This is a genomic window from Actinoplanes sichuanensis (assembly GCF_033097365.1).
Taxonomy (GTDB): domain Bacteria; phylum Actinomycetota; class Actinomycetes; order Mycobacteriales; family Micromonosporaceae; genus Actinoplanes; species Actinoplanes sichuanensis.
This window is the reverse complement of sequence record NZ_AP028461.1, coordinates 4,330,369-4,556,300: the sequence shown is the minus strand read 5'-3', so window position 1 is coordinate 4,556,300 and position 225,932 is coordinate 4,330,369. Positions and strand designations below refer to the sequence as shown.

Annotated in this window: 219 protein-coding genes and 11 pseudogenes (1 of these 230 running past the window's edge); 121 read left to right on the top strand and 109 right to left on the bottom strand. The window is 69.6% G+C overall.

What is annotated here, in order from left to right:
• Positions 1-113 precede the first annotated feature (113 nt).
• The 4 genes from Q0Z83_RS21040 (at position 114) to Q0Z83_RS21025 (ending at position 1,510) form a co-directional block, all read left to right on the top strand.
• Complete coding sequence (locus Q0Z83_RS21040; RefSeq protein WP_317795667.1) at positions 114-476, top strand: hypothetical protein; 363 nt, start codon at positions 114-116, stop codon at positions 474-476.
• A 74-nt stretch (positions 477-550) separates the two neighbouring features.
• On the top strand, positions 551-697 hold the full coding sequence (locus tag Q0Z83_RS21035) for a hypothetical protein (protein ID WP_317795666.1): 147 nt from the start codon (positions 551-553) through the stop codon (positions 695-697).
• Positions 690-1,094, top strand: a complete 405-nt coding sequence (locus Q0Z83_RS21030) for a hypothetical protein (RefSeq protein WP_317795665.1) — start codon at positions 690-692, stop codon at positions 1,092-1,094. Before Q0Z83_RS21035 ends, Q0Z83_RS21030 begins: the two co-directional genes overlap by 8 nt.
• A 206-nt stretch (positions 1,095-1,300) precedes the next feature.
• Positions 1,301-1,510: a DUF397 domain-containing protein gene (locus Q0Z83_RS21025; RefSeq protein ID WP_317795664.1), complete on the top strand. Its 210-nt coding sequence runs from the start codon at positions 1,301-1,303 to the stop codon at positions 1,508-1,510.
• Here the strand turns inward: Q0Z83_RS21025 and Q0Z83_RS21020 are convergent.
• A complete protein-coding gene (locus Q0Z83_RS21020) occupies positions 1,507-2,946 on the bottom strand; it encodes an RNA-guided endonuclease InsQ/TnpB family protein (protein WP_317795663.1) in 1,440 nt (479 codons plus the stop codon). The two genes, Q0Z83_RS21025 and Q0Z83_RS21020, sit on opposite strands and share 4 nt — an antisense overlap.
• Positions 2,947-3,185: 239 nt before the next feature.
• On the opposite strand from Q0Z83_RS21020, the gene Q0Z83_RS21015 reads away from it, so the two are divergent.
• Together Q0Z83_RS21015 and Q0Z83_RS21010 are read left to right on the top strand one after the other, a co-directional pair.
• A complete protein-coding gene (locus Q0Z83_RS21015) occupies positions 3,186-3,605 on the top strand; it encodes a GNAT family N-acetyltransferase (RefSeq protein WP_317795662.1) in 420 nt (139 codons plus the stop codon).
• Between the two features lie 70 nt (positions 3,606-3,675).
• Entirely contained in the window at positions 3,676-4,887 is a 1,212-nt protein-coding gene (locus tag Q0Z83_RS21010; RefSeq protein ID WP_317795661.1) for a hypothetical protein, read from the top strand.
• Positions 4,888-5,007: 120 nt separating this feature from the next.
• Here the strand turns inward: Q0Z83_RS21010 and Q0Z83_RS21005 are convergent, their stop codons facing one another.
• On the bottom strand, positions 5,008-5,613 hold the full coding sequence (locus Q0Z83_RS21005; RefSeq protein WP_317795660.1) for a helix-turn-helix domain-containing protein: 606 nt from the start codon (positions 5,611-5,613) through the stop codon (positions 5,008-5,010).
• Positions 5,614-5,714: 101 nt separating this feature from the next.
• Here Q0Z83_RS21005 and Q0Z83_RS21000 point away from each other — a divergent pair, with 101 nt between their 5' ends.
• Positions 5,715-6,014: a hypothetical protein gene (locus Q0Z83_RS21000; RefSeq protein WP_317795659.1), complete on the top strand. Its 300-nt coding sequence runs from the start codon at positions 5,715-5,717 to the stop codon at positions 6,012-6,014.
• Positions 6,015-6,566: 552 nt separating this feature from the next.
• Here the strand turns inward: Q0Z83_RS21000 and Q0Z83_RS20995 are convergent.
• Both Q0Z83_RS20995 and Q0Z83_RS20990 read right to left on the bottom strand, forming a co-directional pair.
• On the bottom strand, positions 6,567-6,995 hold the full coding sequence (locus Q0Z83_RS20995) for a peptidase inhibitor family I36 protein (RefSeq protein WP_317795658.1): 429 nt from the start codon (positions 6,993-6,995) through the stop codon (positions 6,567-6,569).
• 113 nt (positions 6,996-7,108) lie between these two features.
• Entirely contained in the window at positions 7,109-7,414 is a 306-nt protein-coding gene (locus Q0Z83_RS20990) for a peptidase inhibitor family I36 protein (RefSeq protein WP_317795657.1), read from the bottom strand.
• Between the two features lie 287 nt (positions 7,415-7,701).
• Here Q0Z83_RS20990 and Q0Z83_RS20985 point away from each other — a divergent pair, with 287 nt between their 5' ends.
• Positions 7,702-11,274: a hypothetical protein gene (locus tag Q0Z83_RS20985; RefSeq protein ID WP_317795656.1), complete on the top strand. Its 3,573-nt coding sequence runs from the start codon at positions 7,702-7,704 to the stop codon at positions 11,272-11,274.
• Between the two features lie 222 nt (positions 11,275-11,496).
• Here Q0Z83_RS20985 and Q0Z83_RS20980 read toward each other — a convergent pair whose 3' ends face one another.
• The 8 genes from Q0Z83_RS20980 to Q0Z83_RS20945 form a co-directional block, all read right to left on the bottom strand.
• Positions 11,497-13,263 carry a GAF domain-containing SpoIIE family protein phosphatase gene (locus Q0Z83_RS20980; protein WP_317795655.1) on the bottom strand — a complete coding sequence of 589 codons (1,767 nt, stop codon included), beginning with the start codon at positions 13,261-13,263 and terminating at the stop codon, positions 11,497-11,499.
• Entirely contained in the window at positions 13,256-13,579 is a 324-nt protein-coding gene (locus Q0Z83_RS20975; protein ID WP_317795654.1) for a response regulator, read from the bottom strand. The genes Q0Z83_RS20980 and Q0Z83_RS20975 overlap by 8 nt, the downstream gene beginning before the upstream one ends.
• A 78-nt stretch (positions 13,580-13,657) precedes the next feature.
• The gene (locus Q0Z83_RS20970; RefSeq protein ID WP_317795653.1) at positions 13,658-14,089 is read right to left on the bottom strand and encodes an ATP-binding protein; all 432 of its coding nucleotides are present in this window, start codon (positions 14,087-14,089) and stop codon (positions 13,658-13,660) included.
• On the bottom strand, positions 14,082-14,420 hold the full coding sequence (locus Q0Z83_RS20965; protein ID WP_317795652.1) for an STAS domain-containing protein: 339 nt from the start codon (positions 14,418-14,420) through the stop codon (positions 14,082-14,084). The genes Q0Z83_RS20970 and Q0Z83_RS20965 overlap by 8 nt, the downstream gene beginning before the upstream one ends.
• Before the next feature lie 84 nt (positions 14,421-14,504).
• A complete protein-coding gene (locus Q0Z83_RS20960; protein WP_317795651.1) occupies positions 14,505-16,676 on the bottom strand; it encodes a SpoIIE family protein phosphatase in 2,172 nt (723 codons plus the stop codon).
• A gap of 87 nt (positions 16,677-16,763) precedes the next feature.
• Positions 16,764-16,904: a hypothetical protein gene (locus Q0Z83_RS20955; RefSeq protein WP_317795650.1), complete on the bottom strand. Its 141-nt coding sequence runs from the start codon at positions 16,902-16,904 to the stop codon at positions 16,764-16,766.
• 105 nt (positions 16,905-17,009) lie between these two features.
• Positions 17,010-17,216 carry a hypothetical protein gene (locus tag Q0Z83_RS20950; protein ID WP_317795649.1) on the bottom strand — a complete coding sequence of 69 codons (207 nt, stop codon included), beginning with the start codon at positions 17,214-17,216 and terminating at the stop codon, positions 17,010-17,012.
• A gap of 352 nt (positions 17,217-17,568) precedes the next feature.
• Positions 17,569-17,781 carry a helix-hairpin-helix domain-containing protein gene (locus tag Q0Z83_RS20945; protein WP_317795648.1) on the bottom strand — a complete coding sequence of 71 codons (213 nt, stop codon included), beginning with the start codon at positions 17,779-17,781 and terminating at the stop codon, positions 17,569-17,571.
• 163 nt (positions 17,782-17,944) lie between these two features.
• Here Q0Z83_RS20945 and Q0Z83_RS20940 point away from each other — a divergent pair, with 163 nt between their 5' ends.
• From Q0Z83_RS20940 to Q0Z83_RS20925, 4 genes are all read left to right on the top strand, one after another.
• On the top strand, positions 17,945-25,438 hold the full coding sequence (locus Q0Z83_RS20940; RefSeq protein WP_317795647.1) for a type I polyketide synthase: 7,494 nt from the start codon (positions 17,945-17,947) through the stop codon (positions 25,436-25,438).
• A 494-nt stretch (positions 25,439-25,932) separates the two neighbouring features.
• The gene (locus tag Q0Z83_RS20935; protein ID WP_317795646.1) at positions 25,933-26,310 is read left to right on the top strand and encodes a hypothetical protein; all 378 of its coding nucleotides are present in this window, start codon (positions 25,933-25,935) and stop codon (positions 26,308-26,310) included.
• A gap of 279 nt (positions 26,311-26,589) precedes the next feature.
• Positions 26,590-27,342 carry a hypothetical protein gene (locus Q0Z83_RS20930; protein ID WP_317795645.1) on the top strand — a complete coding sequence of 251 codons (753 nt, stop codon included), beginning with the start codon at positions 26,590-26,592 and terminating at the stop codon, positions 27,340-27,342.
• Entirely contained in the window at positions 27,327-27,608 is a 282-nt protein-coding gene (locus tag Q0Z83_RS20925; RefSeq protein ID WP_317795644.1) for an alpha/beta hydrolase family protein, read from the top strand. Before Q0Z83_RS20930 ends, Q0Z83_RS20925 begins: the two co-directional genes overlap by 16 nt.
• 160 nt (positions 27,609-27,768) lie before the next feature.
• Here Q0Z83_RS20925 and Q0Z83_RS20920 read toward each other — a convergent pair whose 3' ends face one another.
• The gene (locus Q0Z83_RS20920; protein ID WP_317795643.1) at positions 27,769-28,515 is read right to left on the bottom strand and encodes a hypothetical protein; all 747 of its coding nucleotides are present in this window, start codon (positions 28,513-28,515) and stop codon (positions 27,769-27,771) included.
• A gap of 54 nt (positions 28,516-28,569) precedes the next feature.
• Here Q0Z83_RS20920 and Q0Z83_RS20915 point away from each other — a divergent pair, with 54 nt between their 5' ends.
• Together Q0Z83_RS20915 and Q0Z83_RS20910 are read left to right on the top strand one after the other, a co-directional pair.
• Positions 28,570-29,028 (top strand): MarR family winged helix-turn-helix transcriptional regulator, encoded by a 459-nt coding sequence (locus tag Q0Z83_RS20915; protein ID WP_317795642.1) that lies wholly within the window; start codon positions 28,570-28,572, stop codon positions 29,026-29,028.
• Between the two features lie 96 nt (positions 29,029-29,124).
• Positions 29,125-29,613 (top strand): DUF3592 domain-containing protein, encoded by a 489-nt coding sequence (locus Q0Z83_RS20910; RefSeq protein WP_317795641.1) that lies wholly within the window; start codon positions 29,125-29,127, stop codon positions 29,611-29,613.
• A gap of 84 nt (positions 29,614-29,697) precedes the next feature.
• On the opposite strand, the gene Q0Z83_RS20905 is transcribed toward Q0Z83_RS20910, so the two are convergent.
• On the bottom strand, positions 29,698-33,252 hold the full coding sequence (locus Q0Z83_RS20905) for a DUF4132 domain-containing protein (protein ID WP_317795640.1): 3,555 nt from the start codon (positions 33,250-33,252) through the stop codon (positions 29,698-29,700).
• Between the two features lie 204 nt (positions 33,253-33,456).
• On the opposite strand from Q0Z83_RS20905, the gene Q0Z83_RS20900 reads away from it, so the two are divergent.
• Entirely contained in the window at positions 33,457-33,720 is a 264-nt protein-coding gene (locus tag Q0Z83_RS20900) for an SAM-dependent methyltransferase (protein WP_317795639.1), read from the top strand.
• Between the two features lie 32 nt (positions 33,721-33,752).
• Here the strand turns inward: Q0Z83_RS20900 and tnpA (Q0Z83_RS20895) are convergent.
• Positions 33,753-34,147: pseudogene (gene tnpA, locus Q0Z83_RS20895) on the bottom strand (IS200/IS605 family transposase).
• 38 nt (positions 34,148-34,185) lie between these two features.
• Here tnpA (Q0Z83_RS20895) and Q0Z83_RS20890 point away from each other — a divergent pair.
• The 4 genes and pseudogenes from Q0Z83_RS20890 (at position 34,186) to Q0Z83_RS20875 (ending at position 37,695) form a co-directional block, all read left to right on the top strand.
• Positions 34,186-34,341 carry a helix-turn-helix domain-containing protein gene (locus tag Q0Z83_RS20890; protein ID WP_317795571.1) on the top strand — a complete coding sequence of 52 codons (156 nt, stop codon included), beginning with the start codon at positions 34,186-34,188 and terminating at the stop codon, positions 34,339-34,341.
• 10 nt (positions 34,342-34,351) lie between these two features.
• Positions 34,352-35,266, top strand: coding sequence for an RNA-guided endonuclease InsQ/TnpB family protein (locus Q0Z83_RS20885; RefSeq protein WP_317797106.1), 915 nt, complete (start codon positions 34,352-34,354; stop codon positions 35,264-35,266).
• A gap of 1 nt (position 35,267) precedes the next feature.
• Positions 35,268-35,894, top strand: a pseudogene (locus Q0Z83_RS20880) (SAM-dependent methyltransferase); the annotation flags it as partial.
• Positions 35,895-36,057: 163 nt separating this feature from the next.
• On the top strand, positions 36,058-37,695 hold the full coding sequence (locus Q0Z83_RS20875; RefSeq protein ID WP_317795638.1) for a DUF6745 domain-containing protein: 1,638 nt from the start codon (positions 36,058-36,060) through the stop codon (positions 37,693-37,695).
• 306 nt (positions 37,696-38,001) lie between these two features.
• Here Q0Z83_RS20875 and Q0Z83_RS20870 read toward each other — a convergent pair whose 3' ends face one another.
• A complete protein-coding gene (locus Q0Z83_RS20870; protein WP_317795637.1) occupies positions 38,002-40,380 on the bottom strand; it encodes a WD40 repeat domain-containing serine/threonine protein kinase in 2,379 nt (792 codons plus the stop codon).
• A gap of 217 nt (positions 40,381-40,597) precedes the next feature.
• Positions 40,598-40,918 (bottom strand): hypothetical protein, encoded by a 321-nt coding sequence (locus Q0Z83_RS20865; protein WP_317795636.1) that lies wholly within the window; start codon positions 40,916-40,918, stop codon positions 40,598-40,600.
• A 232-nt stretch (positions 40,919-41,150) separates the two neighbouring features.
• Here Q0Z83_RS20865 and Q0Z83_RS20860 point away from each other — a divergent pair, with 232 nt between their 5' ends.
• Entirely contained in the window at positions 41,151-41,774 is a 624-nt protein-coding gene (locus tag Q0Z83_RS20860; RefSeq protein WP_317795555.1) for a carbonic anhydrase, read from the top strand.
• 33 nt (positions 41,775-41,807) lie between these two features.
• On the opposite strand, the gene Q0Z83_RS20855 is transcribed toward Q0Z83_RS20860, so the two are convergent.
• Entirely contained in the window at positions 41,808-42,569 is a 762-nt protein-coding gene (locus Q0Z83_RS20855; RefSeq protein ID WP_317795635.1) for a sensor histidine kinase, read from the bottom strand.
• 30 nt (positions 42,570-42,599) lie between these two features.
• On the opposite strand from Q0Z83_RS20855, the gene Q0Z83_RS20850 reads away from it, so the two are divergent.
• Both Q0Z83_RS20850 and Q0Z83_RS20845 read left to right on the top strand, forming a co-directional pair.
• Entirely contained in the window at positions 42,600-42,839 is a 240-nt protein-coding gene (locus Q0Z83_RS20850; RefSeq protein ID WP_378079085.1) for a BON domain-containing protein, read from the top strand.
• Between the two features lie 93 nt (positions 42,840-42,932).
• Positions 42,933-43,646, top strand: coding sequence for a nitroreductase/quinone reductase family protein (locus Q0Z83_RS20845; RefSeq protein ID WP_317795633.1), 714 nt, complete (start codon positions 42,933-42,935; stop codon positions 43,644-43,646).
• Positions 43,647-44,101: 455 nt separating this feature from the next.
• Here Q0Z83_RS20845 and Q0Z83_RS20840 read toward each other — a convergent pair whose 3' ends face one another.
• The 4 genes and pseudogenes from Q0Z83_RS20840 to Q0Z83_RS55850 form a co-directional block, all read right to left on the bottom strand.
• Positions 44,102-44,416, bottom strand: coding sequence for a hypothetical protein (locus tag Q0Z83_RS20840; protein WP_317795632.1), 315 nt, complete (start codon positions 44,414-44,416; stop codon positions 44,102-44,104).
• A 566-nt stretch (positions 44,417-44,982) separates the two neighbouring features.
• Positions 44,983-45,840 (bottom strand): slipin family protein, encoded by an 858-nt coding sequence (locus Q0Z83_RS20835; protein ID WP_317795631.1) that lies wholly within the window; start codon positions 45,838-45,840, stop codon positions 44,983-44,985.
• A 227-nt stretch (positions 45,841-46,067) separates the two neighbouring features.
• Positions 46,068-46,613 (bottom strand): universal stress protein, encoded by a 546-nt coding sequence (locus Q0Z83_RS55855; RefSeq protein ID WP_378079088.1) that lies wholly within the window; start codon positions 46,611-46,613, stop codon positions 46,068-46,070.
• 127 nt (positions 46,614-46,740) lie between these two features.
• Positions 46,741-46,962 (bottom strand): annotated as a pseudogene (locus Q0Z83_RS55850) (universal stress protein); the annotation flags it as partial.
• A gap of 490 nt (positions 46,963-47,452) precedes the next feature.
• On the opposite strand from Q0Z83_RS55850, the gene Q0Z83_RS20830 reads away from it, so the two are divergent.
• The 3 genes from Q0Z83_RS20830 (at position 47,453) to Q0Z83_RS20820 (ending at position 49,521) form a co-directional block, all read left to right on the top strand.
• On the top strand, positions 47,453-48,106 hold the full coding sequence (locus Q0Z83_RS20830; RefSeq protein WP_317795630.1) for a CBS domain-containing protein: 654 nt from the start codon (positions 47,453-47,455) through the stop codon (positions 48,104-48,106).
• 443 nt (positions 48,107-48,549) lie between these two features.
• On the top strand, positions 48,550-48,822 hold the full coding sequence (locus Q0Z83_RS20825) for an SHOCT domain-containing protein (RefSeq protein ID WP_317795629.1): 273 nt from the start codon (positions 48,550-48,552) through the stop codon (positions 48,820-48,822).
• Positions 48,823-48,948: 126 nt separating this feature from the next.
• Entirely contained in the window at positions 48,949-49,521 is a 573-nt protein-coding gene (locus Q0Z83_RS20820; protein ID WP_317795628.1) for a transposase, read from the top strand.
• A 279-nt stretch (positions 49,522-49,800) separates the two neighbouring features.
• Here the strand turns inward: Q0Z83_RS20820 and Q0Z83_RS20815 are convergent, their stop codons facing one another.
• The 10 genes and pseudogenes from Q0Z83_RS20815 to Q0Z83_RS20775 all read right to left on the bottom strand — a co-directional run bounded on the left by Q0Z83_RS20815 (position 49,801) and on the right by Q0Z83_RS20775 (position 57,320).
• Positions 49,801-51,003, bottom strand: a complete 1,203-nt coding sequence (locus tag Q0Z83_RS20815; protein WP_317795627.1) for an IS110 family RNA-guided transposase — start codon at positions 51,001-51,003, stop codon at positions 49,801-49,803.
• Between the two features lie 289 nt (positions 51,004-51,292).
• Complete coding sequence (locus Q0Z83_RS20810) at positions 51,293-51,571, bottom strand: hypothetical protein (RefSeq protein ID WP_317795626.1); 279 nt, start codon at positions 51,569-51,571, stop codon at positions 51,293-51,295.
• Entirely contained in the window at positions 51,568-52,449 is an 882-nt protein-coding gene (locus Q0Z83_RS20805; RefSeq protein WP_317795625.1) for a universal stress protein, read from the bottom strand. Before Q0Z83_RS20805 ends, Q0Z83_RS20810 begins: the two co-directional genes overlap by 4 nt.
• 110 nt (positions 52,450-52,559) lie before the next feature.
• On the bottom strand, positions 52,560-52,775 hold the full coding sequence (locus tag Q0Z83_RS20800; RefSeq protein ID WP_317795624.1) for a PLDc N-terminal domain-containing protein: 216 nt from the start codon (positions 52,773-52,775) through the stop codon (positions 52,560-52,562).
• 80 nt (positions 52,776-52,855) lie between these two features.
• Complete coding sequence (locus Q0Z83_RS20795) at positions 52,856-53,719, bottom strand: universal stress protein (protein ID WP_317795623.1); 864 nt, start codon at positions 53,717-53,719, stop codon at positions 52,856-52,858.
• A 157-nt stretch (positions 53,720-53,876) separates the two neighbouring features.
• A complete protein-coding gene (locus tag Q0Z83_RS20790) occupies positions 53,877-55,601 on the bottom strand; it encodes a GAF domain-containing sensor histidine kinase (protein WP_317795622.1) in 1,725 nt (574 codons plus the stop codon).
• Between the two features lie 126 nt (positions 55,602-55,727).
• Complete coding sequence (locus Q0Z83_RS20785; RefSeq protein WP_317795621.1) at positions 55,728-56,006, bottom strand: hypothetical protein; 279 nt, start codon at positions 56,004-56,006, stop codon at positions 55,728-55,730.
• Positions 56,007-56,054: 48 nt separating this feature from the next.
• Positions 56,055-56,690 (bottom strand): pyruvate formate lyase family protein, encoded by a 636-nt coding sequence (locus Q0Z83_RS20780; RefSeq protein WP_449701859.1) that lies wholly within the window; start codon positions 56,688-56,690, stop codon positions 56,055-56,057.
• A gap of 39 nt (positions 56,691-56,729) precedes the next feature.
• Positions 56,730-56,878: pseudogene (locus Q0Z83_RS56080) on the bottom strand (hypothetical protein); the annotation flags it as partial.
• Entirely contained in the window at positions 56,856-57,320 is a 465-nt protein-coding gene (locus tag Q0Z83_RS20775; protein ID WP_317795620.1) for an ABC transporter permease, read from the bottom strand. The pseudogene Q0Z83_RS56080 and the gene Q0Z83_RS20775, both read right to left, overlap by 23 nt.
• A gap of 254 nt (positions 57,321-57,574) precedes the next feature.
• Between Q0Z83_RS20775 and gap (Q0Z83_RS20770) the strand changes: the two genes are divergently transcribed.
• Positions 57,575-58,594: a type I glyceraldehyde-3-phosphate dehydrogenase gene (gap, locus tag Q0Z83_RS20770; RefSeq protein ID WP_317795619.1), complete on the top strand. Its 1,020-nt coding sequence runs from the start codon at positions 57,575-57,577 to the stop codon at positions 58,592-58,594.
• A 77-nt stretch (positions 58,595-58,671) separates the two neighbouring features.
• On the opposite strand, the gene Q0Z83_RS20765 is transcribed toward gap (Q0Z83_RS20770), so the two are convergent.
• Genes Q0Z83_RS20765 through ppdK form a run of 3 tightly spaced genes read right to left on the bottom strand, consistent with a single transcriptional unit; the run spans position 58,672 to position 62,438 of the window.
• Positions 58,672-59,427 (bottom strand): hypothetical protein, encoded by a 756-nt coding sequence (locus Q0Z83_RS20765; RefSeq protein ID WP_317795618.1) that lies wholly within the window; start codon positions 59,425-59,427, stop codon positions 58,672-58,674.
• Positions 59,424-59,768, bottom strand: coding sequence for a hypothetical protein (locus tag Q0Z83_RS20760; RefSeq protein WP_317795617.1), 345 nt, complete (start codon positions 59,766-59,768; stop codon positions 59,424-59,426). Before Q0Z83_RS20760 ends, Q0Z83_RS20765 begins: the two co-directional genes overlap by 4 nt.
• Positions 59,769-59,777: 9 nt before the next feature.
• Positions 59,778-62,438 (bottom strand): pyruvate, phosphate dikinase, encoded by a 2,661-nt coding sequence (ppdK, locus tag Q0Z83_RS20755; protein ID WP_317795616.1) that lies wholly within the window; start codon positions 62,436-62,438, stop codon positions 59,778-59,780.
• 150 nt (positions 62,439-62,588) lie between these two features.
• Here ppdK and Q0Z83_RS20750 point away from each other — a divergent pair.
• The 3 genes and pseudogenes from Q0Z83_RS20750 to Q0Z83_RS20740 all read left to right on the top strand — a co-directional run.
• Positions 62,589-62,918 (top strand): annotated as a pseudogene (locus tag Q0Z83_RS20750) (alcohol dehydrogenase catalytic domain-containing protein); the annotation flags it as partial.
• 104 nt (positions 62,919-63,022) lie between these two features.
• The gene (locus Q0Z83_RS20745; protein WP_317795615.1) at positions 63,023-63,580 is read left to right on the top strand and encodes a zinc-binding dehydrogenase; all 558 of its coding nucleotides are present in this window, start codon (positions 63,023-63,025) and stop codon (positions 63,578-63,580) included.
• On the top strand, positions 63,577-64,248 hold the full coding sequence (locus Q0Z83_RS20740; protein WP_317795614.1) for an SRPBCC family protein: 672 nt from the start codon (positions 63,577-63,579) through the stop codon (positions 64,246-64,248). The genes Q0Z83_RS20745 and Q0Z83_RS20740 overlap by 4 nt, the downstream gene beginning before the upstream one ends.
• On the opposite strand, the gene Q0Z83_RS55845 is transcribed toward Q0Z83_RS20740, so the two are convergent.
• Positions 64,154-64,504: a BON domain-containing protein gene (locus Q0Z83_RS55845; protein ID WP_378079087.1), complete on the bottom strand. Its 351-nt coding sequence runs from the start codon at positions 64,502-64,504 to the stop codon at positions 64,154-64,156. The genes Q0Z83_RS20740 and Q0Z83_RS55845 overlap by 95 nt on opposite strands.
• A gap of 411 nt (positions 64,505-64,915) precedes the next feature.
• Between Q0Z83_RS55845 and Q0Z83_RS20735 the strand changes: the two genes are divergently transcribed.
• Positions 64,916-65,557, top strand: a complete 642-nt coding sequence (locus Q0Z83_RS20735; protein ID WP_317795613.1) for a response regulator — start codon at positions 64,916-64,918, stop codon at positions 65,555-65,557.
• Positions 65,558-65,590: 33 nt separating this feature from the next.
• On the opposite strand, the gene Q0Z83_RS20730 is transcribed toward Q0Z83_RS20735, so the two are convergent.
• Positions 65,591-66,586, bottom strand: coding sequence for an Acg family FMN-binding oxidoreductase (locus Q0Z83_RS20730; protein ID WP_317795612.1), 996 nt, complete (start codon positions 66,584-66,586; stop codon positions 65,591-65,593).
• 684 nt (positions 66,587-67,270) lie between these two features.
• Here Q0Z83_RS20730 and Q0Z83_RS20725 point away from each other — a divergent pair.
• Positions 67,271-68,116: an MIP/aquaporin family protein gene (locus Q0Z83_RS20725; protein ID WP_317795611.1), complete on the top strand. Its 846-nt coding sequence runs from the start codon at positions 67,271-67,273 to the stop codon at positions 68,114-68,116.
• Positions 68,117-68,191: 75 nt separating this feature from the next.
• Here Q0Z83_RS20725 and Q0Z83_RS20720 read toward each other — a convergent pair whose 3' ends face one another.
• Positions 68,192-68,758: an ATP-binding protein gene (locus Q0Z83_RS20720; RefSeq protein ID WP_317795610.1), complete on the bottom strand. Its 567-nt coding sequence runs from the start codon at positions 68,756-68,758 to the stop codon at positions 68,192-68,194.
• Between the two features lie 102 nt (positions 68,759-68,860).
• Between Q0Z83_RS20720 and Q0Z83_RS20715 the strand changes: the two are divergent.
• Positions 68,861-69,744: pseudogene (locus Q0Z83_RS20715) on the top strand (IS5 family transposase).
• Between the two features lie 181 nt (positions 69,745-69,925).
• A complete protein-coding gene (locus Q0Z83_RS20710; RefSeq protein ID WP_317795609.1) occupies positions 69,926-71,920 on the top strand; it encodes a LamG-like jellyroll fold domain-containing protein in 1,995 nt (664 codons plus the stop codon).
• Between the two features lie 91 nt (positions 71,921-72,011).
• Here the strand turns inward: Q0Z83_RS20710 and Q0Z83_RS20705 are convergent, their stop codons facing one another.
• Positions 72,012-73,010 carry an Acg family FMN-binding oxidoreductase gene (locus tag Q0Z83_RS20705; RefSeq protein ID WP_317795608.1) on the bottom strand — a complete coding sequence of 333 codons (999 nt, stop codon included), beginning with the start codon at positions 73,008-73,010 and terminating at the stop codon, positions 72,012-72,014.
• A gap of 241 nt (positions 73,011-73,251) precedes the next feature.
• On the opposite strand from Q0Z83_RS20705, the gene gap (Q0Z83_RS20700) reads away from it, so the two are divergent.
• From gap (Q0Z83_RS20700) to Q0Z83_RS20655, 10 genes are all read left to right on the top strand, one after another.
• Positions 73,252-74,268, top strand: a complete 1,017-nt coding sequence (gene gap / locus Q0Z83_RS20700) for a type I glyceraldehyde-3-phosphate dehydrogenase (protein WP_317795607.1) — start codon at positions 73,252-73,254, stop codon at positions 74,266-74,268.
• A 10-nt stretch (positions 74,269-74,278) separates the two neighbouring features.
• Complete coding sequence (locus Q0Z83_RS20695; protein WP_317795606.1) at positions 74,279-74,905, top strand: CBS domain-containing protein; 627 nt, start codon at positions 74,279-74,281, stop codon at positions 74,903-74,905.
• A 1-nt stretch (position 74,906) separates the two neighbouring features.
• On the top strand, positions 74,907-75,284 hold the full coding sequence (locus tag Q0Z83_RS20690; RefSeq protein ID WP_317795605.1) for a hypothetical protein: 378 nt from the start codon (positions 74,907-74,909) through the stop codon (positions 75,282-75,284).
• On the top strand, positions 75,281-75,433 hold the full coding sequence (locus tag Q0Z83_RS20685; RefSeq protein WP_317795604.1) for a hypothetical protein: 153 nt from the start codon (positions 75,281-75,283) through the stop codon (positions 75,431-75,433). The genes Q0Z83_RS20690 and Q0Z83_RS20685 overlap by 4 nt, the downstream gene beginning before the upstream one ends.
• A 234-nt stretch (positions 75,434-75,667) precedes the next feature.
• On the top strand, positions 75,668-75,946 hold the full coding sequence (locus Q0Z83_RS20680; protein WP_317795603.1) for a DUF1876 domain-containing protein: 279 nt from the start codon (positions 75,668-75,670) through the stop codon (positions 75,944-75,946).
• A 206-nt stretch (positions 75,947-76,152) separates the two neighbouring features.
• Positions 76,153-76,839, top strand: coding sequence for a CBS domain-containing protein (locus tag Q0Z83_RS20675; protein WP_317795602.1), 687 nt, complete (start codon positions 76,153-76,155; stop codon positions 76,837-76,839).
• A 37-nt stretch (positions 76,840-76,876) separates the two neighbouring features.
• Positions 76,877-77,737 carry a universal stress protein gene (locus Q0Z83_RS20670; protein ID WP_317795601.1) on the top strand — a complete coding sequence of 287 codons (861 nt, stop codon included), beginning with the start codon at positions 76,877-76,879 and terminating at the stop codon, positions 77,735-77,737.
• 194 nt (positions 77,738-77,931) lie between these two features.
• A complete protein-coding gene (locus Q0Z83_RS20665; RefSeq protein WP_317795600.1) occupies positions 77,932-78,342 on the top strand; it encodes a universal stress protein in 411 nt (136 codons plus the stop codon).
• Positions 78,343-78,442: 100 nt separating this feature from the next.
• A complete protein-coding gene (locus Q0Z83_RS20660; RefSeq protein ID WP_317795599.1) occupies positions 78,443-81,166 on the top strand; it encodes a cation-translocating P-type ATPase in 2,724 nt (907 codons plus the stop codon).
• Positions 81,145-81,783, top strand: a complete 639-nt coding sequence (locus Q0Z83_RS20655; protein ID WP_317795598.1) for a CBS domain-containing protein — start codon at positions 81,145-81,147, stop codon at positions 81,781-81,783. The genes Q0Z83_RS20660 and Q0Z83_RS20655 overlap by 22 nt, the downstream gene beginning before the upstream one ends.
• A 52-nt stretch (positions 81,784-81,835) precedes the next feature.
• Here the strand turns inward: Q0Z83_RS20655 and Q0Z83_RS20650 are convergent, their stop codons facing one another.
• The 11 genes from Q0Z83_RS20650 to Q0Z83_RS20600 all read right to left on the bottom strand — a co-directional run bounded on the left by Q0Z83_RS20650 (position 81,836) and on the right by Q0Z83_RS20600 (position 93,161).
• The gene (locus Q0Z83_RS20650) at positions 81,836-82,708 is read right to left on the bottom strand and encodes a universal stress protein (protein ID WP_317795597.1); all 873 of its coding nucleotides are present in this window, start codon (positions 82,706-82,708) and stop codon (positions 81,836-81,838) included.
• 202 nt (positions 82,709-82,910) lie between these two features.
• Positions 82,911-83,642, bottom strand: a complete 732-nt coding sequence (locus tag Q0Z83_RS20645; protein WP_317795596.1) for a thiamine pyrophosphate-dependent enzyme — start codon at positions 83,640-83,642, stop codon at positions 82,911-82,913.
• A 9-nt stretch (positions 83,643-83,651) separates the two neighbouring features.
• Positions 83,652-84,155, bottom strand: a complete 504-nt coding sequence (locus tag Q0Z83_RS20640; protein ID WP_317795595.1) for a hypothetical protein — start codon at positions 84,153-84,155, stop codon at positions 83,652-83,654.
• Between the two features lie 12 nt (positions 84,156-84,167).
• Positions 84,168-84,341: a hypothetical protein gene (locus Q0Z83_RS20635; RefSeq protein ID WP_317795594.1), complete on the bottom strand. Its 174-nt coding sequence runs from the start codon at positions 84,339-84,341 to the stop codon at positions 84,168-84,170.
• Positions 84,342-84,423: 82 nt separating this feature from the next.
• Positions 84,424-86,025 carry an ABC transporter permease gene (locus tag Q0Z83_RS20630; RefSeq protein ID WP_317795593.1) on the bottom strand — a complete coding sequence of 534 codons (1,602 nt, stop codon included), beginning with the start codon at positions 86,023-86,025 and terminating at the stop codon, positions 84,424-84,426.
• The gene (locus tag Q0Z83_RS20625; protein WP_317795592.1) at positions 86,022-86,927 is read right to left on the bottom strand and encodes an ABC transporter ATP-binding protein; all 906 of its coding nucleotides are present in this window, start codon (positions 86,925-86,927) and stop codon (positions 86,022-86,024) included. The genes Q0Z83_RS20630 and Q0Z83_RS20625 overlap by 4 nt, the downstream gene beginning before the upstream one ends.
• A gap of 138 nt (positions 86,928-87,065) precedes the next feature.
• The gene (locus Q0Z83_RS20620) at positions 87,066-89,573 is read right to left on the bottom strand and encodes a cation-translocating P-type ATPase (protein WP_317795591.1); all 2,508 of its coding nucleotides are present in this window, start codon (positions 89,571-89,573) and stop codon (positions 87,066-87,068) included.
• Between the two features lie 64 nt (positions 89,574-89,637).
• Complete coding sequence (locus Q0Z83_RS20615) at positions 89,638-91,050, bottom strand: DUF4389 domain-containing protein (protein WP_317795590.1); 1,413 nt, start codon at positions 91,048-91,050, stop codon at positions 89,638-89,640.
• Between the two features lie 285 nt (positions 91,051-91,335).
• Positions 91,336-91,920 carry a DoxX family membrane protein gene (locus tag Q0Z83_RS20610; RefSeq protein WP_317795589.1) on the bottom strand — a complete coding sequence of 195 codons (585 nt, stop codon included), beginning with the start codon at positions 91,918-91,920 and terminating at the stop codon, positions 91,336-91,338.
• Positions 91,921-92,088: 168 nt separating this feature from the next.
• A complete protein-coding gene (locus Q0Z83_RS20605; protein WP_317795588.1) occupies positions 92,089-92,298 on the bottom strand; it encodes a DUF1918 domain-containing protein in 210 nt (69 codons plus the stop codon).
• 2 nt (positions 92,299-92,300) lie between these two features.
• Positions 92,301-93,161 (bottom strand): universal stress protein, encoded by an 861-nt coding sequence (locus Q0Z83_RS20600; RefSeq protein ID WP_317795587.1) that lies wholly within the window; start codon positions 93,159-93,161, stop codon positions 92,301-92,303.
• A gap of 266 nt (positions 93,162-93,427) precedes the next feature.
• On the opposite strand from Q0Z83_RS20600, the gene Q0Z83_RS20595 reads away from it, so the two are divergent.
• Entirely contained in the window at positions 93,428-94,354 is a 927-nt protein-coding gene (locus tag Q0Z83_RS20595; RefSeq protein WP_317795586.1) for a universal stress protein, read from the top strand.
• A 164-nt stretch (positions 94,355-94,518) separates the two neighbouring features.
• Here Q0Z83_RS20595 and Q0Z83_RS55840 read toward each other — a convergent pair whose 3' ends face one another.
• Positions 94,519-94,758: a hypothetical protein gene (locus Q0Z83_RS55840; RefSeq protein WP_378079082.1), complete on the bottom strand. Its 240-nt coding sequence runs from the start codon at positions 94,756-94,758 to the stop codon at positions 94,519-94,521.
• A 60-nt stretch (positions 94,759-94,818) separates the two neighbouring features.
• Here Q0Z83_RS55840 and Q0Z83_RS55835 point away from each other — a divergent pair.
• Positions 94,819-95,055 (top strand): annotated as a pseudogene (locus tag Q0Z83_RS55835) (helix-turn-helix domain-containing protein); the annotation flags it as partial.
• Between the two features lie 147 nt (positions 95,056-95,202).
• On the opposite strand, the gene Q0Z83_RS20585 reads toward Q0Z83_RS55835, so the two are convergent.
• Positions 95,203-96,375 (bottom strand): hypothetical protein, encoded by a 1,173-nt coding sequence (locus Q0Z83_RS20585; protein ID WP_317795585.1) that lies wholly within the window; start codon positions 96,373-96,375, stop codon positions 95,203-95,205.
• Positions 96,376-96,635: 260 nt separating this feature from the next.
• Here Q0Z83_RS20585 and Q0Z83_RS20580 point away from each other — a divergent pair.
• A pseudogene (locus tag Q0Z83_RS20580) lies at positions 96,636-96,923 on the top strand (transposase); the annotation flags it as partial.
• 78 nt (positions 96,924-97,001) lie between these two features.
• Here the strand turns inward: Q0Z83_RS20580 and Q0Z83_RS20575 are convergent.
• From Q0Z83_RS20575 to Q0Z83_RS20565, 3 genes are all read right to left on the bottom strand, one after another.
• Positions 97,002-99,680 (bottom strand): bifunctional acetate--CoA ligase family protein/GNAT family N-acetyltransferase, encoded by a 2,679-nt coding sequence (locus tag Q0Z83_RS20575; RefSeq protein WP_317795584.1) that lies wholly within the window; start codon positions 99,678-99,680, stop codon positions 97,002-97,004.
• Positions 99,677-100,252: an adenine nucleotide alpha hydrolase family protein gene (locus tag Q0Z83_RS20570; protein ID WP_317795583.1), complete on the bottom strand. Its 576-nt coding sequence runs from the start codon at positions 100,250-100,252 to the stop codon at positions 99,677-99,679. The genes Q0Z83_RS20575 and Q0Z83_RS20570 overlap by 4 nt, the downstream gene beginning before the upstream one ends.
• 118 nt (positions 100,253-100,370) lie before the next feature.
• The gene (locus Q0Z83_RS20565; RefSeq protein ID WP_317795582.1) at positions 100,371-101,228 is read right to left on the bottom strand and encodes a universal stress protein; all 858 of its coding nucleotides are present in this window, start codon (positions 101,226-101,228) and stop codon (positions 100,371-100,373) included.
• 447 nt (positions 101,229-101,675) lie between these two features.
• Between Q0Z83_RS20565 and Q0Z83_RS20560 the strand changes: the two genes are divergently transcribed.
• The 4 genes from Q0Z83_RS20560 to Q0Z83_RS20545 all read left to right on the top strand — a co-directional run bounded on the left by Q0Z83_RS20560 (position 101,676) and on the right by Q0Z83_RS20545 (position 105,108).
• Positions 101,676-102,563 carry a universal stress protein gene (locus Q0Z83_RS20560; RefSeq protein WP_317795581.1) on the top strand — a complete coding sequence of 296 codons (888 nt, stop codon included), beginning with the start codon at positions 101,676-101,678 and terminating at the stop codon, positions 102,561-102,563.
• A 126-nt stretch (positions 102,564-102,689) separates the two neighbouring features.
• Positions 102,690-102,968, top strand: coding sequence for a hypothetical protein (locus Q0Z83_RS20555; RefSeq protein ID WP_317795580.1), 279 nt, complete (start codon positions 102,690-102,692; stop codon positions 102,966-102,968).
• Positions 102,969-103,186: 218 nt separating this feature from the next.
• Positions 103,187-104,224, top strand: a complete 1,038-nt coding sequence (locus tag Q0Z83_RS20550) for a zinc-dependent alcohol dehydrogenase family protein (RefSeq protein ID WP_317795579.1) — start codon at positions 103,187-103,189, stop codon at positions 104,222-104,224.
• Between the two features lie 209 nt (positions 104,225-104,433).
• On the top strand, positions 104,434-105,108 hold the full coding sequence (locus Q0Z83_RS20545) for a sigma-70 family RNA polymerase sigma factor (RefSeq protein ID WP_317795578.1): 675 nt from the start codon (positions 104,434-104,436) through the stop codon (positions 105,106-105,108).
• Positions 105,109-105,324: 216 nt separating this feature from the next.
• Here the strand turns inward: Q0Z83_RS20545 and Q0Z83_RS55830 are convergent.
• Positions 105,325-106,148 (bottom strand): annotated as a pseudogene (locus Q0Z83_RS55830) (slipin family protein).
• Positions 106,149-106,439: 291 nt separating this feature from the next.
• Here Q0Z83_RS55830 and Q0Z83_RS20530 point away from each other — a divergent pair.
• Genes Q0Z83_RS20530 through Q0Z83_RS20520 form a run of 3 tightly spaced genes read left to right on the top strand, consistent with a single transcriptional unit; the run spans position 106,440 to position 107,655 of the window.
• Positions 106,440-106,580 carry a hypothetical protein gene (locus Q0Z83_RS20530; protein WP_317795575.1) on the top strand — a complete coding sequence of 47 codons (141 nt, stop codon included), beginning with the start codon at positions 106,440-106,442 and terminating at the stop codon, positions 106,578-106,580.
• Positions 106,577-106,786, top strand: coding sequence for a PLD nuclease N-terminal domain-containing protein (locus tag Q0Z83_RS20525; protein WP_317795574.1), 210 nt, complete (start codon positions 106,577-106,579; stop codon positions 106,784-106,786). Before Q0Z83_RS20530 ends, Q0Z83_RS20525 begins: the two co-directional genes overlap by 4 nt.
• On the top strand, positions 106,786-107,655 hold the full coding sequence (locus tag Q0Z83_RS20520) for an ABC transporter ATP-binding protein (protein ID WP_317795573.1): 870 nt from the start codon (positions 106,786-106,788) through the stop codon (positions 107,653-107,655). Before Q0Z83_RS20525 ends, Q0Z83_RS20520 begins: the two co-directional genes overlap by 1 nt.
• Here the strand turns inward: Q0Z83_RS20520 and Q0Z83_RS20515 are convergent.
• Entirely contained in the window at positions 107,652-108,269 is a 618-nt protein-coding gene (locus Q0Z83_RS20515; protein ID WP_317795572.1) for a transposase, read from the bottom strand. The genes Q0Z83_RS20520 and Q0Z83_RS20515 overlap by 4 nt on opposite strands.
• Positions 108,270-108,577: 308 nt before the next feature.
• A complete protein-coding gene (locus Q0Z83_RS20510) occupies positions 108,578-108,733 on the bottom strand; it encodes a helix-turn-helix domain-containing protein (RefSeq protein WP_317795571.1) in 156 nt (51 codons plus the stop codon).
• 38 nt (positions 108,734-108,771) lie between these two features.
• Between Q0Z83_RS20510 and tnpA (Q0Z83_RS20505) the strand changes: the two are divergent.
• The 6 genes and pseudogenes from tnpA (Q0Z83_RS20505) (at position 108,772) to Q0Z83_RS20480 (ending at position 114,789) form a co-directional block, all read left to right on the top strand.
• Positions 108,772-109,166 (top strand): annotated as a pseudogene (gene tnpA / locus Q0Z83_RS20505) (IS200/IS605 family transposase).
• Positions 109,167-109,274: 108 nt separating this feature from the next.
• Entirely contained in the window at positions 109,275-110,024 is a 750-nt protein-coding gene (locus tag Q0Z83_RS20500) for a hypothetical protein (protein WP_317795570.1), read from the top strand.
• Positions 110,025-110,214: 190 nt separating this feature from the next.
• A complete protein-coding gene (locus Q0Z83_RS20495; RefSeq protein WP_317795569.1) occupies positions 110,215-111,399 on the top strand; it encodes a Gmad2 immunoglobulin-like domain-containing protein in 1,185 nt (394 codons plus the stop codon).
• Between the two features lie 187 nt (positions 111,400-111,586).
• Positions 111,587-112,678: a hypothetical protein gene (locus Q0Z83_RS20490; protein ID WP_317795568.1), complete on the top strand. Its 1,092-nt coding sequence runs from the start codon at positions 111,587-111,589 to the stop codon at positions 112,676-112,678.
• A gap of 205 nt (positions 112,679-112,883) precedes the next feature.
• The gene (locus Q0Z83_RS20485; protein WP_317795567.1) at positions 112,884-113,552 is read left to right on the top strand and encodes a CBS domain-containing protein; all 669 of its coding nucleotides are present in this window, start codon (positions 112,884-112,886) and stop codon (positions 113,550-113,552) included.
• A gap of 340 nt (positions 113,553-113,892) precedes the next feature.
• Positions 113,893-114,789, top strand: coding sequence for a universal stress protein (locus tag Q0Z83_RS20480; protein ID WP_317795566.1), 897 nt, complete (start codon positions 113,893-113,895; stop codon positions 114,787-114,789).
• A 582-nt stretch (positions 114,790-115,371) separates the two neighbouring features.
• On the opposite strand, the gene Q0Z83_RS20475 is transcribed toward Q0Z83_RS20480, so the two are convergent.
• Together Q0Z83_RS20475 and adhP are read right to left on the bottom strand one after the other, a co-directional pair.
• Positions 115,372-115,842, bottom strand: a complete 471-nt coding sequence (locus Q0Z83_RS20475; RefSeq protein WP_317795565.1) for a universal stress protein — start codon at positions 115,840-115,842, stop codon at positions 115,372-115,374.
• Positions 115,843-116,655: 813 nt separating this feature from the next.
• Complete coding sequence (adhP, locus tag Q0Z83_RS20470) at positions 116,656-117,666, bottom strand: alcohol dehydrogenase AdhP (RefSeq protein WP_317795564.1); 1,011 nt, start codon at positions 117,664-117,666, stop codon at positions 116,656-116,658.
• Positions 117,667-118,131: 465 nt separating this feature from the next.
• Between adhP and Q0Z83_RS20465 the strand changes: the two genes are divergently transcribed.
• The 11 genes from Q0Z83_RS20465 to Q0Z83_RS20415 all read left to right on the top strand — a co-directional run bounded on the left by Q0Z83_RS20465 (position 118,132) and on the right by Q0Z83_RS20415 (position 125,622).
• The gene (locus Q0Z83_RS20465) at positions 118,132-118,857 is read left to right on the top strand and encodes a ferritin-like domain-containing protein (protein WP_317795563.1); all 726 of its coding nucleotides are present in this window, start codon (positions 118,132-118,134) and stop codon (positions 118,855-118,857) included.
• Positions 118,858-119,037: 180 nt separating this feature from the next.
• Positions 119,038-119,280, top strand: a complete 243-nt coding sequence (locus Q0Z83_RS20460) for a hypothetical protein (RefSeq protein ID WP_317795562.1) — start codon at positions 119,038-119,040, stop codon at positions 119,278-119,280.
• Between the two features lie 96 nt (positions 119,281-119,376).
• Positions 119,377-120,618 carry a type III sulfide quinone reductase, selenoprotein subtype gene (gene sqr, locus Q0Z83_RS20455; protein WP_317795561.1) on the top strand — a complete coding sequence of 414 codons (1,242 nt, stop codon included), beginning with the start codon at positions 119,377-119,379 and terminating at the stop codon, positions 120,616-120,618.
• A 5-nt stretch (positions 120,619-120,623) separates the two neighbouring features.
• Positions 120,624-120,938 (top strand): TusE/DsrC/DsvC family sulfur relay protein, encoded by a 315-nt coding sequence (locus tag Q0Z83_RS20450; protein WP_317795560.1) that lies wholly within the window; start codon positions 120,624-120,626, stop codon positions 120,936-120,938.
• Positions 120,939-120,951: 13 nt separating this feature from the next.
• Complete coding sequence (locus tag Q0Z83_RS20445) at positions 120,952-121,464, top strand: DsrE/DsrF/DrsH-like family protein (RefSeq protein ID WP_317795559.1); 513 nt, start codon at positions 120,952-120,954, stop codon at positions 121,462-121,464.
• 13 nt (positions 121,465-121,477) lie between these two features.
• Positions 121,478-121,879, top strand: coding sequence for an OsmC family protein (locus Q0Z83_RS20440; protein WP_317795558.1), 402 nt, complete (start codon positions 121,478-121,480; stop codon positions 121,877-121,879).
• 25 nt (positions 121,880-121,904) lie between these two features.
• Positions 121,905-122,597: a response regulator transcription factor gene (locus Q0Z83_RS20435; protein WP_317795557.1), complete on the top strand. Its 693-nt coding sequence runs from the start codon at positions 121,905-121,907 to the stop codon at positions 122,595-122,597.
• Positions 122,587-123,978 carry a sensor histidine kinase gene (locus tag Q0Z83_RS20430; RefSeq protein WP_317795556.1) on the top strand — a complete coding sequence of 464 codons (1,392 nt, stop codon included), beginning with the start codon at positions 122,587-122,589 and terminating at the stop codon, positions 123,976-123,978. Before Q0Z83_RS20435 ends, Q0Z83_RS20430 begins: the two co-directional genes overlap by 11 nt.
• Entirely contained in the window at positions 123,944-124,126 is a 183-nt protein-coding gene (locus tag Q0Z83_RS20425; protein ID WP_378079289.1) for a hypothetical protein, read from the top strand. Before Q0Z83_RS20430 ends, Q0Z83_RS20425 begins: the two co-directional genes overlap by 35 nt.
• Positions 124,127-124,187: 61 nt before the next feature.
• On the top strand, positions 124,188-124,910 hold the full coding sequence (locus tag Q0Z83_RS20420; RefSeq protein WP_317797105.1) for an alpha/beta hydrolase fold domain-containing protein: 723 nt from the start codon (positions 124,188-124,190) through the stop codon (positions 124,908-124,910).
• Between the two features lie 88 nt (positions 124,911-124,998).
• The gene (locus Q0Z83_RS20415; protein ID WP_317795555.1) at positions 124,999-125,622 is read left to right on the top strand and encodes a carbonic anhydrase; all 624 of its coding nucleotides are present in this window, start codon (positions 124,999-125,001) and stop codon (positions 125,620-125,622) included.
• Positions 125,623-125,655: 33 nt separating this feature from the next.
• Here Q0Z83_RS20415 and Q0Z83_RS20410 read toward each other — a convergent pair whose 3' ends face one another.
• Positions 125,656-126,750: a sensor histidine kinase gene (locus tag Q0Z83_RS20410; protein ID WP_317795554.1), complete on the bottom strand. Its 1,095-nt coding sequence runs from the start codon at positions 126,748-126,750 to the stop codon at positions 125,656-125,658.
• Complete coding sequence (locus tag Q0Z83_RS20405) at positions 126,747-127,406, bottom strand: response regulator transcription factor (protein WP_317795553.1); 660 nt, start codon at positions 127,404-127,406, stop codon at positions 126,747-126,749. The genes Q0Z83_RS20410 and Q0Z83_RS20405 overlap by 4 nt, the downstream gene beginning before the upstream one ends.
• A 170-nt stretch (positions 127,407-127,576) precedes the next feature.
• Here Q0Z83_RS20405 and Q0Z83_RS20400 point away from each other — a divergent pair, with 170 nt between their 5' ends.
• Positions 127,577-128,443 (top strand): S1 family peptidase, encoded by an 867-nt coding sequence (locus tag Q0Z83_RS20400; protein WP_317795552.1) that lies wholly within the window; start codon positions 127,577-127,579, stop codon positions 128,441-128,443.
• A gap of 12 nt (positions 128,444-128,455) precedes the next feature.
• Here the strand turns inward: Q0Z83_RS20400 and Q0Z83_RS20395 are convergent, their stop codons facing one another.
• The 5 genes from Q0Z83_RS20395 to Q0Z83_RS20375 all read right to left on the bottom strand — a co-directional run bounded on the left by Q0Z83_RS20395 (position 128,456) and on the right by Q0Z83_RS20375 (position 131,607).
• Positions 128,456-128,737 (bottom strand): hypothetical protein, encoded by a 282-nt coding sequence (locus tag Q0Z83_RS20395; protein WP_317795551.1) that lies wholly within the window; start codon positions 128,735-128,737, stop codon positions 128,456-128,458.
• 75 nt (positions 128,738-128,812) lie between these two features.
• A complete protein-coding gene (locus Q0Z83_RS20390) occupies positions 128,813-129,133 on the bottom strand; it encodes a hypothetical protein (RefSeq protein WP_317795550.1) in 321 nt (106 codons plus the stop codon).
• 607 nt (positions 129,134-129,740) lie between these two features.
• Entirely contained in the window at positions 129,741-130,742 is a 1,002-nt protein-coding gene (locus tag Q0Z83_RS20385; RefSeq protein ID WP_317795549.1) for a diacylglycerol/lipid kinase family protein, read from the bottom strand.
• Between the two features lie 431 nt (positions 130,743-131,173).
• Positions 131,174-131,347: a hypothetical protein gene (locus Q0Z83_RS20380; protein WP_317795548.1), complete on the bottom strand. Its 174-nt coding sequence runs from the start codon at positions 131,345-131,347 to the stop codon at positions 131,174-131,176.
• An 86-nt stretch (positions 131,348-131,433) separates the two neighbouring features.
• Positions 131,434-131,607 (bottom strand): CsbD family protein, encoded by a 174-nt coding sequence (locus Q0Z83_RS20375; RefSeq protein ID WP_317795547.1) that lies wholly within the window; start codon positions 131,605-131,607, stop codon positions 131,434-131,436.
• A 252-nt stretch (positions 131,608-131,859) separates the two neighbouring features.
• On the opposite strand from Q0Z83_RS20375, the gene Q0Z83_RS20370 reads away from it, so the two are divergent.
• From Q0Z83_RS20370 to Q0Z83_RS20360, 3 genes are read left to right on the top strand one after another with little or no spacing between them, the layout of a single operon-like run.
• Entirely contained in the window at positions 131,860-132,174 is a 315-nt protein-coding gene (locus Q0Z83_RS20370) for a PAS domain-containing protein (RefSeq protein WP_317795546.1), read from the top strand.
• The gene (locus tag Q0Z83_RS20365; protein ID WP_317795545.1) at positions 132,171-132,479 is read left to right on the top strand and encodes a PP2C family protein-serine/threonine phosphatase; all 309 of its coding nucleotides are present in this window, start codon (positions 132,171-132,173) and stop codon (positions 132,477-132,479) included. Before Q0Z83_RS20370 ends, Q0Z83_RS20365 begins: the two co-directional genes overlap by 4 nt.
• Positions 132,463-132,690: a SpoIIE family protein phosphatase gene (locus tag Q0Z83_RS20360; protein WP_317795544.1), complete on the top strand. Its 228-nt coding sequence runs from the start codon at positions 132,463-132,465 to the stop codon at positions 132,688-132,690. Before Q0Z83_RS20365 ends, Q0Z83_RS20360 begins: the two co-directional genes overlap by 17 nt.
• Positions 132,691-132,698: 8 nt before the next feature.
• Here the strand turns inward: Q0Z83_RS20360 and Q0Z83_RS20355 are convergent, their stop codons facing one another.
• Complete coding sequence (locus tag Q0Z83_RS20355; RefSeq protein ID WP_317795543.1) at positions 132,699-132,932, bottom strand: hypothetical protein; 234 nt, start codon at positions 132,930-132,932, stop codon at positions 132,699-132,701.
• A gap of 256 nt (positions 132,933-133,188) precedes the next feature.
• Between Q0Z83_RS20355 and Q0Z83_RS20350 the strand changes: the two genes are divergently transcribed.
• The gene (locus Q0Z83_RS20350) at positions 133,189-134,193 is read left to right on the top strand and encodes an ATP-binding protein (RefSeq protein ID WP_317795542.1); all 1,005 of its coding nucleotides are present in this window, start codon (positions 133,189-133,191) and stop codon (positions 134,191-134,193) included.
• Between the two features lie 51 nt (positions 134,194-134,244).
• On the opposite strand, the gene Q0Z83_RS20345 is transcribed toward Q0Z83_RS20350, so the two are convergent.
• Entirely contained in the window at positions 134,245-135,021 is a 777-nt protein-coding gene (locus tag Q0Z83_RS20345) for a SigB/SigF/SigG family RNA polymerase sigma factor (protein ID WP_317795541.1), read from the bottom strand.
• Positions 135,022-135,327: 306 nt separating this feature from the next.
• On the opposite strand from Q0Z83_RS20345, the gene Q0Z83_RS20340 reads away from it, so the two are divergent.
• Positions 135,328-136,071 (top strand): GAF and ANTAR domain-containing protein, encoded by a 744-nt coding sequence (locus Q0Z83_RS20340; RefSeq protein WP_317795540.1) that lies wholly within the window; start codon positions 135,328-135,330, stop codon positions 136,069-136,071.
• A 6-nt stretch (positions 136,072-136,077) separates the two neighbouring features.
• On the opposite strand, the gene Q0Z83_RS20335 is transcribed toward Q0Z83_RS20340, so the two are convergent.
• From Q0Z83_RS20335 to Q0Z83_RS20315, 5 genes are all read right to left on the bottom strand, one after another.
• Positions 136,078-136,362, bottom strand: coding sequence for a hypothetical protein (locus Q0Z83_RS20335; RefSeq protein ID WP_317795539.1), 285 nt, complete (start codon positions 136,360-136,362; stop codon positions 136,078-136,080).
• A 149-nt stretch (positions 136,363-136,511) separates the two neighbouring features.
• Positions 136,512-136,760: a cold-shock protein gene (locus tag Q0Z83_RS20330; RefSeq protein ID WP_317795538.1), complete on the bottom strand. Its 249-nt coding sequence runs from the start codon at positions 136,758-136,760 to the stop codon at positions 136,512-136,514.
• 312 nt (positions 136,761-137,072) lie between these two features.
• Positions 137,073-137,273: a hypothetical protein gene (locus Q0Z83_RS20325; protein ID WP_317795537.1), complete on the bottom strand. Its 201-nt coding sequence runs from the start codon at positions 137,271-137,273 to the stop codon at positions 137,073-137,075.
• A 59-nt stretch (positions 137,274-137,332) separates the two neighbouring features.
• Entirely contained in the window at positions 137,333-137,674 is a 342-nt protein-coding gene (locus tag Q0Z83_RS20320; protein ID WP_317795536.1) for an ATP-binding protein, read from the bottom strand.
• On the bottom strand, positions 137,671-137,796 hold the full coding sequence (locus Q0Z83_RS20315) for a hypothetical protein (RefSeq protein ID WP_317795535.1): 126 nt from the start codon (positions 137,794-137,796) through the stop codon (positions 137,671-137,673). The genes Q0Z83_RS20320 and Q0Z83_RS20315 overlap by 4 nt, the downstream gene beginning before the upstream one ends.
• 195 nt (positions 137,797-137,991) lie before the next feature.
• Between Q0Z83_RS20315 and Q0Z83_RS20310 the strand changes: the two genes are divergently transcribed.
• Entirely contained in the window at positions 137,992-138,519 is a 528-nt protein-coding gene (locus tag Q0Z83_RS20310; RefSeq protein WP_317795534.1) for a chemotaxis protein CheB, read from the top strand.
• 275 nt (positions 138,520-138,794) lie between these two features.
• Here the strand turns inward: Q0Z83_RS20310 and Q0Z83_RS20305 are convergent, their stop codons facing one another.
• On the bottom strand, positions 138,795-139,190 hold the full coding sequence (locus Q0Z83_RS20305) for a hypothetical protein (protein ID WP_317795533.1): 396 nt from the start codon (positions 139,188-139,190) through the stop codon (positions 138,795-138,797).
• Positions 139,191-139,372: 182 nt separating this feature from the next.
• On the opposite strand from Q0Z83_RS20305, the gene Q0Z83_RS20300 reads away from it, so the two are divergent.
• The gene (locus Q0Z83_RS20300; RefSeq protein ID WP_317795532.1) at positions 139,373-141,055 is read left to right on the top strand and encodes a PAS domain-containing sensor histidine kinase; all 1,683 of its coding nucleotides are present in this window, start codon (positions 139,373-139,375) and stop codon (positions 141,053-141,055) included.
• A gap of 23 nt (positions 141,056-141,078) precedes the next feature.
• On the opposite strand, the gene Q0Z83_RS20295 is transcribed toward Q0Z83_RS20300, so the two are convergent.
• Both Q0Z83_RS20295 and Q0Z83_RS20290 read right to left on the bottom strand, forming a co-directional pair.
• The gene (locus tag Q0Z83_RS20295; RefSeq protein ID WP_317795531.1) at positions 141,079-141,339 is read right to left on the bottom strand and encodes a hypothetical protein; all 261 of its coding nucleotides are present in this window, start codon (positions 141,337-141,339) and stop codon (positions 141,079-141,081) included.
• 102 nt (positions 141,340-141,441) lie between these two features.
• Positions 141,442-142,485 carry a fatty acid desaturase family protein gene (locus Q0Z83_RS20290; RefSeq protein WP_317795530.1) on the bottom strand — a complete coding sequence of 348 codons (1,044 nt, stop codon included), beginning with the start codon at positions 142,483-142,485 and terminating at the stop codon, positions 141,442-141,444.
• Between the two features lie 115 nt (positions 142,486-142,600).
• Here Q0Z83_RS20290 and Q0Z83_RS20285 point away from each other — a divergent pair, with 115 nt between their 5' ends.
• The 3 genes from Q0Z83_RS20285 to Q0Z83_RS20275 are packed head-to-tail and all read left to right on the top strand — an operon-like array spanning position 142,601 to position 144,488.
• Entirely contained in the window at positions 142,601-143,554 is a 954-nt protein-coding gene (locus Q0Z83_RS20285; protein WP_317795529.1) for a sensor histidine kinase, read from the top strand.
• Between the two features lie 2 nt (positions 143,555-143,556).
• Positions 143,557-143,865, top strand: coding sequence for a sensor histidine kinase (locus Q0Z83_RS20280; protein ID WP_317795528.1), 309 nt, complete (start codon positions 143,557-143,559; stop codon positions 143,863-143,865).
• Positions 143,853-144,488: a response regulator transcription factor gene (locus Q0Z83_RS20275; protein ID WP_317795527.1), complete on the top strand. Its 636-nt coding sequence runs from the start codon at positions 143,853-143,855 to the stop codon at positions 144,486-144,488. Before Q0Z83_RS20280 ends, Q0Z83_RS20275 begins: the two co-directional genes overlap by 13 nt.
• Before the next feature lie 14 nt (positions 144,489-144,502).
• Here the strand turns inward: Q0Z83_RS20275 and Q0Z83_RS20270 are convergent, their stop codons facing one another.
• Positions 144,503-146,149, bottom strand: coding sequence for a Na+/H+ antiporter (locus tag Q0Z83_RS20270; protein ID WP_317795526.1), 1,647 nt, complete (start codon positions 146,147-146,149; stop codon positions 144,503-144,505).
• A 275-nt stretch (positions 146,150-146,424) separates the two neighbouring features.
• Between Q0Z83_RS20270 and Q0Z83_RS20265 the strand changes: the two genes are divergently transcribed.
• A complete protein-coding gene (locus tag Q0Z83_RS20265; protein WP_317795525.1) occupies positions 146,425-146,628 on the top strand; it encodes a cold-shock protein in 204 nt (67 codons plus the stop codon).
• 466 nt (positions 146,629-147,094) lie between these two features.
• On the opposite strand, the gene Q0Z83_RS20260 is transcribed toward Q0Z83_RS20265, so the two are convergent.
• The 3 genes from Q0Z83_RS20260 to Q0Z83_RS20250 form a co-directional block, all read right to left on the bottom strand.
• A complete protein-coding gene (locus Q0Z83_RS20260; protein WP_317795524.1) occupies positions 147,095-147,259 on the bottom strand; it encodes a hypothetical protein in 165 nt (54 codons plus the stop codon).
• Between the two features lie 76 nt (positions 147,260-147,335).
• A complete protein-coding gene (locus Q0Z83_RS20255) occupies positions 147,336-147,548 on the bottom strand; it encodes a hypothetical protein (RefSeq protein ID WP_317795523.1) in 213 nt (70 codons plus the stop codon).
• Entirely contained in the window at positions 147,545-148,462 is a 918-nt protein-coding gene (locus Q0Z83_RS20250; protein ID WP_317795522.1) for a cation diffusion facilitator family transporter, read from the bottom strand. The genes Q0Z83_RS20255 and Q0Z83_RS20250 overlap by 4 nt, the downstream gene beginning before the upstream one ends.
• 241 nt (positions 148,463-148,703) lie before the next feature.
• Between Q0Z83_RS20250 and rpmF the strand changes: the two genes are divergently transcribed.
• The gene (gene rpmF / locus Q0Z83_RS20245; RefSeq protein ID WP_317795521.1) at positions 148,704-148,880 is read left to right on the top strand and encodes a 50S ribosomal protein L32; all 177 of its coding nucleotides are present in this window, start codon (positions 148,704-148,706) and stop codon (positions 148,878-148,880) included.
• A 125-nt stretch (positions 148,881-149,005) separates the two neighbouring features.
• Here rpmF and Q0Z83_RS20240 read toward each other — a convergent pair whose 3' ends face one another.
• The 6 genes from Q0Z83_RS20240 to Q0Z83_RS20215 form a co-directional block, all read right to left on the bottom strand.
• Positions 149,006-149,932, bottom strand: a complete 927-nt coding sequence (locus Q0Z83_RS20240) for a GTP-binding protein (protein ID WP_317795520.1) — start codon at positions 149,930-149,932, stop codon at positions 149,006-149,008.
• On the bottom strand, positions 149,916-151,154 hold the full coding sequence (locus Q0Z83_RS20235; RefSeq protein ID WP_317795519.1) for a GTP-binding protein: 1,239 nt from the start codon (positions 151,152-151,154) through the stop codon (positions 149,916-149,918). The genes Q0Z83_RS20240 and Q0Z83_RS20235 overlap by 17 nt, the downstream gene beginning before the upstream one ends.
• A 165-nt stretch (positions 151,155-151,319) precedes the next feature.
• The gene (locus Q0Z83_RS20230) at positions 151,320-151,580 is read right to left on the bottom strand and encodes a type B 50S ribosomal protein L31 (RefSeq protein WP_317795518.1); all 261 of its coding nucleotides are present in this window, start codon (positions 151,578-151,580) and stop codon (positions 151,320-151,322) included.
• A 136-nt stretch (positions 151,581-151,716) separates the two neighbouring features.
• Positions 151,717-152,136 carry a hypothetical protein gene (locus Q0Z83_RS20225; RefSeq protein WP_317795517.1) on the bottom strand — a complete coding sequence of 140 codons (420 nt, stop codon included), beginning with the start codon at positions 152,134-152,136 and terminating at the stop codon, positions 151,717-151,719.
• A 185-nt stretch (positions 152,137-152,321) separates the two neighbouring features.
• On the bottom strand, positions 152,322-153,488 hold the full coding sequence (locus tag Q0Z83_RS20220; protein WP_317795516.1) for a S8 family peptidase: 1,167 nt from the start codon (positions 153,486-153,488) through the stop codon (positions 152,322-152,324).
• A gap of 316 nt (positions 153,489-153,804) precedes the next feature.
• Positions 153,805-155,001 (bottom strand): MFS transporter, encoded by a 1,197-nt coding sequence (locus tag Q0Z83_RS20215; RefSeq protein WP_317795515.1) that lies wholly within the window; start codon positions 154,999-155,001, stop codon positions 153,805-153,807.
• A gap of 269 nt (positions 155,002-155,270) precedes the next feature.
• On the opposite strand from Q0Z83_RS20215, the gene Q0Z83_RS20210 reads away from it, so the two are divergent.
• Genes Q0Z83_RS20210 through Q0Z83_RS20200 form a run of 3 tightly spaced genes read left to right on the top strand, consistent with a single transcriptional unit; the run spans position 155,271 to position 158,340 of the window.
• Entirely contained in the window at positions 155,271-156,482 is a 1,212-nt protein-coding gene (locus Q0Z83_RS20210; protein WP_317795514.1) for an efflux RND transporter periplasmic adaptor subunit, read from the top strand.
• The gene (locus Q0Z83_RS20205; RefSeq protein ID WP_317795513.1) at positions 156,479-157,138 is read left to right on the top strand and encodes an ABC transporter ATP-binding protein; all 660 of its coding nucleotides are present in this window, start codon (positions 156,479-156,481) and stop codon (positions 157,136-157,138) included. Before Q0Z83_RS20210 ends, Q0Z83_RS20205 begins: the two co-directional genes overlap by 4 nt.
• Positions 157,135-158,340 (top strand): ABC transporter permease, encoded by a 1,206-nt coding sequence (locus Q0Z83_RS20200; RefSeq protein WP_317795512.1) that lies wholly within the window; start codon positions 157,135-157,137, stop codon positions 158,338-158,340. The genes Q0Z83_RS20205 and Q0Z83_RS20200 overlap by 4 nt, the downstream gene beginning before the upstream one ends.
• Before the next feature lie 35 nt (positions 158,341-158,375).
• On the opposite strand, the gene Q0Z83_RS20195 is transcribed toward Q0Z83_RS20200, so the two are convergent.
• Entirely contained in the window at positions 158,376-160,157 is a 1,782-nt protein-coding gene (locus tag Q0Z83_RS20195) for a sensor histidine kinase (protein WP_317795511.1), read from the bottom strand.
• Positions 160,157-160,849 carry a response regulator transcription factor gene (locus tag Q0Z83_RS20190; protein ID WP_317795510.1) on the bottom strand — a complete coding sequence of 231 codons (693 nt, stop codon included), beginning with the start codon at positions 160,847-160,849 and terminating at the stop codon, positions 160,157-160,159. Before Q0Z83_RS20190 ends, Q0Z83_RS20195 begins: the two co-directional genes overlap by 1 nt.
• A 113-nt stretch (positions 160,850-160,962) precedes the next feature.
• On the opposite strand from Q0Z83_RS20190, the gene Q0Z83_RS20185 reads away from it, so the two are divergent.
• Entirely contained in the window at positions 160,963-161,520 is a 558-nt protein-coding gene (locus Q0Z83_RS20185) for a hypothetical protein (protein ID WP_317795509.1), read from the top strand.
• A gap of 37 nt (positions 161,521-161,557) precedes the next feature.
• Here Q0Z83_RS20185 and Q0Z83_RS20180 read toward each other — a convergent pair whose 3' ends face one another.
• Positions 161,558-162,595: a helix-turn-helix transcriptional regulator gene (locus Q0Z83_RS20180; RefSeq protein WP_317795508.1), complete on the bottom strand. Its 1,038-nt coding sequence runs from the start codon at positions 162,593-162,595 to the stop codon at positions 161,558-161,560.
• 42 nt (positions 162,596-162,637) lie between these two features.
• On the opposite strand from Q0Z83_RS20180, the gene Q0Z83_RS20175 reads away from it, so the two are divergent.
• The gene (locus tag Q0Z83_RS20175; RefSeq protein ID WP_317795507.1) at positions 162,638-164,116 is read left to right on the top strand and encodes an MFS transporter; all 1,479 of its coding nucleotides are present in this window, start codon (positions 162,638-162,640) and stop codon (positions 164,114-164,116) included.
• Positions 164,117-164,180: 64 nt separating this feature from the next.
• Here Q0Z83_RS20175 and Q0Z83_RS20170 read toward each other — a convergent pair whose 3' ends face one another.
• Positions 164,181-164,663, bottom strand: a complete 483-nt coding sequence (locus tag Q0Z83_RS20170) for a DinB family protein (protein WP_317795506.1) — start codon at positions 164,661-164,663, stop codon at positions 164,181-164,183.
• Positions 164,653-165,300 (bottom strand): class I SAM-dependent methyltransferase, encoded by a 648-nt coding sequence (locus Q0Z83_RS20165; protein ID WP_317795505.1) that lies wholly within the window; start codon positions 165,298-165,300, stop codon positions 164,653-164,655. Before Q0Z83_RS20165 ends, Q0Z83_RS20170 begins: the two co-directional genes overlap by 11 nt.
• 190 nt (positions 165,301-165,490) lie before the next feature.
• On the opposite strand from Q0Z83_RS20165, the gene Q0Z83_RS20160 reads away from it, so the two are divergent.
• Positions 165,491-166,069: a helix-turn-helix domain-containing protein gene (locus tag Q0Z83_RS20160; protein WP_317795504.1), complete on the top strand. Its 579-nt coding sequence runs from the start codon at positions 165,491-165,493 to the stop codon at positions 166,067-166,069.
• A gap of 130 nt (positions 166,070-166,199) precedes the next feature.
• Positions 166,200-168,845 (top strand): putative bifunctional diguanylate cyclase/phosphodiesterase, encoded by a 2,646-nt coding sequence (locus tag Q0Z83_RS20155; RefSeq protein WP_317795503.1) that lies wholly within the window; start codon positions 166,200-166,202, stop codon positions 168,843-168,845.
• 30 nt (positions 168,846-168,875) lie between these two features.
• Here Q0Z83_RS20155 and Q0Z83_RS20150 read toward each other — a convergent pair whose 3' ends face one another.
• The gene (locus tag Q0Z83_RS20150) at positions 168,876-169,427 is read right to left on the bottom strand and encodes a hypothetical protein (protein WP_317795502.1); all 552 of its coding nucleotides are present in this window, start codon (positions 169,425-169,427) and stop codon (positions 168,876-168,878) included.
• A gap of 310 nt (positions 169,428-169,737) precedes the next feature.
• On the opposite strand from Q0Z83_RS20150, the gene Q0Z83_RS20145 reads away from it, so the two are divergent.
• The 6 genes and pseudogenes from Q0Z83_RS20145 (at position 169,738) to Q0Z83_RS20120 (ending at position 177,296) form a co-directional block, all read left to right on the top strand.
• Complete coding sequence (locus Q0Z83_RS20145; RefSeq protein ID WP_317795501.1) at positions 169,738-170,637, top strand: hypothetical protein; 900 nt, start codon at positions 169,738-169,740, stop codon at positions 170,635-170,637.
• A 297-nt stretch (positions 170,638-170,934) separates the two neighbouring features.
• Positions 170,935-172,140, top strand: coding sequence for a PQQ-dependent sugar dehydrogenase (locus Q0Z83_RS20140; protein WP_317795500.1), 1,206 nt, complete (start codon positions 170,935-170,937; stop codon positions 172,138-172,140).
• Positions 172,141-172,351: 211 nt separating this feature from the next.
• Positions 172,352-172,927, top strand: a pseudogene (locus Q0Z83_RS20135) (IS607 family transposase).
• Positions 172,924-174,303 (top strand): IS607 family element RNA-guided endonuclease TnpB, encoded by a 1,380-nt coding sequence (gene tnpB / locus Q0Z83_RS20130; RefSeq protein ID WP_317795499.1) that lies wholly within the window; start codon positions 172,924-172,926, stop codon positions 174,301-174,303. The pseudogene Q0Z83_RS20135 and the gene tnpB overlap by 4 nt, the downstream one beginning before the upstream one ends.
• A gap of 20 nt (positions 174,304-174,323) precedes the next feature.
• Positions 174,324-176,687, top strand: a complete 2,364-nt coding sequence (locus Q0Z83_RS20125; protein ID WP_317795498.1) for an acylase — start codon at positions 174,324-174,326, stop codon at positions 176,685-176,687.
• Positions 176,688-176,981: 294 nt separating this feature from the next.
• A complete protein-coding gene (locus tag Q0Z83_RS20120; protein ID WP_317795497.1) occupies positions 176,982-177,296 on the top strand; it encodes a hypothetical protein in 315 nt (104 codons plus the stop codon).
• Positions 177,297-177,339: 43 nt separating this feature from the next.
• Here the strand turns inward: Q0Z83_RS20120 and Q0Z83_RS20115 are convergent, their stop codons facing one another.
• Both Q0Z83_RS20115 and Q0Z83_RS20110 read right to left on the bottom strand, forming a co-directional pair.
• On the bottom strand, positions 177,340-177,726 hold the full coding sequence (locus Q0Z83_RS20115; RefSeq protein ID WP_317795496.1) for a winged helix-turn-helix transcriptional regulator: 387 nt from the start codon (positions 177,724-177,726) through the stop codon (positions 177,340-177,342).
• 84 nt (positions 177,727-177,810) lie between these two features.
• Positions 177,811-178,347 (bottom strand): N,N-dimethylformamidase beta subunit family domain-containing protein, encoded by a 537-nt coding sequence (locus Q0Z83_RS20110; RefSeq protein ID WP_317795495.1) that lies wholly within the window; start codon positions 178,345-178,347, stop codon positions 177,811-177,813.
• 759 nt (positions 178,348-179,106) lie between these two features.
• On the opposite strand from Q0Z83_RS20110, the gene Q0Z83_RS20105 reads away from it, so the two are divergent.
• Positions 179,107-183,408 (top strand): phospholipase A2, encoded by a 4,302-nt coding sequence (locus Q0Z83_RS20105; RefSeq protein WP_317795494.1) that lies wholly within the window; start codon positions 179,107-179,109, stop codon positions 183,406-183,408.
• A 335-nt stretch (positions 183,409-183,743) separates the two neighbouring features.
• On the opposite strand, the gene Q0Z83_RS20100 is transcribed toward Q0Z83_RS20105, so the two are convergent.
• The 3 genes from Q0Z83_RS20100 to Q0Z83_RS20095 all read right to left on the bottom strand — a co-directional run bounded on the left by Q0Z83_RS20100 (position 183,744) and on the right by Q0Z83_RS20095 (position 185,189).
• Positions 183,744-184,028 carry a mycothiol transferase gene (locus Q0Z83_RS20100; RefSeq protein WP_317797104.1) on the bottom strand — a complete coding sequence of 95 codons (285 nt, stop codon included), beginning with the start codon at positions 184,026-184,028 and terminating at the stop codon, positions 183,744-183,746.
• On the bottom strand, positions 183,974-184,195 hold the full coding sequence (locus tag Q0Z83_RS55825) for a mycothiol transferase (protein ID WP_378078441.1): 222 nt from the start codon (positions 184,193-184,195) through the stop codon (positions 183,974-183,976). Before Q0Z83_RS55825 ends, Q0Z83_RS20100 begins: the two co-directional genes overlap by 55 nt.
• A gap of 547 nt (positions 184,196-184,742) precedes the next feature.
• A complete protein-coding gene (locus Q0Z83_RS20095) occupies positions 184,743-185,189 on the bottom strand; it encodes a GNAT family N-acetyltransferase (protein ID WP_317795493.1) in 447 nt (148 codons plus the stop codon).
• Between the two features lie 204 nt (positions 185,190-185,393).
• On the opposite strand from Q0Z83_RS20095, the gene Q0Z83_RS20090 reads away from it, so the two are divergent.
• Positions 185,394-185,801 (top strand): RidA family protein, encoded by a 408-nt coding sequence (locus Q0Z83_RS20090; protein ID WP_317795492.1) that lies wholly within the window; start codon positions 185,394-185,396, stop codon positions 185,799-185,801.
• On the opposite strand, the gene Q0Z83_RS20085 is transcribed toward Q0Z83_RS20090, so the two are convergent.
• On the bottom strand, positions 185,782-186,168 hold the full coding sequence (locus tag Q0Z83_RS20085; protein ID WP_317795491.1) for a winged helix-turn-helix transcriptional regulator: 387 nt from the start codon (positions 186,166-186,168) through the stop codon (positions 185,782-185,784). The two genes, Q0Z83_RS20090 and Q0Z83_RS20085, sit on opposite strands and share 20 nt — an antisense overlap.
• 216 nt (positions 186,169-186,384) lie before the next feature.
• Between Q0Z83_RS20085 and Q0Z83_RS20080 the strand changes: the two genes are divergently transcribed.
• Positions 186,385-186,954: a helix-turn-helix domain-containing protein gene (locus Q0Z83_RS20080; RefSeq protein WP_317795490.1), complete on the top strand. Its 570-nt coding sequence runs from the start codon at positions 186,385-186,387 to the stop codon at positions 186,952-186,954.
• A 181-nt stretch (positions 186,955-187,135) separates the two neighbouring features.
• Positions 187,136-188,089 (top strand): class A beta-lactamase, encoded by a 954-nt coding sequence (gene bla, locus Q0Z83_RS20075; protein ID WP_317795489.1) that lies wholly within the window; start codon positions 187,136-187,138, stop codon positions 188,087-188,089.
• A 160-nt stretch (positions 188,090-188,249) separates the two neighbouring features.
• Here bla and Q0Z83_RS20070 read toward each other — a convergent pair whose 3' ends face one another.
• Positions 188,250-190,655 carry a transglycosylase domain-containing protein gene (locus tag Q0Z83_RS20070; protein ID WP_317795488.1) on the bottom strand — a complete coding sequence of 802 codons (2,406 nt, stop codon included), beginning with the start codon at positions 190,653-190,655 and terminating at the stop codon, positions 188,250-188,252.
• A gap of 508 nt (positions 190,656-191,163) precedes the next feature.
• Between Q0Z83_RS20070 and Q0Z83_RS20065 the strand changes: the two genes are divergently transcribed.
• From Q0Z83_RS20065 to Q0Z83_RS20055, 3 genes are all read left to right on the top strand, one after another.
• The gene (locus Q0Z83_RS20065; protein WP_317795487.1) at positions 191,164-191,730 is read left to right on the top strand and encodes a hypothetical protein; all 567 of its coding nucleotides are present in this window, start codon (positions 191,164-191,166) and stop codon (positions 191,728-191,730) included.
• Between the two features lie 72 nt (positions 191,731-191,802).
• Positions 191,803-192,096, top strand: a complete 294-nt coding sequence (locus tag Q0Z83_RS20060; protein ID WP_317795486.1) for a hypothetical protein — start codon at positions 191,803-191,805, stop codon at positions 192,094-192,096.
• A 132-nt stretch (positions 192,097-192,228) separates the two neighbouring features.
• Positions 192,229-194,949 carry a TIM barrel protein gene (locus Q0Z83_RS20055; RefSeq protein ID WP_317795485.1) on the top strand — a complete coding sequence of 907 codons (2,721 nt, stop codon included), beginning with the start codon at positions 192,229-192,231 and terminating at the stop codon, positions 194,947-194,949.
• Positions 194,950-194,971: 22 nt separating this feature from the next.
• On the opposite strand, the gene Q0Z83_RS20050 is transcribed toward Q0Z83_RS20055, so the two are convergent.
• The 3 genes from Q0Z83_RS20050 to Q0Z83_RS20040 are packed head-to-tail and all read right to left on the bottom strand — an operon-like array spanning position 194,972 to position 197,849.
• Positions 194,972-195,919 carry a ThuA domain-containing protein gene (locus tag Q0Z83_RS20050; protein ID WP_317795484.1) on the bottom strand — a complete coding sequence of 316 codons (948 nt, stop codon included), beginning with the start codon at positions 195,917-195,919 and terminating at the stop codon, positions 194,972-194,974.
• An 8-nt stretch (positions 195,920-195,927) separates the two neighbouring features.
• Complete coding sequence (locus Q0Z83_RS20045) at positions 195,928-196,680, bottom strand: citryl-CoA lyase (RefSeq protein WP_317795483.1); 753 nt, start codon at positions 196,678-196,680, stop codon at positions 195,928-195,930.
• Positions 196,677-197,849, bottom strand: coding sequence for a CaiB/BaiF CoA transferase family protein (locus Q0Z83_RS20040; RefSeq protein WP_317795482.1), 1,173 nt, complete (start codon positions 197,847-197,849; stop codon positions 196,677-196,679). Before Q0Z83_RS20040 ends, Q0Z83_RS20045 begins: the two co-directional genes overlap by 4 nt.
• A 118-nt stretch (positions 197,850-197,967) precedes the next feature.
• On the opposite strand from Q0Z83_RS20040, the gene Q0Z83_RS20035 reads away from it, so the two are divergent.
• From Q0Z83_RS20035 to Q0Z83_RS20015, 5 genes are read left to right on the top strand one after another with little or no spacing between them, the layout of a single operon-like run.
• Positions 197,968-199,428 (top strand): aldehyde dehydrogenase family protein, encoded by a 1,461-nt coding sequence (locus Q0Z83_RS20035; RefSeq protein ID WP_317795481.1) that lies wholly within the window; start codon positions 197,968-197,970, stop codon positions 199,426-199,428.
• Positions 199,425-201,155: a thiamine pyrophosphate-binding protein gene (locus Q0Z83_RS20030; protein ID WP_317795480.1), complete on the top strand. Its 1,731-nt coding sequence runs from the start codon at positions 199,425-199,427 to the stop codon at positions 201,153-201,155. Before Q0Z83_RS20035 ends, Q0Z83_RS20030 begins: the two co-directional genes overlap by 4 nt.
• Positions 201,156-201,166: 11 nt before the next feature.
• Positions 201,167-203,248 (top strand): outer membrane protein assembly factor BamB family protein, encoded by a 2,082-nt coding sequence (locus tag Q0Z83_RS20025; protein ID WP_317795479.1) that lies wholly within the window; start codon positions 201,167-201,169, stop codon positions 203,246-203,248.
• A complete protein-coding gene (locus Q0Z83_RS20020) occupies positions 203,245-203,724 on the top strand; it encodes a type II 3-dehydroquinate dehydratase (protein WP_317795478.1) in 480 nt (159 codons plus the stop codon). Before Q0Z83_RS20025 ends, Q0Z83_RS20020 begins: the two co-directional genes overlap by 4 nt.
• Complete coding sequence (locus Q0Z83_RS20015; RefSeq protein WP_317795477.1) at positions 203,721-204,665, top strand: Gfo/Idh/MocA family protein; 945 nt, start codon at positions 203,721-203,723, stop codon at positions 204,663-204,665. The genes Q0Z83_RS20020 and Q0Z83_RS20015 overlap by 4 nt, the downstream gene beginning before the upstream one ends.
• Before the next feature lie 5 nt (positions 204,666-204,670).
• Here Q0Z83_RS20015 and Q0Z83_RS20010 read toward each other — a convergent pair whose 3' ends face one another.
• Positions 204,671-205,441: an IclR family transcriptional regulator gene (locus Q0Z83_RS20010; protein WP_317795476.1), complete on the bottom strand. Its 771-nt coding sequence runs from the start codon at positions 205,439-205,441 to the stop codon at positions 204,671-204,673.
• Positions 205,442-205,623: 182 nt separating this feature from the next.
• On the opposite strand from Q0Z83_RS20010, the gene Q0Z83_RS20005 reads away from it, so the two are divergent.
• Genes Q0Z83_RS20005 through Q0Z83_RS19980 form a run of 6 tightly spaced genes read left to right on the top strand, consistent with a single transcriptional unit; the run spans position 205,624 to position 212,308 of the window.
• Positions 205,624-206,139 carry a TRAP transporter small permease gene (locus Q0Z83_RS20005; RefSeq protein ID WP_317795475.1) on the top strand — a complete coding sequence of 172 codons (516 nt, stop codon included), beginning with the start codon at positions 205,624-205,626 and terminating at the stop codon, positions 206,137-206,139.
• The gene (locus Q0Z83_RS20000) at positions 206,136-207,416 is read left to right on the top strand and encodes a TRAP transporter large permease (protein ID WP_317795474.1); all 1,281 of its coding nucleotides are present in this window, start codon (positions 206,136-206,138) and stop codon (positions 207,414-207,416) included. The genes Q0Z83_RS20005 and Q0Z83_RS20000 overlap by 4 nt, the downstream gene beginning before the upstream one ends.
• Before the next feature lie 17 nt (positions 207,417-207,433).
• On the top strand, positions 207,434-208,438 hold the full coding sequence (gene dctP, locus Q0Z83_RS19995; RefSeq protein ID WP_317795473.1) for a TRAP transporter substrate-binding protein DctP: 1,005 nt from the start codon (positions 207,434-207,436) through the stop codon (positions 208,436-208,438).
• A complete protein-coding gene (locus Q0Z83_RS19990) occupies positions 208,438-209,277 on the top strand; it encodes a shikimate dehydrogenase (protein WP_317795472.1) in 840 nt (279 codons plus the stop codon). The genes dctP and Q0Z83_RS19990 overlap by 1 nt, the downstream gene beginning before the upstream one ends.
• Entirely contained in the window at positions 209,274-210,572 is a 1,299-nt protein-coding gene (locus Q0Z83_RS19985) for a sodium:proton antiporter (protein ID WP_317795471.1), read from the top strand. Before Q0Z83_RS19990 ends, Q0Z83_RS19985 begins: the two co-directional genes overlap by 4 nt.
• Positions 210,569-212,308: an alpha/beta hydrolase domain-containing protein gene (locus Q0Z83_RS19980; RefSeq protein WP_317795470.1), complete on the top strand. Its 1,740-nt coding sequence runs from the start codon at positions 210,569-210,571 to the stop codon at positions 212,306-212,308. Before Q0Z83_RS19985 ends, Q0Z83_RS19980 begins: the two co-directional genes overlap by 4 nt.
• Before the next feature lie 287 nt (positions 212,309-212,595).
• On the opposite strand, the gene Q0Z83_RS19975 is transcribed toward Q0Z83_RS19980, so the two are convergent.
• On the bottom strand, positions 212,596-213,462 hold the full coding sequence (locus Q0Z83_RS19975; protein ID WP_317795469.1) for a hypothetical protein: 867 nt from the start codon (positions 213,460-213,462) through the stop codon (positions 212,596-212,598).
• A gap of 676 nt (positions 213,463-214,138) precedes the next feature.
• On the opposite strand from Q0Z83_RS19975, the gene Q0Z83_RS19970 reads away from it, so the two are divergent.
• The 5 genes from Q0Z83_RS19970 to Q0Z83_RS19950 all read left to right on the top strand — a co-directional run bounded on the left by Q0Z83_RS19970 (position 214,139) and on the right by Q0Z83_RS19950 (position 219,166).
• On the top strand, positions 214,139-214,660 hold the full coding sequence (locus Q0Z83_RS19970) for a hypothetical protein (RefSeq protein WP_317795468.1): 522 nt from the start codon (positions 214,139-214,141) through the stop codon (positions 214,658-214,660).
• Positions 214,661-215,021: 361 nt separating this feature from the next.
• Complete coding sequence (locus tag Q0Z83_RS19965) at positions 215,022-216,599, top strand: hypothetical protein (protein WP_317795467.1); 1,578 nt, start codon at positions 215,022-215,024, stop codon at positions 216,597-216,599.
• A gap of 135 nt (positions 216,600-216,734) precedes the next feature.
• Positions 216,735-217,859 carry an SMI1/KNR4 family protein gene (locus Q0Z83_RS19960; protein WP_317795466.1) on the top strand — a complete coding sequence of 375 codons (1,125 nt, stop codon included), beginning with the start codon at positions 216,735-216,737 and terminating at the stop codon, positions 217,857-217,859.
• 440 nt (positions 217,860-218,299) lie between these two features.
• On the top strand, positions 218,300-218,695 hold the full coding sequence (locus Q0Z83_RS19955) for a hypothetical protein (protein WP_317795465.1): 396 nt from the start codon (positions 218,300-218,302) through the stop codon (positions 218,693-218,695).
• Positions 218,696-218,752: 57 nt separating this feature from the next.
• Entirely contained in the window at positions 218,753-219,166 is a 414-nt protein-coding gene (locus tag Q0Z83_RS19950; protein ID WP_317795464.1) for a hypothetical protein, read from the top strand.
• A 65-nt stretch (positions 219,167-219,231) separates the two neighbouring features.
• Here Q0Z83_RS19950 and Q0Z83_RS19945 read toward each other — a convergent pair whose 3' ends face one another.
• Positions 219,232-220,632: a glucose/sorbosone family PQQ-dependent dehydrogenase gene (locus Q0Z83_RS19945; protein WP_317795463.1), complete on the bottom strand. Its 1,401-nt coding sequence runs from the start codon at positions 220,630-220,632 to the stop codon at positions 219,232-219,234.
• A 115-nt stretch (positions 220,633-220,747) separates the two neighbouring features.
• Positions 220,748-220,888 carry a hypothetical protein gene (locus tag Q0Z83_RS19940; protein ID WP_317795462.1) on the bottom strand — a complete coding sequence of 47 codons (141 nt, stop codon included), beginning with the start codon at positions 220,886-220,888 and terminating at the stop codon, positions 220,748-220,750.
• A gap of 418 nt (positions 220,889-221,306) precedes the next feature.
• Between Q0Z83_RS19940 and Q0Z83_RS19935 the strand changes: the two genes are divergently transcribed.
• Both Q0Z83_RS19935 and Q0Z83_RS19930 read left to right on the top strand, forming a co-directional pair.
• Positions 221,307-224,591: a BTAD domain-containing putative transcriptional regulator gene (locus Q0Z83_RS19935; protein WP_317795461.1), complete on the top strand. Its 3,285-nt coding sequence runs from the start codon at positions 221,307-221,309 to the stop codon at positions 224,589-224,591.
• A gap of 166 nt (positions 224,592-224,757) precedes the next feature.
• On the top strand, positions 224,758-225,543 hold the full coding sequence (locus tag Q0Z83_RS19930; protein ID WP_317795460.1) for an AfsR/SARP family transcriptional regulator: 786 nt from the start codon (positions 224,758-224,760) through the stop codon (positions 225,541-225,543).
• A gap of 11 nt (positions 225,544-225,554) precedes the next feature.
• Here the strand turns inward: Q0Z83_RS19930 and Q0Z83_RS19925 are convergent, their stop codons facing one another.
• Together Q0Z83_RS19925 and Q0Z83_RS19920 are read right to left on the bottom strand one after the other, a co-directional pair.
• Positions 225,555-225,725, bottom strand: a complete 171-nt coding sequence (locus Q0Z83_RS19925; protein ID WP_317795459.1) for a hypothetical protein — start codon at positions 225,723-225,725, stop codon at positions 225,555-225,557.
• A gap of 4 nt (positions 225,726-225,729) precedes the next feature.
• A protein-coding gene (locus Q0Z83_RS19920) for a hypothetical protein (RefSeq protein ID WP_317795458.1) crosses the window boundary here: on the bottom strand, positions 225,730-225,932 show its 3' end. It continues 568 nt past the right edge of the window; 203 of the gene's 771 nt are visible here — the last part of the coding sequence; its start codon lies off the right edge, out of view — the gene reads right to left on this strand; the stop codon is at positions 225,730-225,732.

Here is a 225,932-nt window from a genome sequence, read left to right as displayed (position 1 = left end):
ATGCCAACCCTTCAAGGAGGTGAGCGCGTGATCCCCGTGGCAACCATCGCCGCCGTCGCCGGGCTGGTCCTCGGGTTCGTCGGTGGGCTCCTGGCGGCGAAACTGAAGCTCTGGTGCGACAGTTGCGGGGTCACCAAGGAGTGCCCTGCGCATGGGCCTGCCGCAACGAGTCGGACGCCGGCGAAAACGTCGGGGAAGCCGGCGCGGTCGTGACCCTCGTGGGCGCCCAGGTCGGTGACATGGTCGTCGCGCCGCACACGCCGGTGCGGCCGGCGTGGCATTGCAACGGCTGCGGTGACGCTTGGCCGTGCGCGACCGCGAAAGAGTCGATGCTCATCGAGTACGCGGACTGCGAACTCGCACTCATGGAATACCTGGCGATGCAATGCGTCGCCGCAATCGACGACTTGAGAGACAGCAGAAGCCCGGTCCCCAAGGACCTCTTCGGCCGGTTTCTCGGATGGGCGAAGCTGTGAGGAGGACAGCCATGAACGCCGGCGTAGAGAAGGCCCCACTGGACCGGCGAACTCCCGGCGCCCACCTTCATCCGATGCTCAAGAAGCCGAGCCCGCGCTATCGCGGGGTGGCCAAGGTCCCGGCTATCTCCACAGAGACGCCGGTCCTCGAGCTCGTGCTGGCTGCTCTCCGAACGAGCCGTGATGCGCAGGTCGTCTCGGCGGGGGAGGGCCATGGCTGAACCCATCGTCCCCCCGCAGGAAACGCTCGCCTGGAAGAACCGACGACTCATGGCGCAGCGGCTGCCCTATCCGGCCGGGGCCCTGGACTCCTGCGAGCGATTCGACCGTGACCATCCCTTCTGGAGTGCTTCATGGATGCCGCCGAACCTCGGAAGGGGCTCGGACCGGCCGGCCGGATTCGGCGCTCGACGAACCGACTACGTACGCCTACGCCGGTGTGACGACTTTCGCCGCGGTGAACCCGACGACGTGCCGCGGCAACCATGGGCGTTCGGGGAGACCATCGACGCCCTGGAGCACCGGGTCGCGGAGATGGAGGCGCTGATCGCCGCCGAAGCCGAGCTGAGCCGGCGATTGGGGTCCCGCATCCAATGGAACGCCCGGTTCCCGCCATGACCGATCGCCGACCTGGCCAGGCCGACGCGCGGACAGACCTCGGGCAGGAGTGCCCGACCTGCGCGGCTCCGGCTGGCCTGACCTGCACGAACCTCTTCAACGGCCGCGAACTTCCGGCCGAACGCGGCACCCATCTGACCCGACAGCTGCATCTCATTCTCCCGGCGTCAACCGGCGCCGGTGACATCAAGGTAAGGAGAAACGGTATGAAACTGCTCAATGACGGAAAGCCGTTCAAGTCCTCCAGGTCCGGCTCGGCCGGGCACTGCGTCCAGGTCCAGCACCTGAACAACGGGACCGTCGCCGTCTCCCACAGCACCGACCCGAAGGCGGGGACGATCCAGTACACCGCGCAGGAGCGGTCCGCCTTCCTCGACGGCGCCAAGGCCGGCGAGTTCGACCTCCCGACGAACTAGTGCGGTGTCCACGAACGTTCGCCGGGTGGTCCGGTTTTCGTTGTGGATCCTCGCTCACTGCTGTCGGGGTGGGCGAGCGACTCCCCTGGTGGTGGGGCGGGCCTCCGCGGGCCAACTGATCCTGGTGCCGCCCGGGGGCGGCGTGGATCACGTCGGGAACGGCCGGCACCGGGGAGGTGCCGGCCGGCTCGACGGTGCGTGATCGCCCCGGCCGGTATGTGCTCCGGTGGGGTGACGGGTGCGCCGCCCGGGGTGCGGGTGGCGATGGTGAACGCCGCCGCGAGGTCGCGGTGTCCGGCGAACCGACAGGACCGGCAGACCAGCCGGCGGCCCCGAGGCTTGGGAATACGGGTCCGACAACGCGGGCACGTCGAGGAGGTGCCGCGTTCGTCGACCAGGTGGGTGCGGATCCCGGCGAGGGCGGCCTTGTCCTGCAGGATCTGCAGGGTGCGGCCGATCTGCCACTGCCGTAGCCGGAGGTGGTGACGGCGTCCGGCGGGTTTGTCGAGCACGCCGCGAGGGTCGCCGATGGTCAGGGTGCCGACGCGCTGGTCGACGGCCCAGCCGATCACGGCCTTGGCGGCTTCGTGCTGGGCCTGCCGGATCCTGCGGCGGTGCCGGGTCTCGACGAGCCGGGCGCGGCGGCGGGTCTTGCGCCACCTGCGTGATCCGCGTTGTCCGGGGTTCGGGGCGCGGGCGGCGGTGGCTCTGCGGCGGGCCTTGGTGTCGGCCAGGTGCATGCGATGCTCGGCGCGGATCGCCCTACCGGAGACCAGCAGCGCCGGACCGTGCAGACCGACCACGGCGTAGGGGTGGATGACGCCGGGGTCGACCCCGGCCACCCGTTGCGGGTCCGGTCGCTGCTCGGCTGGGTAGACCGTGACCGGGAGCTCGGCGGTGACGTCGATCCACAACCGGCCGCAGTCGAACAGCAGCGTGACCGACCGGACGGTGTCCGGTGGGTAGGGCACGAGCCGGTCCAGGCGCAGCCACAACGGCGGGCTACCCGCTGCCGTGGGCAGCCGGAGGCGGCGGCCGTCGAGGTCGAACGTGCCGTGATACCAGCGCACCGGCAGCAGCCCGCGTCGACGACGCGGGAACCGCACCTCCGCATGCCCGGCCTTGCGCCGCGCCGCCGCGGAGAACCAGGCGTCGGAATAGCGGCGCAGCACCGACCGGGCGCCGGTGGTGTCCAACTCCCCGAAGGTGCCCGGACCAGCCTGGGTCAGCAGCTTGCACAACTGCTGATAACCGGCCATCGGCGTGTCTGCGCGCCGCCGCCGCCAGGCGTTGATCTCCAGGACGCAGGCCCACACGTCGGCGCCGGAACGCAGCAGGCCGAAACACCGCTCCCGTTGAGCACGCGTCAGCCGCAACCCGACACGAGCGGTGCGATGCACCACCGGCGGGCCCGACGGATCACGACGTCTCGGCACACCCGGCATTCCAGCACGAGGGTACGACAACAATGACCCGGCGAACGTTCGTGGACACCGCACTAGCGGCCGGGCAGGGCGCTAGATCTGGAGCGGTTGAGGGGGCCTTCCGTGCGGCCCCCTCAACCTACGATCCTGCGGTGGGTTCCTCATTGACTGTTCGCTCGGCCCGGGTCGAGGATGCGGCTCGGATGGCGCAGGTGCATGTCCGGTGCTGGCAGGAGACCTATCGAGGCCTCATGTCGGACGCGATACTCGATGATCCGGGTTTCCCGGCGGCACGGGAGCGGTTCTGGACCGCGGCTCTGACCGACGTGCGATATCGCGAGAACCGCACGGCTGTGGCCGAGCGGGACGGTGAGTTGATCGGCGTTGCGATGTCAGGTCCACCGTTGGACGCTGCGGCGATGTGGGCCCGGCATCTGTATGTGCTCTATGTGGTTTCAGCTGCGCACGGTACGGGTGCCGGCCAGGCGTTGCTGGACGCTGTGATCGACGCCGGAGAGTCGGCGGCGCTGTGGGTCGCCGACCCCAACCCGCGCGCGCAAGCGTTCTACCGTAAGCACGGTTTCATCGCCGACGGGACGGTCCAGGTCGAGGACGGGGTACGGGAGATCCGCATGGTCCGCTGGGTGCAGTCGCCGTCCCCGATGCCGTGAACGAGAACGTTCGAGACGGTAGGCCGGATTCAGCGGTGGTGGCGGTTTCGCCGCCCACAGGGGATGGAGGGTGACATTGGCCGCGTGGGCCGCCCTGCTGCTGACGTACACGGTCGGCATGGTGTTCTCCATCGGCGTCGCCTGCTTCGGGGCTGTGCAAGCGCTGAAACATACTGTTCAGGCCGAGATGGCGCGGCCTGATTTCGCGGACCTGAGCGATGCCGGAGTGTGGAGCCGGGCCGGTCTGCGCTGGTATCTGCGGTGGCGCCGGGAGCGTACGGGCCTGCTGTACGGCCTCCTCACCGGGATGGGGGTGGCTGCCCCCATCCTCGTTGTCCGTGAATCCGAGTTCACGGCGGCCGTGGCAGTGATCGGCGGAGCGTTGCTGACCGAGATCGGTGTGCTGTGCTGCCTCAACGCTGTCAGCCGACCCGTGACGGATCACCGTCTCGTGGACTTCTCCCTGACCGGCGACCAGGTCAGCCAGGCTCACCGGCAGCGGGTCACGTTCGACCGTGTCGACTATCGGCTGCGCTGCGGCGCGACCATCGCAGTGGGCGTGTTGTACATGATCGCGCCCCGCAGTTCGCACCTGCAGGCCGAACCCGGCGTACTGACCCTCGTCGCGGTGAACGCGTCGTTGTACCTGCCGTTCGTCATCGTGTATCTGGCCTGCCGGTTCTGGAAGCGGACGTTCGTCGTGGCGCACACCCTGATGGCGCTCACCGATATCCTGCGCACCGAACCCGACCGGGATCCACAGCCGACCGACGCGCCGCCGCTGCGCATCGCCGACGCCGGGCATCTGCTACGCAGTCGTCTGGCCAGGACGGCCCGACAGCTGGACGACATCGGCAAGCGGGTCACGGCGACGAGCAGGCCACCGGCCCGCCATCCGCTACCGGTGATCATGTGGAGCGCCGCGGACGAGATCCGCGCATTCCTGCGCTCACCGCAGTCCCTGACCGGGAGGCTCACACCCCGGATGCGGGAGCTGACAGTGGCGTTGCTGGTCGTCCTCGCCGGCCCGGCCGACGACGCGGTCTATCAGACGATCGTCGCCGACCCGGACGCCTTCGACGCCGACTGGTCAGCACGGCACGGCGGGTTCGCCGACCGCCTGTCGGCCCGGATCATCGCCGTCAGCGATCAGCTGGAGCACGTCAAACGGGGCGTTTTCGCTCTGGCCGTCGTCGGTGTCATCGTGACCGGCGCCGTTCTTTACATGGTCGGGAAGGTCGAGTTCAAGGATCTCGCCGAGATCGTCGCCGGCTTCAACTGAAAGGGCACCAGCGCGCCGCTGCCGCCAGACGGGTCCCTCTCTGCCGATTGATTCCTTGGGGTCTTCGGTGGCCGAGGTCGTTCTCGGGACGGCGTACGCCGTACGCGGCGCCGAGGTTTGTCATGAATCTGGGTCGAGTTCCTTGAGGAGCAGGCTCTCGACGCGGCCCAGCAGTTCGTCGTCGGCTGCGGCGAGAAGGCGGACCACCCTGCCGAACCTGGCCTCATCGGCGGGGGAGGGCAACTGGATCTGGTGTTTTCCGAACTGCTCGGCCGCTTCGCCCAGCACCGTCAGGGCGGTGTCGACTTTCGAGTTCTTCCACGGGAACGCCGCGGCGAGACCCAGAAGTGCGGCCGCCGGGATGACGAGCCCTTTGGCGACGGCGACCGGTTCCGGGCGCCGATTCTGGCCCTTCACTTTGGCCGTGAACTCGAAGGCGACGTCACGATCGGTGTCGGGATCGCGGATCAGCAGGTCGTGTGGGCCGTCCTCCACCCACCGGATCCGGTCCTGCTCGGTCAGGCAGGCGAGGAGCGGCCGCGCCGACGCCATCGACGGGGCCTGGGCGCCACGCTCGATCCCGCGGACGAACGACACGTGCACTTTCGCCTGGTCGGCGAGCGCCTGCGGGGTGAGGCCGCTGCGCTCACGCAGGGCTTTCAGGAGTGCACCGAACCGCTGATTCCCGGGGGTGCCCGCAGCCACCTGCAGCGCGTCTTCAGTCACGAGAGAAGAGTACAGGATCGTGTTGCGTCTGCCGTCGGCTCCGTGCCAGACTTCCGCGACACGATCCTGTATCCCTCTATCGTTTTCGGAAAGGTCGCGAAATGCCTCTTGCGATCCTCTACTACCTCGGCGCCGGCGCTCTGCTCATCGGCGGCCCGGCAACCGGACTGCTGCTCCTCGGCCGCGGCAGGCAGGAAGCCGCCGCGCACGCCCTGGCCCGCGAACAGACCCTGATCGCCCGGCTTCTGCGCACCGAGACCGACCTGGCGCAGGTGCGCGAGCAGGCGCGAGCCGCCGGCGTCGACCCGGACCTGGTCGAACAGGGCTATCGGGACCTGCGGGACAACCACGTCACCCTCGACCAGATCCTGGACTGGCTGCAGAGCTTCCGCCGCACGTGATGCCGCCCATCGTCATGCCGCCGACTACCTCGCCCGCTGAACAGGCCGGACGCGACGGCCATGATCCCTACGCCTGGTCACGTGGCGGCACAGAGCGACCAGGTGAGCACCTTCAGCGGTCCGCCGGTGGGAAGACGCCGAGACCGACCGGCACGCCGCAGACGTCAGCCGCCCACGCAGGCAGGGCTGGGGAGACGGTGCCCCTATCCGGGGTTTCGGCCGTTCAAAGGCGGCATGCCGTGGTCTTCTGCGGGTGACGTGCGTTGACGGACCGGCTTCACGAGCACCAGTCGCCGTTCCCGGCGCCGTAACCGCGGCCGCAGCGTGCCCGATCCGCCAGGCCGCCCGGGCACCGCACCGCCAAGGCGACCGCATCCGCCGCCGCGTCGCCGTCACCGGCGACGCCGGGCCGTCGGGGCGAGCGGGTGGTCCCGCAGCCCAGCCCGGTCCGGCGTCGCCCGGGCCGTCGAACACGCCGCCACGACCGCCGGCCGCGGAGTTCGGTGCCGGATCCGGCATCCTAACCGGACCAGTGAGCCACAGGCCTCAGGATCAGTAGCACCAGTCGTACGGGCCGCCGGCCTCCAGCCGCACGGAACTGGCCTCGTTGGCGAAACCCACGCCGTTGCCGGGTATTCCATCGTCGGGCAGACTGCCCACCCAACTGCCCGGGTTCACGCAGAAGGCATACCCTTCCCAGTTCACCTCGGTGTACCAGTGACTCACATAGTTAGAACTCGACGAGTTGCTGACGGTCTTGATGTTGTTGTCGACGATCACGCCGGTGTGGAACCTGTTATCGCGGAAGTCCCGATCGCCGTTGAAGAAACTGATCTTGCCGGTGTCGAATCCGATGTCCCAGCCGCAGTGATAGCCGCTGGCGCAATTGGGCCCGGCGAGGGCCGGTGACGCCGGTACGAGGAAGGCCGTTGTCAATAAGGAAGCGGCGGCGGCTCCGAGCAGTGCTCTGGCCTTGTGCATGAGTTCCTCCCGTGGTTGCTCGTTCGGAAGACGTCGAGAATGGTGGCTTCACATCTCCCGGGCTTCATCTGGTTTGCCGACTGATGTCCGGCTCCGCGCAGGAGGCCGGCCGGTCAGCAGGCGATGTTGATTCCCCGATATGCCAGAGCGCCGTTGCTGCCCCGGTAGCCGACCGCGTACGAATAGCCGCTCCCCTCGAAGTAGATCGTTCCGTTGCCGCGGTTCCACAGCGACACCACGGTGAACGGCACGGTGTGCCGGCCGCACGAGGGCGCCTGCCAGAACGAGCCCGTGCCGCCCACCTGGCTCCAGTAGCACGAGTAGTACTGCGGACACTGCGACCAGGCCGCCTGTGCGGGAGCGGCGGTCGCGACCAGCGATGCCGCGCCCAGGGCTGCACCGAGCAATGCGGCCGTCATTCGTTTCGTCATCCGTGCCCGGACATGGTTCATGAGTCCTCCCGATCTCGCGACGACGTTGCCGGTTGTCAGCAAACCGGGCGGCAAGGTTGTTCAGTAGCCCCGTGGGTGAGTAAACAACCGCAGCTCACCGGCTCCGCGAAACGTGAGCGTCGCCGGCTGTGTTCGGGAGGAGGAGAGACGAACACCCCACGCGACGTGAAGGCGTACGCCGGGTGCGGCCGACGGCATCGTCGATCCCCGTACGATTCAGGCGACGATTCACGATCGCGACCGCGGGAGCTCGTGTGCAGCCGATGTCCCCGAAGGCTACCGGCGGCAGCGGTGTCCATTACGAAGCCGAAGTCGTCGCGTGCGCTTTGGCCCTGCTGCTCACCGGCCATCGTGGTCCGGTCTGGAATCAACCGATCAGCACGCTCTCGGTCCAGCAGCGTGCCGCGGGCGCCCAGCTCGACGACATGGTTCTGCAGATCGGCACCGGCACCACCAGCCGCATCGTCGAATGCCAGATCAAGATCACCGCAACGGCGTCGGCACTTCGCCAAGTAATGACCGCCGCTGCACGTATGCAGCGGATGAACCGCAGCCATTTCATCGACGGCCGTTGCCGGGTCGGACTGGTCACACGGACGTCGCCGAAGGCGACTGCCCTACGGCAATTGGCCGAGCTGGCCGAACGGACCAGCTTCGACGCCTTCCGGGCCCAACTGACGCCAGGTCAAACCCCGATGCCGATACGCCGCGAGTGGAACTCGCTGCGCCAGGGGATCACCGACCGCGACGCCCACCGAATGCTGGGTCGACTCGATGTATGGATCGTGGACCGCGACGGCCGTAGCCCGGACGTCGACTACCTCCGCATCCTCGACACGGTCACCCACGGTCGCGGTGTCAGATCCGAAGACCTGTATCGGTGTCTCACGGACGTCGCCGGGAAACTCGCCGAAAGCGGCGGCGACACCGACGCCGAACGTCTACGGCACCGGCTGGCCCTCGACTACGGGATCCCGCTGTTCCCAACCCTGCCGACGACGGCTGCGGCCGCCTCGATCGGCCGGTTCCTCCCGCGAGGTCCACTGGCCGACCGTGAGGCAGAGCTCGAACTGCTCGGCAGGCACTGCACCTCCGACGAGGAACCGGCGTATCTATGCTGGCGTGGGCCGGCCTGGGCGGGCAAGACCGCAATGCTCGCCTGGTTCGCGCGGCATCCACCGGCAGGCGTCCGTGTGCTGGCGTCGTTCGTGACCGCCCGCAGCGGAGTGCAGCACCGACACTCCTTCGTCGACGACCAGCTGGCGCAGCTGACTGAGCAGTTCGGATTCGCCCCCGAGACGCTGCGCCCCTCCGGGCTGCGCGACGGAGTGCTCCTGGCCCGGTGGGCTCAGGCCGCAGCGGCATGCGCCGCGCGAGGAGAGCTTCTGGTAGTTGTCGTCGACGGTCTGGACGAGGACACCGCCGCCCGGTTCGAGCCCAGCATCGCAAGTCTGCTTCCCGATCGCGTTCCGGTCGGGCTGCGTTTCGTGGTGTCGATCCGCGATCGGCGACCGGTGCCCGAAGACCTCGAACACGATCACCCGTTGCGAGCGACCGGGTGGACGCGGCTGACACCGTCACCGGCGGCGACGACACAGCACGTCCAGGCCCGGGTAGAAGCCACCCGCCTGTGGCGCGACCAGCCGGTCGGGCGACAGATCCTGGGACTCATCACCGCCGCACAGGGCGCGCTCACCCGGCACGACCTCGCCGCACTGTGCGGCGAGGACCCCGGCACGGTCGACGAACTGATCGCCTCCTGCACCGCGCGGGCGATCGGCCAGGATCCCGACGGCGGTCACGTGCTGATCCACGACGACCTGCACGCCGCGGTCACCGAACTGTTCGACTCCCTGGACACCTTCCACGCCCGGATCGACGCCTGGGCCGACGACCATCAAGCCGCCGGATGGCCCGCGAACACCCCTCGCTACCTGCTGGACAGCTACCCGTGGGCACGGCGACAGTCACCGCAACGCCTCCTGGCGCTCGCGACCGACGTTCGTCGGCACGATCGGCTCTTCTCGCACACCGGAGCCGATGTCGCCGCGCTCCGCGAGATCACGCTGGCCGAGTCGGCGCACCGTACGGCCGCCACCCCCGACCTCGGTGCCCTGCTGCGTCTCGCCCTACACCGACAACGCCTCACGCGACAGACCCGCGTGGTGCCGGCCGCCCTCCCACCGGTCGTCGCCGCCGTACAGGGCTGGGAACGCGCGGTCGATCTCGCGATGTCCAGCGACCTCGATTCCATCCGGGATCAGGCACTCGTCGAGCTCATGGACGCCGCCGAGACCCCGGCGCAGTGCCTCCATCTGATCGACCGGATCAGCTCGCCCGTGGCCAAGGCCCTCGCCCAGGTCCGTGCCTCAGCGGTACTCGGTGACCTGCCCACCGACTTCGGTGCGGGTGTCACCGAACCCGACGCACGGGCACACGTCCTGGAGGTCGCCGCCCGCACGCTCGACGCGGATCAGACGGCCGCCGCCCCATGGTGGCAGAAGCTGGTCCACGACGTACACGATGCGGTTCGCGCTGTCGACAACCGCCTGACGCGTGGTCTCGCATCGGCTCGGCTCGCTCGGCTGCCCGGCGCCGACGTGCACACCCTGCTCACCGATGCGGTGGAAGCCGTCCGTGGCAGCGACTCGATCCTGGCGTGTGTGGCGATGCGCAAGATCGCCGTCGGGCTGGCCGGTGCTGGAGCAGTCGACCGCGCCATCGCCGTCGCCGAGTCCGTCTCCCGCCCCTACGACGACTGGGCTCTTTCTGATGTCGCGGCCCAGATGGCGAGCGTGGACGCTGTCGCCGCCGAACGTCTTGCCGTGTCGATTCCCGGAATCGCAGCCCGAATCTCCGCCGTCGCCGCGGTGTCGCACGCGCATGCTCGCGCCGGTCGACGTGCCGATGCCCTACGTCTGGGCCTGGCCTGCCGGGACCTCCTCGACGGCGATAGCGACATCGTTCTGTGGGAAGGGGCCCACGCGGCCGCGGCTGCCGCCTTGGCCGCAGCCGGCGACCTGGGTGAGGCCGCGGCCGTCGCGCGTGCCGCCTACTGGTACCTCGAGACCGCGACAGCGCTGGCGGTGGTGGCGGCGGCCGCTGTTGAGCACGGCGACCTCACCGCCGCCGCGCACCTGGTACGCGAAGCCCAGCAGGTCGTCCGTACCGACGAAGGCCATGACGAGGGTTTGATCGAAGTCCTGGACCAACTGAGATCCGACCGGCCATACCGGCCCCCGTCGGATCCGGTGTCGGCGGAGATCGACGACCTCCTCGACGACGGCCACGTCGAGGCCGCCGAGCAACTCGCCCGACAACTCGGTCGAGGATCCGTGCGGGACGAGGCGATGTCGCAGCTGGCCTCCGCGGTCGCCGCCGGCGGCGACCCGGACAGGGGAGAGAGTCTGATCGACGAGATCGACGATCCACGGTGGCAGACCGAGGCGCTGATGTGGCTTGCTCGGCACGCCGAACCGGCCGAGTACGCCGAGCGTCTGCCCGCCCTGGTGGACAGGGCATATCGGTGGCTCCGCCGGCCGGTGACCGCCGTCGTCCGCACGAACCTGATCTGCACGATCGCCGAGCAGGATCCGGAACAGGCTGCCGAACTGGCTCGACGCGCGTTCGACGAGAACGACGACAACCGGGCTCACGCCCTGGCCGCGATCGCATGGGCAGCGCATCCCCGTGCTCTCGCTCGCGACCTGCTGGCCGAAGTGTTACGACTGGAAAGCTTCGAGCCCGCCATCGCCGTCATCGCCTTGATCGAGCCGGCCGCGCTAAGGGCCGCGGCCGCGGACAGGGCGTTCGTGCCGCCGACCTGAACACCGCTTACCGGGCGTTGTGGTCCAGGCCGGGAGCTGCTTGTACCGGGCGACCGGATGATTCCGGCCGATGCGGCAGGAGGAGCATGTCAAAGTCAACACCGACATCGACCGGTACGGTGTGACGCGCCCCCCGGTGAGCGGTGACATCGACCCGGCCACCGCCGACGTACTCCACGACGCGATCACAGGTCCCGCCACCGAACCGGGCGTCCGAGAGGGTCAGGCCGGGTTGCGGAGGGCCAGCATCGCCACGTCGTCCTCGTGGCTGTCGCCGACCAGCCGGCTCAGGACCTCGTCGAGCAGATCGGGCAGAGGGGCGCCGGCCAGGCCGGTCAGGACCCCGTGCAGTTGCCGTTTACGATCATCGAGGGTGTCGGTACGGGTCTCGATCAGGCCGTCGGTGTAGAACAGCACGGTGGATCCGGGCGGCAGCGTGCGGGAGTAGTTGGTGCGGGGCAGCCGCCGGCGCACGCCGAGGAGCATGTCGCGTCCGACCAGGGGACTGACCGTACCGTCGGCTTCCAATAGGACCGGCGACGGATGCCCGGCGTTGGCCCACTGCAGCCGGTAGCCGGTCTCGTCGGGCTGCACGTAGGCCAGCAACGCCGTGGTCGGAGTCGGATCGCCGAGAACCTGCATCGCGGCGTCGAGCCGACGCAGCAACGCCGACGGCGGCTCGAGTCGGTCGACGATGAAGGCCCGCAGCATGCTGCGCAGTTGCCCCATCCGCGCGGCGGCGAGCATGTCGTGCCCGGTGACGTCGCCGACCACCAGCGCCAGGTGGCCGTCCTCGAACCGGACGGCGTCGTACCAGTCGCCGCCGACGTGCTCACCCCGGGCGGCCGGTGAATAGCGGGCGGCCAGTTCGAACGGCGTGGCGTCCGGCAGGTCGCTGAGCATGGCCTGCTGCAACAACGTCGCGACCTGCTCACGGGAGAACAGATAGTCGGCACGTTGCAGGGCCTGGCCGACGTAACCGGCGAGAGCAGCCAGGACCGCCTGCTCGGCGGCGTCCAGCGGATAGCGCTCCTTCCAGACGAAGGTCAGCGCACCGATCGGCCCCCGCGGGCCGGGAAGCGGCACACTGGCGCCGGACTGCCAGCCCATCTCGGTGAACGTGGCGGCGGCGTCCGGGACCTGCTCCGCGACGGCGGCCGGATCAGGCAGCAGGATCGGACGTCCAGTGTGCGCGGCAAGGGCCGACGGGGTGCGGGCGGTCTGCGGGTAGCGACGCCAGCGATCGGCGACCCGGTCCGGCAACGAACCGCCGGACTGCAGGTTGACCTGACGGTCGGTGTCGAGCAGAGACACCCCGACATAGTCGGGATCCAGGGTGCCGGTGACCAGGGTCCGGACCGTCCCGATGACATCGGCGAGCGTGTTGGCGTCGGCCAGCGCCACGCTGGCACGCAACAGCAGCTGACTTCGGGAGAAAGCGAGGTTCGCGGCCTTTTGCTCTCCGCGGGCGATTTCCTCGCGGCTGAGGGCGGCCCGAGACGCGATCCGCAGCCGCAGGCTCTCCGAACAGGCTGCGGCCAGGTCGGCGAGCAGAGCGAGTTCAGCGGCGGTCCACTGTCGGGGCGAAGCGTCGATCGCGCACAGCGAACCCAGGGTCCGGCCGTTGCCGTCGGTCAACGGCATACCCGCGTAACCGACGACGCCGAGGTCGGTGATGGCCAGGTTGCCCGCGACACGCGGGTCGACGCGGGCGTCGGTGATGACCAGAGGTTCACCGCTGGTGACGACGTGCCGGCAGAAGGAGTGCGACAGCGGGGTCTGCCGTTGCTGCTGCCACGGTTCGGCCAGCCCGTATGCACCCGGGAACACCTGCCGGGCGTCGTCGACCAGCGACACCAACGCCACCGGAACACCGAGAGTTCGTTGCACGATCGACGCGAACCGGTCGAACATCGGGTCGGCTGCCGCCCCGAGACCGGTGCGGACCAGTGACGTCAGACGATCCGGGTCGTCGAGCCGGTCAGACACGCGGCAGCCGTGCCGTCTCGCCGTAGAACGCGTTGATCCGATGCACCGCGGTCTCGAACGCGTCGAGGTCCATCGGCTTGGTCACGAACGCGCTGGCGTGATGCTGATAGCTGGAGAAGATGTCGCGCTGCGCATCCGAGGTGGTCAGCACCACGACCGGGATCGCTTCGAGCGCCTCGTCGGTCTTGATCTCGGCCAGGGTCTGCAGGCCGCCCATCCGCGGCATGTTCAGGTCCAGCAGGATCAGATCGGGCCGTACCGCATCGGAGTAGCCGCCGGCTCGGCGCAGGAACTCGAGGGCCTGCTCAGAAATCACCCCGTACCCCTTCATCCAGCGGGTCCCGCGTTCCCGCCGGACGAAGATACGCCAAGATATTCCGGTATGCACGCACTGTCATCCGGCTTCCCCGCCCGGTGGACTACCGCGGCGCGGTTCGGTCATGAACCGCAGCCGGACAGTCGTGCCCTCCGTGGCGGCGAAGACTTCGACCGGGCCGCACAGCCGTTCGACGATGGCCAGGCCTCGGCCCCGGTCGGCGTCGGGCCTCGGCATCGCCCGGCCGACGGCGCGCACTGGTCCTCCGTCGATGACCTCGCACGTGACCTGGCCGTTGTCAGCCCAGATCCGGACCTGGCCACCGCCGGATGTGTGCTGCAAGGTGTTGGTGACCAGCTCACTGACAGCGATGACCAGCGACATGACCTGGTCGGCGGCCAGTCCCAGATCCTCGGCATGGCGTCGGGCGAACGCGCGGGCCGTCGGGAGGTCGTCGGCGTCGTGGTAGGGCATCACGGCCGGTGTCGAGGGCGGGTGCGGGTCAGTCACCGGTCACCTGGTCGAGAGACTGCGCAGGGTTCTGCAGCAACTCGAGGATGCCGGTGATCTCCAGGACGGTCGCGACGGTCCCCGTGGCGTTGACGACGTACAGGACGCCTGAGAGTTCGAGCGCCTCCTGGTGGGCGGTCACGAGCGCATGTAGGCCGCTGGAGTCCAGGAACCCTACGTCGCTCAGATCGACGGTGACCGTTCGGCTGGAGCGGACCGCGTCCAGCAGCGCCGACGTCATCTCGTCGCGGCTGCGCAGGTCGCACTCGCCGGCGAGCGCGACCACGAGTGTGTCGGCTTCCCGGGTGGTGCGTGCCTCGAAGACGGACATCTCTGGTGTACGGGCCCTTTCCGGATCGACGGGCGGCAGGCCCGGAATGTCTGGGGTCAGCATGGTTGGGGCGAACTGAGGGTGTCAACCACCCGACGGCGCGCCGGTGAACTGGACGCACAGGATGACGGTGTCGTCGGCCAGCGGCCGGTCACCGACCATGCGGCTGAGGATGTGCCGGCACAGCCTCGCCGCGTCCGGGTCGGGCAGGCTGCCGGCGGCGTCGGCGAGCCGCTGCATGTTCTCGCCGAGATGCTCGCCCACGCGTTCGACGAGACCGTCGGTGAACCAGACCAGCACGGCGTCGTCCGGGACGACCACCCGGCCGTGGCGACGCGTGGGTTTTCCGACTCCCAGCGGCAGTGATCGGCCGTCCCACAGATAGGTGGCGCCGTCCCGGGTCACCAGCAGGGGCGGCAGGTGCCCGGCGCAGGCATATCGGAGCACGCGGGTGGTCGGGTCGTAGTCGGCATAACCGACGGTGGCCGTTGTCGCGTCGGGGATGAGGGCGCTGGCCCGGCTGAGGTCGTCGAGGACCCGGGCCGGGTCCGGCGCGGTCTGTGCCAGGATCCGCAACGCCGACTGCAGGCGTGCCATCGCCGCCGCGGCGGCCAGCTGATGTCCGACGACGTCACCGACCGCGAAGCCGATCCGCCCCTGCGGTACGGCGAACGCGTCGTACCAGTCCCCGCCGACCTGGTGGGCCACGTCGGCGGGCCGGTAGTCGGCGTGGATCTGAATGCCGTCGCGTCGGCTGCCGAGGTCCGGAAGCAACGCCTGCTGGAGTCGCTGCGTGGCGTCGTGCTCACGCTCGTAGACCCGGGCGCGGTCCAGAGCCTGGCCCGTCAGGCTCGCGAGCGCCTCGGCGAAGGCCAGGACGTCGGCGTCTGCGGCGTGGTCGCGATGGAAGCTGAACGCCAGCGAACCCAGCGGGCCGGTGTCGTCGCCGGGGATCGGTACGCACATGCTGCTGTGCACGTCGAGGGCCTGATAGACGTCGACGAGATGTGGATAGTCGGCCATCGCGTCGGCCTGCGTCTGATGTAGCAGGCGCCGGCCGGTACGGATCACGTCGTGATGGGGCGTGGCCGTGTCGGTGGGCAGTCGCTGGTAGTGGAAGGTCAGGTCGTCGGGCCGGTCCGGGGAGGTCCACAGCATGATGTCGGCGCTGTCCGGCGCGAGCAGGGCGACACTGCCGTGGTCGGCGATCAGTCCGATGCCCTGGCGCACGACGGCTTCGGCGATCTCCTCCGAGGTGACCGCTGTGGCCAGGTCCGTGGTGAGCACCTGGAGAGCGTGCAGCCGTAGCCGGGCGGCACGTTCGACCGAGGTGTCCCGGCGGGCCCGGTCGCGTTCGGTCACCCCGACGACCAGAGCCCAGGCGCCGAGGATCGTGGTCGCCAGGAACAGTTGCAGCGACATGGTGATCATCTGCGCGGAGGTGTCCAGCGCGGCCCATGGACCGTGGCCCGTGCTGGTCATCAGGTTCGCCGCCACCATCATCGCGATGCCCGCCGTGAGGGTCACCACCAGCGACTGGCTGAACGCCAGCGCGAACAGCACCGGGATGGGCAGGTAGAACAACGGCACGTCGTGCGGCCAGAAGCCGATCACGGTCGCCGTCGCCGCTGCCCCGATGCTCACGGTCCACCGAACGGTCCCGGAACCGGTGTCCGGGCTGTATCGCCAGGCCAGAACGGCGCCGGCCACGGTCAGCACGCCGGTCGCGTCGCCCGCCCAGAAGGACACGAACGACTGCGGCCACGGCACGGCGAGACTCGCGGACAGCAGAGTGCCGCCGATCGCGGCGCCGACGAGCGGTCCCGCGGCGACACAGCAGCCGAGGAACACGACCAGGTCTCGGCGGCGCCGCAGGTCGACCTCGGCCGGTCGATACCTGCGCAGCAGCAACGCCCCGACCAGCGGCTCAGCCGTGTTCGCGAGAGCGAAACCCGCCGACCAGCGCAGGGACATGCCGTGCGAGACGTCCACGATGATCTCCGTGGCGGCCACCGCGGCCAGGATCCAGGGCCATCGGCGGCGGGGGTTGAGCACCAGCGCCGACAGGGTGACACCGGCCGGCAGGAACAGCACCACGATCGCCGGGGCACCGAAACCCAGGAACGCGAGTGAGGCGCCGGCGCCGTAGGCCGTGACCACCATGACCAGCACCAGCCACAACGGCACACGAACCGCCGACGCGACGCGCGTCGGCGTGGTGACGGTATCGGCTGCCGCGCTCACGCGATCGGACATTCCACGACAGTGATGATCCCACTCGGCGCGTTCGCGCGGCTCGCCGATCATGTGGCGCCTCGGGTGTGCGGGCTGATCCGGCGCGTGTTACCGGACCCGGCACAGGCCGACGAGGTGGCACAGCGGCGGCGAGTCGACCACCGGGACACTGATGAGCGCGTCGAACCCGATCCGGGTCGTCTCCCCGCCCTCGACGTCGACGTGCCCCTGACCGGCCTCAACCAGCAAGCCGAGGCACCACGCAGGTGCCCGCCGACGCCAGGACCGTCGGTCGACTGGACTGTGCATTGCTCTGCCGAGATGAGAAAGGCGTTCGACGGTGATTCCCCGCGCTCAGGATTCGCCGCCGGCATTTCTCCCCGCGATGAAGACGGCCCAGGCGGCCACACCCAGGCCGGGACCTAGCGCGGCACCGAGAACGATGTTGTCGAACAACACCCCGGCGGCGACGCCGAGGGCAGCGCCAAGGGCGATCCAGACTCCGATGTTCGCCCAGATCCCGAGAGCTCCGGCGCTCCGGGGCGTGTCGTTGTTCGTCATGGCATCTCTCCCAGGACGCGGCGAAAGGGCTGACGATCTGGCGGCTCACCGCGGTGGACACGCAACCCTCTTCCTCCGCAAGCTATCACCTAACTTCAAGGGCGCGTCCTCGTCGAGGAGTCGGTCAGCGTGGCCGAGGACCTGGTCGGATCCCGCGTCGTGGGGTAGGAGAGGGCACCTTCGCGGAATATGCGCTGTTCCCCGCGACCGGGGTGATGCCGGTGCCGATTGGCGCCCGGCAACGCCCACGTGCCGGTCTCGGTGCTGGCCGCGCGCTGGGCCTTTGACGAGCCGAGTGTCTTCTCCCGGGCGTTCACCCGTCAGTTCGGGCAGAGCCCGCAGCGGTTCCGCTCTACTTCTCGAAGGCAAGACCGCGTTCGCTGAGGGCGGCCTCCAGGATTCGCACGGCCTTCGGCCCGACACCGTGCATGGCGAGCAGGTCGCGACGGCGCAGACCGGCCACCTGATCCAGGGTGCTGATACCGGCGTGCAGCAGGGCGCTGTTCGCGGGGCGTCCGATCGGCGGCAGGTCACCGATCTGTGCGGGAACGTCACGGGTGCTCACCCGGTCACCATAGAGCGGTCCCAGGCCCGGCTCCACGACCTGGGGTGTGCCTGATCATCCGGAGGGCACCGCAGTCCCCGCTGTCTCAGCGCGGCCGGGGCTTTCGAGGCGTGTGCCACGATGGCGCCCACAATGGATGGTTATCGAAGGGTGGAACCTCCCGATGCTCGAGCAGCACATGATCCGGCCGCTACCGCACGTCCTGAAGGACAATGCCCTGTGGTACGGCGACCGGCTCGCGTTCGCTGACGACCACCGGCGAGTCACCTGGGCCGAGCTGGCCGACCGGACGGCGCGGCTCGCTTCCGGGCTGGGCGCCGGCCGCGGCGAGCGGGTGGCGTTCCTGCTCGACAACAGCGTGGACCTGGCGGAGGCCGTGCTGGCCACGGTACGAGCGGCAGCCGTCGGGGTGCCGCTGAGCCCACACGCCACCGACGCCGAGTTGACCGCCCTGCTGGCCGACTGCGAACCGGCCGTGCTGGTCACCGACGACCGGCACGCCGACCAGGCCCGCCGGGTGGCCGGGGGAGTGCGGGTCCTGGTGACCGACAGCCTCCCGGTCGGCGACGGCGCGGCCCCCGACGATCTCGGGTTGGACGAGCCGGCGTTCATGCTCTACACCTCCGGCACCACCGGCTCGGTCAAGGGCGTCGTCTCCACCCAGCGGGCCGCCCTGTGGTCCGCGGCCACCTGCTACGGCCCGATTTTCGGCCTGACCGCCGCCGACCACCTGCTCTGGCCGCTGCCGATGGCACACAGCTTCGCCCACTCCCTGTGCGTCCTGGGCATCACGGTGGCCGGGGCCAGTGCCCGGGTCACCGCCGAGACCGGCCCGGCCACCCTGGCCCGCCTGCTCGCCGAACAGTCACCGACGATCCTCGCCGGGGTGCCGGTCACCTACCGTCAACTGCTCGACGCGGGGCCGATCGACGGCTCGTCGCTGCGGCTGTGCCTGACCGCCGGCGCGACCAGCGATCCGGCGCTGCGATCCGACGTCGAAAAGCTGCTCGGTGCCCCGCTGCTCGACTGCTACGGCAGCACCGAGACGTGCGGGATGATCGCCGTCGAGTCACCCGGCGGACCCCGCACACCCGGCAGCAGCGGCCGGCCCGCCCCCGGCGTCGAGGTACGACTGGTCGACGGGGAGATCAGCGTGCGCGGCCCCAACCTGATGCTCGGCTACCACCGGCGCCCCGACGCCCTGACCGACGGCTGGTACCGCACCGGCGACCTCGGCCGGTTCGACGCCGACGGCAACCTCAGCGTCATCGGCCGGGTCAGCGACGTGATCAACCGCGGCGGCGTCAACGTCGACCCCACCGAGGTGGAAGTCGCTCTGCTCGCCCTGCCCGGTGTGCGCGACACCGCGGTGGTGGCGCGCGCCCACCCGCTGCTCGGCGAGGTGCCGGTCGCCTTCGTCGTCCCGGCCGACGAGTCGGCCGAACCCACCGCTCTGCTGCGGGACCTGGCGCGACGACTCTCCGCGTACAAGATCCCCGAGGAGATCCTCTTCACCCCGGTCATCCCGCGTACGCCGTCCGGAAAGCCCCGCCGCCACCTGCTGCGCTCGGCGTTCTCCGCCGACCCCGGCGACCGGTTCACCGGCACCTCGTCGGCGTCGCTGGTCCGCGCCGAGGTGGCCGCACTGTGCGGTCCGGTGACCGATCTGGGCACCGCGTTCGCCGACCTCGGACTGACCTCGATGGGCGCGATGACCGTCTGGAACCGGCTCAGCCGACGCACCGGACTGCGGCTGCCCGCCACCCTGCTGTGGGACCACCCCACCCCGGCCGCCCTGATCACCTGGCTGGACGCGCGGCTCGCCGGAGCCGCCACCGTCACCGCCCGGCAGTCGCGGGAGCAGACCGAGCCGGTCGCGATCGTGGCGGTGGCCTGCCGCTATCCCGGCGGTGTGCGCAGCCCCGAGGACCTGTGGCGGCTGGTCGTCGGCGAGGTCGACGCGACCGGCGAGTTCCCCACCGACCGGGGCTGGGACGTCGACGGCCTGTACGACCCGGACCCGGACCGGCTCGGCACGAGTGTCACCCGGCGCGGCGCGTTCCTGTACGACGCCGCCGACTTCGATCCGGCCTTCTTCGGGATCTCGCCTCGCGAGGCGTTGGCCACCGATCCCCAGCACCGGCTCCTGCTCGAAATCGCGTGGGAGACCTTCGAACGCGCCGGAATCCCCGCGCCGACCCTGCGTGACTCCGACACCGGCGTCTTCGTCGGGCTGATGCCCAGCGACTACGGCCCCCGCCGGGAAGCCCACGCCCTCGAATCACACCTCGGCATCGGCTCGACCGCCAGCCTCGCCTCCGGACGCATCGCGTACACCCTCGGTCTGCGCGGGCCCACCCTGTCGATCGACACCGCCTGCTCGTCGTCGCTGGTGGCGATGGACCTGGCCGCCAAAGCGCTGCGGGCCGGTGAGTGCGGGCTGGCGCTGGCCGGTGGGGTGACGGTGATGGCGTCGCCGCAGTCGTTCATCATGTTCAGCCGCCAGCGGGGTCTCGCCCCCGACGGCCGGTGCCGGCCGTTCGCCGCCGGGGCCGACGGCACCGCCTGGGGTGAGGGCGCCGGCATGGTCCTGCTCGAACGTCTGGACGACGCCCGCCGCAACGGGCACCCCGTCCTCGCGGTCCTGCGTGGCTCGGCGGTCAACGCCGACGGCGCCTCCAACGGGCTCACCGCCCCCAGCGGTGAGGCCCAGCGTGAGCTCATCCGCCTCGCCCTGGCCGACGCGGGCCTGCGCCCGAGCGACGTGGACCTGATCGAGGGCCACGGCACCGGCACCCGCATCGGCGACCCGATCGAGGCGAACGCTCTCGTCGACACCTACGGCCGCGACCGGCCGGAACCGGTCTGGCTCGGTTCGGTGAAGTCGAACATCGGGCACACCCAGTCCGCCGCCGGCATCGCCGGGGTGATCAAGGTGATCGAGGCGATGCGGAACTCGGTGCTGCCCCGGTCGTTGTACGCCGACGACCCGTCCCCGCACGTCGACTGGTCCTCCGGCGCGGTGCGGCTGCTCGACGCCGCCCGGCCGTGGCCCGCCGGTCCGCGTCCACGCCGTGCCGCGGTGTCCGCCTTCGGGTTGGGCGGCACCAACGCCCACGTGATCATCGAAGAGCCGCCGGCCGAGGAACCAGGGGCCGGGGAGCCGGCGCCCGGCTGGAGTGCCGCGCCATGGCTGCTGGGCGCCGCCGACGAGGCGGGACTACGCGACCGGGCCGCCCACCTTGCCGCAGCGGGGGACAGGGGCACGACGCCGCTGGATGTGGCGTTCTCCCTGGCGACCGGCCGTGCGCCGCTGCGCCACCGGGCCGCCGTGCGCGCCGGTGACCGCGAGGGCCTGCACGCCCTGGCCGACGGCACACCGCACCCGGCCGTGACCAGGGTCGCGACCCGGCCGGAGCCGCGCCTGGCCTTCCTGTTCACCGGCCAGGGCGCGCAACGACTCGGCATGGGCCGCGAACTGGCGGCCGCCTTCCCGGCGTTCGCCGAAACCTTCGACCGGGTCTGTACGGCCTTCACGCCCTACCTTCCGCAGCCGTTGCGTGCGGTCCTCGACGGTACCGACGCCGAGCTGCTGCACCGCACCGATTACGCCCAGCCCGCCCTGTTCGCCTTCGAAGTGGCCCTGCACGCGCTCTACCGGGCGTGCGGCGTCCACCCGCACCGGCTCGCGGGACACTCGATCGGTGAGTTGACCGCCGCCCATGTCGCCGGGGTGCTGTCGCTCGCCGACGCGGTCCGCCTGGTCGCCGCCCGGGGCCGGCTGATGGCCGCGCTACCGCCCGGCGGCACGATGATCGCGGTGCGCTGCACCGAGGCCGACGTCGCGAAACTCCTCCCCGACGCCGGTGACCTGGTGGCGATCGCCGCGGTCAACGGCCCGGACACGGTGGTGATCGCCGGACCCGACGAAGCGGTGACGGCACTGGCCGAACGGCTCGACGCCCGATACGACCGGCTGCACGTGAGCCACGCGTTCCACTCACCGCTGCTCGACCCGATGCTCGACGAGTTCCGCTTGGTCGCGGAATCGGTCACCTACCATCAGCCGTCGGTCCCGCTGGTGAGCGCGTCGACCGGATCGGCCGACCCGGCCACCGCCGACCACTGGGTACGGCACGTCCGGGAGACGGTCCACTTCAGCGCCGCGATGGACGAGCTGGCCGCCGTACCCGTCTCCGCGTTCGTCGAGATCGGCCCGGCCGCCGTGCTGTCCGTCCTGGCCGAGCGGTGCGTCCCGGCCGACGCCTTCGTCGCCGGCCCCGCCACGCTCGCCGGATTCCTCGACAACCTCGCCACCCTGCACGTGCACGGCGTGCCCGTCGACTGGTCGGTTGTCTTCGCCGGCAGCGGCGCCCGACGCTGCGAGCTGCCCACCTACCCGTTCCGGCGGCAGCGTCTCTGGCTGGACGGCACCGACCGGCCGCCCCTGCTCGGCGACCCGCAACCGGATGCCGACGGCACGCGTACCCGCAGTTCCGGAATCCTGTCGACCACCCGCCAGCCCTGGCTGGCCGACCATGTGATCGGCGCCGACCCGATGGTCCCGGCCGCCGCCCTGGCCGAACTCGCCTTCCAGGCCGCGATGCCGTCCAACCCGGGCAAGGGCGTGCGGCTCGCCGAACTCACTCTGGGCACACCTCTGACGCTCACCGGCCCGGCCGACGTCCAGGTGATCCTCGAGGACCCGGACACCACCGGCGACCGCGAGCTGACCATCTGGTCACGACCCACCGGCTCGACGGACCCCTGGATCAGCCACGCCACCGCCACCCTCACCGCCCCGACCGGCGGGACGCCCGCGGTGCCGGCGACGTGGCCGCCGCCCGGCGCTCACCCGGTCACCGTCGACTACACCCGGCTGGTGGATGCGGGATTCCATTACGGTCCGGCGTTCCGGGCGGTCACCGCCCTATGGCGAGGACCCACCGAGATGTACGCCGAAGTGGCGCTGCCGCCGGCGGTGGCCACCGACGCCGCCCGTTTCGGTGTGCATCCCGCCCTGCTCGACGCCGCCCTGCACGCCAGCCTGCTGGCCGAACCACCCGACCAGCTCAGGGTCCCGTTCGCCCTCGAAGGCGTGCAACTGCACACCACCGCGGCGGCCACCGCACGGGTCGTGCTGTCCCCGCTCACCCCGGACACCACCCGGGTCACCATGACCGACCGGTTCGGCCGCCCGATCGTCACGATCGACGCCCTGGTGACGCGCCGCATCGGCATCCAGGACCCGACCAGCGGGCGGTCACTGTACCGCCTCACCTGGCCCGCCGCCCCCACCGACGTGGACGGCGAACCCTACGAGATCTGGTACGCCACCGCCGACACCGGCGGCGTGACGCCGCCGGTCCGGGCTCGGGCGCTGCTGGAGAGGACTCTCGCCCGGGTCACCGAGTGGCTCGCCGCCGACCGTCCCGACCGCCTCGTCGTGGTCACCGAACGGGCCACCGGCGACGACCCCGACCCGGCCGCCGCCGCCGTCTGGGGACTGCTCGGCAGCGCCCAGGCCGAACATCCCGGTCGACTTACCGTCGTCGACCTCTGCGGCGAACCCGCCTCCACCGCAGTGCTGCACCAGGCGGCCGCCCTGGCCGAACCCCGGGTCGCCGTCCGGGCCGGCACCGTCCACGCACCCCGCCTGGCTCCCGCTGACGCCGACGACACCACCGCTCCCGCGTTGGACCCGGCCGGCACCGTCCTGATCACCGGCGGAACCGGCGCCCTGGGCACGATCCTGGCCCGCCACCTCGTCACCGACTACGGGGTACGCAGCCTGGTGCTCGCGAACCGGACCGGAGCCGTACCCGACTGGGCCGCCGAACTCGACGCCCACGTCACCGTCACCGCCTGCGATCTGCGCGACCGGGCCGCCGTCGCCGCCCTCGTCGATTCGTGCGGGCCGGCGCTGACCGCGGTGTTCCACCTGGCCGGAGTCCTCGACGACGGTGTCCTCACCGCGATGACCCCGGCACGCATCGACGCCGTCCTCGGACCCAAGTCGGACGCGGCCTGGAACCTGCACGAGGCCACGAAACACCGGAACCTGGCCGCCTTCGTCCTCTACTCCTCAGCCTCCGGGGTGATCGGCCGGCCGGGACAGGCCAACTACGCCGCCGCGAACGCCTTCCTCGACGCCCTCGCCGCCCACCGCACCGCCCACGGCCTCGCCGCCCAGTCCCTGGCCTGGGGACTGTGGGACAGCGACGGCCACGGCATGGCCGGCCGTCCGTCACCCGGCCCGGCGCGCCGCGCCCTGACCCAGGGCGGCATCCGTGCGATCACCGCCGAGCAGGGCATGGCCCTGCTCGACCGGTCACTGCGCAGCACCGCCGCCCTGCTCGTACCGATCGCGATCGACGTCCCGGCCACCGGTGCACCCGCGATCCTCACCGACCTGGCCCCCACCGCCTCCACCGGCACCCCGGGCTCCACCGGCACCCCGGCCGCGAAGCCGATCACCTGGCGACAGACCCTGGCCGGTCTGCCCGCCGACGAGCGCGGCGAAGCCCTCACGGGACTGATCGGAGCGGTGATCGCCGACCTGCTCGGATTCCCGGACACGACCACACTCGACTCCGGCCGCCACTTCAAGGACGTCGGACTGGACTCACTGGCCGCCATCCAGCTGCGCGACCGGCTCAGCATCGCCACCGGGGTCCGCCTGAGCGCCACGATCGCCTTCGACCACCCGACGCTGGCCGAGCTCACCGAGCACGTCCGAGCCGTCCTGGGCGACCCCACCACGGACACCGGCGCGGACCAGCCCAGCCACGACGATCCGTCGACGACGCAGCCGCCGACCGGCGAGCGGTTCACCGCGATCTACCACCGGGTGATCCGCGAGCAGGGCCCGTCCGCGGCGATGACCCTGCGCTATCTGGCCTCGTACGGGCTGCCCACCTTCGACGCCGACCACCGAGGCATGCACACACCCGCCCCGCTGCGGTTGGCGACCGGTCGTTCGTACCGCCGACCGGTCTTGATCTTCTTGCCCGGCTATCTGGCGTTGCACGATCCGGCGCCGACCGGTCTGGGCCGGGCGCTCGACGGACACCACGACCTGTACATGCTCGCCCACCCGGGCTTCGGGTCCCGGCCCGGCCCGGTTCCGGACAGCGTGTCGACGCTGGTCCGGCTGCACGCCGCGACGGTCCGTGACCTGGTCGGCGACCGGCCGTTCGTGCTGATCGGGCACAGCACCGGCGGTGCGGTGGCCCACGCCGTCGCCGCTCACCTGACGGCGACGGGCACCCCGCCGCAGGCGGTCGTCCTGGCCGACGCCCACTACAGCAGCGCCGGCCGTGAAGACCCGCGGGCGCTCGCGCTCGTCGACGCCGACCGCAACCGCCCGGCGGAGATGTTCGACGGGGTCTTCTCCGACGCGGTGATGATCGCCGGCGGCGCCTACGTGCGCCTGTTCGACGGCTGGGAACCGGAACCGTCCCACATTCCGACCCTGCTGGTGCGGGCGACCCCGACGAAGGAGATGCGCGAGACCGATCCGGCCGGGCGGTGGCAACCCCACTGGCCCCGGCCGCATGACGTGGTCGACGTGGCCGGCGACCACTACTCGATGCTGACGACCCATGCCGAGGCCACCGCCGACGCGATCCGAACCTGGCTGGACGGCCTGGCCTGACAGGCCCGGCCGACGTGTTCGCGACCCGAGGGGCGGGCGCCCGTAGCCTGGTCCCGCCCCTCGCCGCCGGCTACGGGGCGGTCATCGCCGGCCGGGCCGGCTTCGGCGTCGATCAGACGGCCGGCCACCCAGGCGCCGGGCATGTCGCCGGCAGGCCGGACCTCGGCCGAGGCGCAAGCGGCAGCGCCGGTGAGAACGGTGCGATGACCGACGTCGGTGACGTGGCACCGGTGCCGATCGCTTGTCTGGGGTACCTCACATGCCGCTCGAAGATGGACATTGCCGATGGTCACCCATTTGAGGTATCTGCGTCAGGGGTCGAATGGCAGCCCGTAGATCCAATGTGGTACGGCAGTGGTGAGGAGTGCTGTGGCCGGTGTTTGCCGATAATTGGCCCATTCGGCTTATGTTCCTCGGTATCCTCGGCCCCGGCTCGCGGTGGTCGGTTAGCGTCGCTTCGGATACCACGCTGCGAGGAATCGAAGGAAGAGATCATGAGCCTGCCGGATGTGTCGTCGCCTCTGCGTCGCCGATTTCTGTGGTCGTCGATCGCGGCCATGACCGCGTTCTCCATCGGATTCGGTGGGCCGGCTTCGGCGATTGACTCCAGTGCGTTGATGGAAGACGACTTCTGGTGCCGCTCCTGCGAGGTCAAGGGTGCTTCGGCGATGGCCGATACCGGCACGGTCGGGGTCTGGCTATACGACCCGAGCGGAGAGATCGAGCACGGCTGGTACGACGCGAAGAACAGCCAGGACCAGATTCTCGCTGTTGCGATGGCGGCCATCAACTTCCGCAAGTCTGTCGATGTGAATCTGAACGGCAAGAAAGTGCGAAGCACGATCAATCGCATGGTTCTTCTGAAGTCATGAGATTGCGAGCATGGGCAGGCGTGACGCTGGTGTCAATCAGGATCTGATCCGTTGCCTGCCGCAAGGGCGTGCGGAACGAGGCTTCCGCACGCAGCTCCAAGAGTGCCTGCGCTGGAAATGCGTGACCGAGGTCCACGCGTTCGGGAATCTCCATCCCACCTGCGGAGATCAGGAAAGTCCGCCGCACCGCCGCCGGGCCAGTAGGCGCCGACGAATCGCATCCGTCTCCTCGTTCCGTCTGTCCTCCTGACGGCCCAGGCGAATCCAAAAGGAATTATCATGAGGTCATTTCTCACGGCCGGCATCGTCGCGGCGGTGATTCTGGGGACGGGCCCCTCCCCGGCAATGGCATCAACCGCCGCGCCGATCACGGCATCAGACCGATGCAAACACCTGAGCGGCTTGCCGAAGCATTGGTGCGGAATTGTGGACGGAAATGCGAAAAAGCTGAAAACTGCTTCCGAAAGGGTTCGATTTTATCTCGAAGAAGTCAGCAAGAGTGTGCCGCCCGCCCTTCCCGACCTCATCCGGGCATGGCGGGACAAGATCATTCCCTATGCCGACCTCATCGACACCGGGCTGTCTCACTGCGACCCGAGCACGTGGCGTTCCATCGGGCTCGACCTGATAATCGACATCAACAGATGCCGGGAAGCCGTCCAGCCATACGTTTCACTTCTGGCTGGAGCGACCATCGACGATAAAATGGCCCTGACCGCAGCCCAGAAGTTGGTCGTCCACCTCAGGGATGCCGGAAGAGTCACAGAAATTCCCATGGCCGACCTCATGCAGGCATGGCGTGACAGGATAATTCCCTATGTCGACCTCATCGACACCGGACTCTCGAACTGCGACCCCAGCACATGGCGCACCTTTGGCAGGGACCTGGCCACCGACATCAACAAGTGCCGCGAGGCCGCGCAGCCCTACCTGTCGATTCTGGCCGGGGCGACCGTGGACGAGAAAATCGGCCTGATCGACTGCGTGGCGCATCCCGAGATGGCCGGCGACATCCGGTGCAACTGGTTCTGAGGACGAGCCGCAGCCCGTCGGCAGATCGGCGACACCCCCACCGCCTTGACGGCTGGGAACCGGAGCCGTCCAGCCTGCCGACCCTGCTGGTGCGGGCGACCCCGACGAAGGAGATGCGCGAGACCGATCCGGCCGGGCGGTGGCAACCCCACTGGCCCCGGCCGCATGAGGTGGTCGACGTGGCCGGCGACCACTACTCGATGCTGACGACCCATGCCGAGGCCACCACCGACGCGATCCGAACCTGGCTGGACGGCCTGACCTGAAGGTAGGTGCCGAGCGAGATCGCGGGCCCGGGTAAGGCCCTGCCGGTGCTGCGGCTTCGTTCATCGACCGGCGCGGACCGATGCGTGCCGCCCGCGTCCTCGACGCAGACGTAGGTCAACGCGCCGGGGATGCGGGTGCCCGGTCGTTCGCGACCGCCCGTCAGGCGGTCCGGTCGACTCGCCTCCGGTGGGCCAGGGCGGCGAGGACGGCTGTGGCGCCGGCCGCGGCGGTCAGGCGGACGCCTCGTGGTCTGGTCGCGGTCGCGGCGGTTGTCAGCAGGCCCCAGCAGGCGGCGCCGGCCAGTGGTAGGCCACCGCGACGGCTGGCGGCGACCGTGGCGGCCACCGCGGTGACCGCCGCCATCAGGCCCGCCGTGGCGCCGGCGACCATGCGCGGGGCCATCCGGTCCACACCGGCGGCGACCGCGGCGGCGGCGACGTTGACGGTGCTCGCCAGGGCGGTCCAGCCGAGCAGCAGGCCGGTGGCGGCCGGTGTCGTCGCGGACCATGTGGTGTCCGGCCGGACCTGCTGAAGCCGGGCGTGCGCGACGGCGGCGCAGGCGGTGGCCATCGGCAGCAGGTACGGCGTGTACGCGAAACGGTCGCGCTGGGCCGCCACCGACCAGGCGGCGTTGATCGCATACGCCCCGGCGAGCGGCCACCCGGTTCGACGGCTCATCGCAGCGTCACGGCCGGCGGGCAGGCACTGACCGACGGTGGAGGCGATGCAGCCTAGGAAGATGGGCGCCCATACGGCGAAGGCGTAGTCGGGTGGAGTGATCACCGTGTCGTACCGCCGGGTCTGCTCACCCTCGCCGAACAGTGCCCCCAGTGTGGGGGTGGCGACGAAGGCGGCACAGGCGCCGGCCAGTGTGGCGGTGCGGAGGTGGTCGCCGGTCGAGGACATCGGAACCTCACCTTCTGAGTAGCTTAGTTTCTAAGCTAGTTTAGGCTTGCTCGCGTGACTGAGCAGCACCGATCCGAGCTCGCCTGGGCGATGCACCACCTCGCCGTCGCCGTCGCCGCGCTGGATGCCGTCGTGGCCCGGCGGATGGGCCTGTCCGCCGGGGACTACCTCGCTCTCAAACACCTGGCCGTCTCCGAGCAGCCATTGGGCCCGGTCGAGCTGGGACGTCTGCTCGGTGTCACCTCCGGCGCCGCGACGGGTCTCGTCGACCGTCTGGAACAGGCCGGACACGTCCTGCGTCGGGCCCACCCGTCCGACCGCCGCCGGCAGACGGTCACCGTGACGCCACTGGCGCGGCAGCGCCTGGCTGACGCGGTCCAGCCGCTGGCCGACGACATCGACCGTGAGGCGGACTCCCTCACCCCGGAGGAGCGCCGACAGGTGGTCGACGTGCTCGGCCGGCTCACCGCCCTGCACCGCCGGCATGCTCGTCAGGGCCCCACGCCGGTGTGACGGCTCGCCTGATCACCGGCGGTCCGCCCGAACGTTTTGATCTGCCGCCATCCGGAAACCTTCTTTGTGGATCGAGATTCACGAATGGGGGCGGGGATGGGCGACACGGGGGAGACGGACAACGCCGGCAAGAAGGGCCGCACCGCCTATCGGAAGGTCTGGTGGATGCGCTTCTGGCTACCGGCCATCGCCGTCGGCGTGTGGTGGTTCTTCGCCAGTACCGCGGTGTCGGCGTACCACCTGGCGAAGGAGGGCGTGGTGGTGTCCGGCGTGGTCACCGAGGTCGACAGGTTCAGCCGCACCGAGAACAACACCGTGCGATTCACCACGACCGACGGCCGGCAGATCGAGACGACCATCGCGCCGAAGACCTGCGAGCTCAAGGACCCCGGAGCGACGATCCAGATCCGGTACGTGTCCTCGGATCCCCACAACGCCCAGGACACCTGTGACCAGGCCCGCCACGACATGTCAGTCGGAGCCGGACTGGGGGCGCTCGGGCTCACGGCTCTCAGCGCGCAGACCTGGCGACTGTGGCTCCGGCATCGCAAGACCGGCCAACTGCCACCGGCGTACTCCGGCTGACCGTCATCCGGATCGTCGGCCCCGGCTGGACTCGCATCTGTCCTCCCGCGACGCCGACCGGCGTCGCGGGAGGACAGATGCTCGTTACCGCATCACGCCGCCGTGCACGAGATAGTGAAGATCGCACAGCAGTTCCGAGACGGTCGCCGGATCCAGGGCCGCGAAGTTCTCCGCCCCGGACAGGCGCGCGTCACGAAGGATCTGCACCGGATCCTCGGTCGGGAACTGGACGCTGATCCCCGGGTCCAGGGGAAAGGTCAACGCGCCCCGGCCCGGCAGGTGACACTCCACGGTGTCCTGGATGCCCGCGTCCATCGGCGCGCTTCGCACCCACCATCCGCGCCGCTCCAGCTTCAGCAACCGGTCGACCGCGACGGCCGCCCCGACGAACTCGGTCAGTCGCTGCTCGGTGGCCTGCTGCGCGGTCAACCGCCGCACCGGCCGACCGAGTTGCGGGAACGGCTGGAGAATCTCGTAGTCGGCGAACAACCGCATCCAGGCGGCCAGGTCGCACTCGATGTGCAGCGGGTGCGCGACGCCGACCGAGGCGTCGTCGGCCGCGGTGAAATCCTTGTCGTCGACGTCTGCCAGGCTGCCGTCCTCGGCCACCCGGAACGCGGTGCCCACCGTCCCGTCCGCGGTGAACGTCGCCCACACCAGGCGCGACACCACGTGCCGCATCAGCGGGTGCCCGACGAGCAGCCGCCGGAACTCCTCAGCGGTCCACCGCCGCTGGACCATCATGGCCGTCTCCAGCCGGTGGATCAGGTCGGCGGCCACCGTGCGGACGTCCTTCTTCAGCCCGGTGTACGTCTTGTAGGCCGCCGGGGCGAGCGCCTCGTCGTCTCGGGCTCCGGGTTTGGGCAGATCCTTGCGCCGTATGCCGTCGTCGTCGACCACATAGGGCCGCAGATGCTCGTCGAAGCTCACCACGAACCGGCGCGGCCCGTAGTCGAGGGTGAGCCGGCCGCGGTGGTCCAACCCGAAGTCGGGCACCAGCCGGTCAGCCAGTCGCTCGGCGGTGAGGCCCAACTCCCCGGCGACGACGTCGATGCGCTCCCGTGCGGCGTACTTCAGCCCGGCGAACTTCACCTTCTGCGCGATGCTGTGCAGGTGCATGAGCGCCACCTCGGAGCCGATCTCGCGGAGCACGTCGAGCCCGGTCACGGCACGAGCGTGACCGCCTTCGCCGGGCCAGGCGCGGATGATCGGCGTGAGCCGGCGGACCGTGTCGTCGTCGCCGGTCAGCGCCAGCGCCTCCAGAGCCCAGCTCTGTTTCGACGGGCGTCCGGCCGACTCCCAGCTCTGGAACAGCGACCAGCCGAACTCGGCCAGCGAGGCCGGGTCGAGGGTCTCCCGGACGATCGCGACGCCGGGATACGGCGTGCCGATGCGCGACAACGCCAGCATGGTGCACAGGTGCCGTACGGCCGTCGCCGGCAGCGCATGGCGGCGACCGAGCAGCAAGACCGGGCTGAGTGCCGCGGTGTCCTCGGCCCAGGCCGGCAGGTCCGGCATCCGTTTCGGCAGGGTCTCGGTCGGGTCGGTCGCCAGGAGGGCGTCCACGGCGGTGGCGGCGGCGGGACCGTAGCCGGCCGCGGCCTCGCGGACGAGGTCCGCGTGACCCGCCGCGGCCACCGTCTGCAGCGCCTGCTCCGCGGCGCGGCGTGCCGCACCGGCCGGACCGACCGCGGCGGGCACCAGTTCGCGGGCCGCCGACTCCGGGTGCCGGCGCAGCCAGGACACCGCTATCCACCGCACCGATTTGGCGCCACCCAGCCACTCGGCCATCAGGGTGGCGACGTCGAGGCCTTCGGCGGGCAGCAGCAGGGAACCGTAGAGATCCAACAGATCCATGCGACGGGCACAATGCACCAGCACCGGTACGGCGTCCACGTCGAACCGGGCGAGCAGGCGGGGCATGGTCCACCGGGGGGACCAGAAGATCGTCGGCCGCCAGCGGGCCAGCAACTCGTCGGTCATCGACCGTGGCGCCTCGGCGAAGAACCTCTCCTCGTCGGCCGGATGTTGCCGGTGTCCGTCGCGCAGGTTGACCGCCGTACGCTCCCATTGCTCTCGGCCGCTCAGCGGCGCGTCTTTCGAGAACTGCGCCAGTTGCGCCTCACGTTCGCCGGGGAGCCAGGACACCCGGGTCACGTCCGGCGGGGTGAGGCCGTCGACCACGATCGGCGTGTCCACCTTGCGCGGCCTGGTCCACGGCGGTGTCACCAGCAGCGGATGCAACAGCTCGGTCGGTGCGGACGGCAGCGTCGACAACGACGCGAGGATCGGCTCGACCTGCCGGCGGGCGGCCTCCGGGAGTACGGGCAGCGCCGCGCGGGCGACCTCCGGGTTCGCGGTGACACGCCGGTGCAGCAGCTCGGTGATGCGCCGGTGGCTGCCCGGGGCGTCGGCCGCGACCCCGAGCAGACGCAGGGCACGCACCGGGAACCGTTCCGCGGCCTCCATCAGCGCGGGTTCGGTCAGGTCGTCGTCGGCATGGCGGACCAGTGCCTCGAACGCCTCGTCGGTGGGAATCAGCGTCAAGCCGGTGAACACCGCACGCCGTTGCTCGGTGTTGCCGTTCCTACCCACCAGATCGAGCAGACGCGCGCCGACCGTCGGCCCGATCACATCGAGGACCGTGGCCAGCAGGCCGAGCGACGGCGACAGGTCGAAGGCGCGGACGCGGTGGCTGATGCGGTCCCACTCGTGCGGGGTGGACACCACGAACGCGGCCAGCGCGTCATCGCGCACCTCGGCCGGACAGTCCTCGCCGAGCCACCCGGGTTCGGTGGGGAGCAGGAACGCCGCCAGCATGTGCTGCTTGGTGGACCGGTAGGCCTCGATCGCCTGCCGGGCTTGCGCGTATGCCGCATCGTCGGCGACCGCGAGGCGGGCCCGCAAGCGCTCCGCCGTCAGCCGCCACGGGCCGGCGACCCAGTAGGAGATGCGCTCATTACGGCCCAGGTGGCCGCCGCTTCCGTTCTGCAGACCGCTCAACTCCAGGACCGCCTGGGCCGCGAAATCCAGCCCGTGCGCCGCGACCCATCCGTCGGCGACCGCCGCCTTGACGTGCCGTTCGGTGAAGACGTCCCAGGAGGCCCACGCGGTCGCCGCCGCGCCGAGGGGCGTGATGTGGCTGCCGTCGAGGAACGCGCGGGCGGCGGCCACCAGCTCCGGTTCGCTGCTCCTGTCGGCCAGCACCCGTTCCCGGTGATCGCGTGTCTCCGCCAGGATGTCGTCGGCCTTGGCGACTGCGCCGGCCAGCGAGGGCGGCTTGGCACCCGGCCGTCCGCCGCGCCGTGGCCGGATCCTGCGCACCCACGCGTCGGGCAGGACGAACGTGTCTTCGTCCGGAAGTTCGACCGGTCCGTCCTGCACCGGCTCGGCCGCGCGGGCGGGATCGGCCGCAATGGCCGGCGCGGCGGTGGTGGTCACCTCCGTGTAGCCCTTCTTGAGCTTCTCCGCGACCAGGCCGGCCAGGTGCAGGCTCGCCGCCTCCTCGGTGGCGAGTTCCTTCACCCGTGTCTGCCCGGCGGTACCGGCCCGTCCGTATCGGACCGTGACGGCGACACCCTCCTGCGACACCTGCCAGAACTTCGCGGATTCCGCGCTCCGGTGTTCGAAACTGCGCACCCTGTCTCCCCACCTCGATGGACGATGGGCGGCACAGTATCGAAGGGCTACGACAAAGATCCGATGGCGCGGGCGAGGTGACCGACGTGAGCCGCGGGTCCACCCGCGCCGCCTCGCCATCGCGGGCGGCATCCACAACGGTATGCGGCATCGGTAGGGTGCATACGGGCAGACAGATCGAGACAGGCATGAATGGGGCATTGCATGTCACGCGACGAGGCCGTCGGCACGAGTGAGCAGGTTCCTGCTGGGCTGGACATCAGCGTTCCGCACTCGGCCCGGATGTACGACTGGTGGATCGGAGGGAAGGACAACTTCGCCGTCGACCGGGAGATGGGCGCACGGTTCGCGCAGGCGATCCCGGAGATGGCCCGGGAGAACCGTGCCTTCATCGAATGCCTTCCGTGGAAACCCCTGGCTTTAGCCGTGGGGAGGAAACGGGACCTCTGCGGAGCAGGTCGGGGGTAGCCCATCCGCCGTCAAGGCGGATGGGTGTCTGGTCACACGTTGCGCTGGTTCTCGACATACCTTTTGATTACTTCCAGGGTTGCGCCGCCGGTCGTGGCGACGAAGTAGGAGTTCGTCCACAAGGTCGGCATCCGGGACTTGAGGTGCGGGAACTCCTGGCGCAGCAGCCGTGACGAGCGGCCTTTGATCTGTTTGACCAGACGGTGGATGCCGAACTGCGGGTCGACGACCACGAGCAGGTGCACGTGGTCGGGCATCGTCTCGATCGCCTCGATGAGGGCGTCTCGTTCGAAGCAGACCTCGCGGATGATCTCTTGAGGCGTTCGTCCACTTTGCCGTCGATGACCTCGCGCCGGTACTTCGGGCACCAGACGACGTGGTAGTGGCAGCGGTACACGACGTTGTTGTTCGACCTGACCTCGTCCACACTGGGACCATATAGGTCGATTCTGTATAGTGTCTGGTATGTCCGAGACGGTGCGTTACACCTACCGCCTGCGGCCCGGCCGCACGGCACAGGCCGCACTGCTCGACGAATGGGGCTGTTGCCGGTGGCTGTGGAACGAGGCCGTCCACCAGCAGAAGACCGGCCGGAAACCGACGTTCGGGAAGCTAATGTAAGCGTGACGCCCTGCCGAGCCTGGAGTACACCCGCAACGGTTTCGCCCTGGCCGACGGCCGCCTGCGGCTGCCCGGCAGGGTCTTCGTCCCGGTCGTCTGGTCCCGGGACCTGCCGTCCCGGCCCACCTCCGTGCGGGTCTACCGCGACAGCCTCGGCCACTGGGACGCGTCCTTCGTGGTCCGCCGCGAGCGGGCCGACACACCGGAAGCGGACCTGCCCGGGATCGGCGTCGACTGGGGTGTGAAGACCACCGCCACCACCACTGATCCGGCGTTCGACCTGCCGCACCTCGGCCACCGTCGCCGGTGTGCCGCCGAGCTGGCCAGGGCTCAGCGGAAGATGGCCCGCCGCCGCCGGCCGAAAGGCCAGCCGCAGTCGAACGGCTACCAACAGGCGAAACGACAGGCTGCCCGGGTCGCGAAGAAAGCGGCCCGGCAGAACACCCACGACGCCCGCATCTGGGCCAAGAACCTGATCGACCACCACGCGCTGATCGCGGTCGAGGACTTCAAACCGAAGTTCCTCGCCCGGTCGCGGATGGCCCGCAAAGCGGCCGACGCGGCGATCGGCGCCTGCAAACGAGAGTTGATCGAGCGTGGCAAGCGGGCGGGCCGGAAGGTGGTGCCGGTACCGCCCGCCTACACCACGATGACCTGCTCCGGGTGCGGGGAGAGAGCCAATCTCCGCCTCGGACTGGGCGTACGAACCTTCGAGTGCACCGCGTGCGGCTACACCGCCTGCCGCGACCTCAACGCCGCGAGGACGATCCTCGCCACGGCTGAACGCCGCCGTGCCGGTGCCGACGACGTAAGACATCAGATCGCCTCCTTCCGGGACGGTGGATCAGATGCGGTCCGAGCTGGGAATCCAGGACCTACCGGTCCCGGAGGGAAATCCCCCGGATCTATCCGTGGGGATCGTTAAGCATCGGGTCGTCCGGTATCTCGCCGGGGCGGGTGTCCGCCAGTTCCTGGACATCGGCACCGGGATTCCGACCCGGCCGAACGTGCACGAGATCGCCCAGGGTATCGCGGCCGACAGCCGGGTCGTCTATGTCGACAACGATCCGCTGGTGCTGTCCCACGCCCGGGCGCTGATGGTCGGTGACCCGGCGGGCCGGACCGCGTACATCGACGCGGACTTCACCCGCCCGAAGCAGATCCTCGCCGACTCCGATCTGCGCACGGTCCTCGACCTCGATCAGCCGGTCGCCCTGCTGATGATCGCCGTGTTGATGCTGGCCCGCGACAGCGACGACCCGTGGGCCGCGGTCCGGACCCTGATGGATGCGCTGCCGTCGGGCAGCTACCTGGCGATCACCCACCCCGGTCAGGACTTCGACCCCGCCGCGATGGACGCGATCGTGCGGGCAGCCACCGACGCCGGCATGATCCTGGTCCCCCGCGACCGGGCCGGCGTGCAACGGTTCTTCGGCGACTGGGAACTCGCGGATCCCGGCGTGGTCCCGGTGATGGCCTGGCATCCCGACGGCGAGCAGCCCGAGGACCCCAACGGCGCCTACTACTGGGCGGGCCTGGCTCGGAAGCCCTGAGGTCCGGCCGACCCGACATTCACGATCCCGCGATGCCTCTCGGCTCAGTATCATCGACAGAGGTCGAGGGGGTGTCGTGAGACGAACCACCGCACGCCGGTCCCGGGAACCGGTCCGGCCATGATCCCGGAGCGGCCTTCTCAGCGACACCGAGCGGGCCGAGGTGGTCGCCGCCGTCCGGCGCTGTTACCACCACGCCGCCCTGCCGTGGCCCGACCAGGTGATCTGGGCGCCGTCGCCGCCGGCCGGTCAGCTGCTCGCGGCCGGCCTCTCCCGGCAGCACACGATACGCAGCGAGCGGGAACAGGCGTGGAGAACACTGGCCCGGCGATCGATCGGGCCGGTAGTGGCCGGCCTGATCGAGTACGGGATCGCTGCTGCTGTGTCCAGTGTGCTCCTGGCGGTCGTCATCGTGGGCGGACCGGTGATGGCCGTCGTCGAGGGTCAACCGGTGGAGTGGATGGCACGTGGCACCTATGTCGGTGCAGTCGTCGCCGCCCTCCTGGCGATGGCGACTTTCGCGCTGATCAGGATGGATGACACGAACGGGACTACCGGTGATCTGACCGTCAAGCGAATCCTCACCGCGATCAAGACGGCTGGTAGGAACGGCGTGGCTGAACCTCCTACCGTCCGGACCGCTCTCGACGAGATCGCCGACACGTCGAAGATGGCGGGGATGGCGATGCTGTTCACCGTCGTCCTGCCCGTGCCGGTCGGGATGATGGCCGGATGGGCAGTGGGTGAGGTCACCGGATGGAACGGCCGATCGGCGGTGGCGTGGGTGGTGACGATGCTTGTCGTCACGCTGGTGCCGGCCGTCGTCGCAAGTGCGGTCGCCGGCGGGGTGTTCCGGTGGCGTCTCGCCGGGCTGCGGATGCGATGCGCCGACCCGGCCCAGGAGCGGCTCGGTAGCCGGCTTGACGACGCGCTCCGAACCGTTCGTGCCGCGATCCCAGCCCGCCGCGGTCTCAGCAGCCCGGGCTCGGATGTCGACGACCGGGCCCGGCCTGTGCATCAGGCCATCGAGAAGGCCGTCCACCAGCATGTCGGCACTGACCGCCAGGTTCTGCGATACCCGGTCGGCCACTTCGACAACCAGTACAGCGACCAGCTCGACCGGGCCGTCTCACACACGACCTACGACCACCCTGAGCAGGACACCGCCGTCACCGTCATCCGAGACTTCATCACCGCCTCCCGAGCCGGTTGGTGGTGGCCCCACACCCGGTTCGTCGTGATCGCCGAGCGCCCGACGACGATGCGCACCACCACGGGACCACCGCACATCCGACCGGACGACAGCGTGCACGAAAAGGTCTTCCCTTGGCGGCGCAGCCCGCCGAAACGCCAGCCGCTCAACCGGCTGAACAGTCGGCTGCACAGCACCGTCGGACCCGCCGCCGCGTGGCCCGATGGCTACCGGATCTACGCCGTCGACGGCATCATGGTCCCAGCGGACCTCGTCGAAGACGGTTGGGACGCCGACACCATCGACCGGCATCCCGACAGCGACGTGCGCCGCGCGGCTACGGAACTGGTCGGCTGGATGAACTATATTCAGCGCGCCGGCTGGCGGGCGATCGCCGACGCACCGGACCCGGCCGATCCATCGTGCGGACTGGTCCTCTACGAGGACCGCAGGCCCCGGCTGAGCCCGCTGCGAGTCCTGGTGACAACCGGCGGCACCACCGACTCCGCCGAGCCGGTCCCCGCCACCATCAACGACCCGGTCGAGGCCGCCGCCTGGCGGCACGGCTGTCCGGTCTCGGTCTACCGGCAACAGACGCGCATCACCTGAGCAGGCCGTCCTCGCCGTCGAGGAGCCCGCAGACAGCTTTGACGATGTCGTGCCGCAGCGACCTCTTCCGGCGTCGAGGATGTTCAGCGCTGCCTGTAGGCGACAGCACCGGGGACCGCGATGAGGAGGTGTCCAGCCGGTTCCGCCGGGAGGTTCGCCGCGATGATCCGGTCACGGCGTGCCGGGCCGTCAGCCGCTGCTGACCGTCCACGACAGGAAGCTGCGGTGCACGGTCGGCGGCCTCCATCCCGATCTGCCGTGGCGAGAGCGTGCGTCCGGCCGATCGGATGCGAGTCCATTGAGCTGCTACGAGCGGGTCCAGATCCGAACCGTGTTGTCGAGGCCGACGGTGGCGAGGTGCCGCCCGTCAGGGCTGTACAGCACCTCGCTGACCACGCCGGGGTGGCCGGTGAGGGGCTGAGATTCCCCGGTCTCCGCGTCCCAGACGCGAACCGTCTTGTCGCTACCGCTGGTGGCGAGGTGTCGTCCGTCAGGACTGTACGCCACCGCGCCGACCGGGCCGATGTGACCAGTGAGGACGCGTGATAGGCCGGTGTCGAGGTTCCAGACGCGGATCGTGTCACCGAAGCCGGTAGCTGCCAAGTGACGCCCGTCGGGGCTGTAAACCATGCTATGGAGCGGTGCAGCGACGTTGCCCGTGAGGGTGCGGGATTTTTCGGTGCCGAGGTCCCAGACGCGCACCGCACCGTCCAGACTACCGACGCCCAGGTGGCGCCCGTCGGGGCTGTATGCCACCTCGGCGACCATGTTGGTGTGGCCGGTGAGCGTACGGGATTCTCCGGTGCCGAGGTCCCAGACGCGCGCCGTGTCGTCCAAGCCGGTGGTGACCAGGTGATGCCCGTCGGGGCTGTAGACCACCTCATTGACCAGTTTGGTGTGGCCGGTGAAGGCACGGGACTCGCCGGTGCCGAGGTCCCAGACGCGCACCGTCTTGTCCCAGCCGCCGGTGGCCAGGTGATGCCCGTCAGGACTGTAGACCACCTTGTCGACGATGTCGGTATGGCCGGTGAGGATGCTCGGCTTTCCGGTGCCGAGGTTCCAGACGCGCACCGTCTTGTCGCTGCCGGCGGTGGCCAGATGGGTTCCGTCGGGGCTATACGACACGGAACGCACCTCGCCGGTGTGGCCGGTGAGGGTGCGGACTTCTCCGGTGCCGAGGTTCCAGACACGTACCGTCTTGTCGTCGCCGGCGATGGCGAGGTGTTCTCCGTCGGGGCTGTACGCCACCGTACCGGCCGCGGTGGAATGACCGGTGAAAGTGCTGGTCATGGTCCAGGTCGGCAGCCCGGCCACGGTGGGGGTGTCCGGTCTTTTCAGTTGCCAGACGAGGGCTGCCGCGGCGGCGATGACGATGACGGCCAATCCTGCCGCGATGGTGCGGCGCGCCCGGGTCCGTGATGACGGGAGGTCCGCGGGGATGCGCTGTGCCGGTAGCACGGTGACCCGGATGGCTGAAGGGTTGGCGGGCGCGCTCACGGCGGCTGGGATAGGCCGTGTGTCGGCCGTGTGGCCGGTTACCGGTGCTCGGTCCGGTTCGAGGTCGGCTCGGTCGGCGAGGTCTTGTGGGCTGCTGCTGGAGGACGCTGTAACGGCGGTGACGGTGGCAAGTTCGTGTCCGGGATCGACGGGTGGGGGTTCTGGTGGTGTGGTCTGCGGTTGCGGCCGTGCTGAGGGCAGGTGGCCGGTGGGCGCAGCGAGGGTGGGCGGCGGCGCGTGGAGGGTCGCCGGCACGTCGTCGAGGCTGTCGGTGCCGGTCCGGCGTGATGCCGCCGGTCTGCGGCGCCGGGTGTGGCCGGTCGCCGGCCGGGCCGATCCGGGACCCTGCCCGGTGGACGTGTCATCCGGCTCGGCGGCTTTCGTCAGCAGCGGTGCGGCCTGTTCGGCGGTCAGCCGACGGTCGGGGTCCTTGGCCAGCAGTCCTTTGATCACCGGCCAGAGCCGGCCGGCGTGGGCGGGGGCAGGTGGCTCGGCGGTCAGCACCGCGGCGACGGTGGCCTGGGTGTCCTCGCGCTGGAACGGTGACCGGCCGGTGACCGCCGTGTAAAGGGTCACGCCCAACGCCCACAGATCGCTCGCCGGGCCCGCCTGCCGGCCGTTGATGCGTTCCGGGGCCAGGTAGGACGGCGAACCGAGTAGCTGCCCGGTCGCGGTGAGCGCCGTCTTGCCCCCCACCATCGCGATCCCGAAGTCGGTCAACACGACCCGGCCGGTGTCGTCCACCATGATGTTCGCCGGTTTCACGTCCCGGTGGATGATCCCGGCCCGGTGTGCGGCCTGCAACGCTTGTAGCACCGGCAACCCGATCTGCGCCGTCCGCCGCGGTGTCAGCAGGCCGTGCTCGGTGATGGCCTGGGCCAGGGACTGTCCGCTGATCAACTCCATCACCAGCCACGGCCGGCCCCGATCGGTGACCACGTCGTGCACCGTGACCACATGCGGATGCCGGATCCGGGCAGTGGCCTGCGCCTCCCGCAACGCCCGCCGTACCAGGGGATCGTCCGGATCGTCGAGTTCGTCGGCGCCGGCGATCCAGATCTGCTTGACCGCCACCTCCCGGTCGAGCAACGTGTCATAGGCCCGCCAGACCGCGCCCATCCCACCCCGGCCCACCGCGGCCGCCAGACGGTAACGGCCCGCGATCATCCGCACCGCTTCCGTCGCCATGGCCGCTGAGTCTATCGACAATGACAGGTGTTCTCCGAGGTCCTTCTGCTGGATCGACACCCGACGGGCTCGTGCGTGGTGCGCCGAGACCGACATGGAGATGATGACGGCGAGGGTTGCCCCCGCCCTGCTCGTTCAGGTCAACGCCGTCGGCAGTGGCCGAGTCGCTCTCCGCCGCTCCGGATTCCGACCGGCTCTGAAGTGATGAGGAAGGGGATTAGCAGGGCAGCCCGTTGCTGAACAGGATCATCATGAGGGCGAAGATGCCTGCGACCCCACCGACGATGGCGAACACGCTCCAGCCGGTTGCCACGGCGGCGATCTCCCAGGCCGACGCCCGCCGGCCGGTGGACCGGGCCTGGTGTAGGGCGATGTGCGCTATCACGACGCCGGCTACCGGTGCCATGATCAAGAGCAGATAGCTGACGGCGATCAGCGTGGGCCAGCCGTCGCGGCAGTGCGTTCCCGACTGGTAGAACAGCCAGGCGGCGAGTGCCCCAAGGAGGGTCCCGATCACCGTCATGACCAGCGCCGCCACGCTCAAGTACCGAGAACGGGCCGGCGAGAACGCCGACAGTGGCATCGGTAGGTCGCCTCCTCCCCGTGATCCGGCCCGCGAGCCGCGCCGTGAGCTCCGCAATGGGCGGTATTCTCGGCCGCAAGGTTCCGGCGCGATCGCCGTACGGGCGAGCTCGGGCTGAGCGTAGCGGTCGCCGTCCAACAGTCGGTATCCGGCGGCGGTACGGGCGCCGTCGGCTTAGGTTGGTCGCATGTCTGATCTTGGCCAGTCCACGCCTGCTGAGGCGTACGCCATGCTGCTGGACGGCAACTCACGCTTCGTGCGTGGCGAGCGTCTGCATCCCCACCAGGACGCTGATCGCCGCGCGCAGTCGGCGCCGGGGCAGCGCCCGTTCGCGGTGCTGTTCGGTTGTTCGGACTCGCGCCTCGCCGCGGAGATCATCTTCGATCGCGGGCTGGGTGACCTGTTCGTGGTGCGGACCGCCGGGCACGTCGCCGGGGCGGAGGTGCTGGGCAGCATCGAGTACGGCGTCACCGTGCTGGGCGCGCCCCTGGTCGTCGTGTTGGGTCATGACTCCTGCGGCGCTGTCATCGAGGCCGCGGCGGCCGAACGCGGGGGCACGGCGCCGGCGGGCTACCTCGGAGACGTGGTCGAACGCGTCATGCCCAGCGTGCTCGCCGCGCGGGCCAAAGGACTCACCGACATCGACCAGTTCGTCGACGAACACATCCGGCGTACCGTCGCGGGGCTGGTGGAGCGCTCGCAGTCGTTGGCCGCGCGGGTGGCGGCCGGCCGGTGCGCCGTCGTCGGCCTGTCCTATCGGCTGGCCGAGGGAACGGTCCACTCCGTGGCGCAGTACGGGCTACCGGCGTGAACGGCGCACGCCGGTCGGAAGGTGCCCGCTGCGTCAGTCGCGTAGTGGGCCGGTCGGCAGCGAGACCTCGACACGCAGGCCGTCCTGACCGGTCGAGGAGGCGGTGATCAGCCCGTCGTGGGCCTGGGTGATGGACCGGGCGATCGCCAACCCGAGTCCTGCGCCGCCGCTGTGGTCGACGCGGGTGCCCGACCCGCGTCGGAAGGGCTCGAACAGGCTCGACACGATCTCGGACGGTACGTCGTCGCCGGTGTTGACGACGATCAGGGCGGGGTCGTCGCCGACGCGGACGTCGATGGTTCCGTCGCGCCGGTTGTATTTCACGGCGTTCTGCACGAGGTTGGTGACCAGCCGTTCCAGCAGCACCTGTTCGCCGAACACGGTCCGGGGCTGCAGGTCGCTGGTGATCGTCACTCCGGCTTTGGCCGCGCTCTTGCGGTGCGCGTCGAGTACGGCGGCGGTGATCAGGTCGAGGCGTATCGGCATCCGGCCGGCCAGGCCGCGGTCGCTCTCGGCGAGGACGAGCAGCCCTTCGACGAGGCGTTCGTTGCGCTCGTTGGTGCTCAGCAACTGCTCGGTGAGCAGGTCGAGCTGGTCGGCGGTGAGTTCGTCGGCCATGCTGACCTCGATCAGGGTCCGCTGAACCGCGAGCGGGGTCCGCAACTCGTGTGACGCGTTCGCGGCGAATCGGCGCTGGGCCTCGTAACCGACGGCGATCCGGTCCATCATGCTGTCGATCGCCCGGCCCAGCACGACGAGGCCGCCGGCCGCGGCGGCGACCTGTTGAAGGTCCATCTTCGGCCTGACGACGATATCCGGGCGGACGTGGTGGCCGTGCTCTCCGCCTGCCTTCTCGGCGACGAGAGCGACGGTCAGCCGGTCACCGCCGAGGTGCAGGCCGGTGTGGTGAGTGTCGCCGGGCAGGTCGGCCACCGTTCCACAGCCGAACGATTGGTTCGTTTCATCCGGCAGGTCGCCGGAGTGGTTCAGGTCGTGGATGCGCTGGGATTCGACGTCGACGATCGCGAGTTGCTCACCCCCGGCACGGTTTTCGGCGTCGCTTGAGTAGGGCTGCCGCACCACCGGCATCCGCACCGCAGGTATCCATCGGAAGTGATGGCGTGACGTCGCTCAGTGTTCTCGACCAGCTGACCCTGCATGAACTTTGTCGCCGAATTTCCCGCCACGTGGCTTCGACGACTGGCATCGGCGGGACGTCCGGTCTATCTCCCGGCCGGTCGACGGCTGTTCCGGGAGGATGCCGTTGCCGACCGGTTCTGGTCGCTGCAGGTCGGCGAGGTGGTGATCGACTGTCACGTTCCCGGCCGTGGTGACATCGTCGTCGAGCGGATCGGGCCCCAAACGGTGCTCGGCTGGTCCTGGGCACGTGGTGGCGGAACGCCTGCACGCGGCCCGCCTCCAGCTGATGGAGCTCTATGCCTGCTCCGGAGCGATGTCGTGAGCGGCGGTGGGCGGTTCCGGCGGTGGATGTATCGCGGCGGCCGCCCGAATTGGCTGGCCCGCATCCTCAACCGGATCTCCGCCGTGCAGTTCGCCTCCGGGCGCCTGGCACCGGCTACGTGGGTCTCGCTGGAGGTCGTCGGCAGACGCAGCGGGCGCATCGTCTCCCGCCCGCTCGTCATGAGCGTCCACGAGGGCGAGCGTTTCCTGGTGTCGATGTTCGGCAGGCGGGCGAACTGGGTTGCCGATGTCCGTACGGCAGGCGGCGTCGCCGTCCTGGCGCGTGGTACCCGGGAGCCGGTCCACCTCACCGAAGTCGAGGTGGCTGGAGCGCCCGCCGATCCTTCGGCGCTTCGTGGCCACGGCGCCGGGCGCCCGTCCCCATGTCCCGGTCGGTGGTGCCAAAGATGATGACATAGGAGACGCCTCCATCGTCGACGCCGGGGAGCAGCCCTCCGAGCCGTCAGGCAGGCAATTTCGCACGGGTACGCGTCGCTGGCCGGGCTGTACGCGGTGCCGGGAGGCACGCCGTCGCCTGTCCAGGCCAGCCGATTCGTCCAGTCGGTGAACTCACTGCGGCGGCGTTGAGGATAATCAACATTCGCGTGCATCCTCTTCATCGGACCGGGGCCGACGGCGCTCCGCACTGGCGAGCAGTGTAGTCACCGAAGGCGTTCAGCATAGGCTTCCAGCGCATCGTCCATCGGGCGCGGCCGGTTCCTGTCGTGTCCTAGACGCCCGGTAGGTCGCGCTCCGTCACCCGGCGGCTCGGACCGTGCGAGGAGGCCGTTGCGCCGCGCCACACGATCATCCTGGGCGCCCGATGAAATTCTGGTGGGCGCTGGGCGGGTGGGCGGTGGCCGGTGTCAGCACCGTCCCAGATCAATGCGCGCCAGGGGATCCATTGGCCGTCCCAACAGCGAGGAGAGTTCCAACGCGACCCGTAGGTGTTGCGGATCGGCGACGTCAGCCGATGCGGGTTCCCTCGAAGGTGCTGGTGGGTTTGGGCGCTGTCCGGCTTCTGCGCTGCGCCGTTCGGCGATGCGGTCGATCCACGTGATGACGTCCTCATTGAGGCTGGTGTGACAGCCGGCGAGCCACCACACCTCGACGTAGGTGCCGGCGAAGACTGCCGTCGCGGTCTGCGAGTCGCGAAGGCGTGCGTCGATGCCGGCCCGCACGGCGCCTCGCGTGTGATCGAAGAGAGTGACGAATGCGTCCCTGCTTCCGCGTGAGATGGGGTCGATCAGCGCGTTGAGGTGCGCGCTCAGCGACGCTGATCGACAGTCGGCGCAATCTGGCGCTGCCGTAGGCGCTGGCCGCACGACGATTTTCCTGGGAACTATTTGCATCCGAGTCTCCAGCATCGATCGGCTGAGCGGGGTCGCCGAGGTCTGGAGCGACAGACGGTCATCAGACACGTGACTGTTCTCTCGAGGCTAGGGCACAGCTGCCGGCGGGGCCAGCCGGGGACCCCGGGCGGGTGATGCCTTCACCATTCATAACCGACTCACCTTCGAGATCGAGGATTCCGGTATCCATCGCTTCGTGCCGTCACGATCTGCTCAGCCTGTATCACCGATGTTGGTCTCCCGGGCCGAAGGTTGTCGCTGAACCCGTCGGGTGAGCGGTGGTGCGCCAGCTCGATGGCGGTGGCCGGCAGGCGCGCTGGGAGGTCTGGTCGGCAGTGCATCGACCGTTTCCATGTATCGGAAAGAGTGCTGCTGGGTGAACGCGAGCGCGGGCTCTATGGAGTCGGGGTGATCGGAGGCACGAGGCCGGGCAGGGTGTTGCCGTTGGGCGGCAGCGGGCGTGCCGGAGTGGCGGGTGTGGCGGCGGCGGCTTCGCGCGCCAGGAAGGTGCCGAGTTCGCCGATCGTGCTCATCAAGGGCGCCGGGAACACGACGGTGGTGTTCTTGTCGACGCCGATCTCGACCAGGGACTGCAGGTTACGCAGTTGCAGGGCGAGCGGGTGGGCCATCATGGTGTCGGAGGCGTCGCCGAGTGCCGCGGCGGCGAGTGATTCGCCTTCGGCATTGATGATCTTTGCGCGCTTTTCCCGTTCGGCCTCCGCCTGTTTGGCCATGGCACGTTTCATCGTTTCGGGGAGCTGGATGTCTTTGAGTTCGACGAGGGTGACCTCGACGCCCCAGTCGACGGTGGTGACGTCGAGGATGGTGCGGATGTCTACGTTGATCTTGTCGGTTTCGGAGAGGGTCTCATCGAGGGTGTGCCGGCCGACCACCTTGCGCAAGGTGGTTTGAGCGATCTGATTGATGGCGGCCTTGACGTTCTCGATCGCCACGACGGCCTTGACCGCGTCCACGATCCGGAAGTAGGCGACCGCGGAGACGTCGACGCTGACATTGTCGCGGGTGATGATGCCCTGCGACTGAATCGGCATGGTGACGACGCGCATCGACACCCGGCGCATGATGTCGACAAAGGGAATGATCAGTCGCAGCCCGGGCTCGCGAACGCCGATGACGCGGCCGAGACGGAACAGCACCCCACGCTCGTACTGCTTCACGATGCGTACCGATAGAGCGAGTACTAGCAGTAGTACCGCCGCGATGATGATCGTTACGGTGCTCAGGGTATTCATCGAGGACTCCTTCAGCACGCTCCGAGATCGGCGGGCGAGCGGCTCGCGGTTCGTAGCGTGCCCATCCACGGTTGCGCCTGGCGTCGAAGCGGGGCAGGGCCGATGGTCCCGACCGGAAAATACTGTTTCGCGCCAGTACGGAGACTTGACAAATCCGTTGCCGGGATCGCAGAACGGAGGTCTCTACGCCGGCATGGGAGCGGCGCCGACCATATCGGTCACCGCTTTCACCGGGACGTGGCCCGTGGTGCATGCCGGGCAGCCGGAGGTTCGGCCACTCGGGCACATACGATGGCGTGGTGGCTGGTGGACGCATCGCTATGCACGGGCCGACAGGACTCGGGCACGGTACCGCGGACGACGGCAACCGATGCGCGGCCGTGGTGCAGCAACGTCTGGGCTACCGACCCCAGCAGCCCGTGGAAGGGCGCTCGGCCACGTGCACCCACGACGATCAGGGACGCCTCCTGCGATTCCCGGGCCATTACCGCAGTCGGGTCACCATCCAGGACGCGCAGTCGCGCGTCGATGCCGGACGCAAGCGCACGAGAGGCGACCATCCTCTCAAGCGCGTCCGCGCGGTTCCCGGATTCGAGGACATGCACGACAAGCAGCCAGTGCCGCCGCTGTGCGGCCGCGTCGAACGCGAAGTCGAGAACCGGCTCCGCCGCAGCAGAGCCGTCCACCCCGACCAGGACCGGACCTTCCGGGGCAGGCCACGCCCTGGTGACCACGACACTGCCGAAGGCGCGCGCGGCGAGTTGCACGGCCATCGCTTCCCGAGGCATGCAGGTCAAGTCGTTCAGGTTCCCGTCGCCGATGACCGTGAGCGCCGCGTGCCGGGACAGGTGCAACAGGCCGGGTCAGCGGATGGCCCTCCACCATTTCGGTGGTGATGTCGAGGGTCGGCGCGATACGGGCCGTGGCGACGGCCGCCCGCCGCAGCATGCTTCTGGCAGCCCTCGGATCGGCGGTAGCGTCCGGCAGCCAGTTGAACACATGCGCCAGATGCAGAGGCAAGGCGCGGCTCTGCGCCTCACGGGCGGCCGCTTCGACCGCCCGGCGGCTGGCCGGTGACCCGCTCACACCGGCGAGGATGCGAGTCGTTGCTGAGGTGTTCATGTCTTCACCTCCAGAGCAGCCGCAGCGGCCAGTCGGGTGGCTGACATGTGGGCTTCCCGCGCTCCAACCTAGGCCGACCGGGCGACAAGGCGTAGGGCCTATCGCCCCTGGTGGCACGCGGGAACATGTCCCTGCAGGTGGTCGGCGGCGCTATAGCTCGAAGAGGCGGAGGCTGCGTTTCGATGATGCTCGACGTGGTGAGAACGTCTGCTCCCGTCGCCCGCACCGATCGCCGCGAGATGACCGCGGTGATCCGTAGCGCGGGCCGGTGCGCCGAACGTCCCGGCTTGCCGGGACGTTCGGCCCTGACGGTGCCTGGCGACGCAGCGAACGGTCGAATCATGGCCCTCGACAACGGCTGTGGACCAACCCGTAAGCAGCGCCCTCCGGTCTGCCTCGAATCCCGTCTTGGCAGACCCTCATCGCCGCACCGATCGAGGAGCTGTTTCGCGTCGCACCGCGGCGCGTGCACGATCGAGGAGGAACCATCATGCGAGTCCGCGACATCATGACCAGCTCGGTGTACGTCGTCCGGCACGATGCGCCGGTGGAGGACGCCGCCGAGCTGATGACCACGTACGCCGTCACCGCGTTGCCGGTAGTGGACGGCGACGAACGGCTTGTCGGCATGGTCAGCGACAGCGATCTGCTATGGCATCGGGTGCCGGCCGAGCTCGCCACCGATCCGAGACATCATCCGGACGCGGGCGTCGGTGCGGAGCGCCGCCCCGGCCTCGTGGTGGAGGCGATGTCCGAGCGCCCGGTCACCATCACTCCCGACGCTGATGTGGCCGACGCGGCGCAACTGATGCTCGACAACGACGTGCGTAGCCTGCCGGTGCTGCAGGACCACCGGGTCGTCGGTATTCTCAGCCGCCGCGACATTCTGAAAGCGATGGTCCGCGGCGACAGTGTGCTTGCCGCAGACGTGCAACACCGTCTCGACGACTACGCCGGCAGCCACGGCCGGTGGACCGTCACCGTCGAGGCCGGCGTCGCGACGGTCGACGGCGGGTTCCCGAACGAGCAGCAGCGGACGGTAGTCACCGTACTGACGCGTACGGTGCCGGGGGTGGCCGCCGTGCGATTTACCGGCGACCACGGCGACGACAGTCTCCGTGGCACCGCTACCAAAACCGGGTGAAAGGGACGGTCGCAGACCACATCCTTCGTCAGATGGCGATGCAGCCCGAGCACTGGCCGAAGGGGCGACGGAGGGCCACCACCTCGGGCCTCGGAATATCACGGGTACACACCGGCGACGCTCGGCCAGCGATCCGGGGGATCGGCCCGCCTGGACGCCTGTAGCCTCGCACCGTAAAGCCCGCCGTCTGGCCCTTCTCGTCCCTGCTGCTGCAATAGGGCCTCCGGCTCTCCATGAGGTGCCGTTGGGCGGTAGCACAGGCGGAGTATTGCTGAGCATGGTGAACGTGTCCTCACCAGAGAGGACGGCGATCGGCTCATCGTTCGGACACGTCCGTTGGCACTCACATACTGCCGTCCGAAGCCGGGCCCGCTGCCCCTACTGACGGCCGGTTCAGGCAGCGCCAGCCACCGGCCACCTGAGCGACATTGGAGGAGAGCGCGATGATGTATTACGGCAACGGCATGAACGGGTGGGGCATGTTCCTCATGATCGTGAACAGCCTGCTGTTCTGGGGGCTGGTAGCCGCCGGTATCGTCGCTATGGCGCGCTATACCGGCCGCGACGTGCTCCGTAGGGGGCCGGTGACACATGGACCTGTGCCGCAGCAGATGCTCGCTGAACGGTTCGCCCGCGGCGACATCGACGAAGACGAGTACACGCGACGTCTGCAGGTCCTCGACACGAAGACCCCGGCACACGGGCCCGGCGACTGATAGTCGTATCGACGCTCGCAACAGCATGGTGGTCTCGGTCGGCAGTGACAGCCGGATCGTTCGCAGGATCGGAAAGCAGCGTTGGCCGGCGGTAAAAGAGTCGCCGCACGCAGGTCCGCCTGGATCGTGTTCGCCGACGAATGCGGCCAGACGCTGAGAGCCCACAAGGCCACCACCTGGGCGCCCCGCGGCGTCACCCCGGTCGTGAAGGTGACCGCCAAAGGCACCGTCCGCGTCTCGGTGGCAGGGTTGTGCTGCTACCGGCCCGGTGAACGCTCCCGGCTGATCTACCGCACCCTGCTCTACCGCGGCCGCAAGGGCGACCCCAAAGGGTTCCGCACACCGGACCTGATCCGGCTGCTGGATGCCGCACATCAGCAGCTGAAGGCGCCGATCGTGCTGGTCTGGGACGGCTTGTCGGCGCACAGGACACCCGCGATGCGGGCGGCTACCGCCGCCCGGAACTGGCTGCGGGTCTACCAGCCGCCCGCGTACGCGCCGGAACTGAAACCCGGTGGAGAAGGTCTGGTCGACGATGAAAGGCAGCCTCGCCAACCACACCGCGACCGGCCTGGCCGCCGCGGTGAAGAACCGCCTCAAACGCATGCAATACCGCACCCGTCTGATCGACGGCTACCTCACCGGAACAGGTCTATCTCCACCATCACCAGCCAGACCCTGACCGCGAAAGGTGTCTAGCAGGAGGCTCACGGCGAGTTCGGCGATCGCCGGTTGGTCCTCGGCGAGTCGGCCCAGACGCATCAACAGGTCCTCCAAGGCCATGGTGCCAGCGCCGATCGTGGTCCCGTACGCGGTGAGGATTTGTGCGGTCAGCTGCGGTGGTTGCCGACCGGCGTGCTCGGCAAGCGCCTTGCCGAGCATGGTGCCGGCCTGGTCCCTGTCGATGCCGGGAAGGTCGGCGTATCCACCGTGGGGCTGCCGCCGCCAGGCGGCGTAGGTGGCAGCCTAATGCCTGAGTCAAGCCGCGAGAGCGAAGTTTGTTCGGTAGGGCTGTCGGGTTCGCAGGATGGCGTGCAGGACGTTGATGCGTCGGCGGGCCAGGGCGATGAGGGCTTGGTGGTGTCGTTTGCCCTCGGATCGTTTGCGGTCGTAGAAGGCGCGGCTGGCGGGGTCGCGTTGCAGGGCGCAGAACGCCGACTGGTAGAAGATCCGTTTGAGGGTTTTGTCGCCGGCGCTCGCTCGGCGCAGGTAGTGCATCTTCCCGGACTGTTGCAGTACGGGGGCGAGCCCGGCGGCGGAGGCGAGTTGGTCGCCGCTGGTGAAGCGGGTGATGCCGCCTGCCACGGCGAGGAACTCGGCAGTCAGGGTTGCCCCCATCCCGGGCAGGGACTGGATGAGGGCCGCGTCAGGGTGGTCGGCCATGGTTTCGGCGAGATTCGTGTCGATCGTGGTGAGTTTGTCCCGGCAGGCCGGCACTTCACGGGCGAGGTCACGCACGATGTCGGCGGCGACGGCTTCACCGGGCACGGTGATGCGCTGCCCGCCCGCTGCGGTCAGCGCTTTGTCGGCCAGAGCGGTGATGACGCTGGCGTTGTGCCTGCCGGTGGTACGCAGATAGGCGGCGATCCTGGTCCGGCCGGCGCGGCGGATCTCGGCCGGGGTGACGTAGCGGGCCAGCAGTGCGGCGTCGGCCTTGTTGGTCGGGTCCAGCACACGTTCCAGCCCGGGGTGGATGGAGGCGAGCAGGTCGCGGAGCCTGCCGATGCGGCGGGTCTGATCGACCACCAGTTCACGTCGGCGTCCGGTGAGCAGCCGCAGCCGCGCGTCGGTTTCGGTGTCGGCCGTGACGGGACGCAGTTCCTCGGCGCGCAGCCGGATCTGGTCAGCGATCACCTTGGCGTCACGCGGGTCGGACTTGTGTTCCCCGCCGCGGGTCGCCCGGCGAGCCCGGTTGACCGCCAGCCCGGATACATGAACCAGCCGCAGGCCCGCGTCGGTGAGCATGACCTGCAGCAGCCCGGCGATCCCGCCGAGCACGTCGATCGCGACGGTCGCTGGGCCATGCTCGGCCTCGACCGCACGGATCTGTTCGATCAGTTCCTCGATCGCCGCTGGCTCGTTGGCGACTTTGCGGCTGACCAGCAGCTTTCCGCTCTCGATGTGAACGATGGCAGCCCAGTGCAGTTCCTTGGCCACGTCGACACCGACCGCGACAGCCATCTGACTCCCTTCTCCCATGGCCTGTCACCGCGCGCTCTTCCCGCTGTCAACGCCCTACACAGCGATGGATCGCAGAGCCCGATCAGCAGTCAGGAAGAGCAGACGAGGCAGGCGGCGATGCCACCTGAACCATGGACGGCAGCCAGCATGAAAGCCATACCTACCTCGCCCGCGTCAGCCCAGATAAATATCAAATCCGGGCTCGCTATGGAAGGTAGGGCGGCATGAGCGCAAAGGCGCGGACTGCGCGTTCCGGCTGTCGTAGACGGGACCGTGTCGTTTGCCGACCTCAGGATGCGACTCCGGCAAGACGGTCGCCCTCGTAGGCCAGCAGTGCCAGGAACCTGTCCGACTCCGGGCGGCACAGCCGATCGATCCCGGCGGCCAGGGTGGCGCAGCCGGGGTGGGCGAAGAACCGTAGGCGCAGATTCTCCGGTGACGCGTCGGTGTACAGGCTGGTGATGGCCCGGCGGTAGCGCGGGGTGATCGCACGGGTCGAGACGATCCCGCCGTCCACGGTCAGCGCGTCCACGGTCGCGGGAACCGCCGGACGGTCCGGGGAAGTCACCGATGTTCTTCGCGCGGACGGTCCACGTAGACGGGGCAGTCGGCGTGGTGCAGCAGTTGCAGCCCGGTGGAGCCGAGCATGGAGCCGACGATCACGCCGTGGCCGCGGCTGCCGACCACGACCAGCTGGGTGCCGTGCGAGACGCCGACCAGCACGCCGGCCGCGCTGTCGTGCGACACCAGAGTCTCGACCGCGACGTCGGGGTACTTGACCCGCCACGGCGCGAGCTGTTCCTGCAGGCGGGTGCGTTCGGCGGTGTCCTGTTCCGGGGTGGCGATCGTGGCCGCCGGAACGGCATAGCCGTAGTACAGCGGCACGGCCGGTAGATAGGTGCGGACAGCGACCAGGCCGGTGCCGCGGCCAGCCGCGGCGGCGAACGCTGTGGACAGTACGTGTTCGGTCGTGTCGGAGTCGTCGACGCCGACGGCTACCGGTCCTTCGGTGGCGTCGGCGCGTCCCCGCACGACGACCACCGGGCAGGGGGCGTGGGTGGCGAGCCGCTGACTGACCCCGCCGAGCAGCAGCCCGGCGAAGCCGCCGTGTCCCCGGCTGCCGAAAACCAGCAACTCCGCAGCCTCGGCCGCGTCGAGCAGCCGTGCGGCCGGATTGCCGATCAGGGTCACCTCCGTGACCTCGACCCGCGGCGCCACCGCCCGGGCGGTCGCTGCTGCCGCCGCCGTCACCTTCTCGGCGAGGCTGCGGGCCATCTCGAAGCTGCCGCCGTCGAACTCATAGCGGGCGGTGTTCCAGTCCCAGTCCAGCACGTGCACGACACGAAGATTCATGTCCAGGCGTGCGGCCTCGCGGGCCGCCCACCGCACTGTTGCCGAGCCTGTTGCGGCGCCGTCGGTGGCGACGACGATGGCGGGAGTTCGCATGGCTCCTCCTTCTCCATCTCTCCCTTCATCGTGATTCGAATCGATATGCATCGTCAGGGCAACAGGTCATACCCGATGATGCCGAAGGTCCTTCCCCAAGCCGGGCTACCTCAGGTTCGGCGTCCCCATCCCAGATAGAGCACCGGTCCGAGCGGTTGTACGATCAGGGTGGGCCACCACACTGCTTTCGGGCCGCGGATCCGCCCGGCCGGGCGGCGTGACAGGTCGACTGCGGCGACGACGGTCAAGGCCGGCTCTACTGGGGCCAGCACCAGCGTCGTCGCTCGTTGCCACCGCGGTAGATCTTGCCAAGTGGTACGTGTCATGGGTTATGCCTCCTTCACTGACGATGGGGTTGTCCAACGGTGTGCCGCCCTGTGAGGGTTCGGCTCCGGATCCGGCCCGGTCACAACGGGCCAGTCTCGTGCTGGTGCTCCGGAACGACGGCGACCGGGCACGACGCTTCAGTCGCCACCGTGAGCGGAACGTCTCCGGTGCGGGCACGGCTGATGACACCGCGGCGTTTGTCGCCGACCACGAGAAGCCGGGCGCCCGCGCCGGCTCGGGTGAGGGATTCGATGACCGGACCGTGCAGAACGGCGCGCCTGATCGGCATCGCCGGGCATTTCACAGCCCAGGGCTCCGTCGCGTCGGCCAGCAGTTCCAGAGCGGCCGGTTCGGTGGTGAAGTGCGTGGACAGCGTGACGTCGTCGTAGAAGTAGTCGTCAGGGCTCGCCGCGGAGACGTGGACGGCGGCTAACGGCAGGCGATGCTCGTCGGCGTATCTGACCGCGAACTCCATCGCGGTCTGGCTCGCCGAGCTGCCGTCCACGCCGATCACCACGTGTCCGCCGAACAGAGCCCTGGACACCGGTGGCGGTGCGGCCCGGGCCACCACTACGGGACAGTGCGCCTGCCGGAGCACTCGCCGTACCGTCCGGCCTCCTGCACCGGCACCGATCACCAGGAGCCGGACGCCCGCTGACGCGTCGGCCAGACGGTCCGACGGATCGCCGCCGAAGATCCGCAGGGAGACACGTCGCTCACCAACACGTGCTCGGGTCTTCGCGTAGGCGCGGGCGAGAGGCGGATCGATGAGCTCCAACTGCGCCGGTGCGGGGTCGCCGGCGAGGTGCTCCAGCGGCGAGCCGGGCGCACAAACATGCACGAGCACGAGAGGGGTGCCGGTCCAGTCGGCCTGCTCGGCGGCCCATGCCAGCGCGGGCGATCCACCGGACCCGCCGATGCCGACACCGATCGAGTAGCTCATAGCGAATAACCTGCCCCCTGACAGCGACGGCGCGGCAACCGCCCCGTGCCACCAGGCCTGTGCTGTTGGCGCCGCGGCAGGTGCCGGGGCGCCTAAGGGGCCCCGGGTTCATCGTGCGGGCCGGTACCGCAGGCCGGGCAGGGCCGGAAGTCCCTTCTCATTCGCGGGTGGGGACCCTCCAGGTCAGCACCGTGCCGGTGCCTTTCGAGGCCGAGCCGATCTCCAAGGTGCCACCCAGGTCGTGTGCGCGTTCGCCCATGTTCACGATGCCGCTGCGGGCCTGTCCCGGGTCGCAGCCGATGCCGTCGTCCTCGACGCACACCACGACCTCGCCGTCCGCAGCACGCACGGACACCCGGGCGCTGGTGGCGCGGGCGTGCCGGGCGATGTTCGACAACGCCTCGCCCAGCACTGCCACGATCTCAGGTTTGATGTCGTCGGGTATCGCGCTGTCCACCGGGCCGGAGGTCTCCAGGACGGGCCGGAATTCCAGCGTCTGCGCCGCGGCCTGTACCAGTTCGCTGAGTTCGGCGCGCAACGACGGCCCGAATGTGGTGCGCAACTCGAAAATGGACCGTCGGATGTCGCGGATGGTCGCGTCCAGCTCGTCGACCGCCGCGTTGATCCGCCTGACCACCTCCGGCCTGACCGCATGCGGAATCGCGCCCTGCAGCTGCATGCCAGTCGCGAACAGCCGCTGGATGACCACGTCGTGCAGGTCCCGGGCGATCCGCTCCCGGTCCCCGAGGACCGCGAGCAACTCCCTTTCCTCCTGCGCTCGGACACGTTCCAGGGCGAGCGCGGCGTGCCCGGCGAAAGTTGACAGTTGTACCGGGTCCTCCTCCGTGAGTTGCCGGCCGGCGGGCCGGGTCACGATCAGCACGCCGTGCAGAGTCCCTGCGCCCGCCAGCGGGACGGCCATCGCCGGGCAGTCCGGTACCGGGCCGGGCCAGTCGATGGTCGCGCGAAGATCGGCGATGTCGCGGTATTTCTCCCGACCGAACTCGGCGGCCGCCGATTGATCCACGGGAACCAGCTTGCCGACGAGTGCGGCACAGGATGGGTCGGTGCCGTCGGCGACCTCGATCGTGTACTGAGCGTTGTCCTCGTCGTACAGCATCACCAGGACGAGTTCGGCGTCGCAGACCTCACGGGCCCGGCGGGCGATGAGCCGCAACGCCTCCGTGCGCTGGACCGTTCCCAGCAGGACACCGGTGATCTCCGCGGTTGCGGCGAACCAGCGTTCCCGGCGCTGGACGAGCTCGTACAGCCGGGCGTTGTCGATGGCGACGCCCGCCGCGGCGGCCAGGGCCACCACGATCTCCTCGTCGTCGTCACTGAACTCGGTGGCGTCCTGTTTCTCGGCCAGGTACAGATTCCCGAAGATCTGGTCGCGGGTACGAACCGGCACACCGAGGAAGCTGTGCATCGGCGGGTGGTTCGGTGGGAACCCGTACGAATCGGGGTGCTTGTTGATGTCCGGCAGCCGGACCGGGCGGGGCTCGGAGATCAGCAGGCCCAGTACACCGCGGCCGTGTGGCAGGTCCCCGATCCGCGCCTGGGTGGCCGGGTCGATGCCGTGGGTGATGAAGTCGGACAGATCGGTGCGGTCGGCGCCGATCACGCCGAGCGCACCGTACCGGGCGTTGGCCAGGGTGCACGCGGCTTCGACGATACGCTGCAAGGTGCCGCGCAGGCCGAGGTCCGCGCCGATGCCGACGACCGCACCGAGGAGCGCCCGTAGCCGTTCCCGGCTGGTCATCACCTCGCCGACCCGGTCGAGCATCTCCTGAAGAAGCTCATCCAGCCTGACCCGGGAAAGTGGGCTGAGCCCGAGCGACAGCGGTTCGGCCCGATCGTCGTTCGGCGGATGTGAGCCCATGGTGACAGGCTATGCCGCACCCGCGGTCCGGGGAACGGCCTTCACATGGCGTCCCGGGTATGGCCCGATGCGGCAGGAAACACCTCCACAGGCCATGGCGCGTAAGCGTGGACGGCGCGTGGTGGGTCAGATCACGGCCAGCCCGTGATCACGGAACTGTCCGCGGACCCGTTCCAGCAGCCCGGCGTCCGGTGGCGGGGTACCGGAGAGGGGGAATGGCAGGCCGAGAGCGGCGTACTTAGCGGCGCCGAGGCGATGGAAGGGCAGGACCTCGACGCGTTCGACGGTGGGCACGCCGGCTGCGACCGCGTCGACGTTGGCGGGGTCGTCGGGGAGGCCGGAGACGAGCACGAACCGGACCCAGATCGGGATGCCGCGGTCGGCGAGGCGGTGCGCGAAGCGCACGGTGGGCGCAAGGCGGCCGGTCCGGGTAACCCGCGGTACGTGGTGGGGTCACCGGGCTTGATGTCGAGCAACACCAGGTCGGTGGCATCGAGCAGCGCGTCGTCGGCACGGTCGCCTAGGAAGCCGCTGGTGTCCAGAGCGGTGTGTAGCCGCATCGGTGTAGCCGTCGAGGACGCCGGCCAGGTTGCCGATGCGTTCGTCGCGGGTGTGTCCGAGTCCGTCGGGGGTGGCGGTGATGGTCAGCGAGATACCGTCGCGGGCCGACGAGTAGGGCAGTTTGGCGACCGACAGGGCGGCGGCGACCATGCCGTGCGAGTCGCGGCCGTTCATCGGGTTGGCCCCGGGCGCGAAATGGTTCGCCGGCCCGGCGACCGTCGGGGGTGTTGCCGGTGTGCTTGCCGTACACCACGCTCGAGGTGATGGTGAGCACGGACAGGCTGGCTCGGCGCCGCGGTAGGTCGGCTGCCGGTGGATCTTGTCCATGAACCGTTCGACGAGGTCGACGGCAATCGTGTCGGCCCGGTCGTCGTTGTTGCCGAACGCCGGGAAGTCACCGTCGATGGCGTAGTCGACGGCCGGGCCGCTCTCGTCGCGCAGCACCTTGACTTGGGCGTGCTTGATGTCGGAGAGGCTGTCGACGGCGACGGAGAGGCCGGCGATGCCGGTGGCCATGAAGCGGTGCACGGGGTAGTCGTGCAGCGCCATTCGTCGCGGCCGCCGTTGATGACGTAGAGCAGGGCCTTGGCGAGGTTGGCGCGGGCGCCGAAGAACTGAATGTCCTTGCCGACGCGTATGGCCGCCGATCCGGCGCTTCCTGAATGCCACGTCCGTGCCTCCGGCCCGCGTCGATCAGGAGTCGGGTCGCTGCGCACGTACCAGCACCGGGCCGGTCACCCGCGGCGCGGACACGGCCGCCACCGGCCCGGGCGCGGTGGTCCCGGCTGAGGAGGGCAGTCCGGTCGTCCTGCGTGGGCTCCAGCTGAACCGTTGGACGGCGATCACCGTTCCCACGACCGTCCACACCGCCAGGACGGCGAGATGGCCGGGGGAGAAGCCCGCGCCGGGACCGGGCTGGAAGGTCTCCGCCGCGGGCTGGGCGAAATGTTTGAGAGGCAGCAGCGAGCCGATCACGGCCAGCCGTGCGGGGAGCGCGGCACCGACGATGAAGACGTCGGAGATGAAAGCGAGCGGGATGAGGATTCCCTGGGTCAGGGTCTGCGCGGCGAGCACGGTACGTGTCGGCGAGGTCAGGGCCAGTCCGAGAGCTGCCAGACAGGCGATCCCAAGGACCAGGGTGACCAGCAGCGCGGGCACCTTGTCCCGTAGCCGCGGACCAGATCGGTGACCGTGATGGCATCCATCGCTGACCTCCCAGCGGCACCGGCCGAGTCGGGGCCCGAACCCGTCGCATGCACAAAGCCACTGTCGAGTGTCCACTCGTCATCCGGCCCCGGTCAGGGGCCAACGGCCCCTTGACTGTCGCGGAAACCGGGCTGAGGGGCCATTGGGCCCTGGCCTGTGTCAGGCCGTTGGGGCGAGGCTGACGGTGACGAAAGGTTGGAGGAACGATGACTTACCGTGTTGCCATCAACGGGTTCGGCCGGATCGGCCGGAACTTCCTGCGCCGCCTGGTGTCCGAGGATCCGGCCGGTCAGCAACTTCAGGTGGTCGCGATCAACGACCTGTACGACACCTCGACCCTCGCTCACCTGCTGGAATACGACTCCACGTTCGGCCGCCTCGACGCCGAGGTCGGCCACAACGACGATGTGCTGGCCGTCGGCCGACACAGCATCCCCGTCTACTCCCGCCGGACACCGGACACCCTCCCCTGGGGAGACCTCGACGTCGACCTGGTGATCGAGGCGACCGGCAAACTCCGGACCCGCGACGACGCCGCCCTGCACCTGAAGGCGGGCGCCTCCCGCGTGCTGATCTCCGCACCCGGTAAGGGCGTCGACGCGACCCTGGTACCCGGGGTCAACGCCGGCACCTACGACCCGGTCCGGCATCAGATCGTGTCCGCGGCCTCATGCACCACCAACTGTGTGGCGCCGCTGCTCGCCGTCCTGCATCGCGCGTTCGGTGTCGAGCAGGGCTACCTGACCACCGTGCACGCCTACACCAACGACCAGAACATCCTGGACACCCCGCACAAGGACCCGCGCCGTGCCCGCGCCGCCGCGGTCAACATCATCCCGACCAGCACCGGCGCGGCCAAGGCGGTCGGTCTGGTGCTGCCCGAGCTGGCCGGGCGTCTCGACGGTGTCGCGCTGAGGGTTCCCGTCGTCGACGGCTCGATCAGCGACCTGACGCTGATGCTCGCCACCGAGACGACCGCGGAACAGATCAACGATGCCGTCGCGGACGCCTCGGCACCGGGCCGGGCTATGCACGGCATCATCCGCTACACCGAGGCGCCGATCGTGTCGGCCGACATCATCGGCGATCCGGCCTCCTGCGTCTTCGACTCCCGTCTCACCCAGGCACACGGTCGGCTGGCCAAGGTGTTCGGCTGGTATGACAACGAGTGGGGCTACACCAGCCGCCTCGTCGACCTGACCCGTCAGTTCGCCGCCCACACCTGACCCGGAGATCTTCCGCGACCGATCGGCCCCACCCGTGCTGGCGGGTGGGGGCCGATCGGTCGAAGGCGGAGGACTGATCAACGACGTACCGGATCGGTGATGCCGGACACGAGCGATGCAGCCGGGGTGAGTTGGCGGACGTACCCGGCGAAGTCCTGCAGGAACGGCGCACCGGCCCGCAGCTCGTGGGGTACCGGTGTGCCGCCGCGACCGGTGGTCGGTCGGAGACCCGTTGCTGACAAACCCGCCGCGACACGCCGAGCATCCCGGCTGATCGCGCCCAGGGCGTTGTGATCCAGTTGACGGTCCCGCAGCAACCTGCCCGACAGCGCGGCGATGGGATCGCGTGGGCCCTGCGGACCGTCGTTGAGCAGATGCAACAGCTGCGTTACGTGCCCGCGGGCCAGGTATGCGGCGTGACGGGCGGCCACCAGCACTGCCTCGACGTCCCCACCGTCGACGGCGACGTCCTCAGCCTCGGGAGAAGGCGAGTCGTGCAGGACAACGAACAGCGCCGACAGACACTGCCGTATGTCCTGGCTTGCCTGCTCATTCAGCCAGATGGTCAGCGGCGCCGACCGGGATTCGCGTCCCGGTTGGGAAAGCCCCCCTGCCGGCGGCGGCCCCGCTGACGCCGTCAACGTGTCGAGTGGACCGAGCGCTTCGGCGATGCCGACGACAGCAGCTTCGGCGTTGTACTCCACGATCGACGGCAGACGACGGTCACGAAACACGTCGGCCGCGCGGCATCCTCCGGCGAGTTCCCGGACGATCATCATGCGATGAAGCAACGACGTCCGTAGTGCGACAGGCAGCCCGGCATTCGTGGTCACCGCTGGACGACCAGGCGGTGTGCCCGTAAGGCGTGCGCCCACCACGGCCGCGGCTGCGATGGCGCGGCCCGCAGCGGCGGGCAGGAACTGCGTTTGACGCTGACCCACCCGCCAGGGCCCATGGTGACGGCGCCGACTGCCGGTTGCCTGCGCACGGCGACCGCGACGGCCACTGCCGTCGCGGTCAGGGCGGCGGTCGCCAGCGAGGCGAGCACGATGGCGGTGACATCGACGGCCGGTACGAACGTGGTTCGATCGGCGCCGACGGCGTACACCCCGATCTCTCGTCGTCCGGCGCGCACGGTGACCAGATCGGATCGCCGGTCGAGGTAGGTGGTCATGGCGGTGGCCTATCTGCTGTCCGAGGCGCTGGCCACGGTGGTGGCGGCCCGGCCGGCTTCGAGGCGGGCGATCGGGACGCGGAACGGGGAGCAGGAGACGTAGTCGAGGCCGGCGTGGTGGAAGAAGCGGATCGAGGCGGGATCGCCGCCGTGTTCTCCGCAGACTCCGGTGACCAGGCCGGGATGGGCGGCCCGGCCGCGCTCGACGGCGATGCGGACGAGTTCGCCGACGCCGCCGGTGTCGAGGGTCTCGAACGGTGAGGCGGCGAAGATGCCCAGTTCCAGGTAGCGGCCGAAGAACGCGCCTTCGACATCGTCGCGGGAGAATCCCCACGTCATCTGGGTGAGGTCGTTGGTGCCGAAGGAGAAGAAGTCGGCGTGGTCGGCGATCTCGCCGGCGGTGAGGGCAGCGCGCGGGACCTCGATCATGGTGCCGATCCGGATCGGTGGCGCACCGGTCACCGTGGCGAGCACGGACTCGGCTTCCGCCCGTACTGTCGCCAGTTCCTGAACCGCACCGACCAGCGGGATCATGATCTCCGGCCGCGGGTCGCCGCCGGCGGCGACCCGCGCCGCGGCGGCCTCCGCGATGGCCCGGACCTGCATCGCGAACAGGCCGGGGACGACCAGGCCGAGACGTACGCCGCGCAGTCCGAGCATCGGGTTGGCCTCGTGCATGCGGCGCACAGCCGTCAGCAGGGCGCTGTCGCTGCCCGGGTCCTCGCCGAGCGCCTCGGCGCGGGCGACGCGGGCGGTCAGTTCCTCCAGTGGGGGTAGGAACTCGTGCAGTGGCGGGTCGATCAGCCTGATCGTCACGGGCAGGCCGTCCATCGCGGTGAACAGTTCGGCGAAGTCGGCTCGCTGCAATGGCAGCAGGTCCGCCAGGGCGGCCTCGCGCTCGGCGTCGCCGTCGGCGAGGATCAGCCGTTCGACCAGTACCCGGCGGTCGCCGAGGAACATGTGTTCGGTGCGGCAGAGGCCCACCCCGGTGGCGCCGAACCGGCGTGCCCGTTCGGCGTCGATCCCGGTGTCGGCGTTGGCGTGCACGCCGAGACGCGAAATGTGATCGGCGTGGGCCAGGAGCCGCTGAACGGCGGAGAGCAGCGGGTCGCCCATGGGGGTCAGCTCGCCCTCGAAGTAGCGCACGACGGGGGAGGGCCGTACCGGCACGGATCCGGCGAAGATGTGGCCGGTGGTGCCGTCGACGGAGATGACGTCGCCGGCGCGGATCACCTGTCCGCGCACGGTGAAGGAGTCCGGCCCGATCTCGAGGTCTTCGGCGCCGCAGACGCAGGTCTTACCCATGCCGCGAGCGACCACCGCGGCATGGGAGGTCTTCCCGCCGCGGCTGGTCAGGATGCCCTGCGCGGCGATCATGCCGGGCAGGTCGTCGGGGTTGGTCTCACGGCGCACCAGGATGACCGGCTCGGTCGCGGCGGCCGCCGCGGCGGAGTCGAAGACGACCGCGCCCACCGCCGCGCCCGGTGAAGCCGGGACTCCGGTTGCCAGCGGCGCCGGGGCGGCCGCGGTGTCGAAGCTCGGGAACATCAGGTGGGCGAGCTGTTCGCCGGTGACCCGCTGCAGCGCCTCGTCGAGAGTGATGGTGCCTTCGTCGACGAGTTGCCCGGCGATCACGAACGCGGCAGCCGGCGTGCGCTTACCGACCCGGGTCTGCAGCATCCACAGTTTCCCGTTCTCGATCGTGAACTCGATGTCACACAGATCGCGATAGCGTTCCTCCAGCCTCTCCATGATCGACAAAAGGTGGCGGTGCGCTGCCGGGTCGATCGTGGCCAGGTCGTCCAGGCTCATCGTGTTGCGGATCCCGGCCACGACATCCTCACCCTGCGCGTTGCGCAGGTAGTCGCCGTAGACGCCGCGCCGCCCGGTGGCCGGGTCACGGGTGAACGCCACCCCGGTTCCGGAGTCCTCACCGCGGTTGCCGAACACCATCGCCATCACGTTCACCGCCGTGCCCAGATCCTGCGGAATTCGTTCCTGCTGCCGGTAGAGCACCGCCCGCTCGGCGTTCCAGGACTCGAAGACCGACGCGATGGCCAGGAGCAACTGCTCGTGCGGCGCTTGCGGGAAGTCTCGCCCGGTGTGAGCGTGGAAGACCTTCTTGTACGCGCCGACCACGTCCTGCAACTGTGCAGCGGTCAGGTCGGCGTCTGACCGCACACCCGCACCCTCGCGAGCCGCGGCCAATTCCGTCTCGAACTCGTCGCCGGGAACGTCGAAGACGGTCTTGCCGAACATCTGGATCAGCCGCCGGTACGAATCCCACGCGAACCGCTCGTCGCCACTGTGCCGGGCGAGCGCGGCGACATTCGCGTCACGCAGTCCGATGTCGAGGATCGTCTCCATCATGCCGGGCATCGAGAACTTCCCACCGGAGCGCACCGACAGCAGCAGCGGATCGTGCGCATCCCCGAGCGGCTTTCCCGTCTTCTCCTCGACCATCCGCAGATGCTGTTCGATCTCGTCGAGCAGACCGGTCGGCATCGACCCGGTACGCAGGTATTCGCGGCACGCCTCGGTGCTGATGGTGAAGCCGGGTGGCACGGGCAGGCCCATCCGGGTCATCTCGGCGAGGTTGGCGCCCTTGCCGCCGAGCAGGTCCTTGAGATCCTTGCCGCCGTCGATGAAGTCGTACACGTACCTGGACATCCGATCCTCGCCCTCGTTGGCTCGCGGTCAGTCCTTTTCTCTTGTTGGTAGACCTGCGATCGCCCCGCCGAGTAGGGCCGAACGCCCCTGCCGGATCGCGGGCGAGCGGACAAGGGTGGAACTGGAGCCATTTACGTAAGGAAAGGCACCATGAAGGGACTGGTATGCGGCGGACCGGGGGTCAGAACCTGGACGGAAATCCCCGATCCGGTCGTCCAGGAGCCACGTGACGCGGTGATTCGGGTCGATGCCGTCACGATTTGCGGTACCGACCTGCACATCCTGGGCGGGGACGTGCCTGAGGTGACGCCCGGTCGGGTCCTCGGTCACGAAGCGGTCGGCACCGTCGTCGAGACCGGCAGTGGCGTGACCGGCCTGGCCGCCGGCGACCGGGTGCTGGCGTCGTGCATCTCGGCGTGCGGCATCTGCCGATTCTGCCGTGAGGGCAGCTACGGACAATGTCTCGGCGGAGGCGGCTGGATTCTCGGCCATACGGTCGACGGGGTACAGGCCGAGTATGCCCGGATCCCGTTCGCTGACCTGTCCACCTACAACTCCCCGACCCGGTCACCGATGAGGCGGCCGTGCTGCTCGCCGACATCCTGCCCACCTCCTACGAGGTCGGCGTGCTCAACGGCCGGGTCCGGCCCGGCGACACCGTCGTCGTGGTCGGCGCCGGCCCGATCGGGCTCGCCGCTGTCGTCACCGCAAGGCTCTACTCACCCGCCCACATCGTCGTGATCGACAAAGCCGACAGCCGGCTGCAGGCGGCGAAGATGTTCGGCGCCGACACCGCCGTGCTGGCCGGCACCGACGTGGTCATGGAAGCCGTCGGCACACCGCAGACCTTCGAACTGTGCACCACCCTCGTGCGCGCCGGCGGGAACATCGCCAACATCGGCGTCCACGGCAAGCCGGCCGTCCTGCACCTGGAGGACCTGTGGATCCGCAACATCACCATCACCACCGGCCTGGTCGACACCTACTCCACACCAAAACTGCTCGGCATGCTCGTCGCCGGACAACTGGACCTCGGGCACATGGTCACCCGCCGGTTCACTCTCGACGACTTCGCCGAGGCCTACGACGTCTTCGCCGGCCCCATCCACACCGGGGCACTCAAAGTGGTGCTGTCGCGATGAGACTCCCGTGGATCATCGCCGCCGGCGTGGCGGCCGCAGCGTACTCGCCGCCCGCCCGCCGGTGGTACCTGACGTGGGGCGCCACCTCTGAAGAAGCGGCCGGCTCGCTGCCCGGCGACGAACTGCTCGCCGAACCAGCCCTGCAGTCGACCCGGGCCATCACGATCGACGCTCCGCCGACAGCGGTGTGGCCGTGGCTGGTGCAGATGGGCAGCGGCCGCGGTGGCGCCTACACCTACGACTGGATCGAGAACCTCTTCGGCCTCGACATGCACAGCGCCGACCAGATCGTGCCGCAGTTCCAGCAGCTGGCAGTCGGAGACGTACTGCCGTTGGGGCCGGACGGGCCCGGCGTCCGCGTCGCGATCTTCCGGCCCGCAACGACCCTGAGCTTCCGCTCCGAGGACGGCAACTGGGTCTGGACCTTCCACCTGAGCCCCGACGGCCTGGGGACACGCCTGATCAGCCGCAACCGCATCGCAGCGCCCGCGGCCTCGTGGGCGAACAGAATGGCCACCCGGTTCGTGATGGAACCGGGCAGCCTGATCATGGAAAGGCGGATGCTGCTCGGCATCAAAGAACGGGTCGAACGCACCACGTCACCGGGCGAGAGCACCGTCCGGCTCGAGTTGGACATCGCCCGCGTCGAAGGGGCGAGCCGGGAATAGAGCTGCGCCTGGCGTGTTCTACCGCTCTCGCGGCGTGGTTCGGGTCCAATCGGACGGCGTTTCGGGACTGGTCAAAACAGTGAGGCAGACCTCGTCGTTCCAGAGGGCCAGGGCGCGGCCCATCACGTGGAGGCTGAACGACCAGCTGATTCGACAGGTCGGCTACACCGGGCGTCTTCCAGACGATCTTGTCGGCCGGTCGAATCACCTGTACAGACGGGATTTCACCCCGCAATAGGACCACGCGGTTCTGCACCTTCACCACAATGCAGCGCCTCTCTTCGGTAGTCCGGGCTCCAGCAGTTCTGCTACAGGCACAGCAAGGCGGATGTCGTCCGTCGATGACGCCGAAGCGTCGTCGGGTGGGTCAAGGTAATAAATTGCCACCGCATTGGCCGACGAAGCCGTGGTTCACTACGGGGTGGGATCGGCTACGGACAGGCGACTGCTCACCAACGTGTGTCCGATGCCGGGGTCGGTCGGGGCGGCGATCCGGAGGCGTTCCCCCCCTTTCAGCGGCGACGCCCATGTCTGCGGCGCCCCGTCACGGCGCTCGGCTTCGGACACGCGTCTGCGGCGAGACCATGTCGCAGTAGCGGTACGAGCGAAAGTGATCGGTATGGCTTCAGGCTTTGCGGCAGCTGTCCCCGGAGGGTAGGAACATCCCATGATTCGCGTGTATCTGCTTGACGACCACGAGGTGGTCCGTCGCGGTCTTGTCGATCTGCTGCAGGCCGGCGGCGACATCGAAGTGGTCGGCGAGTCCGGATCGGCTCAGGAGGCGACCCGACGGATCCCCGCGCTGCGGCCCGATGTCGCCGTCCTGGACGGCCGGTTGCCCGACGGCAGCGGCATCGACGTGTGCCGCGACGTTCGAGCCGTGGATTCATCGATCAAAGGCCTGATCCTCACCTCGTACGAGGATGACGAAGCGCTTTTCGCGGCGATCATGGCCGGGGCATCCGGCTACGTCCTCAAGCAGATTCGAGGCCACGACCTGGTCGACGCGGTGCGCCGAGTCGCCGCAGGGCAGTCACTGTTGGACCCGGCGGTCACTCAGCGCGTGCTCGAACGTATCCGCAACGGTGTCGAGCAACCCCGCGAACTGGCCGGGCTGACCGATCAGGAACGCAAGATCCTCGAACTGGTTGCGGAAGGCCTCACCAACCGTGAGATCGCCGGCCGAATGTTCCTGGCCGAGAAGACGGTCAAGAACTACGTCTCCAGTCTCCTGGCGAAATTGGGCCTCGAACGCCGGACCCAGGCGGCGGTGCTGGCCACTCGCCTGTTGGGCGAGCATCCGCACTGACCGAGTTAGCGGTACCGCAAGGTGTGCTGCCGATCAGTCCTCGATGAAGATCACGTCCGAAGGTGAACGGCGGGGTGTCGGTGGGACTTCATCGGGTTCCTCGACATAGCCGAGTCGCACGATCAGGTAAGGCTCGCCGATCCCGGAGAGCAGTCGGCTCAGCAGACGCCGGGGCCACGCCACTTCGACGGCCTCACTGATGGGCGCGGACGCCAGACCGTCGGCGGTTGCCCCCAGCAGAAGCGCCGACATGGCCTCGCCACCGCGGAGCAGATCGACCGGATGGTCAGTGGTGCCGAAGATGATGACGAAGGTCGCCCCCTCATCATGGTCAGCGCCGGGGAGCAGACCGGACGAACCGTCGGGCAGGAAGTTACGGACCGGTACACGTCGCTGGCTGGGCTGGACGACGGTACTGGGCGGCACGCCGTCACCGGTCCAGGCCGGCCGGTGCGTCCAGCCGGTGAGCTCACCGCGATGAGCCGGGTCGAAATAGTTGGCGTCGGCCGCCTGGTCGACCGAGATCGCCAGTTCCGGCACCCGCTCATCAGGTACGACATGTAGATAGGCGCCACACGCTTCGACGAGCCGGCGCAGGCGGGTGAGGATCTCCTCGGGCACCGGGCGGTCACCGAAGGCGCGGCGGTCGGTGCGGCGCCGGCTGATGGCGGCGGCCAGTAGTTCAGCTTCCACATCCGGTTCGCTGGGCTTGGTCACCTTCACCCGGGCGAGCAGGTCAGGGCGCTGCTCCTCCGGGAGACGTTGTACATCGGCGTGCCACCCGGCGGCTGCCAGCGACACCTGTGCATGGTGCAGCGCGCCGCCACAGCTGAGCAGAAGCAGACGGCCCTCGGCGTCGGTCACCCCCAGCCGGCGAGCCGGGTCGGACGACAGCTCCAGCACATCGCCGGTGAGACGCCACGTCCAAGGCTGGGTGTTGAAGACCGACGGAGCGCGCAGCGATGCCCGAGCGGCCACCTCCAGGGCAGTACGCGCCTCGGCACGGAAAACCTCGTCTCGCGTGGTCATGGCGGAACCTCCGGACTCGTGGCCTCACCACGGCGCATGCCGTGGCCATCGCCCGCCCGATCGCCCTCATCGCAGCGTGTAGGCGGTCTTCTCCGTCTCGTGGCACCGGTGGCACCGGTGGATCTGCGGCGCCCCGAATTCCGTGTTCGCATACCGCCAGGGACCCCACTCATGCCGGGTCCGGGACTGCGTCGTCGCGCATCGCTCGCAGCGGCGGACCTGTTCGCAGCGGCCGGCATCGGCGTAGGAGAACCCGCCCCATGTGTGGCGGACGATCTTGTCGGTCTTGCCGCACGTGGTGCAGACACGCACGCTTTCGCATCGGCAGTCGGGAAGGAGCCGCTGCCCCGAATGCAGGCCGACCGCACACGCCAACCTTCTGAGGACGATCATTTCGGCTCCCGATTGAGGAGAACGGCCATAGCCCCAAGGTGACGCTACGGCGGCTGCCCAGAACGCAGTCAGGGCCGAACGACCCGACACGGCAGGGCTTACCGCGACCGGGCCACACCCCTCCGTCTGCGCGAACGGCGTCTGCCAGCGCGGGAACTCGCGCCGATGAAGGCCCTTGTCAGCCCTCGGCCGGTAACCCCTCGTAGCGGCAGTGGACAGGCACCTGACCGACCTGAGGTGACAGGACCTTGGACCCTGCTGACACCGTGATCTCGCGATGATGCTCATGCCATGGAGATCGCAAGGCCCGTGACCATGCGGCCCAACGCCGTCGACGCACGTGCCGCCGGAGTCGAGTTCGGCCTCACCACGACGTTCATGGCCACCGTTTTCAGCCTGGTCCACTGGGGGATCGGCACCGCCCCGCCGAGTGCCTCGGCGAACGAACTACGCATCAGGGTCGCCGCCGTGTCGATCCTCGTCGGCCTGACCATTGTCGGGTTCGCCGATTCCCGGCCGGGACGGTTCAGCGGTGCGCACATGAATCCGGCGATCACCCTGGGTGTCTTCGCTGCCGGCCTCCTGCCGGCCCGGCGTGTCCTGCCCTACCTCCTGGCCCAGAGTGCTGGGTCGATCGCCGCGGCGGCTCTCCTCAGAGTCGCCTGGGGCCCCTCAGTGTCCGGGGGGCCTGTCCGTTGGGCGGTGGTGCAGCCGGGACCGGGTTGGCCTGACGCGTCGGTCGCCGTCGCTGAGGCGGCGACTCTGCTGGTCATAGTGGGGGTGATGTGCTGGATGACGGCCTGCCGACCGCATTGGCGGGCGGTGTGGGTCGTCGGCGGCTTGTTCGGGCTTCAGGGTGCCTTGCTGGGGACCATCACCGGTGGCTCCGCCAACCCGGCACGACAGCTGGGGCCGGCCCTGTTGTCCGGCGAGTTCCATCTGCTCGCCGTCTACCTGGTCGCACCGGTGGCCGGCGGCGTGCTCGCCGGCTGGACCGCTCACCGGCTCCAGCACGCCCGAAACGTGCGACGTCCGGTGCTGGCCTGGCCGACGCCACCAGAACGGCGCGCTCGACCGTCGAGCGCCGTCCTCAATCCAGCCGTTGCCGTGGGCCGGTCGCCCGGTCGTGAGCAGTAGACGGCCGATGGTGCGGCAGCGACGGTGGACGCTGCCGCTATTGATGACCGCCCGGTGCAGCTATCGGTTTGAGTGTCATTGCACGTTGGCCCAGACGACTTTACCGCCGTGTGCCGACATGACGCCCCATGCGGTAGCGAGGGTGTGCACCAGCCGCGGGCCTTGCCCCCGTTCGCCAAGCAAGGCCTGCGGACCGGTGAGTTGGGGATCGCCGGGACGCGGAAACGGGGAGGCTCCGTCGCGGACTGCCACCCGCAGGGAGGCGTCGTCACGTGTCAGGGTGACGACGAAGTCGGTTGCGGCGTGCTGCACGGCGTTGGTGGACAGCTCGGACACGATCAGCAGTGCGTCATGCTGCAGGTGTGGCAGGTGCCAGGTGCGGCATCCCTGAGCGACGAGGTGGCGGGCGGTACGGACGGAGGCCGGTAGACTGGGCAAGCGGGTTTGTAGCCGGTTGTCGCGTGACATGCGCCCGGCGATCGCTCTGCGGGCTTCGTACATGGTGGTCAACACGCGTGGCTGTGGTCCTCGAAGGTTGCGCAACCGCCAGCCGAGCGTTGTCGTAGCCGGCAGGGTGAACGCCAACTGCGTCGGCGGCGGTTCGAGACGAGCCTGGCGCCAGGCGGCGAGCCAGAACGGCACGCTCGCCCCGGAGGGGTCGTCGATGTCATGCAGGTCGATGATGATCCAGTCTGAGGGCCCGGCCGTGCACAGGTTTGGAGCGCATCTGATGGATCATCACGGATGACTGTGGTCGATCGTTGGTGTGTTGTGGCTGGTGATCTGAATGATCAGGACTGGGAGCGGCTGGAGCCGTTGCTGCCGTCCATGGCACCGCAGCGTGGTGGTCGGGTGGCGTGATCAACGGCAGGTGATCAACGGGATCCTGTGGCGCGTCGAGAACGGCGCGAAGTGGGATGAGATCCCGGATCGGTACGGTTCGCCCGGTGGGAGCAGGACGGCACTTGGGCACGTATCGAGAAGTATCTGCAGGCGGAGGCCGACGCGGCCGGTGATCTCGACTGGCGTGCGCAGGTCGACTCCACCATCGTGCGGGCGCACCAGCATGCCGCCGGGGCCCGTAAAGGGGGTTGAGCAGGGCGGATTCGCGGGCAGCCCAAGGGATGGGTCGCTCGCGAGGAGGACTGCCCACCGAACTGCATCTGCTTGCTGATGGACGCGGCCGCAGTCTGGTCAGACGGCTCACACCCGGGCAGGCCTCCGACACCCGGGAACCGGTGCCGTTGCTCGACAACGTCGCGGTGGCCCGGCCCGGAGGTGTCGGCCGGCCCCGCAAGCGTCTTGATCATCTGACCGCTGACAAGGCGTACGGGTCGAAGGCCAACCGGCGTTCGCTGAAGGCCAGGCGGATCCCGCACACCATTCCGGAACGCGATGATGTGCGCAGAAGCCGCGCCGGGAAGGGTTCCCGCGGCGGGCGGCCGCCGAACTTCAACGCACAGCGGTACAAGGACCGTAAGCGGGTCGAACGGGTCTTCCATCGGCTCTAGCAGTTCCGGGCCGTCGCGACCAGGTACGACAAGCTCAAAGACCGTTACGAGGCAACGGTAACCGTCGCCTCGATCATGATTTGGCTCCGCGCCAAACCGGACCGGAGCCAATCATGATCCGTCAGATGCGTTCTAAACGTCGTGCACGCTCGCGTTCCGGGTCACGAGCGCAAGCGCAGGGCGCTCTGATCGTCGCCGGTGAGCGTCCGGCAGGCGTGAAGGACGCGCTGCGGGACGCCCCCGGCAGGCATGCATATATATGATCTTCGCTCCTGCTTCATCAAATCGGGGGAATGTCTTGCGAAGATTACTGGCCATGGTCGGGGTGACGGCAGCAGTGCTGGCCACCGTCGCGGCCGTCCGGATCGCCGTTCCGCAGCAGCAACAGCACCAGAATGTGCAGGTGGCGGCCGCGGCCGACGGACTGGGCTACCAGCGCGAAGCCGTCCGCATGATGACCTGGAACATCTGTGGCGAGGCCGGGGGGAGTCGAGGCAGCTCCTCTTACTGTCCGTGGCGGTCGCGACCGCAGGCCAAGGCCGCCGCGATCGAGACGATCGTCCGCCAACGTGACCTCAACGTGGTCATGCTCCAAGAGGTCTGCTACCCCGACGAGGCCGCCGGCCGCGGCGGCGACCGCAACGACCTGGCACCACTGATGGCAGCGCTCGGCCCCGGCTGGACCTACCGCACCGCCGTCGTGGCCCGCCCGGACGGCCGATCCGACTGTCGCGGCGGCGACCTGATCGGCACCCTCGGTCAGGTCATCGCCGTCCGCGGCACCATCACCTCGTCGACGGTGACGCCGCTGCTCGTCGCCGGGGACCCGAACCACTATCCGGACACCACGACCAAACGCACTTCCAACCTGCTCTGCGTACGGGTCGAGGGCTGGCAGAACACGCCGTGCGGCACCCACCTGCTGCACAACAACGACGCCGAGTACGCCCGTGAGACCGCGTCGCTGAAGCAGAAGATCAGCGGTGTCGCGGTGCCGGTGCTCGGCGGCGACTTCAACACCAGCCAGGGCTCGGCTTCGACGTCGCCGATCCGGCCGCTGTTCGACGCGTACCCCGAATGCGATCAGCAGGCCTACGCACCCGGCGACGCGATCAACGAGATGACCCATTTCAACAGCACGGACGCCGAACCGGCAGTAGCCCAGCAGAAGCTCGACTACGTGTTCGCGGCCTCCGGGTTCACCTACTGCGACTCGCTCACCGAATTCGCCGACACCAACACCAACACGGCCGCAGCCGACGACCCGGCGGGCCTGTCGGACCACGCACCGCTGCTCGCGTTCACCCGTGGGCAGGCGCTGACCTGGAAGTTCGATGAGGCCGCCGGCACCACCACGGCGGACAGCTCGATCAACGGCCTCACCGGGAAACTGGCCGGCGGCGTCACCCGCTCCACCGAACGGGTCCGTTCGTTGCGCTTCGACGGCACGGGAACCGTGGTCAGCGGTGTCGACGGCACCGTCAACGTCTTCGACAGCCGCCGCGGTCTGACCGTGTCCGTCTGGGCCAAGCCGGACGCCGCGGCTCCCAACGGTTCCCTGATCAATCAGGCGAACAACAACGGCAGCCCCGTCGACCTGTCGTATACCGGGGGTAAATGGCGGTTCGCCATGGTGACCGCCGATGCCGCCGGTGCCGCTGTCGATCAGGTCCTCGCCACCGCCCAGCCCGGCGCGTGGACGCATCTGGTGGCCACCCACGATCCCGTGACGGCCAAGATGAACCTGTTCGTCAACGGCACCCTCGCCGGGAGCGTGGCACACACCAAGCGCGTGCCGAGCGGAACCCCGGTCACCGTCGGCACCGCCTACCAGGGTGGCCTCGACGACCTGCAGCTCTTCCCCTACGCCCTGGCCAGTGCGGAGATCACCAAGCTGCGCGCCGGCCAGACCATGCTGCCGGCCGTGCCCACCGGCACGGACACCATCCCGGCCGCCGACACCGCAAACCCCGGCTGCCACCAGAACGGCGGCTACGGCACGGTGCCGTCGTTGACCCCGCGCCTGAGCGCCACCGTCCGCCACGACGACCCCACGGTCCCGGTCCGCGGCGAATTCTCCATCTGGGACAACACCGACGCCGGCCAGCCGCAGCCCATCTACCTGGGCGGTCCGGGTTCGGCCAGCAACTACGTCACCGGTTCGGGCACCGTCTCGGTGACGCTGCCCACCCTGATCGCCGGCCACTCCTACGGCTGGTACGTCCGCACCTCCGACGGCACCAACGTCTCCGCCACGGCGCCGGTCTGCCACTTCGTCGCCGCAGCCGGCTGAGGGTCTGTACAGACAACGGCTCCGGCGCAGAAACGCCGGCCGGGCAGCCGCCGTACCCGGACATCCGATCCTCGCCGTCATCGGCTCGCGGTCAGTCCTCGATGCTGAGGACGTCGGTGGGTGTGCGCCGAGGCGACGGGGGCACGGCTTCGGCTGACTCGACGTAGCCGAGCCGGACGATCAGGTACGGCTCGCCGGCGCCGGCCAGCAATCGGGTCAGCAACTGACGGGGCCAGATCACCTCGACCGCTTCACTGATGGGGGCGGTCGCCAGGCCTTCGGCGGTGGCTTGCAGGAGCAGGGCGGACATGGCCTCACCGCCGCGGAGCAGGTCCACCGGCCGGTCCGAGGCGCCGAAGATGACGAGATAGGCGGCGCCCTCGTCCTGGTCGGCACTGGCCGGCAGACCGGGGGAGCCGCCGGGCAGGAAGTCGCGTACGGGCACCCGCCGCAGACTCTGTGTGACTACGGTCTGCGGCGGCACGCCGTCTCCGGTCCAGGCGGGCCGGTGCGTCCAAGCGGTGAGTTCGGCGCGGTGAGCCGGATCGATGTAGTTGACGTAGGCGGCCAGATCGACCGAGTCGGCCAGTTCGACCACTCGATCGTCCGGCACGACCCGCAGACGGGCGCCCTCGGCCTCGACGAGCCGGCGTAGGCGGGTCAGTGTCTGCTCGGCCACCGGGCGCCCACCGAACGCTCGGCGGTCGGTACGGCGCCGGCTGACCGCGGCGGCCAGATCCCGGGCAGTGGCGTCCGGAGTGATGCGACGGGTGACACGGATCCGTGCGAGCAGGTCCGGGCGATGCTCCTCGGGGAAGCGCTGCACCTCGGCGTGCCATCCGGCAGCGGCCAGGGCGACCCGGGCGTGGTGCAGGGCGCCGCCGCAGCTGAGCAGCAGCAGCCGTCCCTCGGCGTCGGTGGCCCCGAGGCGGCGGCCCGGATCGGACGCCAGTTCCAGCACGTCACCGGCGAGGCGCCACTTCCAGGGCTGAGTGTTGAACACCGACGGCGCCCGAAGGGACACCCGAACGGCGCGTTCCAAGGCATCGCGTGCCTCGCAAAGGGTCACGTTGTTCGCCGGCTCGGTCATCGGTAACACCTCCGGAGTCCATCGGTGCCTCCACCGTCGCAGGCCCTTGAGAGGGTCCGTCAGGGTCGAAAGACCCGGACGTCCGTCGTAGCCACCTTCTCGATGGCCGTCACGGCGTCGGAAACGCTGCAGCCGATTCGGCGGAAGGCCGGTCTTCGTACGAGTGGGCCCTTCGGCCCTGCCCGGGCGGCCGGGTCGGCGAAAGCCTGGAGGGAGGACGACAACGCGGAGGGAGCCCGCGATGACCTACCGTATCGCGATCAACGGTTTCGGCCGGATCGGCCGCAACTACCTGCGTCGCCTCACCGACAAGACTCTCGCGAACCAGGGCCTTCAGGTCGTGGCGATCAACGACCTGTACGACGCGGCGTCGCTGGTGCATCTGCTCGAGTACGACTCGACGTTCGGCCGGCTCGACACGGAGGTGTCCTACGCCGACGGAAGGCTGACCGTCGGATGGCACGACATCCCGACCTTCGCCGAGCGGCGTCCGGACACGTTGCCGTGGGGGGAGCTGGGTGTCGACCTGGTCATCGAGTCGACCGGCAAGCTGCGTACCCGCGACGACGCGGCGCTGCACTTGAAGGCGGGCGCCCGTCGGGTACTCATCTCCGCGCCCGGCAAGAGCGTCGACGCCACTCTGGTACCGGGGGTGAACGCGGACAGCTACGATCCGGTGCGTCACCGGATCGTGTCCGCGGCGTCGTGCACGACCAACTGTGTTGCGCCGCTGGTGAAGGTGTTACACGACGCGTTCGGCATCGAGAGTGGCTATCTGAGCACGGTCCACGCGTACACCAACGACCAGAACATCCTCGATGCGCCGCACAAGGACCCGCGCCGGGCCCGCGCGGCCGGGGTGAACATCATCCCGACCAGCACCGGCGCGGCCAAAGCGGTCGGGCTCGTGCTGCCGGAGTTGGCGGGCCGGCTCGACGGGGTGGCGCTGCGGGTGCCGGTGGTGGACGGCTCGATCAGCGACCTGTCGCTGCTGCTGGCCGCCGAGGCCACAGCGGAGCAGGTCAATCGTGCCGTCGAGGAATCCGCCGCGCCCGGGCAACCGATGCACGGCATCATCCGGTACGCCGACGCGCCGCTGGTGTCCACCGACATCGTCGGCGACCCGTCGTCGTGTGTGTTCGACGCCCGCCTGACCCAGGCGCACGGCCGGCTGGTGAAGGTGTTCGGCTGGTACGACAACGAGTGGGGCTACACCAACCGTCTGGTCGACCTGACCCGGCAGATGGCCGGAAGGTGAGGTGAGGGCGATGCGTGTCAAGGACATCATGAGCAGCCCGGTGTACACGGTGGAGCAGACCACCCCGGTGGCCGCCGCGGCCACGCTGATGACCACGAAATCGGTGACCGCGCTGCCGGTTCTCGACGAGTCCGGCGCTCTGGTCGGTATGGTCGGCGAGAGCGACCTGCTGTGGCATCGCGTCCCCGCCGACCCGACCGCGCATCTGCGGCCGCTGCCGGCCACCGATCCGGCGGAGCGGCCCGGCCTGGTCGCCGAGGTCATGTCCCCGTATCCCGTGACCACCCGGCCCGACACCGATGTCGCGGAGGCGGCTGAGGCGATGCTGGAGTACGACGTGCGCAGCATCCCGGTGCTCGACGACGGGGACCTGGTCGGCATCGTCAGCAGGCGGGACATCCTGCGGACCATGGTGCGTGGCGACGATGTGCTCACCGCCGAGGTGCAACACCGCCTCGACGAGTACGCCGACGGGCAGCACCGCTGGACGGCGACGGTCGACGGTGGTGTCGCCCGGATCGCCGGAGACTTCGACGACCCCACCGAACGGGGCGTCGTGGCCGTGCTGGCTCGCACCGTGCCGGGCGTCGCCGCCGTCGACTTCACTCTGGTCCCGGCGGTCCGGAGCGGAGGGTGAGATGCCCGGCCCGGTCGTTGCCGGCATCCTCGCGGTCGCGTCCGCCGAGGACGTGCTGCGACACGGCTTCGAAGCCGCCGGTGATCGGGATGTGCCGCTGCACGTCCTGGTCGCCGGGGCGGCCGCGGTCGCCGGCCCGGCCGACGAGGTGCATCAGGTGATCGAGCGGTGGTCGGAGAAGTACCCGACGGTGCCGGTGACCGTCACGGTCCACGCCGGCCTGGATGCCGCGATCGTGCTGGCCGCGGCCACCCACGATGGCGGACTCCTGGTGATGGCCGAGACACACGGCCTGCGGGAGGACGCGATCATCCGAGCGATCCGCCGACGTGTCCACTGCCCGCTGGCCGTCACTCGCAGCCGACACCCACTGCCGTGAACACCGGCCGGTCGGAAGCGTACGGCGCGGCGAGCGGCCTCGCTCTGCCCCTGCTCGGTGTCGCGGCGATGGTGTTCGAGCGGTCGCCGGTGACGGCTGCCGACTTCGCCGCGATCCGGCGGGCCCGTGGTTCGTCGCGACAGTCATGACCGGGGGTGTGGGATCGCAGGGCGCTGCCGGCTCAGGGACGGGTGGGCGCCACAGCGGCGACGGCCCGGGGCACCGCCACCGACTGGGGGCTCCGGCCTGATCGTTCGCCAAGGGGAGCCTCGGCTGCCGTATCCCGGCAGTCCGGGCAATCCGTTTCCGGATCCGGGACCAACAGCACTGGGCGTACGCGAGCAGGCGTAGTGCGATGAAGGTACTGACCGTGAAGGAGGCGCATGAAGATGCACACCCGGACCTGGACGGTCGAGGTCACCATCACTGAGGACGAGGACGATCGCCGTACCCGTGCCGTCGCCGTCCTGCGTACCGAGGCTCGTCCACAGGTGCGCGGGGAAGGCGTGGCCCGCCGGGCACCCCGGGACCGTGAGGTCCCGGAGATCGGCGACGAACTGGCCACCGCCCGCGCCCTGGCTGACCTGGCCTACCAACTGCTGGACGTGACCGCGGCCGACATCGAGGCCGTGGTCCATCGTCCGGTCCACCTCAGCGGCTGAATCCGGCGCGGCCTGCCCGGTCCTGGTGGTCCGTGGCTATCGGGGCGGAGCAGGACGCCGACGCCTGACCTGCCGTTGCCGAGGGGCGACCTCACGGTGAACGCATCGCCCCTCGGCGTGGCGGGGCCGATGGCCCGCCCGGCCGGGATCTGCGGCCCTGCCGGCTCGGGTCGGGCCGTCCTAGCGTGGGGTGTGGAGGTAACGCCATGAAGACTTGGCATGTCAGTGACGTGATGACCGCCGACGTGGTCTCTGCGGGGCCGGACACCCCCTACCGGGATGTGGTCGACCTGCTGATCGGCCGGCGGATCAACGCCGTCCCGGTCGTCGACGACGACCGTCGGGTCCTCGGAGTGGTGTCCGAGTCGGACCTGCTCCGCAAGATCGAGTTCGTGGGTGAGGACGAACCCCGCTGGTTCGAACGCCGCCGTCGCGAACAGCATCACAAGGCCGCCGCCCGGACCGCCGGCGAGTTGATGACGGCTCCGGCGGTCACGCTCACCCCGGGCGCCGGGATCCGGGCCGCTGCCCGGCTCCTCGACGAGACCGGCCTCAAGCAGTTGCCGGTCGTGGATGATCTGGGCCGGCTGGTCGGCATCGTCACCCGCAGCGACCTGCTCAAGGAACATCTGCGTCCCGACGCCGACATCGACGCCGACGTGCGATCCACCATCGACGAGGTCGTGTTGACCGAGAGTTCCGCGGCCGTCCGGACCTCGGTCGAACGCGGCGTGGTCACGCTGGCCGGTCAGGTCGACCGGTGGTCCACGAAGGTGCTGCTCGCACGTCTGGTCGCGCTGGTCCCCGGGGTGGTCGAGGTGATCGACGAGGTCCGCTTCGACTTCGACGACCACAAGCTGGTCGAGCCGGTACCGGCGATCTTCGCCTACTGAGCGACGGTGTCGTCACGCGTATCGAGGAGGCAGGGTTATGGGCGAGGGCACTCTCGACGTTCTGGCGTGCTACGACGGGTCGGTTCCGGCCGCGGCCGCCATCGAGGTGGCGGCCACGCTGCTGCCGGACGCGTCAACCAGCGTCAGTGTGGTGTGGACGCCTCCGTACGACAGCGACCCGGTACGGCATCGGCTCCGGCACCGCACCGACGGCATCGACGAGTTCGTCGCTGCGGTCGAACGGGAGGGCGAGGCTGAGGCCCACCGTCTGGCGGCCATGGGCGTGACCCTGGCCGCCGCGTACGGCTGGAAGGCCGAGCCGCTGGTCGAACGTGCGGTGGGCGGTGAGGGACTGCATCTGGTGCAGGTCGCTGAGCGGTCCGGAGCCGACCTGATCGTCGTCGGGGCGCGTGGGCTGGGTGGGGCGCGGGCCGTGTTCGGCAGTGTCTCCGACGTGATCGTGCACTACGCGTCCTGCCCGGTGTTGGTCGTGCCGCATCCGTTGCTGCAGCCGGAGCGGGCGGCCCTCGGTGATGGCCCGATCGTGGTCGGCTGGGACGGGTCGGCCGGATCCGATGCGGCGTTCGCGGTGGCCGCAGAGTTCTTCCCGCTGCGTGAGGTGATGCCGGTACTCGTGCAGGACGGTGTCGCACCGTCCGGCCGTACCCCCACGGGTTTGAAGAAAGCCCCCCGGACCGGCATCGCGGTCGAGCATGGCCGGGCGGTCGCCGCCGCCCTCTGCGGCCGGGCCGAGGCCGAACAGGCTGCCCTGCTCGCGGTCGGTTCGCTCGGTCGGTCGGCGTTGCGGGAGATCGTCCTCGGCAGCGTCGCCATGGCCGTGTTGCACCACGCCGGTCGGCCGGTACTGGTCGTGCCGCATCGCGGCGCCGGCCGGTGAACCCCGGGCGCATGCCCGTGCCCTCCGGGCGTCGTCCGGCTTGTGTTCTCGTGATCGTTGAGCCATGGAGAGGCCGTTGGACCCTGCCGTCGGGCGAGCCGCTGCGGGCATCGTGGAGGAAATCCGATCTTGGAGGTGGGTGATGGCACGGTTTCGAGGAGGGAAACCCCGAGGATGTACGTGTCGGTGACATCGTGGTCGGGGTCGACGGGTCGCCGTCGTCCAAGGCGGCGTTGCGCTGGGCGGCGAGGCAGGCCGGGCTGACCGGCGGGCGCCTGCATGCGGTCACCGCATGGGAACTGCCGTCCTACTATGGCTGGGCACCGATGCTGCCCTACGACGAGGACCTGGCCGCCACCGCGGGCAAGGCCCTCACCGCAGCGGTGCACAGTGTGTTCGGCGACGAGCGGTCGAAGCTCGACCTGGTTGAGAGCGTCGTGCCGGGTCACCCGGCGCAGGTGTTGATCGACCTGTCGGCCCGCTGTGGGCTGCTGGTGATCGGCAGCCGGGGCCACGGCGCTTTCACCGGGACACTGATCGGCTCGGTCAGCCAGCAATGCGTCCAGCACGCACGCTGCCCGGTCGTGGTGGTCCGCGGCAGTTGAGCAAGCGAGCAGCCCGCGCGCACATGCCGGCGCCATCGGCATGTGCGCGCGGGCCCTTCGGCTCTGCCCCCGATCCGGCGGCGAGCAGATGCTCGAAGGTATGGCACAGACGATTACGGCTCCGGCCGAGGTCGACGAACGCCAACCGCCGACCGAACTGTTCCGGCACCTGCGCTCCACCCCGGGCGGTCTTCGATCGCGAGAGGCGGCCCGCCGGCTGACCGTGTACGGCCCCAACGAACTCTCCCGCCGCCAGGCCCGCATCTGGCCGCGGCAACTGCTGGCCCAGTTCACCCAACCCCTGGCCGTCCTGCTGATGGTGGCGGCCGTGCTCGCCTGGGCCGGGCACTCCCCGGCACTGGCCGTCGCGGTGGTGGCGGTGATCCTGCTCAACGCCGGATTCGCGTTCGTCCAGGAACGGCAGGCCGAACGGGCCGTCGAGGCCCTGGCCGCCTTCCTGCCGCTGTCGGCGCGGGTGATGCGCGACGGTGAGCTGGTCGAGGTACCGGGCCGTGACCTGGTTCCGGGCGACGTCATCGAGATCACCGAGGGCGACCGGATCTGCGCCGATGCCCGCCTGATCGACGGCTCGGTGGCGGTGGACCTGTCCACCCTCAACGGCGAGTCGCTGCCCGCGGTCCGCACCGCGGACACCGAACACGTGCCGGGCCCGCTGCTGGAGGCCCGCGAGCTGGTGTTCAGCGGCACCTCCTGTACGGCGGGACAGGCCCGGGCCGTGGTGACCCACACCGGGATGCACACCGAGATCGGTCGGATCGCCGCCCTCTCGCAGCGCGGGCACACCGAGGCGAGCCCGCTGGAACGGCAGGTACGCCGGGCCACCTGGATCATCGCGGCCGTCGCCGTCACCGCCGGGGTGGCGTTCCTGCCGATCGGTGTGCTCGCCGGGCTCGGCTGGGCGGCCGCGATCACCTTCTCCATCGGGCTGATCGTGGCCAACGTGCCTGAAGGGCTCCTACCGACGATCACCCTGGCCCTCGCCGCCGGAGTGCGTGCCCTGGCCCGATCCGGTGCGGTGGTGAAGCGGCTGTCCGCGGTGGAGACCCTCGGCTCGACCACGGTCATCTGCACCGACAAGACGGGGACGCTCACCGAGAACCGGATGCACGTCACCCACCTGTGGGTGGCCGGCCGGGAGTGGGCGGTGGCGGTCGCGGGCCGGGATCGGCTGTGCCGGGAACTCGCCGTCGCGGCGGCCACCTGCACCACGGCCCGCCTTCCCGGCGACGGGGTGTCGGCAGGCGGCGGTGATCCGACCGAGCTGGCCCTGTTACGGCTGGCCGCGGCGCTGGGCGTGCCGGTGAGCGGGAGTTCACGGGACTCCGCGCGGACCGTGCTGTACGCCTTCGACCCGCGCAGCAAGCGTATGTCCACCGTCACCGGCGGTCACCTGCACGTCAAGGGTGCATCGGAGTCGGTGCTGCCGCTGTGCACCCGGTTCCTCGACGACTCCGGGCGCTTCTCCGCACTGACCGATTCGATACGCGACGAGGTCGCCGCCGCGGTCGACGGCTACGCCCGTACCGGCCTGCGGGTGCTCGCCGTGGCGCAGCGCATCGCCGAACCGGACCTGCTCGCCGCCGGCCGCGAGGCCGCCGAGAAGGACCTGACGCTGCTGGGACTGGTGGCCATGGTCGACCCGCCCCGGGAGGCGGTGCCCGCCGCAGTCGCCGCCGCCCACCGCGCCGGCATCCGGGTGCATGTGATCACCGGTGACTACGGACCCACCGCGGCCGAGATCGCCGCACAGGTCGGTATCGGCGACGGCCGCCGGCGGGTGGTCACCGGCGCCGAACTGGAGCAGATGGACGACGCGGACCTGGACCACCTGCTCGGCGACGGCCAGGAGATCGTCTTCGCCCGGTCGTCACCGGAGGGCAAGCTGCGCATCTGCGAGGCGCTGCGCTCGCAGGGCCACATCGTGGCGATGACCGGCGACGGCGTCAACGACGCCCCGGCCCTGCGCCACGCCGACATCGGGGTGGCCATGGGCCGCTCGGGCACCGACGTGGCCCGGGAGGCCGCGACGATGGTGCTCACCGACGACAACTTCGCCACGATCGTCCGGGCCGTCGAAGCCGGCCGGCGCGTCTACGACAACGTCCGCAAGTTCGTGCTCTACATCTTCGCGCACGCCGTACCCGAGGTCGTGCCGTTCCTGATCTTCGCCCTGTCCGGTGGAGCGGTCCCGTTGCCGCTGACCGTGCTGCAGATCCTCGCCATCGACCTGGGCACCGAGACGCTGCCCGCGCTGGCGCTGGGCCGCGAACGCGCGGAACCCGGCCTGATGAGCCGGCCGCCCCGGTCCCCGAAGGCCGGGGTCATCGACGGACGGCTGCTGCTGCGCGCCTGGGGTGTGCTGGGTGTCGTGTCCGCCGTACTGGTGACGGCCGGATTCTTCTGGGTCCTGTGGCGCGCGGGCTGGGAACCCGGCGCCACGCTGCCGGGCGAGGTGTACGCGCAGGCCACCACCATGACGTTCGCCGGCATCGTCGCCTGCCAGGTCGGCACCGCGTTCGCCGCCCGCACCGACCACGCCTCCCTGCGGTCGGTCGGCGTGTTCAGCAACCGGCTGCTGCTCGGCGGGATCGCCTTCGAACTGGTGTTCACCGCCGCCGTGATCTACCTGCCGCCGTTGCAGGCGGTCTTCGACACCGCCGCCCTCGGTGGTGCCGAGCTGCTGTTCCTGGCGCCCTTCCCGCTGCTGGTCTGGGGCGCCGACGAGATCTTCCGCGCCTGGAGACGCCGCCGCGGAGCCGATGCCACGAAGGAGGCACCATCATGCGAGTCCGCGACCTCATGACCAGTTCCGTCCAGGTCATCGCCCATGACGCGCCCGTGGAGAGCGCGGCCGAGCTGATGACGACCTACGCGGTCACCGCCCTGCCCGTCCTCGACGCCGGCGGCCGGTTGATCGGCATGGTCAGCGACAGCGACCTGCTGTGGCACCGGGTACCGGCCGAACCGCACGGCGATCCGCGCCGGCACCCGGACACCGAACCGCCGCCGCGCCGGCCCGGAGTCGTGGTGGAGGTGATGTCGCAGTACCCGATCACCACCACACCCCGCACAGATGTCGCCGATGTGGCGCAGGTGATGCTCGACCACGACGTGCGCAGTGTGCCGGTGCTCGACGACGGCCGGCTCGTCGGCATCGTCAGCCGCCGTGACATCCTCAAGGCGATGGTCCGCGACGACCGGACACTCGCCGCCGACGTGCAGTTACGTCTCGACGACTACGCCGGCCGGTCCGGGTTGTGGACCGCCGAGGTGGTCTCCGGCGTCGTCACCGTGCACGGGCGGATCCGCAACGAGCAGCAGCGGGCGGTCGTCACGGTCCTCGCCCGTACCGTCCCCGGGGTGGCCGCCGTGCACCTGGAGCAGCAGACCGAGAACAGGCAGGAACGGGTGACGGCGTGAGGTGGACTGGTGGGGGCGCCGGCCAGCTGGCCGGCGCCCCCACCAGTCCACCTCAGAGCTGATCGACGATGTCGTGGACCACCACGACCGGGCAGGCGGCGTGGCGTAGCAGGTGTTGGCTTGTCGAGCCCAGCAGCAGCCCGCGGAGCGCGCCCCGGCCGCGGGTGCCGACCACCAGGAGCTGGGCGGTGACGCTGGCGGCGGCCAGCGCGGCAGCCGGGTGCTCCCGCAGGGCCTCGGCTTCGATCTGCAGGTCCGGAAAGGTGTCCCGGACGACGGTGACCATGTCGTCGAACGGCCGGCGTTCGGGGCCGGTCATCACGCCGGTGACGATCGGGGTCTGCTCCCACAGGCCGGTCACCGGCGGCCAGGCGCGAATGATCCGCAGCGGAACCTTGCGTGCCGCCGCCTGCTGTGCGGCGAAGGCGAGCACGTCCGAGGCGGCGGCCGAGTCATCCACGCCCGCGACGACGGCGGCGTTCGCGGGCGGGTCACCGGCGTGGACGACCACGACCGGGCAGTGGGCGTGGGCGGCGACCGCGGAGACGACCGACCCGAACAGCCCGGAGACGAGACTACGTCCCCGTACGCCGAGAACGATCAGATGAGCGTGGCGGGATCGTTCGATGAGGGCGGCGGTGGCGTGCGCGCGGACGGTCGTCGCCGTCACGTCGATGAGTGGATGCGTTCGTCCGGCCTGCGCCACGGCACGGTCCAACGTGCCGGTGATGACCTCGGCGGCGTAGCTTTCCGGCCGCAGAGCGGGGGACGGGACCATGCTCGCGGCGGGAGCGAGGACAGGCCATTCGTCGGCGTAGAGCAGTTCCACGGGTGTCGCGGTGCGGTCGGCTTCGTCCAGCGCCCAGGACAGTGCCGCGTGTGAGTAGGCCGAGCCGTCGTACCCGACGATGATTCTCTTCTGCACGGTACGGGCCTCCTCCCAGACGTCGTACGCCGCGCGGGAAACGCGGTGACGGGTCCGACCGTTTCTCCTTCCATCGCACGCCCATCGATGTCCGGCGGGCAGGGCCGGGTAGACCGTTTCGGCGGGACGTAGGACCTTCGGAGGGTTCTGGCGGGTGCGGGCCGGGCGCCGGTGTGCCCTGGAACGTCGTGGGGTCGCCTGGTCAAGGCCGTGACGTGCCGGTGTGCGTCATCTGCCGCGCCCGTGCGCGCAGAGGCGCGGCGTGGTCTGCGATCAGGGCTTCCACGAAATGCCGCGGGCAGGCGCGGACGTCTTCGACGTGCCTCCGGCGAGCCGCGCGGCAGAGCGCACAGCCGTGGCGATCCGGTCCGGGCCCGCCGAGGTCATGACCGGCGGTGATCGCTTGCATGCCGCTCGCGTCGAGTTGCTGTGCGGCGTACATGCGACCGGCCAGGACCGCGATCGGATCGCGCCGGGACGGCGGCATAGTGCCGCACAGCCGGATCAGGAGGGCGGAGCCACCCGCCCGGACCGACGAGGCGAATCGCGCCGTGGTCGTCAGGATGGCCTCGACGTCCCACACGTCGACAGCGGCCCCGCCGGCCGGCGGAACACCCCGTCGACCGGAAACGAGGACCGACATCGAGCCAGGTCGGTGCCGAGCGGCCGATGAGCCGAACGTGACGGTGACGCTCGCGTCGGCGCTGTCCCCGGCCGTGGAGCCGGCGAACACCGGTGGCCGGAGTGTGGAGATCATCGTGTCCAGCGGTCCGAGCACGGCGAGAACCCCGGTCAGGACGGCCTCGTTCCCCGGTATGAGCAGAGGGACGGGCCGGACCGTCCGGGCGGTCGCGCCCCGGAGAGTCGACATCCGCCGCAGCAGATCCGTGCGCTGCGCGGCCGGCAGCCCGTTCGATGGGGTGATCGCCGGCATGGCGGTGGCTCAGTCCACCGCTACTCGGGCGCGGGCGCGTTCGGTGTCGCGCATCGTCATGAGCGGCACGCCGAGTCCGTAGGTCACGTAATGGCCGGTGGGACGGATCTCCAAGACCGTGCAGGCGGTGCGCCGTTCCGGCGGCAGGATCCGGGCCAGCCCGGGAAGGCGGTCGATGATCTGCGCCGGGTGGGCGGTCGCGACGGCAGGGAAGCTGATGGTCGCCGGTGGGATGGGCATGAGCAGGGCCAGTAGCCCGCCGCGGCGTACCGGGACGGTCACCGCGACCGTCGCTTCGGCGCCGATGTGCCGGGCCTTCCAGCCGTCGGCGGCGACGACCACGTACATGCGGTCGCCGGTGACGGCGTAGACGACGCCGCTGGAGCGGGGTGCACCGGCCGGGGTGACGTGGCTGAGCACGGCGAACGATGCGTGCGACACCGCCGCCCAGACGTCGTCGGCGGTCAGGGTGGGGTGCGTGTCGTGGTGCCGTAGGCGGGTGCCGATGGACATCGGAAACCTCCTTCACGAGTGTCGGTTCCGGCGCAGTGGACGGGAACCGGAGTTCCGGCCGAGAGCACCGATCAGGTCGGTGGCGAGGCAGACGAACAGTGCGATGCCCCAGCCGTTCCAGGGCCCCCAGGAGGCGACCGGGGGAGTGCCCTGGACCAGCCAGACGATCAGCCAGATGACGGTCATGGCGATCACCTTTCCTGTCACTGTCGACTGTGCTCGCGGGTGCACGGGCCGGGCAGGGGCGTAGGACCCGTGTCCGGTCCCGTCAGGTCAGTGCGGCCCGGCGTAGCCACAGCACCGCCAGCGCCGGCACGGTCCACGCCAGCAGAATGCCCAGCTGCCCGGCCGCCACCCCGGCTCCGGTGACCGCCGGATCGGTCGCGGTCAGCACCGCGCGGAGCAGATGGCGCAGCGGGAACACGTCGGCGACGGTGGTCAGCCAGCCGGGCAGGGGCCGATCCCCGACGACGAAGATCTCCGAGACGAAGCAGAGCGGCAGCAGCGTGCCGAGGGTGACGGCGAGCACCGAGCGGGCTTCCGGCATGAGGGCCGCGATCGCCAGGCCGAGGGCACCGAAGCACAGCGAGCCGGTCGTGATCGCCAACAGCAGCGCCGGGATCCGCGTGGCCGGCAGGTGCACGCCCAGCAGACCGGTACCGACGACGATCAGCAGGCCGGCCGCGAACACCGTGACGATCAGGGCAGCCGTGACCCGGCCGGTGAAGTACCAGCGTGGCGGTAAGGGGGTGCCGCGCAGCCGCTTGAGCACCCCGGCGGCGCGGGCGCCGACGACGGACTCCGGCATGTCCACGAAGGCGGTGAGTGCCGCGGTGTAGGCGATCATCCCGGCCAGCAGGTACTGGGCCATCGCCATCCCGTGCACCTGGCCGTCACCGAACACGGTGGGAAACAGCACCAGCAGCAGCGCCGGGAAGACGATCGAGAAGAACACCGACAGCGGATCACGTCGCAGTCCGAGCAGGGCGTATCCGATCTGCCCGGCCAGCGGGGACCGCACCGGACCACGGTGCGCCGAGGGCGGTGACAGGCGTACCGGTCCCGGGTCGTCTGTTGCGGTGGTGCCCGCGGGGGCGGTGGATCCGCCGGCCGGCTGCCAGGAGAAGCGGGCACGTGCCACCAGCATCCCGACGACCGTCCACGCCGCGAGCACGGCCAGGTGCATGGGGGCGAAACCGGATCCGGCCGTGGGCTCGAACGTCGCGGCCAGCGCCAGGGCGAAGTGCTTCAACGGCAGCAGCGACCCGAGGACGTCGAGCCAGCGGGGCAGGGCGGCGCCGACGATGAACACGTCGGAGATGAAGGCCAGGCTGATCAGCAGTCCCTGTGCGAGAGTCTGCGCGGCCAGGACGGTACGGGTCGAGGCGGCCAGCGCCAGGCCGAGGGCGGCGCAGCAGGCGATGCCCAGCACCAGTGTCACCAGCAGTGCCGGCACCTTGCGCCAGATGATCTGCACGTCGTAGCCCAACACTCCCACTACGGTGAGCAGCACGACCGCCAGTCCGGAGGCGGCCAGTGACGCGCCCACCCGTGCGGCCGGCACGGTCCAGGGTGGCACCGGGGCCGCGCGCAGCCGCAGCAGCACGCCCCGGTCGCGCAGCGCCGCGGTGTCGACGGCGATCAGGACGAACGATGCCTGCGCCACGCCGAACACCGCGAACGGCGCCACCAGGTACTGGGCGATCGGAACGCCTCCGGCGTCTTGATCGCCGACGATCGACGCCACGATGATCAGGAAGGTCAGTGGGAAGGCCAGGGTGAAGAACGCCGCCATCGGGTTGCGGAAGAAGGCCCGTACGGCGTGCCCGGTGAGCGCCCACAGGGCTACGGCGGTGCCTTGGCCGTTCATCGGGACTCGTCTCGGGTCAACGCCAGGTAGGCGTCTTCCAGGGTCGGTGGGGCGACCGTGAAGTCGTGCAGGCAGACGCCGCGGCTCCGGGCCCAGCCGGTGAGTATCCAGGCGTCCTCGACCGGCGCACGCGAGCGCACCCGTACCTGTTGCCGTGTCGTCGAGGGTGGTGCGCTCAGCGTGGGCAGGTCGGTGATGGTGAGCCCGGCCGGCAGATCGAAACCGATGTCGGTCGGCAGGTCGCAACCGGCCCGCAACTCGTCGGGTGCGCCGACGGCGGCCAGCCGCCCGTCGCGCATGACGGCGACCCGGTCGGCGAGCCGTTGTGCCTCCTCCAGGTAGTGGGTGGTCAGCAGGATCGTGGTGCCCCGGTCGCGCAGGCTCGCGATGAGGTCCCAGGCGTGGTGGCGGGCGGCGGGGTCGAACCCGGTGGTGGGTTCGTCGAGGAAGAGCAGGTCGGGCGCTCCGGCCAGGCCCAGCGCCAGGTCCAGGCGGCGCCGTTGCCCGCCGGAGAGTCCTTTCACCCGGGTGGTCCTTTTGTCGGCCAGTCCGACCAGGGTGATCAGCTCGTCGGGGTTGTGGCCCTTGGGATACAGGCGGGTCTGGAGCCGGAGGAGTTCGAGGACCGTGAACTCCTCCTCGAAGCCGGCCGACTGCAGTACCACACCGATGCGTGCGCGAAAGGCCGAACCGCCGGTCGCGGGGTCGGTACCGAGAACCCGTACGGTGCCCGCGTCGCGGGTCCGGTAGCCCTCCAGGATCTCGACCGTGGTGGTCTTGCCGGCACCGTTGGGCCCGAGCAGCGCGAAGATCTCCCCGTCGTGGACCGTGAAGCTGATCTGGTCGACGGCGCGGACCGGACCATACGCCCGGGAGAGATCAGCGACTTCGATGGCCGTCATAGTCCCAGCGTCATCCGCTGCGGCGGCACACGGTAGTGACCGACGGCCCGTCCCGGCGTACCTTCGGCCTCCCGGCGCGGGCGTGAGCCCGCACCGGGAGACCGATCGACGGTAAGACGCGGTTCCGGGGACCGGCGGTCACCCGTCACCCTCTCGGCCGGCCACCACGCGAGTCCACAGCCGCAGTGCCACGCCGGGAATCGCGGCGACGGCGAGGCAGGCCACGATCGTCACCACGTCCAGAGGTTCGGTGCCCAGCAGCAGCCGCAGTGGTTCGACCAGCACGCCGGCGAACTGCAACAGCAGACAGACCGCCACGGCGGCCGGCAGCATCCGGTTGCGGGGTGTACCCGGCGTGGCCTTCGCCCGCACCGCCAGGGCCACCCCCAGTTGGGCGAGCCCGAGAACCAGGAACATCACCGACTGCCAGGGCCGGCCGGTCTGCTGGGCGACGACCCCGGCGGCCAACGTGACGGCGGCCAACAGACCGGCCCCGGTCAGCACGCCACGCAGCAGGCCCCCACCGAGCACCGACTCCTGCGGTGAGCGTGGAGGCCGGCGCAGCACGTCGGCTTCGGCCGGTTCGGCGCCGAGCGCGACGCCCGGAACGCCGTGGGTGAGCAGATTGATCCACAGCAGCTGGGCCGGCAGCAGCGCCAGCGGCATGCCCAGCAGCGGGCCGGCGAGCATCACCAGCAGTTCCGCCGCGCCGCCGGACAGCGCGTAGCGCAGGAAACGGCGGATGTTGTCGTAGATGCGGCGGCCCTCACCGATCGCGTCCGCCACGGTGCCCAGGTTGTCGTCCACCAGGACCAACTCGGCGGCCTGCCGGGCGACCTCGGTGCCGCCGCCCATCGCGACGCCGATGTCGGCGCGGCGCAGGGCGGGCGCGTCGTTGACCCCGTCGCCGGTCATCGCGACAACCTCACCGCGCTGTTGCAACGCGCGGATGATGTCGAGTTTCTGCTCCGGCTGGGTGCGCGCGTACACCCGGGCGTGCGCGAGATCCGTACCCCGCAGGTCGTCCTGGTCGCCGTGGGCGACGACGTCGCCCGGGCCGAGGATGCCCAACCGGCGCCCGATGGCGGTCGCGGTCTGCGGATGGTCACCGGTGATCAGCAGCAGCTGTACGCCGGCCCGCCGGAACGCCTCGGCGGTGTCGCGCGCGGTGGCCCGCAACGGGTCCCCGATGCCGACGAGTCCCACCGCGTGCAGCGTCGGCGGTACCGCCGGATCGGGTTGGTGGTCGCCGACGGCGGTGGCCACCGCGAGCACCCGCAGCCCGTCGGCGGCGAGTTCCGCCGCGGCGGCCACCAGGGCAGCGTCGGTCTGCGGATCCAGCACCGCCTCCGGGGCGCCTTTGCAGACCACCAGGAAGCCGCCGGCCGGGAGCCGGTGGACCGTGACCATCCGGCGGCTGTCCTGGTCGAACGGGTGCTCGGCGACCCGGGGCGCGGCGGCACGTTCAGCGTCGACGTCCAGGCCGCAGCGGCCGGCGAAGGTGAGCAGGGCGGCCTCCATCGGATCACCGGCCGCCGCCCAGTCCGGGCGGTCGTCGTCCGGTGGCAGCAGCGCGGCGTCGTTGCAGAGCGCCCCGGCACGAGCCAGCGCCCGCAGCGGCTCGCCGCCCGGCCCGTCGACCTGTCCCGCCGGGTCGTAGCCGGTGCCGCGGACCGTGTGACGGGATCCGTCCGCGGTGATCGCGCACTGCACCGACATCCGGTTCTCGGTGAGCGTCCCGGTCTTGTCCGAGGCGATCACCGTGACCGAGCCCAAGGTCTCCACCGCGTGCAGCCGACGTGGAATCGCGCTGATCCGGGCCATCCGGTGAGCGCCGAGCGCCAGGGCGAGAGTGACGACGGCCGGCAGGCTCTCCGGGACGGCGGCGACGACCAGACTCACCGCGGTGATCGCCATCCGCGCCACCGGCTGGCCGGCCAGCACCCCGGCCGCGAACACCAGCGCCGACACCACCACCGCGGTCACGCCCAGCACCCGGCCCAGGGCGGTGATGCGGCGCTGCAACGGGGTGGGACCGGGCCGGGTACGCGACACCAGTTCGGAGATCCGGCCGAGCGCACTGTCCGGCCCGGTGGCCACCACCGTTCCCGCGGCGCGCCCACCGGCCAGCACGGTTCCCGCACCGGCCGGCTCCGACGTGCTCCGGGGCACCGGCACCGATTCGCCGGTCAGCGCGGATTCGTCGAACGTCGCCCGCTGAGCCTCGGTGAGCCGCAGGTCGGCGGGCACCACGTCGCCCGCCTCCAGCCGGACGTGGTCGCCGCGTACCAGGTCGGACGCCGGAACGACCTGGTCACGGCCGTCGCGGACGACCCGGGCCACCGGGGCGGCCAGCCGGTCGAGGGCGGCGATGGCCGCGTCGGCACGCACCTCCTGCGCCACCCCGATCACCGTGTTCACGACGACCACCAGCAGGATGATCAGTGTGTCCGGAACGTCGCCGAGGGCGGCTGTCACCACTCCGGCGGCCAGCAGCAGCGCCACCAGCGGATCGGCCAGTTGACGGCCGACCCGGCGGACGACACCGCGGGGTGGGGGAGCGGCCACCAGATTCGGACCGTCCTCGGCAAGGCGTCTGGTCGCTTCGGCAGTGGACAGACCCCGCGCCGCGGATGCTGCCGACATGACCGGGAGAGTCATTTCCGCTGTCCTTTCCAGCCGTTCACGATGGCCGTACCCGCTCCTGCTCTCATGAGCCGGTCGTGACCGGCGGATTCAGCCGGGGTGTCGGGCCGTTCTGCGGGCCGGGTACGGGTGCGCTGTGCCGGCGGCCGAGTCCCGTCCCGCCGATGACGATCAGGCCGACCGCGAGCAGGCCGATCAGGACACCGGCGGCGAGTAGTCCGCTGCCCGGGCCGGTGAGATCGGGGATCCGGGCGGCGCCACGGACATCGGCCGAGACCCCGGCGGCGCCGGTGACGTTCGCCACGACCACGGCGTATTCACCGTCCGCTGCCGTCCACTGCAGGGTCGTCGAACCCGAGCCGGTGCTCTGGGCGATCCAGAACGGCTGAGCGGCCGGTGCGGAGACCGGGCGGACCGGCCCGCCGGACCGATCGTATCGGGCGGCTCCGGAGGCGAAACCGGTCAGTTCGTCGTGGGCGGTGCCGGCGAGCCAGGTGTCGACGGCCGATTGGGGCGCGATCCCGACGAAGACCGGCCGGTCGGCCGGGGCGGTCACCTCGAGCCGCAGCTCACCGAGATCGGCCGTCTGGCGGGTCCAGGCTCCGGTGCCGGTGAGCGTCACGTGTTCGGCGGTGATCGCCGCCGTCGACGTCTGCAGCCGCTGGACCGGGCTGGTCACGTAGCCGGCGCTGTCGCGGGCGGCGTCCACCGTCAGCAGTATCACGCCGCCGGTACCGAGACCGACGGCCGGCAGGAGCAGCAGTACCCCGGCGACCAGGGCGGTCACCGGCCCGGCGACCGGCGGATGCGGGTCTGGCCGGGATGGTTGCGCCGCGACCGGGCCGGCCGGTGCCGGGTCGGGCTCGGGTCCACCCTGGTCCAGCCGCAACGGTGGGTAGCGGGGCACGAGCAGCACCAGGTAGGCGGCCACGCGCAAGTTCCAGCGGGCCACGCCGACGAGCAGATCGTGCAGGCCACCCGGGTAGCGGCCGGTGAAAAGCAGAGCGAGCCCGGCGATCAGCAGCAGCGCGGCGGTGAGCCCGAACGGGGCGGGTGTGTCGGTGGTGCGGTATAGGGCACCGAGGACGATCAGGTGCGGCACCGCGAACAGCCATGCGACCAGCGGCAGCCACCGCGGCGGCGGCTCGTGCGGGTCCAGGTGCAGCCGGGCCGGATGATCGGGGTGGTCGGCGAGGGTGAACGGCGGATAGGCGTCGGTTCCCAGCGCCTGATAGCCGTAGTAGCCGACGCGCCACGTCCAGCGCAGAACACCCAGGTTGTACGCGCGGATCGGCTCGGGGTAGCGGCCGGTGAACAGCACCGCCAGATAGGCGACCAGGGTGAGTACCACCAGGCCGGTCCAGAGCACTGCCAGTGCGAGGTAGTGCGGGAGCAGCAGCAGCCATTTGACGAGCCAGAGCCAGCGGCTCAGGGATTCGTCGCGGCGCGCCTCCACCCGCAGCGGGTAAAGGTCCATGACACCTCCCAGATTCCATTCCAGGACAGCGCTCCTCGTCCGCCTGTGGCAGGGCCTTAGGTCACGGTCTGACCTGCTGCGGGCCGCGACCTCGGTGGTGATCACGCCCGGCTACGGGACGGCGGTCGCGCAAGCCCGGTATCCGGCCGCCGAACTCATCACGATGCTCTTCGGTGATGCGACGGCCCGGGTCGAGGACATGGTCCGACACCTCGCCGTCCGTGTCACCAGGCATGAATCGGGCGGCCGCTGAAGCGACCGCCCGCGTGTCGTGCTGGATGTCGTTCAGATCAGCCAGGGGTTGCGCTGCACCAACGGCAGGTGCGCCCATTGGCGTCCGAGGCCCCAGGTGTGCCCCGCGTAGGTGAGGGCGGTGACGACGGCGCCTAGGGCATAGACGAGGTGATAGTCGATGAAGGGGTTGGTGGAGTGGGTGGCCTCGCCGGCGTTGTCGGTCTGGGCGGGCGGGAACTCGGCGAACCACATCAGGATCATCATCAGGGCGGCGGCGCCGGCGGCGATGCGCATGCCGATGCCGAGGATCAGGGCCAGGCCGATGCCGAGCAGGCCGAGCATGAACAGCCAGTCGGCCCAGGCCTGGCCGGCGATGTCGTTGAAGAAGCCGGCGAACGGGCCGACGTCGACGCCGGACAGGAAGCCTTTGGTGGGGGAGCCGCCCTCGATCCAGGCGCGTTCGGCGGGGGTGGCGTAGTTCCAACCGAAGGTCTTGTCGAGGAAGGCCCAGAGGAACACGAATCCGAGCGAGATCCGCAGGACGGCGAGCGAGCGGGCAGCCGTCGTGGTGAGTGCGGTGCCGGGGGCCGGGGGCTGGTCGAGGTGGGTGGCCGCGTCGCGGCCGGTGGCTGTCATGGCGTCCTCCTTGACTGACGGGTGTCTATGGCCGACTATTCGCCGCAGCCCGGCATGGTCACCTGTGCCGCTGGACCCGAGAAGACCGGGCCGAAAGACCCGTCAGTGCGCCAGGCCCGCGCCCGGCGGCGGTGCCGGACCGTCCGGTCGGGTACCGCCGCCGATTCGTCAGTTCGCGGTTCCCGGCTTTCCGTGCCCGGGTTCGACGTGGGTCTCCGGGCCCGGGTAGAACAGGGTGGTACGGCCGTCGCTCAGCCAATGCACCCGATACGGCGGGCTGCCGTCCTGATGGTCGACGCCGGTGATGATGCCGATACGCCGTTCCGCGCCGAGGCGGAGAGCCTCCACCACGACGCGGTCACCGATACGTGCTTTCATGATCATCCTCCTGTTCTCGGTTCTCGGACGACCAGCACAGGGCAGTGCGCGTGGTGCAGCACCGGTGCCACGGTGCAGCCGAGCACCGCGCCGCTGAGCAGGCCGTGGGAATGGTTGCCGACCACCACGAGCCGGGTGCCGTGCGAGACCTCCACGAGCGTCGCGGCGGCAGTGTCGGTCGACACGAGCGTGTCCACCGCGACGTCGGGGAACTTCGCCCGCCACGGCGCGAGCCGGGTCGTCAGGTGGTCCCGCTCGAGGATGTCCTGCTCCGGTTCCGTGGTGTCGTCGGTGTGCAGCCGGCCGGGACGGTACGAGCGGACGGCCACCAAGCCGACACCGTGCTGGTGGGCAGCGGCGAATCCGGCCTCCAGCACCGCGTCGGCATCGTCGGACCCGCTCACCCCGATCGCCACCGGATCTCGGGGCCCGGCATGACGGCCGCGCACGACGGCGACCGGGCATCGGGCGTGCATGGTGACACGCCGACTCACCGAGCCCAGGTGCAGTCCGGCGAAGCCGCCCCGGCCCCGGCCGCCGACGACCAGAAGAGCGGCGGCTGTGGACAGACGGGTCAGCGCGGTGACCGGGTGGCCGACGACGACCTGGAACTCGATCTCCAGAGCCGGTGCGATATCGCTCGCCCGGCTGGCTGCTTCCCGGACGGTCGTCTCGGCCAGGCGCCGTGCGTTGCGATAGGAGATGCCCTGGTAGTCGTAGCGGCTTACCGACCAGTCCCAGTCGAGCACGTGCACGACCCGCAACGGCAGCCGCCGGCACTCGGCCTCGGTCGCGGCCCAGCGGACGGCGGCGGTGCCGGGCTCAGCGCCGTCGGTGCCGACGACGACGGCCGGAATCTGCATGATCCCTCCCCTCGCATCGCCTCAGCGGGAGATCCGGATGGTGCGCACTCCCGCACCGACTCTCACTCTGCTGGCCGGGGGAGGCGATCGGCAGAGCCGTTGGGCCCACGTGCCGGCATGTGGCAGGAGCGGACGGCTGCGAGCGCCACCCGGGCCGCCGAGCGGGGCCCAACGGCCCTGTCGCCGGAGGCGACCCGGTGATGCCATGAAGGCAGAGGGCGCCGGCACCTCGCCGGTGCTGCCGGCATTGGTCCGGAGGTGCCGCCATGAACGAGCGGAGCAACGTCAAGGCGGAGACCGAGGCACGCCGCCACTCCAGCGCCGTGTCACGGGAAAACCGCTACAGCCAGGTGATCAACCGCTATCTCGGGGCGGTGAACTACCCCGATCCGTACGCTGTCCGGCCGTTGCCGTCCCCGATTCACCAGCTCCCGCCACCGCTGGCAGGCCACGGGTTCGTACTCGCCGGCGTGGACGACAGCCCGATCAGCTATGTCGCGGCCGACCACGCCGCGATCGAGGCCGAACTGCATGGCTGGGATCTGCGTCTGGTGACGGTGCAGCACAGCGCCGGCAACGATAACGGCGCGGCTCTGCTCCAGCGGCTCACCGAGCGGATGCACGCCAGCTCCGCCACGGTTGCCGTCAACAGCACGCTCGCCGTCGCCGCGAACCCCGCACAGGTGCTACTCGCCGAGGCCGACGGGGCCGCACTGACGGTCATCGGTCATCGACACGGCGCCACCACGACCGCACTGGGACGCAGCGTCGCCGGTCGCGTCGCCCGCCATCACCACGGACCGGTCCTGGTGGTCCGGATGCCCGACTGGCCGGCCGGCGCCGAGTTCGGCAGGCGCCCGCTGGTCGTCGGCGTCGACGGGTCGGCACCCGCGCAGCAGTCTGTGGAGTTCGCGCTCGCCGAGGCCCGTGTGCGTGGTTGCAGCCTGAATCTTCTGCACGTCGCCGGCGACCGGATGGATCTCGCCCGGCGTCTGGAGACCCGCGACGGCGTCACGGTGCACCATCGGATCATCTCCGGCGACCTGACCGCCGCCCTGATCGAGGCGTCCGGCCGGGCCGCCGCGATCGTGGTCGGCCGCTACCGTCACGGCGCCTGGTCCGGTTCGCTGCTGCACCCGGCGGCGGCTCAGCTGACCCAGCATGCCCTGTGCCCGGTCTTCCTGGTGGGGTGAACCTCATGGACGTGCTGCTCGTCATCGTCGGTGTGTTGCTGTTCATGCGGATCGTCGGCCTAAGGCGTGTTTTGGAAGCTGGTGGTTGATCGATGTTCCGGCGTGGCGACGATCGATGACTGATAGAGGTCTCCGGTATCTGGTTCTGCGACCAAGCAAGAACCTCATACCGGAGACCTCGTTCCCAGCGTAGCGGTGACGAGGCGGCATGACCTGACCGACCGGCAGTGGGCCGTAACCGCCTCCCCTCGCGGGTATGCCCAGACGACAAGCGGTATGCCGAGATGTTGTGCGTCGTGCCGGACCTGACGAAGTCGGGCGCAGTCGACGGCCTGGGCGGGCGAGCCGACGTAGAGGGTGCAGCCGACCGCGTCCTCGACCAAGGCGTGTAGTGCGTTGACCACGAACGTTCACCGGGTCAGCGACACACCGGGAGACGTCTGACGTAGGACGAGGGTCGCAAGCTGCAGCAACTTGTCGGTAGGGGCAAACACGATTCGGTACGGGTACGTCGTGCGCTGATCATCATGGCGCCGGCGTCCGGTACTCCGGTCCCGGCGATCGCCCGGCCGGTCGCCGGGCATGAGGACACCGTCCGCGACGTGATCCACGCGTTCAACGAGATCGGTCTTCGCTGCCTGGGCCCGCAGTGGGCGGGAGGTCGTCCCCGCCTGATCAGTGACGACGACATCGCTTTCATCGAATGCCTTCCGTGGAAAACCCCTGGCTTTAGCCGTGGGGAGGAAACGGGACCCACCCGCACGGTGAACATCAGCCGGGAACGCCTGCGGCAGATCCTGCGGACCAAGGAGATCAACTGGCAGCGGACCCGGTCTTCTGGTGTCGGGTCAGGTCCGGGCGAGGGCTTCCGCGGCCTCGTCGGCGAGGGCTCGGGCGCTGGTGACCGCCTCCTCCTCGGTGGTTGCCTTGACGACGACGCGGCTCAGGATGTCGTGACGGGCGAGCAGCAGGGTGCAGAAGGCGATCTCTTCATCCTGCTGTTCGCCCTGCTCGCAGAAGAGCAGCTGCCGGTCGATTCCGGGCAGCGGGGGTAGACCGACGCGACGCGACGTGTTGAGCCGGATATCGCCCCAGATGTAGGGACCGCACCCCAGCCTGCCGTCGACCTGCTCGACGGCGTCGGCCGCGCTGATCGTCCCGTAGGCGCCGACGTAGTTCCAGATGAACCGTCGCCAGTCCCAGGATCCGTCGTCGGTCTTGGCCTGCCAGCTCACGCTCCGCCCAAGGGCCGAGACGACCGCACCGGTCGCCGGGCTGTTGCCGCAGACGTCGGAGGCGATGTCTTCCTCGGGCCGGGCCGCAGAGTACACCTCCATCCAGTCGACCGCGTCGGTGCCGAGAGTGGCCTTCTTCACCCGGCTGTAAGCGCCGGGCCGTAGCGAGGTGACCGGCTGGAGACTGGGTGCGGGACCAGGGCTGCGCCCGCCGATTGCGCATTCGGACCGCCGGCGCATCTCCTCCGGAGTGGCCAGGTCACCTTCGGAGGAAACGGTCCCCGTCGTGTAACGGATTCTCTGCATGTCGGCGCCGGACGGGTACGACGGGACGGCCGCCGAGTTGAACAAGAGAGTGTTCTCGTCACTGCTGCCGTTGCGGTCGGATTGGCGCAGTTTCACCACGATCTGGTCGGGCATCGGAGGCCGGGCCAAGCTCTTTCCGGTTGTCTCGAGGAATGGGCCGTCATCGCCGAGCACCAGAAACTCGCTCAGGCCGGCCTGGTCCCTCAGCCCTTCCACCCGCCACCAGTCGGGCTCGTCCTCGGTCGCCCGCCCATCGCGAACCGTCACCTCAAGCAGGCCGTCGGTCGGGCATAGCGGCATGAAGAGCTGGTAGGTGTCGCCGATCCGGGCCAGCCCGGGATAGTAGGAACGTGACTCCGACTCCGGTCGGCAGCCGGCCGGCATCGCCGCCACGAGGGTCAGAGCCAGTACACCGGCAAGCCTTCTACACGTTTTCCGCACGACACCCCCGTATTGATCTGCTGATCGATCGTGTTCCATGCCGGCTGTCCGAACCAGACCCGCGACGGTGTCGTGACCAAGGTGTTGCGAGAAACCTATGTGATCGTCGTGCGCATTGATCCGCTACCGTCGCGGCGACCCTCACCAAGGCCGCCGACGGCGGGACCAGCGACGTCGCCAAGAGCCTGCAGGAGATCGTCGCCCGTCACTCGAGGCCGCCGGGGCCAAGGACCGGCCATCGCGCTCGACACCTCGGAATCGGCGAAGAGCGGGACCGCCCTCAACGCCGCCTGCAAGAACGCCGGCGTCTGCCGGACGGTGGCCCGATCTACGTGATCATGGACAATCTGTCGGCCGACAAGACCCCCAAGATCCGGGCGTGGGCGGCCCGCGACAGGGTCGAGCTGTGTTTGACGCCGACCAGTGCGTCCTGGGCGAATCCGATCGAGGCGCAGTTCGGGCCGCTACGCATGTTCACCATGGCGAACTCGAACCACCCGAACCACACCGTCCTCGGTCGTGAACTGCACAGATATCTGCGCTGGGGCAATCTCAACGCCCGTCACCCCGACGTCCTTGAGGATCAGTGGTACTTCGCCGGCGTAGTCCCAGTCAGGAGAGCGCTCCTGGGCGGGCGGCGGCAGGGTCTTGGTCACGGCGCGGCTCTATCCGGGATCGCGTAGTCGCCGTAGCACGGCGTCGGGTTCGATGCCCGCCGGTGTCAGTCGCAGTTTGGCGTCGACGGCGTGAATTCCGTCCGGTCCGGCGAACACCGGGTTCAGGTCGAGTTCGGCGATCTCCGGATGCTGTTCGGCGAGCCGGCCCAGGCGCAGCAGCAGATCCTCCAACGCGGCGGTGTCGGCCGGTGGTGTCCCTCGGTAGCCGGTCAGCAGCGGGGCGCAGCGCAGGGAGCGCCACATCCGGCCGGCGTCCAGGTCGGTCATCGGCATCAGTTGCAGGGTGCGGTCGGCGAGTAGGTCGGTGCGGACCCCGCCGAGGCCGAGTAGGACCACGGATCCGAAGAGGGGGTCGTGCACGAGGCCCGCGACCAGTTCGACCGGTCCGCTGACCTGTGGCTGTACCAGCACACCGCATCCGGGGCGGCCGGCCGCGGCGACGGTGGCGAAGGCCTCGGTGACGGCGGCGGCGCCGGCCAGGCCGGTACGCACCCCACCGGTGTCGCTCTTGTGCACCAGTTGCGGATCGGCTGACTTGAGCACGACGGGCCCGTCGATGCGGGATGCGGCCGACACGGCGGCGCCGGCGTCGACGGCGACCTCGGCGGGGAGGAGCCGGATCCCGTACGCGGCGAGGATGTCGCTGGTCGTGGCATAGTCCTGCCAGCCCGGCCCGGCCTGCAGAGCTTGCTCGACGAGTGCGTGAGCACGGCGGCGGTCGATGCCGGGTAGATCAGCCTGGCCACCCAGCGGTCGTCGCCGCCAGTCGGCGTAGGACGCGGCGTGCCCGAGCGCCCGGACCGCCTGTTCGGGCAACTCGTAGACGGGCAGGCCACGGGCTCCGATCCGGTTCGGCGGATCCGTTGCGCCGGTCACCACCGCGGCGGCACACAGGCCTGGATGGCGGTCCATGACCCGGCCCAGTTCGCCGAGGATCTCCGCGGGCCGGTTCGCCCGGGTGCACACCACGATGAGCAGCAGCATGTCGGCGCCTGCGCTGGACGCCGCGCTCTCGGCGGCGGCCGCGAACTGCTCCGGGGTGGCACCGGCGCCCAGGTCGAGCGGATTCTCCAGCATGCCCGGGCCGGTGACCGGCAGCTGCAGTCCGGCCTGTTCGGCCGCGTCGGCGGCGAGCACGTTGAGCCCGCCGGCGTTGCTGACCACCGCGAGCCGTGGCCCGGCCGGCAGCGGCTCGCCGGTCAGCAATCGTGCGGTGTCCAGCAGGTCGCCCAGGGTCTCGGTGCGGATCACCCCGGCCTGGGCGAACAGGGCGTCGACTGTGGCCGCCGGGGCGGCGGCGGCCGCGGTGTGCGAGGCACCGGCCCGCCGGCCCGCGATGGAACGGCCACTCTTGAGGGCCAGCACGGGCTTGCGGCGGGCCAGCGCCCGCACGATGCGTGCGAACTTGCGGGGATTGCCGAACGACTCGAGGTAGAGCGCCACCGCCCGGGTGGCCGGATCGTCGTACCAGTAGGCGATCAGGTCGTTGCCGCTGACGTCGGCCTTGTTGCCGAGCGACACCACGGTGGACAGGCCGGTGCCGGTACGTTCCGCGTGGTTCAGTACGGCGATGGCCACTGCGCCGGACTGTGCGGCGACGGCGAGCCCGCCGGCGGTAGGGAGCCGCGGTGCGAACCCGGCCGCGAGACGGATCCGCGGATCGCAGTTGAAGACGCCGAGGCAGTTCGGGCCGACCAGCCGGATGCCGTGGTGCCGCGCCAGCCGTACCAGCTCGGCCTGCCGTTCCCGGCCGTCCGGGCCGGCTTCGCCGAATCCGGCGCTGAGCACCACCGCGGCGCGGGCCCCGGCCTTGGCGCCGTCGGCCAGGATCCCGGTGACCTGGTCGGTCGGGACGGCGATGACCACCAGGTCGACCGGGCCCGGCAGGTCGAGCAGGCTGCGGTAGCCGGCCACCGGCCCGACCGGGGTGCCGCGCCCGTTGATCGCGTACAGCGTCCCGGTGAAGCCATAGTCCACCAGCGACAGCAGGGTCTCCCGGCCCACGCTCCCGGGCCGCCGTCCTGCGCCGACCACCGCCACCGACGACGGGCTGAGCAAGGCCCGCAGCGAGGCACGCTCGGCCGTACGATCACGCTCGTCCATGATCGGGTCGGCCGGCCCTTCGGTGATCCGCAGCGTGACGTCCACGATGCCACGGTCCAGGCGGTCGCGTTCGTGTGAGCTGAGGTTGCGGGCCACCCGCAGCATGTCGACGTTGCCGGGCAGCACTTCGCCGATCAGGTCGGTGACGCCGTGCCGGGCGCAGCGGTCGGCCAGGTGCTCCAGCAGCAGGGTGCCGATGCCACGACCGTGGTGATTGTCGGCCACGAACAGGGCGAACTCGGCTTCGGTCCGCCCGCCGAGCCGCTCGGCGGAGCCGACACCGACGAGCACGTCCGCCTCGTGGGCGAGGACGCTGACATGCCGGTCGGATTCGGGCCGGCACAGCCGTTCGACCTCGGTGTGGAGCGTCCTGGGACTCGGTTGGGCGAAGAACCGCAGCCGCAGGTTCGCGGCGGAGGCGTGCGCGTACAGTTCGGCGATCGCGGCAGCGTCCTCGGGTGTGACCGGCCGGATGGCGACGATGCCACCGTCGGCCGTCAACGCGTGAACCGTGTCGTGCCGTCCGTCGGCACGGCTGCCAGCCGTCCGTGCTGAGGTGGTCATACCGTGGCCTCCTTGCCGGCCGTCCCGGACCACCAGGCCGGGGACGCGATGGGTGGTGGCAGCACGATGGCGAGCGGGCATGGGGTATGCCCGATCAGCGAGATGACCGTGTCGCCGAGGATCCCGGAGCGGGGCATCTGCGTCCCGGCGGACAGCACCAGCAGGCGCGCCCCACGGCTCAGGGACTGCAGTGCACGGCCGGTGTCGGGGTCGTGCAGGATGGCCCGTTCGGCGGCTGCCGCGTCGCGCGGATTCAGGCAGTTGTACAGCACGGAGGCGAGTAACACGTCGGTCACCTCCGGGGGCCTACGGCTCCAGACATGGGTCACCCGCAGCCGTAGGCCGAGCGTGTGCGCCCGATGTTGCGCGTATCCGACGACCGAGCAGGGTGCGGTGTCGTCGGTGACGGCGGCGACCACCGCCATCGCGTCCGGCCCGGACGGTTGCGTCGTCACCTCGACGGCTCCCCATTCCGGATACCTGCGCAGATGATCCGGCCCATCGTCGCCCAGCCGTGCCAGCACCGCGGCGGCTAGGCGGTCGGTCGCGATGCTCGACAGGGTCCGGTCCACGGCTCACCTCCGATGATCCGGCAGCGGTGCAGGTGTGGCCGATGAGGTGGCCGGGCGGGCATCGGTGGGGAACCGGTCCGCGCCACGTGCCGCCCTCACCGGGTCAGCAAGTCGTGTCTCAGGTGCGTGGGTGGACCACCACGACCGGACACGCCGAGTGCCGCAGCAGATGCTGGCTGACCGAGCCCAGCAGCAGACCGCTGACGGCACCGTGTCCCCGGCTGCCGACCACCAGCAGTTGTGCGTGATCGCCGGCGCCGGTGAGGGCCTCGGCGGGGTGGGCGACCGCCGCCTCGGTTTCGACCGTGAGGTCGGGGAAGGTGGTGCGAATGGTCGTGACGAGGGCGTCGAACGGTGCCCGTTCCTGGTCGGTGACCATGCCGGTGACCATTGGCGTCTCTTCCCACAGCCCGGTCACCGGTGGCCAGGTGCGGATCACCCGTAGTGTGGCCTTGCGGGCGTAGGCCTGTTCGGCGGCGAACGTGAGCACTGCCGCGGCCGATGCCGAGCCGTCGATGCCGGCGACCACCGGAGCGTCGGCGACGGGTTCGCCGCGGACGATCACGACGGGGCAGTGGGCGTGCGCGCTGACCGCTGTGCTGACCGAGCCGAGCAGCCCGGCGACGGCGCTGTGCCCGCTGCCGCCGAGGACGATCAGCCGGGCCTTGCGGGACAGGTCGATCAACGCGGTCGCGGGGTGTGCCCAGACCGTCCGGGCGGTGATGTCGATGAGTGGCTGGGTCTTCTTCGCGGTGGCGACGGCGCGTTCCAGCGTGCCGTTGACGACCTCGGTGCGGTAGCTGTCCGGCGGGGGCGGGGCCTGGATCAGCCTCGCGGCCGGCGCGAGAACCGGGGATGCGTCGACGTAGACGAGTTCGACGGAGGAGCCGGTGCGGGCCGCTTCGTCCAGCGCCCATAGCAGAGCGGCCTGGGAGTGCGGTGAGCCGTCGTATCCGACGATGATTTCTCTCTGCACGGTACGGACCTCCTTTCCGCTGCCGTGCGCCGCACGGGGGTGCGGCGTACGGGTCCGACCATTGCTCCTCTATGGCACTCTCATCGATGCGTGCCGGGCAGGGGCATAGGTCCCGTCACGGTGTGCGACTTGTAGCGGCGTCGCCGGGATCGGGTCCTGTCGTGGTGCCGACGGCGGCGAGGTCTCGGGGACGCCCACCGCCGATGCCGTGTCGCCGGAGCCGGCGCCGTCTTGACGACGGTGGGTCTGGTGGCGCGACGGCCATCCGTTTCGGTCTGCCGCGAGCCGGTGGTTCCGGTCCGGCGGTGGGCGTCTGACCGAAGCATCGCGCGCCGTCGAGGCCGGTACCCAGGGCCGTTGGTCCTGTTCAGCGAGATGGTATAAGGACCCTACTCTGATGCCGGTCTACCGTGCCGTCGCCGGGGCGGGCGGGCCTACCGTACGGGTATGCACAGTGTCGTGTCAGTCGAGGAGAGGCTACCCGTCGTGGTCGGCGTCGACGACGTGCCCGACGGACTGCAAATCGTCGATGTCGCGGCCGCGGAGGCCGCGCGTCGGGGTGTGCCGCTGCGGATCGTGCACGCCTGGCCCGGACGTCACGGCGGACTGCCGCGACATCGGGCGCTGCGACCGGCCTTGGCGGACGGCCGGCACCTGCTGGAACTGGCCGCCCTGCGGGCCCGGCACGTCGTGGCTGGCCTTCCGGTGCAGACCGAGTTGGCCGACGACAGCGCCGCCGAGGCGCTGATCCGGCATTCGGGTCACGCCGGCCTGCTGGTGTTGGGGCACCGGGACGAGGCGACACTCGGGCACGGCTGGGGTTCGACCGCGGCGTATCTGGCCCATCACAGCCGCTGCCCGCTGCTGATCCTCCGTGGCCCGACGGTGGACCGGGGGCCCGTCGTGGTCGCCACCTCCGGCCGGTGCACCGCCACCGTGGGGTCGGCGTTCGAGGCCGCGTCCCGCGCAGGCTGCCCCCTGGTGGCGGTTCACGTGTGGGCCCCCGCGACCGACGCCGGTGACGCCGAGCGCCGGGCGGCCGAGGATCGGCTGAGCGAGGCCCTCGCGGGCTGGACGGGTAGGTCGCCGGATGTGGTCGTGAGCCGCTTGCTGATCAGCGACGCGGAAGCCGCCTACACCGTGGAACGGGCGTCCCGCCGTGCCCGGCTGCTGGTGGCCGGCCGGGGTCACAAGGGATGGCTGGTCGAGATGCTGTATCACCTGGGCCGGTCCGTTCCGAGCGAGCGCCGGCTGTGCCCGGTCCTGCTCGTCCCGCCGGGATGGTCCACATCGACTCTCGGACACGCGGGTTCGGTGGCCTCGGCACGATCTTGATCCGTGGCCGGCAGGCGAACCCGTCCTGCCGGCCACCCGTCACCCCGGCGCGGGACCTTGGTCCCTGTCGCATCGACGCCCATGCGGACGAGGATGCGAAGGAGGGAGGTGGTGACGATGGCGACTTTGATCATCTTAGTGGTGCTGCTGATCATCACAATCACCGTGGTCTTCTGGCGCACGCCCGACGCCACCCCATCGGACGAAGCCGCCGGTGCCGGCGACGACGGCGTCTCCCGCGAGACCGCCCCGACCACTCTGGAGGGCGCCCTGGTGACCCAGCTTCTCCAGGGTGGGATTTCTCGGGCGCAGTACCAGCAGGCACTGAGCCGGCTGGCGGCCCGTGACGACGAGCGCAACCCGATGTCGGTGCCCGGCAGCGACCGCCCGGATGCCGCAGCCTGAGAAAGAATCCGCGGCGGTCACTCCGCAGCCCTGGTCATCACGGTCAGCCCGGCTACCACATGCGGTACGGAGGCGGTTCCGGACTCCTCCTGCCCGGTGACCGCGCGGGCGCCGCGGCACATCGGCCTTGGTTGCGGTCCTTCGGCCCTTACCGGGGACCGTCGCACCGGGGCATTCTGCGGACGCAGTGGTTCCTTCAACGGCGAAGGAGAGGAAAGATGAAAGGACTCGTGTACGGCGGAGCAGGGCAACGACGTTGGACCGGGATCCCGGACGCGCACGTTCGGGACCCGCGTGACGCGGTGATCCGGGTCGACGCGGTCACCATCTGCGGCACTGATCTACACATTCTGGCCGGTGACGTGCCGGCGGTGACGCCGGGTCGGGTGCTCGGTCATGAGGCGGTCGGAACCGTGGTCGAGGTCGGACCGGCGTTGACCGGGCTGGCTGTCGGTGACCGGGTGCTCGCCTCCTGCATCTCGGCGTGCGGAAGTTGCCGGTTCTGCCGGGAGGGTAGCTACGGCCAGTGCCTGTCCGGCGGCGGTTGGATCCTCGGTCACACCGTTGACGGTGTCCAGGCGGAGTACGCCCGGATCCCGTTCGCCGATCTGTCGGCCTACCGGCTGCCCCGCCAGGTCAGCAGCGAGGCGGCGGTGATGCTGGCCGACATTCTGCCGACCTCGTACGAGGTCGGCGTGCTCAACGGCCGGGTACGGCCGGGCGACACCGTGGTCGTGGTCGGTGCCGGGCCGATCGGGCTCGCCGCGATCATCACCGCCCGGCTTTTCTCGCCCGCGCACATCGTGGCCGTCGACAAGGCCGAGAGTCGTCTGCAGGCCGCCAAGATGCTCGGTGCCGACGTCACCCTCACCCCCGAGCGCGTCGCCCTCGGCACCATCCGGGCGCTCACCGGAGGGCTGGGCGCCGACGTGGTCATGGAGGCCGTCGGCACCCCGGAAACCTTCGAACTGTGCACCACGCTGGTCCGCCCCGGCGGCACCGTCGCGAACATCGGCGTGCACGGCAAACCGGCGACCCTGCACCTGGAAGACCTGTGGATCCGCAACCTCACCATCACCACCGGACTGGTCGACACCTGCACGACGCCGAGACTGCTGGACATGCTGGCCGCCGGCCAGATCGACGTCACTCCACTGGTCACCCACCGGTTCCCGCTGGAGGAGATCGAGCAGGCGTACGACGTGTTCGCGCGGCCCGCCCAGACCGGGGCGCTGAAGGTGCTGCTCACCCGATGACCGCTTGCCGGCGGCACCCGGCCGGCCATGACCGAGGCCGCCGGCTTGCTACACCGAGCCACCGGATGCCGCCCATGTGCCCGGAGGTATCCATGAAGACCCTCTACTGTCGCCCTGGGATTGTCGGTCACGACAGGACCGGTGCCGCAGCGGCACGCCTGATCGACGCCTATGCCCGGACCCCGCCCGACGATCCCAAGAGGCCGGGTATGCGGGCCGATGCCGTCCTGGCCTGGACGCCGATGGCGTACCGACTGGCCCGGGTGTATGCCGTCGACCACAACATCCGGGAAGATCTGCGGCAGACCGCTGTGGTCGGGCTCATCAAGGCCGTCGACGGCTTCGATCCGGCCCGGGGCGCAGACTTCGTCGGGTACGCCGTACCCACGATCCGCGGCGAACTCAAACGGTACTTCCGGGACCGGCACCAGGCGCTGCGGGCCCCACGCCGCCTGCACGACCTGTACCAGCGCATCGAGGACGCCGACCGGCATGTCGTTCAGCCCCTCGGGCGTCTGCCGACGGTCACGGACATCGCCGCCTACGTGGACGCCCCTGTGGAACAGGTCCTGCAGGCGTTGCAGTGCGCTCGCGCCCGTCGGATGGTCTCGTTGTCGGAGCCGGGATCACAGGTCGGCACCGAGTTGGCCGACACGATCGGTGCGGAGGACGACGGCTACCGGACGGTCGAGCAGCACCTCGACCTGTGCCACGCGCTGCTCGCCCTCGACGAGCGCGAGCAGCGCATCGTGACGCTCTACTTCTACGGCCACCGGACACAGAACGAGATCGGCCGGGACCTCGGCTTGTCCCAGATGCACATCTCTCGGCTGTTGCGCCGGGCGCTGGAGAAATTGCGTCGCGGTCTGGCCGTCGACCGGTGACGCGCGGTGTGATCCGAGCGGAGCCGGCCGATCGAGAAGACACCGCCGTTGCCCATCGCGGTCGGAACCTGCGGCGCCCGGTGAGTCCTGCGTTCACCGGCTGAGATAGACCCGGTGGCTCGATCCGGATCACAGCGGCAGTGCTCGAGTCGCCGCGCCGGACAACCTGTGGGCCGGCTGGCGCGGCGCCGAGGATTCGTCAGGGCCGGGAACGGGTCAACGGGTCGCCGTGAGGGTGCGGACCGATGATGCCGCCTCGGTACCGCGCGCGGCGGCATCCGACTCCTTGTCCAGGAAACTGCCCAGTTCGCCGATAGTGCTCATCAGCGGCGCCGGGAAGACCACGGTGGAGTTCTTGTCGACCGCGATCTCCACCAAGGACTGAAGGTTGCGCAGTTGCAGGGCGAGCGGGTGAGCCATCATCGTGTCCGACGCGTCGCCCAGCGCGGAGGCGGCGAGGGCCTCACCCTCCGCGTTGATGATCTTCGCGCGCTTCTCCCGCTCGGCCTCGGCCTGGCGGGCCATCGCCCGCTTCATCGCGTCGGGCAGCTGGATGTCCTTGAGTTCGACGAGGGTCACCTCGACACCCCAGTCGACGGTGGTGGTGTCCAGGGTCTGGCGATGTCGACGTTGATGCGGTCGGTCTCGGACAGCGTCTCGTCGAGGCTGTGCTGGCCGACGACCCTGCGTAGCGTGGTCTGGGCGATCTGGTTGATGGCCGCGTGCACGTTCTCGATCGCCACGACGGACTTGACGGCGTCGACGACACGGAAGTAGGCGACGGCGGAGACGTCCACGCTGACGTTGTCGCGGGTGATGATGCCCTGCGACTGGATCGGGATGGTGACGATCCGCAACGACACCCGGCGCATGACGTCGATCACGGGGACGAGGAGACGCAGGCCCGGTTCCCGCGAGCCGACGACGCGGCCGAGGCGGAAGACCACACCGCGTTCGTACTGCTTGACGATCCGGATCGAGAGCGCCCCCAACAACCCGACGGCGGCCACGATGATCAGAGTGATGGTCCAGCCATTCATGTCTGTTCACCTCCGGCACGGCGCCGATCCGACGGGCTGGATGCCCGACGACACGCACGTACCAGCCTCACGTCGGCCGGTCGGCGTCTTGCCACCAGGTGCGTTGGCCCCTGCGGCCGGGCACCACGGCAGGGGGCTCCACTGATGCGGTTGCTCAGCTCGGGCCGGCCGTCCACGGGCGCTGCGGCAGCACAACGCCGAAGACGATCAGAGTCCGATGGGACGTCGGGTCCCGGGGTAGGGGACTTTCAGTCCATCAACAAGTCTCGGTGACAGTGCATGCTCGATGCCATGGTCTCAACCCTGGTGGCACCGCAGCGCCGGTCGCACGGTGTGGAGCCGTCGGCCGGGGTGGAACCGGCGCTGATGCTCGGTGTGGACCCCGATGCGGCCGCCGTCGGGTGCGGCCCTTTCCCGGACCGTGAGCCATGAGTTACACGGCTGGGCACGGCGGGCTTCCGGTGGCGGCGTCGCTGCCGCTGGTTCTGCTCGCGGTGGCGTTCGTCGGTTTCTGCCTCTACGATCTGGCCCGCCACGACGTGCGGTACCTGCCGAAGTGGGCGTGGGCGCTGATCTGCGTGATCTCGGTTCCGCTCGGTGGGATCGTCTACCTGCTCGCCGGTCGTGAGCACCGATGATGGTCGAGACCGCTGCGCTGGTGAAGCGGTACGGGTCGCATGCCGCGCTCGACGGCGTCGACCTGGCGGTGCCGGCCGGTTCGATCTACGGGCTCGTCGGGCCGAACGGCGCGGGCAAGACGACCCTGCTGGGTATCCTCTCCGGGTTGCGGCGGCCGACCAGCGGCATCGTGCGGGTCGACGCGGTGCCCGGCCGGGTCGTGACCCTGCCGGACACCCCACGGTTCGACTCGTGGCTGACCGGGCGGGAGGTTGTCGCGTTGGCCGCGCACCTGGCCGGTCCGCCGGCCGGGAACGTCGATGCGGTGCTGGTGGAGACCGGGCTCGCCGACGCTGCGGACCGCCGGGTGGGTGGCTACTCCCGCGGCATGCTCCAGCGGCTCGGTCTGGCCGCCAGTGTGGTGGGTGAGCCGGAGCTGCTGCTGCTCGACGAGCCGGCCTCGGCCCTGGACCCGGCCGGACGTCGGGAGGTCCTCGACTTGATCGCCCGGCTGCGCGGGCACGCGACCGTCGTGTTCTCCAGCCACATCCTCGCCGACGTACAGGAGGTCTGCGACCGGATCGGTATCCTCCGCGACGGTCGGCTGATCTTCCAGGGCACGCTGGACGAACTTCTCGTCGGGCGGGCGACCCCGGCGTACCGGGTCCGGCTGCGCACCGGCCAGGACCGGGCGGAGGCGCTGCTTCGACGGCAAGCATGGGTGACCTCGGTGCGGATCGACGGCAACGACCTGGTCGTCGGAGTGGGCACACTGGACGACGCGGAGTCCCACCTGGCCGGCGTGCTCGCCGAGGCCGCTGCGAAGGTCGTCGGTTTCGGTCCGCAGGATGCGCACCTGGAAGACGTCTTCCTGGAGCTGACGACTTAACGATCCCCACGGATAGATCCGGGGGATTTCCCTCCGGGACCGGTAGGTCCTGGATTCCCAGCTCGGACCGCATCTGATCCACCGTCCCGGAAGGAGGCGATCTGATGTCTTACGTCGTCGGCACCGGCACGGCGGCGTTCAGCCGTGGCGAGGATCGTCCTCGCGGCGTTGAGGTCGCGGCAGGCGGTGTAGCCGCACGCGGTGCACTCGAAGGTTCGTACGCCCAGTCCGAGGCGGAGATTGGCTCTCTCCCCGCACCCGGAGCAGGTCATCGTGGTGTAGGCGGGCGGTACCGGCACCACCTTCCGGCCCGCCCGCTTGCCACGCTCGATCAGTTCCCGCTTGCAGGCGGCGATCGCCGCGTCGGCCGCTTTGCGGGCCATCCGCGACCGGGCGAGGAACTTCGGTTTGAAGTCCTCGACCGCGATCAGCGCGTGGTGGTCGATCAGGTTCTTGGCCCAGATGCGGGCGTCGTGGGTGTTCTGCCGGGCCGCTTTTCTTCGCGACCCGGGCAGCCTGTCGTTTCGCCTGTTGGTAGCCGTTCGACTGCGGCTGGCCTTTCGGCCGGCGGCGGCGGGCCATCTTCCGCTGAGCCCTGGCCAGCTCGGCGGCACACCGGCGACGGTGGCCGAGGTGCGGCAGGTCGAACGCCGGATCAGTGGTGGTGGCGGTGGTCTTCACACCCCAGTCGACGCCGATCCCGGGCAGGTCCGCTTCCGGTGTGTCGGCCCGCTCGCGGCGGACCACGAAGGACGCGTCCCAGTGGCCGAGGCTGTCGCGGTAGACCCGCACGGAGGTGGGCCGGGACGGCAGGTCCCGGGACCAGACGACCGGGACGAAGACCTTGCCGGGCAGCCGCAGGCGGCCGTCGGCCAGGGCGAAACCGTTGCGGGTGTACTCCAGGCTCGGCAGGGCGTCACGCTTACATTAGCTTCCCGAACGTCGGTTTCCGGCCGGTCTTCTGCTGGTGGACGGCCTCGTTCCACAGCCACCGGCAACAGCCCCATTCGTCGAGCAGTGCGGCCTGTGCCGTGCGGCCGGGCCGCAGGCGGTAGGTGTAACGCACCGTCTCGGACATACCAGACACTATACAGAATCGACCTATATGGTCCCAGTGTGGACGAGGTCAGGTCGAACAACAACGTCGTGTACCGCTGCCACTACCACGTCGTCTGGTGCCCGAAGTACCGGCGCGAGGTCATCGACGGCAAAGTGGACGAACGCCTCAAGAGATCATCCGCGAGGTCTGCTTCGAACGAGACGCCCTCATCGAGGCGATCGAGACGATGCCCGACCACGTGCACCTGCTCGTGGTCGTCGACCCGCAGTTCGGCATCCACCGTCTGGTCAAACAGATCAAAGGCCGCTCGTCACGGCTGCTGCGCCAGGAGTTCCCGCACCTCAAGTCCCGGATGCCGACCTTGTGGACGAACTCCTACTTCGTCGCCACGACCGGCGGCGCAACCCTGGAAGTAATCAAAAGGTATGTCGAGAACCAGCGCAACGTGTGACCAGACACCCATCCGCCTTGACGGCGGATGGGCTACCCCCGACCTGCTCCGCAGGAGTCCCGTTTCCTCCCCACGGCTAAAGCCAGGGGTTTCCACGGAAGGCATTCGATGAGCCTGTGGCGTCTGGAGTGGTTGCGGCTGCTGCGTACCCGCCGCCTGTTCGTCCTTCTCGCGGTGTACGCGTTCTTCGGCCTCACCGGTCCGCTGATCGCGCGCTATCTGGGGGAGATCCTCCGCGCCGTCGGTACCGAGGGCATCGAGGTCCGGTTTCCCGACCCCACACCGGCCGACGGTATCGCCCAGTTCGTCGGCAACACCGCACAGATCGGCCTGCTCGTCGTGGTGCTGGTCGCCGCGTCTGCGCTGGCGTTCGACGCGCGCCGGGAAATGGCGGTCTTCCTACGCACCCGGGTCGATGGCGTGCGGTCGATCGTGTTTGCGGCCTACGGGATCACGCTCGGCGGTGCCGCCGCCGGGCTCGTCCTCGGGTCGGCCTGTGCCTGGTACGAGACGGCGGTGCTGCTGGGTGCCCCACCGGTCGGGGCGATGCTGACCGGGATCGCGTACGGCGTGATCTTCCAGGCGTTCGCCGTCGCGTTGGTCGCGCTCGCGGCGTCGGTGGTGCGCGGGGTACCGGCAGCGGCCGGAGTCGCCCTCGTCCTGCTGCTGCTCACCGGCATTCTCGGCCGTGTCGCCGGGGTGGACGAATGGCTGCCGACCGGACTGCTGGGTGCCCTCGCCGACCTCACCGCCGGAGCGCCCGCGGCCGACTATCTCCCCGGGGTGGCGGTGACTGTGGTCCTGACCGTGCTGGCCATGGCCGCGGCTGTCGTGTTCGGTGACCGACGCGAACTCTGACTCGCCCCCCGAGCACACGACCATCGGCCCGTCACGCTGGTTCTTCGTCCCCTGGTCCGTGGTGCGTCGCCGGTCCTAGCGTCGAAGTGTCGGAGTGGGTGCGCAACCGGCCGGGCCGGCCCGGTTGGCCGCGTCCCCGCGGTGATACGTCGGCTCGGTCCGCGCCCCTCCGAGATCACCGGAGGTCATCATGAAACTTCCGAACAGGCATCCGTGGCTGGTAGCCGTAACCGGTGTCTTCCTCGCTGTCGGGCTGGTGTTGACCAGCATCTGGCTGGTGGTTCGCCACGACGACGGTGACGGCACACGGCCGCCCGCGGCCGTACCGGCGGTCACCTCACCCGGCGCCACCTCTCCCACCTCACCGGGAGTCACCTCTCCTACATCGCCTGGCACCGTGCCGGCCACGATGACGGTCACGGTCTACTTCCATCGCGGCCCGTCCGACGACCCGACGAAGGTCGTCGCGGTACGGCGCACCGTGCCTCGCAGCCCGAAGGTGGCCACGGCCGCGCTGACCCAGTTGCTGGCCGGGCCCACCCGCGCGGAACGGGCGGCCGGTTACTGGTCGGTGTTCGGTCCGGCGACGGCCGGGATGCTGCGCAGCGTCCGGGTCGCGGACCAGGTCGGCTACGCCGACTTCCGCGATCTGCGGCCGGTCGTCCCGAGCGCCGGATCCAGCGCCGGCACGGCGGCGATGCTCACCGAGCTCGACACCACGTTCAAGCAGTTCAGCAATGTACGCCGGACGCTCTACTCGCTCAACGGCGACGTCCCGGCGTTCTACGAATGGCTTCAGCTGTCACCGCCGGACAGCGCCACCCCCACACTCGGCGAGGCTCAGCGGGTGGGCCGTACCTTCCTGTCCGACGTCGTCGGTATGCGTGGTCTCACCTTCGCGGGATCACGGTGGCGTAGCGACTTCATCGCGACGGTCGACTTCCGCACCCGGGTCGGCGAGGACAAGACCCGGCTCGGCCCGCTCAGCCGGGTCGTCCTCGGCAGGTCCGAGACCAGCTTCACCGTCTACGGCGTCACGACCGACACGATTCGCGTCGACCAGCCGGCCGCCGCGATCACCCCGGGCGACCTGACGGTCGTCACCTCGCCACTGACGATCAGTGGCTCGGCGCTCGCCTTCGAGGGCACGGTGAACGTCCGCGTGGTACAGGTCCGAAACGGCGCTGTGCGGCAGCTCGGGGCCGGCCATGTGACCGGGGGCGGCGATGTGATGCGGCCCTTCACCGGGCAGATCGGCTTCGCTGCCCCGAGCACCGATCTCGGCTGGGTACTGGCCACCGAACTGTCCGCCTACAACGGCTCGATCACCAGGGTGACCGCTGTTCGGGTGGCCTTCACTCCGCTGGGCGGCTGACGCACACCCGGTGGTACAGGGGGCACGAAGACCGGCAGCAGGAGCCGATCGGCCCTTCCGTGTGGCCGAGCGGCTCGCCACGGTGACGTTTAGCGATTATTCGATGCCTCCTCGTGATCGAGGCGGTGCTGGTATGCGGTGAACCGCCATCCGTCGAAGGCGTCGGGTCAAGGAACGGAGGATCTCCATGTTCTGTCATCCGAGACGAGGCGAGGCGGGGGAGCGGGCCCGCGCCGTACGAGTGCGGTCGAGTATCGGCTTGGTACTGGCGTTCGCGATGGGCGCACTGGCGTTGACGGCCGCGTCACCGGCAGGGCCGGCCGCCGCCGGTGCCGTGTGCCCGTCGCCCTACCGGACCGTCCGGCTCGGCACACTCGGCGGTGCGGCCGGCGTCCCCCTTGCGCTCAACGACCACGGCGCGGTGGTGGGCTGGTCGAACACCGCAGGCGGCGCGCTGCACCCATTCCTGTGGCAGCACGGCCGGATGACGGATCTCGGCACCCTCGACCGGGTCGAGGGCGGCTGGGGGATGGCCACCGACATCAACCGGAACGGCGTCGCGGTCGGCCAGAGCGACCGCGGCGGTGTCCGGCACGCGGTCCGCTGGCAGGGCGGAAAGATCACCGATCTGGGTACGCTCGGCGGGGTGTCCGCCTCCGCGGCCGCCGTCAACGACCACGGTGTGATCGTCGGCGGCAGAACGATGCCCGACGGTGTCCTGCGCGCCTTCCTCTGGCGCGACGGGCGATTGACCGACCTCGACGTGCCCGGCGGCGGGGATGTGGTCGTGACCGACATCAACAATAGCGATCAGGTCGTCGGCTTCGCCATGCCGACGGACCGGCCGGCCTTCGCGTTCCTGTGGCAGCGGGGGACGGTGACCGTGCTGCCGACCTCGCGGTACGGTGGCCAGGCCAGGGCGATCAACGATCGGGGCGTGGTCGTCGGCAAGGTCTTCGGTGCCGAAGGCGGCCTGGCCGTGCGGTGGTGGCGGGGCGGATCCACCATGCTCGGCACGCTGCCGGACGGAGACGCCAGCGGAGCACGCGACATCAACGACCGTGGCGTGATCCTGGGCGCGGGCAATGTCGGGCCGCACTCCCTCGAGGATCACGCGTTCCTGTGGGATCGCGGGGTCCTGCGGGACCTGGATCCGGCACGCGTTCCGGAGAGCGCCACCGCGCTGAACAACCGTGGTGAGATCATCGGAACCGTTCCGGGCCCCGCCGGCGCCGGGATCGCCGCGCTGTTCGTGCCCTCGGCCGGCAGCCGACGGTGAATGCCGGAGACCAGGTCGGTCTCGATCCGTTCGGGATCGGGACCGACCTGGTCGTACGCGGTGGCCGTGAGCGTGTTCAGCCGCGCCGCCCGGATCACCGAGCCGACCCGACCCGTCCTCGACGCACGACCCGTGGCGCCGGGACCTTCCGCCCTGTCCCGTGTCCTGTCGCGTTTCTAACCTGGAGGAGGAAGGGGAGGCCGTGATGAAGAGTTGGACAGTGGACGATGTGATGACCCGGGCGGTCGCCTCCGTAGACGAGGCCGCCGGCTACCGTGCCGTGGTCGACCTGCTGATCGGGCGTCGCATCAGCGCGGTGCCGGTGGTCGACGCGTTCCTGCGGGTGACCGGAGTGGTGAGCGAGGCGGATCTCCTTCGCAAGATCGAGTACGCGGGTGATGAGGCGCCCCACCTGTTCGAGGGACGGCGCCGGCGCGGGGAGCGCGGCAAGGCACTGGCCGGGACCGCCTCCGAACTGATGAGCACGCCGGCGGTGACCGTACCGGCCCGGACCTCGATCGCCGACGCGGCGCGGCTGATGGACGACGAGAACGTCAAGCGGCTGCCGGTCGTCGACGACCTCGGCCGCCTGGTCGGCATTGTGACCCGCGGGGACCTGCTGAAGGTACATCTGCGCCCGGACCTCGACATCCGGGACGACGTCGAGGCCGTCGTGCGCGACGAGGAGGTCACCGTCGAGGTGTCCGACGGCGTGGCTACCCTTCAGGGCCATGTCGCGGCGGCGTCGACCGCCGAGGAACTGGTCCGGCTGACTCGGCGCGTCCCGGGAGTCGTCCAGGTGGTCGACCACATCCGCTACGACTACGACGACCGCGCCATCATCGCCACCGGACTCGCCTACGGCGCCGGCTGATCGACGGCGCAGCCCGGCACTGCCGCTCGTCCACCCTGCCCGCCGAGACCCTGAGCGCACGAACGGCATCTGCGGCGCCCGGTCGACCGGCCCGCGGTGACGGCGGGGATCGTCGTGGCGCCCGGTCCTTGATCCGCCGGTGCAGCCGGGAGTGACCGGGCCCGTCCCTGGGTCGACGGTGCGGCGACGGTGGAGTCCCGTAGGCCTCGGGGGCAGGGGCGAACCCAGGGTGCCGGATTCATCGACGAGTGCCACCAGCTCCGGGACCAACGACTCTGTGGCGGCCACGGCCACCGGCGTGTGCTGGAGCGTGTACACGAACGGGTTCCGGAGGTGGGCCGTGAGCGACCTGGACAAATATCGCACTCAGCAGGAGGCTTACCGCGCCGGCGCGGGCCGGACGACCACCACGCCTTACCAGGAGGCCGTCAACCGGTATCTGGGGGCGGTGGCCTACGGTTCTGACGAGCCGGATCGACCGACGGCGGCGGCGAGCCGGACGGTCGGGTCGGTCGTGGTCGGCGTCGACGATACGCCGACCACCTACACGGCGGTGGATCACGCCGCGATCGAAGCCGAACTACGCGGCTGCGGCCTGCGTCTCGTGCATGTCCAGCAACCGGGCGGCCTGCGATCACCCACCCGCGAGGCAGGCGCGCGACTGCTCCAGCGATTGACCGACCGGGTACACGCCTATTCCCCCACGGTGCCGGTGACCTCCCGCCTGGAGGTCGGCGGGGCAGCGGCGCTGGTGCTGGCTCAGGCGCAGACGGCGAGCCTGGTCGTCGTGGGACACCGGCACAGCACGGTCGGTACGGCGTTCGGGTTGAGCGTGGCCGACCGGGTGGCCGCCGGTCACGCCGGCGTGGTGCTGGTCGTGCGGGTACCCGGCTGGCCGCCGGGTCCCGAGTTCGGCAGCCGGCCGATCGTGGTAGGCGTCGACCACGACGACAGCACCGCGGTCTGGTTCGCGCTCGACGAGGCCCGGGGACGCGGCTGCGATCTGGTGATACTGCACGCCGGGGACGACATTGCCACGCCCGCGCTGTCGGACACCGACGGCGTACCGGTGCGTCACGCCTATGTCACCGGTGGCCCGGCCGACGCCCTGATCGAGGCGTCGCGCAACGCCTCCGCGATCGTCGTCGGCCGCCACCGGACGACCGGATCGGCCCTCGGCTCGGTGAGCCGAACCCTGGTCCAGCACGCGCACTGCCCGGTCTTCCTCGTCGGCTGAAGGCAGGCCGGAGGGAATGGTCGGCGTAGGGCGGACGAGTCACGCAGAGGAAGCCCTCTTCCGACCGGCGGCGGTGTGCCCGACCGTACGGTGATCTCGCTGCGAGCACCAAGCCCGTCCGTACGGCCGAGCCCGCCAAGACGGCGACGACTCCCGACGCGCACCGGCCACGGGGCCGGCACGTCGGCCGTGAGGTGGCCACCCTGGCGGTCAACCTGTACGAGCGGGAGGTGGCCAGCGTGGCGGCCCTCGAGAAGGACGCCGCGAAGATCATCCGTCTGCCGTGGATGAAGTCCGCGCTGACCCTAGGCGCCGAACTCGTCGAGGGTGTCGGAGCGGCGTACGTGAAGACGGCACGCCGAGTACTGCGGCGACAGAAAAACGGCCCGGGAACGCGAGCCCCGGGCCGATCGCCGCCCGCCCACTGCCGGACCTACGATGCACCCGAGAGTGCAGTAGTCGCGGCCGACCCAGCAGGACGCCGACGACGCGACCCTGGCCGCCCACCACGACCAGGAGCGCGCCGGCAGACCCGAAAGAGGAACCTGACTCCCCGAGACTGCCGGTGCACCAGAGACCTGCCTACTGCGGCATCGGTTCGATCTCACCGGTCTGCTCGGCGTGGCGCACCGGGATGACGACGACGGGGCAGCCGGCCTTGTCGATGCAGGACTGGCTGACCGAGCCGAGGACGGTGTGCCGGGTCCGGCCGTGGCCGTGGCTACCGAGCACCAGCAGGTCGCCGGTGCGGCTCGCGTCGGCGAGCGCGTCGGCCGGGCTGCCCTCGACCACCGCGGCGGCGACCGGAATGTGTGAGCCGTGCCGGGCGACCAGTGCCCGGATCTCGTCGTCGAGCAGACGAGTGGCGCGTTCCTCGGCCTCGGCGGGGGTGGTAGCGGTGGCGGGCCCGTATTCCATTCCGTCCCAGGACCAGGCGGTGACCGCCTGGACGGCGCTGCCGCGGGCGTCGGCCTCGTGGAGCGCCCACTCGAGGGCGCGGCGACCGCCTTCGGAGCCGTCCACGCCGACGACGATCAGGTGTTTGGCGGTCATTGCCGGGTTTCCTTTCCGGTGGTCTACGGCAGGTCGTCGGTGACGTCCCCGTCGCGGGGTGGCGGCGCCGCTCTGGCACCACCATCACGGTGCCGGTCTCCGGCATGCCTGTGAAGAGGCGAAGGTCCCCTGAGGGGCAGCGGGGCTCGCCGGATCGTGCACCCTTCCCGGTGTCGGCCGCCATGGACCCCACGTCGTCGAGCTCCCCTGCGGGCGGGCCGGGACGGTACTCCACGGCCGTCCGGCCCTGGCTGAAGACGCCGAGCCGAGTTCCGATGGAGGAAGACAGGAAGGAAGGAGATCACCGACTGGTTCGAGGTTGATCTCCCACGCCCGCTGCCGACGATCCGATTCGAGGACGAGCTTACCGACAAGGAGTACGTCCTGCGCGCTGAACTGCCCGGACTGGATCCCGGCAAGGACGTGCAGATCAGCACCCTGCACGGGGTTCTCACGGTCAAGGCCGAACGCCGCGAGGAGGAGGGCCTCAACCGCACCGAGTTTCGCTACGGGCCGGCGCAGCGCTCGATCGATGACAGACCGCCTCCCGGTCGGCACGCTCGCGGAGGTCCAGAGAGCCGAGATTCACCACTTCGTCAGCCTGTACGCGTGATCGCCGACGAAGAACACGATTGCTGCGTCCGTTTCCACCAGTGCGGCCACGCTCACCTCTCCGCTCTGCCTCGAGGGTCTGCCGGGACACGGACGCGCCCCACACGGCCAGGCGCGGCGCCGCCCGGTCCGGTCCCGGCTGCCGGGTGTGGCCGGGACCTCCGGGTGTGGGTGCGCGTTCTCGTGGGCTTTGAGGAGGTGTTACGGGATGAGTACCAGGCGGGCGGGGACGCGGCCGGCCAGGACGTCGTCGATGGCCTGGTTGACGTCGGTCAGAGGGCGGGGTTCGTAGAAGACCCGGGTGCGGCCGGCGGCGTGCAGCCGGAACACTTCGGCGAGGTCCGCGCGGGTGCCGACGATCGATCCGATGATCCGGATGCCCTTGAGTACGGTCTGGAAGATCGGCAGCGTCATCGCGTTGTCCTTGGGCAGTGACACCAGCACGAGGCGTCCGCCGCGGCGTAGCGAGGCGTGGGCCTGTTCCAGGACCTTGGGGCTGGCGGCGAGGACCACGGCGACGTCGGCGCCGCCGAGGGCTTCGATGGCGGTGACCGGGTCGGTGGTGGCGGCGTTGACGGTGTGGGCGGCGCCGAGTTGCTTGGCCAGGGCCAGTTTCTCCTCGGTGACGTCGACGGCGATGGTCTGGCCGCCGAAGATCTGGGCGTACTGCTGGGCGAGGTGGCCCAGGCCGCCGATGCCGAAGATCGCGACGCGGTCGCCGGGGGTGACGCCGCCGACTTTGACGGCTTTGTAGGTGGTGACGCCGGCGCAGGTCAGGGGTGCGGCCTCGGCGGGGTCGATGCCGGCGGGCACGGCGACGGCGTAGTTCGCGTCGGCGACGAGGTACTCGGCGAAGCCGCCGTCGATCGTGTAGCCGGTGTTCTGCTGCGACTCGCACAGTGTCTCCCAGCCGGTGATGCAGTAGTCGCAGGTGCCGCAGGCGTGACCCAGCCACGGGATGGCGACCCGGTCACCGACGGCGTGCAGGGTGACACCGGCGCCGACCTTCGTCACGATGCCGACGCCTTCGTGGCCCGGGATGAACGGCGGAGTGGGCTTGACCGGCCAGTCGCCTTGGGCGGCGTGGATGTCGGTGTGGCACAACCCGCTGGCCTCGATGTGGACCTGGATCTGGCCCTCGTCCGGCTCGGGAACCGGCACGTCCTTGACCTCGAGAGGCTGCTCGAAACTCGTTACGATCGCGGCACGCATGTCTGTCCCCTTTCGATTGATCCCCTTCTTGCAGCGTGGCCCGATCCGGCAGCGGCGATCAGGGCCGACAGTCCCGCAGCCCGGAGGCCTTGTGCCCCGGCACCGAACAGGCTGACGGACAACAGTCGGCCGTACTCGGCCGGGTCGATAGTGGCCAACACGGTGCCGGCCGGAGAGCCGGTGGCGAACGCGGTGAAGGCGGCTACCTCGTTCGTCGGAGGCCTCGACGAACGAGTGCGCCATGGTATCGGCGGTGGTGCTGCGCTCGTCATGAGCCGAAGCCGGCATCCGGCGGGGCCGCCGGAGATGATGCGGGCGGGGGACTGACGGGCCCGGACGGCGGAGACGAGCCCTGGCCGGCCCCGGGCGCCCTGATTCCACCTCTCCATGCCGTCTGCACACCGGTTGCATGTGTTCGCCATGCCGGCGAGTCACGGTGAGGGCATCAGATCCGAAGGAGGAGTCATGAAGACCATCACCCGCCGGACGGCGACGATTCTGACGGCCGGTGCGCTCGGCCTGGGTGGACTGGCTGTCGCGGGTCCTGCGCTGGCCGGTGTCGGCCCGTTCGCCGGGCCGGGAAGCGCGGCCGCCGCGGAGGGCATCGGCCTCGGTTACGGCATGGGATCCGGCTATGGCATGGGTTCCGGGTACGGGATGGGCCGCGGCTCCGGCATGGGATCCGGGTACGGCATGGGTTCCGGATACGGTGGCGGCACCTGCATGGGCGTCGCCGTGACCGCCGAGAAGGGCACCCTCACCTCCGCGCAGAAGACGACGCTGGCGTCGATGGCGCAGGAGGAGAAGCTGGCCCATGATCTGTATGCGGCGTTCGTGGCCCGTCACGACGTGGTCGTCTTCGACCACATCGCCGCCGCGGAGACCCGGCACCTGACCGCTGTACGGACGCTGCTGCAGCGGTACGGTGTGACCGACCCGACCGCTGACCAGCCGGCCGGCACCTTCACGGACAAGACCGTGCAGGCCACCTACGACAAGCTGCTGGCGCAGGGAAGCCGGAGCCTGGCGGGGGCGCTGGCCGCCGGACAGCAGGTCGAACGCGACGACATCGCCGCCCTGAAGGCCGCCCTGAGCGGGCTGGCCGCCCCGGACGCCAAGCAGGTTTACAGCAACCTGCGGGCAGCCTCCGAGCGGCACTTGATCGCCTTCACTCGCTGGGCGGACCGATAGCAGACGACGCTGCCGCTGCTGAGGCGACCCGGCCCCAGCCGCGGCAGAACGGAGCAGCAGAGGCCCTCGACGACCTGCCGGCGATGACGGGGTGCTGGCCCTGGTGGCTATCCGGACGACGAGTCGTTCGGCCTCGGCGCGGTCATCGGTGAACTTGTCGAGCGTGGCGTCCCGGTCACCGTGCTCTGCTTCACCCACGGCGAGGCGCCCACCCTGCACGGTGCCCACGGCGTCGGCAAGGTACTCGGCGATGTCCCGGCGTGGGTCGATCACCACGGCGCGGCGGGTGTCTCCCGGGCGCTCGACCGCGCCGGGCTCAAGATCATCTCCAGTGGGCTGCAACAATGCATGACCGCCGGCGAGGGCGAGGACCAGAGCGCCAACCTGGAACGAATGGAAAAGCTGTTCCTGTCGCCGGCCTGACCCGAGGTCCCGTCCCGGACGGGACCTCGGCCCCTACGGCCACCCGACCCCCGCGAATACCGTGGGGGGTATCAGAGGGTGGCGGAGGTGGCGGCGATGCGCAGGCTTCTGGTAGTGGGTGCCGGCACGGCGGGCACGATGGTGGTCAACAAGCTGCGCCACCGTCTGGCCCCCGACCAATGGCTGATCAGCGTGGTCGAGCCCAGCGACACGCACTTCTACCAGCCTGGCTACCTGTTCCTGCCGTTCGGCGCTTATACACCCGAGCAGGTGACCCGGCCGACCCGCCCGCTGATCACCGACGGTGTCGACCTGGTGTACGGCGAAGTCGACCGGGTGGCCGCTGACCGGAATCGCGTGCTGCTGACCGACGGCCGAGAACTGCCCTACGACTACCTGGTGATCGCCACCGGGGTGACCCCACGGCCGGACCAGACTCCGGGGATGCTCGACGGCGGGCAGTGGCGTGAGCGCATCTTCGACTTCTACACCTACGACGGAGCCCTCGCCCTGGCCAGGGCCCTCGACCGGTTCGAGGGCGGCCGGCTGGTCGTGCACATCACCGACGTGCCGATCAAGTGCCCGGTCGCGCCGCTGGAGTTCGCCTTCCTCGCCGACGCGTACTTCCGCCGGCGCGGCATACGCGATCGGGTTGAACTGGTCTACGCGACGCCGCTGCCGGGAGCGTTCACCAAGCCTGTCGCGTCCGCACGTCTCGGCTCGATGCTTGATGATCGGAAGATCGCCGTCGAGGCCGACTTCCTGGCCGAGCGGATCGACGGCACCACCCTCGTCTCGTACGACGAGCGTGAGATCCCGTTCGACCTGCTGGTCACGGTGCCGCTGAACATGGGCGCCGACTACGTGGCCCGGTCCGGGCTGGGCAACGAACTCAACCTCGTCCCGGTGGACCGGCACACCATGCTGGCCAAGGGCCACGACGACATCTTCGCCCTCGGCGACGCCAACGACATCCCGACATCCAAGGCCGGCTCGGTCGCCCATTTCGCCGTCGAGGTGTTCATCGACAACTTCCTCGAGTACGCCGCCGGCCGGCCGATGACCGGATCGTTCGACGGACACGCCAACTGCTTCGTCGAGTCCGGTGACGGCAGGGCCCTGCTCATCGACTTCAACTACGACACCGAGCCGCTGCCGGGCAGCTACCCGGTGCCGACGCTCGGCCCGTTCCGGCTGCTCGACGAGGCCGCCGTCAACCACTGGGGCAAGCTCGCGTTCCGCTGGATGTACTGGCACGTCCTGCTCCCCGGCCGGCCGATCCCGCTACCGGCGCACATGTCGATGGCCGGCAAGAACATCCCGACACCCCAGGAGTGACCACCATGCCCGTCACCACCATCGCAGGCCGCGACATCCACGTCGACGACGAAGGTTTCCTGACCACGTACGACGAATGGGACCCCGACCTGGCAGAGCAACTCGCCGCGCAGATCGGCATCGAGCTGACCGACGCGCACCGCAAGGCCATCGACTTCCTGCGCGCCGACTACGCCACCCAGGGCGAGACCGCGAACCTGCGCCGCGTCAGCACCCTCGGCGGCATCCCCACCAAGGAACTGTTCACGCTCTTCCCCAAAAAGCCGGCCAAGAAGATGGCCTACATCGCCGGCCTGCCCAAACCGCACGGCTGCGTCTGAACGGAGACTCGCCATGACAACCCCAGCAGCGCCGATGATCGTCCCCGACTTCGGCGACGAGTCCACCACCGGCCGCAAGCTCGCCATCATCTGCTCCAAGGGCACCCTCGACATGGCCTACCCCGGCCTCATCCTGGCCAACGCCGCCCTCGGCGAAGGCGTCGAGACCCACCTGTTCTTCACCTTCTGGGGCTTCGACATCATCACGAAGTCGCGGATGGCCGACCTGAAATTCACCCCACTCGGCAACACCGCCACCCACCTGCCCCAGGGCCTCGGCGGCCTGCCCGGCATCACCGCGATGGCCACCCACCAGATGCGCAAGCAGATCGCCGAGGTCGGCGTGCCCGAGATCCCCGAATTCCTCGAACAGATCGTCGCCTCCGGCGGCCACCTGTGGGCCTGCCGGATGTCCGCCGACATGATGCACCTGACCAAGGACGACCTCTACAAAGAGGTCGAGGACATCATCAACGCCGCCGACTTCATCGAGAAGACCGACGGCGCCCAGCTTCTCTTCATCTGACCCGGAGGCGGACATGACCAGCGGGCACGTCGACGTCGGCCACCTCGACGGCGACACCTACCAGATCCGGGTACGCGGCCACCACCTCACCGTCGACCAACCGGCCGACGCCGGAGGCACCGACAAGGCACCCACCCCGACCGAACTGTTCGCCGCGTCCCTCGCCGCCTGCGTGGCCTTCTACGCCGGCCGGTACCTTCACCGGCACGGCTACGACCGGACCGGGCTACGCGTGCGAGCCGAATTCGACATGGCCACCGACCGGCCCGCCCGAGTCACCGCCATCCGGGTCACCGTCCAACCACCCGCGGGCTTTCCCGCCGAGCGCCTCCCGGCGCTGACCGCCGTGGCCGGGCACTGCACCGTCCACAACACCCTCACCCACCCACCCGCCGTCACCGTCACCGTCGAGTAGCCGAGACGTCAGGAGGACACCAGCCATGCCCGGTTCGGTCCTCGTGGTCGAGGACGACCGCGAACTACGCGACGTGGTACGCCGCTACCTCGAACGAGCCGGGCACACCGTGCACACCACCGGCTCCGGCGCCGAGGCGCTGAGCCTGCTGGAGACCGGAGGCCTGGACCTGGTCGTCCTCGATCTGAGCCTGCCCGATGTGGACGGCCTCGACGTGCTGGCCGCCGCCCGCCAGGGCGACGAGGTGCCGGTGGTGGTGCTGACCGCACGCAGCCAGGTCGAGGACCGCATCGACGGGCTACGCCGCGGCGCCGACGACTACGTCACCAAACCGTTCAGCCCCACCGAACTCGTCCTGCGTGTCCAGGCCGTCCTACACCGCACCCACAGCGCCGCCGCCGAGCCGAACGCGACAACCTACGGCGGTGGGCGGCTACGCATCGACGGCACTCGGCACGAGACGTCGCTCGACGGCACCGTGCTGGAACTGACCCCGACCGAATGGGGGCTGCTGGCCGTTCTGGCGGCCACGCCCGGCCGGGTCTTCTCCCGATACGAGCTGGTCAACCGGGTCCGCGGCTACGAGTTCACCGGTTATGAACGCACCATCGACTCCCATGTGAGGAACCTGCGCCGCAAACTCGGCGACCCCGGCAGCGAGATCGTCCAAACCGTCCTCGGCGTCGGATACCGCCTCGGGTGGTCCCATGACCGCTGACCGATGGTTCCGCAGCCCGCTCGGGCGACGCCTGTTCGCCGCGTTTCTCTTCGTCGCGCTGTCCTCCGTCGCCGTCCTCACCGCCGCCGCGCTGGTCGGCACCGCCCGCGGCCTGACCAGCGCCCAGCAGGGCGACCGTGAGCAGGCCGCCGCACGTACGGCCGAAGCCGCAGCCGTCGCCTACCAGCACGCCGACGGCTGGAACGGCGCCGACCTCGATGCCGCGTCCGCGACCGCCGGCGCTGCCGGTGCCCGGTTGATCGTGCTCGACCGCTCCGCCCGCATGGTGTGGCCGGGCCGAGGCATGGGAGCGGGCATGGCGACGATGCACAGCGACAGCACGACGGGCGCGGTCGTGCAGGCATCCGTCGTGGTCGGCGGACAGAACGTGGGCAGCGTCCGGCTCGTCTTCACCACCGCGGTCACCGGCGGCTCGGCGGTCGCCTGGTCCTGGGTTCTCGGCGCCGCCGCGTTCGCCCTGCTCACCGCCCTGGCCGCGGCGGGCTACGTGACCCGACGACTGGCCCGCCCGCTGCAGGCCCTCACCGTCGCCGCCCGCCGGTTCGCCGCCGGCCAACCGGGCGCCCGCGCCGGCATCGACGGTCCTGGCGAACTCGGGGAGCTCGCCCGCGCCTTCGACACCATGGCCGACGATCTGGTCCACGCCGATCAGGTCCGACGCAGCCTCGCCGCCGACGTCGCCCACGAACTGCGTACCCCGTTGGCCGCGCTGCAGGCGGGCCTCGAGGAACTCCGCGACGGCCTGCGCGACCCGGACACCGAACGTCTCGCCGCCCTGCATGACCAGACGCTACGCCTGGGCCGGGTCGTGCAGGACCTCGCCGACCTGTCCGCCGCCGAGTCCGCAGCCCTGTCCCTGCACCGCACCGACGCCGATCTGGCAGACATCGCCCGCACAGCGTTGGCCGCCTACCGGACGCCACTGGACGCGGCCGGGCTGCACGTCCGCACAGACCTCGCGGTCACCCTGCCGGTGTGGGCCGACCCGGACCGGCTGCACCAGGCCGTCACCAACCTGCTCGCCAACGCCGCACGCTATTGCCGGCCCGGCGATCACCTCACCATCCGCGGGCATCCCGAGCACGACAACGCCGTCCTGGAGATCGCCGATACCGGCCCCGGGATCCCCGCCGACGACCTCCCGCACGTCTTCCAACGGCTCTGGCGTGGCTGCCACGCCCGGTCGATCGTCGGATCCGGGATCGGCCTGGCCGTGGTCCGCGAACTGGTCACCGCCCACGGCGGAACCGTCTCGGCCGCCTCACCGCCCGCAGGCGGGACGGCCATCACCATCCGGCTCCCGCTAGCCGAGCCGGGGCACGCCCCTGACGACTGTCGCACAGCGGTACAAGGACCGTAACCGGGTCGAACGGGCCTTCCATCGGCTCGAGCAGTTCCGGGCTGTCGCGACCAGGTACGACAAGCTCAAAGACCGTTACGAGGCAACGGTAACCGTCGCCTCGATCATGATTTGGCTCCGCGCCAAACCGGACCGGAGCCAACCGTGATCCGTCAGATGCGCTCTAATTCCAGTGGGTCAAGCAGGCTGAGCAGCGGTGTGACCGGGTCCTGGTCGACCCCGGACTGATCTCCAACATCTACGAGGTCTGGGAGGCGTCCGGCTTCACTCACGGCGCCGACCGGATCCATCGGCAGCTGCGCCGCGAGGGCATCACGGTCGTCTCAGTCGAGTATCGCCTGGCCCCGGAAGCGCTGTATCCGGCGGCCCTGGACGACGCGTTCGCATCGTGGGAGTGGATGTCGGCGAATGCCGCCGCTCTCGGTGTGGATCCGGCGCGGATCGCGGCCGGCGGCGAGAGTGCGGGCGGCGGCATCGCCGCGAGCCTGGTGCAGCGGCTGCACGACGCGGGCGGTCGGCAGCCCGTCGCGCAGTGGCTGTTCGCGCCGATGCTCGACGACCGGACGGCGGGTCGGACGGAACTCGACGAACTGGACCACTTCGTCTGGAACAACAACTCCAACCGGTTCGGCTGGAGTTCCTACCTCGGCCGGCCCGCCGGCGCCGCGGAGGTGCCCGCGTATGCGGTGCCGGCCCGTCGCTCGGACCTGACCGGGCTCGCGCCGGCGTGGTTGTACACCGGCGACATCGAGCTCTTCCACGACGAGATCGTGGAGTACGCCGCCCGGCTGCGGGATGCGGGCGTGGACACCGTCCTGACGATCGTGCCCGGTGGTGCGCACGGCTTCGAGAATTGGGCCGCGACCACGGAACTGGCGACGTCGCTGCTGGCCGACGCGCGGGCCTGGCTCGGTGACGCGCTGCGCGGCTGACGGCCGGATCCGTTGTGTGGCCGGTGTCGGAGCGTCCAACAGCCGGTATCCGGCGGCGGTACGGGCGCCGTCGGCTTAGGTTGGTCGCATGTCTGATCTTGGCCAGTCCACGCCTGCTGAGGCGTACGCCATGCTGCTGGACGGCAACTCACGCTTCGTGCGTGGCGAGCGTCTGCATCCCCACCAGGACGCTGATCGCCGCGCGCAGTCGGCGCCGGGGCAGCGCCCGTTCGCGGTGCTGTTCGGTTGTTCGGACTCGCGCCTCGCCGCGGAGATCATCTTCGACCGTGGGCTGGGTGACCTGTTCGTGGTGCGTACCGCCGGGCATGTCGCCGGGGCGGAGGTGCTGGGCAGCATCGAGTACGGCGTCACCGTGCTGGGCGCGCCTCTGGTCGTCGTGTTGGGTCATGACTCCTGCGGCGCTGTCATCGAGGCCGCGGCGGCCGAACGCGGGGGCACGGCGCCGGCGGGCTACCTCGGAGACGTGGTCGAACGCGTCATGCCCAGCGTGCTCGCCGCGCGGGCCAAAGGACTCACCGACATCGACCAGTTCGTCGACGAACACATCCGGCGTACCGTCGCGGGGCTGGTGGAGCGCTCGCAGTCGTTGGCCGCGCGGGTGGCGGCCGGCCGGTGCGCCGTCGTCGGCCTGTCCTATCGGCTGGCCGAGGGAACGGTCCACTCCGTGGCGCAGTACGGGCTACCGGCGTGAACGGCGCACGCCGGTCGGAAGGTGCCCGCTGCGTCAGTCGCGTAGTGGGCCGGTCGGCAGCGAGACCTCGACACGCAGGCCGTCCTGACCGGTCGAGGAGGCGGTGATCAGCCCGTCGTGGGCCTGGGTGATGGACCGGGCGATCGCCAACCCGAGTCCTGCGCCGCCGCTGTGGTCGACGCGGGTGCCCGACCCGCGTCGGAAGGGCTCGAACAGGCTCGACACGATCTCGGACGGTACGTCGTCGCCGGTGTTGACGACGATCAGGGCGGGGTCGTCGCCGACGCGGACGTCGATGGTTCCGTCGCGCCGGTTGTATTTCACGGCGTTCTGCACGAGGTTGGTGACCAGCCGTTCCAGCAGCACCTGTTCGCCGAACACGGTCCGGGGCTGCAGGTCGCTGGTGATCGTCACTCCGGCTTTGGCCGCGCTCTTGCGGTGCGCGTCGAGTACGGCGGCGGTGATCAGGTCGAGGCGTATCGGCATCCGGCCGGCCAGGCCGCGGTCGCTCTCGGCGAGGACGAGCAGCCCTTCGACGAGGCGTTCGTTGCGCTCGTTGGTGCTCAGCAACTGCTCGGTGAGCAGGTCGAGCTGGTCGGCGGTGAGTTCGTCGGCCATGCTGACCTCGATCAGGGTCCGCTGAACCGCGAGCGGGGTCCGCAACTCGTGTGACGCGTTCGCGGCGAATCGGCGCTGGGCCTCGTAACCGACGGCGATCCGGTCCATCATGCTGTCGATCGCCCGGCCCAGCACGGCGAGCTCGCCGGAGCCGGAGCCGAGGCGCAGCCGGTGGCCGAGGTTCTGCGGCCCGGCGTCGCTGATCGCCGCCACCATGTCACGCAGCGGCCGGAGGCACCAGCGCATCGCCGGATAACACGCGGCCAGCATGACGGCGAGCACCATCGCGGAGACGAGCAGCACGGGGACGCTCGGCCACCGGTAGACGAGCGTGCACACCGTCGAGGTCTGCTCGGTGGGTACGAAGGTGACATCCATCGTGCACCAGGAGGGGCCGAGCTCCCGCCACATGTTGAAGGCCAGATCGACGGCCCGTGGCCGAAGCTGGGCCACGACGAGAACGATCGCGCAGAGCGCGAGGATCCGCCGCGCCGGAGAACGGCCGCTCACGAGCCGAGCCGGTAGCCGACCCGGCGCACGGTGTGGATCGGGGACGGTTCGCCGAGCTTGCGGCGCAGCGTCATGACCGTCATCCGTACCGTGTTGGTGAGCGGGTCCGCGTGTTCGTCCCAGGCCTGCTCCAGCAGTTCCTCGGTGCTGACGACCCGGCCGGCGGCGCGCATCAGAACGTGCAGGACGGCGAACTCCTTAGCCGACAGGGCGAGCGTCGTCCCGCCCCGGGTCACGGTGTGTCGGGTGCTGTCCAGCACGATTCCCGCCTGCTGCAGCACGGGTGGCAACGCCGGTCCGGAACGCCGGGCCAGCGCCTGTACGCGGGCGGCGAGCTCGGCGAAGGCGAACGGTTTGGTCAGGTAGTCGTCCGCGCCCAGGCCGAGCCCGTCGATCCGGTCGCGGATACCGGCCGCTGCGGTGAGCATCAGGATCTTGGTGCCGTCGGGGGACCCGGCGACTTCCCGGCACACCTCGTCGCCGGTGCGGCCCGGCATGTCCCGGTCGAGGACGGCGACGTCGTAGCGGTTCACGCTGAGGCGCTCGGAGGCGCTGTCACCGTCGTAGACCACGTCGACGGCCATCGACAACCTGCGAAGACCGTTGGCGACCGTGTCGGCCAGCAACTGCTCGTCATCCGCCACCAACACCCGCATGGCGAGTCCCTCCGTCTCCGCACCGATCCGCTCAGGTTCGCACGGCGATTGTCAGCGACCGATAAAGGCGCCACTGATGCTCCCTTGACGCAGTCACCGCGATTCTGGTCGGCACCTCGACCGACGTACGGATGGATCTCGTGTTCAGGTTTATCAGGATTCTCGTTGCCGTGCTGGTGCTGTCCGTGACCGCTGTGCCGCTGTCGCCCCGCCCGGCGCGGGCCATCGCCAACGGCGCGGACGTCGCGGTGGGCGAGTACCGGTTCTCGGTGCTGCTCACCATGACCGGTCTGCCCGTGGCCACGGGTGGCACGCGCGACAGCTGGTGTTCCGGCGCGCTGATCGCACCGACCTGGGTCATCACCGCGGGCCACTGCTTCCGCGACACCGAGGGGCGGCGGGTGAGCCGGACCGTGGCGAAGGTGACCACCGCCGTCGTGGGGCGCGCCGACCTGAACGGCCGGGACGGTCAGGAGGCCGAGGTGATCAACGCGGTTCAGGCGGACGGGGCCGACGTCGCGTTGGCCGAGCTGAGCCGACCGATCGCCGGTGTCACACCGATCCAGGTGTCCACGGAGCCGCCTGCCCCGGGTGATGTGCTGCGGTTGACCGGGTACGGGTTGACCAGCGACGTCGACGGCTCCGAACCGGCGACCCGGTTGCAGACCGGGCAGTTCACCGTCGACAGCGTCGGTGACTCGCTCATCGAGACCTCGGGACGCGCCCCACAGGCCGACACCAGCCCGTGCCCGCACGACTCCGGCGGCCCGTACTTCACGCAGAAGCGCGATGGAAGCCCGCTCCTGGCGGCTGTGGTGAGCTCGGGTCCGCCGTGCCCGCACACCGGTCCGGACCTCAGCGCCCGCGTCGACAACCTCGCCGGCTGGATCGCCGCCACCATGGCCTCGCCGCCCGGCCGCATCGGGGAAACCGGACTGCAGCTGACCGTGGTCGGCCTGGGCGTGGCGGTGCTCGTGACGATGGTTCTGGTGCTGCGACGCCGCCGTCGAGGCGCTCTCGAACGGGCCAGGCACTGAGGGCGCTGTCGGTCAGGCCCGGCGGGTCCCGGCGCGCCGGAGCGCGACAACGAAAAGCACGACGCCGAGGATGGCGGGAATCCCGATGAGCGCGACCGTCTCCAGCTGACCGTTCAGGTCACTCTCGAGGTACGGCTCTTCCTCCAGGACCAGGGTGTACAGCAGGAAGCCGCTGAGGACCACCAGGGCGGCGGCCACACCGAGCAACGTCCGCTGCCGAGACACCCGGACACCCCAGATGATCAGGGCGCCGACGGCGACGACGACGGCAAGATGCCACCACTGGAGCACCATGAGCTTTCCACCTCAGCATCTCTCGAACCGATCGATGCGCCACCCTAACAACGTCGAGCACGCTCGCGTTCCGGGTCACGAGCGAAAGCGCTGGGCGCTCCGATCGTCGCCGGTGAGCGTCTGGCAGGCGTGAAGGACGCGCTGCGGGACGTCCCCGGCAGGCATGCATATATATGGCTTTCGCTCCTGCTTCATCAAATCAAGGGAATGTCGTGCGAAGATTGCCGGCCATGGTGAGGCCGGCGGCACCAGCACGGCGGACAGCTCGATCAACAGCCTCGCCGGGAAACCGGCCGAGGGCGTCACCCGCTCCACCGAGCGGGTCCGTTCGTTGCGCTTCGACGGCACGGGAACCGTGGTCAGCGGTGTCGACGGCACCGTCAACGTCTTCGACACCCGGCGCGGTCTGACCGTGTCCGTCTGGGCCAAGCCGGACGCCGCAGCTCCCCTGGTTCCCTGATCAATCAGGCGAACAAGGCGTCGTGGACTGGAGGCCGGACTTCTGGCCGTATAGGCAAAGTCTCCATGTCCCGGCCGGAGATCGGTGATACCTGATCTCTTCCCGCAAGAAGGGAAGTGCTGTAGGCCGCCGCTGGAGGTTGACCCGACGGCCCCCAGGACGGCCTCCCGGCGGGCCCGGAGCTCGCCCGGCACGACAGCCGGGGAACAGGGATACTGCTGTTCACCCGTACGGGCGCTCACTGTTGCTTCAAGGCGGAATTTCGTACGGTCGAGGCGCGGCTGCGGGATCGTCAGGCGACCGGAGGGAAAGCGGTACCCCTCTCCCGGAAGTGGTGGTTCTGCAACAGCAACGGACGCCGCCGTCCCGTCGAGGGCGGACCGGAGTCGTGCGGTTGATCGTCCGGCCGCCCGATCGTGGTCGACGTACCGGATTCCGGTTGCTTCCGGCGCGGCAAGGCCGCGGTGTCACCCTCGTCCGGTCCGGAGACGTCGGGAGCCGGTGTGGTGACGGTTTCGTTGATGTCGTCAGGTTCGCGAGAGCTCACGCTGAACGCCTGCTCTCCGCCGAAGCGGGCGGCCCGTTCGCATGCTCGGTGGCGGCGTCGGCGTCGACACTGAGGTCGGGGTGGCAGGCCGGCTCGGGAACGCACAACCAGAGCGCTCGCGGCAGGACCCCGACGGCCAGCCGGTCACTGCTGCGGATGAGGTCGCCGTCGAGTTGACGAGGCTGGGGGCGGTTGCTGATCACCTCTATCCGGCTGCCGCGGAACACCTCGAGGGCGGGCACCCGCTCGCTGCGCCGGATCAGCGCCCATCCCAGCGCTATCCAGGTGCCCAGGGTGTTCGGCGTAAGGACGGCGATATCCAGGACGCCGTCGTCCGGCTGCGCCTCGTTCAGCAGTCTCAGCCCGCCCTGCAGACGGCCGACGTTGGCGATGAGCACCGAACGGGCACGCCGGCGCATCGGTGCGCCGCCGTCGATGCGGAGAATGACCCGCATCGGCCGGTCCTTGAGATGCTTCATCGCGCCGAGCACGTACGCCGGCCAACCGATGTGCTTCTTCGCGCAGTCCGACGTGGCGTCGAGCATGTCCGCGTCGAATCCCATACCCGCCATCACGGCGAAGTGCCGGCCGTCGACAGTGCCGACGTCTATGTGCCGCAGGCCTCCACCCACCGCGACCGCGAGACCGGTGGCCAGATCGGTGGACAGCCCCAGGTTCGCCGCGAGCAGGTTGCCGGTGCCCGCGGGCAGGACGGCCAGCGACACGTCGGTGCCGGTGAGCGCCGACACCGCGGACATGACGGTTCCGTCACCACCGCAGACGAACACCACCTGCGCGCCCGACTCGACGGCGGCTCGCGCCTGACCGAGACCGGGATCGTCCTCGGTCGTCTCGAACCATTGTGCTGCCGGCCAGCCGGCCTCTGCCAGCGTGCGGTCGACGGTGCCACGCAGCTCGTCCATGTCGTCGATCTTGGCCGGGTTGACGACGACCGCCGATCGGGGCGCCGGGCTGGTGCGGGTGGTCGTCATCGTCATCGAGGTGGCTCACTTTCATCGAGGGTGATCTCGTCCCGTTCGGCCTCCGGGGATTCACGATCCGAGAGGGGTTCGCCGACATGCGGATGGGCGGCAGCGCAGAGGCCGCGGCGTCCGGACGGCCCGCGGCCGAGGCGGACAAGGCCTCGAAGGCGGCAAGACAGATCCGGGCAAGCAATTCCAGGCCGGCCGGCTATACGGTCGATGAGATGCCGGACCGTCCCTTCCTGGCGCACATGCCGAGGGCCGGGGCGGCATGAGCCGTACGGATCCGCTCCCGGGTGCCACGGTGGCCTGTCCTCGAACTTCCATGACCGGTCTCGGGCAGTACCCTCATGCCGGCGAGCTGAGCGGTGCGGATGAGCCTCTGACTGAGGTACGGCGGCGCAATGGTCGGTGGACGGTGAACACGGCAACGGTGGCGATTTCTGTCACGCGGTCGGGTCGTCCGCCAGTTGCGCCGGGTCGAGACGGAGCATGGCGAGCAGTCCACCGTGCCGATCCAGGTCGATACGGTCCGGTAGCTCGCGGTCGACGAATTCGGCCCGGCCGTGCTGACCGCGTTCTCGGAGAGCGGCCAGCACGGCCGCCTTCGCGATGATCATGTCTTCTCCCGGATCAGTCGTCGGCCACGAACAACGCCGGGGCCGGCTCCGTCAGCGGATGCCGGCCCCGGCGAGGCGTACGATGATCACTTCTTGAAAGCGTCCTTGATCTTCTCGCCGGCCTGCTTGATGTTCGCGGACTTCTGGTCGGCCTTGCCCTCGGCCTGGAGGTCCTTGTCGTCGGTAGCCTCGCCGATGTCCTGCTTCACCTTGCCGGCGGTTTCTTGCGCGGTGTTCTCGATTTTGTCGTCGAGCCCCATGACGGTCCTCTCCCGCGTTCGCACGGACCTCGTCTGCTGACGACATCTCGTGGAACGGCGGTGCTGCCACCCGGATGCCCACGCCGGGCGATACGAAACACTTCGCCGGCCTTCGATCTGCTGGTCCGGCCGGGGCACAGCCCGGGAGGCGGTGCCGGCCGGCCTAATCGCGCAGGTGACGCGAGGTCTGCCGTGCGAGACTCGGTGGGTGAAGCAGTCAGTACGCCGCGTCGCCGATCGCGCCGGCGCCTAGTGTGGCCGCTGCCTCGCTGGTCACGTCCGGCAGACCGGCCCGCGGGCCGGCCGGATTCGGCGCCGGCCTCCTCACCGGGGCTGGCAGAGGACGATCTCGACGACTTCTACGACAACGCCCCGTGTGGTTTCGTCCCCACTCTGCCGGACGGCACGATCGTCAAGGTCAACGCCACACTGCTCACCTGGCTGGGGTACGGCGACGTCGATTTGGTCGGCCGCCGGCGTTTCGCAGATCTGCTCACGACCGGTAGCACTCTCTACCACGAGACGCACTGTGAGCCACTGCTGCGGCTGCGGAACGAGGTCAAATGACCACGGCGTCGCTCTATCACATGGCCTCTCCCGACGAGGTCGGTGGAGACTTCTACGATCTTTTCCCGCTCTCCGGAGACAGATGGGGATTCTTTCTCGGCGACGTCCGCGGGAAGGGGGTGGCCGCCGCGGCGGTGACCGCTACCGCGCGGTACACGTTGCGGGCCGCGGCCGTCTACGACAGCGACCCCGTCACCGTGCTGCGCAACCTCAACACTGTCGTCTACCAGGACTACGCAGCGCCGGAGCACCGGCATTGCACCTATATCGCTGGAGGTGGGCGACACCATGAACCGTTACAGTGACGGACTGACCGAGGCCCAGATCAGGGCGGGTAGGCGTTACGGCGATCGGGCGCTGCTGGAGTTCGTGCGCGATCTGCGCCCGGCCTGCGCGGCGGCGGCCGTCGACGCTCTCGCCGGGCTGCTCACCACGTTCGCCGAGGTGGACGATGACGTCGCGGTGATCGCCCTGACCGCTGGCGAGGGAACGCCGCGAGCGGTGTGTACGCAGTGACGCCGGTCTCAGCCCGCGGCGGCCTGTGGCTTCACTTCCTGCCACTCCTTGTTCGTGCCCCGCCACGCGTCGGCGACGATCAGCGCCGACCCACGCCCCGGGCACTCCTGCACACGGTAGCGCCCCGTCGACCCACCCATCTGGACGAGTACGTCCCACTGAGTGCCGTCACTGCGGATGTAGACGTCGCGCCGGAAGCGGGCTGTACTGCTGCCGTTCCACCAGTGCTGCTGAACCATCATCCGCCGACCCTACAGGCGGCCGGCCGCCTGCAGGGTGGCCGTGGACCGTCGATACCGCCCATGCAGCGGTCGTCGGCGGATCGGAGTAGTCAACAGCCGCTGGGGTACCCGTATAACAGGATCCGTCAGATGATCGCGCTTCGCCGGAGCGTGACAGCAGCGGTGGCGAGGCGCACCGGATCACCGCGCCTTAGAGCACCGGAAAGTTGCCGACCATGACCAGTCTCGCCCCTACCGCAGCGCCAACGGGCCGGGAATGACCGTGGCCCACGGAACCGGGCCGCTCGCGACGCGGTTCGTGCACGAGGCCGTGATCATCGAGACCGACCGCGACCTGGACATGCTGGCGGCGGAGCTGACTCGGGCGGTGAAACTCGACGACGGGGTTCTGGTGGTCGTCGGTGAACGTACCCGCGCGATGCTGGCCGGCCTCGCCGGGGACCTTTCCGATGCGGTCTGCTGGGGCGCCCAGGACGGGTTCTACCAGCGGCTCGGATTCACCTACGAGCGGTTCCGCCGCTATCTCTCCGACGAGCATCGGTCGGGACGCCGGGCGCATGTGATCGCCGAACCCGATCTGACCCGCGGTGTGGACGCCGGTCTGCGGGCCGATCGGGTCGCCGCCTACCTGGAGTACGAGGCGATCTGCAACCGCACGTACGCGCTGGGCGCTTCCACCGTCACCTGCGTCTGGGACTGCCGCGACCACCCGGCCACGGTGATCGACCACGTCCGGGCGACACACCCTTACCTGGTCACCCCCGCCGGCCGTACGCCGTCATCAGGTTATCTCCACCCGGAGCGCTACCTGGCTGACCGCCACCACGTGCCGATGCGGACACCACCGGCAGACGTCGATCACGATGTCTGCGTCAGCGAGGTAGCGGAGCTCAGTGGACTGCGTGGGGCCATGGGCGGCTGGGCGACGGAGTATCGATTCGTCGCAGAGGCGCGAGAGGACCTGGTGATGGCGGTGGTCGAGGTCGCTACCAACGGGTTGCATCATGGGGGACCACCGGTCCGGGTTCGTGCCTGGCATCACGGCGGCACGCTCCTGGTGCAGTGCGACGATGCCGGCGCGCGTCCGATTCCCGTGGACGCGGGCTACCTACGGCCTGATCCGGTCGCCGCGGTCGCTGGTGGACGCGGGTTGTGGCTGGCCCGGCAGTTGGCCGACGTGGTCGAGGTGCGTTCGGAACCGGGCCGGACGTCGGTCCGGCTGCATTTTCCACGAGAGACCGTGCCGGTCCCATCGCCGTGACGCCCCCCCGTCGATGACGAGAACCGACGAATGCCGCCGTTGAGAAGGTGGTCAGACGTGGTCGGTGTCGAGCTGCTGCCGAAGCTTGGTCAGTGCCCCGGCGAGCAGCCGTGACACGTGCATCTGGGAGACGCCGATCTGCTCGGCGATCTGCTGCTGGGTAAGGTTTCCATAGAAGCGCAGGCTCACGATCTTCTGCTCGCGTTCGGCGAGGCCGGCCAATGCGGGTCCCAGCGCGATGCGCAGCTCGGCGAGGTCGTAGCCGGCGTCCTCGCCACCGAGGGTGTCGCCGAGTTCGGTGCCCCCCTCGGTGATCGGTGTGGACAGGCTCGTCGAGTTGTAGGCGCGGGCGCCTTCGAGGCCTTCGATGACGTCGTCCTGGCTGATGCCCAGGTGCCCGGCGATGTCGGCAACGGTGGGAGAACGGCCCAAGGTGTGGCCCAGCGTGCTGTTGGCGCCGGTGATGGCCAGCCGCAGCTCCTGCAGCCGGCGGGGGACGCGTACCGACCAGGTCTTGTCCCGGAAGTGCCGTTTGAGCTCACCGACGATCGTGGGGATCGCGAACCCGACGAAGTCGACACCACGGGCGGCATCGAATCGGTCGACAGCCTGGATCAAGCCCAGGACAGCGACCTGGCAGAGGTCGTCGCGCGGTTCGCCCCGGTTGGCGTAGCGGCTCGACAGGCGGCGGGCGAGCGGCAGCCACGCCTTGACGACCTGGTCGCGCACGCCGGGCCGGGACGGGTGGTCGGCGGGAAGTGCCGCCATTGCGGCGATCAACTCGTTGGCTCGATCGGTGCTGGTCGCAGCATTGGCGATGACGGTCATCCGAGGGCTCCTCGCAGTCGGTCGATGGACCGGCAGAACAGCGAACGAGCACTCCGATGACCGTTGCTTAACCTGTCGCCTCTCCCACTTCCCCCGGAAAGCATGATGTCGAAACCACCTTTCGTAGGCAGATCGTGGTCGTAAAGGGGTTTTGAGTACCGATCGAACGTGTTGGCCTCAGGTGCGTCGGGGCGGCGAGAGGTACGCTCGGTGGTAGCCGGTGATCTTCGCAGACGCCACTGTCCAGGTGGGTCATTGTCGGTGGCACGGACATCGAGGAGCTGCTGCTCCAGGAAGCCGGCGCCCATGACCGTCTCCGACCAGGACCTGATGCCCGCCCTCACCCGGTTGTTCGCGCTGCTGGGCGATACGCCACAGATGGATGATTTCCTGACCCGGGCGGTGCGGCTGGCGGCCGATGTGATCGCCCCGGCAGCGGCCGGCGGGATCACGACCCGGCTTGATCATCATCCGGTCACCGTGGCGGTCAGTGATCCGTTCGCCGCACGTGTCGACGAACTGCAGTACGGCGCGGGGGAGGGGCCGAGTCTGGAGGCCCTGGAGACCGGGCAGGTGCTGCAGATCGACGACATGGCGGCGGAGACGCGCTGGGACCGCTATCGGCCGCACGCGATCGCGCACGGGGTGGCCAGTTCCCTGTCGTTGCCGTTGATCGTCGGGGAGCGCACGGTGGCCGTTCTCAATCTCTACGCCCGCACGAGCGCCGCGTTCGCCGGTCAGGCCCGTCGGCACGGCGAAGCGTTCGCGGCCCAGTGCTCGGCGGCGCTGGCCGTGGCCTGGCGGCTGGCTGATCAGGCGAACCTGCAGCAGCAGCTGATCGAGGCGGTGGCCTCGCGTAGCGTCATCGACCAGGCTCTCGGAATTCTGATGGCCCAGCAGCGGTGCTCCGTGGACGAGGCGTTCGACCTGCTGCGTACGGCGTCACAGCATCGCCACCGCAAACTGCACGACGTGGCCGCCGACATCGTCACCAAGGTCTCCGGCCACCCGGTGGCGCCGGGTGGCTTCTGGCTTCCGCGTGAGCGCTGACAGCGGTCAGGTCGCGGGCTTCTCCGCGTCGTCGAGATCGACGTGGTCGAGTGCACCGGCCACGGTCAGGGCGTATCGGATGAACGGCGCCTGCCATCGTAGAACGAGGACACCGCCGTACGCGTTGACGGTGCAGGCCGCTTGCAGCAAGGTCCGAATGCCGGCAGCGGTATCCGCGTCGAGCTCACCGGCGATCACGACGGAGACGACATTGTTCGCGGTGTCGACCACGTCGACGGTCAAGGCCGCGAGTGGATAGATCCCGTGCGGCGCAACGCGTTCGCTGGACATGAAACCGCCTCCGCCGTGTCCCGAGCGGGCGACCTGCGACAGGTACGACCCAACCAGGCGGCTCAGTCCGAACCGACCACCACCAAACCCGCGAATCGCGCCGTCACACCCTGTGGCACATCGATGCTCGCCGCCTCAGAAAGGACCGCTCAGGATGGTTGGGGAGGGGCACCGGAGGGTCGCGCCGAGCACGGCCGGAGCGGGCGGATGTTGACCGCGTGCATCTCCCGATCGCTGTGAGCGATGTCGAACTCCACCCGCTGATCTTTCTCGATGCCGCTGCTGCCGGAACCCGTGACGGCGGAGAAGTGCGCGAAAACGTCCGTGCCGCCGTCGTCCCGGGTGATCAATCCGAACCCCCGGTCGGCACTGAACCATTTCATGGTCCCGGAGGTCATGATTACTCCTGGTCTTCACGGCGAACGAGAAAGAACATTGCGAGAAAGAAATAAATGCGACGTCAGGCCAACGCTAACACGGGTGGAACGTCCTTCAGGTGCCAGCTTCGACGAACAGAATGACGCGAATTCTGCTCGGTTCCGACCCGTGTGGTGCGGGGTAGGGTGAGTAGTGAGCAAGCCGCCAGGCGGGGCGACCCGGTCGGTGACGCGCCAACCCGTTCGAGGTGGCGCCACGGCGAACACGGTGGGTTAGCGCAGGCACGAGGCGCAAGTCTTCGGTGCGGCGCGGTCCCTGAGTGACCTGGCGGCTCACTGCCGGCCGGGTGAACCGGTGGCCACGGAGATCCGGATTCCCGTGCCCGTCTCCTCGATGGTGAAACCTTCGCCTCGTCCGTCGCCGGGTAGCATCGCGGCATAGAGATCGGCGTTTGAGATGTCCACCGTTCCACCTTCGCGGGCAACCAGAATACTTAGAACAGCACGCAAGTTGACGTCGCTGAGATAGCGCATGGCGGACTCATTCCTGTGAGGGTGGCAATCACGATTTCCGCGGCTACCGAATCCTGAGCCTACTCCGGTGCACCCGGCTCGGCAGGTGCGCCGGTGCCGGCCTCGCCCGCCGCCGGGACGCACAGATCCATGGTCACGGTGACGGTCAATCCGGCCGGGTTGTCGGCCACACGCATGTCGTCGGTCAACTGCCGGGCCAGGAACAGCCCGCGTCCACTCTCGGGGTCGGCGCCGGCGAGCAGGCCGAACTGCCGGAGGTCGCCGGGCAGGCCCGGGCCGCGATCGCTGACGACGCACACCAGCAGCGGGCCGTCACAGTGCAGCCGCACACGCCCCCATCCGCCGCCGTGCCGGATCGTGTCGGTCATCAACTCCTGTACCGCCAGAACGAAATTCGTCACCAGACGGTCGGCGAGGCCGCCCTGACCTGCAATGCGGTTGCCGCGTCCGCGAGTTCACCGGAACGGCGGATCTGTGCCGCGAGATCGCGCCCCGTCGAGGTGCCACGCATCGATCCGGTCACGTCGTCACATCCTTGCTCAAGGCGTTGACGCCGGACTGTACGGGACGTCCTCGCGGCGTACTTTCCTGTTCGAGGGGTGCCCGGGCATCCACGAGGAGTTGCCGGACAACCGGGCAGTGTCGAACACGCACCGCTGCTCACCGCCCGATCGCAGAACCGGGAGTTGTCGATCGTTTGCCGGACGCCTTTGCGGGAATGCTGCACGACCCGGGGGAGAGGCGGACGGCGATGACGCGCCGCGATGTGGTCGTGATAGGTGGGTCCGCGGGCTCTCACAAACCGTTGTTGCAGGTGTTGGCGCGGCTACCCGCTGACCTGCCCGCCGCGTTGCTCATCGTCCTGCACATGGCGTCCGGCGCCCGGATCGGGCCGGCTCGGTCGCTGGCTTCATCGTGTGCGCTTCCGGTGCGGTCCGCGGTCGACGGTGTACGGCTCGATCCCGGGTGCGTCCATGTGGCGGTGCCGGACCGGCACCTGATCGTCGACGAGGGCGACGTGCTGCGGCTCAGCGACGGTCCACGGCAGAATCGGGTGCGCCCGGCAGCGGATGCATTGTTCCGGTCGGCCGCCCGCTGGTGCGGCCCCCGGGTAGTCGGGGTGGTGCTGTCGCGCAGTCTCGACGACGGAGCGGCGGGTCTGGCAGCGATCGTCGCCGTCGGGGGATCGCCTTGGTACAGGATCCCGCGGAGGCCCGGTTTCCCGGTATGCCGAGAGCGGCGCTGAGAGTCGTGCCGGACGCCGTGGCAGCGTCGGCGTTCGACCTTGGAGGGACCGTCGCGGAGATGGCCGGCACGCCGGGAACATCCGCGAGCCGGCCGCCGAAACCCCCCTGATCTGGGAGACCAACATGATCGCGTACGGTGCATCGAGCACGCCCGACCGCGGACAGCCTGTCGCGTTCGGCTGCCCGGATTGCGTGGGCGACATGTAAGTGGTGCGCACCGGTCTGGACATGTGAACAAGTCGGCTGCCTGTTCAACCGCCGATGAGCGCACGCGTCAACCAGGCGGCCCCGGGGCGGTTTCGGCATCGATCTCCCGCTGATCAGCATTCCGGTCCCGGATGTCGGCCAGCCGGTCGCGGGCATCCGCCGTGGAATCCCGCTCGTCGGCGGCGGCGTCGCGTTCATCCGCGACGAGATCGCGATGCTCGGCCCGCCGATCACGGCTGTCGGCCGTCTCGTCCCGCGAGGCCTGCAGGAACTCACGCTGATCGGCGGAAACCTCCCGTGCCTCCACGTCACACAGCCGGCCCTGCAGGTCGATCTCCCGCTGGTCGGCATCGGCGTCTCTGCTGTCGGCCGTCGTCTCGCGGACGCTGATACGGTGCTCGCGCTCATCCAGAGTCCGGCTGCGCTCCTGCCTCTCGGCGCCGTTCCCGGCATCCTCGCTCATGGCGTCACCGTATCCCGGAGCACGCGTCATTCCGAGGCGCGCGGACACCGCCCGGCGCACCGCTCACCGTTCCTCCGTGCTCTGCACCATTTCCGGGTGGTTCACGACATATGCTGATCGGGACCGGAGCATGACCGCCTGGTGAATACGCCACGTTGCCGTGCAGAGGGGGCGGGCACATCGTGACCGAGGCGGCGAAGCCCGAGGCGCTGTCCTCGGTGTTCCCCGACGACCCCCACGAACCCGCGGTCGCCGGGTCCGGCAACCCCGGGTCGTCACGGCGCACGGTCCCCGTAGGTTCGGTATCCGTCGACCAGGGCCTGGCGTTGCGGGCGGTCCTGGACAGTCTTGACGTGGCGGTTCTCGGCTACGACCGTAACGGCCGGGTGATCTTGATGAATCCGGCTGCTCGAGCCCTCGTCGAAGAGGTCGGGGAGCCGACCGGAGCCGACGCCGTGCACACCCGCATGTTGCTCTTCGACACCGCGGGCCGGCAGATGGACGGCGAGCGGCATCCTGTCGCCCGGGCGTTGCGCGGGGAATCCGTGCGCCACGTCGAGGTGTGCGTGCGGACGGCCGACAGCCCGGCCCGGATGTATCTGGCCCAGGGCGGTCCGGTGACCGGAGCCGGGCGGCTCGCCGCGGTCCTGGCCTTTCACGACGTCACGCTGCTGGGCAGGGCTAAACAGCTGAAGGATTGCGTGGCCCGGGTGTCGGCGATCCTCGGTGAGCCCGGACCTGCTGGTCTGATCATCGCGACCGCCGTGCGAATCGTCGGGGTCATGCTCGGCTGGGCCGCCAGCGAGTTCTGGTCCGTCGATCGGGTGGGCCAGGTCATCCAGCGACGTAACCGCTGGCAGGCCGACGACAGTCACTCGGCCGGGCTCGATCGCGTCGGTGATCTCCTCAAAGGCGTGGGTCTCGCCGGTCGCGCCTGGCAGACCAGAAAACCGGTGTGGGTCACCGATCTCGTCACCGATCCGCTCACCGCCGCTCAGACCGAGTGGGGTCCGTTGCGTGCCGCGCTGGCCGTTCCCATTCCCAGCGGCTCGTCGGTGCTCGGCGTCCTGATCTGCTACAGCGACCACGACGAAACGCCCGACGACATGCGTACGGCGATCCACGGCAGCATCGCCGTACACCTCGGGGAATTCCTCGAACGACGCCGGGCCGACGATTCCTCCATCGCACTGGAACACAGCCGCGACGAGTACATCACCCTGGTCGGCCACGAGCTGCGTACTCCTTTGACCGGCATCCAGGCCAACGCTGAGATGCTGCGAGCCGAACCCGACATGCCGGCTGCCGAAAGACAGCAGATGCTCGAGGTGATCCACCGGCGGGCGGAGGAACTCAACAGGCTCGTCGCGACCCTGCTCGACGTTGCCGGCACCAGAGCCGGACACATGTCGCTGCATCGCCGACGCATCGACCTCACCGAGGTCGTCCGAGCCGCTGCCACCGGGGACGACCCGGCCGCCGCCATCGACATCGAAGCCCCGGAAACCCTACCCGTCCACGCCGACCCCGACCGGGTCCGCGCCGCCGTCGACGAACTGCTGCGCAACGCTCGCACCTGGGCACCGAGGGACAGCCGCATCAACGTCACCGTACGCGGGGATCAGCGCACCGCCGTGGTCACGGTCTCCAACACCGGTCCACCGATCCCGGCCGACCAGCATGCTCGTGTCTTCGAGTTGTTCTACCGCAGTGACGAGCTGCGTCACAGCGGAATCCCCGGCGCCGGCCTCGGTCTCACGCTTGCCCGGGCAATCGTCGAACAGCATGGCGGAACCCTGACCCTGAGCGAACCCGATGAGCACACGACGACCTTTACCATTCGTCTGCCCCGCCACTCCGCGTGACAGTGGTGATGCCGGTCTTTTCTCTACAGGTATTGGCCACTCGTCGCGCTGTCCCGACGTGCCACCCGTACTGATACGACGTTGGCCAGGTTGATCAGAACGGCGTTCTCGTCGGTCTCCCGGTTGTATCTTGCGCGGGTGAGGATCAAGCTTCGACGCTCGTCCAACGCTCGGGCGATCGTCTCCACCGCCTCGTCCGGCCCCGGGAAGTCGGTGGTCAGCACGGCCACGTCCTCGCCGCCCACCGGATGGAATCTGATGATCATTTCAGTGTTGTCAGACATGGCGTCTCCTCACGACGTCGCCCGCATACCCGATGTCACCGCCGAAATGCCGGAGCGGCCGAACTGCTGAAGGCCTCGTACCGGCGAGGTCCTGACCGCCCGTCACCGGCCGGTTCGTGCCGCGTGCTCGGCACGCGCAGGTGCCCCCACCTCGTGCAGGTATCGCAGTGCCTGCCGGTATGACGTGGTGAGGCTGGTCTGCTCGTACGGTACGCCGATCTGGGCGCAGTAGGCCTCGACGATGGGCTGGGCCTTGCGGAGGTTGGGCGCCGGCATGCCGGGGAACAGATGGTGCTCGATCTGATAGTTCAGGCCGCCCAGCGCCGCGTCGGTGAATCGGCCACCACGGACGTTGCGGGAGGTCAGCACCTGTTTGCGCAGGAAGTCCTCGTCGCCGACCGGGTGTGGCATGCCCTTGTGGTTGGGCGCGAAGGTCATACCGAGATAGAGGCCGAACAGCGCCTGGTGCAGGAGAAGAAAGCCGAGGGCCGGCAGAGGCGGCAGGACGACCAGCAGTACGCAGAGGTAGCCGACGGCATGCAGGAGCAACAGCGTGCTCTCGAGGCGCGGGCGTTTCACGATTCCGCTGCGCAGGGCCTTGATGCTGGAGATCTTCAGATCGACGGCGAGCAGGGTGAGCAGCGGGAAGAACAGCGCGGCCTGGTGCCGGGTGACGAACCCTTTGAGCCCTTGCCGCCCCAACGCTGACTCGGTGGCCCAGATGAGCACCTCAGGGGCCACGTCGGGGTCGAGGTCGTCGTGATTGGGATTGTTGTGGTGCCGGGTGTGCTTCTCCATCCACCAGCCGTAGCTCATCCCGATGCCGACGTTGCCGGCGATGCGGCCGGCGATCTCCCCCGGCCGCTTCGTGCGGAACACCTGCCGGTGAGCGAGGTCGTGGGCCAGCAGCCCCACCTGGGTGAACGTGATGGCCAGGAACGCCGCCGTCACGATCTGCCACCAGGACGAGCCGATCAGGAAGAACGCGGTCCACCCGCCGAGGAACATGAGTGTGACGACGCTGATCCGGGCGACGTAATAAACGGCCCGGCGCTCCATGAGTCCTTCCGCGTTGATGCGGCGAGCCAGGGCGGCGAAGTCACTGCCGGTCGACGCCGTCCGCGGCGCCGATGTCAGAGTTGTCATATGTCCATCCAACCGCTCGGGACGCGCATCGTCAGGAGCGCTAGGACCCTCGTCCTGGTGGTGCTAGCACCACCACCGCAGTCGACACCGACGGGAGGCCGTGGAGTTCGTGGGAATGCGCGTTGACGTTGCGGGTCTGGGCCGTGGTGCCCGGCGGGGCGTGCGCAGCGTCCTGGACGCCGTGGCGGCGGTCGGCCTGGCGCTGACCAATATTCCGCTGCTGGCCGTCGCGGTCGTGGCATTGGTGTTGACGCCGGTGCCGTATCTCGGGCTGGCTCTGGTCCCGTGGACCATGACGCTGGTCCGCAAACGTACCGACATGGAGCGCCGCCGTGCGTCGCAGACCGGTGTGCTGGTCACCTGTCCCTATCATCCGCTGCCGGAACGTGCCGTCACCGACGGCTGGGAACGGTTCCGGTGGACGGTGACGGATCCGGCAACGTGGCGTGACCTGGCCTGGCTGGCGCCCGGAGCCGTCGTCGGGCTGATTCTCGGAGCGGTCGGTGTACTGGTGCCGTTGTACGGGCTTCTGGGCCTGACGCTGACGCCGTCGTGGATCTGGCTCGGCACCGGCTGGTACGGCTACGGCGCGGTCTGGTCCGTCGACACGTTCCTCGCCGGTCTGCTGTCCGTGCCGCAGGGCGTGATCATCCTCGCCGTCGGGCTGTGGGTGGCGCCGTGGCTGCGCCGCGTCGACGCGCTGTTCGCCCGGCTCCTGCTCGCGCCCACCAGGGCGGCCGAGCTTCGGCTGCGCGTCACCCAGCTGACCGCCACGCGCGCCGGCACGGTCGACGCCCAGGCGGCGGAGCTGCGCCGCATCGAACGAGACCTCCACGACGGCGCGCAGGCCCGTCTCGCCTCGCTGAGCATGATGATCGGCCTGGCCGACAATCTCATCGACCGTGACCCGGCCGAGGCTCACAAGATGCTCGCCGAGGCTCGGGTATCCACCGGGCGGCGTTGGCCGAGCTGCGTGACCTCGTCCGTGGTATTCACCCGCCGGTGTTGGCCGAGCGCGGGCTCGACGGCGCGGTCCGGGCGCTGGCGCTCAGCCTGCCGATTCCGATAACCGTGGACGTCGATCTGCCGGCGCGGCCTGATCTGCCGCTGGAGTCCGCCGCCTACTTCGCTGTCGCCGAAGCGCTGACCAACGTCATCCGGCACAGCCGTGCCCACCACGGGTCGGTGTTCTCCCGGCACGCGGCCGGTCTGCTGACGATGGTCGTCACCGACGACGGCAGAGGCGGCGCCGACCCGACCGCCGGCACCGGACTGCGCGGTATCGAACGCCGCCTCGCCGCCTTCGACGGCACGCTCGTGCTGTCGAGCCCACCCGGAGGCCCGACCATCATCACCATGGAGCTGCCGTGCGCGTTGTGATCGCCGAGGACCACGCCCTGCTCCGGGACGGCTTGACGCGGCTGCTGGGCGCCTTCGACTTCGACGTCGTCGCGGTTGTCGACAACGGCCCCGCACTGCTGCCCGCCCTGCTCGAGCATCGGCCCGACGTGGCAGTCCTCGACGTACGCCTCCCGCCCACCTTCACCGACGAAGGTCTGCAAGCAGCCATCGCCGCCCGCACCCGGCTGCCGGGACTGCCGGTTCTCATGCTGTCGCAGCACGTGGAGCCACTGTACGCACGGGAGTTGCTCAGCACCCCGCACGGCGGCGTCGGGTACCTGCTCAAGGACCGGGTCGCCGACGTCAGCGATTTCGTCGACGCCGTCCACCGGGTGGCCGGCGGCGGCACCGCCATGGACCCGGAGGTGATCTCACAACTGGTCGCCCGCCGGGAGCCGCTGGCGGTGCTCACCGCCCGGGAACGGGAAGTACTCGGCGAGATGGCTCAGGGCCGGTCCAACGCCGCGATCGCCACCAATCTGGGCATCACGGAGAAGGCCGTGAGCAAGCACATCAACAACATGTTGACCAAGCTCGACATGCCTCCCTCCGACGACGACAACCGCCGGGTGCTGGCAGTGCTGGCCTACCTGAACGGCTGACGGCGTGGGCCGATTCACCGGCGGGCCGGCCGATCCGGCAGCAGCCGTTCCTCGAGATCCAGTTCACGTTCCAGCACCCGTAGACCCACGTCGGACAACCGTCCGGCATCACGCCAGCGCAGGCACTCCTCCCGCTGGGCGTCGATGGCCACCCGGCGTACGTGCAGGGCGGCCTCGTACTGCGGCGAGATCGGCGGAATCGCCGAGTCGTTGTCGCGCAACAGGGAGAGCCGGTCCTGGTAGCGGCTCAGCCGGGCCCGCAGCTGCTCGCGCATCGTCTCGATCACCTGCCCGCTGATGTCGTCGTGTTCCTGCTCCTCCAGCTCGTCGAGCGCGGTCAGGGCGGCATCGACCGATGCCGCCCGCGCCTCGTTGCGCAGAACAGCCTGGTCGTTGTCGTCCGCGCGAAGCCCCAGCGCCCGCACCATCGGGGCGAACGTCAAGCCCTGCCCGACCAGGGTGACGAGCACTACCACGACCGTGCAGAACAGCAGCAGGTCCCGAGTGGGGAACCGGTCTCCGGTCTCGGTGACCAGCGGCAGAGTGAAGATCGCCGCGAGACTGATCACGCCCCGCGTACCGGCCCAGCTGAGAACCACGACCTCCCGGCCGGTCCATCTCACGGACGTCCTCTCGTCCGGTCCGCCCCGGTTCCAACGGGTGTGCAGCGCTCCGGGCACCAGCAGGGTGAACATCAGCCACAGTGGCCGTAGCAGCAGGGTGACGCCCACGGTGATCGCGACCGCGACGACCACGGCGGCGGCGTCGTATCCCGCCAGCCCTCGGATGACCTCGGGCAGTTGCTGGCCGATCAACAGGAACACGAAGCCCTCGAGCAGGAAGTCGACCAGCCGCCAGACCGCATTGGTCTGCAGCCGCCCCGCCCCGGACGCCGACCGCGGCGTGTGGTGCCCCACGATCAGTCCCGCCACGACCACGGCGAGCACCCCGGAGACGTGTATCACCTCACCGAGCAGGTAGGCGGCGAACGGTATGGCCAGTGACACGGCGTTCGCGAGCATCGGATCGCCGCTGAGCGGCCTGGACAGCAGACGCACTCCGAAAGCGATCAGTGCGCCCACGGCCACTCCGCCCACGGCGGCGAGCAAGAATTGGCTGAGGGCGGCCGGCGCTGAGAACCCGTCTCCGGTGGCCGCGGCGACCGCGACGCTCAGGATGGTGAGCGCGGTGGCGTCGTTGAGCAGCCCTTCACCCTGGATCAGGGTGATGATCCGGGGTGGAAGCCCTACCTTGCGGCCGACGGCGAGTGCGGCGACCGGGTCGGGTGGCGCTACCGCCGCGCCGACCGCGATGCCGGCCGCCAGGGTCGCGCCGGTGACGAACCATGCGAAACCCAGGCCGATCATCAGTGCGGTGAGCAGAACCAGCATCACCGAGAGGCTGACCACGGTACGCAGATTGCGGCGGATGGCGATCATCGACGAGTCCAGGGCGGCGCTGTACAGCAGCGGTGGCAGAACGAACGCCAGGACGATGTCCGGGGCGAGGGGGATTTTCGGCCCTGGTAGGAGGGCGTACCCGATGCCGATGAGTGGTAACAGCGCGGCAGCGGGCAGCCCGGTCCGGCCGGCCACCCACCGCACCACCGCGACCACCGCGACAGCGGCCAAGACAAAGGTCAACACCGGCTCGACATCCACCGTCTCATCCTTGCGGATAGGCCCACGTCGGCCGCAAAAACCGGTGCCGGGAGCGCCAAGCCGGAACGGGTGGCAGAATTTCGGCTCGGAGCCGAATTTCCGTGCTACGGTTACGTCGTTGCAGTTTTGATTTCCGTAGACGTTTTCGGCGCCTGATGGGTTATCTGAAGCCCGCCAGGCGTTTTCGTTTTCCGTGCCGGTTCGGCGCGGGTGATCAACGCGGCGGCGTGAGAGTCCGCACAGTGCGGACTCCGACAGCTTGCTAAGGAAAAGACATGGTTACAGGTACCGTGAAGTGGTTCAACGGCGACAAGGGTTTCGGCTTCATCACCCAGGATGAGGGTGGCCCCGACGTGTTCGCCCACTTCTCGGCGATCTCGGCGAGCGGCTTCCGCAGCCTCGACGAGAACCAGCGGGTGGAGTTCGACATCACGCAGGGCCAGAAGGGCCCGCAGGCCGAGAACATCCGCGCCATCTGACCTCAAATCACCACCGACGGCGGCTCGACTGGTTCAGCGAGCCGCCGTCGGCATTTTCCGAACCTGTAAATCGCGGCCGGGCTTCGATAAGAAGTGCCGTTCGAGAAAGGCCCCCTATGGCGACGATCACCAATGTGCCGTACCCGCCCATTTCATGCTCCCTTTCTGATCTCTCGCGTTTCCGTCGCCCGGCTCCGGTCACCCCCGTCGGAAGCCTGACACCGTTCCTGGCTCCATCCGTTGCGGAGGATCCGACACTCGAGGTTCGGGTCTCGGACCGTGATCAGCAGGCGATGCATCGGCTGCGCCATCCGTTCGCCTCACTGTAGACACGGCTACCGGCCGGGTCCATGCGATGACAGCCGATCGGTGGTCCCGTCGCGGGTAAAGGACGGGTGTCGTCGTTGTGGCATCCGGAGTCGGCATGCCGGACCACGGCCACCAGGGCATCGACGCTGGTTTCTGCCTACTTCGAGTTCGACGCAACGGTGCCTCGCCAATGCGGGGCGCCGTCCTCACGGAAGCTTCCGATGAACCCGTCGTCGAAGAGCAGCAGGCCTGCAGCCGCGAGCGCCGATCCGACGCCGCAGACGGTCGCGAACATGCCGTTGCGGGGACGTTCAGTGACCATGACTGTTCCAGCAGCCGCAACTGGTCGATGAGGGCGTGGACGGTACTGTGATCTCCAGGGACAACCATCGCCTGCGTCAGTGTCGGTTGAGTGCCGGCCGATCGGTAGGCCAGCGTAGGTACAGGACAGCGGTGTCGTCGTTGTGGCGGCCGGCGTCGGCGTGCTGGATTTCGGCGAGCAGGGCGTCGACCCCGTGCGCCTGCTCGGCGAGTTCGTGGCCGCGCGGCGTCGAGGTGTGCGCCGACGGACCGTTCCGGGCTCTCGGCCGGAAGCCGGGCGCCGCATTCACCAGCTGGTCGGTGTGCAGTGGCCTTGTTCCCCGGCCGGTTCCAGCTGGAGCGTGGCATGGTCGATGTGGAAACCCTCGTGCAAAGCCTCCCGGGCCGTCGAGAGAACCGTGCTCAGCTCGGCTCTCGGGTCCAGGCTCAGGTGTGCCGACGCCACATCCATGCCCTCGGTGAGCGTCCAGACGTGCAGATTGTGGACGTCACGGACACCCGGCACGGCTGCCAGCCGCTCCCGGACCTCGGCCATGTCCACATGCTCCGGCGCGGCCTGTACCAGGATGCGGATCGCTGATCGGCCCAATGCGAAGGTTCGGGGCAGGATCATCAGGGCGACCAGGACGGCGACGATGGGATCCGCGTACGTCCAGCCGGTGACGCCGATGATCACCGCTGCCAGGATCACCCCGGCGGAGCCGATGAGGTCTCCGAGCACTTCCAGATACGCGCCCCGTACGCCGATGTTCTCCCGGGCTCCGGACCGTAGGAGGGCGAAGGCGGCGAGATTCGCGACGAGTCCGCCGACCGCGACCAGCAGCATCCACCCGGCCGGTACGTGCGGTGGGTCGGTGAACCGGCGTGCCGCCTGCACCAGCACGAAGCCGGCGACTCCGGTGAGCAGGGCGGCGTTGGCCAGCGCCGCGAGCACCTCCAGCCGATAGAGGCCGTAGGTGCGCCCGGAGTCGGTGCCGGCCCGGCGTGCGGCCGTGATCGCCGTCAACGTCATCGCGATCGCCAGCACGTCGGTGAACATGTGGCCTGCGTCGGAGAGCAGGGCGAGTGATCCGGTGGTCACCGCGGCGGCCGTCTCGGCGAGCATGAAGACCGTCAGAAGGACGGCCACGCTCCAGAGGCGGCGCTGATGTTCGCCGCTGTTGTCGAAGAAGGCATGAGTCCCGTGGTTGTGTCCGGCTCCCATGTGCCCAGCTTTCCGCCGTCGGCGGGGCCGGCGCCGAACTATGCAGACATTGCCACCGTTCCGCCTACCACACATAGGTGCGAATTGTCCGTTCCGTCGACGTGGACGCCGCCTTGCGTGGCGGTGGTTCACGCGGGACCGGCCGTATATATAATGAAAACCGTTATCGTTAAGCGGTTTATGGGGGCCGGCGTGAAGCACGGCTTCCTGACCGCGACCAACCTCCTCGAAGGAGTCGCACATGGCTGTCCCCAAGCGGCGGACCTCACGCAGCAACACCCGCCATCGCCGTTCGAACTGGAAGGCCGCGCCGATCGACCTGGTGCCCCTCCACGTCGGTGGCGTCGTCTATCAGGTTCCCCGTCGTCTCGTTCGTGCGGTCGAGCGCGGATACATCGACCTGAGCACCTTGCACTGAGTCGTCGCCGAGGCCGGCTCGGCCACTGCCGCGACGCGCTCACCGACGGTGGGTGCGTCGCAGCAGCGGCGGGTCGACGCCTGCGCACTGCTCAGCGAAGCGCTGTTGCCTGCGGGCGCGGCCGATCAGACGTCCGCCGCCACCGAGGGGTAGGCCCGCCGGAACGGGTCCGGCAGGGTGCGCCAGTGCCGCTCGCCGCGCGACAGCTCGTCGTCGGTGAGCAGGCAACCGTCGAGAAGACGATGGAGGCGCACCGGGTCCAGGTCGATGCCGGTGAAGGACAGATGATGGTGCCGGTCGCCGTAGTACGGGTCCCAGTCCAGGGCCGCGGCCAACCGGCGTTCGGCGTCGACTTCGTCCCAGTGCTCGGCGGGCAGCTGGTCCAGCCAGCCACTGTGCGGCCCGATGCCGAGGTCGCCCGCCGACTCCCAGATCATGACCAGGTCGGGGCGGCTGGCGAGCCAGAAGTGCCCGCGTGAGCGGAGCACGCCGGCGGTGATGTCGTCGAGTGCGTCGTGCAGTCGGCCGGGATGCAGCGGGCGGCGGGCCCGGAAGATGCAGGCGCTCACCCCGTGCGCGGGCAGTGGCTCGTGGACGCCGACAGCGTGTCCGCGCAGCCCGCGGCAGGTCGCCTCGACCGGCTCCGTGCTGCCGGTGACCGAGGTCAGCGAGTCGCCGGGAAGCGGGTGCGCGGCCCACGGCGCGAGCCGGCGCAGCAGCACCCGTAGCTGCTCGGTCTCCCAGTCGTCGTCGAGGTCTCCGGTCAACAGGACGGCGTCGGCCTGTTCGATCTGCCGGGCGATCAGATCACCGATCCCGCGCTCGTCGGCGTCGTCGCGGTGCAGTCCCACGTCCCGCAACGACCGTTCGTCGGTCAGGCCGTCGAGCAGCAGGTCGGCGGGTACGACCGTGACGACGGGCGGGTTCGGCCGGCCCGCGGTGCGGATCTGATCCGGCTCGGCCGTCTCCGGCAGTACGGCGAATCGGCCCGCCACCTCGGCGACGGCGTGCGGCCAGAACCCGCAGAACACCATGTCAGTGCTGGTGGACATGGGGTTGCACCTCGTCGAGAGACCATGCGGGGAACGGGTCCGGCCAGGTGCGCCAGACGTCCTCGCCCGCGGCCAGTTCCTCGGCGGTCAGCAGGCAGCCGAGCAGGCCTTCGTGCAGCTCGTCGGTGGGCAGTCGGACGCCGATGAAGACCAGTTCCTGCCGACGGTCGCCGAAGGTCGGATGCCAGTGCTGCTCCAGGTCGGCGCGTTCGTCCTCGTCGGCGGGCCATTCACCGGACACGGCGACCGGCACGCCGGCGGGGTCGCAGCGGCCGTGGGGACCCGCCTGCGACCACAACCCGATCATGCCGGGACGGGTGGCGAGCCAGAGGAAACCCTTGGAGCGCAGTACGCCGTACCCGGTGACCGCGTGATCGAGGAAATCCCACAGTCGCTGCGGATGAAAGGGCTCGGGGGCGCGGAACAGCAGGCTGTCGATGCCGTACTCGATGGTTTCGGGGATGTGTTCGCCGTTGAGTTCGGCGACCCAGCCGGGTGCCGTCTCGGCGGCGTCCATGTCGAAGCTGCCGGTGTCGAGCAGGTCGGTGGGGGAGACCCGGCCGAACGTCGAGCGGATCTGCCGGGCGCGCGGGTTGAGTCGGGTCACCAGTGCCTGCACTTGGGCGAGTTCACCGGCGGTGACCAGGTCGGTCTTGTTGATCACGACGACGTCGGCGAATTCCAGCTGATCGACGAGCAGATCCGCGATCGTACGATCGTCGTCCTCGAAGGCCGCCAGGCCGCGCCCCTCGAGGGTCTCCCCGGCGTTGATCTGCGCGATGAGGTGCGGTGCGTCGACGACGGTGACCATGGTGTCGAGCCGGGCGATGTCGGCCAGCACCCGGTCGTGCTCGTCGATGCCGAACGCGAACGTGGCGGCGACTGGCAGCGGTTCGGAGATGCCGCTGGACTCGATGAGCAGGTAGTCGAAGCGGCCCTGCCGGGCGAGGTCGGCCACCTCGCCGAGCAGGTCGTCGCGCAGTGTGCAGCAGATGCAGCCGTTGGTCATCTCGATGAGGCGTTCCTCGGTGCGCGACAGGGTTCCGCCGTCGCGTACCAGGGCTCCGTCGATGTTGATCTCGCTCATGTCGTTGACGATGACCGCGACGCGCAGTCCGTCGCGGTTGGCGAGCACGTGGTTGAGCAGGGTGGTCTTGCCGGCGCCGAGGAATCCGGACAGGACGGTGACCGGCAGGCGTGCGGGTGTGGTCGTGGCGCTCATCGCTGTCCGTTGCGGGGGTGGAGTCGTCGGGTGTCGGTGTGCGAGGTGTGCCGCTTCGCGACTGCCATGTGGAGGTCCTTCTTCTGCCGGAACTGAGAGCTGATCCGCATTTTGGAAACGGTTTTCATTGTAAAGTGAGGGATGCCCCATGCCCGGGCGTGTAGATCAGAGCCGGCGGTCGGCCTTGCGGGCGTACTTGGCGCGGAACCTCTCCACCCGGCCGGCGGTGTCGAGCAGCCGCTTCCGGCCCGTCCAGAACGGGTGGCTGGCTGCGGAGATCTCCACGTCGATCACCGGGTAGGTGTTGCCGTCCTCCCATTCGACGGTCTTGTCGCTGGTGGCGGTGGACCGGGTGAGGAAGGCGAAGCCCGCGCTGCGGTCGCGGTAGACGACGGGGTGGTAGTCGGGGTGGATGCCGGGTTTCACGGTGGGTTCTCCTCGGTGGTGATGTCGTCGGTCGGCGGGCGACGCCAGGCGTCGAAGGCGTCGGCGAGTTGGGGGTCGGTGGGCAGGCGGCCGTGGAGCGGTTCGGTGATGGCGGTGTGGTCGAGGTGCAGGCCGATCAGGGCGTGAAGGGTGTGCCGGTCACCTGGATCGACCAGGGCTCGAGCCGGTGGACCGGGGTGCCGACGCGGTTGAGCTCCAGGGCGTCGACGACGGTGGCGTAGGAGTCGAGTCGGATCGCGGCGGTGACCGGGGTGGCGTCGACGATGCAGTGCTCGGAGGCGGGCTCCACGGCGAGGCGTATCGGGGTGGGCGGCACGTCCTCGCGCGGGGTGCAGGAGGCGCGGCCGTGCGCCGGCTCGGTGGTGGCGTCCTCGATCAGCTCGGCGGCCGAGTGCCGCAGCACACCGTCGCGGATGGCGGTGAGGTCGTGCCGGTTCGCGAGCGGCAGCGCTTGGGCGATCGCATGGACGGCGTCGGGGGAGAGGCTGGGCGGCACGGTGACGGGCAGGGTGTCGGTGATCGGGTTCGCGCTCACACCAACATCTTGTTGGAAACGGTTTTCATTGTAAAGTCGTCGGGGTGCCGGATCCCGCGCTGTATGGCGGGATCCGGCACCTCACCTACCTGTGCAGACGACTTCGGAAAGCGACACCGACGCGGAACCGCCCGCACCGCACGACCGAACCGGCCCGCGGTTCGCCGGGCGACGGCTCCGGCGGACTACGGGGCCTGGACCAGGCCCACCCCGCGGTCGGCCGGGTCGACACCCGGCGCGAAGGCGTTCGTCGTCGCGTTGGACAGCAGCTTGGCGACCACCGCGGCGCGAGTCGTGGTGGCGGGCACCGCGGTGGTGAGGATCTGCTCCCACCACAGTGCGGCGATGCCGGCGACGTGCGGTGCGGCCATACTCGTGCCGTTGTGGCTGATCAGGCCGCCGCCGAGCCGGGCGGAGATGACGCCGACACCGGGGGCGCTGATGTTCGCGAACGTGTTGGAGAAGGGGGCGACCTGCAGGGCCCTGGCCGGTTGCTGCAGGGCGGCCACCGAGATCACGCCGTCCGCAGCGGCCGGCATCTCGACGCCGATCTCGAAGTTCGGATTCACCTGCCGGCGGCTGGCGTTTCCGGCCGCCGCGACGATCACGCTGCCGTTCTCGAACACCTCGCGGCTGCGGATCATCGCCATCAACGCGTCGAAGGCCCGCACGTTCGCCCGATACGCCTGCAGTGCGGCCGAGGTCGCCAGATCCGCCGGCATGCCGGCTTCCACCTGCCGCCGTACGAAACCGGGAAGGTCGATCCCGATCGACATCGAGATGACGTGGGCGCTCTGCTCGACCGCCGCCCAGTGGAGGCCGCTGAGGATCGCGTCGGTGCTGCCGCTGCCGTCGTCGCCCAGGACCTTGCCGATGAGCGCCCTGGTGACCCCGCGCGCCACGCCGATCCGGGTGTCGTCGACGTCGCGTCCGAAGATCGTGCCCGCGCAGTGGGTGCCGTGGCCTTCCTTGTCGCCGTTGCCGGACCCGGTGAAGTCCTTCTGCACCAGCGTGACCCCGCTGAACGCCTGGTGCCCGGTGTCGATCCCGGTGTCCAGGACACACACCGTGACCCCCGCGCCGGTGCGGGCCGAGACGTCGGCGCCGACCGCCTTGACGCCCCAGGTCGGGCCGGCCGCGGCGGCTTCCGGCTGGGCGCCCTCCACGTCCACCGGCCGGATCAGTGTGATCGGCATGACCGGCGCGATGGCCCGCACCTGCGGATCGCGAGCGAGTGTGCGGACGTCCTGCTTGTCCAGCGACTCGACCTCGATCCTGGCGCTGCTGGGCACGGCGCCCTCCCGCTCGGAGATCTCGGCCTCGAACGGGCCCGCCATGTTCTGTCGGCTCATATCGCGCAAGATCGTGTATTTAGCCATGACTTGTCCTCGCCTGTTTTCGGATACGACTGGGCAATCCCGGAATCGGGTTAGTTGCTACAAAAGGTACAAAAGGTTCGACTGGTCTGTGTCGGCGGGGCGAGGTCGAGACCCGTTAGGGGCCGGCGTCGACGGGCCCCGGGCGTACCGGCTCATCACGATGGCCGTGGACCACCGACACCATCACCGCGGCAGGCCGGGCCGGTGTCTGCCGCGGGCGACCCCGATCAAATCCGAAGCGGTTCCTGAGGTACGGCCACGCGGGACAAGCCGTACCTCAGGAACCCGATCAGGCTTCGCCGAGCGGGCGCCAGGCGCACACGGTGATCAACACCATCGCGACGGCGGCGATCCAGAATGGTGTGGTGATCGACCACACGCCCGCGAGGATGCCACCGAGCAGGGACCCCAGCGCCGCCCCGCCGGTCTGCAGCAGGAAGTAGACGCTGGACACACGACCACGGAAATGGTCGGGGACCGTCCGCTGGCCGATCGTCGCGGTGATCACGCCCCACACCATGGTATGGACGCTGAAGACCGTCAGGACCGCGGCGGCCGTCCACGGTGAGGTGGTCACCGCCAGCGTCAGGTGGACCCCCACCTCGATGATCAGTCCGGCGCGCAGCAGAGTGGGATTGCCGAAGCGGCGGCTCAGACGGGCCGCGACCCCCGCGCCGAGCAGTCCACCTGCGGCGAAGGCGGTGAGCAGGACGCCGTAGCCGACCTCGGATAGGCCGAGACGGTCGCGGCAGTAGACGACGAACACGGCGAACGCCGCGCAGAACGCGATGTTGCCCACGCCCATGGTGATCGCCGTGGTCCGCAGCAGGCGGTGGTCCCACAGCCAGCGGATGCCGGCGCCGATCTCCCGGCGCAGCGAGGTCCGTTCGTGGTTCTGCGACGGTGGGACCGGGCGGACGCCCGCGATCAGCGCGGCGCACGCGGCGAAGGTCAATGCGTCCAGCCCGAACGGCAGCGCCGCGGAGATCACGAACAGCCAGGTACCCAGTGGTTTCGCGAGGAACTGGTTACCGATGCTGAAGGTGGCGCCGAGCCGTGCGTTGGCGGCGGCCAGGTGTTCGGGCGCGACGATCGCGGGGATCATGGCGCCCATCGCGTTGTCGGCCAGTGTCTCGCCGACCCCGAGCAGGAACACCACCAGGTAGACGATCGGGATGGTGACCGTGTCGGCGGTGATCGTGACGGTCAGAACGGCCAGGGCGGCCGCCCGCAGGAGATCGACCACCACGACGGTGGTCCGCCGGTCGACACGGTCCACCCACGCGCCGCTGATCAGGCCGATCAGCAGGCACGGCAGTTGCTGGGCGAAGACAGCGCCGGCGACAAGGGACGGGTTGTCGCTGATCGAGGCGACCAGCAGCGGACCGGCGGCCATGGTGACGCCGTCGCCGATGTTCGAGATCGCGGACGCGGTCCAGAGACGGTTGAAGTCCGCGCCGATTCGCGCGGAAAGAAGGGCACGCAAAACAAGCTCCTCAAGCCAGGAAGACCATCGATGGCGAGGAGCCGGCCGGGCAGCGTGTTACGCGGCCTGCTCCTCGGGCGAGAGAGCGACCGTGACCATGGTGAGAAGCATTCACCCATCCCTTCGTCTCGGGGACTGCCGAAGGATCCGGCGGTCGGGAGTCTATCGAAGTCGGGTGGCGGCGTCGCGCGGCTGCGCTGTCGCCGGCGCACAGAAGGGGCCGGACGACGCTAACCGGCTTCTAAAAAGCATTCGGCATGATCGCGGTCGTGAAATCCGATCAACCCTCGACGTCGCGCCGGATCCGTAGGTGGGTCGTCGCGTCGGTCCTCGTTCTGGCAATCGTCGCCGGCGGCGTTCTCTGGATGACGCGCCGGGACGGACCGGAGCCGTCGACCGGCGAATCGGTCGCCGCCCAGACCGAGGCGGTCATCCGGACCGATCTCATCGTCACTCGCTCACTGACCGGCACTCTCGGCTTCGGCCGTGCGCAGCCGATCAAAGGCGGTAAGGAGGGCGTCATCACCTGGCTGCCGCGTACCGGTGCCTCGGTCGATCGGGGTGAACAGCTTTTCCGGGCCGACGACCAGCCGGTGCCGCTGTTCTACGGCGCGATGCCGCTCTATCGCACCCTTGACAGGGGAATGGTGGGCCGCGACGTGAATATCGTCGCCTCCAATCTGAAGGCTCTGGGCTACCCGATCGGCCGCCAACCGAAGGTTGGGGAGACCGTCACCCGTACGGTGCCGCTGCCGGTGGAGGCGGCACCGGAACCTGCGGCCGGGGACGACGATGCGGCGACCGGTGCCGAGAGCGCGCCGCGGACCAGGATCGAGCGGGCCACCGTACAGCGGGGTCAAGCAGCGATGACGGCAGGGCTGATCTCGGCCCTCAAACGGTGGCAGCGGGACACGGGCCTGCCCGTGACCGGGACGATCGGCGTGGGGGACGTCGTGGTGCTGTCCGGCGGTGTGCGGATCGAATCGGTCATGGCCGTGAAGGGCGACAGCGCCGCCACACCGTTGCTGACGGTGACCTCGACGGTCAGGGTGGTCACCGCGGAGGCCACGGTGTCGGAGGCGGGCACGATCCGCGCGGGCGACAAGGTCACCGTCCGGCTGCCGGGCGACACGTCGGTGCGCGGTGAGGTGTCAGCCGTCAGCGCTCAGGTGCAGCCGGCCGACGAGAGCGGCACCGAACCGGCCGAGCCCAGGCGATCGGTGACCGTCACCCTCGACAGCACGAAGGTCCTGGGCGGGATCGAACAGTCGGCGGTGCAGGTCGACCTCGCCGGCGAGACGCGAGAGGACGTCCTGGCGGTGCCGGTGGGTGCCCTGGTCGCGCTCAGCGAGGGCGGCTACGGCGTCCAGCTCGCCGGTGGAAAGCTGGTCGGCGTCGAAACCGGACTGTTCGCCAAGGGCCTGGTCGAGGTGACCGGCGACGGGATCGACGAGGGCGTCGAGGTGGTGACCACCTCATGACGGTCCTTTCGGTACGCGACGTGTCGATGCGCTACCCGGGCGGGGTGACCGCCCTCGACAACGTCTCGGTGGACATCGACGAGGGTGAGATGCTGGCCATCGTCGGGCCGTCCGGCTCCGGCAAGTCGACGCTGCTGAACATCATGGGCACCCTGGCCCGTCCGACGGCCGGCACCGTCCAGCTGGGCGGACTGGACATCGCCGGGCTGTCCGACCGTCGCCTGTCCGCACTGCGCGGCCGCTGGCTGGGTTTCGTGTTCCAGCAGTTCCACCTCACGGCCGGGCTCACCGCCGGCGAGAACGTCGCGACCGGCCTGCTCTACGCGGGAGTGGCCCGGCGCCGACGGCGACCACTCGCCCTCGAAGCGCTCGAACGCGTCGGTCTGGCGCACCGCATCGCCCATCTTCCGCACCAACTCTCCGGTGGTGAACGGCAACGCGTCGCCATCGCCCGCGCCCTGGTGCACAACCCGGCGCTTCTGCTCGCGGACGAGCCGACCGGCGCGCTCGACACCCGAACCGGGCAGTCGGTGCTGGAACTGCTCTATCGGCTGCACCACGAGGGCACGACGATCGCGGTCATCACCCACGACCGCGACATCGCGGCCGCCCTGCCCCGGCAGGTCGAGATCAGAGATGGGCGGAGGGTGGCATGAGAACCGACACCGCCGCGTCCGCCGCCGCCCGGCCGGTCCGGCTCGCCCCGCTCGACCTACTCAGCCTGGGCCTGCTCGGTCTCCGCACTCGCAAAGCGCGAGCAGCGCTCTCCGCGTTGGGCATCGCGATCGGGATCGCCACGATGATCGTCGTCACCGGCATTCCGGCGTCCAGCCAGGCTGCCCTGATGCGTGAGCTGTCCGCTCTCGGCACCAACATGCTCGAAGTACGAACCCAACCCGATGCTCAGCCACCGGTGCTGTTGCCTCCCGAATCGGTCGGCATGGTCCAGCGGATCGGCCCGGTGCGCAAAGCCAGCGCGGTCGCCAACACCCATACCGTCGTACGTCGTTCCGACCGCACCGACCCGCGCGACGGATCGGGCCTGACCGTGTTGGCCGGCCGGCTCGATCTGCTGCCCGCCATCAACGCCCGGGTGCAACAGGGACAGTGGCTGAACGAGGCGACCGCGCAGTTCCCGACCGCGGTGCTCGGTTCCGTCTCGGCCGCCCGGCTCGGCGTCACGGGACCCGGCCAGCAACTGATGATCGGCGACCGCTGGTTCACCGTGGTCGGCATCCTCGCCGGCGTGCCGCTGCTCCCGGAGATCGACCGGTCGGTACTGGTCGGCTGGAATACGGCGCAGACCGAACTAGGCTTCGACGGCCACCCCACCGTCCTGTACGTGCAGAGTGACGAACCGTCGATCGAGCAGGTACGGGCGGTGCTGGCGTCGACCGTCAGCCCACAGGACCCGGCCGGCGTGACGGTCAGCCGCCCGTCGGACGCGCTGGCGGCCAAGCGCGCCACCGAGAGCGCCTTCTCGTCGCTGTTCCTGGGTCTGGCCGGGGTGGCCCTGCTGGTCGGTGGCATCGGCGTGGCCAACACCATGGTGATCTCGGTACTCGAACGCCGGGGCGAGATCGGCCTGCGCCGGGCGCTCGGCGCGACCAGAGGGCAGATCCGCGGGCAGTTCCTGACCGAGGCGGTGGCCCTGGCCTCGCTGGGCGGCGCGGCCGGCACGCTGCTGGGTGCTCTCGCCACCGTCGGGTACGCGGCCCAGCACGACTGGCCGCTGGTGATCCCGGTGTGGTCGACGGTGGCCGGGCTGGGCGGTGCGGTCGTCGTCGGTGTGCTGGCCGGCGTCTACCCGTCGGCGCGGGCCGCACTCCTTCCGCCCACGGAGGCGTTGTCGTTGTAGGCGAACCGGTCCCGTCCGGTTCGGTGCTGCGGGCGTCATCCGGTCGGGGCGTGGCTCGCGGGTAGGCTGACCGTGACGGTGGTGCCCACGCCGACCTCGCTGCTCACGGTGATCTCACCACCGTGAGCGTCGGCGATCTGGCGGGCGATCGAAAGACCGAGGCCACTGCCGCCGGTGTGGCGGGTGCGGGACTGGTCCGTACGCCAGAATCGCTCGAAGATCTTGGGCAGGTCGCCCGGATCGATGCCGACACCGGTGTCGGCGACCGCGAGGACGAACCGGTCGTCGCCGGTGCTGGTCCGGACGGTCACGGTGCCCCCGGGTGGGGTGTGCCGGATGGCGTTGGAGAGCAGGTTGCCGATCAGCTGCCTCACCCGTACCGGATCCACCAGCAGTTCGGGGTCGTCGTCGAACTCGGTCGCCAGACCCACCCGGGCCGTCGCGGCGTTCGGACGGTGGGCGTCGACGACCTGCGCGGCGACGTCGTTGACGAAGGTCGCCTCCGGGTGCATGCGGAAGGTCCCGGCGTCGGCGGCGGCGAGGTCACGCAGGTCGTCAACGATGTGCTGCAGCTGCGCGGTCTGCTCCTGCAGGAGCGTCAGCACCGGCCCGTCGACCGTGGCGAGCCCGTCGTGTACGGCCTCGAGCCACGTCTTGATGTTGGTCAGCGGATTACGCAGTTCGTGGGCCACGTCGCTGACCATGGCGCGGCGCTGCTGCTCGGACTGCTCGCGGCGCTCGGCCAGCTCGTCCAGGGCGGCGGCGAGGTAGCCGATCTCGTCGCGGCCGGTGACCTTGACTCGTGGATGGCCGTCGGGTCGGCGGGCGGCTTCGGTCAGCGCCCGCAGGGGCCGGGTCAGACGGCGACCGACCAGGACCGTCACGACCACGGCGAGAGCCAGCACCACGGCGGTGACGGTGCCGGTCCGGATCAGATTCCGCCGCGACAGCGGAAACACCTGTCCGGAGGTCGGATCGGCGGGGTCGGTGACGAACAGCAGCGCGGGTGGTGCCACATACGGGTCGAGTTGCGTACGCAGGGAACCGTCGAGGCAGGCGGTGGCCTCGGCCTCCCGGGCGGGATCACTCTGGAACGTCTGCGGATCGACGATCCTGATCGTCAGGTCCGCAGCGATGGAGACCTGCTCGGGGTCCTTCTCGCCCGCACACGCGGCGACGAGTCTCCGCAGCTGCGCAAGCGGCCGCTGTTCACTCTTCGCCGTCGACGGGACCAACTCGCACAGGGAGTCCAACTTGCCCAACTCCGTGACGGCCACCTTCGGCCGGCCGAAGTGGCCGCTGACGATCCGACCCTCGGCGCCCCCGTCGTGCAGGCAGTCCAACGCCGTCGTCAGCTGCTCGCGAATGCTGCGCTGCTCGGCGGCGGTGAGCCGGTACGGGCCGACGATGCGGTAGTCGATCCGGTTCGTGCGGCCGGTGAGCGCGGCATCCACCGCCAGCGCGTCGACGGTCGCCGACGGCCGGGCGTCGGCCAGCGACGGCCCCGGTGCCGAATCGGCGATGACCCGAAGGGTGTCGGTCGTCAGCGTGATGCGCCGCTGGATCTTCGCCGCGAGAGTGGTGAGCAGCGGCGACACCCCGGACCAGTCCTGGTGGGTGGCGGCGTGGGCGAGAAGCTCGTCGTAGACGTTCTTGTCGTCGCTCAGCGACTGCCCGATCTGTTTCTGGATGGTCTGCGAGGCGGCCTGCGTGGCGAGCCAGGCGGTGGCGACGACCGCGACGGTGGCGATCGTCAGTGAGGCCGCCAGCAACCGGAAGATGAGGCTGCGATGCAGCGGCACCCGGGGCACATCCATCAGGGTGTTCCCGCGGTCAGTTTGTAGCCGACGCCGTAGACGGTCAGCAGACGCGACGGCCGCCGCGGATCGGGTTCGATCTTGCGGCGCAGGTTGAGGACGTGTACGTCGATGCTGCGCTCGATCGAGTCACGTTCCGCGCCGTTGGTGTGGGTCAGTAGCTGCGCGCGGGTGAAGACCCGGTCGGGTTGGGCCGCCATGGCGGCCAGGATCGCGAACTCGCCGGGAGTGCATTCGACCGGGCGCCCGTCGTCGTGCACCACATGGCGGTGGACGTCGACGCCGAGCGTGCCGACGCTCAGCAGACCGGAGCCGGTGGTGTCGTGGGCGCGGCCGCGACGCAGCAGGGCCCGGACCCGGGCGAGCAATTCCCGGGGCGAGAATGGTTTCGTCAAATAGTCGTCGGCACCACCGTCGAGTCCGGTGAGCAGATCGTGCTCGTCGGAACGCGCGGTGAGCATCAGGATCGGGGTTTCCGTTTCCCTTCGCAGAGTGCGGCACACGGTCAGCCCGTCCACGCCGGGCATCATCAGATCCAGAACCAGCAGGTCGGGTTTCCGGCGACGGAATTGTTCCAACGCGGCCCGCCCGTCGTGTACCACCAGCACCTCATGCCCCTCGGCGACCAGATATCGCCGCAGGCCCTCGGCCTGGGCCGGGTCGTCTTCGGCGACCAGTAGATACGCTTGCACGGCGACGACTATAAGTGGCCCGCACCGTTTCCTGCGCAGATCTAACAGGTTCCTTAACATCTGCTCGGCGGCACCCTAAGAGGAATCTAAAGGTCTTCTGCCACGCTGCGCCCATGCCGAAGAAAGTCATCGCCTCCCTGTTCACCGCGCTCGTCCTGCTGAGCGCCGGCTGTTCTGCCGACACCGAGTCGGGTTCGCGGGTGGCCACGCTGCAGACCGGGCCGTCCACTACGGCCGCACCGTCGGACACCGCAGCCGCGGCCGACCGACCCGTGATCCCGGCCGACGCCACCGCCGCCGAAATCCAGGCCATGGCTCGCGTCTGGGAGGACTGCCTGGTGGACAACGGCGGCCCGTCCTACCGGGGCCAGGCCACACTGATGCTGCAGAAGGGCATCACCATGGCGGATGTGGAGGCGAACCAGAAGGAGACCTTCGAAGCCTGCGAGTCCAAGCACCCCGAGGCGTTCGAAGACAACCAGAAACGCGCCGATCCGGCAGAGTTCAAGGACAACATGCGCGAGTGGTACCAGTGCGCCAAGGACGCGGGTTACGACGTGCGGATCGAGAACCGTGACACCAACGAGTTCGGCCTGGGCAAGATCGGGCCGCTCGGCGACGCCGGCTCGGAGAAGATGATGCAGTGCAAGAAGGAGGCCTTCTCCGGCTGATCGCTGATCAGTGACGAGAAGCGGGTCGGTGCCGCCGTCAGCCGTCCACCGCGTCGGCAGGCGACGTCGCCGCCCGCAGCCGCCGGCCGATCTGGTCCATGACGTCGCGCAGCTGCGAGGGCTCGACGTCGCTGAGCGCGGTGTCGAACGTGATGAGCAGACCCGCGATCCCGGCCCAGGACCAGCCGCCGACGGTGAGCCGGCTCCGGTCCTCGCCGACCGGCTCGACGACGGAGCCGCCCGGCGCCCAGCGGGCGACGACACCGGCGGGCAGATCGAGGACGGCCGACCCGACACACTGCCACTGCCCGGGCGTGTCACCCCGGTTCGGGTTCTGAACCACCAGGCGGGTCAGGTCGTCGCGGGTGAGCGGCTGCGGGGTGAACACCGCGCCGCCGCCCGGCGTGCGAGGCAGGATCCGGTCGACCCGGTAGGTGTGCCAGGACCGGTCGCGGTGGTCGCGGGCGATCAGATACCAGCGGCCCGCCCAGACGACCAGGTGATGCGGCTCCACCTCGCGGGGCGGGCGGAAACCCGGCCGGCCCGGATCGGGAACGACACCCTCCGGGTCGCGGTAGTCGAACGACAACACCCGGGTGGTACGGATGGCCGCACCCACGGTCCGCAGCGTGGCCACGTCCACCGGGGCGGCGGAGAACTCCCAGTAGTTGCGCAGCGAGGTGACCTCGAACGCCTCGCTCGCCGCCCGCAGCCGGGCCGGCATGACCTGGCGCAGAGTGGTCAGCGCCCGGGCGACGGCGTCGTCGATACCGGACACCGTCGCCGGTGCCGTCTGCAGCGCCAGCGCGATCGCGATCGCCTGGTCGTCGTCGAGCACCAGAGCCGGCAACCGGCCGCCCGCACCGAGCCGGTAGCCGCCGCCGGCCCCCATCACGGCGTCGACCGGATAGCCCAGCTCGCGGAGGGTGTCGACATCGCGTCGCAAGGTCCGGGCCGACACGTCCAGCCGGGCGGCGAGCTCACTGCCGCGCCACTCGACGCGTGCCTCGAGCAGCGACAGCAGACGCAGGATTCGTGCGGAGGTGTCGGCCACGAAATCCACGATCGCAGACATGGCGGTCAGCCGGTGACCGCCATGGTTGCCATGGTGCCTGCCATGACCACACGTTCTCGTGCCGCGACCTCGGCGTCCCACCCGCCCGCGATCAGCGACCGGCGGGCCTCGATCGCCCTGCTGGTCGTCCTGTTCGCCTCGTTCATGGACCTACTCGACGTCACCATCGTCACGGTCGCCGCCCCGGACATCGCCGCCGACTTGGGCGCCGGTGAGTCTCAACTGCAGTGGACGGTGGCCGCCTACACCCTGGCTCTCGGATCCGGCCTGATCACCGGCGGGCGCATCGGTGACGCGTACGGCCGCCGTCGGGTTTTTCTCGTCTCGTTGACCTGCTTCGCCGTCGCGTCCGCGGCCTGCGCGCTCGCCCCGACCGCCGAGACGCTGATCGCGCTACGCGCGGTACAGGGACTGGCGGGCGGGTTCCTGGTCCCACAGGTCTTCGGGATCATCCGGTCGTCGTTCCCGCCGGCCGCGATGGCCAAGGCGTTCGGGGCCTACGGCGCGGTGCAGGGCCTGGCCGCGGTCGCCGGGCCGCTGCTCGGAGGTGCCCTGGTCGACGCGGACCTGTGGGGCCTCGGCTGGCGCACGGTCTTCTGGATCAACATTCCGGTCGCGTTGATCGCCCTGGTACTGGGCATCCGGGTGCTGCCGGAGTCCACCGCGCCGGAACGGGCCCGCCTGGACCTCACCGGTGCGGTGCTGTCGGCGGTCGCTGTCGTGCTGGTGCTGCTGCCGTTGGTCCAGGGCCGCGACTGGGGCCGGCCCTGGTGGGGGTGGGTGCTGCTGGCCGGGGGCCTGGTCCTGCTCGTCGGTTTCGTCGCCTGGGAGCGGCGGGTGGCGGCCGAGGGTGGGCAGCCGATCCTCGATCCGGCGCTGCTGGCCGTACGCCCGTTCACCGCCGGGCTGGCCGCGTCGGTGTTGTTCTTCGGCGCCCTGTCGTCGTTCTTCCTGGTCCTGTCGATCTACCTGCAGTCCGGCACGGGCCGTTCGGCGTGGCAGACCGGTCTGGTGATCCTGCCGTACGCCATCGGCTCGATGCTCACCTCCGGCGCCGGGGTGGCCCTCGCGGCGAAAGCAGGCCGGATCCTGCTGGTCACCGGCTCCCTGACGCTCGCCGCATCCCAGGGGCTGCTGTGGCTGCTGGTCCGCGACGGCGGCACGCCCGGCTACCGGCCGCTGGCCGGTGCGCTGCTGCTCGGCGGCCTGGGCCTGGGACTGGCCGCCCCGATCCTGGTCAACGTCGTGTTGGCCGGTGTGCCAGGGCAGCACGCCGGAGCCGCCGGCGGGGTGCTGTCCACCGTCACACAGATCGGCGGCGCGGCCGGGATCGCGGTCCTGGGCACCGTGTTCTTCAACGCCCTCGACACCTCACCGACCGCGGGCGCCCCACAGCTGTACGGCCACGGCCTCGCCCAGGTCCTGCCCTGGCAGGTCGCCGCCTACCTGCTGGCCGCGGTCACGATGCTCGCCCTGCCCCGCACCACCGCCGCGCCCGATCCGGAGACTTCCGCACCGTGAGCGTGCTCCCGAGTGCGGTCGGCGGCAGCGTCGACCGCACTCGACCACCACCTCACGAACTGGTTCACCGGCCGGTTGCGCCGTCGATCTGTTCGCGGAGGATGTCGGCGTGTCCGGCGTGCCGTCCGATCTCCTCGATCATGTGAACGAGCACCCACCGCTGTGACGGCGGCAGGGCGCCGCGACCCGGCGGGCGGGGCGCGGGCCGGGTCAGATCGGTCCAAGCGCCGATGACCCGGTCGGCCTGCTCGATGGTCGCCCGGTATCCGGCGATCAGGCTCTGCACGGTCTCGTCCCGCGTGGGCCGGAAGGTGCGGCGCATATCGGTGATCGGTTCTTCGAGGAAGTAGAACCGCTCGACGGCCGTGACGTGCTTGATCAGGCCGAGCAGGTTGGTGCCGGAGGCGACGCCGGCAGTGCGGACGGCGGGCTCCGGCACATCGGCGACCTTGTCGATGAGCGCGGTGCGCAGGTAATCGAGGAAGCCGACGAGCGTGTCCTTCTCGCCGGGGTCGGTCCATGCGGGTCCGGTGTCCTTACGCGGCATCAGGTGTCCCCTCGTGTCGTTGAATGAGCAGCACGTTGTCGACGACGGTGGCGGTCTGCCCGCCCGGCCCGGTGGCCCGGCGTTGCGGCATGTCGGCGCGTACGACGGACCACCGGCCGGGGTCGAGGCAGAGTCGGGCTGCGATCTGGGCGGGCGTGGGGTGATGCGCGCCCGGGTCCTGGTTCCATGACCAGGGTGCGGTCGAGCCGTGGTCGACGATCAGCAGATGCCCGCCGGGACGTAGCGCGTGCGCCGCGGTCCGCAGCACGCGCGTGCGGTCCAGTGCGAAGGGTGTGTGCAGGTAGTGCGCGGAGATCAGGTCGAAGTGCCCGGTCGGGAAGGTTCGGGCCAGGTCGTGCTGTTCGACGGTCACTCGGTCCTGTAGGTCGGATCGCCGGGCGAGCGCCCGCAGCCGCTCGACGGCGATGCCGGCGATGTCCACCGCCGTGACCTGCCATCCGTGGCGGGCCAGCCAGAGTGTGTCGCCGCCGAGCCCGCACCCCAGATCGAGCGCGTCGCCGCATGGCAACGTGGCGGCCACTTCCGTCAGGATCCTGTTGGGGCGCGCGGCGTCGCCGTCGTGTCGGGTTCGGTAATGCTGCTCCCAGAACGTCTCGGGTCGAACTGCCTCGGTCATCGGCCCGCCTCGCTCGCGAGGAGCCTCATCAGCTCAGCGGTGAGGAACTCGGGATTCTCCTTCGTGGTGAGGCCGGCGGTCGCGAGGGCGTGCACTCCAGTGCTTGTGGGCATCGTTTTACCTCCGCCCTCAGCATGTCCGGCCCCGTTGCGGGTTTGCCAGAAACGTTGCGGATCCGCATCATGAAACGATGGTCACCTCGGAAGACGTCCTCGCGGGAGTCGGCCCGCGCCTGCACACCCTGCGCCGCAGCCGCAACATCTCCCTGGCCGCCCTCGCCGCCGAGACCGGCCTGACCGCGAGCACACTGTCCCGTCTCGAGAACGGCAAGCTGCGCCCCACGCTGGAACAGCTGCTTCCGCTGGCCCGCGCCTACGGCGTCCCGCTCGACGACCTGGTCGCCGCGCCGCCCACCGGCGATCCTCGTATCCACCTGCGCCCGGTCAAACGGGCCGGCTTCACCGTGATACCGCTGACCAGACGCCCCGGGGGCATCCAGGCATACAAGGTGATCTACCCGCCGGCCGGCGCAGCGACCACCAAGACGTTGCAGACCCACGACGGATACGAGTGGTTCTACGTCCTCAACGGCCATGTCCGGCTGATCCTCGGCGACCAGGAGTACCGGCTCGGGCCCGGCGAAGCCGCAGAGTTCGACACCCGCACGCCGCACCAGATCAGCAGCGCAGACTCACAACCCGCGGAACTGCTCACCCTCTTCGGCGCCCAAGGCGAACGCGCCCACCTCACGCCCGCACTGCCGAACTGAGACCGCGCGACCACGGCGCCGGCCCGTGACCACTCGAAACAGTGGTCCGACCTGCTGATGTGCGGAAGATCCCCGGGTGGGGGAGGCGTCCGACTCTCAGTTCGGTCACGTCCGCGTCGATAGTAACGGTGTGTCTGACGCGCCGGCCGGCCTTCCGCTCTTCGCCGACCGCGCGTTCCAGGCCGTCACGGCACTGACGATCATCGACGTCACAGCGTTCCTGCTGCAGGAACACCTCGGCCGGTTGTGGCCCACCCCGGTGAACTGGCTGCTGATGATCGCGGTCATCATCCCCACCCTGCTGCTCTGCCGACGAGTCCAGACCGACCCGGCATCCGCCCCCGCCGTACGCCGCTACTGGCGGACAGCGCAAACCGGCGTCTCCCTGTTCATCGCCGTCGCCGGACTGCGCATTCTCTTCGAGTGGGGCGTCGGAACCTGGTTGCTGCCGGCCTCGGTCGTGCTGCACCTCATCGGCGGCATCATGCTCACGGTGCCGTTGGTGGGCCTGCCGTTCAGCGCCCGGGGTCGGGCCCGCAGAATCGGAGTTCGGCTCGATCTCGGCACCCTGACCTCGGCCGCCGGGCTCCTCATCTGGCACTTCGCCGCGTCCGCCCAATTCGCCGACGGCCAGATCACCCCCTGGCGGGTGATCTCGGCGATCGTCATCATGGGCGCCGGCCTCAACGGCGTCTACCTGGCCGCCAAGGTCGTGCTGGCCGGCGTCGACTCGTTCGCCCGGCGTGGGCTCTCCTGGATCGGCGCGTCGGCGCTGATCGGTGGACTCGGCTCGGCCATCAGCTTCCTGCAGCCGCAACAACCCCAGGGCAACCTACTGGCCCTCGTGCTCCCACTCGCCGCGTACACGGCAGCGGTCGGCGCCCGGGTCCAGGTCGTGGACACCGCAGCCGGCGACCGGCCGCAGCGGACCCCGCGCGGCTACAGCCTCATGCCGTACGTGGGGATCGCGGCCGTCGACGCCCTGGTGATCTACAACAACCTGACCGGCCACGGAGACCGCACGCTGATCGACGCCGTCGCGGTCACGCTCACCATGCTGGTGGTCATCCGCCAGCTGATCGCCTTCCGGCAGAACGACGCCCTGCTCACCCGGATCGGTGTCCAGGAGAAGCGGTTCCGCCTGCTGGTGCAGAACTCCACCGACATGGTCACCATCACCGACCCCTCAGGCGCGCTGACCTACGCCAGCCCGGCCGCGCACGGCGTACTCGGCCTGCACCCACACGATCTGGTCGGCACCGACGTGGCACTGCGCGTACATCCCGACGACCGGGCCCTGTTCGCCGAGCAGGCCGCGGCGGTGGCCGCGGCACCGGGGAACACGGCCACCTACCAGGCGCGCCTGCTGCACGCCGACGCGACATACCGCTGGCTGGAGATGATCAGCGCGAACCTGACTCACGAGCCGAGCGTGGGCGGCATCGTCACCAATGCCCGAGACATCACCGAGACCCGTGACGTGCAGGACCGGCTCAGCTATGAGGCCAGCCACGACACCCTCACCGGGCTGGCGAATCGGGCGCTGTTCAACAAGCGGCTGGCCGCAGCGGTGACCGGCCGGGCACATGATCAAAAGGTCAGCGTCGTGCTGATCGACCTGGACGACTTCAAAACCGTCAACGACACCCGAGGGCACGCCGCCGGTGATGCGCTTCTGGTGCACGTGGCCGAACGGTTGAGAGCCAGCGTCCGGCCCGCCGACACCGTCGCCCGCCTCGGCGGAGACGAATTCGCCATCCTCCTCGAAGACTCCGCCGGCGCGCACGTGGACCAGGTGCTGACCCGTATCAGCACCGTTCTGCTCGAACCGGCCGTGGTCGACGGCGAGCCGATGACCGTCCGGGCCAGCTTCGGCGTGGTCGAGGGCCAGGGTGGAGACGACGCGGGCGACCTGCTCCGACAGGCCGACATCGCGATGTACGAGGCGAAGGCACGCGGCGAGGGCGGGTACGAGCGGTACCGGCCGGGTATGGAGGCCCGCGGCGCCGAACGCAGCCGGCGCGCGGCCGCGCTGCAGACGGCGATCCTCGAAGACCAGCTCGTGGTGTTCTACCAACCGGTGGTCACGTTGCCGGACGGCCGCATCACCGGAGCCGAGGCGCTGGTGCGCTGGCAGCACCCGGTCGACGGCCTACTCGGCCCGAACGCCTTCATCGACACCGCCGAACAGACCGGCCTGATCATCCCACTCGGCACCTGGGTGCTGCGGGCCGCAACCCACGAGGCGGCGACCTGGCCGGGCGATCACACGGTGTCGGTCAACGTGTCCGCCAGGCAGCTGCGTGAGGTCGGCTTCTCCGCCGTGGTGGCCGAGGCGCTGCACGACAGCGGCCTGCCGCCCCGACGGCTGACCGTGGAGATCACCGAATCAGTCGCGGTCGGCGGCGGTGCGACCCACGACAACCTGAGCGACCTGCGGGCCATGGGTGTGCGGCTGTCCCTGGACGACTTCGGCACCGGCGCCTCGACACTCACCCTGCTCGCCAGCTGCCCGGTGAACCAGATCAAACTCGACCGCTCCTTCGTCGGTGACGGCGGCCAAGACGCCATCGCCGACGCCGTGGCGCAGATGGCGCGTGCGTTCGGCATGCAGGCGGTGGCCGAAGGCATCGAGACGGCAGAACAGGCGACCCGCATGGCTCGACTCGGCTACGACCGTGCGCAAGGCTTCTACTTCGCCCGGCCGATGAACAGCGTCCACTTTCGTGATCGGCTCACCACCGCAGACACGGATGTGCCGGTCACCTCTGCCTGATTCTCGCCGCTTTGACGGGGCGGTTTCGTGTTACGGGCCCGGCTGCTCCGCGGTGAAGGGTTCGGGGCGTTGCTCGATGCGGGTGACCCCGATCGATCTCAGCGCGTCCATCGCCGCGGAGCGGACGGCCAGCCCGTCGGAGAGCGGGGTGTGCACGTGAACCGTGTTCTGCTTGCTCCTCGGCTCGACGTCGAACACCACGTCGGTGCCGTCCCCGAGTGTGTGTCGGAGCCGCTCGACGAAGTCTCGGAAGTGTCCGGGAGCCACCAGGTCGGTGCACACGACGGTGGTGACCGCCTGTTCGGGCGACGATTGGGGCACGGTGGTCCAGATCCGGGCCTGGTACCAGTCCGGCCTGGCGTTCGCGTGTCGCAGCAGAATCAGGCAGAACCAGCCGACCGCGGCGACGGCCAGGAGGGTGACCACGACCGTGGCCGGTGTTCCGATCCTCTGCCAGGGTTTCAAGACGATGAGACATGGCGCCACCATCACCACGAGGAGGGTGACGAACAGGGTGCGTGCGATGCTGCGGTTCGTGGCAGGCCCTGGATTCTGCGACCCGTCGGTCTCGGCACCGTCCACAGTCGGTCTCCTTCCACGGCCCCCATCGGCAGGGCGACTGATGACGGCCGCATCGGACGGCGTACCGCGGCTGACCGAGGTCCTCGTGCGGTTGCGAGACATCACGCGTGATGCGAAACCCGGGTGAATCCCGCTCAGGTGGAGTATACGAAGACCGATCATGCAGCCGCTGCGACCGTTGTCGCACGTCGATACGGCTGTGGTTGAGCCGGTCGTCACATGGCACCGTGACCATGCCGGTAACAGTCGTCTCGGACCACGCCGGTTCCTGATCCTGGCGGCAGGATGGTACGAAGGATCGATGGACGTGGTGCCATTTCACCTTGTCACCTGGACCGACCAGCTCGGCGAGCAACAGCACCGGCTGTGGTTGGCACCCGGCTGGAGCCGGTACCGTGCGGTCACCAGCCAGGAGATCTCCAGCGAGTTGGAGCACAACTACCTGATCGTCGGCCACCGCCGCACCACGCAGGTGACGGCACCGCCGGCCGAGACGGACCGGTGGGCCACCGCCGCGATCACCTATCTCCGCGAGGCGAAAGCCACCGCGATCGAACTGCGCGGCGGCCGTTTCGCGCCCCGGGAGCCGTGGACGCCGAAGGGCCGCCGCGCCGCACTTGACCAGTACCGTCGCCGGATGGCCGCCGCCCGTGACGCGTACGCTCCGGTCCTGGCCGAGATCGACGCGTTGGCCGCGGCAGCCGACGCCGAGGCCGAGAGGGTCGCGCGTGAGCGTGCCGTGGAGTCGGCGGAGGCGACCAGGCTTGTCAGAGAGTGGGAGACCGCCGTCGCCAGGCGGTATGCCGCTGCCGGTCGCGACCGAATCTGGACGTGGCAGCCGACCGACCGTGGCGTGTGGGTCTTCCGCACCGACTGCGCCTCCCAGACGCGCCCACCGGCGCCGCACCGGCCGCAGGGTCCGTCAGTCGGTCCGCTGACCGCCGAGGAGCTGACCCTGATGCTGCTGCGCCTACGGTTGACCGACCTGATCGAGTGGCACCAGCCCTCCGTACGGCGGGTCGAGAATGAGGTCGCGCCCGGTACGTTCGCGCAGTGGTGGCACCGACGTCTTCAGCACGCTCAGGCGGTTGTCGACGGCCATGCGCCGATGCCCGGTGAGTCGGCGATCGCGGTGATGATGGCCTTCCTCTACCCGGAGCGTGAGGCGGCCCGGCGGGCGCTGCTGGACCGCGACTATCCCACTCGCTGACGGCTCATCGAATCTTCGAGGGTTCGTGTCAGTCGATCACCCGGGCAGGTACCAGCGGGCCCGGCCGCGCGATGGTGAATCTGCCGCCGGGGCCGTATCCGGACTTCGGGTCTGGAGGCGAAGCCCGGTGGAGGTTGCCGGGGCGCTTGCGATCACTTATGACCTGGCCTGCCAGGCAGGCGGACCAAGAGATCCGCGACCTTCGGCACCGGGTCACTCACCCATCGCCAGTCATCGATGTACGGTACGGTGGGAGCGCTCCCGCAATTCATCCATCACTCTGTTGAGGAGCCGAAGATGGTGCGATGGCGCTGTCGTACGGCCGCCATGACGGCCGGCCTGCTCACTCTCGTCTCGTCCGTACTGCCGGCCGCCTCCGGGCCGGCGGCCGGTGCCGCCCCGGTGCCACTGACCGAGCTGACCGTCGTCTCCGAGCAGGTGGCCTTCGGTCTGCAACGTCCCGTCGCGATCACCGGGTTGCCCGATGGTCGGATGCTGATCGCGGAGAAGGACGGCACCGTCCGCTCGTATCACCCCGACACCGGACTGGCGGCCGAACCGGTGCTCGACCTCACCGCCCGCATCGACACGTCCGACAACGAACGGGGCCTTCTCGGCATCACGCCCGCGCCGGACTTCGTACGCACCGGCATGCTCTACGTGTCCTACACGAGCCTGCCCGCCGGTGCGCTGACCCTGGCACGACTACCGATCGGCGCCCCGGACCGGCTGCAGGTGCTGCTCACCCAGGAGCACGCCGAGTACGGCAACCACAACGGCGGGCAGGTGGCCTTCGGCCGCGACGGCTACCTCTACTGGTCCACCGGCGACGGCGGCCACGCGAACGACCCGTTCAAATCCGGCCAGGACCTCGGCACCCTGCTCGGCAAGATCGTGCGGATCGACGTCGGCCGGGCCTGCGGGGCCAAGCCCTACTGCGTGCCCGCCGGCAACCCGTTCGTCCGCAAGCCGGGCGCCCGACCCGAGATCTGGCTCTACGGGCTGCGCAACCCGTGGCGGTTCTCCGTCGACGTCGACAACTCCCTGTGGATCGGCGACGTCGGCCAGGGCCTGATCGAGGAGGTCAACCACATCCGCCCGTGGCAGGGCGGCGCCAATCTCGGCTGGTCCTGCAAGGAGGGCACCCCGGTGTTCGACCCGGACCAGTGCCGCCCGGGCGTACGCTACGTCGACCCCGTCTTCGAGTACGAGCACTTCATGACCGAGAGCTGCTCGGTCACCGGCGGCGTGGTGTACCGGGGATCACGGACCCCCGAGGCGCGCGGCGTCTACATCGCGAGCGACTACTGCTCGACCCTCGCCTTCGCCGTACGCCCCCAGGCCGGCGGCGGCTACGAATCCGCCACCATCGGCCGGTTCCCCACCCAGCCGACCGCCTTCGGCGTCGACGTGCAGGGGGAGTTGTACGTGCTCAGCGACCTGCCGGGATTCCTGAGCCGGGTGCGCTTCGAACGAGTGCCACCGCCCGCCGGCCGGATCTGAACCGGTCAGCGCCGACGGGCGCGCGATGAGAGAATGTGGACGGTCGCCGGACCAGCCTCGAGCTCGGCGGCGCGCGGGAGGGCCACGGCATCAGCCGGCCGGTGCCCTCCCGCCCGTCGCGATGGAGCTGCCGGGTATCGCATCCACGGGTTTGACAACTGCTGGCGTTTCGGTTGTCAGTAGTTTTCATTAGCTCGCTATGGTTGTCGTCGTGAATGTGAAGGAATGGGCAGCGGCCACCGGGATCTCGTACGCGACAGCGTGTCGGCGTTACGCGGCCGGGACGCTGCCCGTTCCTACTTACCGGATCGGCCGTCTCATCATGATCGGTGAGCCGGTCACGGGAACGTCGGCCGGGGCCGGGTAGACCGTGGTGTATGCCGGGGTGTCGTCGGCCGACCAGAAGCCGGACCTGGATCGGCAGGTCGCCCGGGTGACCGTGTGGGCCACCGGGCAGAGACTCGGCGTCGACCGGGTGGTCACGGAGGTCGGGTCAGCGCTCGACGGGCACCGCGAGTTCCTCGCCCTGCTGCGTGACCCTGCCGTGTCGACGATCGTGGTCGAGCACCGGGACCGGTTCGCCCGTTTCGGGGCCGAGTACGTCGAGGCCGCGCTGACCGCGCAGGGTCGTCGCCTGCTGGTGGTCGACCCCGCAGAGGTCGATGACGACTTGGTCCGTGACGTGACGGAGATCCTGACGAGTCTGTGTGCGCGTCTGTACGGCCGTCGCGCTGCCGCGAACCGTGCCCGGCGGGCTGTTGAAGCTGCCACCGAGGAACCGGCGTGAAGACGATCCAGGCGTACCGGTTCGCCCTCGACCTCAACCCGGGCCGGGAACGTGATGTACTCGCCCATGCCGGGGCGGCCCGGGTCGCCCATAACTGGGCACTCGCTCGGGTCAAGGCCGTCATGGACCAGCGGAGCGCGGAACGTTCGTACGGTGTGCCGGACGAACAGTTGACGCCGTCGCTGTCGTGGTCGCTGGCCGGTTTGCGTAAGGCGTGGAACGCCGCGAAGCCCGAGGTGGCGCCGTGGTGGGGCGAGGTGTCCAAAGAGGCGTTCAATACCGGCCTGGACGCGCTCGCCCGTGGGTTGAAGAACTGGGCCGACTCCCGCAAGGGCACGCGTGCGGGGCGGCCGGTCGGGTTTCCCCGGTTCAAGTCCCGCCGCCGCACCTCACCATCCGTGCGGTTCACCACCGGAGCGATCCGTATCGAGCCGGACCGCATGCACGTCGTGCTCCCGCGTCTGGGCCGGTTGAAGCTGCACGAGTCGGCCCGCAAGCTGGCCCGCCGCCTCGAAGCGGGCACCGCGCGGATCATGTCCGCCACGGTGCGGCGTGACGGCGGGCGCTGGCACGTCTCCTTCACCATCGAGATCGAACGCGCCGAACGCGTCCCGGCCAGGCCCACATCGGTGGTCGGTGTGGACGTCGGGATCAAGCACCTTGCGGTGTTGTCGACCGGCGAACTGGTCGACAACCCTCGTCACCTTGTGGCCGTGCAGCAGCGCATGCGTGCGCTGGGTCGGGCGCTGTCGCGTAAGACCGGCCCGGACCGGCGCACCGGTCGACGGGCGTCGAAGCGCTGGGAACGGGCAGCGGCCCGCCTCGGCCGTGCGCACGCCCGGGTGGCGAACCAGCGCCGTGACGGTCTGCACAAGCTCACCACCCGCCTCGCCCGCGAGCACGGCACCATCGTGGTCGAAGACCTCAACGTCACCGGCATGCTCGCCAACCGCAAACTCGCCCGACACATCGCCGACGCCGGGTTAGCAGAGATCCGCCGCCGACTGGCCTACAAGACCGGATGGAACGGCGGCCGGCTGCTGGTGGCCGACCGCTGGTATCCGTCCTCCAAAACCTGTTCGGCATGCGGCACGGTGAAAACCAAGCTGGCCCTGTCCGAGCGTGAATACCAGTGCGAAGCGTGCGGTCTGGTCATCGACCGCGACCGCAACGCCGCACTCAACCTTGCCGCCCTCGCGGCCGAGTTCGACACCGCCGGGAGTGGCCCGGTGGCAGCACGTGGAGCCGACCAGAAGACCCGCGTACGCGGGCAGGTGGCCGTGAAACGTGAACCCGGCACGACACTCGTCGGTCAGACCGGGACCGTCCCGCCGCAAGGTAGGACTACCAACCGTGTGCTCGCTAAAGCGCACTGAAAGGTAACGGAGATGCTGCTGTGACGTCCTTGTTCGTGCGCCTGAAAGCAGCGACGGTCGTATTCGGTGTGGTCGTGGCGGGTGCAGCCGTACCGTCGCCCGCCTCCGGCACGCACCATGGGGGCGGCTATTCGGCTCTGATCCGCCGGGCCTCCTACGGCGTCCCGCACATCACCGCCGACGACTTCGGCAGCCTCGGCTTCGGCGTCGGGTACGTCCAGGCCGAGGACAACATCTGCGTCATCGCCGAGAGTGTGGTGACCGCCAACGGTGAGCGGTCGCGGTGGTTCGGCGCGGCCGGGCCGGACGACCCCAACGTGCGCAGCGACCTCTTCTACCGCAAGGCGATCGACGACCGCGTCGCCGAGCGGCTCCTCGAGGGCCGCCGCGACGGTGTGCGGGCACCGTCCGACGACGTCCGTGACCAGATCCGCGGCTTCGTCGCCGGGTACAACCACTTCCTGCGCCGTACCGGCGTGCAGCGCCTGAGCGACCCGGCGTGCCGAGGCAAGGCCTGGGTGCGCCCGCTCTCCGAGATCGACTTCTGGCGTACGTCGTGGGACAGCATGGTCCGGGCCGGGTCCCGAGCCCTGCTCGACGGCATCGTCACCGCAACGCCACCGACAGCCGCCGGGCCCGCGCGAGCCTCGACAGTCCCCGACGCTGCTGCCGTCGTCGCAGCTCTCGACGGGGCGAGCGCGGGCATCGGGAGCAACGCCTACGGGCTCGGCGCGCAGGCCACCACGAACGGCAGCGGCATGGTGCTGGCCAACCCGCACTTCCCGTGGCAGGGCGCCGAGCGGTTCTACCGGATGCACCTCAAGGTGCCCGGCCGCTACGACGTCGAGGGCGCGGCGCTGATCGGCGACCCGCTCATCGAGATCGGCCACAACGGCACGCTCGCCTGGAGTCACACTGTCTCCACCGCGCGCCGGTTCGTATGGCATCGCCTCAGCCTCGTACCAGGCGATCCCGCCTCCTACTACGTCGACGGCCGGCCGGAGAGGATGCGCACCCGCACGGTCACCGTGTCGACCGGCAGCGGCCCGGTCAGCCGGACCTTCCACGACACCCGCTACGGCCCGGTGGTCGTGGTGCCGGGCACGTTCGACTGGACGCCCACCACGGCGTACGCCATCACCGACGTCAACGCGGGTAACAACCGTGCCTTCGACGGGTGGCTGCGGATGGGCCAGGCCAAGGACGTCCGAGCGCTCAAGGCGGTCCTCGACCGGCACCAGTTCCTGCCCTGGGTCAACGTGATCGCCGCCGATGCCCGCGGCGAAGCGCTCTACGGCGATCACTCGGTCGTCCCTCGGGTGACCGACGCGCTCGCGGCCGCCTGCATTCCGGCGCCTTACCAGCCCCTCTACGCCTCGAGCGGCCAGGCGGTCCTGGACGGCTCCCGGTCGGACTGCGCGCTCGGCGCCGACCCCGACGCCGCGGTCCCCGGCATTCTCGGCCCGGCCAACCTGCCGGTGCGATTCCGCGACGACTACGTCACCAACTCCAACGACAGCCACTGGCTGGCCAGCCCGGCCGCGCCGCTGGAGGGCTTCGCACGGATCCTCGGCAGCGAGCGCACCCAGCGCAGCCTGCGTACCCGGCTCGGGCTCGACCAGATCCAGCAGCGCCTCGCCGGCACCGACGGCCTGCCCGGCACCGGCTTCACCACCGCCCGCCTCTGGAACGTCACGTTCGGCAACCGGGTGCACGGCGCCGAACTCGTCCGCGACGACCTCGTCACGCTGTGCCGGCAGCAGCCGACCGCGACCGCCTCGAACGGCGCCACCGTCGACCTCACCGCGGCCTGCGAGGCGCTGTCGGGCTTCGACGAGCGCGTCGACCTGAACAGCCGCGGCGCGCACCTGTTCTCCGAGTTCGCCCTCGCGGGCGGCATCAGGTTCGCCGACACCTTCGACGTCACCGACCCGGTGCGGACCCCACGCCGCCTCAACACCACAGATCCACGGGTACGCACAGCGCTCGCCGACGCCGTGCAACGGCTCGCCGGCATCCCGCTCGACGCGAAGCTGGGCGACATCCACACCGACAGCCGCGGCGAACAGCGCATCCCCATCCACGGCGGCCGGGGTGAGGCCGGCGCCTTCAACGTGATCACCAACCCGCTCGTGCCGGGCGTGGGATACCCGCAGGTCGTCCATGGAACATCGTTCGTGATGGCCGTCGAACTCGGCCGGCACGGCCCGTCGGGACGGCAGATCCTGACCTATGCCCAGTCGACCGACCCGAACTCGCCCTGGTACGCCGATCAGACCAGGCTCTACTCGCGGAAGGGCTGGGACACCATCAAGTACACCGAGGCACAGATCAAGGCCGACCCGAACCTGCACACCTACCGGGTGACCCAGCGCCGCGGCTGACCCGGCCCACCCGCACGAAGCGTCTTCCGTGATCGACCGTGTCGCCGGGCTTGCGCGGTTGGCGGCTGTGCCGCCCGCGCAAGCCCGGGTGGACTCCAGGGGTCGCCGGACCGGTTCCCGCTGCCACCGGGTCGGGCGGCGCCATGCCCCCTCCGCCGGGCCGGACCGGGATCCGGGCATCTCCGGCGATGTCAACTCGCTCGGGAGGTGTCGCCGGGAGAATCGCTGGTGAGATGGTCTGAGGAAGGGTTCGAGGTGACTGTGGCCGACCCTGGGCGGGGTACCCGGTTGTGGGTGTTGGCCGCCGCTCCGATGCTGGTTCTCGCCGGCGGGGTAGGGGTCGGCACGGTGGCGGGGTTCGTGGTGGGCGCCGCGCAGATGGCGGGTGCGGACAACGACTGGGCGGCGCTCGGCGCCTTCCTGTGGGGCTTGCTCGTCGGGATCGTGGTCGCGGTCGTCGTGTACGTGGCGGCGCTGATCGTTGTGGCGCGGCGGTTGTTCGCGCCAGGGAGACGTGCGGCACCGGTGCTGCTGACCCTGCTGGCGCATTCCACGTCATCGGCGTCTACGGCGGATTCCTTGACAAGTTCCCGGCCGGCGCCTGGATGAACCGGTCCCTGACCCTGCGCACCGGCCAATGCCACGTCCAGCGTTACATGAAGCCCCTGCTGCAGCGCATCGAACGCGGCGAAGGCAGGAACTTCTGGGTCCAGCCGCACATGCCGTCGACCGCCGCGCGTAGCGCGTCGCCGGCCTCGGTGAGGGTGTATTCGACGCGGGGCGGGATCGTGGGGTGCACGGTGCGTTCGACCAGGCCGTTGTGTTCGAGCATGCGCAGGTTCTGGGTGAGCATCTTGTGGCTGATGCCGCCGATCTCGTCTCGCAGTTCGCCGAACCGCATGGTCCGCTGCCCGAGGAACTCGATGATCAACAGCGCCCACTTGTTGGCGATGTCGGCGAAGATCTCCCTGGCCAGGGAGTCGGCGCGGGCCAGGTCGGCGTTCGGATCGAGCGCCGCGATCTCGGTGCGGGTTCCCATTCGACACTCTCCCTCCGACGACCGATGACACAACGTACCGCCGCGGCGGGTCTCGGCAGCAGGGGACCCGCCGCCCCTGCCGACCTATCGACGGCCGTGGTCGGCGGGTTCGCCGCCAGCGTCGGGCCGCGACCAGCCCGTTTGCGGGTCGAAACAGACAAGCCCGAACCGGGCTGCCAGTTCTGCTGAGTAGAGGGTCACCTCGCCGGCCCGGCTGTAGCTGAGGGTGATGTATGCGATCGATCCGGAGGCGAAGATATGCGCCGAGTACGGGCTGTCCTCGGAGTCTTCGGGCCAACGGGCCAGAAGGGCCTCTACGAAGGCGGCGACGGATGCGACCGGTTCCGTCGGCCGGTCGTCCTCGACATATTCGCTGAACAGACGCTCGAAGGTCGAATCAGCGTCGGCGCCGGTCGTGGGCTGCGGCCCCTCCCAAACGGCCAGGTCATAACTCATGAGGAGCAGTATTCCGGGACGCTGTAGGTCTTCGGGCTTGTCAGCGCCGAAGCGGGCCACGTGCCCACCGGCGTCAACGAACGAGTCGACGGTGTCGCGCATCGCTGAGGCCCAGTACTCGTCGTGGCCGACGAAGATCGCGCAGGCGTACGGGTCTTTCAGCAAGTGGCAGCGCCCGTCGAGTGCGTCCGGCCCGCCAGCCGATGCCCGAGGACAGTGCAGATAAGCGTCTACTTCACCGAGAGCCAGGAGGCGTTCATGCAAGGCCACATGGAGGCGTTTACTGACTCGCCCTCCCATGCTGCCGACTCAGGCTCCCGTAAGAAGGTTAACCGAGCGCCGCTACCGCGTCACCTGCTGCTTGCCGTTCGCGGTTCAGTCACCGATTAAGACCGATTTTCTCTAATGCTTCATCGCCTGGTTCTTATTGAGAGCTGAAGGTCGGTCAGGCCCTTGTTGTGGCGATCTCCACGTGATCAGATTCTGGAACTTCCTTGTAGTCGGATCTCGTTGTCATGTGAAGGATCTTCCCAAGTCGCAGCACCGGATCCGTCAGTCTCTCGTCTGGTGACGCTCGGCATGGGGGGCATGGGGGGCATGGGTTGGAGGTGATGGACCGCGTCAGCGACCCCGGGGTGAACCCATTTTCCCGACAACGCCGGTACCTAACCGCACAGCGGGTAAAAGGATCAGCGCTCCGGCCGATGTATACGACATCGATCATCCTCGGATAGTACGACGTAGCCCGCCCTGTCGAGCGGACAAGCCCATTCGCTAATGCAGCCGCCCTGAGAGTAGCCACGACGGTTGCTGTTCGGATTATCGACACAAACCGGAGGCGTGTAGAGAGCATCTGTCATCGCGCTCTATCTCGGGACGAACTCCCCGCCAACTTCCACCCTTCGAAGTGAGTGACCCAAAGCAATGAGCAGAATCAGATCCTCCGTCGCGTTTAGATGGAAGGCCGCCACGACCGCCGTAGTCCTCGCGGTGGCAGGAATAGCCCAGGGGCTCGACGCCGGGCCTGGGTTCGCCGCCGACAACTCGGTAGCCGGACAGCTGAACAACCTCTTCACCACCTACGGCAACGCGGGTGGCCATTGGACCGGCGCGGATGCCACGGCATCGGTGCCACTGCCGGACGGTCGCACGGCATGGCTGTTCTCCGACACGTTCCTCGGCACCGTCAACGCCGACGGCAGCCGGCCCACCGGGACGCCCCTAGTGAACAACACGATCGTCGTACAGAGCGGTGACTCACTGGTCAGCACACTCCATGGTGGAACCGCAGCGGCGCCCGAAGCACTCGTCAAACCGGCCCAGGCCGGTGAGTTCTTCTGGGTCGCCGACGGGACCGTGGAGAACGGATCGCTGAAGGTCCTCTACAACCGCTACAAGCGGGTCGGCAGCGGCAATCTCGAAATGGAGATCACCGGGACTTCGCTGGCCACGTTCGCGCTGCCCAGCCTAACCCTGAGTAACGTCACGGATCTGCCGTTGAGCGCCAAGAACGCCTGGGGCGGCGCCATCTTGGAGGACGGCGCCTACACCTACGTGTACGGCACCGACCAGACCTCAGGGCTCAAGTTCGCGAAGGTCGCGCGAGTGCCTGCGGGCGGGCTCGGCGGGGCCTGGCAGTTCTGGACCGGTTCGGCATGGTCGTCGACGGAAACCGACGCCACGAAGGTTCTCAGCGGGGTCGGCACCGCGTTCGGCGTGCAGAAGGTCGGCAACCAGTATCTCCTGGCCACGCAGGAGAACAATGCCCTGTTCGACCCTCAGTACCCGATCTACACCGCCACCTCACCGGTTGGGCCGTTCGACGCGCCGAAATACCTGTTCACCACGCCGGAGCAAAAGCCGGGTGAGCCGATCGTCAGCTACGACGCCCACCTGCACCCTAACCTGGCCCCCAGCGGCAAGCTCCTGATGTCGTACAACGTGAACACGCTCGAAGACACCCGGACGTTCGCCGACGTCAGCATCTACCGGCCGCGCTTCGTGGAGATTGCCTGGCCGCCCGCCACGCCGGACCCGGCCGCCGTCCCAGCCGCGCCAACCGGGATCAACGCCACCGTGAACTCGGCCGGCGGCGTGGCGCTGACTTGGCAGGCCGTCAGCGGCGCCACCGGCTACTACGTCTACCAGCGCAATGCCAGCGCCGGTCAGACTCACTTCGTACGGGCCAGTTCCTCGATCACCGGCACATCGCAGACCATCGGCCTGCTCGCCACCGAGAACACCTACGAATTCAAGGTGACCGCGGTCAACGCCACCGGCGAAAGCGCCTTCTCCCGGGTCGCCAGCGCCACCCCGGTCATTACCGCGCCGCCCGCGCCGGCCCGGGTTACCGCGGTCGCCGACACCCTCGGTGCCATCCGGCTCAGCTGGCAGGCCGTCCCGGAAGCCTGGAACTACGAGATCTATCAGCGCGACGTGACCGCCGGGGAAACCACCCGAACCTTCCTGACCCGCCTGGGCAGGGGATCCACCAGCCAGCACCTGCAGTGGCTGGAGCACAACCACCAGTACGAGTTCCACGTCGTCGCCGTGCACGGCGGCGGCTCATCCCCGGCCTCCCTCACCACCTCGGCTACGGCTTCTTATAGCCTGCCGCCTGCTCCGACCACGGTAACGGCCACCGCCAACGGGGACGGAACGATTGCGCTGTCGTGGGCTGCGGTCGGCCAGCCGGTCCTGTACTGGGTCTACCAGCGTGACGCGACCGCCGGAGAGGCATTCCGTAAACTGGGCGTTCCAACGGACCGCACGGCCATGACGGCGGCGTTCCTGACCCACAATCACGTGTACGAATTCAAGGTGTCCGCCGACAACCGCGGAGGCGAGGGGCCACTTTCCGCGGTGGCGCAGGCAACCGCCGGGTACCCGGTCCCGGCCGCGGCTACCGGCCTCACCGCTGCTGCGGGCAACGGCCAGGTCAGCCTCGAATGGACGGCCAGCGCCACACCGAACGTCTGGTACAACGTGTACCAACGGGACGTGACCCTCGGTGAGGCGTTCAAGGCGCTGCAGCTGCCGGTCACCACCTGCTGCTCGTTCACGCCGGAATACCTGGCCAACGGCCATACCTACGAGTTCGCGGTGACCACCACGAGTCAGGGCGGCGAATCCGCCAAGAGCAACCTGGTGCAGGCCAAGCCATTCCAGGCCTTGCCCGCCCAGGTGACCGGGCTGGCCGCGGCCGCGCAGACCGACGGCACGATCAAGCTGACCTGGACCAACGCCGGCGAGAACCTCTGGTACGACGTGTACCGCCGCGACGCCACGGCCGGTGGCTCGTTCGTCAAGCTTGGTGCCCCGGTGACCAGCTGCTGCACCTTCACCGACCAGTTCCTCACCCACAACCACGCGTACGAGTACAAGTTCGCGGCGACCAACGCCACTGGAGCCGGCCCTCAGTCCGCGGTGGCCGGCGCCACGGCGAAGTACACCCCGCCCACAGCGCCGAAGAACCTGACCGGTAAGGCCAGCGGCGGCGCCGCCATCCACCTCGACTGGGATGCCCCGTCGTCCGGCAGCTTCAACTACTGGGTTCACTACCGCAACGTCACGACCGGCCAGGCTTTCCAGAAGGCCGCCTTCCCGACCGGCAAGACCGAGATCGACCTCGAGTACCTGCAGATCAACAACATCTATGAGTACAAGGTCAGCGCAGAGAACCAGGGCGGTGAAGGGCCGGCCACGTCGACGATCCAGGTTAAGGCCACCGGAAATGTCGCGCCGCCCAGCAAACTCACCGCGACCGCAGGCGACGGCAAAGTCGTTCTCAGCTGGCTGGCCAGCACCGACAGCGGCGTCACGTACAACATCTACCAACGCAAGGCCGGCGAGTCCTGGAAGCTGCTGCCCCTGTCGATCACCGGCACGACCATGACCGCTGATTACCTCGTCAACGGTGTCACATATGACTTCAAGGTGACCGCCTCGACATGGGCGGGTACCAGCAAGGCCACCGAGCCCGCCACAGCGAAGCCGATGCCGGCCCTGCCCGCAGCACCCGGCAACCTCAAGGTGAACGGCATCGGTGACGGGCAAATCACTCTTCTCTGGGGCGCCAGCAGCACCAGCGCGGTCAACTACGTGGTCGAGATGCGTCCGGTCGGCGGTACCTGGAACCAGCTCGACCTCGCGGTGGGGTGCTGCTCGTACACGGTCAAGCTGCTGCGCAACGCGACCCAGTACGAATTCCGGATCTGGACACAGAACCTCCGGGGCCTGTCCAGCACACCCAGCAACATCATCAGCGGCACGCCCAAGCCACTACCCCCACAGCCCGCGTCGGGCCTGTCGGCTGAAGCCGGCAACGCGCAGGTCAAACTGACATGGACCAGGAGTTCGACCGCGAACGCGGGATACTGGATCGAGTACCGGGCAAAGAACGCCGCCACCTGGAACCGGCTTCGATTTGCGGTGCCGAATGCCTCCTTCACCGTGCAGGCCATCGCCAACTTCCAGCAGTTCGAGTTCCGAGTGATCGCCACCAACGCCGCCGGCGACGCCACCCCGTCGAACATCGTCACCGCCACACCGTTTGTTCCCAAACCTTCCAAACCGACCGGCCTGAAACTGACACGAGACTCGTTCGCGGACATGATCGTCAACAGTGTCAAGGCGGAGTGGAACAAGAACCCGGAGAAATATGTCCGCTACCGGCTGTATGTGAGCAACGGGCACGGTTGGAAGGAACTCTTTCGCGAGGACATGGAGTCGAATTACGAGTTCGTCAAGGAATTCCTGGAAGGGACGTATTCATTCAAGGTCCGCGTCGTCAACGAAGGAGGGGAAACCGATTCCGACGTGTCCTCGATCTTCATGCCCAAGACGAAGGCGCAGGCCTATCACCTGCTGACCGCTGCGACGAGTGACTCGTATTCCGCCTGGTCTACCGCCAAGGCTAAAAGCGGCGGTGAGTGGTCGGAGTACAACTTCAACTGGAATGACGATGGATGCAGCGTGCCACCCGAGGTCGACAAGGTTCTGAGGTTCAACGCGGCGTTCTTCCATAGCGCTTGCCAGCGTCACGACTTCGGATACCGCAACCACAGCAGCTGGGGGGACAGAGGTGTAATCGACAGGCTCCTCGGTTGGGATGCGAACAACCTGTGCGCCAGCGTGCCGACCGCCGACGGCTATCGAGATGCCTGCAAACTCAGCGCATGGGGCTTCTACAAAGCAGTCGATATGCGTGGAGAACTGTACTGGTAGATTCCCCGAGTGGGTGATAGATGATCATGGTCGGCGGGAACGCGAAGTCGCGAGCCCGCCGACCACCGCGATGGTCACCGTCGCGGACCTGCACCCAGTCACCGCCGACCGTCGGCTCTTCTTCTCCGAAACGGGCACCGCGCCGCCGTCGGACCGCCCGCTCGTTCGCTGCGACCGTCATGCATCACCAACAGCCACTTCATTTAATGAAGTGCGACTGCGGGCCAGTCGGGCTTGTCGAGATGATCGGCGGGGTCGCTCGTTCGCGGCGTCCCAACCGACGGTGGCTCGGATTCTTGGCCGACAGCCCGCGACCCGGTCGATCTGGTCAGCGGTCAGCTTTGGCGGGTGCCGTCGCGGGTCTCGCGGATGATGTCCGCGGGGCCGCCGTGACGGGCAGGCTCTTCGATCATGTGGAGCAGGACGTAGCGCACGTTGCACTCGATGATGTCTTTCCGCGCGCACGGGATATCAAGATCTATCGCGGCCACGATGGCGCGGGATTCCTTGATCTGTTCCCGGTAGTACGCGACCCAGTGGTCCACGGCGTCGCTCTCGTTGACCATCATGTCGGCGTCGCGGGGCTCAGGCATGACGGCGGGCCACTTCTCGGGAGACAGCGTCCGGCCACGATGACTTGGAACCAGCGGCGCTCCCAGGTGGCGGCCTGCTTGACGAGCCCGAGCAGCGACAACGAGCTAGCGCTTTCGGTCGTTCGGGCCGCGTCGTCGAGACCTTCGAGTGTCAGGAGCAGCCCCTCACGCTGGGAGTCGAGGGAGCCTTCCAGGCCTCGCGCTCCGAGAATTACGTATATCTATCCCTGTGGTCGGACATGCTGGAATGTTAACAGCGAGTACGGCTATGCCGCGGACCGCTGATGCCGCCGAGCCTCGGCTAGCCGGCCGCGGCGCGAGACCTGCATCAGCAGGAGCTGATACTGCGACGCCGGGTGCTGGGTGAGGAACATCCGGGCATGCTGACCTCCATGAACAATCCGGTCACCGTGCTGGAGTCACTGGGCGAGACAGGCGTGGCACAAGACTTGACGAGCAAGCTTCCCTCATTGGAGGAACCGAGTCGCACTTGTCTGCAGTCGGCGGCTGCTTGCGGGCGTCTTGGGCCACTTTCATCCAGTCGTGGGATTCGATCGAGCATGCGCGCGGGAATCGGCGCGAGACCGTGAGAGGTCACGGCGCAGCAGACGCACCAGACCGAGTGATGTCAGCGACGAGTGACTCTACAAACGCCGGCGAGATCAACAAGTCGCCCGGACCTTCGCATGGGCGACGTGCCCGGGCTGTAGGACTCTTTGTCGTCCCTCGAGGGGCGAACGGCTAATCGTCGGCGAGGCCCTTGATGAATCGGGCCGAGGACACGCAGATGTCCTCGTAGCCGAGGAGCTTGTAGAACTCGTGGGTTCTGCTTCGGTGGCGGCTGCTGGTGATCTCCAGCTTCACGCAGCCCGCGGCGCGGGCCTGCCCTTCGACGGCCGCGACCAGCGCCTGGCCAACGCCCCGGCCGCGACAGCGCTCATCGACGACCAGTGCGAGCAGCCGCCCCAGCTTTCCCGACACTTCGAGCATCGGCATGACGTGCAGTGCCGCGACACCGACCAGATCACCATCGTCGTCAGCGCCGATGAGCCAGCTTGAGCGGTCGTCCAGCCAATGATCGAGTCGTTCGTTCACCGATGCCTCGGTGGTCGGGTATCCCAGTTGATTCAGCAAGCCGACGAGCTTCGACGCGTCCTGTCGCCGAATCGGTCGAAGCTCCAGATCCATGCCGGGCATTCTGGCACCCCCGCACCATGCCGTTGCGGCTGGTCGACGAACGGCCTCGACGGGGACCTCCTTCGGGCCCTCGGCGTGCAGCGGGTTCAGTGGTTACCAAAAGGTGCCTGCGGTTACTAATAAGTGCCTTCTTCCCAGCCCAGTGCCGGTCTCCTACGGTTACCAAGGAACTGAAAGCAACTGAAAGGAGTGGTCATGGCGGTAACTCTGGTGAACCCGGCCGGCCTGCCCGACGCCGGTGTGTACCGGCACGTCTCGGTGGCGACCGGATCGAGGTTCGTACACGTCGCCGGGCAGGTCTCCTGGACCGCCGACGGTTCGCTGGTCGGCGCCGACGATCTCGCAGCGCAGGTCGAGCAGTGCTACGTCAACGTGCACACGGCGCTGGCCGCGGTGGGGGCGACCTTCGACGACGTCGTCAAGCTGGTGGTGCACGTCGTGGACTGGAGGCCGGAGAAGATGCCCCAGTTGGTCGACGGCATGCAGCGGGCAGCCGCACGGCTCGGCATCACCGCGACGCCGCCGGCTTCGCTGTTCGGCATCGTCGCGTTGGACGTACCCGAGCACCTGGTGGAGATCGAGGCTACTGCGGTGCTCGACTAGAGCGTGCCTTCTCGATGTGGGGCAGGAACGTCTGGGTCCAGCCGCACATGCCGTCGACGACCGCGCGTAGCGCGTCGCCGGCCTCGGTGAGGGTGTATTCGACGCGGGGCGGGATCGTGGGGTGCACGGTGCGTTCGACCAGGCCGTTGTGTTCGAGCATTCGCAGGTTCTGGGTGAGCATCTTGTGGCTGATGCCGCCGATCTCGTCTCGCAGTTCACCGAACCGCATCGTTCGCTGCCCGAGGAACTCGATGATCAACAGCGCCCACTTGTTGGCGATGTCAGCGAAGATCTCCCTGGCCAGGGAGTCGGCGCGGGCCAGGTCGGCGTTCGGATCGAGCGCCGCGATCTCGGTGCGGGTTCCCATCCGACACTCTCCCTCCGACGACCGATGACACAACGTACCGCCGCGGCGGGTCCCGGCAGCAGGGGGCCCGCCGCCCCTGCTGCCCTACCCCGTGATGGATGGATCCGTGATCGTCGCAGGAGGATCGCCCCCAGGTGTTTCTCGGGACGGCGTTGCAGTTTCATCGCGCGCTCCAATACGCTATTCCGTAATTACGGACCAGCGTAGGAGGCGATCATGAGCGACGACAGGATCGACGAACTTGAGCGACGGATCGCCCACCTGGAAAGCCGGATCGACGGCGCCGTCGCGCCGGAGCGCATCGCGCGAAGTGCGAACCCACTGACGGGGGCGCTGCACACCTGGCGCCGCGAGGCTGACGATCAGTCCCTGCCCGGGACGGTGGGTTATGCGGGGTACGTGGCCGCCAGGGAACTGCTCTGGGCCAGGCAGATACCGCTTGCCGAGCTACTGTCGACGGACTGGGGGCCGGCCGCGGGCATCCTGGAGTCCCTCGGCAGCCTGCCGCGGCTGGCGTTACTGGAAGCGCTGCTGCGCGAAGGCCGCCGTACCAACGTCGAACTCCAGGAGGCGCTCGGCGCGATCCAGGGCGAAACGACGAGCGGCCAGCTATACCACCATCTGCGGGCGTTGCAGGCAGCGGGGCTGATCCAGCAGAGGCGGCGCGGCGAGTACGACCTCGCCCCCCAAGCGGTGATCCCGGTCCTGACCATCCTCGCCGCGGCGATGAACGTCGCCGCCGACCCTCCGGTCGGCCCGCCCGCCGCAACCCCGCAACCGCGCTGACCACGTACCCGGTGGGATGAAAGCCGGCTGATCGATCACCCACAACGAAATGCCGAGCGGCGACTCATGACTTCTTTGCAGGAATCGGCGTCGGTTCTTCGATCCGGTTCCGTAGGTTTCTCGGCATGATCTTCGATGTGCTGTTCCGGTCGACAGTCGAAAGCGCGGAAGGCCGTGGCCGGTGATCACCCGGAGAGCCGCGATCGGTGCCGCATTACTTCTGGTGGCCGGGTGCACCAGGCCACAGGAGAAGACGACCGGACCAGAGCAGCAGCCGACTTCGGCCCCGGCCCCCGCATCACCCTCGGTCGCTGCGTCTCGCCCGGCGGAGCGTCACGAGCGGCTCCTCGACCTGGAGCGGATGTACGGCGCACGGTTGGGAGTGTTCGCGGTGGCGTCCGGCAGCGGTGTCACGGTCGAGCACCGGGCCGACGACAGGTTCCCGTTCTGCTCGGCGTTCAAAGGCCTGGCAGCCGCCGCCGTCCTGCATGCCGTCTCGCTGTCCGGGCTCGATAAACGCGTCCGGTTCACCCAGGCCGATGTGGATCCGAACGTGAACAACTCGGTCAAGACCCGCGATCGGGTGGCCACCGGGATGACGCTCGACGAGCTGTGCGACGCGGCGATCCGCTTCAGCGACGGCACGGCGGGAAACCTCCTGCTGCGCGAGATCGGTGGCCCTGCTCAGTTGACGGCCTATCTGCGGACGCTCGGCGACACGGTGACCCGGTCCGTGCGGACCGAACCGGGCCTGCACCGGGATTGGCGACCCGGCGACCAGCGCGACACCACCTCCGCACGGGCCATCGGCACCGACTATCGCAAGGTCGTCGTGGGCGACGCACTCCCCGGCGATGCCCGCGCCTACCTCCGTGACCTGATGGAACGCGCTGACCAGAACCTCAATAGCAAGGAACGGATCCGGGCGGCCGTACCACGTCGCTGGACCGTGGCCGACAAGACCGGCACCGGCAGCTTCTACGGCATCGCGAACGATATCGGCCTCGTATGGCCCACGCCGTCCGCCGATCCCGTCCTCATCTCCATCATGTCGAGCCGTACCGGCCGCAACGCCACGGCCGACAACACCCTCGTCGCCGAGGCCGCGAGGTACGTAATAGGAAAGATCACCTGAGTACGGTCGTCGCCTGCCGTGGGATGACGATCCCAAGTCCCACGCCGGCGATATCGGCCTCGAGAGGGCGGCCGCTGGGCGGGCGCAAAGGGAACCTTGCGCCCGCTCAGCGGAGCACCCGAACCCGGTGGCACGAGGTGTGCCGCCGCATCACCGCTGATCAGCGACCGCCGCGCGGGCGGTTCGGGTCCTGGTTGGTACCGGTACAGAACTCGGGGAAATTCGCACAGATCAGCGGGTCCTGCGCCGGCGGCGGGGGCGGCGGTTCGACACCGTTGGCGATGGGATGCTTCGCGTTGCCGGTGTGCTGCCGCTCCGGGAACTTCTCCTCGTCCCACTTCATCGCGTCGGCGGCCTCGTCGAGGAACTGCCGCCACACCTTCGCCGGGGTCAGGGAGCCGAACATCTTGTCGCCGTCGGCCTCTTTCAAGGCGACCGGATCCGCTTTCTCGCCGACCCAGACGCTGGCCGCCAGTTGCGGGATGCCGCCGACGAACCAGCAGTCGCCGTTCTTGTCCGATTCCTGCTGGCTGAGTTCCCAGGTGCCGCTCTTGGCGACCGAGTCCCGTCCGCCGTCGAGGGAGTTGCCGGTGCTCTTGGGGATCTCGGCCATCACTCCGAGCAGGTCGGACATCTGGTCCTCGGGGAAAGCCCGTCTGCCGGTCGAGGCGTCGTTGACGGTCTTGCGTTGGCCGCTCGCAGTGTCGAGCCAGCTGACCTCCTTGACGAAGTGGGCGTCGTGCTGTTTGCCCACCCCGACGATGGTCGCCACGGCGGCTGCGTGTTCCAGCGGGACGATCCGGAACTGGCCGAAGCCCGCCTCCGGGGAGAAGCTGCGTTTCAGCACGGACCGGGAGGCGGTCGTCAGGTCGATCCGCTTGCCCTCGTTGGTCCACATGTGTTTGATGCCCGCCGCCTTGGCCGCCCCGAGGACCTTGTCGACTCCCAGCTTCTCGGTGATCCAATAAAACGGGAAGTTGTACGACTTGATGGTGGCCGTCTGCAGATCGCAGTTCTTGATGCCGCCGCCGGTGTCGCACACTCTGCCCGGGTCCTGGCCCGCGTTACTGATCGTCTTGCCGTCGGTCTTGGGTAGCTCACCGTTCCAGCGGGTCTCGAACGAGACGCCGTCCTGCAGACCCGCCGCCAAGGTGTAGATCTTGAAGGTGGAGCCGGCCGGTTGGCCGCCGTTGTTCAGCACGCCGTTGCCGTCGCCGTCCATGTAACCGGCGTAGTCGGTGCCGGTCGGCGAGTCGCCGCCGTAGTAGGCGAGCACGCGCCCGTTCTGGGGGTCGATGCCGACCACGGCGGCCTGGTACTTCTTGGAGACCTTGGTCATCGGGGACTGCGCGTTGCTGCGCGACCCGGCCGCCACCGCCGCCTTCTGCACCTTCTCGTTGATCGTGGTGGTGACCCGCAGGCCGCCCTTCTCCCACATCTCGTCGGTGATGCCGCGCTGCCGCAGCTCGTAGCGGACATGCCGGACGATCATGCCGTCCGGGCCGTTCTCGGCGGCTGCCGAACTCTTGCCGGCCGCCTTGGTCTTGCTGATCGTGGGGTACTTGCGCGCGTCGTACTCGGCCGGGGTGATGTAGCCCTGATCGCGCATGTTCTTGAGGGTGTCGTCCCAGCGACCCCGGGCCGCGGTGGGGTTGATGTCCGGGTCGTACCCCTGGTGGCCTGTGATGGCGTCCGGGTAGGGCTGGCGGATGATCGCCGCGAGTACCGCCGCCTCGTACGCGTTGATCCGCTTCTTCGGGTCGGCCTCCATGGACACGCTCTTGCCGAAGTAACCCTGCGCGGCCGCCTCGACTCCGTAACGGCCCCGGCCCAGGTCGACGAAGTTGAGGTACCAGGCCATGATCTCGTCCTTGTCGTACTTGGACTCCAGCTTCCGGGCGATCACCGCCTCCCGTAGCTTGCGGCTGTAGGTGACCTCGTTGATCTCGGCGACGTGCCGCGCGTACTGCTGGGTGATGGTCGAAGCACCCTGCTTGCCGCCGCCGGTGAAGTTGTTCCAGGCGGCGCGGGCGATGCCTTTCATGTCGATGCCGTTGTGGTTGTAGAAGTTCTTGTCCTCGATCGCGACGACGGCGTGCGCCATGATCGGGTTGATCTGCTGATACGGCAGGTTGATCCTGGCCTCCCCCCGCTTGGCCAGCACCGTCCTGCCGCCGTCGTAGTAGATGACGTTCATCTGATCCTCGGCCGTGGGCTGCGGCACCTCGACGGAGTCGAAGAAGACCGTGCCGCCCACGATGCCGCCACCGGCCAGGATGACGAGCACGGCGGTGAGGCCGATCAGCAGGTTCGCCCGCCGACGTTTCCTGGCCGCCTTGCTCTTGCGTTTACCGGGCCTCTTGCCGCCGGGCGGGCTCTCGGCGACCGCCGACGGACTGCCGGGCGGCTCACTCGGCGGCACCGGACGGACCGCGGCCCGTGCGGTGACCCCACCCACCGCGGCCCTTCCGGCCGGCGCACCCACCGCGGCGCGCCCCACCGGTGCGGTCGGGCCTGGTACACGGGCGCCGGCTCGGGCCGGCTGCGGATCTTCCTGCCTGTTCATCGTTCAGCGCCTACCGTTGAGGGGCGCGCCCGGCCCGGATGAGAGCACCGGGGAGCCGCGCCGTGAGTGGGCAAAACAGGCTGATCCAACAAGCGCGCGACCGATCGGCAGCCGTCATGATCGAGGGACGGCACGTTTTGGGGATTCGGAACCGGCACGCTCGGCGATCAAGCGGGTACGGCGATGTCCTCGAAGGAGGCCGATCGCGCCGGCGGGCCGGTCCGACCGTTCGGGCACCGGGACGCTGACCGACGCTGTTCCGGGGTCTTATGTGGGCAGATCGCGCAACAGAACGTGAATGATGTTCGGCGGAGGCTCGGTGGCGAGCCGGTTTGACGGCAAGGTCATCGATGAACAGAGACCAGCCCTGCTTCGTACGCGATGGAAGCCAGGTCGCCTCGGTGGTATCCAGAGGTATCCGCCTTTGAACGTGCCGCCATCGATGACATGATCGAGATCGGGCTTGTGTTGCTGTGTCGTGATCATTCAGTCGTGGTGTGGAGGCCGCGTGGAGATTCCCGACTGGGCCCGCAGGCCACCCAGGCCGCCCGGGCCGCCGTTGCGGGATGTCGGTGGCCGGGTCGCGTATCTGGTGGCGCCGGCGATGTTGAGGTTGTGGCTCAATCGCGGTGTGCCGCCGGAGCGGCGCACCGGCCTGGACGAGTTTCGGCAGGATGTGCGGCGAGGTCCGGCAGGATCAGGCGATATCGAGACCGCCAATTCGGTACGAGCAGTCGCCTGGATGTTCACGGCCGGCGTAGCGGTGCTGCTCTTTGTGGTCACAACGTATCTGCGGTGGGGGATACCGTCGCTGACCCACTTCGCTGAGATCCCCGGGGCGGTACTTGTCGGCATTGGCATGTTCGCCGTCGGTGCCGGCATCGCCAGTGGCGTCCGGTGGACGCTCTCGTCGGCTTTGGAGGCCCGGGTCGATGCTGCATACGACCGCACAACACCGGGGGAGCGCCCTCGCGGCTTAGCCGTGTGGCTGTGCATGCCATCGAACGTCGACCTCTTCCTCGCCCTGACGTGGGCTGCATGCTTCACACCGGCGTTGCTGAACCCGGCGGGCTAGACCTTGACCGGATGGGCCGGCGCAAGCCGCTGGTCGTGGCTTCCTCGGCGCTGATGGCGATCTCGATGCAGGGTGCCGCTGTGCTGCTCGCCCTGTTCGTGCAGGCCGACCTGGCCGGCATTAGCCTTCGGCGTCTACCTGCCGGTCGACCAGGCGCTGTTCATCGACGTCCTGCCGGACCGGGAGGCCGCCGGGCGTGACCTGGGGATCGCCGCGCTCGCCGGCAACCTGGGTCAGGCCCTTGGTCCGGTGATGGCCGGTCAGGTCGTGGCGCTCACCGGTGGTTATCGCGCCGTCTGGATGGTGGCGCTGGTCCTGACCGGGGTCGCCGCCCTCGCGATCCTCCGTGTCCGCGGTGCTCGTTGAGTCTTCCGGTGGGAGCGGCGGTCGTCTATAACTAACTAACCGGTACATTAATTCGGTCCGCTGGGACCGCCTGGTGGACCTCGGCTGTGCCGGGTCCACCGCGGCGTGCCCGAGCTGAAAGGCGGAGCGGCCATGCTCATCGACGAGCGTCCCGACACCCACCCGGCACCGGCGACCGCCGCCGGTCCTCCACGGCTGTCCATCGCCACGGCCTGCCTGTCCGGCACCCTCGAGGACAAACTCGCGGCCGCTGCCGCCGCCGGCTTCCACGGGGTGGAGATCTTCGAGAGTGACCTGATCGCCTCGGCCTGGTCACCGGCCCGAATCCGGCAGGAGTGCCGGCGCCGGGACCTGACCGTCGAGGCCTACCAGCCGTTCCGGGACTTCGAGGCGGTGCCACCACACCTGCTGCGGAGCAACCTGCGCCGCGCCGAGCGCAAGTTCGACGTGCTGGAACAGCTCGGCGCCACCACGATGCTGGTCGGCTCGGCGGAATCGGCCGCGACCATCGACGACGACGACCTCGCCGCCGAGCAACTGCATGAACTCGCCGAACGAGCCGGCCGGCGCGGTCTGCGCATCGCGTACGAGGCACAGGCCTGGGGACGCCACGTCCGCTCGTACGCCCACGCCTGGCGCATCGTGCGCCGCGCCGGACATCCGGCCCTCGGGCTGTGCCTGGACAGCTTCCACGTGCTGTCCCGCGACGACGACCTCGCCGGGATCGCCGTGATCCCCGGTGACAAAGTGTTCCACCTGCAGCTGGCCGACGCACCCCGGCTGAAGATGGACGTCGTCGAGTGGAGCCGCCATCACCGGCTCTTCCCCGGCCTGGGCGCGTTCGATCTGGCCGCGTTCACCGGCCGGGTGCAGGCCACCGGGTATACCGGGCCACTGTCGCTGGAGGTGTTCAACGACATCTATCGGCAGGCCGACCCCCGGCAGGCGGCCATCGACGGCATGCGGTCGCTGCTGGCGCTCAACGAGGCGGTGACGGGCGACGTACGCCTGCCGTCCCCGCCGCGCCTGGGTGGGCACGTGTTCACCGAGCTGGCCGTCGACGAGGTGTCCGGGCCGGTGGCGGCGCGGACGCTGACCGCGCTGGGATTCGCCCGGACCGGCCGGCACCGCTCCAAGCCGGTCGAGTTGTGGCAGCAGGGTGCCGCCCGGATCCTGCTGAACTACGCGCCGCAGCGCCGGGTGGCGCCCGGCACCGCGATGATCTGCGCGCTGGGACTGGAGAGCGACGACCCGGCCCGGTCGGCGCAGCGCGCGGACCGGCTGCTGGCCCCGGTGCTGCCGCGGGTCCGGCAGCCGCAAGAGGTGGATCTGAGCTCGGTGGCGGCGCCGGACGGGACCGCGGTGTTCTTCTGCCGTTCCGGCCCGGGCAGTTGGCTGTCGGACTTCGCACCCACCGGCGAGGTGTCCGCGGCAGACGGTCTGATCACCGCCACCGACCACATCGCCCTGACCGAGTCGGTGGACGACTTCGACCAGGTGGCGCTCTTCTTCCGATCGGTACTGGGACTGGCGTCCGGGCCGACCACCGAGTTCGCGGCCCCGTTCGGGTTGCTGCGCAGCCGGTCGGCGACCGACGCCGGGCACACCGTACGGATCACCCTGAACACCGCCCCGCTGCGCCGTGGCAGCTGGGCGCCGGGCACCCCGAGTCCGCAGCACGTCGCGTTCGTCAGCAGCGACGTGATCGCCAGCGCCCGGGCTCTGCGCGCGCTCGCCGCACCCATCCTGCCCATCCCGGACAACTACTACGACGACCTGGACGCCAGGCTCGCCCCACCGCCGCGGCTGCTGGCCACGTTGCGGGAGCATTCGATCCTCTACGACAGTGACGAGGCGGGGGAGTACCTGCACTTCTACACCGAGATGCTCGGATCCCGGCTGTTCTTCGAAGTGGTTCAGCGCGTCGACGGGTATGCCGGGTACGGCTCGGTGGCGACGGTGCCGGTGCGGATGGCCGCGCACCGGCATCACCGACTGCAACGGCTTCGCGACACCGCACCTCACCCCGGCGAGCGGGTGCACGACTACTCGCTGGCGCACCTGACGGCACTGAGCCTGTCACCGCCGGAGCTGGTGGAGGCCGCCGCCGCGGCCGGATACCGGTATGTCGGGTTACGGCTGACCCGGGTCACCGCGCAGGAGCCGCACTATCCGCTCGCCACCGATCCGGCGCTGATGCGCACGACCAAGGTGCGGCTGGCCGCGACCGGTGTCGAGGTGCTCGACATCGAGCTGGCCCGGATCGGCCCGGACGAGGATCCGCGGGACTTCCAGCGGTTCCTGGAGGCCGGTGCCGAACTCGGCGCCCGGCATGTCATCACCCAGTTGCCGGATGCGGACCGGGCCCGCAAGGTGCACCGGTTCGCGCAACTGTGCGAGATGGCCCGGCCGCTGGGGCTGACCGTCGACCTGGAGTTCCCGTCGTGGACCGAGACGCCGGATCTCGCGGAGGCGACCAGGGTGCTGCGGGCGGCCGGGCAGAGCAACGCCGGTGTGCTGATCGATCTGCTGCACTTCGCCCGGTCCGGGTCGAGTGTCGCGGACCTGCGGGAGCTGCCGGCCGAGTGGTTCCACTTCGCGCATGTCTGCGATGCGCCGCCGGGGGTGCCGGCGACCAACGAGGAGCTGATCCACACCGCCCGGTTCGAGCGGCTCTATCCGGGCGAGGGGGGCATCGACCTCGACGGCATCCTGTCCGCGCTCCCGCCCGGCATCCCGTACGCCTTGGAGATCCCCCGCGCCCAGTTGGTCGCGCAGGTCGGCGCGGCCGAGCACGCCCGGATGGCGCTGGCCGCCACCCGGGCGCGGCTGGACGTGCCGGCGGCGGTCTGACCCGCCGCGGACGTCCGCCTGTTCAGCGGCAGAACGGCCGGCGGCCCATGGCGGACTCGATACCGCCGAGCAGGTGGGTGGTGAAGTACGTGTCGCCGGTGGTGGGGGTGTCGGTCCAGGCGTCGACGGAGTGGCCGAGGGTGGTGACCCAGGAGCGGCCGCCGTCGTAGTACTGGCACCAGGAGACCGGATGGTCGCGGCCGTGGCCCGGGTGACCGCTGCCGCCGGTGGCGCCGTCGGGCAGGGTGGACTCGTCCACCCGGGCCAGGACCCGCACCCCGGAGGGGAAGGGCACCAGGTTGTACCACTCGTCGGTGAAGTCCCAGCGGGCCGGCAGGCCGCCGGTGGAGGCGTCGCGGCGGCTCGCGGTGACGACCGTGCCGGGCTGGTTGGCGCCGTGGTCGTAGTAGTTGGCTCCGCCGAGCAGGCCTTCGTACCACGGCCAGTTGTATTCGGTGCCGAACGCGTTGTGGACGCCGACGAAGCCGCCGCCGCCGCGGATGTACTGTCGCAGCGCGGTCTGTGCGGGGTCGTCGAGGGTGTCGCGGGTGGTGCTCATGAAGATGACGGCGTTGTAGCGAAACAGCCGGGCGGGGCTGTTGAGCTGGGTGACGTCCTCGGTCCAGTCGACGGCGAAACCGTGGTCGGCGCCGAGTTTGACCAGGGCGCTCTGGGCGGCGTGTGCCGCGGTGAACGGCGGGTTGAGGCCGGCCGGCAGGGCCGGGCCGAGGTGGGCGTGGCGGGGCCCGGCGGTGCGGCTGTAGACGAGTACCCGGTATCCGTCGGTGGCCGGGTCGAAGTTGCCCCAGTCGTGGTAGCAGGCGGGGTCGGTGCCGCGGCAGACGCCGTAGTCGACGCGGCCCAGCTCCGTGGCGCCGCGAATCGGTGCGGCGGCCAGGGTGTTTCCGCTGATCAGGACGGTGGCGGTGAGCGCGGCGGCCACGGCGCCGGCGAATCGGTGGACTGCCATGTCACTCCTCAGGGGCCGGTGTAGGTGGGCTGGATCGTCGGCGGGATCGGTCCTTTGTTGCGGCGGCCCTGGCCGGTCTCCTCCCAGGCGTGGGCGAGGATGCCGACGCTGCGGCTGAGGACGAAAAGGCCGCGGGCCAGCGGGGGCGGGAAGCCGAGTTCGGCGTAGACGACGGCGGTGCAGCCGTCGATGTTGATCGGTACCGGGTGCAGCAGTCGTTCGACGGTGCGGGCGGCGCGCAGGTGGGAGCCGTTGACGACACCGTCGGCGACGGCCCGTTCGACGGCGGTCAGCAGCGGATCGCGGCGCGGGTCGCGGGTGTGGAAACGATGCCCGAAACCGGGTAGGTAGCGGTCGCGGGCGCGCCAGGCGGTGACCACGGTGGCCGGGTCGTCGCTGTCGCGGACCTCGTCGAGCAGACGCATGCACTGCTCGCCGGCGCCGCCGTGCACGTCGCCGAGCAGGTTGACGCCGGTGGCCACGGCGTTGTTGAGGCCGATGCCGCAGGTGGCGGCCATGCGGGCGACGGCGATTGAGGGGGCGTGCGGACCGTGGTCGACCGACGAGACCAGTGCGGCTTCCAGGAGGCGCTCCTCGGCGGGGGTGGGCTGCTCGCCGCGCAGCATCAGCCAGATCACTCCGGCGAAACCCATCGACCCGATCAGATTCTGTACGGGGTGCCCGCGCAGCTCGATGACGTTCGGTTCGACTCGGGAGACCGCGGTGGCCCACCAGTCGGCGGCTTGCTGGTCCTGGCTCACGGCGACCGTACCTCCGAGGATTTGAAGTCGTTGTTGTGCTCGCCGAGCGTGGGCGGTGGGGTGGTCGGGCGCAGCGGGCGGCCGTCGACGAGCACGCCGTTGCCGGTGACCCGCAGGGTGCGTGCCGGGTCGTCGGGGAACGGCAGGTCGGTGACGAATCCGCGTTCGGTGACCTGGTCGAGTTCGACGGCCTGTTCGACGGTGAGGATGCGGGCGGCCGGGACGCCGGCGCCGGAGAGCAGTTGTTCCCAGTCGAGGGCGGGCCGGTCGCGCAGGGCGGCGTTGAGGGCGGTGTTCAGCTCGGCGCGGTGTTGTTTGCGGGCTTCCCGGTCGGCGAAGCGCGGGTCGGTGATCAGGCCGGGCCGGCCGACGAGACGGCAGAGGGTCTCGAACTGCTCCTGCCGGTTGGCGGCGATGTTGAGCGGTCCGTCCGCGGCGTGGAAGGTGCCCGACGGTGCGGCGGTGGCGTTCTGGTCGCCCATCGGCTCCGGCGGCACCCCGCTGACCAGGTAGTTGGACACCGCCCAGCCCATCGCCGACAGGGAGGTCTCCAGCATGGAGACGTCGAGGTGCACGCCGGTGCCGGTGCGGGCGCGGCCGGCCAGGGCGGCGGCGATGGCCATGGCGGCGGTGAGCCCGCCGATGGTGTCGCAGGCGGGGAACCCGACGCGCTGGGGTGCGGTGTCCGGGGTCCCGGTGATGGCCATCATTCCGGACAGGCCCTGGATGACCTGGTCGTAGGCGGGGGCGTGGCGCATCGGGCCGGTCTGGCCGAAGCCGGAGATGGCGCAGTAGATCAGTCTCGGGTTGAGGCGGTGCAGGGTCGGCCAGGGGTAGCCGATGCGGCCGAGGACCCCGGCCCGGAAGTTCTCGAGTAGGACGTCGGCGTCGTGCAGCAGGTTCTCGAAGACGGCGCGGTCGTCGGGGTCCTTGAGGTCGAGTTCGACGGATTTCTTTCCGGCGTTCTGGGCGAGGAAGGAGGCGCCGACTCCGGCCCGGTTGAGGGCCGGCTCGGGGCCGAGGGTGCGGGCCAGGTCGCCGTCGCCCGGTCGCTCCACCTTGATCACTTCGGCGCCGAGCAGCATCAGGTGATAGCTGCAGTAGGGGCCGGCGAGGACGTTGGTCAGGTCGAGGACGCGGACACCGGAGAGCGGTCGATCGTCAGCCATGAGGCCCCTCGATAGATCGAAAATCACCCATTGCCAGGGGGCGGCGCGGCCCGTACGTTACACCTAGTCCACAGAACGGTCCAGATGGACCACCAAGCGGATCGGTGAAGGGATCGTGATGGACCACACCACCGTGACCGGATGCCTGATCGCCGGGCAGTGGGTCGACGACGGACCCCAGGACCAGCGGGTCGGCCCGTGGACCCGGTCCGTCGTCAGCTCCGCCCGGCAGGCCGGCGACCACGACGTCGGCACGGCACTCGCCTACGCCCGGCACGCCGCCCGGCAGGTCGCCCGCACCTCACCCGCGGCCCGCGCCGAGGTTCTTGAGCGGGCCGCCGCCGAAGCCCTGCGCCGCCGCGACGACCTGGCCCGGCTGCTCGCCCTGGAACTCGGGAAACCGGTCAAGGACGGGCGCGGGGAGATCGACCGGGTGGCCGACACGTTCGCCGTGTCCGCGGCCGAGGCGCGCCGGATCGGCGGGGAGGTTCTGCCGGTCGCCGGCTGGGCGCGCGGGGTCGGCAACACCGCGCTGACCCACCGGGCCCCGGTCGGGGTCGCCCTGGCGATCACCCCGTTCAACGCACCGGCGAACCTGCTCGCGCACAAGCTCGCCGCCTCGTACGCGGCCGGCAACACCACCATCGTCAAACCGCCTCCGCAGGCCCCGGCCGCCTCCGCCGCGATCGTGGCGCTGCTGCTCGACTGTGGGATGCCGCCCGAGGCGGTGCAGCTGCTGCACGGTGGCGGCGCGGTCGGGTCGGCGCTGAGCGCGGCACCGGAGGTCGGCGTCATCAGCTTCACCGGCAGCCCCGCCACCGGGCATGCCGTGGCCCGTGCCGCCGGAGCCAAACGCCTGGTCATGGAGCTGGGCGGCAATGCCGCGACGATCGTCTGCGAGGACGCCGACATCCCGGCCGCGGCCCGGGTCTGCGCGGTCACCGGCTACTCCAACTCCGGGCAGAGCTGCATCTCGGTCCAGCGGGTGTATGTGCACCGCAGCGCCTACCGGCAGTTCCTCGACGCGTTCACCGCCGAGGTGGAGAAACTGACGGTCGGCGACCCCCTCGACGCCGGCACCGACATCGGCTCGATGGTCGACGACACCGCCGCCGAACGGGTCGTCGAGTGGACCCGGCAGGCCGCCGAGGCCGGGGCGACGATCACCACCGGCGGCCGCCGCGACGGCGCGACGGTGACGCCCACGGTCGTGGCCTCGCCACCGCCGGACGCCCGACTGATCCGCGACGAGGTGTTCGGCGCCGCGGTCGGCGTGATCGCCTACGACGACTTCGACACGGTCCTGCAGACGTGCAACGACAGCCGGTACGGGCTGCAGGCCGGCCTGTTCACTCAAGACATCCGCCGCATCGTGACCGCCTGGCGGGAACTGGAGGTCGGTGGGCTGGTCGTGAACGGCTCGTCCAACTTCCGGCTCGACCACGTCCCGTTCGGCGGGGTGAAGGACTCCGGGTTCGGCCGCGAGTCGCCACGCTGGATGATCGACGACTACACGGTGGTCAAGACGCTGCTCCTGCGCGGCATCTCGCTGTACGGCGACCAGGAGACGATCCGATGAGCCCGGTCACCGCAGCCGAGGCGATGGTCGCGCAACTGGAGTCGTACGGCGTCGAGCACGTCTTCGGCACCTGCGGGCACACCAACATCGCCCTGCTCGACGCGCTCGGGCGCAGCCGCATCCGATTCGTGATCGCCCGGCACGAGCAGGCCGCCGCGCACGCCGCCGACGGCTACGCGCGCGCGACCGGCCGTACCGGCGTGGTGTTGTTGCATGTCGGTCCCGGCATGACGAACGCGGTGACCGGGGTGATGACGGCCGCGCTCGACTCGGTGCCGCTGGTCGCGATCGCCGGTGACGTGCCGTCCTACTACTTCGGCCGGCATCCGCACCAGGAGATCAACCTGCACGCCGACGCCGATCAGAGCGCCGTCTACCGGCCGTTCGTGAAACGGGCCTGGCAGGTGCACCGGCCGGAGGACCTGGCCCGATACACCGAGCGGGCGTTCTGGACGGCGGCCTCCGGGCGGCCGGGTGCGGTGCTGCTCAGCGTGCCGATGGACCACTTCTCCCGCCCTGTCGAGGCCGGTGGGTACCCGCCGGCCGTGCCGCAGCGCCCGGATCTGCCCGCCGAGCTCGCCGGGCAGATCGCCGACCTGCTGATCGACGCCGAACGGCCGCTGGTCTACCTGGGCGGCGGGCTGCGGCGCGGGCTCGGGCCGGCCGCGCTGCGGGCACTGGTCGAGCACCTCGACATCCCGGTGGTGCACTCGCTGATGGCCAAGGGCACGCTGCCCGACGACCATCCGCTGCTGCTCGGGATGCCCGGTTTCTGGGGCCTGGAGCTGACCAACCGGCACACCCGGGAGGCCGACGTGGTGCTCGCGCTGGCCACCCGGTTCGCCGAGACCGACGCCAGCTCCTGGGACCGCCGCTACACCTGGCAGTTCCCGCCGGGCAAGCTGATCCAGATCGACATCGACCCGGCCGAGATCGGCCGCAGCTTCCCCGTCACCATCGGGGCGGTCGCCGACGTGACCCGGGCCGTGCAGGCGATCAGCACGGCCGTGCACGCCCACCATCCGACGCCGCGCCGTCGGGCGGCCCTGCGCGAGACGATCACCGGGGCGCGGTGCACCCTGTTCGCCGACAGCCGGGGCCGGGGCGCCAGTGACGCGTTCCCGCTGCGGCCCGAGCGGATCCTCACCGACCTGCGGGCGTTGCTGCCCGCCGACGCGGTGCTGGTCACCGACGTGGGCTGGAACAAGAACGGGGTCGCGCAGTGCTACGAGCTGCCCGCCGAAGGGCGGTTCATCACCCCGGGCGGGGCGTCCACCATGGGGTTCGGGCCGGCGGCGGCGGTCGGTGTGCAGATCGCCGAGCCGGGCCGGACGGTCGTCGCGCTGGTCGGTGACGGCGGCATGGGCGCCCAGTTGCCGGCGCTGCCGATGGCCGTCGAACAGGGCGCCCCGGTGATCTTCGTGGTGATGAACAACCGGTCGCACGGCACCATCTCCGACCTGCAGGCGGCGAACTTCGGCCGCAGTTTCGGCTGTGACTTCACCGGGCCGGACGGGCTGCCCTACAGCCCCGACTTCGCCGCCCTCGCCCGGGCGTGCGGCGCCGACGGCTACCCGGTCACCAGCGCCGCCGACTTCGGTGACGCGTTGCGCGCCGCACTGGACGCCCGACGGCCGGCGGTGATCGACGTACCGATGGTCAACGAACCGGTCCCGACCCCGGGGCACTGGAACATCAAGGACATCTACCAGGGGATCTTCGAATAGAGGGGACTCGCGTGGCGAACATCGATCGAAGGAATCTGTTGAAGGGCGCCGCAGCGCTCGCCGTCGTGCCGGTACCCGCCGCCGGCCGTGACAGTGGTCGTGGTGGTGGTGCGGCCTTCGACACCCCCGGCGGCGCGGACTTCCCGAAGGTCGGCGGGAACCTCGGCAACCAGAACTACACCGGTCTGCAGCAGATCAACCCGCATTCGGTACGACGTCTGCGCGGCGCCTGGGTCAACTCGGTCGAGGGCGGCCTGCGCAGCGGCAACAGCCAGAGCACGGCCGTGGCCGTCGACGGGGTGCTCTACATCGAGTCGGCGCTCGGCAACGTCATCGCCGTCGACGGCGTCACCGGCCGCACCCTCTGGCGGTACGACCAGACCAGAGGCGCCCTGACCAGGCGCGGGGTCGCGGTCGGCAACGGCTACGTCTACACCAAGTCGAACGACAACTACGTGGTCGCCCTCGACCAGCAGACCGGTCGGGTGGCGTGGGAACGGCAGATCGACGGCTTCGGCAACATCGAGAAGGTGGCGGTCGTCCACCATGACGGGTTGCTGTTCTGCGGCACCAACGACGGACCGCGCGGCGCCGCCCTGGCTCTGGACGCGCACACCGGTGACCTGGTGTGGCATTTCTGGGGCACCCCGGGGCCCGGCGAGTTCGGCAACGACACCTGGGAGGGCGACTCGTGGGCCGAGGGCGGGGCCACCCCGTGGATCCACCCGGCCGTCGACCCCGAGTTGGGCCTGACGTACTGGACGTTCGGCAACGCCCGTGGCAACAACTCCTCCCAGGACGGCTCGGCGCGCGGCGGGTCGAACCTGTTCGCGAACTCGCTGGTCGCCCTGGACCTGCGCACCGGTGCCTATCGGTGGCACTTCCAGTCGATCCACCACGACATCTGGGACATGGACAACGTCATGTCGCCGGTGCTCGCCGATGTGCGGATCCGCGGGCGGATGCGCAAGGTGGTCGTCTACGGCAGCAAGTCCGGGATGTTCTTCATCCTGGACCGGACCGACGGCACCGCCCCGCTCGGCGTCGTCGAACGCCCGGTCCCGCAGGAGCCGCGGCAGAAGACCTGGCCCACCCAGCCGTTCCCGGTGCAGGGCGGCTGGACCGAGCAGCGGGTCGTCGACCAGCCGCTGGGCACGTCGGTGCCCGGCGACCCGAACCGGGCCGTACCCAACTACGTCCAGGGTGCCCTCTACACCCCGCACTGGGACGTCCCGGTCCTGTCCATTCCCGGTCACGGCGGCGGCGCCGACTGGTCGCACCTGTCGTTCAGTCACCGCACCGGGCTGGTCTACACCGGATTCGGGTATGTGGCCGCCGCGCACTCGCTGACCGAGGCCGCGAACGGGCTGCGGCCACCGGGGGAGTACCAGACCGGCGGCATCGTGGCCGTCGACGTGTCCACCAACCGGGTGCGCTGGAAGCGGCGGATGCCGTACTCCCTGGCCCACGGCAACGGCATCCTCACCACCGCCACCGACCTGCTGGTCATCGGCCAGCCGGACGGCAACCTGCTCGCCATGGACGCCCGCACCGGCCGGGAGCTGTGGCGGTTCCAGACCGGCGCGGCGATCAGCTCCAGCCCGATCATGTACAAGGCCGGTGGCCGGGAGTACCTGGCCGTGTTCGCCGGCGGGACCGGCATCCCGTACGGCAACTCGGCACCCCGCGGCGACTTCCTCTGGGCGTTCGCGCTCGACGGGCCGCTCGGGCCGGTACCCGCGCCCCCGCCGCCGGTGATCCGCCGGCCGGTCTCCGGCGCCCCGGTCGACGGTGCGACCGTCGCGAACACGGTGATCATCGGGCGTGCCACCGGCGCCACCACCGAGTCGTTCGGGGTGGCCGCGATGAGCCCCACCCACCTGCGAGTCCCGGTCGGCACCACGGTCACCTTCACCAACCATCCGGGCAACGCGGGGCCGCGCGGGGTCACCCAGTTCTTCGAAGGGCTGTTCGACGTGCTGCTGGCGCCCGGCGAGTCCTTCACCCACACCTTCGACCGGGCGGGGGAGTACTTCTTCAACGACCCGGCCAGCCCGCGGTCGACCGGGAAGATCGAGGTCGTGGCGCCGTGAGACGGCTGTCGATCCTCAACGGCCCGAATCTGAACATGCTCGGGCGCCGCGAGCCCGACCTGTACGGCCGGGTCACCCTGGCGCAGATCGAGACCCGCTGCCGGGCGCTCGCCGGTGAGATGGACTTCGAGTTGTTCTTCGGACAGTCCAACGCCGAGGCGCAGCTGATCGACTGGGTGCATCAGGCGGTCGACGGCGACGCCGCGGTGATCATCAACCCGGCCGGGTTCACCACCCGGTCGGTGGCGCTCTACGACGCGCTGCGGATGGTGCGGCAACCGGTCGTCGAGGTGCATCTGACCAACGTGTTCGCCCGCGAGCCGCTCTACCGCAGACTGCTGACCGCGGCCGCCGCCACCGGGTTGCTCGCCGGGTTCGGTGCCGAGGTGTACGAGCTCGCGATGCGCGGCCTGGCCGGGAGGGTGTGGTGCGAGCCGGGATCGTCGGCTGCGGCCGAATCGCACGTAACCATGTGAGCGCACTGCGGGCGGCCGGTGTGACGGTGTGCGCGGTCGCCGACGTGGACGCCGGGCGGGCGCGGGCGTTCGCGGCCGACCACGGGGTGCCGTACGCGCACGGCGACGTGGCCGGGCTGTTCGGCCACGGACTCGACCTGGTCACCGTCTGCACGCCGGCCGCGGCCCACGAGGCCGGGGTCCGGGCGGCGGCGCGGTACGGCGTACCGGTGCTGTGCGAGAAGCCGTTGGCCCTCGACGTGGCACAGGCCCGGCGGATGATCGAGGTCGCCGAGGCCGCCGGGATCCGGTTCGGTGTGGTGTTCCAGCGCCGGTTCTGGCCGGCCGTGGACCAGGTGCGGGCCGCCGTCGGCACCCCGGTGACCGGCGGGATCACCGCCCGCCTCAATCGGGACGCCGCCTACTACCGCAAACCCGGCCGGGGCCGGCGGGCGAGCGAGGGCGGCGGGGTGCTGATGACCCAGGTGATCCACCACATCGATCTGCTGTGCCGGCTGATGGGGCCGGCCGCGTGGGTGTCCGGGCGGTGCGCCACGCTGGTGCCCCGCTCCGGCATCGACGTCGAGGACACCGCGGCGGCCGTGCTCGGGTTCGGCTCCGGGGCGATCGCCACCCTGCATGCCGGCACCACCTTCCGGCCGGGGCTGGGCGTGCAACTGTGGGTGTCGGACGCGGCCGGGCGCACGGCCGGGATCAACGAGTACCCGGAGGGCACCGGCTGCACCGACCTGTGGATCCGGCCGGGCCCCGCCGACCGGCCGCTGTCGGAGATCCACGAGCACCTCGAGCCGTACCATGCCGCGCAGGTCGCCGACTTCGTGGCGGCGGTCCGCGACGGACGGGACCCGGCGGTCACCGGCCGGGACGCGCTCGCCTCGCTGGAGATCGTCGAGGCGGTGTACGCGTCCTCGCGCACCGGACGACCCGTGGAGCTGCGGTGAGCGGGTCAGGCGCCGAACGGGCTGTTGAAGCCGCGCTCGGAGATCTGCCGGGCCATCTCGATCAGGTCGGCGGCGAACGCGGCGACCCGGTCGGGGGTGAACCGGATCGTCGGGCCGCTCAGCGACAGCGCGGCGACCACCGTGCCGGAGCGGCCGATGATCGGGGCGGCCACGGCCGACAGGCCCTCCTCGCGTTCGCCGTGGCTCTCGCCGAAGCCGTTCTGAGCGGTCTCGTCGATCCACTCGCGGATCACGGCGGCGTGTCCGGGTCCGTGCGGGGAGCCCTTCGCGATCCGCTCCAGCAGGGCCGGGCCGGCGTCGCGCAGCAACACCTTCGACGACGCGCCGGCCCACATCGGCAGCTCGTCGCCGACCTGCACGACGTGCCGCAACGGCTGTGGGCTCTCCTGCTGGGCGACGCAGACCCGGTAGACGTCGCGGGCCACGTACAGGTTGACGGTCTCGCGGTTGCGGGCGGCGAGCTCGCGCATGCTGCTCTGGGTCTCCGGCGGCAGCTCCCAGCTGCGCCGGGCCAGGTGCGCCCACCGCCACAGCCCGGGTCCGGCCATGTAGCCGCCGGTGGTGGCCCAGAGCAGCCCGTTCTGCTCCAGGGTGGAGACCAGGCGCAGCACGGTGGTCTTGGCCAGGCCGGTGGCCTCGACGATGTCGCGCACCGAGAGGATCGGGCGGTCGTCGGTGAGCAGGCCGAGGATGCCCAGGGCGCGCTGGACGCTGCGCACACCCTGCTGGTCGACGGACTCGGCCGGTTTCTCCACGGTGCCCCACTCTCTCGATCCGGTGCTACCCGGAGATTCTGCTGCATTTCACGGATCGCAGACCGGCGGCACCCGGCCTCTTGCCAGAACGGATCGACGACCGTACGTTACACCCAGTCCACTGAGCGGTTCAATTGGTCCGCAGAGTGGTTCATCTGGCTGGCGGAAGCGAGGTCCTTTCGTTGAGCACATCCGACGAGTGGCGTGAGCCGGCGCCGCTGCGCGCCTGGGGCTCGGCCGAGCTGTGGGTCGCCGTCGTCGCCCTGGTGGTGATCTTCGTGAGCGTTCTGTGGCAGGTGATCAGCCGATTCGTCCCGGCGCTGAACTGGCCCGGGGTGGGGGAGCTGGCCGGCTACTCGCTGATCGTGCTGACCTTCGTGATGGTCGGCTACCTGATCGGCAACAACGGCCACATCATGATCCAGATCATCGACTACCTGGCCAAAGGCGTCGCCTTCACGATCGTCAAAGCGGTGTCGGCGGCGTTCACCGCGGTCATCTGCGCGCTGCTGGCCTGGGAGGCGTACCACCTGATCCTGATGTACCCCGACCGCAGCTCCGCCGCACTCGGCGTCCCGCTCTGGATCCTCTACACGGTCCCGTTGGCCGGCTTCACCTCCGGCGCGGTCCGCGCCACGGTCCGCATCTTCGTCGCCGGCCGCCCCGACGCACCCTTCGACGCGGCGGAGGCGAGATGATCCTCGAACTGTGGATGGTCGGCGCCGCGATCGCCTTCCTCCTGCTGATCCGGGTCCCGGTCGGCCTCGCGTTCATCGGCCCCAGCCTCTGGTACGCGCTCGCCGACGGCCGGTCCCCGGGCTTCGCCATGAAGACCACCTTCGACGGTCTCAACAGCTTCCCGCTGCTGGCCGTGCCCCTGTTCATCCTGGTCGGCGTGCTGGCCAACCGGCTCGGGATCGCCGACCGGCTCTACGAGTTCTGCCTCGCCGCCCTCGGCCGACTGCGCGGCAACCTGGCATACGTCAACGTCGGCTCCGCCGTGGGCTTCTCCTGGATGAGCGGCTCGGCCCTGGCCGATGTCGCGGGACTCGGCAAGATGCAGATCCCGCAGATGGTCAAGGCCGGCTACCCGCACGGCTTCGCCTCCGGTCTGACCGCCTCTTCCTCGCTGATCAGCCCGGTGATGCCACCCAGCATCCCGGCCGTCATCTACGCCGCCACCGCCACCGTCTCCACCGGGGCACTGTTCGCCGCCTCGGTGATCCCCGCCTTCGCGATGGCCGCCGGCCTGTGCATCTACATCTACCTGTGGACCGCACGCCGGCCCCAGTTCACGTCGGTCCCGTTCGACCGGGCCAGGTTCACCAAGGCGTCGATCGGCGCCGTCGGGCCCCTGCTCACGCCGGTCATCCTGCTCGGCGGCATCCTGTCCGGCCTGTTCACCCCGACCGAGGCGGCCTCGGTCGCCGTGCTCTACATGCTGATCCTCGGCGCCGTCTACCGCACCCTGAAGGGCCCGGTGATCCTGCAGGCCGCCCGCGAGACCGCGGCGATCACCGCCGGCATCATGCTGATCCTCGGCGCCGCCGCACTGCTCGGTCTGATCCTGACCCGCGCCCACGTCTCCCGCGACGTCGCCGAGTTCCTCACCGGCGTCTCCGACAATCCCTGGGTCTTCCTGATCCTGGTCAACATCATCCTGCTGATCCTCGGCTGCCTCATCGACGCCACCGCGATCATCCTGGTCACCGTGCCGGTGCTGCTGCCGATCGCGGTCGGCTTCGGCATCGACCCGATCTACTTCGGCGTCGTCATGATCATCAACTTGATGATCGGGCTGCTCACCCCACCGGTCGGCAGCGTCCTCTACATCACCAGCTCGGTCACCGGGAAACCGGTCGACGTCATCTTCCGCGGGATCGCGCCGTTCCTGATCCCGCTGCTGATCGTCCTCATCGCGGTCACCGCACTACCCGGCGTCGTGCTGTGGCTGCCCCACATCCTCGGATTCTGACGATTCGGGAGACAACCATGAAAAGGTCCGCGATCGCCACGGCGATCCTGTTGATCCTCGCCACCGGATGCACCACCCAGAGCAACGACACCACCACCGGGACCGGCGGCAACCCGCAGATCACCCTCAAGATCGGCAGCTCACAGCCGGAGACCCAACCCAACTACCACTGCGGCATGCAACTGCTCAAGCAGCGCCTCGAAGGCCAACAGGACCTCAACCTCACCCTCGACCTGTTCCCCAACAGCCAACTCGGCCCGGACGCCGAACGCTTCGCCAGCGTGCAGAGCGGCGACATCGACATCGACCTGCAGGGCGGCTCGGCCATGTCGACCGCCTACCCGCCGATCGGAGTCCTCGACGCCGCCTACGCCTTCAACGACATCGACCACTTCTTCACATGGGTCGACCAGAACGGCGACCAGTTCTTCACCGCGTTCAACAAGGCCACCGGCACCACCATCATCGACGCCTGGTACTTCGGCATGCGCACCTTCACCGCCACCAAGCCGATCCGCAAACCCGAGGACCTGGCCGGCCTGAAGATCCGGTTCCCGAACACCCCCCAGTTCCTGGCCAACGCCGAAGCCCTCGGAGCCAACGCCGTCGCCATCGCCGTCGAAGAGCTGTACCTGGCCCTGCAACAGGGCGTCGCCCAAGGCCAGGAGAACCCGGTCGTCGCCACCCACGCGCAGAAGTTCGACGAGATCCTCAAAGTCGCCAGCCTCACCGACCACCAGGTCGGCGCCCACTACGTGGTGGTCTCCGACAAGACCCTCGCCAAGATGAGCCAACCGCAGAAGGACGCCCTCACCAAGGCCGTCCACGACATCCGCGCCGAGAACCGCAAATGCGTCGACGACGAGACCACCAAGGTCCTCGACGGCTGGCGGGCCGACCCCACCCGTACCGTCCTCGAAGTCGACAAACAGGCCTTCATCGCCAAGGCCGAGGCCTACTTCAACACCCACTACACCGGCGCCGACCTGGAGCTCTACAAGAGCATCCGAGCGTCGGCCTGATGAAGCACGTGCTGATCGGACTGGTCGGTGCCGGCATCGGCCAGTCCCACACCCCGTGGCTGCACCAGCAGGAGGCCGACCGGCACGGCATCCGACTCGTCTACACCACCATCGACTCGCACCGACACCGACTCGGCGCCGACGACCTGCCCGCCCTGCTGCACTGGGCCCGCACCCTCGGCTACCGCGGCCTCAACGTCACCCACCCGTTCAAACAGCAGATCATCACCCACCTCGACGAACTGTCCGATCAGGCCCGCACGGTCGGCGCCGTCAACACCGTCGTCTTCGACGACCACAAGACCACAGGCCACAACACCGATGTGTACGGCTTCCAGCGCGCCTTCCACGAACAGTTCCCCGACGCACCGCGCCGGCACGTCGTCCAGATCGGCGCGGGCGGCGCCGGAGCCGCCGTCACCCACGCCCTGCTCGCCCTCGGCGCCCGACAGATCACCGTCGTCGACGCCGAACCCGGCCGGGCCCGGCAGCACGCCGACCGATTCGGGATCACCGCCGCATCGACCACCCGCCTCACCGCCCTGCTGGACACCGCCGACGGCGTCATCAACGCCACCCCGGTCGGCATGGACCACCACCCCGGATCCCCGGTGCCGCCCGGCTGCCTACGCCCCGATCTGTGGGTCGCCGACCTCGTCTACCGACCCGCCGACACCGCCTTACTCCGAGCCGCCCGCGCCGCCGGCGCACCGACCCTGCCCGGCGTGGCGATGAGCGTCCACCAGGCGGTCGCCGCGTTCGAACTGTTCACCGGCCGACCCGCGGTCCCGGCGGCGATGCTCGCCGACTCCGCCGAATTGCTGCGCACCGGCCGGTGAACCCGCCCCTGTGGTCGGCGGCCCCGTTCGTGCTGCTGCTGGTCACCGTCGCCCTCCTCGAGGTGCTCGCCGCCGCGTGGTGGAGCCGGCCGCACCACAAAGCCCTGATCATCAGCCTGTTCACGATCCCGGCCGCAGCCCATCTACTGGCCGACGACGGCGGACCGGCCGCGCTCGGTCACTCCCTGACCGAGTACCTGTCGTTCCTCTCGCTGCTCGCCGCGCTGTTCGTAATCTCCGGAGGCATCCACCTGCGCGGGTCCCTGGCCGGAACCCCACTCGCCAACGCCGGGATGCTCGCCGCCGGGGCGGTGCTGGCCAACCTGGTCGGCACCACCGGCGCCGCGATGCTGCTGATCCGGCCGTTCCTGCGCGCCAACGCCCACCGGCAACGACGGGCACACCTCGTCCTGTTCTTCATCCTGATCGTCGCCAACGCCGGAGGACTGCTCACCCCGATCGGGGACCCGCCGCTCTACCTCGGCTACCTCAAAGGCGTTCCATTCGACTGGACCCTGCGGCTGTGGGCGCCGTGGCTGTTCGTCAACGGCACCCTGATCCTGCTGTTCAATCTGATCGACCAGTTCATCGTCAACCGGGAGGAACGACAGGACCGCGGCACCGGCCTGATGGACCAGCTGATCGTCCACGAGCCGCTGCGTGTCGAGGGGCGCCGCAACGTCGTACTGCTCGCCGCAGTCGTTCTTCTGCTCGTCGCCCGCCTCCCGGCACCGCTGGTCGCCGCAGCGCTGTGGGCGATCACGTTCGCCTCCTGGCGGCTCACACCGCGCGCCGTCCACCAGGCCAACCACTTCGGGTTCGGCCCGATCGTCTCAGTCGCGATCATCTTCGCCGGCGTGTTCGTGACCATGACCCAGCCGCTGCTGATCCTCAACGCCCGCGCCGCCCACACCGGCCTGACCGAACCCTGGCAGTACTTCTGGGCCACCGGCGGGCTGTCATCGGTCCTCGACAACGCGCCGACCTATCTGGCGTTCACCGCGGTCGCCGCCGGACGGTCCGGCATCTCCATCGACGATCCCGGCTACCTGAGCACCCTGGTCGGCACCAGCACCGGTGCCGACCTGCTCTCCGCGATCTCCTGCGGCGCCGTGATCATGGGTTCGCTGACCTACCTCGGCAACGGGCCGAACCTGATGGTCAAAGAGGTCGCCGAACACCGGGGCGTCCACATGCCGCACTTCTTCGCCTACGCCGCCGCCGCCACTGTGATCATGGTGCCGGTCCTGGCGGCGGCCACCGTCCTGTTCTTCCCACCCGGGAGCCCACCATGAGAAAAGCCCCGCCCATCCTGCTGATCCCGCTCCTGCTCGCGCTGCTCGGCCCCGCACCCGCCACGGCCGCACCCCACCCCGGCACCGTGCCGGCGCCCGCCGTCACCGGCCCCGTCCCGGGCCGGCCGTTCTTCGCCACCGACCTGGACCTGCCCGCCCGCGGCTACGTCGAGCAGGAGTACTTCTACAGCGGCCACGCCAACGTCTACGACGCGACGGTCGCACCCGGCATCGGCGCCCGACCCGCACCGTCACCGACCGCGAACATCGTCTCCACCGGCCACCCCTACACCACCCGGATGATCGTGCGCCGCCCGGCGCGGCCCGCCGCGTTCAACGGCACCGTGATCGTCGAATGGCTCAACGCCACCAGCCAGTACGACGTCGAAGCCCTCTGGTTCCGCACCCACGAGTTCCTGATGCGCGACGGTTACGCCTGGGTCGGCATCACCGCGCAGAGCGCCCCCGTCACCCACCCCGTCCTCGGCCTCAAAGCCTTCGACCCGCAGCGGTACGGCCACCTCGACCTGCCCGCCGGCGACGCCCTGTCCTTCGACGCCTACGCCCAGGGCCTGCAAGCGGTCCGCACCACCGATGTCCTCGGCGGACTACGGCACCGGATCAGCACCGTCGTCGCCGCCGGCGTCTCCCAATCAGCCGGCCGCGTCGCGGTGTTCGTCAACGCCGTCCAACCCCGCACCCGCCCGGTCGCCGACGCCGCCCTGCTCTACGTCGGCGGCGAACGCCTCCGCGACGACCTGCCCATCCCGGTGTTCAAAGTGCTGTCCGAGACCGAGTTCACCGGCCCACCGTCAGCCAACGAGATCAGCTCCCTGCAACCGGACACCGACCGCATGCGCACCTGGGCCGTCGCCGGCACCTCCCACTCCGACTGGGCCTCGTTCGCCGTCCGCTACGCCCTGCTGCAACGCGACCAGCCCACCGCACCGCTGCGGGACGACTGCGCCCGCCCCAGCCGCAGCCGCAGCCCCGACCGGTACCCGCTGTCCGCGGCGATGCACCACCTGACCCGCTGGACCCGGCACGGGATCGCACCGCCGACCGCGCCGCTGATCAGCCTCGCCGCCGACGGCCAGACCGTCCAGCGCGACCAGCACGGCAACGCCCTCGGCGGGCTGCGACTCGCCCCGTTCCAGGTGCCCGTCGCCGTCGACACCGGCAGCAACGAGAACCCGCCCGGCGGCACCGGCCTGTGCTTCCTCAACGGCACCCACATCCCGTTCGACCGGGCCACCCTGACAGCGCTGTATCCGGACCGGCAGACCTATCTGCGCCGGTTCACGATCGCCGCCGCCCGCAACGTCCGCGACGGCCACGTGCTGCCGGCCGACGCCGCCGAGATGCTGCGCGACGCCCACGCCTCCCTGGCCGGACGCGACCTGCAGTGCCGGGAACTGTGCGCGAACGTCGCCCAGTTCCCGATCCAGCCGTCCACCCAGCTGCTGCGCGACCACACGGCGTTCCTCTACCAGCGCGGCGGCGAACGGTTGCTGCACCTGCTGGACGACGCGACCCTCGCCGTGGCCCTCGGCCAGACCGACCCCGCACGGCAGCGGCGCCACTACGACCGGGCGGTGCGGGCCCTCGGTGACTACCGTGACCAGCTCGAACGTCAACACCGGCTCGGCCGTTCGACACCCGAACAGACCCGCCTGCTCGACGGATACGCCGCCGAGCTCATCCGGCTTCTCACACCTTCGCCCGCAGGCACCTGACGGCGTCCCGGGTCAGATACGGAGCCCGCCGACGACCTGCTGCAGTTCCGCGCTGATCCCGGTCGGAGAAGGTCGCGTCGGTGTTCTGGGCGACGGTCACCGCCTCCCAGACGACCCGGGCGGCCTCCTTGGCGCTCTCGGCGATCTCGCGGATCGAGGCGCCCCTCTCGTCGCTGCCGGCAGTGCAAGGAGTGGCACCTCGACGCCGCGGACAACCGGGCCGCCGTGTGGATCGACATCGCCCGGTCCACACGGTGGGTCGGCTGCCGGCCGTCACCGTTACCCGTTCAGTCCCAGGCGCAGTGGATGTGGGTCGCGTGACCCTCGTCGCCCGGACCCCTCACGTCGGTTGCGCCGTAGGCGGCGCAGGCGTTGCGGAAGGCCTGGTTGAACGGGTTCGAGGCGTTGACCGGACTGCCGTTGATCCGGTCGATGTCGAAGGCCCTGCCGGAGTAGTGGGCGGACGTCGCACTGTGGTCACCGCCGGCGATCGCGGTGATCCGGAAGCTGAGGCCGTTGATCAGATGGGTCCTCAGGATGGCCTCCAGCATCGCGCGCCGCAGGGTCACGTCCGTCTGGCCGACGTCGCTGAACGTACTCGTCTTGGCCGGCGAACCGGCCGCGGTGTCGACGATGTTCTGCCGGGCCGTGGACGCCGGGTCGGACTGCCCGCCCACGTGGAAGGTCAGTTGCTCGGTCCCGGGGATGTCGCGGATGAAGGCCGCCGGGTTGTACGCCGGAAGTCCGCTGCCGAACTCACCCGACCCCACCGACACCCGCAGCGTGGGAGTGCCCAGGCCGATGCACGGCGACAGGTAGCGTTGCGGTGCGGCGAGGGCGAAACAGCCGCCCCAGGGTGCCCCGTTCAGCGTCTGCAGCACCAGATCGAAGCCGATCTCCAGCTGCCGCCCGCCGTCGAAGAGCCGCCCGTCGATCAACACGGCGCCCTGACTTCCGCCGTAGTAGGAGTTGGCGAAGGAGAACACGGGCGCCGCGGCGACGACCTGGTTGCTGGTCTGCACGCCGCCGGTCCGGTCGATCAGGTAGGCCTGACCGGCGCCCGCGAGGTAGAAGTTGCACAAGATCTCGGCCAGATAGTCGACCCGCGACAACGCCGTGCCGTTCGGGGTCACGATCCGGCTGATGTACGGCACACAGACCAGACCTCCTGGCGGATCATCCGGCCCTGCCTCGACCCTGTGCGGGGCCGGACCGTTGCGCTGCTTGCCGAGCGTGATCCCCTGGCCATCCGGTGTACGTGCCAAGGAGCGCCCGCTTTCGGCACGCAGGCTCGTCGCCGGGGTCGTGACGGACACTCCGGGCCTGGCCGTCGCCACCCGGCCGGGTAGCGACGGCGCGCCTTGACCGCCGGTCGCGTCGGCTTGTGCCGCACCGCCGGTGAGCGCGATTGCCAGTATCGTCGCCAGCGCCAGCCCGCCGCCGAGATGCCACCTTCTCAGTGATCGCATGTCGTCCTCTCCGCGAGATCGTCGGTCCCGCAACGATCTCGGCGCCCACTGGACGGGAACTGGACTTCAACTGGACGCCCAGGCTCACCGCAGGTGCGGTCACGCCTCGTCGCCCAGGCGGCCCGGTAGCACAGCGGAGGTGGCGTGCGGAACTACGCCGACCTCGACCCCGGGCAGGGAGGCAACCGCGGTCTCGTCTGTCGCGGAGCACCGTTGATCGTGCCTTCGCATGAGACGCTCGCCTGGAGGAACCGGCGAGTCATGGTGCAGCGGGTGCCGTACCGCCCGAGGCGATCGCCGCCGACGTCGAGCGGAGAGCTTTTTCGGTTCGGCACGCGTGTGCGCGAGAGGGAAGAAGGAGATGCCGCAACCTGACCTGGCGACGGTCCTGGAGACGGTCGACCTCTTCGCCTCCAGGGACGAGGACTGGGAACCGGCAGAGCTTTCGGCCGAACTCCGCCGGACGGGATGGACGGTCTATCGAGCCGGCTCCACCCCGTACCCGTCATGGCTTGAAAAGAGCGGATTGCAGGTCGCCATTCTCCATGGATATGAGGCGCTCGGAGAGGTCGCCTTGCAGATCTCTCTGGAGGATTGGGCGGGTGATTGGTCGGCCCCCGAGTCGTCCTCCGAGTATGTTCGATCCGTGTTGGCGGGCTATCCCGCTGAGATCGAGGAGTCTCGGCGAATCGGGCGTGAATTGGTCGCCGCCCTCTCCAGGCGGTACCCGGTGAGTGCCGAAGATCATGAGCGTAGTGATGAGACCTTCGCGTTCGTCTTCTCGGAATCCTGGCGGGCGGGCCGGGCGCTCTTGATCCTCGGCATCGAACACCTCGACCCGGATGACACGCCGATCGAATTGAACCTGTATGTGAGGCACTGAGTCCGATCCGTCGGCAGTCCACTCCCGATCTCGGGCACGGGCGAAGAGCGGCCGGTCCGAGGAGAGGATCACCCCGCCTGCGCGGGGGTGATCCGGTGAGTCGTGCGGGGTCCCCCTCGAATGGCTGCCTGCTTCCCGCGCATGCGGGAGTGATCCGGGCGCACAGCGGAGAATCAAGCAGGACCTCGGCCGGTCCCGACGCCTTCGTGCCGGACTGTTCGCGGGGTAGGTCGGCCCCGTGTCGAGCGGTTTGTCGGCGACGGCGCTCCGGGTGCGTCCGCCGATTCATCGTCTGCCACCGGTCATCGGCCTTGATCGCTGTTACGATCCCGCCTCACGATCCATCGGAACGGGGACGGTTTTGCGAAGACTTCCCGTGCTGGCGGCGGCCCTCATCACGCTGCTGCCGGTCACTCTGCTCACCACCACCGGATCAGCGTCGGCGGCCACCGCGACCCTGACCGTCACCACATATGACCGCACCGGAGCGAAGATCAAGGTGCCGTTGCGCCTGATCAACCTGGACAGTGGTGCCGAGTACACCGCAACGAGCCTCAAAGCCAAGACGCTGCCGAAAGGCAAGTACGCAGTGCTGACCGACATCTATTCGGCCAAGGACGGCACCGACACGCTCGGTGCCCGGGTGCTGAAGGTGTCCGGCAAGACCGCCACCACGATCGACGCGCGCCGCGGCCGGGCGATCAAGGTGGCCCTGGACAAGACGCCCGACGGCCAGCCCTACCAGGAACTGCGAGCGCAGATCTGTGCCAACGCGTCGGCCTCGTCCACCGAGATCGGGGCCTGGAACACACCCGGCAAGATCTTCGTCATCCCGAACGCGTCGAAGAGCCTGCAATTCGCCTACAACTCCGCCTGGTCCAACAGCACGACGAACAGTGTGTGGCTGGTATCGGCGGCCACCAAGACCGTGCCGGCCGGGGTGACCCGCACCTGGCGGACCTCATCGCTGGCCACGCTCAAAGCAGTGGCCAAGCGCGGACCGGCCGGCAGCGACCAGTCCGACCTGCGCCTCGAGGAGACCTCCTCGTGCCACGCCGGGTACGGCATCCAGGCGTTCTCCGGCCAGACCCCGGCGGTCGCCACCTTCCGCGTCAGCCCGGGCAAGTGGCAGCTGTCGGCGAACTGGTGGGGCACCGAGACCAACGGCGATTCGGCCATGATGGGCTTCGACAACCGCAACCTGACCTTGACCGCCGGCCGGTCGTACGGCCAATCGTTCTTCAACGCCGGCTGGGGGCCGGGCCGCAGCCTGCCCCGGATGTACTCCAACCCCGGAAGGCTCGCGTTCGACACCTCCCTGATGTTCACCGACCCCGGCTACGACATGTACTCCGAGGCCAGTGAACTGTCCAAGGTGACGCTCTACGACAGTGCCCGCAGGGTGGTCAAATCCCAGTGGCGCACCGACTGGGAGGGCCGGGGTTCCGACTTCAACGCGAAGATCAAGGCCAAGGGCTGGTACACGCTGCAAGTCGACGCCAAGCGATACCGCCCCGGCATCAAACACCCCGCCGACATGCTGTCACCACGCGTTCAGGCGATCTTCGGGATGAAGCTGGACCCGAAGGCGAAGCCGCGCAGCGCCGACGTCATCCTGCCCCGCATGGTGCCCACCGGGCTGGACGTGAACAACCGGGCGAGGCCCGGCTCCAGCACCGTGCTGGAGATCCGGCCGGATCGCCGCCACAAGGAAGTGGACCTGAAACTCGGCAAAGTCACCGCGAAGACCGCCATCACCCAGGTGTCGTTCGACGGCGGAAAGACCTGGCGCTCGATCACGGTCCGCAAGAGCGGCACCAAGTGGCTGGCAACCATCACGAACCCCGCCTCCGGCGCGGTCGCGATCCGTACCCGGATCACCACCACCAAGAATGAGTACGCGCAGGTCACGATCGTACGCGCGTACACCATCGGCTGACCTGGCCCGGGCCGGGGCCTATCCGCCCCGGCCCGACGCCGGCATCGTGTCACCGACAGCGGAGTTGGAGACCGCGCCCCGCGGTAAATCCGGATGCCGCTGATGCGCAGGAGCCGCATGATCCTAAGGTGGGGTGTGGATGTGACCAGCCGGCCCCGTACTGCCGAGCAGTGGCGGGTCTACCTTGCCGGGTACAGCGCCGATTTTCTCCGCGTCGCCGACGCTGATCGTCTGCAAGAGCTCGGAGCTGAACGACGTAGCTCTGGGTGGCTCGGGTTCGCCGGCGCTGATCAGGATGCGCTCACTGCCGTTGAGGAACGTCTCGGGACGGCGCTTCCCGCGGGGTATCGCGCGTTCTTGGAGGCCTCAGACGGATGGCTCGAGATGGGGCCGTTCGTGTGGACGATGCGGACTACAGCCGACGTCGGGTGGCTGCGCGAAATCGAACCCGACCTGTGCGACATGGGTGACGAGGCCGATGAGTTGCTGGCCCGTACGCTGCTGGTGTCCGCCGATGCGGATGCGTGCTACTGGCTTCTCGACCCCGCGGATGTCAACGCTGACGGAGAATGGGCGGCATACGTCTGGGCATCGTGGTATCCGGGCCTGGGTGATCGTTTCGACTCCTTCGCCGACCTGGTCGCTGCCGAGCGGGAGTCGTTCGAGGAGCTCAACGCGCGCGAAGGCCGGGCGCTTGAGCCGGGCGGGGCGGATGATCTCGTTGTGCAGGGGCGGCAACTGGCACTGCGGGGCGAGGCGCAGAGAGCGGCCGAGTGTTTCGAGGCCGCGGCCCGTAAGGGCTCGGGAGCGGGGCAGTACCTCGCCGTGGTTATGGCGGCGTTCTTGCAGCCCCAAGTCCACCACAGGATACGAAACGACGTGCTCGGGCATCCACACGTGATTGACGCGGTCGGCGCTGGGCGAGTACGCGCCGAGCTTGTACCGCTCTTTCTGCGGCATGAGTCCGGCGCCCGGGCCGAGCGGCTGGTCAAGAATGCGCTGGGTGAGGTCGGCGAGGTGCCGATGTCGTCCGAACCACCCGACTTCACCGCGGCACTGAGCCAAGCCCGTGAACTCGCACGCCGAGGCGAATCCGAGGCCGCGTGGTCGGCCGTGGCGGCAGCGGTGTCACGGTGGCGTAGCGACGACCCACTGCGCATCGCACCGTTGACGCTGCTCACCGATCCTGTGCTGCGGCCGCTGGTCACCCCGCAGCGGGCCGCCTGGATCGCCACCACCCCGAAAGGCCTTGATTTCTGACCGATCCGGCACTGCCTCGATCGCGCATACGGCTATCACGGCCATCACCATGATTCCTCGCCGGTGGTGGGACTGGCAGGTTGTTCCCGCACCCGGTATTCCGGCCTCCGACGGCGGGACGGCGGCTCATCGACGGGACCGGGTGGCGTGTTCAAGCCGGTGTGCCCCGGTGTGACGTGCCGCCACCGTACGGGTTGCTGCGGGCTGCCCAGGACCGCGCAACGCATCGTGTCTTCGACAGCCGTCACGTGGCCCCCGGCATGCGATCCATCATCGGAAAGCGACTCGGAAAGTACTTGGAGCCGAGCTCATGCCCGGGTTGACCACGAAACGCTCTCCCTGCCCAGCGCATCCATTTATGTGACATTGACCTGCCATTGATATCGACCGCCCGGAATGTAGGGGCAAGTGATTCTCAGTGGAACAGGGAGCTGATGTCGATGAGATCCAGAAGGCTGGGCCGGAAGGCGACCGCTGTCGCTGTCGCCGGCACCGTCGCCGGTGGGCTGATGTTCGCGGGTGCCGCCCACGCCGCGGTCTACACCAAGGAAAGCAACGGGGTGGTGGCGCAGCTCGACACGGCCCCCGGCAACGGATCGAAGGCGTGGATGTGGGGCTACGCGCCGAACGGAGTGTCGTTCGGCGTCGTTCAGTACCAGTTCTACAACGGCCAGGTCGGCCATTTCGACGTGCGCGCCAATTCGGCGCGGTCGGTGAACCTCGACACCTCGGTCTGGCGAATCCGGGCCTGTGCCGTCTACCAGGTCAACAACGGAAAACCGCCGAGCCAGGGTGGCGGCTACATCGAGGACTGGCGTTGCTCCGGCTGGAGCTGACCACGGTATGCATTCGTTTTTCGTGATTCCGGGAAGGGAAGGGAAAGAGTAGTGCGAGTGAAATCGAAACGGCTGGCGCTCAAGGCTGCCGCGGTGATGACGGCAGGTGCCCTCGGCGGTGGGCTGACGTTCGCCGGCGTGGCTCACGCGGCCGTCTACACCAAGGACGTCCACGGGGTCATCGGGCAGCTCGACACGGCCGCCGGCAACGGCTCGAAGGCCTGGATGTGGGGCTACGCTCCGGCTCACGTGTCCCGTGGCGTCGTGCAGTACCAGTTCTACAACGGGCAGATCGGCTCCTTCGACGTCGCGCCGCGTACGGCCCGGTCGGTGAACCTCAATACCTCGGTCTGGCGGATCCAGGCCTGCGCCGTCTACTGGGTCCAGAGCGACGACCCGAAGGGCGGCGGGCCGTCGCCTTCGAAGGCTGCCGGATGGTACGAGGAGTGGCACTGCTCCGGCTGGAGCTGACCGGCTGAAAACAGCGGGGCCCGCGGTGATCGTCACCGCGGGCCCCGCTGCCGTCGGGCTCCGGATCAGCCCTTGTGGGCGTACTCCAGCAGCGTTCCGGGGTTGGTCAGCCCGTTGGTCGGGGCACCCTGCGGGTCACGGGCCAGGCCGCTGCTGTCGGTGACGGCGTAGAAGACGGTGCCGGTGGCGTTGAACGTCAGATCGCGATAGCGGTTGACGCTCTTCCAGACCGGGATGGTCTCGGCCGCCAGCCGGCCGTCCGCGGTCAGCGGCACCCGGTAGATCGTGCCGTCCTTCAACGTGGTCATCAGCAGCGAGTTGCTCCACCCCGGAAGGCGGGAGGCGGCCAGGTAGTCGAGGCTGGAAGGCGCGATGCCGGGCCAGCAGATGTAGTAGGCGGCCGCGCACTTCGGGTCCTGGAAGTCGAAGTCGTCGCCGACCGTGTAGTAGGTCCGCAGCGGCTCGACCAGGTTCGGGGCCGTGAAGCTGGACTCCGTGGACTGCGGGACCTGCGGCAGCGCCGGTTCACCCCACGGCAGAGAGGGACAGCCGGGAGCAGCCGACCAGTTCGCGTAGACGTACGCCTGGTCATCCTGGTAGCCGGAGATGTTCGGCCAGCCGTAGTTCCCTGCCGCCCGGATCAGATTGATCTCGTCGTCGTTCTTCGGGCCGTGCTCGTTGGCGTAGAGCCGGCCGCCGGGGCCGAAGGTCAGACCCTGCGGGTTGCGGTGACCCAGGGAGTAGACGTGGCTGCGTACCCCGTTGATCACCGGGTTGTCGGCCGGGATGGTGCCGTCGACCTCGAGGCGCAGAACCTTGCCCTGATATGACACCCAGTCACGATCGCGGACCTCCTGCGCCGTCGGTGTGCGCTGCGCCCGGATCGGCTTGCAGTAGTTGGCGAACTGATTGTGGCCCCCGTCGCCGATCGTGTACGCCAGCTTGCCGTCCGGGCCGAAGACCAGCCGGCCGGAGTTGTGGTCGTCGCTGCCGGGCAGACCCTCGATCAGGGTGATCGGCAGGATCAGCCGCTGGGTGGCCGCCTCCCAGAAATAACGGACCAGCTTGACCCGGCGGTCGACCGCGGCGCCGGGATCGGCATCGTAGGTGTAGGCCAGGAAGACATGCTGGTTGCGGGCCGTGAGCAGCTCGGGGTGCAGGGCCATGCCCATCAGGCCGTCCTGGGTGCCCGGTGTGATCAGCACGTCGGGCAGGGTCAGCGCGGTGCTGCGGGCGCCGGTGGCCGGATCGATCCGGACCACCCGGCCGGCGGTGCGCTCGGTCACCCACAGCAGGCCGTCCGGGCCGTTGGCGACCTCGAACGGGTTGGCGAGGCCGGTGGCGATCACCCGGGTGGTGAACTGGTCCGGGCCGGGGTCGGCCGCGTGGGCGGCGGTCGCGGGGGAGGTTGATGCCACGATCGCCGTGAGGGTGGCGGCGATCAGTGTGCGTGTCGCGGTGCGCATGCTGCTCCGTTTCTCGTCGGTATGCCCTCCACGGTGGGTATCCCGGATTTACGGGCCATCGACGGCGAATAGACGCATTTCGCCGATACGCGGCATCGACGCTTCCCGCGTGAGATCACCATGCGGCCGCCTCGTAGAGGTCGACATATCGCGGGTACAGATCATCGGCCACCGGCCCGAGCCGTTCCACGGTGACGATGTCGTGTTCGAGACCCAGAGCGGCGCCGGTGTCGGCGGTTCGACGCGTCCGGTCCATGTGCTGCCGATCCGGTGTCGATGCCGGCTCGTCAGGGTCTCACCGGCGGGGCTATGGGCTCGGTGGCTCAGCGGAGAGGCAGGCACGATTTCGTCACCGCCCGGTGGGGGTCATCGCACATCGCGATGGGGGTCAACGCCATTGCCTTACGACACCGGCCGCAGAATCCGGCAGTGTCGACGGCGACCGGTTCCAAGTCGATTCCGAGTGGGCGGACCACAATGACCATCACTATGGCGGTGACTGTGACACCGATCCGGCAGAGCGTGTTGCGGGCGGGGGCGGAACCTGAGGAGTTCGGCGGACACGAGCAGGCGTGGGCCTGGCTGCAGGGTGACCTGCCTATCCTCAAGACGATGGTTGGTAAGGCTGTGGCGCGGCGTGCGATCGCGGTCCGCGTCCTGATCGGAGTTCACTCATGCCTTCGCGCGCCCTCCAGCTGAAGGTGCTCGGCCCGGTCGTCGCCGAGTATCGGGGCCAGGCGGTGGACCTGGGCGGGCCGCTGCAGCGGGCGGTGCTGGCGATGCTGCTGGCGGCCCGGGGGACCGTGGTGTCGGCGGACCGGCTGATCGAGCAGCTGTGGCACGGACGGCCACCGCCGAGGGCCACCACGTCGCTGCAGACCTACGTCTCCAACCTGCGTCGCCTGCTCGAGCCGGATCGTAGACCGCGCACCCCGAGTACCACGTTGCTCACGGTGCCGCCCGGCTACGCGATCAGCGTCAGCGACGACGACGTCGACGCGTGGCGTTTCGAGCGGCTCGTCCGTGCGGCGCGTAAGGAGCCTCCGGAGACGGCCACCGTGTTGCTGGAGGAGGCGCTGCGGCTGTGGCGGGGGCCGGCGTACGCCGAGTTCGCAGACGCGGACTGGGCGCAGGCGGAGGTCGGCCGTCTCGACGAACTGCACCTGCTGGCGCGGGAGGCGCAGCTGGACGCCACCGTACGCAGCGGGCAGGGCGCTGTCGCTGTTCCGCTAGCGGAGGCGATGACCCGGGAGTACCCGCTGCGGGAGGAGGCCTGGCGGCAACTCGCTCTGGCGCTGTGGGCGACCGGTCGCCGGGCCGAGGCGCTGGAGGCGTTGGGCGCCCATCGGCGGGTGTTGCGTGACGAGTTGGGCCTCAATCCGACCCGCCGTCTCGCCGACCTCGAGGTCGCCATCCTCAGCGAGCGCGACGACCTGCGTCCCGGTGAGCCCTCCAAGGCCGTCGTGCCGTTCGCCGGTGAGGCGGAGCCGTTCGTCGGGCGGACCGGTGAGCTGCGGCGATTTCACGAGGCCACCGGTGCGGCGCTGCGTGGCGGCGGCATCGTGCTGATCAGCGGTGAGAGCGGCATCGGTAAGAGCCGTCTGCTGGGCCGAGCCCTTCAGGACCTGGCCGCCACCGGCTGGACGGTACTGAGCGGATGCTGCCCGGAGTATGAGGGTGCACCACCGGCGTGGGCGTGGACGGAGGTGCTGCGGTCGCTGGAGAAGGTGATGCCGCCGCCCGAGCCGGCCGTGATGGCGCCGTTGCTGGGCGACGTCGGCGCCGGTTCTGTGCCCGGACCGGACATCGGACGGTTTCCGCTGCATCAGGCGGTGGTGAGGTGGCTGGGTGTGGCCGCCGCGGCCGGCCCGCTGGTGGTGGCCGTCGACGATCTGCAGAACGCCGACGGTGAGACGCTGACCCTGTTCGAGCGGGCCGTCGAAGGGCTGGCGGGGCGCCCTGCCCTGGTCGTCGGCACCTACCGGCCGGGCGAGACCGGATCGCGGGTGGCCGACACCCTCGCCCGGGTGGCGCGACGGGTACCGGTGCGGATCAACCTGCCCGGGCTGACCAGCGCCGAGGTGGGTGACCTGATCGCCGCCGTCACCGGGGTGCCGGCCGACGACCGGACCGTCGAGGCGTTGACCGACCGGACCGGTGGCAACCCCTTCTATGTGGGCGAGTGCGCTCGGCTGTTGGCTGCCGAGGGGCCGCAATCCGCGCTCACCGAGGTGCCGGACGGCGTACGTGAGGTGCTGCGCCGCAGGCTGGCCCGGCTCGGTGACCGGCACCTGGATGTGCTGAGGGTGGCCGCGCTGCTCGGCGGCGACGCCGACCCCGATGTCCTGGCCGAGGTGGCCGGTGTCGACCCGGCCCCCGCCCTGGAGACCGCCTTCGCTCTCGGTCTGCTGGTCGAGGGCACGTCCGGGCATCCCGCCTTCCGGCATTCCCTGCTGCGTGACCTGATCTACGGTGAGATGCCGACACCTCGCCGGGCCCGTCTGCATGCCGCCATCGCCGCAGTGCTGGAACGGGAGCGGCCCGACGACCACGTCGCCCTGGCCCGGCACTACAGCCGGGCGCTGACGGCGGCGACCGCGGGCCCGGCGATGCGCCACAGCATGCTGGCCGCTGCCGCGGCCGAGCGTGTCTACGCCTTCGACGTGGCGGCTGAACTGCTCACCCAGGCGGTCGAGGCAGCCGGTCGGATGCCGCGTACCGGTGACCACGATGCCCGGATCGTGCAGGTGCTGTCGCTGCTGGTCCGCGCGCAGATCAAGGCCGGGGCGATGAGCGCGGCCCGAGCCTCCCGGCGGCGGGCCATGGATCACGCCGAACACGCCGGCCGCGACGACCTGCTGGCCGAGGCGCTGGCGGCGTGGAGCGAGCCGACGTCGTGGCAGAGCCGTGCCTACGGGACCGTGGACCTGCGGACGGTGACCGCCCTGAACCGGCTGCTGAGCCGCGGTGCCCTGGACCCGCGGACGCGTTGCCGGCTGCTCGACACGCTGGTCTCCGAACTCGACGGCGATCTCGACCCGCGGGCGGTTTCCGCGGCGCAGGAGCAACTGGCCCTGGCCCGCGACATCGGTGAGCCGGAACTGATCGCCGCCGGGCTGATGGCGGTCGCCAAGTGCACCTCCTACGAGCATGGTGCCGAGCGGCGCGGCCGGATCGCCGACGAGCTGCGGGACCTGGCCCGAGGCATGGGACTGCCGGTGTACCACTGGCTCGCCGAGCACATCGCGGGCACCGTCCGGGCCGCCGCCGCCGACCCGGACGGGCTGCGCCGGCACGCCGAACTCGGCATCGCCATCGCCGGTCAGCACGGCCTCGCCGAGCAGGAGGCGGTGAACCGGGCCACGCTCGCGATGCTGGCGCACATCCGCGGCGACTTCGCCGAGGCCCGCGAACTCTACGACGACGTCTACGAACGGATGCTGGCCGTCGGCGCCATCCACGCGTGGACGTTTCACAGCACGGTGCAGATCACCCTTTACCTGAGCGAAGGCCGGTACGCCGAGGCCGAGCCGTTGACCCGCGCCGTCCAGGACGCGACCGGCAATCTGGAGAACGACCGGCTGGCGCTGGTCCTGGCCCGGCAGGGCAGGCTGGACGAGGCCCGGGCGGTGCCTCGCGACCTGGTGTTGCGCGATGACTACCTGCAGAGTTACTTCGGATGCCTCAAGGGTGACCTGGCGGTGCTGCTCGGTGAGCGGGAGAACGCACCGATGCTGATCGACCGGCTGCTGCCGCTGCGTGATCTGCTCGGCGGCGTGACGAGCACGTCGATGGTGAGCGGGCCGGTCGCGATCACCCTCGGTGGTCTCTACCGGTTGATCGGCGACGACGATCGCGCCGCCGAGGAGTTCCGGCACGCCGTGGTGATCGCGCGGCGGTGGGGCTCACCGCACTGGGAGGCGGCCGCACAGGAGGCGTTGGCGCGGCTACCCGGCTGAACGCGGCGTTCAGAAAACGCCAAGAGTTCTTACCATCGCAGGTTCGTAGTCTTCGGCCATGCTCGAAAGCGGACTGTCAACCACCCTCAGCTTCAGCCTCCTCGGGCCTGTCCAGGCCTGGCAGTGCACCCGGACGGACTCCGGTAGGCCCCGGACCGGCCGTGAAGTGGACATCGGATCGCCGCAGCAGCGCGGCACCCTGGCCATGCTGCTGCTGCGCGAGGGCACCACGGTCACCCTGGACGAACTGATCAGCGGACTGTGGGGCGATGAACCGCCCCGTTCGGCGGTCACCACCGTACGGACCTACGTCTACCGGTTGCGGCGGGTACTGCAGCAGGAGGGCGACGACGCGACCAGCCTGGAGTCCAGCGGCGGCGGTTACGTCCTGCACGTGCCGGACGGGGCCGTCGACATCAACCGGTTCCGGGCGCACACCCTGCGCGCCGCGGCGGCCACCCGCCACGGGGATCGGCGTGCGGCGGCCGCCGAGTTGCGTTCCGCGCTCACCCTGCCCGACGGCAGACCGCTCGCCGGAGTGCAGGGGCCGTACGCGCAGGGTCAGCGTGCCCGGCTCGAGCAGTGGATCGCCACCGCGCACCTGGATCTGATCGAGGCCGAGATCCACCTCGGCCGGCATCGGGAGATCCTGCCCGACCTCACCGCGATGGCCGCCGCCCACCCGTTGTGGGAGGAGGTACAGGCGCTGTACATGACCGCGCTGCACGGCATGGGCCGTACGGCCGAGGCGATGGAGCACTACCGCCGATCGCACCGGGCTCTGGTCGACGAGCTCGGTATCGAACCCGGCGCCCAGCTGCGGGCCGCGATGCACCACATCCTGGCGCCCGCACCGACCACGGTGAACGCCGGGCCGCGTCGGCCGCGTGCCGGCGGCTCCCCACGCCGTCGTCGCCCGGCGTGGGTCTCGCATCGCCGTCTGGTGCGCTGAGCCGCGGCAGGTCACCGGTGCCTGGTCGCCGGGCACACCTGCGGCAACAGGCAGGCACCGGTGAAACCGGTGGTCGTCGCGGCGTACAGCAGGGCGGTGAACAGACCGGCCGTAATGGCCAGCATGACGACGGCATGCAGGACGAACCGGAAAACGCGATACCAGCGAGGCCTGTCGGACATGCCGCTATCCGATCGGGCCGGGTTCGATACCCGGTCGATGCGCAGTCGACGGGGCGGCCTCGTAGAGGCCGAGGTAGCGGGCGTACAGGTCGTCGCGGTGGACGCCGAGCGCGGCCGGGGAGGCGATGTCGTGCGACAGGCCCATCGCCGCCGGTAGCAGCACTTCCTCGAACGACGATCCGCCGGCGGCGGCCAGCGCGGCGGGCA

Excerpts from the sequence above, each read along its gene's own strand:
- Q0Z83_RS20815 (WP_317795627.1), bottom strand. The coding sequence starts at position 51,003 with ATGGCTGTCGCGGTCGGTGTCGACGTGGCCAAGGAACTGCACTGGGCT.
- Q0Z83_RS19980 (WP_317795470.1), top strand. The coding sequence starts at position 210,569 with ATGAGAAAAGCCCCGCCCATCCTGCTGATCCCGCTCCTGCTCGCGCTG.
- Q0Z83_RS20845 (WP_317795633.1), top strand. The coding sequence starts at position 42,933 with ATGAACTTTGTCGCCGAATTTCCCGCCACGTGGCTTCGACGACTGGCA.
- Q0Z83_RS19990 (WP_317795472.1), top strand. The coding sequence starts at position 208,438 with ATGAAGCACGTGCTGATCGGACTGGTCGGTGCCGGCATCGGCCAGTCC.
- Q0Z83_RS20405 (WP_317795553.1), bottom strand. The coding sequence starts at position 127,406 with ATGCGGGTGTTGGTGGCGGATGACGAGCAGTTGCTGGCCGACACGGTC.
- gap (WP_317795607.1), top strand. The coding sequence starts at position 73,252 with ATGACCTACCGTATCGCGATCAACGGTTTCGGCCGGATCGGCCGCAAC.
- Q0Z83_RS20240 (WP_317795520.1), bottom strand. The coding sequence starts at position 149,932 with ATGTCCACCAGCACTGACATGGTGTTCTGCGGGTTCTGGCCGCACGCC.
- Q0Z83_RS20500 (WP_317795570.1), top strand. The coding sequence starts at position 109,275 with ATGAGCCTGTGGCGTCTGGAGTGGTTGCGGCTGCTGCGTACCCGCCGC.
- Q0Z83_RS20040 (WP_317795482.1), bottom strand. The coding sequence starts at position 197,849 with ATGGCTGACGATCGACCGCTCTCCGGTGTCCGCGTCCTCGACCTGACC.
- Q0Z83_RS20395 (WP_317795551.1), bottom strand. The coding sequence starts at position 128,737 with ATGGTGCTCCAGTGGTGGCATCTTGCCGTCGTCGTCGCCGTCGGCGCC.
- Q0Z83_RS20140 (WP_317795500.1), top strand. The coding sequence starts at position 170,935 with ATGGTGCGATGGCGCTGTCGTACGGCCGCCATGACGGCCGGCCTGCTC.
- Q0Z83_RS55855 (WP_378079088.1), bottom strand. The coding sequence starts at position 46,613 with ATGGCCGTGCAACTCGCCGCGCGCGCCTTCGGCAGTGTCGTGGTCACC.
- Q0Z83_RS20450 (WP_317795560.1), top strand. The coding sequence starts at position 120,624 with ATGCCCGTCACCACCATCGCAGGCCGCGACATCCACGTCGACGACGAA.
- Q0Z83_RS20205 (WP_317795513.1), top strand. The coding sequence starts at position 156,479 with ATGACGGTCCTTTCGGTACGCGACGTGTCGATGCGCTACCCGGGCGGG.
- Q0Z83_RS20175 (WP_317795507.1), top strand. The coding sequence starts at position 162,638 with ATGACCACACGTTCTCGTGCCGCGACCTCGGCGTCCCACCCGCCCGCG.
- Q0Z83_RS20185 (WP_317795509.1), top strand. The coding sequence starts at position 160,963 with ATGCCGAAGAAAGTCATCGCCTCCCTGTTCACCGCGCTCGTCCTGCTG.
- Q0Z83_RS20170 (WP_317795506.1), bottom strand. The coding sequence starts at position 164,663 with ATGCCGCGTAAGGACACCGGACCCGCATGGACCGACCCCGGCGAGAAG.
- sqr (WP_317795561.1), top strand. The coding sequence starts at position 119,377 with ATGCGCAGGCTTCTGGTAGTGGGTGCCGGCACGGCGGGCACGATGGTG.
- Q0Z83_RS20440 (WP_317795558.1), top strand. The coding sequence starts at position 121,478 with ATGACCAGCGGGCACGTCGACGTCGGCCACCTCGACGGCGACACCTAC.
- Q0Z83_RS20800 (WP_317795624.1), bottom strand. The coding sequence starts at position 52,775 with ATGACACGTACCACTTGGCAAGATCTACCGCGGTGGCAACGAGCGACG.
- Q0Z83_RS20625 (WP_317795592.1), bottom strand. The coding sequence starts at position 86,927 with ATGACGGCCATCGAAGTCGCTGATCTCTCCCGGGCGTATGGTCCGGTC.
- Q0Z83_RS20805 (WP_317795625.1), bottom strand. The coding sequence starts at position 52,449 with ATGCGAACTCCCGCCATCGTCGTCGCCACCGACGGCGCCGCAACAGGC.
- Q0Z83_RS20740 (WP_317795614.1), top strand. The coding sequence starts at position 63,577 with ATGAGACTCCCGTGGATCATCGCCGCCGGCGTGGCGGCCGCAGCGTAC.
- Q0Z83_RS21030 (WP_317795665.1), top strand. The coding sequence starts at position 690 with ATGGCTGAACCCATCGTCCCCCCGCAGGAAACGCTCGCCTGGAAGAAC.
- ppdK (WP_317795616.1), bottom strand. The coding sequence starts at position 62,438 with ATGTCCAGGTACGTGTACGACTTCATCGACGGCGGCAAGGATCTCAAG.
- Q0Z83_RS20295 (WP_317795531.1), bottom strand. The coding sequence starts at position 141,339 with ATGTCTGACAACACTGAAATGATCATCAGATTCCATCCGGTGGGCGGC.
- Q0Z83_RS20725 (WP_317795611.1), top strand. The coding sequence starts at position 67,271 with ATGGAGATCGCAAGGCCCGTGACCATGCGGCCCAACGCCGTCGACGCA.
- Q0Z83_RS20550 (WP_317795579.1), top strand. The coding sequence starts at position 103,187 with ATGAAAGGACTCGTGTACGGCGGAGCAGGGCAACGACGTTGGACCGGG.
- Q0Z83_RS21000 (WP_317795659.1), top strand. The coding sequence starts at position 5,715 with ATGCCTCTTGCGATCCTCTACTACCTCGGCGCCGGCGCTCTGCTCATC.
- Q0Z83_RS20445 (WP_317795559.1), top strand. The coding sequence starts at position 120,952 with ATGACAACCCCAGCAGCGCCGATGATCGTCCCCGACTTCGGCGACGAG.
- Q0Z83_RS20250 (WP_317795522.1), bottom strand. The coding sequence starts at position 148,462 with ATGGGAGCCGGACACAACCACGGGACTCATGCCTTCTTCGACAACAGC.
- Q0Z83_RS20525 (WP_317795574.1), top strand. The coding sequence starts at position 106,577 with ATGAGTTACACGGCTGGGCACGGCGGGCTTCCGGTGGCGGCGTCGCTG.
- Q0Z83_RS20610 (WP_317795589.1), bottom strand. The coding sequence starts at position 91,920 with ATGACAGCCACCGGCCGCGACGCGGCCACCCACCTCGACCAGCCCCCG.
- Q0Z83_RS20360 (WP_317795544.1), top strand. The coding sequence starts at position 132,463 with ATGAACCGTTACAGTGACGGACTGACCGAGGCCCAGATCAGGGCGGGT.
- Q0Z83_RS19945 (WP_317795463.1), bottom strand. The coding sequence starts at position 220,632 with ATGCGCACCGCGACACGCACACTGATCGCCGCCACCCTCACGGCGATC.
- Q0Z83_RS20835 (WP_317795631.1), bottom strand. The coding sequence starts at position 45,840 with ATGAATACCCTGAGCACCGTAACGATCATCATCGCGGCGGTACTACTG.
- Q0Z83_RS20910 (WP_317795641.1), top strand. The coding sequence starts at position 29,125 with ATGGGCGACACGGGGGAGACGGACAACGCCGGCAAGAAGGGCCGCACC.
- Q0Z83_RS20675 (WP_317795602.1), top strand. The coding sequence starts at position 76,153 with ATGAAGACTTGGCATGTCAGTGACGTGATGACCGCCGACGTGGTCTCT.
- Q0Z83_RS20355 (WP_317795543.1), bottom strand. The coding sequence starts at position 132,932 with ATGATGGTTCAGCAGCACTGGTGGAACGGCAGCAGTACAGCCCGCTTC.
- Q0Z83_RS20000 (WP_317795474.1), top strand. The coding sequence starts at position 206,136 with ATGATCCTCGAACTGTGGATGGTCGGCGCCGCGATCGCCTTCCTCCTG.
- Q0Z83_RS20035 (WP_317795481.1), top strand. The coding sequence starts at position 197,968 with ATGGACCACACCACCGTGACCGGATGCCTGATCGCCGGGCAGTGGGTC.
- Q0Z83_RS20325 (WP_317795537.1), bottom strand. The coding sequence starts at position 137,273 with ATGCGCTATCTCAGCGACGTCAACTTGCGTGCTGTTCTAAGTATTCTG.
- Q0Z83_RS19940 (WP_317795462.1), bottom strand. The coding sequence starts at position 220,888 with ATGGACCGGACGCGTCGAACCGCCGACACCGGCGCCGCTCTGGGTCTC.
- Q0Z83_RS20605 (WP_317795588.1), bottom strand. The coding sequence starts at position 92,298 with ATGAAAGCACGTATCGGTGACCGCGTCGTGGTGGAGGCTCTCCGCCTC.
- Q0Z83_RS20080 (WP_317795490.1), top strand. The coding sequence starts at position 186,385 with ATGAGCGACGACAGGATCGACGAACTTGAGCGACGGATCGCCCACCTG.
- Q0Z83_RS20645 (WP_317795596.1), bottom strand. The coding sequence starts at position 83,642 with ATGCCGGCGATCACCCCATCGAACGGGCTGCCGGCCGCGCAGCGCACG.
- Q0Z83_RS20585 (WP_317795585.1), bottom strand. The coding sequence starts at position 96,375 with ATGGAACACGATCGATCAGCAGATCAATACGGGGGTGTCGTGCGGAAA.
- Q0Z83_RS20630 (WP_317795593.1), bottom strand. The coding sequence starts at position 86,025 with ATGAACGGCCAAGGCACCGCCGTAGCCCTGTGGGCGCTCACCGGGCAC.
- Q0Z83_RS20930 (WP_317795645.1), top strand. The coding sequence starts at position 26,590 with ATGAGGTCATTTCTCACGGCCGGCATCGTCGCGGCGGTGATTCTGGGG.
- Q0Z83_RS19970 (WP_317795468.1), top strand. The coding sequence starts at position 214,139 with ATGCCGCAACCTGACCTGGCGACGGTCCTGGAGACGGTCGACCTCTTC.
- Q0Z83_RS20600 (WP_317795587.1), bottom strand. The coding sequence starts at position 93,161 with ATGCAGATTCCGGCCGTCGTCGTCGGCACCGACGGCGCTGAGCCCGGC.
- Q0Z83_RS20900 (WP_317795639.1), top strand. The coding sequence starts at position 33,457 with ATGTCACGCGACGAGGCCGTCGGCACGAGTGAGCAGGTTCCTGCTGGG.
- Q0Z83_RS20165 (WP_317795505.1), bottom strand. The coding sequence starts at position 165,300 with ATGACCGAGGCAGTTCGACCCGAGACGTTCTGGGAGCAGCATTACCGA.
- Q0Z83_RS20195 (WP_317795511.1), bottom strand. The coding sequence starts at position 160,157 with ATGGATGTGCCCCGGGTGCCGCTGCATCGCAGCCTCATCTTCCGGTTG.
- Q0Z83_RS20860 (WP_317795555.1), top strand. The coding sequence starts at position 41,151 with ATGTCTGATCTTGGCCAGTCCACGCCTGCTGAGGCGTACGCCATGCTG.
- Q0Z83_RS19935 (WP_317795461.1), top strand. The coding sequence starts at position 221,307 with ATGCCTTCGCGCGCCCTCCAGCTGAAGGTGCTCGGCCCGGTCGTCGCC.
- Q0Z83_RS20115 (WP_317795496.1), bottom strand. The coding sequence starts at position 177,726 with ATGGGAACCCGCACCGAGATCGCGGCGCTCGATCCGAACGCCGACCTG.
- Q0Z83_RS20615 (WP_317795590.1), bottom strand. The coding sequence starts at position 91,050 with ATGGACCTTTACCCGCTGCGGGTGGAGGCGCGCCGCGACGAATCCCTG.
- Q0Z83_RS20735 (WP_317795613.1), top strand. The coding sequence starts at position 64,916 with ATGATTCGCGTGTATCTGCTTGACGACCACGAGGTGGTCCGTCGCGGT.
- Q0Z83_RS20260 (WP_317795524.1), bottom strand. The coding sequence starts at position 147,259 with ATGGTCACTGAACGTCCCCGCAACGGCATGTTCGCGACCGTCTGCGGC.
- Q0Z83_RS20090 (WP_317795492.1), top strand. The coding sequence starts at position 185,394 with ATGGCGGTAACTCTGGTGAACCCGGCCGGCCTGCCCGACGCCGGTGTG.
- Q0Z83_RS20870 (WP_317795637.1), bottom strand. The coding sequence starts at position 40,380 with ATGGCGACGGAAGCGGTGCGGATGATCGCGGGCCGTTACCGTCTGGCG.
- Q0Z83_RS20105 (WP_317795494.1), top strand. The coding sequence starts at position 179,107 with ATGAGCAGAATCAGATCCTCCGTCGCGTTTAGATGGAAGGCCGCCACG.
- Q0Z83_RS20995 (WP_317795658.1), bottom strand. The coding sequence starts at position 6,995 with ATGCACAAGGCCAGAGCACTGCTCGGAGCCGCCGCCGCTTCCTTATTG.
- Q0Z83_RS21035 (WP_317795666.1), top strand. The coding sequence starts at position 551 with ATGCTCAAGAAGCCGAGCCCGCGCTATCGCGGGGTGGCCAAGGTCCCG.
- Q0Z83_RS20855 (WP_317795635.1), bottom strand. The coding sequence starts at position 42,569 with ATGGACCTTCAACAGGTCGCCGCCGCGGCCGGCGGCCTCGTCGTGCTG.
- Q0Z83_RS20965 (WP_317795652.1), bottom strand. The coding sequence starts at position 14,420 with ATGTCCGTCTTCGAGGCACGCACCACCCGGGAAGCCGACACACTCGTG.
- Q0Z83_RS20660 (WP_317795599.1), top strand. The coding sequence starts at position 78,443 with ATGGCACAGACGATTACGGCTCCGGCCGAGGTCGACGAACGCCAACCG.
- Q0Z83_RS20990 (WP_317795657.1), bottom strand. The coding sequence starts at position 7,414 with ATGACGGCCGCATTGCTCGGTGCAGCCCTGGGCGCGGCATCGCTGGTC.
- Q0Z83_RS20465 (WP_317795563.1), top strand. The coding sequence starts at position 118,132 with ATGAAGACCATCACCCGCCGGACGGCGACGATTCTGACGGCCGGTGCG.
- Q0Z83_RS20485 (WP_317795567.1), top strand. The coding sequence starts at position 112,884 with ATGAAGAGTTGGACAGTGGACGATGTGATGACCCGGGCGGTCGCCTCC.
- Q0Z83_RS20030 (WP_317795480.1), top strand. The coding sequence starts at position 199,425 with ATGAGCCCGGTCACCGCAGCCGAGGCGATGGTCGCGCAACTGGAGTCG.
- Q0Z83_RS20640 (WP_317795595.1), bottom strand. The coding sequence starts at position 84,155 with ATGTCCATCGGCACCCGCCTACGGCACCACGACACGCACCCCACCCTG.
- Q0Z83_RS20825 (WP_317795629.1), top strand. The coding sequence starts at position 48,550 with ATGATGTATTACGGCAACGGCATGAACGGGTGGGGCATGTTCCTCATG.
- Q0Z83_RS20830 (WP_317795630.1), top strand. The coding sequence starts at position 47,453 with ATGCGAGTCCGCGACATCATGACCAGCTCGGTGTACGTCGTCCGGCAC.
- Q0Z83_RS20790 (WP_317795622.1), bottom strand. The coding sequence starts at position 55,601 with ATGGGCTCACATCCGCCGAACGACGATCGGGCCGAACCGCTGTCGCTC.
- Q0Z83_RS20290 (WP_317795530.1), bottom strand. The coding sequence starts at position 142,485 with ATGACAACTCTGACATCGGCGCCGCGGACGGCGTCGACCGGCAGTGAC.
- Q0Z83_RS20935 (WP_317795646.1), top strand. The coding sequence starts at position 25,933 with ATGAGCCTGCCGGATGTGTCGTCGCCTCTGCGTCGCCGATTTCTGTGG.
- Q0Z83_RS20160 (WP_317795504.1), top strand. The coding sequence starts at position 165,491 with ATGGTCACCTCGGAAGACGTCCTCGCGGGAGTCGGCCCGCGCCTGCAC.
- Q0Z83_RS20365 (WP_317795545.1), top strand. The coding sequence starts at position 132,171 with ATGACCACGGCGTCGCTCTATCACATGGCCTCTCCCGACGAGGTCGGT.
- Q0Z83_RS20340 (WP_317795540.1), top strand. The coding sequence starts at position 135,328 with ATGACCGTCTCCGACCAGGACCTGATGCCCGCCCTCACCCGGTTGTTC.
- Q0Z83_RS20050 (WP_317795484.1), bottom strand. The coding sequence starts at position 195,919 with ATGGCAGTCCACCGATTCGCCGGCGCCGTGGCCGCCGCGCTCACCGCC.
- Q0Z83_RS20655 (WP_317795598.1), top strand. The coding sequence starts at position 81,145 with ATGCGAGTCCGCGACCTCATGACCAGTTCCGTCCAGGTCATCGCCCAT.
- Q0Z83_RS20235 (WP_317795519.1), bottom strand. The coding sequence starts at position 151,154 with ATGAGCGCCACGACCACACCCGCACGCCTGCCGGTCACCGTCCTGTCC.
- Q0Z83_RS20705 (WP_317795608.1), bottom strand. The coding sequence starts at position 73,010 with ATGACCGAGCCGGCGAACAACGTGACCCTTTGCGAGGCACGCGATGCC.
- Q0Z83_RS21025 (WP_317795664.1), top strand. The coding sequence starts at position 1,301 with ATGAAACTGCTCAATGACGGAAAGCCGTTCAAGTCCTCCAGGTCCGGC.
- Q0Z83_RS20890 (WP_317795571.1), top strand. The coding sequence starts at position 34,186 with ATGTCCGAGACGGTGCGTTACACCTACCGCCTGCGGCCCGGCCGCACG.
- Q0Z83_RS20305 (WP_317795533.1), bottom strand. The coding sequence starts at position 139,190 with ATGAGCGAGGATGCCGGGAACGGCGCCGAGAGGCAGGAGCGCAGCCGG.
- Q0Z83_RS20350 (WP_317795542.1), top strand. The coding sequence starts at position 133,189 with ATGACCGTGGCCCACGGAACCGGGCCGCTCGCGACGCGGTTCGTGCAC.
- Q0Z83_RS20430 (WP_317795556.1), top strand. The coding sequence starts at position 122,587 with ATGACCGCTGACCGATGGTTCCGCAGCCCGCTCGGGCGACGCCTGTTC.
- Q0Z83_RS20345 (WP_317795541.1), bottom strand. The coding sequence starts at position 135,021 with ATGACCGTCATCGCCAATGCTGCGACCAGCACCGATCGAGCCAACGAG.
- Q0Z83_RS20415 (WP_317795555.1), top strand. The coding sequence starts at position 124,999 with ATGTCTGATCTTGGCCAGTCCACGCCTGCTGAGGCGTACGCCATGCTG.
- Q0Z83_RS20595 (WP_317795586.1), top strand. The coding sequence starts at position 93,428 with ATGAACGAGCGGAGCAACGTCAAGGCGGAGACCGAGGCACGCCGCCAC.
- Q0Z83_RS20095 (WP_317795493.1), bottom strand. The coding sequence starts at position 185,189 with ATGGATCTGGAGCTTCGACCGATTCGGCGACAGGACGCGTCGAAGCTC.
- Q0Z83_RS20695 (WP_317795606.1), top strand. The coding sequence starts at position 74,279 with ATGCGTGTCAAGGACATCATGAGCAGCCCGGTGTACACGGTGGAGCAG.
- Q0Z83_RS20760 (WP_317795617.1), bottom strand. The coding sequence starts at position 59,768 with ATGACCACCTACCTCGACCGGCGATCCGATCTGGTCACCGTGCGCGCC.
- Q0Z83_RS20680 (WP_317795603.1), top strand. The coding sequence starts at position 75,668 with ATGAAGATGCACACCCGGACCTGGACGGTCGAGGTCACCATCACTGAG.
- Q0Z83_RS20085 (WP_317795491.1), bottom strand. The coding sequence starts at position 186,168 with ATGGGAACCCGCACCGAGATCGCGGCGCTCGATCCGAACGCCGACCTG.
- Q0Z83_RS19925 (WP_317795459.1), bottom strand. The coding sequence starts at position 225,725 with ATGTCCGACAGGCCTCGCTGGTATCGCGTTTTCCGGTTCGTCCTGCAT.
- Q0Z83_RS20635 (WP_317795594.1), bottom strand. The coding sequence starts at position 84,341 with ATGACCGTCATCTGGCTGATCGTCTGGCTGGTCCAGGGCACTCCCCCG.
- Q0Z83_RS20545 (WP_317795578.1), top strand. The coding sequence starts at position 104,434 with ATGCGGGCCGATGCCGTCCTGGCCTGGACGCCGATGGCGTACCGACTG.
- Q0Z83_RS20690 (WP_317795605.1), top strand. The coding sequence starts at position 74,907 with ATGCCCGGCCCGGTCGTTGCCGGCATCCTCGCGGTCGCGTCCGCCGAG.
- Q0Z83_RS20920 (WP_317795643.1), bottom strand. The coding sequence starts at position 28,515 with ATGTCCTCGACCGGCGACCACCTCCGCACCGCCACACTGGCCGGCGCC.
- Q0Z83_RS20730 (WP_317795612.1), bottom strand. The coding sequence starts at position 66,586 with ATGACCACGCGAGACGAGGTTTTCCGTGCCGAGGCGCGTACTGCCCTG.
- Q0Z83_RS20490 (WP_317795568.1), top strand. The coding sequence starts at position 111,587 with ATGTTCTGTCATCCGAGACGAGGCGAGGCGGGGGAGCGGGCCCGCGCC.
- Q0Z83_RS20335 (WP_317795539.1), bottom strand. The coding sequence starts at position 136,362 with ATGTCCAGCGAACGCGTTGCGCCGCACGGGATCTATCCACTCGCGGCC.
- gap (WP_317795619.1), top strand. The coding sequence starts at position 57,575 with ATGACTTACCGTGTTGCCATCAACGGGTTCGGCCGGATCGGCCGGAAC.
- Q0Z83_RS20950 (WP_317795649.1), bottom strand. The coding sequence starts at position 17,216 with ATGACGAACAACGACACGCCCCGGAGCGCCGGAGCTCTCGGGATCTGG.
- Q0Z83_RS20510 (WP_317795571.1), bottom strand. The coding sequence starts at position 108,733 with ATGTCCGAGACGGTGCGTTACACCTACCGCCTGCGGCCCGGCCGCACG.
- Q0Z83_RS20795 (WP_317795623.1), bottom strand. The coding sequence starts at position 53,719 with ATGAGCTACTCGATCGGTGTCGGCATCGGCGGGTCCGGTGGATCGCCC.
- Q0Z83_RS19955 (WP_317795465.1), top strand. The coding sequence starts at position 218,300 with ATGAGATCCAGAAGGCTGGGCCGGAAGGCGACCGCTGTCGCTGTCGCC.
- Q0Z83_RS20385 (WP_317795549.1), bottom strand. The coding sequence starts at position 130,742 with ATGACGATGACGACCACCCGCACCAGCCCGGCGCCCCGATCGGCGGTC.
- Q0Z83_RS20055 (WP_317795485.1), top strand. The coding sequence starts at position 192,229 with ATGCTCATCGACGAGCGTCCCGACACCCACCCGGCACCGGCGACCGCC.
- Q0Z83_RS20670 (WP_317795601.1), top strand. The coding sequence starts at position 76,877 with ATGGGCGAGGGCACTCTCGACGTTCTGGCGTGCTACGACGGGTCGGTT.
- Q0Z83_RS20310 (WP_317795534.1), top strand. The coding sequence starts at position 137,992 with ATGCTGCACGACCCGGGGGAGAGGCGGACGGCGATGACGCGCCGCGAT.
- Q0Z83_RS20265 (WP_317795525.1), top strand. The coding sequence starts at position 146,425 with ATGGTTACAGGTACCGTGAAGTGGTTCAACGGCGACAAGGGTTTCGGC.
- Q0Z83_RS20200 (WP_317795512.1), top strand. The coding sequence starts at position 157,135 with ATGAGAACCGACACCGCCGCGTCCGCCGCCGCCCGGCCGGTCCGGCTC.
- Q0Z83_RS20520 (WP_317795573.1), top strand. The coding sequence starts at position 106,786 with ATGGTCGAGACCGCTGCGCTGGTGAAGCGGTACGGGTCGCATGCCGCG.
- Q0Z83_RS20330 (WP_317795538.1), bottom strand. The coding sequence starts at position 136,760 with ATGACCTCCGGGACCATGAAATGGTTCAGTGCCGACCGGGGGTTCGGA.
- Q0Z83_RS20940 (WP_317795647.1), top strand. The coding sequence starts at position 17,945 with ATGCTCGAGCAGCACATGATCCGGCCGCTACCGCACGTCCTGAAGGAC.
- Q0Z83_RS20475 (WP_317795565.1), bottom strand. The coding sequence starts at position 115,842 with ATGACCGCCAAACACCTGATCGTCGTCGGCGTGGACGGCTCCGAAGGC.
- adhP (WP_317795564.1), bottom strand. The coding sequence starts at position 117,666 with ATGCGTGCCGCGATCGTAACGAGTTTCGAGCAGCCTCTCGAGGTCAAG.
- Q0Z83_RS20575 (WP_317795584.1), bottom strand. The coding sequence starts at position 99,680 with ATGACCACCTCAGCACGGACGGCTGGCAGCCGTGCCGACGGACGGCAC.
- Q0Z83_RS20530 (WP_317795575.1), top strand. The coding sequence starts at position 106,440 with ATGGTCTCAACCCTGGTGGCACCGCAGCGCCGGTCGCACGGTGTGGAG.
- Q0Z83_RS20180 (WP_317795508.1), bottom strand. The coding sequence starts at position 162,595 with ATGTCTGCGATCGTGGATTTCGTGGCCGACACCTCCGCACGAATCCTG.
- Q0Z83_RS21015 (WP_317795662.1), top strand. The coding sequence starts at position 3,186 with ATGTCGGACGCGATACTCGATGATCCGGGTTTCCCGGCGGCACGGGAG.
- dctP (WP_317795473.1), top strand. The coding sequence starts at position 207,434 with ATGAAAAGGTCCGCGATCGCCACGGCGATCCTGTTGATCCTCGCCACC.
- Q0Z83_RS20620 (WP_317795591.1), bottom strand. The coding sequence starts at position 89,573 with ATGTCGGCAGCATCCGCGGCGCGGGGTCTGTCCACTGCCGAAGCGACC.
- Q0Z83_RS20070 (WP_317795488.1), bottom strand. The coding sequence starts at position 190,655 with ATGAACAGGCAGGAAGATCCGCAGCCGGCCCGAGCCGGCGCCCGTGTA.
- Q0Z83_RS20285 (WP_317795529.1), top strand. The coding sequence starts at position 142,601 with ATGCGCGTTGACGTTGCGGGTCTGGGCCGTGGTGCCCGGCGGGGCGTG.
- Q0Z83_RS20560 (WP_317795581.1), top strand. The coding sequence starts at position 101,676 with ATGCACAGTGTCGTGTCAGTCGAGGAGAGGCTACCCGTCGTGGTCGGC.
- rpmF (WP_317795521.1), top strand. The coding sequence starts at position 148,704 with ATGGCTGTCCCCAAGCGGCGGACCTCACGCAGCAACACCCGCCATCGC.
- Q0Z83_RS20495 (WP_317795569.1), top strand. The coding sequence starts at position 110,215 with ATGAAACTTCCGAACAGGCATCCGTGGCTGGTAGCCGTAACCGGTGTC.
- Q0Z83_RS20435 (WP_317795557.1), top strand. The coding sequence starts at position 121,905 with ATGCCCGGTTCGGTCCTCGTGGTCGAGGACGACCGCGAACTACGCGAC.
- Q0Z83_RS20220 (WP_317795516.1), bottom strand. The coding sequence starts at position 153,488 with ATGAGCCGACAGAACATGGCGGGCCCGTTCGAGGCCGAGATCTCCGAG.
- Q0Z83_RS20375 (WP_317795547.1), bottom strand. The coding sequence starts at position 131,607 with ATGGGGCTCGACGACAAAATCGAGAACACCGCGCAAGAAACCGCCGGC.
- Q0Z83_RS20960 (WP_317795651.1), bottom strand. The coding sequence starts at position 16,676 with ATGTCCGATCGCGTGAGCGCGGCAGCCGATACCGTCACCACGCCGACG.
- Q0Z83_RS20380 (WP_317795548.1), bottom strand. The coding sequence starts at position 131,347 with ATGATCATCGCGAAGGCGGCCGTGCTGGCCGCTCTCCGAGAACGCGGT.